This is a genomic window from Azotobacter vinelandii CA, from assembly GCF_000380335.1.
Taxonomy (GTDB): Bacteria; Pseudomonadota; Gammaproteobacteria; order Pseudomonadales; family Pseudomonadaceae; genus Azotobacter; species Azotobacter vinelandii.
This window is the reverse complement of record NC_021149.1, coordinates 1,703,523-1,910,000: the sequence shown is the minus strand read 5'-3', so window position 1 is coordinate 1,910,000 and position 206,478 is coordinate 1,703,523. Positions and strand designations below refer to the sequence as shown.

The 206,478-nt window shown below is 66.0% G+C and carries 181 protein-coding genes, 1 rRNA gene and 5 pseudogenes (2 of these 187 running past the window's edge); 83 read left to right on the top strand and 104 right to left on the bottom strand.

Annotated features, from left to right (window positions below; translation table 11 throughout):
- Both AVCA_RS08740 and htpG read right to left on the bottom strand, forming a co-directional pair.
- Positions 1-748, bottom strand: a 16S ribosomal RNA gene (locus AVCA_RS08740) (it extends 788 nt beyond the left edge of the window).
- A 470-nt stretch (positions 749-1,218) separates the two neighbouring features.
- The gene (gene htpG / locus AVCA_RS08735) at positions 1,219-3,126 is read right to left on the bottom strand and encodes a molecular chaperone HtpG (protein WP_012700538.1); all 1,908 of its coding nucleotides are present in this window, start codon (positions 3,124-3,126) and stop codon (positions 1,219-1,221) included.
- A gap of 236 nt (positions 3,127-3,362) precedes the next feature.
- Here htpG and AVCA_RS27235 point away from each other — a divergent pair, with 236 nt between their 5' ends.
- Complete coding sequence (locus tag AVCA_RS27235) at positions 3,363-3,611, top strand: helix-turn-helix domain-containing protein (protein ID WP_072432631.1); 249 nt, start codon at positions 3,363-3,365, stop codon at positions 3,609-3,611.
- A gap of 1,676 nt (positions 3,612-5,287) precedes the next feature.
- Complete coding sequence (locus tag AVCA_RS08730; protein ID WP_231876290.1) at positions 5,288-6,208, top strand: LysR substrate-binding domain-containing protein; 921 nt, start codon at positions 5,288-5,290, stop codon at positions 6,206-6,208.
- Positions 6,209-6,300: 92 nt separating this feature from the next.
- Here AVCA_RS08730 and AVCA_RS08725 read toward each other — a convergent pair whose 3' ends face one another.
- Positions 6,301-8,109, bottom strand: coding sequence for an ABCB family ABC transporter ATP-binding protein/permease (locus AVCA_RS08725; RefSeq protein ID WP_231876291.1), 1,809 nt, complete (start codon positions 8,107-8,109; stop codon positions 6,301-6,303).
- A gap of 264 nt (positions 8,110-8,373) precedes the next feature.
- Here AVCA_RS08725 and egtB point away from each other — a divergent pair, with 264 nt between their 5' ends.
- Both egtB and egtD read left to right on the top strand, forming a co-directional pair.
- The gene (egtB, locus tag AVCA_RS08720; RefSeq protein WP_012700535.1) at positions 8,374-9,651 is read left to right on the top strand and encodes an ergothioneine biosynthesis protein EgtB; all 1,278 of its coding nucleotides are present in this window, start codon (positions 8,374-8,376) and stop codon (positions 9,649-9,651) included.
- A gap of 2 nt (positions 9,652-9,653) precedes the next feature.
- Positions 9,654-10,616 (top strand): L-histidine N(alpha)-methyltransferase, encoded by a 963-nt coding sequence (egtD, locus tag AVCA_RS08715; protein WP_012700534.1) that lies wholly within the window; start codon positions 9,654-9,656, stop codon positions 10,614-10,616.
- 3 nt (positions 10,617-10,619) lie between these two features.
- On the opposite strand, the gene AVCA_RS08710 is transcribed toward egtD, so the two are convergent.
- Both AVCA_RS08710 and AVCA_RS08705 read right to left on the bottom strand, forming a co-directional pair.
- Complete coding sequence (locus AVCA_RS08710; RefSeq protein WP_012700533.1) at positions 10,620-11,939, bottom strand: DEAD/DEAH box helicase; 1,320 nt, start codon at positions 11,937-11,939, stop codon at positions 10,620-10,622.
- A gap of 130 nt (positions 11,940-12,069) precedes the next feature.
- Complete coding sequence (locus AVCA_RS08705) at positions 12,070-12,669, bottom strand: FMN-dependent NADH-azoreductase (RefSeq protein WP_012700532.1); 600 nt, start codon at positions 12,667-12,669, stop codon at positions 12,070-12,072.
- 201 nt (positions 12,670-12,870) lie between these two features.
- On the opposite strand from AVCA_RS08705, the gene AVCA_RS08700 reads away from it, so the two are divergent.
- Positions 12,871-13,797 carry a LysR family transcriptional regulator gene (locus AVCA_RS08700; RefSeq protein WP_041807114.1) on the top strand — a complete coding sequence of 309 codons (927 nt, stop codon included), beginning with the start codon at positions 12,871-12,873 and terminating at the stop codon, positions 13,795-13,797.
- A gap of 104 nt (positions 13,798-13,901) precedes the next feature.
- Positions 13,902-14,456 carry a peptidylprolyl isomerase A gene (locus AVCA_RS08695; RefSeq protein WP_012700530.1) on the top strand — a complete coding sequence of 185 codons (555 nt, stop codon included), beginning with the start codon at positions 13,902-13,904 and terminating at the stop codon, positions 14,454-14,456.
- Between the two features lie 31 nt (positions 14,457-14,487).
- Here the strand turns inward: AVCA_RS08695 and AVCA_RS08690 are convergent, their stop codons facing one another.
- The 3 genes from AVCA_RS08690 to AVCA_RS27020 form a co-directional block, all read right to left on the bottom strand.
- A complete protein-coding gene (locus tag AVCA_RS08690) occupies positions 14,488-15,612 on the bottom strand; it encodes a GNAT family N-acetyltransferase (RefSeq protein ID WP_012700529.1) in 1,125 nt (374 codons plus the stop codon).
- A gap of 105 nt (positions 15,613-15,717) precedes the next feature.
- On the bottom strand, positions 15,718-17,046 hold the full coding sequence (locus AVCA_RS08685) for an OprD family outer membrane porin (protein ID WP_012700528.1): 1,329 nt from the start codon (positions 17,044-17,046) through the stop codon (positions 15,718-15,720).
- Between the two features lie 23 nt (positions 17,047-17,069).
- The gene (locus AVCA_RS27020) at positions 17,070-17,195 is read right to left on the bottom strand and encodes a hypothetical protein (RefSeq protein WP_012700527.1); all 126 of its coding nucleotides are present in this window, start codon (positions 17,193-17,195) and stop codon (positions 17,070-17,072) included.
- A gap of 320 nt (positions 17,196-17,515) precedes the next feature.
- Between AVCA_RS27020 and AVCA_RS08680 the strand changes: the two genes are divergently transcribed.
- From AVCA_RS08680 to AVCA_RS08665, 4 genes are all read left to right on the top strand, one after another.
- Positions 17,516-18,226 (top strand): dienelactone hydrolase family protein, encoded by a 711-nt coding sequence (locus tag AVCA_RS08680; RefSeq protein ID WP_012700525.1) that lies wholly within the window; start codon positions 17,516-17,518, stop codon positions 18,224-18,226.
- Positions 18,227-18,918: 692 nt separating this feature from the next.
- Positions 18,919-19,449, top strand: coding sequence for a hypothetical protein (locus AVCA_RS08675; protein ID WP_012700524.1), 531 nt, complete (start codon positions 18,919-18,921; stop codon positions 19,447-19,449).
- Positions 19,430-19,840 (top strand): VanZ family protein, encoded by a 411-nt coding sequence (locus AVCA_RS08670; protein ID WP_231876292.1) that lies wholly within the window; start codon positions 19,430-19,432, stop codon positions 19,838-19,840. The genes AVCA_RS08675 and AVCA_RS08670 overlap by 20 nt, the downstream gene beginning before the upstream one ends.
- A gap of 324 nt (positions 19,841-20,164) precedes the next feature.
- Positions 20,165-20,668 carry a thermonuclease family protein gene (locus tag AVCA_RS08665; protein WP_012700522.1) on the top strand — a complete coding sequence of 168 codons (504 nt, stop codon included), beginning with the start codon at positions 20,165-20,167 and terminating at the stop codon, positions 20,666-20,668.
- On the opposite strand, the gene AVCA_RS08660 is transcribed toward AVCA_RS08665, so the two are convergent.
- The gene (locus AVCA_RS08660; RefSeq protein WP_012700521.1) at positions 20,655-20,912 is read right to left on the bottom strand and encodes a glutaredoxin family protein; all 258 of its coding nucleotides are present in this window, start codon (positions 20,910-20,912) and stop codon (positions 20,655-20,657) included. The two genes, AVCA_RS08665 and AVCA_RS08660, sit on opposite strands and share 14 nt — an antisense overlap.
- 148 nt (positions 20,913-21,060) lie before the next feature.
- Between AVCA_RS08660 and AVCA_RS08655 the strand changes: the two genes are divergently transcribed.
- The 6 genes and pseudogenes from AVCA_RS08655 to dacB all read left to right on the top strand — a co-directional run bounded on the left by AVCA_RS08655 (position 21,061) and on the right by dacB (position 26,315).
- Positions 21,061-21,456, top strand: a complete 396-nt coding sequence (locus tag AVCA_RS08655) for an ElaB/YgaM/YqjD family protein (RefSeq protein ID WP_175555984.1) — start codon at positions 21,061-21,063, stop codon at positions 21,454-21,456.
- A gap of 22 nt (positions 21,457-21,478) precedes the next feature.
- Positions 21,479-21,865: a phage holin family protein gene (locus AVCA_RS08650; RefSeq protein ID WP_012700519.1), complete on the top strand. Its 387-nt coding sequence runs from the start codon at positions 21,479-21,481 to the stop codon at positions 21,863-21,865.
- Complete coding sequence (locus tag AVCA_RS08645) at positions 21,862-22,197, top strand: hypothetical protein (RefSeq protein WP_012700518.1); 336 nt, start codon at positions 21,862-21,864, stop codon at positions 22,195-22,197. Before AVCA_RS08650 ends, AVCA_RS08645 begins: the two co-directional genes overlap by 4 nt.
- A gap of 98 nt (positions 22,198-22,295) precedes the next feature.
- A complete protein-coding gene (locus AVCA_RS08640) occupies positions 22,296-23,627 on the top strand; it encodes a deoxyguanosinetriphosphate triphosphohydrolase (RefSeq protein ID WP_041807111.1) in 1,332 nt (443 codons plus the stop codon).
- Positions 23,628-23,682: 55 nt separating this feature from the next.
- Positions 23,683-24,727, top strand: a pseudogene (locus AVCA_RS08635) (FUSC family protein).
- A gap of 127 nt (positions 24,728-24,854) precedes the next feature.
- On the top strand, positions 24,855-26,315 hold the full coding sequence (gene dacB / locus AVCA_RS08630) for a D-alanyl-D-alanine carboxypeptidase/D-alanyl-D-alanine endopeptidase (protein ID WP_012700515.1): 1,461 nt from the start codon (positions 24,855-24,857) through the stop codon (positions 26,313-26,315).
- A 40-nt stretch (positions 26,316-26,355) separates the two neighbouring features.
- On the opposite strand, the gene rlmKL is transcribed toward dacB, so the two are convergent.
- Positions 26,356-28,572, bottom strand: a complete 2,217-nt coding sequence (gene rlmKL, locus AVCA_RS08625) for a bifunctional 23S rRNA (guanine(2069)-N(7))-methyltransferase RlmK/23S rRNA (guanine(2445)-N(2))-methyltransferase RlmL (protein ID WP_012700514.1) — start codon at positions 28,570-28,572, stop codon at positions 26,356-26,358.
- Between the two features lie 409 nt (positions 28,573-28,981).
- Between rlmKL and rmf the strand changes: the two genes are divergently transcribed.
- Positions 28,982-29,197 carry a ribosome modulation factor gene (gene rmf / locus AVCA_RS08620; RefSeq protein ID WP_041807109.1) on the top strand — a complete coding sequence of 72 codons (216 nt, stop codon included), beginning with the start codon at positions 28,982-28,984 and terminating at the stop codon, positions 29,195-29,197.
- A gap of 95 nt (positions 29,198-29,292) precedes the next feature.
- Here rmf and AVCA_RS08615 read toward each other — a convergent pair whose 3' ends face one another.
- Entirely contained in the window at positions 29,293-30,336 is a 1,044-nt protein-coding gene (locus AVCA_RS08615; RefSeq protein ID WP_012700511.1) for a quinone-dependent dihydroorotate dehydrogenase, read from the bottom strand.
- A gap of 298 nt (positions 30,337-30,634) precedes the next feature.
- On the opposite strand from AVCA_RS08615, the gene AVCA_RS08610 reads away from it, so the two are divergent.
- The 3 genes from AVCA_RS08610 (at position 30,635) to AVCA_RS08600 (ending at position 32,504) form a co-directional block, all read left to right on the top strand.
- On the top strand, positions 30,635-30,820 hold the full coding sequence (locus AVCA_RS08610; protein ID WP_012700510.1) for a hypothetical protein: 186 nt from the start codon (positions 30,635-30,637) through the stop codon (positions 30,818-30,820).
- Positions 30,821-30,846: 26 nt separating this feature from the next.
- Positions 30,847-31,872, top strand: a complete 1,026-nt coding sequence (locus AVCA_RS08605) for an alpha/beta fold hydrolase (protein WP_012700509.1) — start codon at positions 30,847-30,849, stop codon at positions 31,870-31,872.
- Between the two features lie 254 nt (positions 31,873-32,126).
- A complete protein-coding gene (locus tag AVCA_RS08600) occupies positions 32,127-32,504 on the top strand; it encodes a hypothetical protein (protein WP_012700508.1) in 378 nt (125 codons plus the stop codon).
- Positions 32,505-32,522: 18 nt separating this feature from the next.
- On the opposite strand, the gene AVCA_RS08595 is transcribed toward AVCA_RS08600, so the two are convergent.
- Complete coding sequence (locus AVCA_RS08595; protein WP_012700507.1) at positions 32,523-37,388, bottom strand: NAD-glutamate dehydrogenase; 4,866 nt, start codon at positions 37,386-37,388, stop codon at positions 32,523-32,525.
- A gap of 145 nt (positions 37,389-37,533) precedes the next feature.
- On the opposite strand from AVCA_RS08595, the gene mprF reads away from it, so the two are divergent.
- The 9 genes from mprF to AVCA_RS08550 all read left to right on the top strand — a co-directional run bounded on the left by mprF (position 37,534) and on the right by AVCA_RS08550 (position 49,024).
- Entirely contained in the window at positions 37,534-40,164 is a 2,631-nt protein-coding gene (gene mprF, locus AVCA_RS08590) for a bifunctional lysylphosphatidylglycerol flippase/synthetase MprF (RefSeq protein WP_012700506.1), read from the top strand.
- Positions 40,164-41,453: a virulence factor family protein gene (locus AVCA_RS08585; protein ID WP_012700505.1), complete on the top strand. Its 1,290-nt coding sequence runs from the start codon at positions 40,164-40,166 to the stop codon at positions 41,451-41,453. Before mprF ends, AVCA_RS08585 begins: the two co-directional genes overlap by 1 nt.
- A 114-nt stretch (positions 41,454-41,567) precedes the next feature.
- Complete coding sequence (locus AVCA_RS08580) at positions 41,568-42,527, top strand: AAA family ATPase (protein ID WP_012700504.1); 960 nt, start codon at positions 41,568-41,570, stop codon at positions 42,525-42,527.
- On the top strand, positions 42,528-43,466 hold the full coding sequence (locus AVCA_RS08575) for a DUF58 domain-containing protein (protein WP_012700503.1): 939 nt from the start codon (positions 42,528-42,530) through the stop codon (positions 43,464-43,466). It abuts the gene before it with no gap.
- Positions 43,463-43,963: a DUF4381 domain-containing protein gene (locus tag AVCA_RS08570; protein ID WP_175555983.1), complete on the top strand. Its 501-nt coding sequence runs from the start codon at positions 43,463-43,465 to the stop codon at positions 43,961-43,963. The genes AVCA_RS08575 and AVCA_RS08570 overlap by 4 nt, the downstream gene beginning before the upstream one ends.
- A complete protein-coding gene (locus tag AVCA_RS08565) occupies positions 43,956-44,963 on the top strand; it encodes a vWA domain-containing protein (RefSeq protein WP_012700501.1) in 1,008 nt (335 codons plus the stop codon). The genes AVCA_RS08570 and AVCA_RS08565 overlap by 8 nt, the downstream gene beginning before the upstream one ends.
- Positions 44,960-46,693, top strand: coding sequence for a VWA domain-containing protein (locus AVCA_RS08560; protein ID WP_012700500.1), 1,734 nt, complete (start codon positions 44,960-44,962; stop codon positions 46,691-46,693). The genes AVCA_RS08565 and AVCA_RS08560 overlap by 4 nt, the downstream gene beginning before the upstream one ends.
- Positions 46,690-48,324 carry a BatD family protein gene (locus AVCA_RS08555; RefSeq protein ID WP_012700499.1) on the top strand — a complete coding sequence of 545 codons (1,635 nt, stop codon included), beginning with the start codon at positions 46,690-46,692 and terminating at the stop codon, positions 48,322-48,324. The genes AVCA_RS08560 and AVCA_RS08555 overlap by 4 nt, the downstream gene beginning before the upstream one ends.
- Before the next feature lie 391 nt (positions 48,325-48,715).
- Positions 48,716-49,024, top strand: a complete 309-nt coding sequence (locus AVCA_RS08550; RefSeq protein ID WP_231876294.1) for a DUF3144 domain-containing protein — start codon at positions 48,716-48,718, stop codon at positions 49,022-49,024.
- A gap of 118 nt (positions 49,025-49,142) precedes the next feature.
- Here the strand turns inward: AVCA_RS08550 and ltrA are convergent, their stop codons facing one another.
- The 17 genes from ltrA to AVCA_RS08465 form a co-directional block, all read right to left on the bottom strand.
- A complete protein-coding gene (gene ltrA, locus AVCA_RS08545; protein WP_012700496.1) occupies positions 49,143-50,510 on the bottom strand; it encodes a group II intron reverse transcriptase/maturase in 1,368 nt (455 codons plus the stop codon).
- Between the two features lie 462 nt (positions 50,511-50,972).
- A complete protein-coding gene (locus AVCA_RS08540) occupies positions 50,973-52,469 on the bottom strand; it encodes an acetyl-CoA hydrolase/transferase family protein (protein WP_012700495.1) in 1,497 nt (498 codons plus the stop codon).
- Positions 52,470-52,647: 178 nt separating this feature from the next.
- Positions 52,648-55,305 carry an aminopeptidase N gene (pepN, locus tag AVCA_RS08535; RefSeq protein ID WP_012700494.1) on the bottom strand — a complete coding sequence of 886 codons (2,658 nt, stop codon included), beginning with the start codon at positions 55,303-55,305 and terminating at the stop codon, positions 52,648-52,650.
- Positions 55,306-55,379: 74 nt separating this feature from the next.
- A complete protein-coding gene (locus tag AVCA_RS08530; RefSeq protein ID WP_012700493.1) occupies positions 55,380-56,207 on the bottom strand; it encodes a DUF2797 domain-containing protein in 828 nt (275 codons plus the stop codon).
- Entirely contained in the window at positions 56,207-56,470 is a 264-nt protein-coding gene (locus tag AVCA_RS08525; protein WP_012700492.1) for a YeaC family protein, read from the bottom strand. The genes AVCA_RS08530 and AVCA_RS08525 overlap by 1 nt, the downstream gene beginning before the upstream one ends.
- Positions 56,471-56,682: 212 nt before the next feature.
- On the bottom strand, positions 56,683-58,311 hold the full coding sequence (locus AVCA_RS08520) for a dipeptide ABC transporter ATP-binding protein (protein ID WP_012700491.1): 1,629 nt from the start codon (positions 58,309-58,311) through the stop codon (positions 56,683-56,685).
- On the bottom strand, positions 58,308-59,210 hold the full coding sequence (locus tag AVCA_RS08515) for an ABC transporter permease (RefSeq protein WP_012700490.1): 903 nt from the start codon (positions 59,208-59,210) through the stop codon (positions 58,308-58,310). Before AVCA_RS08515 ends, AVCA_RS08520 begins: the two co-directional genes overlap by 4 nt.
- Positions 59,207-60,163, bottom strand: coding sequence for an ABC transporter permease (locus AVCA_RS08510; RefSeq protein ID WP_012700489.1), 957 nt, complete (start codon positions 60,161-60,163; stop codon positions 59,207-59,209). Before AVCA_RS08510 ends, AVCA_RS08515 begins: the two co-directional genes overlap by 4 nt.
- Positions 60,160-61,923: an ABC transporter substrate-binding protein gene (locus AVCA_RS08505; RefSeq protein WP_012700488.1), complete on the bottom strand. Its 1,764-nt coding sequence runs from the start codon at positions 61,921-61,923 to the stop codon at positions 60,160-60,162. Before AVCA_RS08505 ends, AVCA_RS08510 begins: the two co-directional genes overlap by 4 nt.
- Before the next feature lie 491 nt (positions 61,924-62,414).
- On the bottom strand, positions 62,415-62,630 hold the full coding sequence (locus AVCA_RS08500; protein ID WP_012700487.1) for a SlyX family protein: 216 nt from the start codon (positions 62,628-62,630) through the stop codon (positions 62,415-62,417).
- On the bottom strand, positions 62,627-63,052 hold the full coding sequence (locus tag AVCA_RS08495) for an HIT family protein (RefSeq protein WP_012700486.1): 426 nt from the start codon (positions 63,050-63,052) through the stop codon (positions 62,627-62,629). The genes AVCA_RS08500 and AVCA_RS08495 overlap by 4 nt, the downstream gene beginning before the upstream one ends.
- Before the next feature lie 403 nt (positions 63,053-63,455).
- Positions 63,456-64,874, bottom strand: a complete 1,419-nt coding sequence (locus AVCA_RS08490; protein ID WP_012700485.1) for an ATP-binding protein — start codon at positions 64,872-64,874, stop codon at positions 63,456-63,458.
- A complete protein-coding gene (locus AVCA_RS08485; protein WP_012700484.1) occupies positions 64,874-65,533 on the bottom strand; it encodes a response regulator in 660 nt (219 codons plus the stop codon). Before AVCA_RS08485 ends, AVCA_RS08490 begins: the two co-directional genes overlap by 1 nt.
- A gap of 138 nt (positions 65,534-65,671) precedes the next feature.
- Complete coding sequence (locus tag AVCA_RS08480) at positions 65,672-66,463, bottom strand: SDR family oxidoreductase (protein ID WP_012700482.1); 792 nt, start codon at positions 66,461-66,463, stop codon at positions 65,672-65,674.
- 10 nt (positions 66,464-66,473) lie between these two features.
- Positions 66,474-67,127 (bottom strand): TenA family transcriptional regulator, encoded by a 654-nt coding sequence (locus AVCA_RS08475; protein ID WP_012700481.1) that lies wholly within the window; start codon positions 67,125-67,127, stop codon positions 66,474-66,476.
- A 10-nt stretch (positions 67,128-67,137) separates the two neighbouring features.
- Positions 67,138-68,598, bottom strand: a complete 1,461-nt coding sequence (locus tag AVCA_RS08470) for an AMP-binding protein (RefSeq protein WP_012700480.1) — start codon at positions 68,596-68,598, stop codon at positions 67,138-67,140.
- Positions 68,582-69,268 (bottom strand): thermostable hemolysin, encoded by a 687-nt coding sequence (locus AVCA_RS08465; protein WP_041807105.1) that lies wholly within the window; start codon positions 69,266-69,268, stop codon positions 68,582-68,584. The genes AVCA_RS08470 and AVCA_RS08465 overlap by 17 nt, the downstream gene beginning before the upstream one ends.
- Before the next feature lie 140 nt (positions 69,269-69,408).
- Here AVCA_RS08465 and AVCA_RS08460 point away from each other — a divergent pair, with 140 nt between their 5' ends.
- Entirely contained in the window at positions 69,409-70,320 is a 912-nt protein-coding gene (locus AVCA_RS08460; RefSeq protein ID WP_085930847.1) for a ParA family protein, read from the top strand.
- On the opposite strand, the gene AVCA_RS08455 is transcribed toward AVCA_RS08460, so the two are convergent.
- The 6 genes from AVCA_RS08455 to AVCA_RS08430 form a co-directional block, all read right to left on the bottom strand.
- Positions 70,236-73,355, bottom strand: coding sequence for an efflux RND transporter permease subunit (locus tag AVCA_RS08455; RefSeq protein WP_012700478.1), 3,120 nt, complete (start codon positions 73,353-73,355; stop codon positions 70,236-70,238). The two genes, AVCA_RS08460 and AVCA_RS08455, sit on opposite strands and share 85 nt — an antisense overlap.
- Positions 73,356-73,368: 13 nt before the next feature.
- Positions 73,369-74,469, bottom strand: a complete 1,101-nt coding sequence (locus AVCA_RS08450; protein ID WP_012700477.1) for an efflux RND transporter periplasmic adaptor subunit — start codon at positions 74,467-74,469, stop codon at positions 73,369-73,371.
- A gap of 13 nt (positions 74,470-74,482) precedes the next feature.
- Positions 74,483-75,025 carry a hypothetical protein gene (locus tag AVCA_RS08445; RefSeq protein ID WP_012700476.1) on the bottom strand — a complete coding sequence of 181 codons (543 nt, stop codon included), beginning with the start codon at positions 75,023-75,025 and terminating at the stop codon, positions 74,483-74,485.
- Between the two features lie 19 nt (positions 75,026-75,044).
- Positions 75,045-76,325 (bottom strand): TolC family protein, encoded by a 1,281-nt coding sequence (locus AVCA_RS08440; RefSeq protein WP_012700475.1) that lies wholly within the window; start codon positions 76,323-76,325, stop codon positions 75,045-75,047.
- A 122-nt stretch (positions 76,326-76,447) separates the two neighbouring features.
- Entirely contained in the window at positions 76,448-76,807 is a 360-nt protein-coding gene (locus AVCA_RS08435) for a DUF2946 family protein (protein ID WP_012700474.1), read from the bottom strand.
- A 102-nt stretch (positions 76,808-76,909) separates the two neighbouring features.
- Positions 76,910-79,096 (bottom strand): heavy metal translocating P-type ATPase, encoded by a 2,187-nt coding sequence (locus AVCA_RS08430; protein WP_175555993.1) that lies wholly within the window; start codon positions 79,094-79,096, stop codon positions 76,910-76,912.
- A 114-nt stretch (positions 79,097-79,210) separates the two neighbouring features.
- Here AVCA_RS08430 and AVCA_RS24650 point away from each other — a divergent pair, with 114 nt between their 5' ends.
- Both AVCA_RS24650 and AVCA_RS08425 read left to right on the top strand, forming a co-directional pair.
- Complete coding sequence (locus AVCA_RS24650) at positions 79,211-79,417, top strand: MerR family transcriptional regulator (protein ID WP_012700472.1); 207 nt, start codon at positions 79,211-79,213, stop codon at positions 79,415-79,417.
- Positions 79,418-79,520: 103 nt separating this feature from the next.
- Positions 79,521-80,498: an arsenic resistance protein gene (locus tag AVCA_RS08425; protein WP_012700471.1), complete on the top strand. Its 978-nt coding sequence runs from the start codon at positions 79,521-79,523 to the stop codon at positions 80,496-80,498.
- Between the two features lie 182 nt (positions 80,499-80,680).
- On the opposite strand, the gene AVCA_RS25970 is transcribed toward AVCA_RS08425, so the two are convergent.
- The 4 genes and pseudogenes from AVCA_RS25970 to acuR all read right to left on the bottom strand — a co-directional run bounded on the left by AVCA_RS25970 (position 80,681) and on the right by acuR (position 83,245).
- Entirely contained in the window at positions 80,681-80,902 is a 222-nt protein-coding gene (locus tag AVCA_RS25970) for a hypothetical protein (protein WP_041816954.1), read from the bottom strand.
- A 200-nt stretch (positions 80,903-81,102) separates the two neighbouring features.
- A pseudogene (locus AVCA_RS25965) lies at positions 81,103-81,376 on the bottom strand (HU family DNA-binding protein).
- Positions 81,377-81,580: 204 nt separating this feature from the next.
- Positions 81,581-82,564, bottom strand: a complete 984-nt coding sequence (gene acuI / locus AVCA_RS08415) for an acrylyl-CoA reductase (NADPH) (RefSeq protein ID WP_012700467.1) — start codon at positions 82,562-82,564, stop codon at positions 81,581-81,583.
- Positions 82,565-82,612: 48 nt separating this feature from the next.
- Positions 82,613-83,245, bottom strand: coding sequence for an acrylate utilization transcriptional regulator AcuR (gene acuR, locus AVCA_RS08410; protein ID WP_175555994.1), 633 nt, complete (start codon positions 83,243-83,245; stop codon positions 82,613-82,615).
- Positions 83,246-83,427: 182 nt separating this feature from the next.
- Here acuR and AVCA_RS08405 point away from each other — a divergent pair, with 182 nt between their 5' ends.
- The 5 genes and pseudogenes from AVCA_RS08405 to AVCA_RS25960 form a co-directional block, all read left to right on the top strand.
- Positions 83,428-84,927 carry an aldehyde dehydrogenase family protein gene (locus tag AVCA_RS08405; protein ID WP_012700465.1) on the top strand — a complete coding sequence of 500 codons (1,500 nt, stop codon included), beginning with the start codon at positions 83,428-83,430 and terminating at the stop codon, positions 84,925-84,927.
- Positions 84,928-84,990: 63 nt separating this feature from the next.
- Positions 84,991-86,115: an alkene reductase gene (locus AVCA_RS08400; protein ID WP_175555995.1), complete on the top strand. Its 1,125-nt coding sequence runs from the start codon at positions 84,991-84,993 to the stop codon at positions 86,113-86,115.
- Between the two features lie 65 nt (positions 86,116-86,180).
- Positions 86,181-87,149: pseudogene (locus AVCA_RS24640) on the top strand (LLM class oxidoreductase).
- Positions 87,150-87,278: 129 nt separating this feature from the next.
- Complete coding sequence (locus tag AVCA_RS08390; protein ID WP_012700461.1) at positions 87,279-87,584, top strand: ArsR/SmtB family transcription factor; 306 nt, start codon at positions 87,279-87,281, stop codon at positions 87,582-87,584.
- A gap of 60 nt (positions 87,585-87,644) precedes the next feature.
- Positions 87,645-87,809 (top strand): annotated as a pseudogene (locus tag AVCA_RS25960) (IS481 family transposase); the annotation flags it as partial.
- 503 nt (positions 87,810-88,312) lie between these two features.
- On the opposite strand, the gene AVCA_RS08380 reads toward AVCA_RS25960, so the two are convergent.
- Positions 88,313-89,338: an IS110-like element ISAzvi3 family transposase gene (locus AVCA_RS08380; RefSeq protein ID WP_012700460.1), complete on the bottom strand. Its 1,026-nt coding sequence runs from the start codon at positions 89,336-89,338 to the stop codon at positions 88,313-88,315.
- Between the two features lie 193 nt (positions 89,339-89,531).
- On the opposite strand from AVCA_RS08380, the gene AVCA_RS26380 reads away from it, so the two are divergent.
- Positions 89,532-89,702: a hypothetical protein gene (locus tag AVCA_RS26380; RefSeq protein WP_012700459.1), complete on the top strand. Its 171-nt coding sequence runs from the start codon at positions 89,532-89,534 to the stop codon at positions 89,700-89,702.
- Positions 89,703-89,803: 101 nt separating this feature from the next.
- Here AVCA_RS26380 and AVCA_RS08375 read toward each other — a convergent pair whose 3' ends face one another.
- The 3 genes from AVCA_RS08375 to AVCA_RS08365 all read right to left on the bottom strand — a co-directional run bounded on the left by AVCA_RS08375 (position 89,804) and on the right by AVCA_RS08365 (position 91,442).
- The gene (locus AVCA_RS08375; RefSeq protein ID WP_012700458.1) at positions 89,804-90,013 is read right to left on the bottom strand and encodes a hypothetical protein; all 210 of its coding nucleotides are present in this window, start codon (positions 90,011-90,013) and stop codon (positions 89,804-89,806) included.
- Positions 90,014-90,170: 157 nt separating this feature from the next.
- Positions 90,171-90,512, bottom strand: a complete 342-nt coding sequence (locus AVCA_RS08370) for a hypothetical protein (protein WP_012700457.1) — start codon at positions 90,510-90,512, stop codon at positions 90,171-90,173.
- 81 nt (positions 90,513-90,593) lie between these two features.
- A complete protein-coding gene (locus tag AVCA_RS08365) occupies positions 90,594-91,442 on the bottom strand; it encodes a CAP domain-containing protein (protein ID WP_050764377.1) in 849 nt (282 codons plus the stop codon).
- A gap of 153 nt (positions 91,443-91,595) precedes the next feature.
- On the opposite strand from AVCA_RS08365, the gene AVCA_RS08360 reads away from it, so the two are divergent.
- Together AVCA_RS08360 and AVCA_RS08355 are read left to right on the top strand one after the other, a co-directional pair.
- Positions 91,596-92,978, top strand: coding sequence for an IS4-like element ISAzvi7 family transposase (locus AVCA_RS08360; protein WP_012700450.1), 1,383 nt, complete (start codon positions 91,596-91,598; stop codon positions 92,976-92,978).
- Positions 92,979-93,231: 253 nt separating this feature from the next.
- On the top strand, positions 93,232-93,975 hold the full coding sequence (locus tag AVCA_RS08355) for a hypothetical protein (RefSeq protein WP_012700455.1): 744 nt from the start codon (positions 93,232-93,234) through the stop codon (positions 93,973-93,975).
- A 144-nt stretch (positions 93,976-94,119) separates the two neighbouring features.
- On the opposite strand, the gene AVCA_RS08350 is transcribed toward AVCA_RS08355, so the two are convergent.
- The gene (locus tag AVCA_RS08350) at positions 94,120-94,530 is read right to left on the bottom strand and encodes an HPF/RaiA family ribosome-associated protein (RefSeq protein WP_012700454.1); all 411 of its coding nucleotides are present in this window, start codon (positions 94,528-94,530) and stop codon (positions 94,120-94,122) included.
- A gap of 460 nt (positions 94,531-94,990) precedes the next feature.
- Here AVCA_RS08350 and AVCA_RS08345 point away from each other — a divergent pair, with 460 nt between their 5' ends.
- The gene (locus AVCA_RS08345) at positions 94,991-96,991 is read left to right on the top strand and encodes a peptidase U32 family protein (protein ID WP_012700453.1); all 2,001 of its coding nucleotides are present in this window, start codon (positions 94,991-94,993) and stop codon (positions 96,989-96,991) included.
- A 94-nt stretch (positions 96,992-97,085) separates the two neighbouring features.
- On the opposite strand, the gene AVCA_RS26375 is transcribed toward AVCA_RS08345, so the two are convergent.
- Positions 97,086-97,376, bottom strand: a complete 291-nt coding sequence (locus tag AVCA_RS26375; RefSeq protein ID WP_175556055.1) for a hypothetical protein — start codon at positions 97,374-97,376, stop codon at positions 97,086-97,088.
- Positions 97,377-98,100: 724 nt separating this feature from the next.
- On the opposite strand from AVCA_RS26375, the gene AVCA_RS08340 reads away from it, so the two are divergent.
- A complete protein-coding gene (locus tag AVCA_RS08340; protein ID WP_231876434.1) occupies positions 98,101-98,433 on the top strand; it encodes a hypothetical protein in 333 nt (110 codons plus the stop codon).
- A 91-nt stretch (positions 98,434-98,524) separates the two neighbouring features.
- On the opposite strand, the gene AVCA_RS08335 is transcribed toward AVCA_RS08340, so the two are convergent.
- On the bottom strand, positions 98,525-99,907 hold the full coding sequence (locus tag AVCA_RS08335; protein WP_012700450.1) for an IS4-like element ISAzvi7 family transposase: 1,383 nt from the start codon (positions 99,905-99,907) through the stop codon (positions 98,525-98,527).
- 249 nt (positions 99,908-100,156) lie between these two features.
- Between AVCA_RS08335 and AVCA_RS27015 the strand changes: the two genes are divergently transcribed.
- Positions 100,157-100,288 (top strand): hypothetical protein, encoded by a 132-nt coding sequence (locus tag AVCA_RS27015; protein ID WP_012700449.1) that lies wholly within the window; start codon positions 100,157-100,159, stop codon positions 100,286-100,288.
- 48 nt (positions 100,289-100,336) lie between these two features.
- Here AVCA_RS27015 and AVCA_RS08330 read toward each other — a convergent pair whose 3' ends face one another.
- From AVCA_RS08330 to AVCA_RS27010, 6 genes and pseudogenes are all read right to left on the bottom strand, one after another.
- Positions 100,337-101,581: an acyltransferase family protein gene (locus AVCA_RS08330; RefSeq protein ID WP_236616366.1), complete on the bottom strand. Its 1,245-nt coding sequence runs from the start codon at positions 101,579-101,581 to the stop codon at positions 100,337-100,339.
- A gap of 198 nt (positions 101,582-101,779) precedes the next feature.
- The gene (locus AVCA_RS08325) at positions 101,780-102,061 is read right to left on the bottom strand and encodes a cell division protein ZapA (RefSeq protein WP_012700447.1); all 282 of its coding nucleotides are present in this window, start codon (positions 102,059-102,061) and stop codon (positions 101,780-101,782) included.
- The gene (locus AVCA_RS08320) at positions 102,058-102,285 is read right to left on the bottom strand and encodes a hypothetical protein (protein WP_012700446.1); all 228 of its coding nucleotides are present in this window, start codon (positions 102,283-102,285) and stop codon (positions 102,058-102,060) included. The genes AVCA_RS08325 and AVCA_RS08320 overlap by 4 nt, the downstream gene beginning before the upstream one ends.
- 146 nt (positions 102,286-102,431) lie before the next feature.
- Positions 102,432-103,217, bottom strand: coding sequence for a TSUP family transporter (locus AVCA_RS08315; protein WP_175555969.1), 786 nt, complete (start codon positions 103,215-103,217; stop codon positions 102,432-102,434).
- A gap of 181 nt (positions 103,218-103,398) precedes the next feature.
- The gene (locus tag AVCA_RS08310) at positions 103,399-104,160 is read right to left on the bottom strand and encodes a DUF1176 domain-containing protein (protein ID WP_269078197.1); all 762 of its coding nucleotides are present in this window, start codon (positions 104,158-104,160) and stop codon (positions 103,399-103,401) included.
- A 61-nt stretch (positions 104,161-104,221) separates the two neighbouring features.
- Positions 104,222-104,437, bottom strand: a pseudogene (locus AVCA_RS27010) (DUF1176 domain-containing protein); the annotation flags it as partial.
- 240 nt (positions 104,438-104,677) lie between these two features.
- Here AVCA_RS27010 and AVCA_RS24630 point away from each other — a divergent pair.
- Both AVCA_RS24630 and AVCA_RS08300 read left to right on the top strand, forming a co-directional pair.
- On the top strand, positions 104,678-105,079 hold the full coding sequence (locus AVCA_RS24630; protein ID WP_072432616.1) for a DUF3597 domain-containing protein: 402 nt from the start codon (positions 104,678-104,680) through the stop codon (positions 105,077-105,079).
- Between the two features lie 151 nt (positions 105,080-105,230).
- Positions 105,231-105,929 carry a YebC/PmpR family DNA-binding transcriptional regulator gene (locus AVCA_RS08300; RefSeq protein WP_012700442.1) on the top strand — a complete coding sequence of 233 codons (699 nt, stop codon included), beginning with the start codon at positions 105,231-105,233 and terminating at the stop codon, positions 105,927-105,929.
- A 48-nt stretch (positions 105,930-105,977) separates the two neighbouring features.
- Here the strand turns inward: AVCA_RS08300 and AVCA_RS08295 are convergent, their stop codons facing one another.
- Positions 105,978-106,223 carry a hypothetical protein gene (locus tag AVCA_RS08295; protein WP_012700441.1) on the bottom strand — a complete coding sequence of 82 codons (246 nt, stop codon included), beginning with the start codon at positions 106,221-106,223 and terminating at the stop codon, positions 105,978-105,980.
- A 175-nt stretch (positions 106,224-106,398) separates the two neighbouring features.
- On the opposite strand from AVCA_RS08295, the gene AVCA_RS08290 reads away from it, so the two are divergent.
- The gene (locus AVCA_RS08290) at positions 106,399-106,674 is read left to right on the top strand and encodes a DUF3144 domain-containing protein (RefSeq protein ID WP_231876286.1); all 276 of its coding nucleotides are present in this window, start codon (positions 106,399-106,401) and stop codon (positions 106,672-106,674) included.
- Positions 106,675-106,723: 49 nt separating this feature from the next.
- Here AVCA_RS08290 and AVCA_RS08285 read toward each other — a convergent pair whose 3' ends face one another.
- The 3 genes from AVCA_RS08285 to AVCA_RS08275 form a co-directional block, all read right to left on the bottom strand.
- Positions 106,724-107,209 carry a MaoC family dehydratase gene (locus tag AVCA_RS08285; protein ID WP_012700439.1) on the bottom strand — a complete coding sequence of 162 codons (486 nt, stop codon included), beginning with the start codon at positions 107,207-107,209 and terminating at the stop codon, positions 106,724-106,726.
- A 17-nt stretch (positions 107,210-107,226) separates the two neighbouring features.
- Positions 107,227-108,462 (bottom strand): OprD family porin, encoded by a 1,236-nt coding sequence (locus AVCA_RS08280; RefSeq protein WP_012700438.1) that lies wholly within the window; start codon positions 108,460-108,462, stop codon positions 107,227-107,229.
- Between the two features lie 732 nt (positions 108,463-109,194).
- The gene (locus AVCA_RS08275) at positions 109,195-109,455 is read right to left on the bottom strand and encodes a hypothetical protein (RefSeq protein WP_012700435.1); all 261 of its coding nucleotides are present in this window, start codon (positions 109,453-109,455) and stop codon (positions 109,195-109,197) included.
- A gap of 282 nt (positions 109,456-109,737) precedes the next feature.
- Between AVCA_RS08275 and AVCA_RS08270 the strand changes: the two genes are divergently transcribed.
- Both AVCA_RS08270 and AVCA_RS08265 read left to right on the top strand, forming a co-directional pair.
- Entirely contained in the window at positions 109,738-110,094 is a 357-nt protein-coding gene (locus AVCA_RS08270; RefSeq protein WP_012700434.1) for a hypothetical protein, read from the top strand.
- Between the two features lie 134 nt (positions 110,095-110,228).
- Positions 110,229-110,573: a zinc ribbon domain-containing protein YjdM gene (locus AVCA_RS08265; protein ID WP_012700433.1), complete on the top strand. Its 345-nt coding sequence runs from the start codon at positions 110,229-110,231 to the stop codon at positions 110,571-110,573.
- Between the two features lie 88 nt (positions 110,574-110,661).
- Here AVCA_RS08265 and AVCA_RS08260 read toward each other — a convergent pair whose 3' ends face one another.
- Positions 110,662-111,420 (bottom strand): DUF2076 domain-containing protein, encoded by a 759-nt coding sequence (locus AVCA_RS08260; RefSeq protein ID WP_012700432.1) that lies wholly within the window; start codon positions 111,418-111,420, stop codon positions 110,662-110,664.
- Between the two features lie 605 nt (positions 111,421-112,025).
- On the opposite strand from AVCA_RS08260, the gene AVCA_RS08255 reads away from it, so the two are divergent.
- Both AVCA_RS08255 and AVCA_RS08250 read left to right on the top strand, forming a co-directional pair.
- Positions 112,026-113,729: an AAA family ATPase gene (locus AVCA_RS08255; RefSeq protein ID WP_175555968.1), complete on the top strand. Its 1,704-nt coding sequence runs from the start codon at positions 112,026-112,028 to the stop codon at positions 113,727-113,729.
- 106 nt (positions 113,730-113,835) lie between these two features.
- Positions 113,836-114,231, top strand: coding sequence for a group II truncated hemoglobin (locus AVCA_RS08250; RefSeq protein WP_012700428.1), 396 nt, complete (start codon positions 113,836-113,838; stop codon positions 114,229-114,231).
- Positions 114,232-114,415: 184 nt separating this feature from the next.
- Here AVCA_RS08250 and AVCA_RS08245 read toward each other — a convergent pair whose 3' ends face one another.
- The 4 genes from AVCA_RS08245 to AVCA_RS08230 form a co-directional block, all read right to left on the bottom strand.
- Complete coding sequence (locus AVCA_RS08245) at positions 114,416-115,786, bottom strand: MFS family transporter (protein ID WP_012700427.1); 1,371 nt, start codon at positions 115,784-115,786, stop codon at positions 114,416-114,418.
- Between the two features lie 238 nt (positions 115,787-116,024).
- Complete coding sequence (locus tag AVCA_RS08240) at positions 116,025-117,365, bottom strand: sigma-54-dependent transcriptional regulator (protein ID WP_012700425.1); 1,341 nt, start codon at positions 117,363-117,365, stop codon at positions 116,025-116,027.
- Between the two features lie 62 nt (positions 117,366-117,427).
- Positions 117,428-119,206 carry a sensor histidine kinase gene (locus tag AVCA_RS08235; protein ID WP_012700424.1) on the bottom strand — a complete coding sequence of 593 codons (1,779 nt, stop codon included), beginning with the start codon at positions 119,204-119,206 and terminating at the stop codon, positions 117,428-117,430.
- Between the two features lie 9 nt (positions 119,207-119,215).
- The gene (locus AVCA_RS08230) at positions 119,216-123,289 is read right to left on the bottom strand and encodes a DEAD/DEAH box helicase (RefSeq protein WP_012700423.1); all 4,074 of its coding nucleotides are present in this window, start codon (positions 123,287-123,289) and stop codon (positions 119,216-119,218) included.
- Between the two features lie 209 nt (positions 123,290-123,498).
- Here AVCA_RS08230 and AVCA_RS08225 point away from each other — a divergent pair, with 209 nt between their 5' ends.
- Positions 123,499-123,849: a YajD family HNH nuclease gene (locus tag AVCA_RS08225; protein WP_012700422.1), complete on the top strand. Its 351-nt coding sequence runs from the start codon at positions 123,499-123,501 to the stop codon at positions 123,847-123,849.
- Positions 123,850-124,008: 159 nt separating this feature from the next.
- On the top strand, positions 124,009-124,563 hold the full coding sequence (locus AVCA_RS08220) for a hypothetical protein (protein ID WP_041807526.1): 555 nt from the start codon (positions 124,009-124,011) through the stop codon (positions 124,561-124,563).
- A 106-nt stretch (positions 124,564-124,669) separates the two neighbouring features.
- Here the strand turns inward: AVCA_RS08220 and AVCA_RS08215 are convergent, their stop codons facing one another.
- Complete coding sequence (locus AVCA_RS08215; protein WP_012700420.1) at positions 124,670-125,098, bottom strand: universal stress protein; 429 nt, start codon at positions 125,096-125,098, stop codon at positions 124,670-124,672.
- Positions 125,099-125,164: 66 nt separating this feature from the next.
- Positions 125,165-125,401, bottom strand: coding sequence for a DUF2789 domain-containing protein (locus tag AVCA_RS08210; protein ID WP_012700419.1), 237 nt, complete (start codon positions 125,399-125,401; stop codon positions 125,165-125,167).
- Between the two features lie 308 nt (positions 125,402-125,709).
- Here AVCA_RS08210 and AVCA_RS08205 point away from each other — a divergent pair, with 308 nt between their 5' ends.
- Both AVCA_RS08205 and AVCA_RS08200 read left to right on the top strand, forming a co-directional pair.
- Positions 125,710-125,919: a cold-shock protein gene (locus AVCA_RS08205; RefSeq protein WP_012700418.1), complete on the top strand. Its 210-nt coding sequence runs from the start codon at positions 125,710-125,712 to the stop codon at positions 125,917-125,919.
- An 87-nt stretch (positions 125,920-126,006) separates the two neighbouring features.
- Positions 126,007-126,195, top strand: a complete 189-nt coding sequence (locus AVCA_RS08200; protein WP_012700417.1) for a hypothetical protein — start codon at positions 126,007-126,009, stop codon at positions 126,193-126,195.
- Positions 126,196-126,209: 14 nt separating this feature from the next.
- On the opposite strand, the gene AVCA_RS08195 is transcribed toward AVCA_RS08200, so the two are convergent.
- The 10 genes from AVCA_RS08195 to AVCA_RS08150 all read right to left on the bottom strand — a co-directional run bounded on the left by AVCA_RS08195 (position 126,210) and on the right by AVCA_RS08150 (position 141,751).
- The gene (locus tag AVCA_RS08195) at positions 126,210-127,202 is read right to left on the bottom strand and encodes a lysylphosphatidylglycerol synthase transmembrane domain-containing protein (RefSeq protein ID WP_012700416.1); all 993 of its coding nucleotides are present in this window, start codon (positions 127,200-127,202) and stop codon (positions 126,210-126,212) included.
- Positions 127,199-127,966: a DUF2334 domain-containing protein gene (locus tag AVCA_RS08190; RefSeq protein ID WP_012700415.1), complete on the bottom strand. Its 768-nt coding sequence runs from the start codon at positions 127,964-127,966 to the stop codon at positions 127,199-127,201. The genes AVCA_RS08195 and AVCA_RS08190 overlap by 4 nt, the downstream gene beginning before the upstream one ends.
- A complete protein-coding gene (locus AVCA_RS08185; RefSeq protein WP_041807102.1) occupies positions 127,959-129,074 on the bottom strand; it encodes a glycosyltransferase family 4 protein in 1,116 nt (371 codons plus the stop codon). The genes AVCA_RS08190 and AVCA_RS08185 overlap by 8 nt, the downstream gene beginning before the upstream one ends.
- 372 nt (positions 129,075-129,446) lie before the next feature.
- On the bottom strand, positions 129,447-131,045 hold the full coding sequence (locus AVCA_RS08180; protein ID WP_012700413.1) for a SulP family inorganic anion transporter: 1,599 nt from the start codon (positions 131,043-131,045) through the stop codon (positions 129,447-129,449).
- Positions 131,046-131,248: 203 nt separating this feature from the next.
- Positions 131,249-133,117 (bottom strand): proton-conducting transporter transmembrane domain-containing protein, encoded by a 1,869-nt coding sequence (locus tag AVCA_RS08175; RefSeq protein ID WP_012700411.1) that lies wholly within the window; start codon positions 133,115-133,117, stop codon positions 131,249-131,251.
- Positions 133,118-133,125: 8 nt separating this feature from the next.
- Positions 133,126-135,663: a YbcC family protein gene (locus tag AVCA_RS08170; RefSeq protein ID WP_012700410.1), complete on the bottom strand. Its 2,538-nt coding sequence runs from the start codon at positions 135,661-135,663 to the stop codon at positions 133,126-133,128.
- A gap of 647 nt (positions 135,664-136,310) precedes the next feature.
- Positions 136,311-137,072, bottom strand: a complete 762-nt coding sequence (locus AVCA_RS08165) for a CHAD domain-containing protein (RefSeq protein ID WP_012700409.1) — start codon at positions 137,070-137,072, stop codon at positions 136,311-136,313.
- Positions 137,073-137,382: 310 nt separating this feature from the next.
- Complete coding sequence (locus AVCA_RS08160) at positions 137,383-139,002, bottom strand: PEP/pyruvate-binding domain-containing protein (protein ID WP_012700408.1); 1,620 nt, start codon at positions 139,000-139,002, stop codon at positions 137,383-137,385.
- Positions 138,999-140,996 (bottom strand): DUF47 family protein, encoded by a 1,998-nt coding sequence (locus tag AVCA_RS08155; protein WP_236616365.1) that lies wholly within the window; start codon positions 140,994-140,996, stop codon positions 138,999-139,001. The genes AVCA_RS08160 and AVCA_RS08155 overlap by 4 nt, the downstream gene beginning before the upstream one ends.
- 245 nt (positions 140,997-141,241) lie before the next feature.
- Positions 141,242-141,751, bottom strand: a complete 510-nt coding sequence (locus AVCA_RS08150; protein ID WP_231876285.1) for a SixA phosphatase family protein — start codon at positions 141,749-141,751, stop codon at positions 141,242-141,244.
- Between the two features lie 153 nt (positions 141,752-141,904).
- On the opposite strand from AVCA_RS08150, the gene rloA3 reads away from it, so the two are divergent.
- Positions 141,905-142,435, top strand: a complete 531-nt coding sequence (gene rloA3 / locus AVCA_RS08145; protein WP_156483653.1) for a retropepsin-like aspartic peptidase RloA3 — start codon at positions 141,905-141,907, stop codon at positions 142,433-142,435.
- Between the two features lie 144 nt (positions 142,436-142,579).
- Here rloA3 and AVCA_RS08140 read toward each other — a convergent pair whose 3' ends face one another.
- Positions 142,580-142,810: a hypothetical protein gene (locus AVCA_RS08140; protein WP_012700404.1), complete on the bottom strand. Its 231-nt coding sequence runs from the start codon at positions 142,808-142,810 to the stop codon at positions 142,580-142,582.
- Between the two features lie 460 nt (positions 142,811-143,270).
- Between AVCA_RS08140 and AVCA_RS08135 the strand changes: the two genes are divergently transcribed.
- From AVCA_RS08135 to AVCA_RS08120, 4 genes are all read left to right on the top strand, one after another.
- Entirely contained in the window at positions 143,271-143,954 is a 684-nt protein-coding gene (locus tag AVCA_RS08135) for a response regulator transcription factor (RefSeq protein WP_012700403.1), read from the top strand.
- Between the two features lie 41 nt (positions 143,955-143,995).
- Entirely contained in the window at positions 143,996-145,261 is a 1,266-nt protein-coding gene (locus AVCA_RS08130) for a sensor histidine kinase (protein WP_012700402.1), read from the top strand.
- A 114-nt stretch (positions 145,262-145,375) separates the two neighbouring features.
- A complete protein-coding gene (locus tag AVCA_RS08125) occupies positions 145,376-146,071 on the top strand; it encodes a class I SAM-dependent methyltransferase (protein WP_012700401.1) in 696 nt (231 codons plus the stop codon).
- A complete protein-coding gene (locus AVCA_RS08120) occupies positions 146,068-146,766 on the top strand; it encodes a lipopolysaccharide kinase InaA family protein (RefSeq protein WP_012700400.1) in 699 nt (232 codons plus the stop codon). The genes AVCA_RS08125 and AVCA_RS08120 overlap by 4 nt, the downstream gene beginning before the upstream one ends.
- A 60-nt stretch (positions 146,767-146,826) precedes the next feature.
- On the opposite strand, the gene AVCA_RS08115 is transcribed toward AVCA_RS08120, so the two are convergent.
- The gene (locus AVCA_RS08115; protein ID WP_085930867.1) at positions 146,827-147,714 is read right to left on the bottom strand and encodes a LysR family transcriptional regulator; all 888 of its coding nucleotides are present in this window, start codon (positions 147,712-147,714) and stop codon (positions 146,827-146,829) included.
- A 112-nt stretch (positions 147,715-147,826) separates the two neighbouring features.
- On the opposite strand from AVCA_RS08115, the gene AVCA_RS26370 reads away from it, so the two are divergent.
- The 6 genes from AVCA_RS26370 (at position 147,827) to AVCA_RS08085 (ending at position 154,785) form a co-directional block, all read left to right on the top strand.
- Positions 147,827-148,099: a hypothetical protein gene (locus tag AVCA_RS26370; RefSeq protein ID WP_041807099.1), complete on the top strand. Its 273-nt coding sequence runs from the start codon at positions 147,827-147,829 to the stop codon at positions 148,097-148,099.
- Positions 148,096-149,334 carry an MFS transporter gene (locus AVCA_RS08105; protein ID WP_012700397.1) on the top strand — a complete coding sequence of 413 codons (1,239 nt, stop codon included), beginning with the start codon at positions 148,096-148,098 and terminating at the stop codon, positions 149,332-149,334. The genes AVCA_RS26370 and AVCA_RS08105 overlap by 4 nt, the downstream gene beginning before the upstream one ends.
- Positions 149,335-150,026: 692 nt before the next feature.
- Positions 150,027-150,338, top strand: a complete 312-nt coding sequence (locus AVCA_RS08100) for a DUF2790 domain-containing protein (RefSeq protein ID WP_231876284.1) — start codon at positions 150,027-150,029, stop codon at positions 150,336-150,338.
- Positions 150,339-150,767: 429 nt separating this feature from the next.
- The gene (locus tag AVCA_RS08095) at positions 150,768-151,280 is read left to right on the top strand and encodes a sigma-70 family RNA polymerase sigma factor (RefSeq protein ID WP_012700394.1); all 513 of its coding nucleotides are present in this window, start codon (positions 150,768-150,770) and stop codon (positions 151,278-151,280) included.
- Positions 151,277-152,248, top strand: coding sequence for a FecR family protein (locus AVCA_RS08090; protein WP_012700393.1), 972 nt, complete (start codon positions 151,277-151,279; stop codon positions 152,246-152,248). Before AVCA_RS08095 ends, AVCA_RS08090 begins: the two co-directional genes overlap by 4 nt.
- Positions 152,249-152,364: 116 nt before the next feature.
- Positions 152,365-154,785 carry a TonB-dependent siderophore receptor gene (locus tag AVCA_RS08085; protein ID WP_012700392.1) on the top strand — a complete coding sequence of 807 codons (2,421 nt, stop codon included), beginning with the start codon at positions 152,365-152,367 and terminating at the stop codon, positions 154,783-154,785.
- Positions 154,786-154,882: 97 nt separating this feature from the next.
- Here AVCA_RS08085 and AVCA_RS08080 read toward each other — a convergent pair whose 3' ends face one another.
- The 7 genes from AVCA_RS08080 to AVCA_RS08050 all read right to left on the bottom strand — a co-directional run bounded on the left by AVCA_RS08080 (position 154,883) and on the right by AVCA_RS08050 (position 163,536).
- Positions 154,883-156,097, bottom strand: a complete 1,215-nt coding sequence (locus AVCA_RS08080) for an aldose 1-epimerase family protein (protein ID WP_012700391.1) — start codon at positions 156,095-156,097, stop codon at positions 154,883-154,885.
- Positions 156,098-156,205: 108 nt separating this feature from the next.
- Entirely contained in the window at positions 156,206-157,177 is a 972-nt protein-coding gene (locus AVCA_RS08075) for a carbohydrate kinase family protein (protein ID WP_012700390.1), read from the bottom strand.
- A 64-nt stretch (positions 157,178-157,241) separates the two neighbouring features.
- Positions 157,242-158,519: a sugar MFS transporter gene (locus AVCA_RS08070; protein ID WP_012700389.1), complete on the bottom strand. Its 1,278-nt coding sequence runs from the start codon at positions 158,517-158,519 to the stop codon at positions 157,242-157,244.
- A gap of 83 nt (positions 158,520-158,602) precedes the next feature.
- The gene (pgi, locus tag AVCA_RS08065; protein ID WP_012700388.1) at positions 158,603-160,267 is read right to left on the bottom strand and encodes a glucose-6-phosphate isomerase; all 1,665 of its coding nucleotides are present in this window, start codon (positions 160,265-160,267) and stop codon (positions 158,603-158,605) included.
- Positions 160,268-160,366: 99 nt separating this feature from the next.
- Positions 160,367-161,080 (bottom strand): 6-phosphogluconolactonase, encoded by a 714-nt coding sequence (gene pgl / locus AVCA_RS08060; RefSeq protein ID WP_012700387.1) that lies wholly within the window; start codon positions 161,078-161,080, stop codon positions 160,367-160,369.
- Entirely contained in the window at positions 161,067-162,533 is a 1,467-nt protein-coding gene (zwf, locus tag AVCA_RS08055) for a glucose-6-phosphate dehydrogenase (protein ID WP_012700386.1), read from the bottom strand. Before zwf ends, pgl begins: the two co-directional genes overlap by 14 nt.
- Before the next feature lie 244 nt (positions 162,534-162,777).
- On the bottom strand, positions 162,778-163,536 hold the full coding sequence (locus AVCA_RS08050; RefSeq protein ID WP_012700385.1) for an enoyl-CoA hydratase/isomerase family protein: 759 nt from the start codon (positions 163,534-163,536) through the stop codon (positions 162,778-162,780).
- Between the two features lie 167 nt (positions 163,537-163,703).
- On the opposite strand from AVCA_RS08050, the gene AVCA_RS08045 reads away from it, so the two are divergent.
- The 6 genes from AVCA_RS08045 (at position 163,704) to AVCA_RS08020 (ending at position 170,145) form a co-directional block, all read left to right on the top strand.
- The gene (locus tag AVCA_RS08045; RefSeq protein ID WP_012700384.1) at positions 163,704-165,104 is read left to right on the top strand and encodes a sigma-54 interaction domain-containing protein; all 1,401 of its coding nucleotides are present in this window, start codon (positions 163,704-163,706) and stop codon (positions 165,102-165,104) included.
- A 277-nt stretch (positions 165,105-165,381) separates the two neighbouring features.
- Entirely contained in the window at positions 165,382-166,773 is a 1,392-nt protein-coding gene (locus tag AVCA_RS08040) for a GntP family permease (protein WP_012700383.1), read from the top strand.
- A gap of 20 nt (positions 166,774-166,793) precedes the next feature.
- A complete protein-coding gene (locus AVCA_RS08035) occupies positions 166,794-167,567 on the top strand; it encodes a 3-hydroxybutyrate dehydrogenase (RefSeq protein ID WP_012700382.1) in 774 nt (257 codons plus the stop codon).
- A 141-nt stretch (positions 167,568-167,708) separates the two neighbouring features.
- Complete coding sequence (locus tag AVCA_RS08030) at positions 167,709-168,407, top strand: CoA transferase subunit A (RefSeq protein ID WP_012700380.1); 699 nt, start codon at positions 167,709-167,711, stop codon at positions 168,405-168,407.
- A gap of 2 nt (positions 168,408-168,409) precedes the next feature.
- Complete coding sequence (locus AVCA_RS08025) at positions 168,410-169,039, top strand: CoA transferase subunit B (protein ID WP_041807098.1); 630 nt, start codon at positions 168,410-168,412, stop codon at positions 169,037-169,039.
- A gap of 239 nt (positions 169,040-169,278) precedes the next feature.
- Complete coding sequence (locus AVCA_RS08020; RefSeq protein WP_012700378.1) at positions 169,279-170,145, top strand: MBL fold metallo-hydrolase; 867 nt, start codon at positions 169,279-169,281, stop codon at positions 170,143-170,145.
- Between the two features lie 237 nt (positions 170,146-170,382).
- Here the strand turns inward: AVCA_RS08020 and AVCA_RS08015 are convergent, their stop codons facing one another.
- Positions 170,383-171,057: an FCD domain-containing protein gene (locus AVCA_RS08015; RefSeq protein WP_012700377.1), complete on the bottom strand. Its 675-nt coding sequence runs from the start codon at positions 171,055-171,057 to the stop codon at positions 170,383-170,385.
- 173 nt (positions 171,058-171,230) lie between these two features.
- Here AVCA_RS08015 and AVCA_RS08010 point away from each other — a divergent pair, with 173 nt between their 5' ends.
- From AVCA_RS08010 to AVCA_RS07985, 6 genes are all read left to right on the top strand, one after another.
- Positions 171,231-172,070, top strand: coding sequence for a PhnD/SsuA/transferrin family substrate-binding protein (locus AVCA_RS08010; RefSeq protein ID WP_236616364.1), 840 nt, complete (start codon positions 171,231-171,233; stop codon positions 172,068-172,070).
- A gap of 1 nt (position 172,071) precedes the next feature.
- Complete coding sequence (locus AVCA_RS08005; protein ID WP_012700375.1) at positions 172,072-172,845, top strand: phosphonate ABC transporter ATP-binding protein; 774 nt, start codon at positions 172,072-172,074, stop codon at positions 172,843-172,845.
- Positions 172,838-173,647 carry a phosphonate ABC transporter, permease protein PhnE gene (phnE, locus tag AVCA_RS08000; protein WP_012700374.1) on the top strand — a complete coding sequence of 270 codons (810 nt, stop codon included), beginning with the start codon at positions 172,838-172,840 and terminating at the stop codon, positions 173,645-173,647. Before AVCA_RS08005 ends, phnE begins: the two co-directional genes overlap by 8 nt.
- A 32-nt stretch (positions 173,648-173,679) precedes the next feature.
- Positions 173,680-174,930 (top strand): phosphonoacetate hydrolase, encoded by a 1,251-nt coding sequence (gene phnA, locus AVCA_RS07995; RefSeq protein ID WP_012700373.1) that lies wholly within the window; start codon positions 173,680-173,682, stop codon positions 174,928-174,930.
- A gap of 215 nt (positions 174,931-175,145) precedes the next feature.
- Positions 175,146-175,604: a DUF2243 domain-containing protein gene (locus tag AVCA_RS07990; protein WP_012700372.1), complete on the top strand. Its 459-nt coding sequence runs from the start codon at positions 175,146-175,148 to the stop codon at positions 175,602-175,604.
- A 6-nt stretch (positions 175,605-175,610) separates the two neighbouring features.
- On the top strand, positions 175,611-176,432 hold the full coding sequence (locus tag AVCA_RS07985) for a cytochrome c oxidase assembly protein (protein ID WP_012700371.1): 822 nt from the start codon (positions 175,611-175,613) through the stop codon (positions 176,430-176,432).
- Positions 176,433-176,622: 190 nt separating this feature from the next.
- On the opposite strand, the gene AVCA_RS07980 is transcribed toward AVCA_RS07985, so the two are convergent.
- On the bottom strand, positions 176,623-177,045 hold the full coding sequence (locus AVCA_RS07980; RefSeq protein ID WP_012700369.1) for a hypothetical protein: 423 nt from the start codon (positions 177,043-177,045) through the stop codon (positions 176,623-176,625).
- Positions 177,046-177,269: 224 nt separating this feature from the next.
- Between AVCA_RS07980 and AVCA_RS07975 the strand changes: the two genes are divergently transcribed.
- Positions 177,270-178,532 (top strand): NupC/NupG family nucleoside CNT transporter, encoded by a 1,263-nt coding sequence (locus AVCA_RS07975; RefSeq protein WP_012700367.1) that lies wholly within the window; start codon positions 177,270-177,272, stop codon positions 178,530-178,532.
- A 38-nt stretch (positions 178,533-178,570) separates the two neighbouring features.
- Here the strand turns inward: AVCA_RS07975 and AVCA_RS07970 are convergent, their stop codons facing one another.
- From AVCA_RS07970 to AVCA_RS07930, 9 genes are all read right to left on the bottom strand, one after another.
- Positions 178,571-180,013 carry a hypothetical protein gene (locus tag AVCA_RS07970; protein WP_012700366.1) on the bottom strand — a complete coding sequence of 481 codons (1,443 nt, stop codon included), beginning with the start codon at positions 180,011-180,013 and terminating at the stop codon, positions 178,571-178,573.
- Entirely contained in the window at positions 180,000-181,310 is a 1,311-nt protein-coding gene (locus AVCA_RS07965; RefSeq protein WP_012700365.1) for a ParA family protein, read from the bottom strand. Before AVCA_RS07965 ends, AVCA_RS07970 begins: the two co-directional genes overlap by 14 nt.
- Positions 181,307-181,858 carry a hypothetical protein gene (locus AVCA_RS07960; RefSeq protein ID WP_012700364.1) on the bottom strand — a complete coding sequence of 184 codons (552 nt, stop codon included), beginning with the start codon at positions 181,856-181,858 and terminating at the stop codon, positions 181,307-181,309. Before AVCA_RS07960 ends, AVCA_RS07965 begins: the two co-directional genes overlap by 4 nt.
- Before the next feature lie 31 nt (positions 181,859-181,889).
- Positions 181,890-183,539 carry an electron transfer flavoprotein-ubiquinone oxidoreductase gene (locus AVCA_RS07955; RefSeq protein ID WP_012700363.1) on the bottom strand — a complete coding sequence of 550 codons (1,650 nt, stop codon included), beginning with the start codon at positions 183,537-183,539 and terminating at the stop codon, positions 181,890-181,892.
- Positions 183,540-183,847: 308 nt separating this feature from the next.
- A complete protein-coding gene (locus AVCA_RS07950; RefSeq protein WP_012700362.1) occupies positions 183,848-184,270 on the bottom strand; it encodes a PaaI family thioesterase in 423 nt (140 codons plus the stop codon).
- Between the two features lie 19 nt (positions 184,271-184,289).
- A complete protein-coding gene (locus AVCA_RS07945; RefSeq protein ID WP_012700361.1) occupies positions 184,290-186,074 on the bottom strand; it encodes an acyl-CoA dehydrogenase in 1,785 nt (594 codons plus the stop codon).
- Entirely contained in the window at positions 186,071-187,726 is a 1,656-nt protein-coding gene (locus AVCA_RS07940) for a long-chain-fatty-acid--CoA ligase (protein WP_012700360.1), read from the bottom strand. Before AVCA_RS07940 ends, AVCA_RS07945 begins: the two co-directional genes overlap by 4 nt.
- A complete protein-coding gene (locus tag AVCA_RS07935; protein ID WP_012700359.1) occupies positions 187,723-188,904 on the bottom strand; it encodes an acetyl-CoA C-acyltransferase in 1,182 nt (393 codons plus the stop codon). Before AVCA_RS07935 ends, AVCA_RS07940 begins: the two co-directional genes overlap by 4 nt.
- Positions 188,901-190,994 (bottom strand): 3-hydroxyacyl-CoA dehydrogenase NAD-binding domain-containing protein, encoded by a 2,094-nt coding sequence (locus AVCA_RS07930; protein ID WP_012700358.1) that lies wholly within the window; start codon positions 190,992-190,994, stop codon positions 188,901-188,903. Before AVCA_RS07930 ends, AVCA_RS07935 begins: the two co-directional genes overlap by 4 nt.
- A 197-nt stretch (positions 190,995-191,191) precedes the next feature.
- Between AVCA_RS07930 and AVCA_RS07925 the strand changes: the two genes are divergently transcribed.
- Positions 191,192-192,262, top strand: coding sequence for a PAS domain-containing sensor histidine kinase (locus AVCA_RS07925; RefSeq protein WP_012700357.1), 1,071 nt, complete (start codon positions 191,192-191,194; stop codon positions 192,260-192,262).
- Positions 192,259-192,894, top strand: coding sequence for a response regulator (locus AVCA_RS07920; protein ID WP_012700356.1), 636 nt, complete (start codon positions 192,259-192,261; stop codon positions 192,892-192,894). The genes AVCA_RS07925 and AVCA_RS07920 overlap by 4 nt, the downstream gene beginning before the upstream one ends.
- 4 nt (positions 192,895-192,898) lie before the next feature.
- Here the strand turns inward: AVCA_RS07920 and AVCA_RS07915 are convergent, their stop codons facing one another.
- A complete protein-coding gene (locus AVCA_RS07915; RefSeq protein WP_012700355.1) occupies positions 192,899-194,107 on the bottom strand; it encodes an OprD family outer membrane porin in 1,209 nt (402 codons plus the stop codon).
- A 110-nt stretch (positions 194,108-194,217) separates the two neighbouring features.
- The gene (locus AVCA_RS07910) at positions 194,218-194,625 is read right to left on the bottom strand and encodes a MarR family winged helix-turn-helix transcriptional regulator (protein WP_012700354.1); all 408 of its coding nucleotides are present in this window, start codon (positions 194,623-194,625) and stop codon (positions 194,218-194,220) included.
- Positions 194,626-194,829: 204 nt separating this feature from the next.
- Here AVCA_RS07910 and mhpT point away from each other — a divergent pair, with 204 nt between their 5' ends.
- From mhpT to AVCA_RS07895, 3 genes are all read left to right on the top strand, one after another.
- On the top strand, positions 194,830-196,053 hold the full coding sequence (mhpT, locus tag AVCA_RS07905) for a 3-(3-hydroxy-phenyl)propionate transporter MhpT (RefSeq protein ID WP_012700353.1): 1,224 nt from the start codon (positions 194,830-194,832) through the stop codon (positions 196,051-196,053).
- 318 nt (positions 196,054-196,371) lie between these two features.
- Positions 196,372-197,454, top strand: coding sequence for a glycosyltransferase family 4 protein (locus AVCA_RS07900; protein ID WP_012700352.1), 1,083 nt, complete (start codon positions 196,372-196,374; stop codon positions 197,452-197,454).
- Positions 197,451-199,616: an amylo-alpha-1,6-glucosidase gene (locus tag AVCA_RS07895; RefSeq protein ID WP_231876331.1), complete on the top strand. Its 2,166-nt coding sequence runs from the start codon at positions 197,451-197,453 to the stop codon at positions 199,614-199,616. Before AVCA_RS07900 ends, AVCA_RS07895 begins: the two co-directional genes overlap by 4 nt.
- Before the next feature lie 48 nt (positions 199,617-199,664).
- On the opposite strand, the gene AVCA_RS07890 is transcribed toward AVCA_RS07895, so the two are convergent.
- From AVCA_RS07890 to casA, 9 genes are all read right to left on the bottom strand, one after another.
- On the bottom strand, positions 199,665-200,693 hold the full coding sequence (locus tag AVCA_RS07890; RefSeq protein ID WP_236616362.1) for a tetratricopeptide repeat protein: 1,029 nt from the start codon (positions 200,691-200,693) through the stop codon (positions 199,665-199,667).
- A gap of 657 nt (positions 200,694-201,350) precedes the next feature.
- Positions 201,351-201,752, bottom strand: coding sequence for a helix-turn-helix domain-containing protein (locus AVCA_RS07885; protein ID WP_012700349.1), 402 nt, complete (start codon positions 201,750-201,752; stop codon positions 201,351-201,353).
- 7 nt (positions 201,753-201,759) lie between these two features.
- Positions 201,760-202,044, bottom strand: coding sequence for a type II toxin-antitoxin system HigB family toxin (locus tag AVCA_RS07880; protein ID WP_012700348.1), 285 nt, complete (start codon positions 202,042-202,044; stop codon positions 201,760-201,762).
- 556 nt (positions 202,045-202,600) lie between these two features.
- Entirely contained in the window at positions 202,601-202,828 is a 228-nt protein-coding gene (gene cas2e, locus AVCA_RS07875; RefSeq protein WP_269078202.1) for a type I-E CRISPR-associated endoribonuclease Cas2e, read from the bottom strand.
- A gap of 167 nt (positions 202,829-202,995) precedes the next feature.
- Positions 202,996-203,613, bottom strand: coding sequence for a type I-E CRISPR-associated protein Cas6/Cse3/CasE (cas6e, locus tag AVCA_RS07870; RefSeq protein WP_012700345.1), 618 nt, complete (start codon positions 203,611-203,613; stop codon positions 202,996-202,998).
- Entirely contained in the window at positions 203,588-204,241 is a 654-nt protein-coding gene (gene cas5e, locus AVCA_RS07865) for a type I-E CRISPR-associated protein Cas5/CasD (RefSeq protein ID WP_012700344.1), read from the bottom strand. Before cas5e ends, cas6e begins: the two co-directional genes overlap by 26 nt.
- Before the next feature lie 2 nt (positions 204,242-204,243).
- Positions 204,244-205,386, bottom strand: a complete 1,143-nt coding sequence (gene cas7e / locus AVCA_RS07860; protein ID WP_012700343.1) for a type I-E CRISPR-associated protein Cas7/Cse4/CasC — start codon at positions 205,384-205,386, stop codon at positions 204,244-204,246.
- Between the two features lie 10 nt (positions 205,387-205,396).
- Positions 205,397-205,945: a type I-E CRISPR-associated protein Cse2/CasB gene (gene casB / locus AVCA_RS07855; protein WP_012700342.1), complete on the bottom strand. Its 549-nt coding sequence runs from the start codon at positions 205,943-205,945 to the stop codon at positions 205,397-205,399.
- A protein-coding gene (gene casA / locus AVCA_RS07850) for a type I-E CRISPR-associated protein Cse1/CasA (protein ID WP_012700341.1) crosses the window boundary here: on the bottom strand, positions 205,942-206,478 show its final stretch. Its footprint extends 1,014 nt past the window's final position; 537 of the gene's 1,551 nt are visible here — the last part of the coding sequence; its start codon lies beyond the right edge, outside the window; the stop codon is at positions 205,942-205,944. Before casA ends, casB begins: the two co-directional genes overlap by 4 nt.

The window sequence follows — 206,478 nt, the reverse complement described above, 5'->3', positions numbered from 1 at the left end:
GTCAGTATCGGTCCAGGTGGTCGCCTTCGCCACTGGTGTTCCTTCCTATATCTACGCATTTCACCGCTACACAGGAAATTCCACCACCCTCTACCGTACTCTAGCCCAGTAGTTTTGGATGCGGTTCCCAGGTTGAGCCCGGGGCTTTCACATCCAACTTGCCGAACCACCTACGCGCGCTTTACGCCCAGTAATTCCGATTAACGCTTGCACCCTTCGTATTACCGCGGCTGCTGGCACGAAGTTAGCCGGTGCTTATTCTGTCGGTAACGTCAAGACGCTTGGGTATTCACCGAGCGCCCTTCCTCCCAACTTAAAGTGCTTTACAATCCGAAGACCTTCTTCACACACGCGGCATGGCTGGATCAGGCTTTCGCCCATTGTCCAATATTCCCCACTGCTGCCTCCCGTAGGAGTCTGGACCGTGTCTCAGTTCCAGTGTGACTGATCATCCTCTCAGACCAGTTACGGATCGTCGCCTTGGTGGGCCTTTACCCCACCAACTAGCTAATCCGACCTAGGCTCATCTGTTAGCGTGAGGCCCGAGGGTCCCCCACTTTCTCCCGTAGGACGTATGCGGTATTAGCGCGAGTTTCCCCGCGTTATCCCCCACTAACAGGCAGATTCCTAGGCATTACTCACCCGTCCGCCGCTCGCCGGCAACCCGAAGGTCCCGCTGCCGCTCGACTTGCATGTGTTAGGCCTGCCGCCAGCGTTCAATCTGAGCCATGATCAAACTCTTCAGTTTCAATTCGTTCGGACCCTAAGATCCCAAACTTGGCTCAGCAATCGCCATAACTCATGAATTCACGAGTCGCTTGGACTTGCTGACTGTCTTGCGATGCCAGGCTTGCCACAAGCGCCCACACGAATTGCTTGATTCCACTTTGTTAAAGAGCGTTTCGACCGGGCTTCCCCGTCCGAGGCCGCGCATTCTACCGCAGCCCGTGAACCTGTCAAGCGTTTCGATACGTGTTTCGCATCCGCTTCGCTGACCCTTTCCTGCCCTGCCTCACGGCCAACCCTTTGATTTTCAAGGGCTTGCCCTGCTGGGCGGAAAGTGGGGCGCATTATAGGACCTGAAAACAGGACGTCAACCATTTTCTGTCTTCTGGGCACCTAAATTACCCACCCACTTCCCAAGAATCACAACTTTCGCTCGACAATGAGCGATTTGAGCCGCGTCCCGTTCCGAGTCATGGAGCCTGGCTCAAACGCTCAGGCAGATAACTCCACCAGCAACCGATTCAGGCGCTGCACATAATCAGCGGGATTCTTCAAGCCATTACCCGCCGCCAGTACGGCCTGATCGAAAATGACCAGCGCGAAGTCCTTGAAGCGGTCCTCATCGACCTCGGTGTCCAGCTTCAAAATCAGCGGATGCGCGGGGTTGATCTCGAAAATCGGCTTCGCTTCCGGAACCTTTTGTCCACTAGCCTCGAGAATCTGACGCATCTGCAAGCCAAGGTCCTGCTCGCCAAGAGCCAGAATCGCCGGCGACTCGGTCAAGCGATGCGACACCCGTACCTCGGTCACTTGATCGTCCAGTACTGACTTCAAGCGCTCGATCAGCCCTTCCTTGGCCTTGGCGGCTTCATTCTGAGCCTGCCTGTCTTCATCTGTGTCCAACTTGCCAAGGTTGAGATCACCGCGAGCAACATCCACAAATTGCTTGCCACTAAAATCAGTAAGGTACCCCATCAACCACTCATCAATGCGATCAGTCAACAGCAGTACCTCAATCCCCTTCTTGCGGAAAATTTCAAGATGGGGACTGTTTTCTATCTGGATATGGCTTTCGCCTGTGAGGTAATAGATTTTATCCTGTCCTTCACGCATCCGCTCCACGTAATCCGCCAGGGCAACACTCTGTTCGCCGGACTCATCCCTCGTAGAAGCGAATCGTAGAAGGCCCGCGATACGCTCTCTGTTAGCGAAGTCCTCCGCCGGCCCCTCCTTGAGTACCTGACCGAAAGCCCCCCAGAAAGTCTTGTATTTTTCCGGCTCGCTCTTAGCCAGTTTTTCCAGCACATCCAGCACACGCTTTGTCAGCACGAACTTCATCGAGTCGATGACGGGGGCCTTCTGCAGGATTTCACGGGATACGTTCAATGATAGATCATTGGAATCCACTACCCCCTTGACGAAGCGCAAGTACAAAGGGAGAAACTCATCAGCCTGATCCATGATGAATACACGTTGCACATAAAGCTTCAACCCTTTAGGTGCATCGCGGTGATAGAGATCGAAGGGGGCGTGGCTCGGTACATAAAGCAGTGAGGTGTACTCCAGCTTGCCTTCGACCTTGTTGTGGGTCCAGGTCAGAGCATCCTGAAAGTCATGAGCGATATGCTTGTAGAACTCTTGATACTCATTGTCCTTTATTTCGCTACGAGGCCGAGTCCACAAGGCGCTGGCGCGATTTACGGTTTCCCACTCGATTGAGGCCGAGCGATCCTCTTTATCATCACTGAAATGCTCTTTTGGCAATTCAATGGGCAAAGCGATATGATCGGAGTACTTCCTTACAATATTGCGCAAGCGCCATCCATCGGCGAACTCCTCCTCCCCCTCCTTCAAGTGCAGGACGATTCTGGTACCCCTCTCGGGCTTCTCGATCGACGAGACCTCGAAATCACCCTCGCCCTGCGATGCCCAATGCACCCCTTCGCTGGCCGGCAGTCCGGCCCGACGACTGAATACCTCGACCTTTTCGGCGACGATAAAAGCAGAATAGAACCCCACACCAAACTGCCCGATCAGATGGGAGTCTTTTTTCTGATCACCCGAGAGGCTCTTCAGGAAATCAGCAGTCCCGGATTTGGCGATGGTTCCCAGATGGAGGATTGCGTCTTCTCGGCTCATGCCGATGCCATTGTCCTCAAGCGTAACGGTCCTGGCCTCCTTGTCAAAGCTGATGCGAATTTTCAGCTCCGCATCATCCTCAAGCAGCTCAGGCCTGGACAGGGCCTCGAAACGCAATTTGTCGGCCGCATCGGAAGCATTGGAAATCAACTCGCGGAGAAAGATTTCCTTGTTGGAATAGAGCGAATGAATCATCAGATGAAGCAACTGCTTCACCTCGGCCTGGAAGCCCAGCGTTTCTTTTTGAGTATCCACACTCATGGTCGTCTGACTCCATACAGATGGCATATATTGCAACTCTAGTGACTCCCCTAAATGGGGCGTCAAGACGAGATTTCAAGCGACGGATCAGTCTTGGAGATGGAGCAACTCGATCGACCGGACGCTCTGGGGGCTGAGCCTGGAGCTGGTGGACCCGCCCTCCCCCGGTGCGCGGTCCTGCAAGAGACGTATGTGAGGCAGCTCCGAGAGGCATCCTTTCGTCCGTGGAAGGCCTCATGTCCGCATCACGCCTTTGCAAGACGAGCGCGCAGCTGCAATCGATGAGTCGCTCGCCATCGCACTCACTGGTGCGCCGAGCCCGCATTGCTCTGCTGGCGGCAGAGGGTGTGACCAACGCCCGGATCGCCCAACGGGGCGGCATCAGCCTGCCCTCGATATCGCACAGGAAAAAGCGCTGCGCCCAATACGGTCTGACGGGTCTGCATGAAAAGGCCAAATCGGGTCGGCCATGTACCTATGGATGACGTGGCCGTTGCAGCCTTGCTCGACAAGGTCCTCAACGCTCCACCCGACCCAGCCACGCATTGGCGCGTGCGTACAGCGGCCCAGGCCAGTGGAATCTCCAGGAGCCAGGCCGCGCTACTTCGACCTCTTTGGTGTGCAACCGCATCGCAGCAATCACTTCGAACGTTCCAACGCCCCGTACTTCGTCACGAAGGTGCGCGACATCGTCGGGTTGTACCTGGCCGCGTGTCGGCAAGAAGAGCCCGTGCCAGGCGTTGCAGCGCACCAGGCCCATGCTGCCCATGGGGCTGGCGTGACCCACGGCTACCATCCGCCATGGCACCACTGACCTGCCGGTCACGCGACGTATCCTTGTTCAGCTTCACCAGAAAATGTTGCAGCTTGCCATCAATGAAGATCTTATTTGATCCCCATATACTTGGCTTGGGAGCAACACACGAAAAAGCCCATACAACTGGAGTGATTTCGTTGCAAAGCGGCGCATCAAGCAGCCCCGACTGCATAGGCAAGAGTATCTCTTCTGAGTCAAAGTGAAGATCTATTTTTCCATTGCGGTAATGCAGCCGGTCGGCAAGCTTTTCGAAACTGGACTCAGAACCCTATAGATAGACGAAGCATCAGCATACGGAGTATTGCCAGGCCGAGCCCATCCTACGCGTCCCAAATGAATTCGTCTTTCCCGCAACCACCCATACCTGCATCAACCTTGAAAAAGTTGCAATGATACAATCTGGGCGACCAGACCCAGAATGAATTCACAAGTCGTAAACCTGTAATTATTATTTTAAATAGCCCCAAATGCATACTTATAAAGCGACTGCTGAATCAATACTCCGCCGGATACCAGAAACCCCCATGAGAACCGGTACAATCCCCCATTGAACTTCGGGGGATCGGCATGCTCGAACTGGATAGCGTGATCGCTCATCGAAGGAGACCTCCATGCACAAATCCCTTGCTTATGCCGTACTGCTGGCAGCCACCTTGGGTCTGGCAGCCTGTGACTCGTCGAAAGACGAGAAAGCGTCGCCCGCCGCTCCAGCCACTCCGCCATCGAGTCCCACCACCGAGGAGAGGCCGTCGGAGCCCACCCCACCTGCGCCCACTACTACGCCTGCCCCGTCTACTGTCCCGCCGACTACCCCTGCTCCGTCGGAGCCTGAAACCGGGTCCGAGCAGAGATAGATCGCGGAAATCTCGACAAGCCATGCGGGGGAAGGCGCCTCGAAACCTGCCGTATAGTGCAGGTTCGACACATCCCCGGTTCCCATCCTGAGCAAGCGGGTCAAGCTTGTTCGCGGTTGCAGAATGATCACGCACCCGCTCGCTCAGCACATGGACCGCAGTCCGTAGATGAATAGTCAGTCAGACCGGCATACTTGACATCACAATGCCCTCCGCCTTGTACCAAGAGAGCCTGGCAACCATAACCGCGCCCCCCCCCGTCCCGGACACCTCTTGATGCCAGGCGACGACGGTTCCATTCCTGGATATTCCAAGGCGACGGGGCACCTTTGCCTCCCTCCGTAACGGAAAAGTAACTCGATTTATGAGTATCGCTAACTACACTCACTAAGACGTGGAACCAACAGCCCCCTGACTGGCATGGAGAAAGCCGTCCCACTGCCGAGAGTGATGGATGATCGCTTTTTGCTCATGGATAGGCCTTCCCCATATGGATACCCTGAACAATGTTTCCGACTTCTACCTATTAGTCCGCGTCATCGAAGCCGGCGGCTTCACGGCAGCAGCCGCCGAAACAGGCATTCCTCGCTCACGTCTGAGCCGACGCATCATCGAACTCGAGCAGCGATTGGGAGTGCGCCTGCTGAACCGCAGTACCCGCAGCTTTGCGATGACCAGTACCGGCGAACAGGTGTACCGGCACGCATTGGGCATACTGGCCGCCACCGAAGCTGCCGAGGGAGCCGCACGGGAAGTGCAAGGCGGCCCATCCGGACTGATCCGCCTCGCCGTTCCCAGTCTACTGCAGGAAGTGCTGGGCGAACTCCTGCTCGGCTTCGCGAGCAGTCAACCCAAGGTAAGGCTCGCCTTGGGGTTGCATAGCAACCATGCGGAGCTATCGCTACAGCGCCACGACTTGCTTCTCTATCTCGAGGGACAACCGCCAGACAGCGCCGATATCGTTGCGCACCCCATAGGTCAGGTTCACTTCGTCACAGTCGCCAGTCCGGAACTCTGTAAAAAGCTCGGCCACCTCCGGCATCCCGACGAGTTGGACGACCGGAACTGCCTCGGCTTCGGTCCGCCGCAGGCCATTCGCCCATGGCTGCTGCGCAATGCCGCGCCGCGACTGCTGCGCCAATCCTGTTTCAGCAGCGACAACCTGCCGCTTCTCCTCGACGCCGCGCGCAACGGGCTCGGCCTGGCCCATCTGCCGTTCTATGCCTGCGCCGGAGACTTGGCCAGCGGCCGGCTGCTCCGGCTGTTCGAAGCTCACGAACCGCCAGCCCTTCCCCTGCTGGCACTCACCCCACCGCACCGGGCCATGACACCTGCCATTCGCGCATTGATTCAATTCATCCGATCGAACCTCGAAGAACTCCAGGAACGGGGAATCGTTCTGGCAACCTGATCCCACCGCATCAGCCGGCGCGAAGCCGGCTGGCCGTACCTCACGGCACGCAGTGTTCCAGGAAAACTTCGCCCCTTTGGAAAGGCCCCGACTCAGCCTGCCCGCTCCGCCTCTCGCTGCTGCAACTGCCACATCCGTGCATAGTGGCCATCCCGGGCCAGCAGATCGTCATGGCTGCCACGCTCGACGATCCGCCCACCGTCCATCACCAGGATCTGGTCGGCATTCATCACCGTGGATAGGCGATGGGCGATGACCAGAGTGGTGCGACCGCGCTGGATATGCTCGAGTTCGGCCTGGATGGCCCGCTCGGACTGGGAATCCAGCGCGGAAGTAGCCTCGTCGAAGATCAGGATGCCGGGATTCTTCAGGATCGCCCGGGCAATCGCCACGCGCTGCTTCTCGCCACCGGAGAGCTTCAGGCCACGCTCGCCCACCTGGGTATCGTAGCCGTCGGGCAGGCTCCGGATGAACGCATGGATGTGCGCGGCGCGGGCCGCGGCCTCCACCTCCTCGCGACTGGCCTCCGGGCGACCATAACGGATGTTGTAGAAGATGCTGTCGTTGAACAGCACGGTATCCTGGGGAACGATGGCGATGGTCCCGCGCAACGAAGCCTGGGTCAGTCGGCGGATATCCCGGCCATCGATGAGGATGGCTCCGCCGTCGACGTCGTAGAAGCGGTACAGCAAACGGGCCAGGGTCGACTTGCCCGACCCCGAGTGTCCCACCACAGCCACGGTACCACCCGCCGGGATCTCGAAATCCACATCGTGCAGGATCTGCCGACGCGGGTCGTAGCCGAAGCGCACCGCCTCGAAGCGCACGCTCGGCCGGGTAGCGACCAGCGGCCCGGCATCCGGCGAATCCTGCACGTCCTGGCGCTCGTCGAGCAGACCGAACAAACGCTCCATGTTGGTCAGCGCCTGCTTCACTTCGCGGTACATCATTCCCAGCAGGAACAGCGGCGCGGAGAGCTGCAACAGATAGGCGTTGACCAGCACCAGGTCGCCGACCGTCATGCTGCCGCCGACCACCCCGGCGGCGGCCAGCCACATCATCGCGGTGACGCCGATCGAGACCAGTACGACCTGGCCGAGGTTGAGCACGGCCAAGCTGGTGGTGGACTTGACCCTGGCATTCTCCAGACGGTGCAGGCTCTCGTCGTAGCGACTCGCCTCGTGCTCCTCGTTATTGAAGTACTTGACCGTCTCGTAGTTGAGCAGCGAATCGACCGCCCGTTCGTTGGCCCGGGTATCGGCCTCCACCGAGGCGCGATAGTAGCGGGTGCGCCATTCGGTGATGGCGAAAGTCCAGCCCCCGTAGGCCAGCAGGGTAGCCAGAGTGACGGCGGCGAAGCGCCAGTCGTAGGCCCAGACCAGCACGGTCGTGACCAGGATCACTTCCAGGAAAATCGGAATGATCGAATACAGGGTCCAGTCGAGCAGATCGGAGATAGCGCTGCCGCCGCGCTCCACGTCGCGCGCCACGCCGCCGGTACGCCGACCCAGATGGAATTTCAGACTGAGCCCGTGCAGATGACGGAACACCTTGAGAGTGACCTGCCGCGAAGTCCGCGCCATGACCCGGGCGAACACCACCTGACGCAGTTCCGTGAACAGGCTTACGCCGATCCGCGAAGTCCCATAGGCCAGCAGCAGACCGACCGGCAGCATCGGCAGACTGGGCTCGACGTTGAGACCGTCGACGATCCGCTTGAGGACGACGGGCACCAGCAGGTTGCACAGCTTGGCGACGAACACCAGGCCCAGAGCCAGCAGTATTCGCCCCAGGAAGGGACGCAGATAAGGCAGTAGATCGGCGATCACCGCGAAATCGCCACGCGCTTCGCGGGCACGCCGCAGCGGGGCGGCTCCGGAAACCGAATGGTCTTGGCTCATGGGGAAAATCTCTCGACGGCTGAACAGGCTGTCACGCAAAGCCCGGTTTCGGACCGGACATGCTGGCCCGTCCGGCAGCCGACTGCAATCTCGACGACCAGCACAGCCGGTCGATGCCGGGGAACTCTGTCCCGCACCCGGGCAGTCTACCCAATGAGCCTCATCATGCCGACCGTGGTTTCATCACGCAGCGGATGCAAGCACTCCCTCTGCCGGAAAGACATCGAGGAGAACGGTTTGCTCATTTCCCAGGAGCGACGAAGCATGCAGTCCCCCCAGCCGCCCCGTGAGAGCGCCCCGCCAGCACTCACGGAGCGCTTCCAGCGCATCCGCGCCACCAGCGAGGCGATCTGCGCACCACTGCAGATCGAAGACTACGTCATCCAGAGCATGCCCGATGCGAGTCCGCCGAAATGGCACCTGGCCCATGTCAGTTGGTTCTTCGAAACCTTCGTGCTGCAGCCCTTCCTGCGTGGTTACCGGGTCATGGACGAAGCCTACGACCACCTGTTCAACTCCTATTACGAGACCCACGGCCAGCCCTTTCCCCGCGCCAGCCGCGGCCTGCTCTCGCGTCCCGGCGTGGCCGAGGTCTATCGCTATCGCCAGCACGTCGACACGGCCATGGGCGAACTGCTCGCCCAGCCGCCGGAAGAGCATGGCGCGGAGATCGTCCGTCGCGTCGAGCTGGGCCTGCAGCACGAACAGCAGCACCAGGAACTGCTGCTCATGGACATCCTGCACATCCTCGCGCAGAACCCGCTGCGGCCGGCCTACCGCACCGATCTGCGGCCGGGCCCCGCGCAGTTGCCGGACGAGCCCCACTGGCGGGACCACTCCGGCGGCCTGCATCAGATCGGCCACCACGGCGAGGGCTTCGCCTTCGATTGCGAGACGCCACGGCACCGCCAGTTTCTCGAAAGCTTTCGCCTGGCCAGCCGGCCGGTGAGTTGCGCCGACTACCTCGCCTTCATGGGCGACGGCGGCTACGCCCGCCCGGAACTCTGGCTGGCCGATGGCTGGAACCTGATCCGCCAGGCCGGCTGGCGTGCGCCGCTGTACTGGCAGCGCACGGACGGCCGCTGGCTGGAAATGACCCTGGGCGGCCTGCGTCCGCTGGACCTGCAGGCACCGGTCTGCCACATCAGTTTCTACGAAGCCGACGCCTATGCCCGCTGGGCCGGCGCTCGCCTGCCCAGCGAGGCGGAATGGGAAATCGCCGCCCGCAGCCAGCCGATCGCCGGCAACCTCCTCGAGAGCGATCACCTGCACCCGGTCGCCTCGCCACAGGCCGCGCCGATATCCCAGTTGTACGGCGATGTCTGGGAGTGGACCGCCAGCGCCTACCGCCCCTACCCGGGCTTCAAGCCGCTACCGGGCAGCCTCGGCGAGTACAACGGCAAGTTCATGTGCGGGCAGATGGTTCTGCGCGGTGGCTGCTGCGTCACCCCGCGGGCGCATATCCGCGCCACCTATCGCAACTTCTTCTACCCGGCCATGCGCTGGCAATTCGCCGGGCTGCGCCTGGCCAAGGAGGCTTGAGCGTGCCACTGTCCATCCGTTTCCACGACCAGCGTTCGCAGAATGCCGAACATTCCCTGCGCGAAACGGTGCTCGCCGGCTTTGCCGAGCGGCCCAAGGCGACACCGCCGAAGCTGTTCTACGACCGTCGCGGGTCCGAGCTGTTCGAGCAGATCTGCCGACAGCCCGAATACTATCCGACACGCACCGAAGAACTGATTCTCGCCCGCGCCGCTCGTGACATCGCCGGTATCGCCGGGCGGGATGCCAGTCTGGTGGAGCTGGGCAGCGGCGCCAGCCGCAAGGTGCGCCTGCTGCTAGAGGCCATGCACCCTGCCAGCTACCTGGGCATCGACATTTCCGAGGATTTCCTGTGCGCCAGCACCCAGCGCCTGGCGGATGACTATCCCTGGCTGGAGGTGCATGCCGCCTGCGCCGATTTCTCCCGGCCGATGAGCCTGCCGGACGGCTTCGCCGGCGAGCATCCGCTGGCCTTCTTTCCCGGCTCCAGCATCGGCAACTTCGATCCCCGGGAGGCACAGGCCTTTCTCGCCAATCTTCACGAGTTGCTGCCGGCGAAAGGCGGTCTGCTGATAGGCGTCGATCTGGTCAAGGACAGGAGCGTGCTGGAAGCGGCCTATAACGACCGGGCCGGGGTCACCGCGGCCTTCAACCTGAATCTTCTGGAGCGCATCCGCCGCGAACTGGACAGCGACATCGAGCCGGACAGCTTCGTCCATCGCGCCTTCTTCAATCAGGCCGACTCGCGGATCGAGATGCACCTGGTCAGCAGCCGCGCGCAAGACGTGACGATCGAGGGCGAACGCTTTCACTTCGCCGCCGGCGAGAGCCTGCACACCGAGAACTCCTACAAGTACAGCGCCGAGGACTTCCATGCCCTGGCCGATGGCGCCGGCTTCCGTGCCCTGGCCATGTGGACCGACCCGCTGGCGCTGTTCAGCGTGCATTACCTGCAGCGGGAATAGCCCTCATTCCGGCGCCGGCGTGCGACGCTTGAGCGGGGCCAGGCCATCCTGGCTGACCAGCGCCGGTCCTGCCGGCTTGCGCCGGGGGGCGGCCTTGGCGGCCGGCTTTTTGCCACCTTTCCTGTCGTCGGTCTTTTTCTTCTTGGTGCCGGCGGCCTTGCCGGAAGCCTTGAGGCTCTTCGGACCCTGATAGCTGCCCTTGAGCCCCTTGATGACGCGCCGCTCGAAGCGTTGCTTGAGGTAACGCTCGACGCTCGACATCAGGTTCCAGTCGTTGTGGCAGATCAGCGAGACCGCCAGTCCCTCGGCGCCGGCCCGGCCGGTGCGGCCGACGCGATGCACGTACTCGTCGCCCGAGCGCGGCATGTCGAAGTTGATCACCAGATCCAGGCCGTCCACGTCCAACCCGCGTGCCGCCACATCGGTGGCCACCAGCACCCTGGCGCCGCCCTGCCTGAGCCGTTCGATGGCCAATTTGCGGTCTTTCTGGTCCTTCTCGCCGTGCAGGACGAAGGCCTTGTGGCCGGCGGCGACCAGATGCCCGTAGAGCCGGTCCGCCTGGGCGCGGGTGTTGGTGAAGACGATCGCCTTGCGGTAGGTTTCGTTCTCCAGCAGCCAATGCACCAGGCGCTCCTTGTGGGCCGGATCGTCCGCCGTGACGATCTGCTGGCGAGTGGTCTCGGAGAGTTCGCCGACCGCGTTGAGCATCAGGTGCCGCGGCTCGCGCAGCACCTTGGCGACCATCTCGCGCAGCCCGGAACCGCCGGTGGTGGCGGAAAACAGCAGGGTCTGCCGACGGTTGGCACAAGACTCGACCAAGCGCTGCACATCTTCGGCGAAGCCCATGTCGAGCATGCGGTCGGCCTCGTCGAGCACCAGCACCTCCACGTCCCGCAGATCAAGATGGCCGGCGTTCAGGTGTTCGAGCAGGCGGCCCGGCGTACCGATCAGGATGTCCGGCACCTTGCGCAGGAGCGCCGCCTGCACCTTGAAGTTCTCGCCGCCGGTCACCAGTCCGGACTTGATGAAGGTGAACTGCGAGAAGCGCTCGACCTCCTTGAGGGTCTGCTGCGCCAGCTCGCGGGTCGGCAGCAGGATCAGCGCGCGGATGCTCACCCGCGGTCGGGCATCGCCGATCAGGCCGTTGAGCAGCGGCAACACGAAGGCCGCGGTCTTGCCGCTGCCGGTCCGGGCGATCACCCGCAGGTCGTGCCCCTCCAGAGCCGGCGGAATCGCTGCCGCCTGCACCGGCGTGGGCTCGACGAAATTCAGTTCGGCCAGCGCCTTGAGCAGGCGTTCGTGCAGGGCGAATTGGGAAAACACGGGGCTACCTCGGTCAGGTCGGATGAAACGGCTGCATAGCCTAGCCTGACTCGTGGCGGAACACCCGTCCGGAGTGCGAAATATTGCGCGACTCCGGACGGCCCCCGGCGGTACGCCGGTGCGGGGAAACTCAGGCTACCTGGGCCAGCTTCTCCTTGGCCCGGGCCAAGCCCTTCTGCTGGAAATCGCCGCCCATGTTCAGTCCTTCGGCATGGATGAAACTGACGTCATGGATACCGATGAACCCCAGCGCCTGGCGCAGATAGGGCTCCTGATGATCCAGGGGGCTGCCGGCGTAGATGCCGCCGCGAGCGGTCAGCACGAAGGCACGCTTGCCGCTCAGCAGGCCCTGCGGGCCGTTCTCGGTGTACTTGAAGGTCACCCCGGCGCGCAGCACGTGATCGAGCCAGGCCTTCAGGGTGCTGGGAATCGCGAAGTTGTACATGGGCGCCGCCAGCACCAGCACATCGGCGCCGAGCAGTTCCCCGGTCAGTCGCTCGGAACGCGCCAGCGCCGCCTTCTCCGCCTCGCTCTGCTGTTCGGCGGGCTTGGTCCAGCCGCCCAGCAGATCGATATCCAGATGCGGCACCGGCTCGTTCGCCAGATCGCGCACGACGATCTCGTCGTTCGGGTGCGCCGCCTTCCAGCGAGCCAGGAACTCTGCGGTGAGTTGGCGGGAAACGGAACCTTCCTGACGGGCGCTGCTTTCGATGACCAGAACACGGGACATGGGCTTCTCCTTGGGTTGAGCGGGTCGATGGGCTCAGGATAGGAAAAGACAAATCGATAAAAAAGCGCAAAAATTCGCCCTGAATCATCGGTAAACTCGATTGGTGGTTCAGCCCATGAAAGCCTCCTTGCAGAAGCCAGCTCGTCGGCGAGCCGGCTCTCCCGAGGGCAAGAATTTCGGCGACCGGCAGAGGAAATCCCCATGAAATCCCCCCGCGTGACTCTGGATCAATGGCGCACCCTGCAGGCGGTGGTCGACCACGGCGGCTTCGCCCAGGCCGCCGAAGCGCTGCACCGTTCGCAGTCCTCGGTCAGCTATGCGATCGCGCGCATGCAGGAGCAGCTGGGCGTGCCGCTGTTGCGCATCGAGGGACGCAAGGCGGTACTGACCGAAGCCGGAACCGTGCTGCTGCGCCGCTCGCGGCAACTGCTCAAGCAGGCCGGCCAGTTGGAAGACCTCGCCCACCACATGGAACAGGGCTGGGAGGCCGAGGTGCGTCTGGTCGTGGATGCCGCCTATCCCACCTTGCGCCTGGTCCGCGCCCTGAGCGCCTTCATGCCGCAGAGCCGAGGCTGTCGCGTGCGCCTGCGCGAGGAGGTGCTCTCCGGCGTCGAGGAAGTGCTGCTCGAGGGCGGAGCCGACCTGGCCATCTCCAGCCTGAGCATTTCCGGCTACCTGGGCAGTTCGCTGAGCGAGGTGGAATTCGTCGCCGTCGCCCACCCCGACCATCCCCTGCACCGTCCGCAGCGCACCCTGACCGCGGCCGATCTGGAAAGCCAGATGCAGGTGGTGATCCGCGACACCGGCCGCCGGCAGCCGCGCGACATCGGCTGGCTCGGTGCCGAACAGCGCTGGACGGTGGGCAGCCTGGCCACCGCGGCGACCTTCGTCGGCAGTGGCCTGGGGTTCGCCTGGCTGCCCTGCCACCTGATCCGCCGCGAACTCGCCGAAGGCCTGCTCAAGCCTCTGCCGCTGGCGGAAGGCGCGACCCATCGGCCGCGCTTTCAGCTCTACGCCGACAAGGACAAACCCCTCGGCCCGGCCACGCGGATTCTTGTGGAGCTGATCAAGACTTTCGACAGCGCCCCGCTGGATGCCCCCTTCGCTGCCCCCCTGCCCGACGCCTGAAGCTATCATCCGGCAGGCCGGGCAAAGGCTATCCGCCGCTCCGGCCCAGGTCACGCTCCAACGTCATGACCCCGTCCCTTGCAGTACCACGAGGAAAGTCCGACATGCTGAAGAAACTCGCCCTTGTCACCGGCAGCCTACTGTTCGCCGCCAACCTGCTGGCGGCGGAAAAATCCCATGTCCTGCTGGAAACCAGTCTCGGCGAAATCGAGATCGAACTGGAAGCCGAGAAGGCGCCGATCAGCGTGAAAAACTTCCTCTCCTATGTGAACGCCGGGTTCTACGACGGCACCGTCTTCCATCGGGTCATCCCCGGCTTCATGATCCAGGGCGGCGGCTTCACCGCCGACATGCAGCAAAAGCCCACCCAACCGCCGATCAGGAACGAGGCCGACAACGGCCTGCACAACGTGCGCGGCACCCTGGCCATGGCGCGTCCCCAGGCGGTGAACTCGGCGACCAGCCAGTTCTTCATCAACCACAAGGACAACACCTTCCTCGACCACGGCGCGCGCGACTTCGGCTACGCGGTGTTCGGCAAGGTGGTGCGCGGCATGGAAGTGGTCGACCAGATCGCCCAGGTGCCGACCGGCACGCGGGGTATGATGCGCAACGTGCCGCGCGAACCGGTGCTGATCACCTCGGCGAAAAAGCTCTGAAAGCATACCGGGCGGGACGAACCACCCCGCCCTATCCCTGCCGGAAAGGCAGTTGTCCCCGCGCCTCGTCCGCATAGGCCAGCACACCGGCCTCCTCCTGCCGCAGGAAATCCGCCACCGCCTGGCGCAGTCCCGGATGCAGCAGGTAATGCCAGGAGCGGGTGATCACCGGCTCGAAACCGCGAATCAGCTTGTGCTCGCCCTGGGCGCCGGCGTCGAAACGACCGAGCCCTTGGGCCAGGGCGTACTCGATGCCCTGGTAGAAACAGGTCTCGAAATGCAGGCGGTCGAACTCGGCGAGACAGCCCCAGTAGCGGCCGTACAGGCTGTCGCCGTCGATCAGGCTGAAGGCCATCGCCACCGGGCGCCCGCCCCGGCGGGCCAACACCACGCGAATCGCCTCGGGCATGCGCTCGGCCAGCAGGCTGAAGAAGCGGCGCGTCAGGTAGGGCGCCTGACCGCGCACCTGGTAGGTATTGGCATAGCAGGCATGGACGAAGTCCCACTCGGCCTCGTCGAGCTGGTGTCCCTCGCGCCAGTCGAACGCGATGCCCTGCCCCGCCACCTGCTCGCGCTCCTTGCGCAGTTGCTTGCGCTTGCGCGAGGCCAGCGCATCGAGAAAGTCCTGGAAATCCCGGTAGTCCCGGTTGAACCAGTGGAACTGGCAGCCCAGCCGCCACAGCCAGCCCTCGCGGCCGGCCAGCAGGGCATCGGCCGCCGGATCGGTGAAGTTCACATGCAGACCGGACAGTCCCTGCTCCTGCAGTTCGCCGCTCAGGACATCGAGCAGCATGCCGGCCGCCTGCGTCTCGCCGAGCAGCCGCGCACCGCCGACCGGGGTGAAAGGCACCGCGCAGAGCAGCTTGGGGTAATAGCGGATGCCGGCCCGCTGGCAGGCATCGGCCCAGGCCCAGTCGAACACGTATTCGCCGTAGGAATGCGTCTTCACATAGGCCGGCAGCGCCGCCAGCAGCCGCCCGGCCTCGTCGCGGAACAGACGGTGCGCCGGCTGCCAGCCGCTGCGCCCGCCGACGCAGCCGCTATCCTCCAGCGTGGAAAGAAAGGCATGCCGCAGGAAGGGCTGGGGGCCCGGCAACAGAGCGTCCCAGTCGCTGGCGTGAAGGTCGGACAGGCGGGCAAGGGTAATGATCGGCATGTCCGCAGTCTGCCCCTTCGGGCGGACGAAAAAAAGCCCCGCCGGGGACGGGCGGGGCGAATTACACCGGATGAAACTCGCAGGGATGGGTACGGGAAACGGGATCTACAGCAGGTTCCAGGTGTAGGTGACGTACAGGCGGTTGTCGTCGCGTTCGCGGATACCGCGCACCGCCGTGCTGCGCCAGGTCAGGCCGAGGCCCTTGAGGGTGCCGGTGGGAACCACGTAGTCCACGCGGAAATCGCGCTCCCACTCTTCCTTCTCGTCGCTGCTGGTATCGACCTCGTCGCCGCTGTAATAGGTCAGGCTGCTCTTCAGGCCGGGAATGCCGAGCCCGGCGAAGTCGTAGGCATAACCGGCCAGCCAGACCCGCTCGCCGACCCGGGTGAACTTCTCGGTCATGGCGTCGGTGATCAGCGGAACGGAATAACCGCCCTGGTTGAGCACGGGGAAGTCGCTGTCGCCGGTGCTCTTCTGGTAGCCGGCCTTCAGCTCGTGGCCGCCCAGGGTATAGGTGAACAGGGCGCTCCACAGATCGTTGTCGACCTCGCCGCTGTTGGAATCACCGGCACTCCAGTAGCCGGCACTCCGGTAGCCCTCGGCACGGCCGGAAGCGCGCGAGTTGGCGCCGGAGGAATCGCTGGTCCAGTAACGCAGATCGGTCTTCAGCTTGCCGGCCGGCAGTTCCCAGTTGTGCACCACGCCGAAGAAGTGCTGCTCGTAGAAGTCTTCCAGGTTGCCGAAGTAGTACTGCAGCATCAGGTCCTTGGTGACCTTGTAGTCGACGCCGCCATAGTAGAACTTGTTGCTGAACTTGCCACTGGTAAGACTGTTGGCGCCGGCGATGGACAACCCGTAGTTGTCGCTGGAGTTACGCTCGGTGGAGTGTTCGAGCTTGCCGACGACGAAGGTCAGGTCCTTGAATTCCTTGGAGGTGATCTGTCCGCCATGGTAGAGCTGCGGCAACAGACGACCGTCGTTGGTGACCACCACCGGCAGCTTGGGACGCAGCACGCCCAGCTCGGCCACGGTGTTGGAGATGCGTATCTTGCCGGTTCCATTGAGCCGGCCGAAATCGGTCTTGCCCTTGCCGTTGCTTTCCAGCGGGAATACCGATCCCGGAGAACGGTCGATGCCCGACTTGCCGGAACGGCCGCCGCCATCCAGACGAATGGCTTCCTGGGCGATCAGGTCCAGGCCGAAGCCGATGGGACCTTCGGTGAAACCGGACTTGAAATCGAAGAGAAAGCCCTGGCCCCACTCTTCCGAACGGGCGCGATCCTGATCGCGGTCGTCCTGGTTGATATAGAAGTTCTTGAAGGTCAGCGAGGCCTTGCTGTCCTCGATGAACGCGGCTGCCGCTTCCTGCACCGTCATCGGCAACCCCAGGGTGCCGGCCACCACGGCCAGGGTCAGCGTCGACTTCCTGCTCATTGCTCGCTTCTCCTGCCGGCTCATTAGACGAACTCTCCGGTACTGGTTTCGACAACGCTGACGGACACGACGGTACCTGCAGAAGCCTGGGCCGGGACGCCCAGCGCCTGGGCGCTGGCGACAACACCGGCGAAGTGCTTGCGGATCATCAAGGATTTCCCCTTTTCATCGAACTTTGAAAAACACACGGATGGTTGGCGTATCGCTGGAATGGGGCGGAATCTTGGCAATGCTTTATTGCAAACTGATTGCATCGGGAAAAATCTTCGGTTGCCTGGGAACTTATTCCGGCAAACCTGAGAAAACCGTCTGTCGAATCCCGGAAACCGCTCTGTGACAGGATTCACGGACGGCAGTGAATCCTCAGTGAACCCAGGTACGGCGGGTCGATCCGAGATGAACGGCCTTTCGGCCTCCTCCACGTACGATCGGAACGCACATGAACAGCCTTTGAAAAAGGAGAAAAAGCATGAACTCTACCCTGCAGATCGAGTCCGCCGACGGTAGCGGCCGCTTCGGCGCCTATGTCGCCTTGCCTGCGGGCGGCCGCGGCCCCGCCGTGGTCGTCGGGCAGGAAATCTTCGGCATCAACGCCAACATCCGTGCCGTGGCCGACCGTTATGCCGAAGAAGGCTACGTCGCCATTGCGCCCGATCTGTTCTGGCGCATCGAGGCCGGCGTCGAGCTGGGTTACGCGGGAGCCGATCGGGAAAAGGCTTTCGCCCTGCTCGGCCGCTTCGATGTCGACAAGGGCATCGAGGACATCATCGCCACCTTCGCCGCGGCGCGCCGGATGCCGGAAGTGGATGCGGCGGCCGGTGCCGGATTCGTCGGTTTCTGCCTGGGCGGCAAGCTCGCCTACCTGACCGCCGCCCGCAGCGATGCCGCCTGCTCGATCGGCTACTACGGAGTCGGCATCGAGCACCTGCTGGACGAGGCCGCGAACATCCGCGGCCGCCTGGTGCTGCACATCGCCGAGGCGGACGCCTTCTGCCCGGCCGAAGCCCGCGAGGCAATCCTCTCCGGTCTCGGCGGCAGAGCGAACGTCGAACTCTACGGCTATCCCGGTTGCGAGCACGCTTTCGCCCGTCTTGGCGGCCAGCACTACGAGCGGACTGCGGCGGAACTCGCCCACCAGCGCAGCATCGCCGCCCTGCGCCGGGAGATCGGACCACGCTGAGGGGGTTTTCCGGAAGAATCGGCAAATCGGGAAAAGGCGAATCGGGCATGCCGCTTGCGCGACCATGCCCGATCGCACCGGCCCTGCGCATCTGCCCCACGAAGGTGGGGAATGCTCGTCGACTACACGAATCGTCGCAGGTTGTCCGGGTTCATCCCCGCCAAGCCGGGGATCGCTGAAGAATATACCGTCAAAGTGACATCACAAGGTCGAAGCAGGAGATGTGAAGCACTTCCATGCGAAAGTCTGACGAAGGCTCGCTCGGGATCTCGCGGACACGGAACGCAGGGCGCATCGTGCCGGAACCGCTTCCCTCGCGCGCCCATGTTCGCAGAAGCGGAAGAAAGCCACAGCGCCTCCCCGACCGACGGCCATCCGACGCCTCATCCCCCCAGATGCGGAGAACACCGGATTGGTAGCTACTGGCACGTAGCCCGACGCCAACCGCCCGACCGGTTGCAGCCAGGGTTTCCCGGGCCGGAAATCACTCCGACGGAAATAAAGGCCTGTCGTCCGCCACAAAGGGTATGTCCGGACAACGGCTCATTTCCCTCGCATCGGGAGATCATGGGCCGATCCACGACCGATCGCGAAGCGCGAATAGACTAGAATCCGCGTCGTGGATAGCGCCCCGCCCGACACGCTACAGGGGCACCGCCACCCTCTCCTCTCCAAAAGTCGCCAGGGCCGCCATGAAAGATCAGCTTCAGGAACTCATCCGCAACGTCAGCTCGGGTTGCCTCGACGGCGAGGAAATCGCGCGGATCGCCGAAGAGGCGGCGCAAGCCTATGCCGATCCGCAGGCTTTCCTCGCGGCCAATCCGGACATCAACTACGACGACGGCTTTCCCATTCCCCTGGGCGAATGGGTGGTGGTCGGCAGCCTGCCGGAGACGGTGCTGTTCCAGGGCGACACCTACGAAGAACTGTTCCAGCAGGTCGTCGCCTCGTTCGGCCCGCAGGTGTCTTTCGTGCTCAAACCCAAGCAATTGCACAAGGTGGAGCCGCTGAAGGCGCTCAACCGCATCCAGGTGCAGTTGAGCAGCCTCTACCCGGAAAAGGGCGGCTACGTGCTGGTGGACTTCGGCGTTCCCCTGGACGACGAGTTGCAGGCGGTACTGGTCTACGCCTGCGATCTCGAGGAGACGCTGCGACTGGCGTCTGCCGTGGGTATCCATGCCGCTCCGGCCTACGAGGCGCTGCGTGCCGACGCGGGCGCCTGACGGAAAGCCCGCGGCGCCCGTCGCGCGCCTTCCCGGCAGGCTCCTCCTCTGGCGCCTGGCCTTCCTCGCCTGCCTGGTGGCGGTACTGGTACTGGCGCTGGCGAAGGACACCAGCCCACCGCTGGATACCGGCTGGGACAAGAGCAACCATCTGCTGGCCTTCGGCGTACTGGGCCTGCTCGGTCGCCTGGGCTTTCCCGCGCGCCGCTACCTGGTGCCATCCGGCCTGTTTCTCTACGGGATCGTCATCGAGGCTCTGCAGGCGCTGAGTGGCTATCGCTCGGCCGAATACCACGACCTGTTCGCCGACCTGCTGGGTATCGCCCTGGGCAGCCTGGCCGCCTCCGCCTGGCTCCGACGCAGACGCCGGAACCGGCAGCCCGCCGTCTGACGGCAGTGGGCCCGAACCATCCGCGCGGCAAGGCCGCAAGATAGACCCACTCGGCCCTTGCCTTACTTATGGGGCCCACTATTCTCCTATTCATCCCCGCCCGTAACGGCAGGGAGCTCCGGGACGAGCAGTCCAGCCCCGGACAGGCAATCAACGAGAGCAGTAACCGCTTGGTGCCAGAAACGGCCGTTAGGCGGAAAGCCTCGGCTTTTCATCAGCCCGTTCGATAGCCCCTGACCTGGAGGATGCGAGAAGAAGGATCACGCAAGGCGTGACAGGCTATCCCACCTGTCCGGAGAGACAGGGAATTTCTCGCGAAACTGGATGAATAAACATACTGTTACTGGTGCGTGCGGCGTCATCGCCTTGTTGTTCACACTCCCCCTTCCCGCGGCCGAACAGACATGCAGGGTCATCCGTGTACAGGATGGCGACAGCCTGACCTGCCTGAGCCCGGCCAGGCAGCGGATCGAGGTCAACCTGGCCGATCTCGACGCCCCGGAGATCGGCCAGCCCTACGGGCAGTTGGCCCAGTTGCAACTGTTCCGGATGGTCTACAACAAGGACGTGAAACTGGAGGCCGTCGAGCAGCGACGCTATGGCAGCAAGACCGCCCATGTCTATCTCGGCGAAACCCACATCAACGAGGAATTGGTCCGCCAGGGATCGGCCTGGGCCAACGTGGGAACCGAAGGCGAGTCGAAACTGGCGAAACTGGAAGCCGAAGCCAAGTCGCAGCAACGCGGTCTCTGGGGATTGCCGCAGAACGAGATCGATCCACCCTGGCAATGGCGCAGCAATCGGAAGCATCAGCTCAGTAGTCGCTGAAGCCCGGTCGGAGGAGAAAGGAGGCCACCTGCTCCGCGCCGAAAGGCCAGTCCAGTTCGTCGCCGCTATCCCGTCGCCGCAGCACGGGAATGCGCAGGCCATAGCGCTCGGCCTGGCTCTCGTCCTCGGCGATATCGACCAGCTCGACCTGCAGGCCGTGCTCGACGAAAGACATCAACAGCCCTTCGGCCTGCTCGCAGAGATGGCAGCCGAGGGTTCCGAACAGTTGGCACTCGGGAAGCATGCGGGTCTCCTAACGACAGGAGGCTTGAAGTTTAGCACGCAACCAAGACAACCTATGGCGAAACCACGGGCCGCCCGGATGCGCGGCCCGCCTGGTCGCCATCGGCATTCGGCGGCCATTGCCCACCACGTGATGAGGACCATCCAGCATGACCATCGATAGCAGCCAGCCCCAGTCGACCGCTTCCGCCAGCTCCACCGCCGCTTGGGAGCCATGTGCATCGGCCTCGGTGCACCGGCGCAACCTGCAGCGCGCCCAGCAGGCGGTGATCGACGAATTCCATGCCCTGCTCGACGACACCGAGCGCCTGTTGCGTCAGGGCGCCGCGGTGGGCGACGACGAGGCGGATGCGTTGCGGGCGAAGATCGAGGGCAACCTCGAACGCGCCCGCGCGACCCTCAAGGACAGCGAGGAACGCCTGCGCGAGCAGGGACAGGCGGCCATCGAGGCCACCGAGGCCTACGTGCACAGCAATCCCTGGAAGGCACTCGGGATCGCCGCCGGGGTCGGACTGCTGTTCGGCCTGCTGGCCGGCCGCCGCTGAACGCCGGGAGGAGTCGTTTTCAATGGATGTCCCGCTACCGCCGCCGTCCGGGGAAGACCGCAAGCCGTCCCTGAAACGGTTCGGCGGCGCCCTGCTCGGCCTGCTGCAAAACCACCTGGAACTGCTGGGCATCGAGTTCCAGGAGGAGAAAGCCTATGTCTTTCGCCTGTTCCTCTTCGCCAGCCTGAGCCTGTTGTTCGGCCTGATGCTGCTCATCGGCCTTTCCGCGGCCGTGGTCGTCGCCTTCTGGGACAGCCACCGGCTGACCGCCATCTTCGCCCTGTGTCTCGCCTACGGTCTGGCCCTGCTGTTCTGCGTCGCCCGCGCGCTGAAACTGGCGCAGCGCAGCGAGCATCCCTTCCAAGCGACCCTCGAGGAACTGGCGCGCAACCGGGAGCTGCTGCCATGAGTCCGCCACGCCGCAGCGCGCTGGAGATGCGCAAGGAACTGGTGCGCCTGCGCATGGAGATGCAGCGCCAGCAACTCGACTATCACGCCGAGCCGCTGCGCCATCCGCTGCGCCAGTTCGGCAACCTGTTCGCGCCCGACCGCGCCAGGCCGGGCAGGAGCACGCCGCTGGCGGTCGGCGCGGCGCTCCTGCTGACCCTGTTCGGCAAGCGCCTGGGCCGCTTGCGCACGATGGCGCTGTTCGCCCTGGAGGTCTATCCCCTGGTCAGTGCCGGCCTCAGGCAGTACCGCGCGACCCGCCCACCGAAACCGCCGCAGAAGTCCCAGGCTTGACGGATTCCGCGCACTGCCCAAGGATGCGCTGGCAGTCGTGCGGCGATCCGGGCGCCGCCCTCCCGCAGCGGCTGCCCACCGAACGACGAGGAACGGCTTTGGACTGGCAAACCCTACTGACCCGAGAACGCCTGGGCAAATCGGTGCACAGCGTCGATGAACTGGGCCGCAGCCCTTTCCACAAGGACCACGACCGCATCATCTTTTCCGGCGCCTTCCGCCGCCTGGGCCGCAAGACCCAAGTGCATCCGGTGTCCAGCAACGACCATATCCACACCCGCCTGACCCACTCCCTGGAAGTCAGTTGCGTCGGCCGCTCGCTGGGCATGCGGGTCGGCGAGGTGCTGCGCGACACCCTGCCGGAATGGTGCGGCCCCGCCGACCTCGGCATGGTCGTCCAGTCGGCCTGCCTGGCTCACGACATCGGCAACCCGCCGTTCGGCCATTCCGGCGAGGATGCCATCCGCCACTGGTTCCACCAGGCCGCCGGACGCGGCTGGCTGGACGGCATGAGCGACGCGGAACGCGACGACTTCCTGCATTTCGAGGGCAACGCCCAGGGCTTTCGCGTACTCACCCAACTGGAATACCACCAGTTCGACGGCGGCACCCGCCTGACCTACGCCACCCTCGGCGCCTACCTCAAATACCCCTGGGCATCGCGCTACGCACAGGCTCCGGGCTACAAGAAGCACAAGTTCGGCTGCTACCAGAGCGAACTGCCGCTGCTCGAACAGATCGCCGAGAAGCTCGGCCTGCCCAGGCAGGGCGAGCAGCGCTGGGCGCGTCATCCGCTGGTCTATCTGATGGAGGCGGCGGACGACATCTGCTACGCGCTGATCGACCTGGAAGACGGCCTGGAAATGGAGCTTTTGGACTACTCCGAGGTCGAGGCCCTGCTGCTCGGCCTGGTCGGCGACGACCTGCCGGAATCCTACCGCCAGCTCGGTCCGCGCGACTCGCGGCGGCGCAAACTGGCGATCCTGCGCGGCAAGGCCATCGAACACCTGACCAACGCGGCGGCCCGCGCTTTCGTCGAGCAGCAGAAGGCCCTGCTCGAGGGCAGCCTGGCCGGCGACCTGGTCGAACACATGCACGGACCGGCCAAGGATTGCGTGCTGCAGGCCAAGCATGTCGCCCGCGAGAAGATCTTCCACGACAAGCGCAAGACCCTCCACGAGATCGGCGCCTACACCACCCTGGAGATCCTGCTCGACGCCTTCTGCGGCGCGGCGCTGGAGCAGCACGGCGGCAGGCGGATATCGTTCAAGAACCGGCGCATCCTCGACCTGCTCGGCAACAACGCACCGGACCCGCAGTGGCCGCTGTACCACGCCTTCCTGCGCACGATCGACTTCATCGCCGGCATGACCGACGGTTACGCCACCGAGATGGCCCGGCAAATGACCGGCCTCTCCGGTCCCGCGTAGGAGCCCACCGGCCCGGACCGCCCGGCCGCATCCGTAGAAGGAAGGAACGCAGCCGATGCTCCGCTTTCTGCCCTCCCGACGCCGCTGGACGGCCGACCCCGCCTGGGGAGCGGCCATCGTCGCCGCCCCTATTGCTCGGGCTGTCCAGCGGCCACTCCGGATTTCTCTGGGCCTCGATCGGCGCCTTCCTCGCCGCCCAGGCCGATCCCCTGCACCGCTTCGGCATGCTACGCATGCTCCTGCTGACCCTGCTCGGCGCCTGCAGCGCGGGCCTGGGCTTCTGGTCCGCACCCGGCCCGCTCGAGAGCCTGCTGGTCTTCGCCGCCGGCGGCCTGCTGCTCGCCTGGCTGCAGCGCTTCGGCCGCGAGGCCGGCAAGCTGGGCCTCGGCATGCTGGTCTGCCTGTGTCTCGGCCAGGGCCAGCAGCGCCTGGGCAGCATGCCCAATCCCTATGCCGTGGCCACCCTGTTCACCCTCGGCGGCCTCTGGGCGACCCTGCTCGCCTTCAGCCTGCGCGGCCTGCACGGCCTGCGCCTGTGGCCCTACATGCCACGCCTGCCCAGCGTGCTGAAGGTGCTGCGCCGGCATGCGCTGCGCCTGCCGCAACCGCAATGGCGGCTCTATGCCCTGGGCTGCGCCCTGGTCTGCGGCCTCGCCGGGCTGCTCGTCAATCTGTCCGGACAGCCGCGCGGCTACTGGCTGACCCTGGCGGTGGTCGCCAGCCTGCAGATCGACCTCAAGGGCCGGCTGCCGCGCGCCCTCAAGATCGTCCTGGTCGTCCTGCTCGCCACCGGCCTGCTGGTGCTGCTCGGCCACGGCCTGCAGAACCCGGCGCAAATGGTCGCCCTGGTGCTGCCGTTGGTCCTGCTCAACCGCGCTTTCCAGGTCGGCCGCTACAGCCTCTACGTGCTGCAGATGGGCTTCTGCATCCTGCTGCTGGCCGAGAGCCTGGCGCAGGACTGGCAACTGAGCCGCGAGCGGTTGATCGGCAGCCTGATCGGTGCGCTGCTGGCCCTGCTGGTGGCGCTTTCCCTGCATATCCGCCGCCGCCTGCGCGGCTGGCGCGCCTCCCGCACCGACACGGATGCACTGCCGCGCTGAGCCGGGCGACGGATGACCCTGCGCATCGGCCGCCTCGCTTCGGGCATAATGCGAGCCCGTTGCCGGAAGTAGCCGGACCCTTCACCCATTTCGCATCGTTCAGCCCTGAGTCGGAGGGGCACCCTTGATGATTGCAACCTTACGCCGGCTGGCTATCGCCAGCCTGCTGCTACCGCTCGCACTGTCGGCGAGCGCGGCCCAGATCAACACCACGCTGCCGAAGAATGTCCAGCAGGCGCTGAGCGCCCACAAACTCCCGGGCGACGCCCTGTCCCTGGTGGTACTGCCACTCACCGGACCCGGCGTCCCGACCTACTTCAATGCCGACGTGCCACTGAATCCGGCCTCGACCATGAAGCTGGTGACCACCTACGCCGCCCTCGAACTGCTCGGCCCGACCCACAAGTGGCATACCGAGTTCTACGCCGACGGCCCGCTGCAGGGCGGCGTGCTGAATGGCAACCTGTACCTGAAGGGCGGTGGCGACCCCAAGCTGAACATGGAAAGGCTGTGGCTGCTGATGCGCGACCTGCGCGCCAATGGCGTGCGCGAAGTGCGCGGCGACCTGGTGCTCGACCGCAGCCACTTCGTGCAGCCGCATCTGCCCTCCTTCAACGACGACGGCGGCGACAGCAACAAGCCCTTCCTGGTCGAGCCCGACTCCCTGCTGATCAACCTCAAGGCCCTGCGCTTCATCGCCCGCGCCGAGCCCGGCAAGGTACAGATCAGCGTCGAGCCGCCGATCGCCGGCATGAGCATCGACAATCAGGTGCAGGCGCTGCCGGCCGGTGCCTGTCCGGACTGGCCGGACGTGCGCTACAACCTGATCCCGCAGCAGAGCGGCTACAGCATGGTGGTCACCGGCAAGCTGCCGGCCGGCTGCAGCGCGCAGAGCTACATCGCCCCGCTCGACCATCAGACCTATGCCGCCGGCGCCGTGCGCGCCATCTGGCAGGAGCTGGGCGGCAGCATCCGCGGACAGGACCGCGTCGGCAACGTGCCCCGGCAGGCGCAATTGCTGGTTCGCGCCTCCTCGCCGGACATGGTCGAGATCATTCGCGACATCAACAAGTTCAGCAACAACACCATGGCCCGGCAGTTGTTCCTCAGCATCGGCCGGCAGTACCGCAACGGCGCCGATGCCGACGACGCCCAGGCGGCCTACCGCGCGGTGCGCCAGTGGATGACGCGCAAGGGCATCGACCCGCGGCATCTGGTGATGGAGAACGGTTCCGGCCTGTCGCGGACCGAACGGATCAGCGCCCGGGAAATGGCCGAAATGCTCAAGGCCGCCTGGCACAGCCCCTACGCCGCCGAGTTCATCGCCTCCATGCCGCTGGTGGCGATGGACGGCACCATGCGCAAGCGCCTGCGCCGCACGCCCCTGGTCGGCGAGGCGCACATCAAGACCGGCACCTTGAACACCGTGCGCGCCATCTCCGGCTTCAGCCGCGACCAGAACGGCAACACCTGGGCGGTGGTCGCCATCCTCAACCACGCACGTCCCTGGGGCGCCTCGTCGATTCTCGACCAGGTGCTGGTCGACCTGTACCGCCAGCCGAAGTCGTCCACCACGGCCCAGCGCTGACCCCCGACGGCCGCTCTCCCGGCGGAGCGGCCCGCTTTCCTCAGTCCCGCTGTTTCGCCTGCAGCCGCCAAGCCCGGTGGATCTTCGGGTTGCGGACGAAATCCGGGTCCAGGGTCTGCGCGCTGATCTCCTCCAGCGCATAGCGCTGTGCGAGCAGCGGATCGAGCTGGAACTTGCGGAAGTTGTTGGAGAAATACAGCACCCCACCCCTGGCCAGGCGGGCCAGGGCCAGGTCGAGCAGGCGCGCGTGATCGCGCTGCACGTCGAACACCCCCTCCATGCGCTTGGAGTTGGAGAAGGTCGGCGGGTCGATGAAGATCAGTTCGTACTCGCCGCGGTCGGCGGCCAGCCAGTCCATCACGTCGGCCTGCTCCAGACGGTGCTTCTCGGAGAAGCCGTTCAGCGCCAAGTTGCGCCGCGCCCAGTCGAGATAGGTCTTCGACAGATCGACGCTGGTGGTGCTGCGCGCGCCGCCCTTGGCCGCGTGCACGGTGGCCGTCGCCGTGTAGCAGAACAGGTTGAGGAAGCGCTTGCCGGCCGCCTCGCGCTGGATGCGCAGGCGCAGCGGACGATGATCGAGGAACAGCCCGGTATCCAGGTAGTCGGTGAGATTGACCAGGAGCTTCACGCCACCCTCGCCGACCTCCATGAAACGCCCCTGCTGGTCCTGGCGCTCGTACTGCCTGCTGCCGGCCTGGCGCTCGCGACGCTTGATCACCACGCGCGCCGGATCGATGTCCAGCGCCTGGGGAATCGCCGCCAGGGCGTCGAGCAGACGCACCTGGGCCTTTTCCGGATCGACCGAGCGCGGCGGCGCGTACTCCTGCACATGCACCCAGTCGCGGTACAGGTCCACCGCCAGGGCGTATTCCGGCATGTCGGCGTCGTACAGCCGGTAGCACTCGATGCCTTCGCGGCGCGCCCACTTGCCCAGGCTCCTGATGTTCTTCTGCAGGCGGTTGGCGAACATCCGCCCGCCCTCGGAGAGCCGCGCCGGCGCGCTGCGCACCGCCGGCGGCCGCTCCACCAGTTGCCCGCCGATCATCCGCGCATCGCCCGGCGCCGGCTCGCTGCGGTCGGTGACGAACTGCTCCGGCACCACCCTGAACAGCAGCAGCTTGCACGGCAGCGCGCCGTTCCAGAAGGCGTACTGCTTGTGGCTGCGGATGCCCATGCGTCTGCCCAGCTCCGGCGCCCCGGTGAACACCGCCGCCTCCCAGCCCTCGCAACGGCTGCGCAGGCGCTCGCCGAGATGCTGGTAGAGATAGAGCAGGCTGGCCGGATCGCCCAGGCGCTCGCCGTAGGGCGGGTTGCATACCACCAGGCCGGTCTGGCCACGGTCCGGGTGCGGCTCGAAGGTGGCCAGTTCGCCCTGGTAGACCCGGATCCAGCCGTCCAGCCCGGCGCGCTCGATGTTGTTGCGCGCCGGCTGGATCAGCCGGGGATCGGCCTCGTAACCGCGAATCCACAGGGGCGGCCGGGCCAGCCCCGCGGCGGCGCGCTCCTCGGCCTCGGCATGCAGCTTCTTCCACAGCGCCGGGACATGTCCCAGCCAGTTGCCGAAGCCCCAGCGCTCGCGCCGCAGGTTGGGCGCGAGGTCGGCGGCCATCATTCCCGCCTCGACCAGGAAGGTGCCGACCCCGCACATGGGGTCGACCAGCGCGCCCCCCGCGGCGGCGATACGCGGCCAGCCGGCACGGATCAGGATGGCCGCGGCGAGGTTTTCCTTGAGCGGCGCTACCCCCTGCTGCAGGCGGTAGCCGCGCTGGTGCAGGCTATAGCCGGAAAGATCGAGGGACAGTACCGCCTCGCCCCGCTCCAGGCGCAGGTGGATACGCAGATCCGGGTTGAGCTTGTCCACCGAAGGGCGCTGGCCGCTGTGCCGGCGCAACTGATCGACGATGGCGTCCTTGACCTTGAGCGCACCGAAATGGCTGTTGTCGATGCCCGAGCCATGACCGTTGAACTCCACCGCCAGGCTGCCGCTCGGCAGCAGGTGATCCTGCCAGTCGAGCGTCTGCACGCCCTGGTACAGTTCGTCGGGACTGCCCACCGGAAAGCGTCCGAGCACCAGCAGCACGCGGTTGGCCAGACGCGACCAGAGGCACAGCCGGTAGGCGGTTTCCAGGTCGCCCAGGCCCCGCACCCCGGCGACCTGCTCGCGGACCTCGGCCAGGCCCAGGCCGACCGCCTCCTCGGCGAGCAGGCCTTCCAGGCTCTTCGGGCAGGTGAGAACGAGTTCGTAACGATCCGACATGGGAGTCTTCCAGTGCCTCAGGCAGTTAGCGCGTGCCTGCTGGCACGCCTTTTGATTTTGACAGACCCGCAACGTGACCCTTCGTCGCATGGCCTCGGCAGGCGACTCGGGGTCCATGGGCGGCACCTACCCGCCGCTCGGCCTAAAAGGCCCGTAACCAGAGGGGTTTTAGCAGGCCAGCGGCCATTTTCCGTGATTTTTTATCGCCTGGCAGCCGGAAAAGTTTCTTTCTTATGACAAAACGGTCATTCACAGGCCAGAACCCATTGGATAGAAATCGATCAGTCCCCCGCCGCAACGGTGGGGGGAGAAACCGCGACGCCGGCAGCGGTTTCGTCGGCAGCCAAGGCCGCCAGGTCTCGCCATGAGGCCAATGGGACATAACAGTCAACAGTGAGGGCAACACCCTATGAGAAGACTTAAGCGTGATCCGTTGGAACGGGCTTTTCTGCGTGGCTATCAGAACGGCATTCATGGCAAATCCCGCGAACTCTGTCCCTTCACCCACCCTGCGACTCGACAGGCCTGGCTCAATGGCTGGCGCGAGGGCCGTGGTGACAACTGGGACGGCCTCACCGGCACGGCGGGCATCCATCGCCTGAACCAACTGCGTGCCGTAGGCTGACGGAGGGATCACGGCATTCTCTCATCCCGACGCCCAGCGCGGGCGCCGGGCCTCAAGACCACAGGGCTCCTTCGGGAGCCCTTTCTCGTTGCGGCTCAATGCGTCCCGACCGGCCGCTCGCCCCGCAGCGCGGCGATGGCCTCCACCGCTTCGCGTATCAGCGCCGGCCCCTTGTAGACGAAGCCGGTATAAATCTGCACCAGGCTGGCTCCGGCGGCGATCTTTTCCGCCGCGTGGCGCCCTTCGGTGATGCCGCCGACCGCGACGATCGGCAGCCGCCCGCCCAGTTCCCCGGCCAGCACCCGCACCGCATGGGTGCTCTTCTCGCGTACCGGCGCACCGGACAACCCGCCGGCCTCGCCGGCATGCGCCAGCCCCTCGACGCCCTCGCGGCCGAGGGTGGTGTTAGTGGCGATCACCGCGTCCATGCCGGTATCCAGCAGCGCCCGGGCGACCTGCGCGGTCTCCTCGTCGCTCATGTCCGGGGCGATCTTGATCGCCAGCGGCACGCGCCGGCCGTGGCGACCGGCCAGTTCCTCCTGGCGCTGGCGCAAGGCTTCGAGCAGTTGCCTGAGCGAGTCGCCGAACTGCAGGCTGCGCAGGCCGGGAGTGTTCGGCGAGCTGACGTTGACCGTCACGTAGCTGGCATGGGGGTAGACCTTGTCCAGGCAGATCAGGTAGTCGTCCACCGCCCGCTCCACGGGAGTGTCGAAATTCTTGCCGATGTTGATACCGAGCACGCCGCTGTAGCGTGCCGCCTGGACCCGCGCCAGCAGATGGTCGACACCCAGGTTGTTGAAGCCCATGCGGTTGACGATCGCCTCGGCCTGCGGCAGACGGAACAGCCGCGGCCTGGGGTTGCCCGGCTGCGGCCGGGGCGTCACGGTGCCAATCTCGACGAAGCCGAAACCCAGTTGGGCGAGGCCGTCGATGGCGTCGCCGTTCTTGTCCAGTCCGGCGGCGAGGCCGACCGGATTGGGGAAGTCCAGGCCCATCACCCGCACCGGCAGGCTCGCCGGCCGGTGGCACAGCAGGCCGTTGAGACCCAGACGGCCACCGGCCCCGAGCAGATCGATGGTCAGTTCGTGGGCGGTTTCCGGGGACAGTTTGAACAGCAGCTGGCGGGCCAGGGTGTACATGGGCGGGCTTGACTCGAAGAGTGGCGTGGGGCGGCGATTATAGCCACGCCGTGCGTATCCGGGGGCGCATCGATCCTTCCGGAGCGGGGCAATCCCATGAAACGCCCAGCCGGTGCCGGACAGAAAGATCGCGCGTCGAACCGTTCCGCTGTTGTCTTCGGCTTCGCTGAGCCGACCGCCTGCCGAGGCTCCTGCAATCTGTCCACACGGCAACGGAATCCGGCGCGGCCCCCCGGTAGGCACCTGACCGGTCATCTGCCACACTGCCCGCCTCTGCCCGTCAATGGACCGCCCGAGCATGTCTTTCCTGCCGTCAAGCCTCGTCGCCCTTGTCCATCGCGGGAATACCCCCGAATTCCTCCTGCTACCCCGCCGCCATCCGGCGGCCAACGCCCTCGGCGAAGGGTTGCACCGGGCCGGCGCGCCGAACGCGAGCGACTTTCCCGCCGACCTGCCGCCGGCCGCTGACCGCGCGCCCGGCTGAGCCCATCGCCTCATCGCTCCAAGGAGATGCCCATGAAGGAATCGTCCCTGTCCCGCCGGCTCTACCCCGCCCTGCTGTCCCTGGCCCTGCCCGCCGCCATGGCGGCCGAGTCCCCCGGCTACGGGCCCGAGCTGGAAGGCTTCGACTATCCCCACCCGGTCCGCTACTTCACCCTCGAGTCCCAGGGCCAGGCGCTGAAGATGGCCTACATGGACGTGCAGCCGGCCGAACCCAACGGCCATACGCTGGTCCTGCTGCACGGCAAGAATTTCTGCGCGGCGACCTGGGAAGGCAGCATCGCCGCCCTGACCAAGGCCGGCTACCGGGTGGTGGCGCCGGACCAGATCGGCTTCTGCAAGTCCAGCAAGCCGCAGCACTACCAGTACAGCTTCCAGCAACTGGCGGCCAACACCCGGGAGTTGCTGGAGTCCATCGGCCTCGAACGCTACAGCCTGATGGGCCATTCCATGGGCGGCATGCTCGCCACCCGTTTCGCCCTGCTCTATCCCGGCCAACTGGAGCGCCTGATCCTGGTCAACCCCATCGGCCTGGAGGACTGGAAAGCGCTCGGCGTGCCCTACCGCACGGTGGACCAGTGGTATGCCCGCGAACTGCGCACCAGCGCCGAGGGCATCCGCAACTACCAGCTCGGCACCTATTACGCCGGCCAGTGGCGCCCCGAGTTCGACCGCTGGGTGGAGATGCAGGCCGGCCTGTTCCAGGGACGGGGCAAAGAGCGCGTGGCGTGGAACTCGGCGCTGACCTACGACATGATCTACACCCAGCCGGTGTACTACGAATTCGAGCAACTGAAGGTGCCGACCCTGCTGCTGATCGGCGAGAAGGACAACACCGCCATCGGCAAGGATGCGGCGCCGGCGGAGCTGCGCCCACGGCTCGGCGACTATCCGCGGCTGTCCAGGGAGGCGGCCGGTCGCATTCCCAGGGCGACCCTGCAGACCTTCGCCGATCTCGGCCATTCTCCGCAGATCCAGGCACCGGAGCGCTTCCACGAGGCGCTGCTGCAGCAATTGGCCAAACCCGCCGAATGACGGCCGCCCCGGGCCGCCGCCGGGGCGGCCCGTCTCCACAGTCCGCCTCCCGTCGAAACCCGGCCTCGACCCGCTGCCAGGCAAGAGTTTCCCGAGCCATCTGGTCAAACCTTTTTCCGGTTTCCCGGTCATACGTACGTCCGCCCCAGATTGCCTGGCGGAATGCGGAAAATCGTTCGCAGCCGCTCGTCCGGCCGCGAACGCGCCCCGGAAACCCTGGGGTATGGACGGTACATGACAAGGAGATGTTCGCAATGGCCAGGAGAAAATGGAGACAGACCGGCCTGCCCTTCAGATTCAGGCCGGGCAACCGGATCATGGACACCCCGCCCGCGCCGTCGGGCGACGGCGCTCCCAGGGAAAGCGTCACCCTCGCCAAGCTCTGCGCCCTGGTGGTCGACCTGATCCGCGGCAAGCGGGTATGGATCAGCCCGCAGGAGCGGGAGGCGCTGTCCCCGATGTTCGAGTTGGGTTATCTGCAGTGCGAAGGTGACCCCCAGGACGCCACCGACCATGTCCTCTGCCACTGCTCGCATCCCGCACTGTTCGAGTTCTACTTCTTCTACCGCTGGCTACCCGAACACGGGCAGCGCTTCCGTCCGCGCCGGGAGCCCGCCCCCCAGCCCCACTGAGGGCCCGGCGGGGCCGCTTCAGGCCCCGCCCGCGGTACGGGCACCGCTCTGCGCCAAGTCCACCAGCTCGCGATTGGCGACCGCGAACATCGCATAGTCCGCGCCGCCGGCCGCGCGCAATTCGGCCAGGGTCGCCCGCCAGCGCTCGACCGCCGGCTGGTTCTGCTCCAGCCAGAGCGCTACCCGCGCCTCGACGTCCTCCGGCCCGCCGACCATCCGCAGCAGGGCGATGGTGATGGCGCGCTGCTGCCCGTCCATGTCGTCGCGAAAGGCTTCCCGGGCCAGCGCCTGCCACTGGCTCTCGACCGGCAGGTTGGTGATCTGCTGCAGGTACCAGGGCAGCTCCAGGGCGCCGCCGACGGCGAAATGCGCGGCCGCCACCACCGCCGGCTCGCGCCCGGTGACATCGGCCGCCTCGAGGATCGGCAACAGGGTGTAGAGGTAACCGGTGCCGGCGACCAGCCGCGCCAGCAGCTCCGGCACCCCGGCCTCGGCATAGGCGCGGTAGCGCAGTTGCCACTGCTTGTGGGTGCTGCCTTCGAGCAGTTCGTCGAGCTTCAGGCCCAGGGCGGCGATCCGCGGACCGAAGTGGGCCACGTCGCGGGCGGCGTCCAGCTCGCCGCGGCGGTTGCGCAGGAACCAGCGGGTGGCGCGCCGGCCCAGGCGGGTCAACTCGTCCATCAGAGTCAGTTGCAGCTCGGCGGGAACCTGATGATCCAGCGCCTCGATCTGCCGGAACCAGTGCGGCAGGTGGAAGATGTCGCGGACGATCACGTAGGCCTCGGCCACCGCCGCGGCGTCCATGCCGGTGGACTCCTTGAGGCGCTGCACGAAGGTGATGCCCATGTGGTTGACCAGATCGTTGGCGATCTGCGTGGCGACGATCTCGCGGCGTAGCCGGTGGCCGCGCATCAGCGCGCCGAAGCGCTCCACCAGCGGCGTCGGGAAGGCGCCCTGCATGTCGCGGATCATGTAGTCGTCGTCCGGCACCGCGGACTCCAGCAGGGATTCCTTGAGGTCGATCTTGCTGTAGGAAATCAGCACCGCCAGCTCCGGGCGGGTCAGGCTGGTGCCGCCGGCCAGGCGCTCGGCGAGTTGTTCGTCGGAGGGCAGGAACTCCAGGGCGCGGTCCAGCCGCCCGGCGTGTTCCAGGGCGTCGATCAGCCGCCGGTATTCGCCCGGATGCAGGCGCGCGCGGCGCTCGGCCAGGGACAGCGCCTGGGTCTGCTTATAGATGTTGTTCAGCACCAGTTGCGCCACCGCATCGGTCATCTCGTGGAGCAACCGGTCGCGCTGCTTGCCGGTCATGTCGCCGGCGGCGAGCACCTTGCCGAGCAGGATCTTGATGTTCACCTCGTGGTCGGAGCAGTCGACCCCGCCGGCATTGTCGATGAAGTCGGTGTTGCAGGCGCCGCCGGCGAGGCAGTACTCGACCCGGCCGAGCTGGCTGAAGCCCAGGTTGCCGCCCTCGCCCACCACCTTGGCGCGCAGCTCGACGCCGTTGACCCGCAGCGCGTCGTTGGCCTTGTCACCGATGTCCGCGTGGCTTTCCCGGCTGGACTTCACATAGGTGCCGATGCCGCCGTTCCACAGCAGGTCGACCGGCGCGCGCAGCAGGGCCTGGATCAGTTCGCCGGGGGTCAGCCGCTCGGCGGCGATGGCGAAGCGCTCGCGCATCTGCGGGCTGACCGGGATGCTCTTGGCGCTGCGCGGGAACACCCCGCCGCCGGGCGAGATCAGCGCCGGATCGTAGTCGGCCCAGGAAGAGCGCGGCAGTTCGAACAGCCGGCGCCGCTCGGCGAAGCTCGCCCGCGGGTCCGGATCGGGATCGACGAACACATGGCGATGGTCGAAGGCCGCCAGCAGACGCAGGCTCTGCGACTGCAGGAGACCGTTGCCGAACACGTCGCCGGACATGTCGCCGATGCCGATCACGCTGATCGGGTCCTTCTGCGCGTCGATACCGTGCTCGCGGAAGTGGCGCTGCACGGCGACCCAGGCGCCGCGGGCGGTGATGCCCATCTTCTTGTGGTCGTAGCCGCTGGAGCCGCCGGAGGCGAAGGCATCGCCCAACCAGAAGGCGTAGTCGGCGGCGACACCGTTGGCGATGTCGGAAAAGCTCGCCGTGCCCTTGTCGGCGGCCACCACCAGGTAGGGATCGTCGCCGTCGTAGCGCAGCACGCCGGCCGGCGGCATCACCTCGTCCTCCCTGAGGTTGTCGGTGACGTCCAGCAGGGCCGAGACGAAGATCCGGTAACAGGCGATCGCCTCGGCCTGGATCTCGTCCCGCGAACCGCCGGCCGGCAGGCGCCGCGGGACGAAGCCGCCCTTGGCGCCGACCGGCACTATCACCGCGTTCTTCACCTGCTGGGCCTTGACCAGGCCGAGCACCTCGGTGCGGTAGTCCTCCTCGCGGTCGGACCAGCGCAGGCCGCCGCGCGCCACCTTGCCGCCGCGCAGATGCACCCCCTCGACCCGCGGCGAGTAGACGAAGATCTCGAAGCGCGGCACCGGTCGCGGCAGCTCGGACAGGGCTCGCGGGTCGAGCTTGAGGCTGAAGTGGCCCTTGGCCCGGCCGGCGGCGTCGGGCTGGTAGAAGTTGCTGCGCAGGGTGGCCTTGATCAGCTCCAGGTAGCGCCGCAGGATGCGGTCCTCGTTGAGTACCTCGACCTTGTCCAGGGCACCGAGGATGGCCTGCTCCAGGCGCTGCTGCTTGTCCTCCAGGTCCTCGCCGGCGATGCGCCGCGCCAGGTAGAAGCGGGTACGGAACAGCCTGACCAGCTCGCGGGCGATGTCGCTGTGGTTGAGCAGCGCGGCGGCGATGTAGCCGAGGTCGAAGCCCAGGCGCACCTGCTTGAGGTAGCGGGCGTAGGCACGCAACAGGGCGACTTCGCGCCAGGGCATGGAGGCCTTCAGCACCAGGCGGTTGAAGGCGTCGTTCTCGGCGTCGCCGCGGACGATGTGGATGAAGGCGTCCTGCAGGGTGTCGTTGAGCTGCTGGAGGTCCACCTCCGCGCCGCCGGTGAGGCTGAAGGAGAAGTCGTGGATCCAGAATTCGCGGCCGTCGCGGTGGCGCAACTGGAAGGGGAATTCGCCGAGCACGCGCAGGCCGAGGTTCTCGAGGATCGGCAGCACGTCGGACAGCGGCAACGGGCTGTCCGGGTGGTAGATCTTGCCGTGCAGTTGCCGGTCGTCCTGGCGCAGCGGCTGGTAGAAGCTCATCACCAGCGGCCGGTCTTCGCCCAGGGACAGCAGGTGCTGCATGTCGACCACCGCCGAATGGGGGGCGAAACGCTCCCGGTAACCGGCCGGAAAGCCCTGCGGAAAGTCCGCCAAAAGGCCGGTGCCCTGGGCCTCGCCGAAGCTCTCCACCATCAGGCTGGCGTACTCGTCCCGCCAGGAGCGGCAGGCGCGGATCATCTCCTGCTCCAGACGCAGGGGATCGAAATCGACCCGCACCTTGGGATCGACGCGCAGGATGAACTGCACCCGCGCCAGGATGGACTCGGAGAAATACACCCAGAACTCGCAGTCGCTGGCCTTCAGGCGCTCCATCAGAAGCTGCTGCATCTTCTGGCGGATCTCCGTGGAATAGACGTCGCGCGGCACATAGGCCAGGCCGTAGACGAAGCGCCCGTAGGGGTCCTTGCGCAGGAACAGGCGCAGGCGGTTGCGCTCCTGGATCTGCACGATGCTGATCGCGGTGCGCAACAGCTCGTCGAGGGGCGTCTGGAACAGGTCGTCGCGCGGCAGCACCTCGAGCACCTGGCTGAGCTCGCGGGCCAAATGGCTGCTGCCGTCGAAGCCGGCGCGCCGCTCGATCTCCGCGGCCTTGCGGCGGATATAGGGGATGTGGCGGACGCTCTCGTTGTACACCGAAGCGGTGTACAGGCCCATGAAGCGGTACTCCCGGATCACCCGGCCGGCCTCGTCCAGCTCGCGCAGGGAGATATAGTTGGGATAGGCCGGACGGTGCACCCGCGCCGGCTGCGAGGCCTTGGCGAAGGACAGCAGCAGCGGCTCGCGCAGGTAGCTGAGGGCTTCCGGCTCGATTTGCAGCCAGGCAGGGTCCAGTCCCGTGCGCAGAAGCTTGCTCAGGCCCAGCAGGGAACGCTCGTCGTAGACGACGCGGCCGCCACCGTCCGGGGTATCGACCACGGTGAACTCCTCGTAGCCGAGGAAGGTGAAACGGTCCTCCAGCAGCCAGCGCAAAAACACCTTGATCTCCGCCAGTTCCCCGGCATCCACCGCCAGTTGCGCCCGCTCCAGCCAGTCCAGCAATCCGCGCACGCAGGAGGTCATCGGCACGAAGTCGGCGACCGCCAGGCGCACCTCGCCGAACACCTCCTGCAGCGCCTGCTCCAGTTCGCGCTGTTCGCCGGGGCTGGCGCAGCGGTCGATCTCGGCGAAGATCAGCGCCTCGCGCCGCATGTCCTCGCCCTGGCCGCTGCGGGGCAGGATCTCCAGCAGCTCGCCGGTGGCGTCGCGGCGCACCCAGAAGACCCCGCCCTGCAGGCTGTGGATGCCATGGCCGTGGCGGTTCAGCTCCATGCGCAGCGAATCGACCAGAAAGGGCATGTCCGGGTGCAACACTTCGACCACGCTGTGGCTGGACAGCCAACCGTGCTTCTCGTAGTCGGGATTGAAGACCCGCACCTCCGGCCGCGCCGGATCGAAGCGTTCGAGCAGGTGCCAGGCCGACAGGGTGCAGCCGACCAGATCGGACAGCCGCCGCTCGGTCAGTTCGTCGAGGGCGACCATGGCGAAGAACTCCTCGGCGAACAGCATCACCGGCGGCAACAGCCGCTCGTCCAGATGCGCCCCCAGGGCCGCCCGCAACTGCGCCAGAAAATCGGCCTTGCTGTCCGCCACGAAGAACGCCATGGTCGTGCTCCCGAAGTGCCCCTGGATGTAGCATAGGCGGCCCCTGGCCCATCCATGCCTGCCCCATGCCGGAGCACGGCCCGGAGCGCCTGTCACCATCCTTCCCCAAGCCCCGCAAACGCAGCCCCGGAGCTGGAAACGCCCCATGGATACCCTGAGCAAACGATCGGCCGTCTCTGTCTGCATCAAGGCGCTGCAAGCCCTCGCGCACCGGCTCCGCCCCCTCGGCGAATACCGCACCGTCCTGGCCTCGCTGTTCACCCTGCTGGTCTTCGGCCTGGCGCTGATCGCCTGTCGCCGCCTGCTCGACAGCCTGAATCCCCAGCATCTGCACGAAGCCCTGCTCGCCATACCGGGCACCGACCTGGCGCTGGCCCTGCTGGCCACGGCGGCCGGCTTCGTCGCCCTGCTCGGCTACGAATGGTCGGCCTGCCGCTACGCCGGCGTGCGTCTGCCGCCTCCCAGCCTGCTGCTCGGCGGCTTCTGCGCCTTCGCCATCGGCAACGCCACCGGCCTCTCGCTGCTCACCGGCGGCGCCGTGCGCTACCGGCTATACGGCCAGCAGGGCGTGGCCGCTGCGGAGATCGCCAGGATCAGCCTGTTCGCCAGCCTGTCGCTGGGCTGCGCGCTGCCGCTGCTGGCCGCCGGCGCCGCGCTGCTCGACCTGCCGCAGGCGAGCCGCGCCCTGCATCTGGCCGCTGGCTCCCTGGCGACCCTGGCGGTGGCCGTGTTGTCCGGCTACGCGGCGCTGGCGCTGTTCCTCTGGCGCCACGCCACGCCGGACGAACGGAACCCGCAGGTCATCCGCGCCAGCTTCGGTCCCTACAGCCTGGGCCTGCCCGCGGCGCGCCTGACCCTGCTGCAGTTGCTGATCGCCTGCGCCGATGTGGTGGCCGCCGCCTTCGTGCTCCATGTCCTGCTGCCGGAGGGACCGTCCTTCGGCAGCTTCCTGCTGGTCTACCTGGTGGCGCTGGCCGCCGGCGTGCTCAGCCATGTGCCGGGCGGCATCGGCGTGTTCGAGGCGGTGCTGCTCGCCGCCTTCGGCCAGAGCCTCGGCACGGCGCCGCTGGCCGCCGCGCTGCTGCTCTACCGGCTGATCTACACGGGCTTGCCGCTGCTGCTGGCCTGCCTGCTGCTGCTCGGCAACGAAGCCCGCCGGCTGACCCGCGCCGGCCTGCGCCTGGTCTCCGGCCTGGCCGCGCCGGTGCTGGCCCTGCAGGTGTTCATCGCCGGCATCGTGCTGCTGTTCTCCGGCGCCACGCCGAGCCTCGACGAGCGCCTGGAGCCGCTGAACTACCTGGTGCCCCTGCAACTGATCGAACTCTCGCACCTGGGCTCCAGCCTGATCGGCGTGGTCTGCCTGCTGCTCGCCCAGGGCCTGCGCCGGCATCTCTCGGCGGCCTGGGCGCTGACCCTGGTGCTGCTGCTGGCCGCCGCCCTACTCTCGTTGCTCAAGGGCTTCGACTGGGAGGAGGCCAGCGTGCTGATCGGCATCGCGGCGCTGCTGGCGCTGTTCCGCAAGGCCTTCTACCGCCCCAGCCGGCTGCTCGAACTGCCCGGCTCGCCGCCGATCATGCTGGCGACCCTCGGCGTGCTGGTGGCCAGCACCTGGCTGCTGCTGTTCGTCTACCAGGACCTGCCCTACAGCCACACCCTGTGGTGGCAGTTCGAGCTGGACGGCAACGCCCCCCGCGGTCTGCGCGCCCTGCTGGGCAGCAGCCTGACGCTGCTGGTGGTCGGCCTCGTCTGGCTGCTGCGCAGCCCGCCGCCGCCACAGAACCTGCCCGGCCCCGCGGACCTCGAACGGGCCTTCGCCGCGGTCCGCGCCTCGCAGCAGCCGGAGGGCGCGCTGGCGCTGTCCGGCGACAAGGCACTGCTGTTCGACCGCGAGCGCGACGCCTTCCTCATGTACGCCCGGCGCGGGCACAGCATGGTGGCGCTGTTCGACCCGGTGGGCACGCCGCAGCAGCGCGCCGAACTGATCTGGCAGTTCCGCGACCTGTGCGACCTGCACTACCGGCGACCGGTGTTCTACCAGGTGCGCGCCGAGAACCTGCCGCACTACATGGATATCGGCCTGATCGCCATCAAGCTGGGCGAAGAGGCGAAGGTCGACCTTCGCCGCTTCGACCTCGACAACCCCGGCAAGCACATGAAGGACCTGCGCTACACCTGGAACCGCTGCCGGCGCGACGGCCTCGACCTGGTGTTCCACGAGCGCGGCCAGGCGCCGCTGGCCGAGCTGGAGGAGGTCTCCAGGGCCTGGCTGGCCGGCAAGACCGGCCGCGAGAAGGGTTTCTCCCTCGGTCGCTTCAGCCCGGACTACCTGCAGTATTTCCGCATCGTGGTGGCGCACCATCAGGGTCGCCCGGTGGCCTTCGCCAACCTGCTGGAAACCGACAGCCCGGAAATCGCCGGCCTCGACCTGATGCGCGTGCATCCGGACGCACCGAAGCTGACCATGGAATTCCTCATCCTCGGCATCCTGCTGCATTTCAAAGAGCGCGGCGGCGACTTCTTCAGCCTCGGCATGGTGCCGCTCTCCGGCATGCTGCCGCGGCGCGGCGCGCCGCTGCCGCAACGCCTCGGCGCGCTGCTGTTCGAGAATTCCGAATACTTCTACAACTTCCAGGGCCTGCGCCGCTTCAAGGAGAAATTCGATCCGCAGTGGGAGCCGCGCTATCTCGCGGTGCCCGCCGGCATCGATCCGCTGCTGGCCCTGGCCGACACCGCCGCGCTGATCGCCGGCGGCCTTTCCGGACTGGTGAAACGCTGATGCGCCGACGCTCCGCCCTCCTCCTCCTGCTCGCCGCCCTCCCGCCGATCGCCGCCGGCGTCGCCTGGCTCCTGCTCCGCCAGCCGGCGCCGAGCCAGGAACAGCGCAGCCTGGCCGACGGCAGCCCGCTGCAACTGGTCGAGCCCGGCGGCCCGGTACGCCAGCGGGTGATTCTGCTGCTGTCCGCCGAAGCCCGCCCGCGGCCCGAGCGCCTGCTCGAAATGGCCGGCGCCCACGCCGCCCGGCTGGCCGTCCTGGACCAGGACGGAGCCGACTGCCGACGCCAGTTGCGGCGGCTCGACGAAGCCCTGGCGCAGCTCGGCGGACCGGCCGACCTGGTCGCCGGCGACGGCCCCGGCGCCCAACTGGCCTGGCGCTGGCTCGCTGCGCAGAGCGACGACCGGGCGCAGGCGCTGTCGATCGGTTTCCGCCTCGACCAAGCCGCCTGTCCCGAGGCCCTGCCGCCGGAGGCGCCGCACGGCCGCTGGCATGCGATCTGGAACGACAACCCGGACGACGCCAGCGCCCGCTTCGCCCGCGCCCAGGCCAATGCCGACACGCAGATCGCCGACTACGGCACGCCCGTCCGGCGCCTCCTGCTGGACAACCTCGGCCGCCTGCTGGAAGGGCGCGCCGATCCGCTGCCGCTGGTCGAAGTGCCGGCCACCGGAGTGCCGGCCACCGGAGCGCCGGCTGCCGGGGCGGGCGACACGGTGGCGATCTTCTACTCGGGCGACGGCGGCTGGCGCGATCTCGACCGCGACGTCGCCGCCGAGCTGGCCAAGCGCGGCTATCCGGTGGTCGGCGTCGACTGCCTGCGCTATTTCTGGAACCGCAAGTCGCCCGAACAGGCCGCCGCCGACCTCGCCCGGATTCTGCGCACCTATCGCGAACGCTGGGGCGCCAGGCGCTTCGCGCTGATCGGCTTCTCGTTCGGCGCCGATGTGCTGCCGGCCATCTACAATCGTCTCGACGCCTCCGACCAGGCCTCGGTCGACAGCCTGCTCCTGCTCGCCCTGGCGCGCAGCGGCAGCTTCGAGATCCAGGTCCAGGGCTGGCTCGGCGCGGCGGGCCAGGACGCCCCGACCGCCCCGGAAATGGCCCGTCTGCCGGCGGCCAAGGTCCTCTGCGTCTACGGCACCGAGGAGGCCGCGGAAAGCGGCTGCACCCAGCCGCAGAGTCCGGGCGAAAAGCTCGCGCTGCCGGGCGGGCACCATTACGACCACGACTATCCGGCACTGAGCGAACGCCTGATCGCGGCGATCCGGGCCCGCCGGGACGGACACTGAACCGCCGCCGGACCGACGGGCCATCAGTACGGCAGCACGGCGCCCCGTTTTGCTTTAAAGTTGGCGCCCGCTGTCCCACGGCAGCCTGCGATCATTTCGTTGCGGAAGTCAGAGATGGATCATCGAGAAGCGCTAGTGGCATTGCGGCAATACCTGGCCGGGCAGATCCTCGGCCAGGAAAAGCTGATCGACCGTCTGCTCGTCGCCCTGCTCGCCGACGGCCACCTGCTGGTCGAAGGCGCTCCCGGCCTGGCCAAGACCAAGGCGATCAAGGACCTGGCCGAGGGCATCGAGGCGGAATTCCATCGCATCCAGTTCACCCCCGACCTGCTGCCGGCGGACATCACCGGGACCGAGATCTACCGCCCGGAAACCGGGAGCTTCGTCTTCCAGCAGGGGCCGATCTTCCACAACCTGGTGCTGGCCGACGAGATCAACCGCGCCCCGGCCAAGGTCCAGTCGGCGCTGCTCGAAGCCATGGCCGAGCGCCAGGTATCCATCGGCCGGCGCACCTACGAGCTGTCGCCGCTGTTCCTGGTGATGGCCACGCAGAACCCGATCGAGCAGGAAGGCACCTACCCGCTGCCCGAGGCCCAGCTCGACCGCTTCCTCATGCATGTGAAGATCGGCTTCCCGGACGCCGCGGTGGAACGCAAGATCCTCCAGCAGGCCCGCGGCGAGGCGCTCCACGGCGAGAGCAGGCCCGAGCACCGGCTCAGCCAGCAGGCGATCTTCGCCGCGCGCAAGGAGATCCTCGGCCTGTACATGGCCGACGCGGTGGAGGAATACCTGGTGCAACTGGTGATGGCCTCGCGCACGCCGGCGCGCTTCGACGCCGAACTGGGCGAATGGCTGGCCTACGGCGCCAGCCCGCGCGGCTCCATCGCCCTCGACCGCTGCGCGCGCGCCCACGCCTGGCTGGCCGGGCGCGACTTCGTCAGCCCGGAAGACATCCAGACGGTGCTGTTCGACGTGCTGCGCCACCGCCTGATCCTCTCCTTCGAGGCCGAGGCCGCCGGGGTCGACCAGGACCGGGCGATCCAGCGCATCCTCGACGTGGTGGCGGTAGCCTGAATGCACACGCTGGCGGTGGCGGACGGCATCCGGGTGGGTCTGGGCGAGTTGATCGAGATCCGCCACCGGGCGCGCGAGCTGCAACTGTTCTCCAGCGCGGCACGCCGCAGCGCGCTGCTCGGCGCGCACCACTCGCGGCTGCGCGGGCGCGGCGTGGACTTCGACCAGGTGCGCGTCTACCAGGCCGGCGACGACGTGCGCAACATCGACTGGCGGGTCACCGCGCGCACCCTGGAACCGCACACCAAGCTGTTCCACGAAGAGCGCGAGCGGCCGATCTTCATCCTCGCCGAGCAGAGCCGGCAACTGTTCTTCGGCTCCTCGCGGCTGTTCAAGTCGGTACTCGCCGCCCAGGCCGCGGCGCTGATCGGCTGGGCCGCCCTGGAACACAACGACCGGGTCGGCGGGCTGGTGTTCGGCAGCAGCGCGCCCCACGAGATCAAGCCGCGGCGCAGCAAGCAGAGCCTGCTGCAACTGCTCAACCGCCTGGTGCGCGCCAACCACGCCCTGCACGGCGAACTGCCGGACGAGCCGGACAGCTTCGGCCAGGCCCTGCGCCGCACCCGCGAGGTGCTGCGCCCGGGCAGCCTGGTGGTGGTGCTGTGCGACGAGCGGGCGCTGTCGGATACCGCCGAGCGCCAGTTGCTGCTGCTCGGCCGGCACAGCGAACTGCTGCTGCTGCCGCTCTCCGACCCCCTCGATCACGCCCTGCCCGCCGCCGGCCTGCTGCGCTTTTCCCAGGACGGCGCGCAACTGGAGCTGGACACCCACGACAGCGGGCTGCGCCAGGCCTACCGAAGCCTCGGCCAGGCGCGCCAGGCGCGCTGGGAACGCCTCGCCGAACGCCTCGGCAGTCTGCTGCTGCCGCTCAGCACGCAGTTCGAACTGATCGAGCAGTTGCGCGAGCGCCTGCAGCCGCGACCGGTATGGCGGCCATGAACCCGCTCGACCAGTTGCTGCCACCGATTCCCCCGCCGGCCGTTCCCTGGTGGCCGCCGGCCCCCGGCTGGTGGCTGCTGGCGCTGGTCGCCCTCGCCTCGCTCGCCGTCTTCTGCTGGCTGCAGTGGCGGCGCCCGCGGCTACCTGGCGTGGAACCGGCGGCGGCGCCGCAAAAGATCCTCGATCCGCTGCGCATCGCCGCCCTGGAGGAACTGGCGCAGTTGAACAAGCCCTACGGCATGCCCGCCGGCCCCTGGCTGCAGCAGCTCAACGCGCTGCTCAAGCGCCTCTGCCGCGCCCACTACCCGGACAGCCACAGCCACACCCTGAGCGGCCGCGCCTGGCTGGCCTATCTCGACAGCCGCTGCCCGGCCGCCGGCCTGACCCGCTGGATGATCCTGGTGGAGGGCGGCTACCGCGCCGAGTGCCGGCTCGACGACAAGGCCATCGACGGGCTCTACCAGGCCGTGGAAATCTGGATCCGCCGGCATGTTTGAATTCGCCTGGCCCTGGGTCTTCCTGCTCGCCCCGCTGCCCTGGCTGCTGCGCCTCGTGCTGCCGCCGGCCGACAGCGGCGAGACGGCGCTGCGGGTGAGCTTCCTCGGCGAGCTGGAAAGCCTCAGCGGCCGCCGCGCCCGCCTGCGCCTGCCGGGCTGGCGGCAACAGGCGCCGTTCGTCCTGCTCTGGCTGCTGCTGCTCGGCGCCGCCGCGCGCCCCGAATGGGTCGGCGAACCCCGGCCGCTGCCCGCCAGCGGCCGCGATCTGCTGCTGGCGGTAGACGTTTCCGGCTCCATGGAATACGCCGACATGCACTGGCAGGGCGAGAGCATCGGCCGCCTGGAACTGGTCAAGCACCTGCTCGGCCAATTCATCGAGGACCGCCGGGGCGACCGCGTCGGGCTGATCCTGTTCGGCAGCCAAGCCTACCTGCAGGCGCCGCTGACCTTCGATCGCCGGACCGTGCGCACCTGGCTGGAGGAAGCCGCGATCGGCATCGCCGGCAAGGACACCGCCATCGGCGACGCCATCGGCCTGGGCCTCAAGCGCCTGCGCCAGCGTCCGGCGCAGAGCCGCGTGCTGATCCTGGTCACCGACGGCGCCAACACCGCCGGCGAGATCGCTCCGTCGGTCGCCGCCCGCCTGGCCGCCGCGGAAGGGGTACGCATCCATACCATCGGCATCGGCGCCGATCCCCGGCAGGACGGACCGCCCGGCCTGCTCGGCCTGACGCCGGGACTGGATCTCGACGAGCCGACCCTGCGCGCCATCGCCGAAGAGACCGGCGGCAGCTACTTCCGCGCCCGCAGCAGCGAGGAACTGCGCGCCATCGAGGAAACCCTCGCGCGCCTGGAGCCGGTCGCCCAGCCGCCGACCCAGGCGCGCCCGGCCCGCCCGCTGTATCCCTGGCCGCTGGCCACGGCGCTATTGCTCGGCCTGCTGCTGGTGGCCCGCAGCCTCTGGCCGGCGCGCGCGCGCTCGCGAGGAACGCGCCGATGAATATCCTCTGGCCGCACTGGCTGCGCCCCGACTGGTTGCTCCTGCTGCCCCTGCTCGCCTGGCTGCTCTGGCGGCTGTGGCGCCGCGAACGGCGCGCCGGACGCTGGGAACTGCTGCTGCCGCCGGCCTTTCACCAGGCCCTGCTCGGCGCGCGCAGCGGACGCGGCAGCCGCCTGCCGTGGATCGCGCTCGGGCTGGGCTGGCTGCTCGCCCTGCTGGCCCTGCTCGGGCCGAGTTGGCAACGCATCGAACAAAGCCCCCTGAAGCGCGCCGATCCGCTGGTGGTACTGCTCGAACTGACCCCGAGCATGCTCGCCGGCGACGTCGCCCCGAACCGCCTGGCGCTAGCCCGGCACAAGCTGCTCGACCTGCTCGAGGCGCGCCAGGAGGCGCAGACCGCGGTGGTCGTCTACGCCGGCAGCGCACACACCCTGGTGCCGCTGTCCGACGACCTGGAAACCACCCGCAATCTGCTGGACGCCCTCGCCCCGCCGCTCATGCCGGTTGCCGGGCGGCGCGCCGACCTCGCCGTGGCCCGCGGCCTGGCCCTGCTCGAACAGGGTGCCCAGGGCCGTGGCCAGTTGTTGCTGATCGGCAGCGAACTGGACGAACGGGAACGCCAGGGCATCGCCCAGGCGCTCGGCGACGACGGCGAGCGCCTCGCCATCCTCGGCATCGGCAGCCCTGACGGCGCGCCCATCGCCCTGGAGGACGGCAGCTTCCTCAAGGACGGACAGGGCGCGATCCTCCTCGCCCGGCTGGACAGCGGCGGACTCGCGCGCTTCGCCGACAGCCTCGGCGGGCGCTACCAGAGCGCCGGCCTGGACGACCGCGACCTGCAACGGCTGGGCCTGCTCCAGGGGCCGCGACTGCTGCGCGAGGGCGACCAGACGACACGCCTGGACGCCTGGGCCGACCAGGGCCACTGGCTGCTGCTGCCGCTGCTCCTGCTGGCCGCCTGCGCCGGCCGGCGCGGCTGGCTGCTCGCCCTGCCCCTGCTGTTCGTCCTGCCCCAGCCCGGCCAGGCCTTCGAGCTCACCGACCTGTGGCTGCGCCCCGACCAGCAGGGCCGCATCCTGCTCCAGGCCGGCCGGCCGGGCGAGGCCGCGCGGCGCTTCGAAGACAGCCAGTGGCAGGGCCTGGCCCTCTACCAGGCCGGCGACTACGCCGCCGCCGCCGAGCGCTTCGCCCAGGGCCAGGGGGCCGCCGCCCACTACAACAGCGGCAACGCCCTGGCTCGGGCCGGCGAACCGGAGGCCGCGCTGGACGCCTACGAGCGTGCCCTGGAACTGCAGCCGGCGCTGGAAGCGGCGCAGCACAACAAGGCGCTGGTCGAGGCGCTGCTGCGCCAGCGGCAGGCGCGTCAGCCCGACGCCGATGGCAGTGCCGAGCGGCAGCAGGCCCCGCCGAACCGGGACAGCCCGTCCGGCCAGGCTGGGCAGAACGATATCCGGGCGGACACGACGGCCTCCCAGGCCGCAGCGGAGGCAGCCCCGGACGAAGCGACGGCGCAGCCGGGCACGCCCGGCTCGCTATCGGCCGAGGGACAGACCGCGGGCGATACGGCGCCGGGCCCCGCCGCGGCCGCCGGAGCCGTGTCCGCGCCCGTCACCGAGGAACGCCGCCAGGCCCTGGAACAATGGCTGCGGCAGATCCCCGACAATCCCGGAGAATTGCTGCGGCGCAAATTCTGGTACGAACAGCAACAGCACCGGGAAACCAGCCCATGAACCGCCTGCTCTGCACCCTCCTGCTCTGCCTGCTGGCCTGGACGGTCCAGGGCGAGGAACTCACCGCCCGGGTCGACCGCACTCGCCTCGACGCCGGCGAAACCCTCGAACTGACCCTGGAAAGCACCGACCCCGCGCCTCCCGGCAAACCGGACCTGGGGCCCCTCGAAGCGCACTTCGAGGTACTCGGCACCCGCCAGGTCAACCGCCCGGGCGGCACGGGCGGCGAATCGCCCGGAACCATCCAGTGGCTCGTCACGCTGCAACCCAGGCATCCCGGCCAACTGACGATACCGCCCCTGCGCCTGGGCGATCGCCAGACCCGGGCGATCGTCCTGCACGTGCGGGAAAGCGAGGTGGACAGCGATCCGGCCAGGCTGGCGCCGGTGTTCATCGACGCCAGCCTGGACCGGGAAAGCACCTACGTGCAGGCTCAGGTCGTGCTCACCCTGCGCATCTACCACTCGGTGTCGCTCTACGACGACAGCAGCCTGAGCCCGCTGCAAATGGCCGATGCCCGCATCGAGGCGCTCGGTGCGCCGCGCACTTACGAGACCAGCGTCAACGGCGTGCGCCACGGGGTGATCGAGATGCGCTACGCGGTCTTTCCCCAACGCAGCGGCCAGTTGCTGATCCCCGCCCAGGCCTTCACCGCCACCGAAGTCAGCCGCCTCCCGGACCGCGACGGCCTGCTGCCCTTCGGCCCGCACAGCGGCCGGCAGATCCGCGTCGAGTCGCCGGCGATTCCCCTGACCGTCAAAGCCAAACCAGCCGAATACCCCGCCGATGCCCCCTGGCTGCCGGCCCGCAGCCTCGTGCTGAACGAAAGCTGGAGCCCGGCGCCGGAACAGGCGCGGGCCGGCGAGTCGCTGACCCGCCACCTGACCCTCAGGGCCGACGGACTGAGCGGCGCCCAGTTGCCGCCGCTCGCCGGCCCGCCGGTCGAGGGCCTGCGCCGCTACCCGGAGCAGCCGCAACTGGCCAGCCAGGCCGGCGAGCGCGGCCTGATCGGCAGCCGGGAGGAACGCGAGGCCCTGGTGCCGACCCGCGACGGCCGCATCGAGCTGCCGGCGCAGGAAGTGCTGTGGTGGAACACCGCCCACGACCGCCTGGAGCGCACCCGGCTACCGGCGCGCACCTTGACGGTGGCGGAGAATCCGGCGCTGGCCGAGGAGCAGCCACAACCTATCGCCACCCTCCACCCCCCGCCATGGCAGGCACTCTGGGCCTGGCAACTGGCCAGTTCCCTGCTGTTCTGTACCACCCTGCTCGGCTTCGCCCTCTGGTGGCGCGCGCGCCGCCAGCCGGCGGTCCTGCGCAGCGCCGCCGGCTGGCCGAGCCCACGCCTGCTCGACGATTTGCGCCGCGCCTGCCAGGCCAACGACACCCAGGCGACCCGCCAGGCCCTCGACGCCTGGGCCCGTCAGCAACCGGAAACCCTGGCGGCGATGGCGGCGCGTTTCGTGCCCTTGTCGGACGCGCTCGACGGGCTGAACGGCGCGCTCTACAGCGAAAGCGGCCAGCGCTGGCAAGGCGAGGATCTCTGGCAGGCGATCCGCGACCTGCCGCCGGCCCAGGACGCGGACACGGCCCGCGAACGGAGCCAGTTGCCGCCGCTCTATCCGCGCTGAGGAAACCGCGCGGGACGGGCACACGCCGGACAGGGTGCAGGAACAGAATCGGCAGGGCTCGCCCGCCCACCAGCCAGGTTCGGTGGACCGCCGGGCGGATGTGTGCAGGTGGCATGCACGGTTCGCTCCCCACATCCCAAGGGGCAGAAGGAGCGTGGGAATCCATTCGACTGCCCCGCGGGAGCGGGTCCATCCGCGACCGCTCCCGACCGGGTTTGCCGGCTGGGCCCACCCACTCCGCCCCCAACATGCCATCTACCAGCCCGAACGGACATGACGCATCCGCCGAACAGCCGGACTTGCCCGATATTTGCTTACCCGAATGGGGACGCTGCCGGATTGCCCGGCAGTGGCATCGTCAGCGCTCACTTATTTACACAAAGGTTCATAAATGTCAGACGCTCAAGACAATATGGTGATTTTCGACCTGGCCGACGAGTTCATCGATTTGGCCAACCGCCTTTTCAAGGAGGAACACAAGGAGCTGGGACATGTCAGCACAGCCCTGCGCTATGCCGCCGCCCGCGTCAGCTCCTACGAGGCTTCCTGTCTGTTCCAGGACCTGGCCGCCGAAGGGGACAGGCTGCAGAAGTGGTACACCAACCAGTTCAACGACATGCTCGACGAAAACATGAGGGAACATATCGACCGCCTCGGGCAGAAACTCATCATCGAGATGGGCGGCGACGACAAGTGCTGAACACAAATGCGTCGGAAGTCTTTCCGGCATGATCGGCATAGGGGGCTGCCGTCAAGGCAGCGCCCCTGCCACACCACCCGGCATGCGGGTCCGCACCGGGCGGTTCGAGAGCTTGAGGTCAGGCGAGTCGGGGTAGGCCAAGCCGGTCGAACCACGCCAGGTTGAGCACGCTGTTCAGGAGCTTGCCGCTGTTGCGCCACCATCGGCGGCTGTTGGCCGCGATCCGTTGCGCCACCTCGTGGCTGGCCCCCAGGGCGCGCAGTTCCCGAAACAGGGTCTTGCCGCGTTTCCACTGTTTGAGCTGGACGGCACGCAACCGATGCCGCAGCCATTCGCCCAGCGAACGCCAGACTCTCGGTGTCTGCGACAGTCCGAAGTAAGCCTTCCAGCCCAGCACATACGGACGCAGCTCCTGCACGACTTGCGCCATGCTGCGCCCACCGCTGCGCCGCGTCAGTTGCCTGATCCGCTGCTTGAACGTCGCCAACGGCTTGGCCGCCACTTTGCGCTTGACCTGTCCCTTCGGCGCTGCCCAGAAGGCATACCCCAGGAACTTGCGGCCGAACGCACTGGCCACCGCGCTCTTGGCTTCGTTGACCCTCAGCTTGAGCCGGCCGTACAGCTTGCGCAGCAGATTCATCACCCGCTCGCCCGCCCGCCGACTGCGTACGTACACGTTGCAGTCATCGGCGTAGCGCACGAAGCAATGGCCCCGCCGCTCCAGCGCCCGGTCCACCTCGTCGAGCAGGACGTTGGCCAACAGCGGCGACAGCGGCCCGCCTTGCGGCGTCCCCTGGTCCCGCTCGATGACCACCCCGCCATCCATGATCCCCGCGTTCAGGTACGCACGAATCAGCCGGATGACTCCCGCGTCGTCGATGCGTTTGCGTAGGCGGTCGATCAGAATGTCGTGGTTGACCCGGTCGAAGAATTTCTCCAGGTCCACGTCCACCACTATCCGCCGGCCCGACTGCACGAACGATTGCGCGGCCAACACCGCGTCATGCGCCCGTCTTCCGGGCCTGAACCCGTAGCTGTGCTCACTGAAGCTCGGATCAAGCAGCGGTTGCAGCACTTGCAACAACGCCTGCTGGATCAGTCTATCCGTCACCGTCGGAATACCCAATTCTCGTTGGCTCCCATCCGGCTTCGGAATCATCACCCGCCGTACCGGACTGGGCCGGTACGTCCCCCGCAGCAATTGCTCCCGGATCGCAGGCCACTCGGTCACCAGCTTGCGCGCCGTCTGGTCGATGTCCAGACCGTCCACGCCCGCCGATCCCCGGTTGGCTCGCACCCGCTTGAACGCTTGCCGCAGGTTCTCTCGCGTCAGCGCCGCTTCCAGCAGCGCCGACCCTGTGCCTTCCATCTCGTGTCGCGGGCCTTCGGCTTCACCACGGGATACCTTGGCCGGGGCTTCACCCTGGCCTGCGGCATGCCGCCCCGCGCACGCGGGCCTCTGGTGCATGGCCTCCGACATCAACATCGTTTCCGACACTTCCTCTCGTTCGGTCCTTCACCGGTTCGCATCTGGCCTCTGCGGCCCCGCTACTGCGGCTACTACGACCTCTGCTGACTTCTCGCTCCGGCTCGACACCGTCGCCCTTTCAGGCATGAGGCGAGATCTCCCCAGGTAAGAACGCACTCCTTCACCGCACAACCGCCGCATCTACGCCGCCTCGCCTTGGTCACAAGAGCTTCGCGGTTATTGGCCCGCTTGCCCTGCTCGGCAGCGCCTTCTATGCGGTTCTTGTTCATCGGCTCACGATTTACGCTCCGCGCTTCCTCCCCACGCTCGGTCGCCCTCACGCAGTTGCGCTTCGCTTCATTCGCTGTGACCAGCTCATGGCGGGACTTGCACCCGCAGGAGTGCGCCCATGCTGGGCGCACCAAATAAAAACCGCGGCCCGGGGGCCGCGGTTTTCAGGGTCGAGCGAGCCTCGGGCGATTAGCCCTTGGACAGCATGTTGCCGCGCTCTTCCAGGTTGATGTGCCACTCCAGGGCTTCGCGCAGGATATGCGGGGTCTGACCGCCCTTGGCGCAGGCGCGCTCGAAGTAGTCGTTCAGCGCAGAGCGATAGTCCGGGTGCACGCAGTTGTCGATGATGGCGCGGGCGCGCTCGCGCGGCGCCAGGCCACGCAGGTCGGCCAGGCCGATCTCGGTGACCAGGATGTCCGTGTCATGGCCGGTGTGGTCGACGTGGCTGACCATCGGCACCACGCTGGAAATGGCCCCGCCCTTGGCGGTGGACTTGGTCACGAACACGGCGAGTTGCGCGTTACGGGCGAAGTCGCCGGAGCCGCCGATGCCGTTCATCATCTTGCTGCCGTTCACATGGGTGGAGTTCACGTTGCCGTAGATGTCGAACTCCAGCGCAGTGTTGATGCTGATGGTGCCGAGGCGACGGACGATTTCCGGCAGGTTGGAGATTTCCTGCGGACGCAGCACCAGCTTGTCCTTGTACTTGGCGATATTGCCGAAGACGCGCTCGGCGCAGGGAGCCGATACGGTGATGGAGCTGGCCGAGGCGAACTTCAGCTTGCCGGCATCCAGCAGTTCGAAGGTGGAGTCCTGCAGCACTTCCGAATACTGGACCAGATCGGTGAAGGGCGACTTGACCAGACCGCTGGTCACCGCGTTGGCGATGGTGCCGATGCCTACCTGCAGGGGACGCAGGCTGTTGGGCAGACGACCGGCATCCACTTCCTGCTTGAGGAACTCGATCAGGTGGTCGGCGATGGCCTGGGTTTCGCTGTCCGCCGGCAGGGCGTTGGACGGCGAGTCGGACAGGTCGCTGAAGACGATGGCGACGATCTTCGAGGGATCGACTTCGATGGCGGTGGTGCCGATGCGGTCATCGGGCTTCAGCAGGTTGACCGGGGTACGGTTGGGGCGCTCTTCCGGGAGGTAGATATCGTGCAACCCTTCCAGCTCGGGGCTGAGGGTGGTGTTGATCTCGACGATCACCTGCTTGGCGAACTGTACGAAGTTGGCCGAGTTGCCCACGGAGGTGGTCGGAACGATGTGGCCTTTCTCGGTGATGGAGACCGCTTCGACCACCGCGATGTCCGGCCGGGCGATCTGGTTGGCGCGCATCTGCTCGACGGTTTCCGAGAGATGCTGATCGATGAACATCACCTGGCCATCGTTGATGGCCTTGCGCAGGGTGTTGTCGACCTGGAACGGCAGACGGCGGGCCAGGGCTCCGACCTCGGTCAGCTTCTTGTCGATATCGTTGCCGAGGCTCGCCCCCGTCACCAGAGTGATCTTCAGCGGGTCCTTCTTGGCCCGCTCGACCAGGGCCAGCGGTACGGCCTTGGCCTCACCGGCACGGGTGAAACCGCTCATACCGACGGTCATGCCGTCCTTGATCAACGCAGCGGCTTCGTCGGCGCTCTTGACTTTCTCGAGTAGGGAGGGCAGGCGAATGCGATCAGAATTCATGGGAGCTTCCTGGAGTCAGGTTGACGACCTCCCGAGTCTATCGTTTCGCTGAAATTGCGCTTCCAGACCTAAGTCGAGGGTAGACATAGGTCGTATTGATGAAGTTCGCCGACGTTCAACGCGAAAGAGCAGAGGCGTCCCCGCCCTTCCCCTGCCGGGAAAGGCGGGACGCCGCCACTCAGGCCAGGCTCTTGCTGACCACTTCGTAGACGTCGCTGGACAGTTCGCCGCAAGCGAGGATGCGCTCCAGATCGGCCCGCATCAGCACCTGGCGGGCCGCGTCGTACTTGCGCCAGCGGGTCAGCGGCGCCAACTGGCGGGCGGCGATCTGCGGGTTGAGGGCGTTGAGCATGATCACCTGGTCGGCGAGGAAGCGATAACCCAGGCCGTCGGCACGATGGAAGTTGACGTGGTTCTGGTTGGCGAAAGCGCCGATCAGCGCACGCACTTTGTTGGGGTTCTTCAGGGTGAACGCCGGGTGCTCCATCAGCGCCTGCACGCGTTCCAGGCCGCCGGGCAGCGGACAGCCGGCCTGCACGCCGAACCACTGGTCCATGACCAGCGGATCGTCCTGGAAGTAGTCGGCGAACATCGCCAGCGCCTTGGCCTTCTCCGCCTCGAACGGCGAGTTGACCAGCACCGCCAGGGCGGCGAGACGTTCGGTCATGTTGTCGGTCGCCTGGTACTGGTCCTGGCAAGCGGCCAGCACTTCCGGCTTCCCGCTGAGCATCAGGTAGGACAGCGCGATGTTCTGCAGGGCACGGCGGGCGAAGTGCTCGGCCGAGGCGACGTAGGGGCTCTGCCGCGAGACTTCGCGATTGCTCCGGTAGTGCTGCCAGAGCGGCTCGTAGAGGGCGCCGGCGATCTCGCGGCGGGCGAACTCGCGGGCGGCGTGGATGGCCTCGACGTCGGCCACCGCGCTGATCTCGATCAGGTAGGCCTCGCCCGGCAGGGAGAGCATTTCGGCGACCATCGCCGGGTCCAGCCCCTCGTTCTCCAGCACGCTCTTCAGCGCTGCGAGCAGGCGCCGGTCGAGTACCATGGACTCGCCGCGCTGCTGCTGGCCGACCAGTTCCTGCAACACCTGCACGGCGAGCTGCTGACCGGCTTCCCAGCGGTTGAAGCCGTCGGAGTCGTGCTGCATGAGGAACATCAGTTGGTCGCGGCTGTAGGGGTAGACCAGCTTGACCGGCGCGGAGAAATCGCGCAGCAGCGACGGCAGCGGCCGTTCGGGCAGGTCGACGAAGGTGAACGCCTGCTCGGCGGCGGTCACCGCCAGCACCCGGCCGCTGCCGGCGGCCTCGGCCTCGCCGGCCAGGCGCAGCGGCAGTTCGCGGCCCTGGCCGTCGAGCAGCGCCAGCGCCACGGGAATCACGAAGGGTTCCTTGTGCGCCTGGCCGGGGGTCGGCGGGCAACTCTGGCGGAAGGTCAGGGTGCAGGTCCCGGCCGCGGCGTCGTACCGCTCGGCGACCTCCAGGCACGGCGTGCCGGCCTGGGCATACCAGCGCTTGAACTGGGTCAGGTCGACGCCGTTGGCGTCCTCCATGGCCTTGACGAAGTCGTCGCAGGTCACCGCCTGACCGTCGTGACGCTCGAAATAGAGGTCGCTGCCGCGCCGGAATCCCTCGGCGCCGAGCAACGTGCGGAGCATGCCGACCACTTCGGAACCCTTCTCGTAGACGGTCAGGGTATAGAAGTTGGAAATCTCCATGTAGGAGTCCGGGCGCACCGAGTGGGCCATGGGGCCGGCATCCTCGGCGAACTGGTGGGTGCGCAGGTAGGCGACGTCCTCGATGCGCTTGACCGTGGCGGAATTCATGTCGGCGGAAAAGCCGGCATCGCGGAATACGGTGAAGCCTTCCTTGAGCGACAGTTGGAACCAGTCGCGGCAGGTCACCCGGTTGCCCGACCAGTTGTGGAAATACTCGTGGGCGACGATCGCCTCGACCCGCTGGTGGGCGGCGTCGGTGGCGGTCTCGGCCTTGGCCAGCACGGCGCTGGAGTTGAAGATGTTGAGCCCCTTGTTCTCCATGGCGCCCATGTTGAAGTCGTTGACCGCGACGATCATGAAGATGTCGAGGTCGTACTCGCGGCCATAGGTTTCCTCGTCCCAGCGCATGGCACGCTTGAGGCTGTCCATGGCGTGCTGGCACTTGTCGATGTTCTCCGGCTCGACGTAGATGCGCAGGGTCACCCGGCGGCCGCTCAGGGTGGTGAATTCGTCCTCCACGCACCAGAGGTCGCCGGCGACCAGGGCGAACAGGTAGGCCGGTTTCCTGAACGGGTCCTCCCAGGTCGCCCAGTGCCGGCCGTTGTCGGTATTGCCGCTGGCCACCGGGTTGCCGTTGGAGAGCAGCACCGGGTAACGCTGCTGCTCGGCGCTGAGCGTGGTGGTGAAGCGGCTCATCACGTCCGGACGGTCGAGGTAGTAGGTGATCTTGCGAAAGCCCTCGGCTTCGCACTGGGTGCAGAACATCTTGCCGGACTTGTAGAGCCCTTCGAGCGCGGTGTTGCTCTCCGGGTGAATGCATACGCGGGTTTCGACGACGAACTCGGCGCGCTCGGGCTGCAGGCTCAGGTGGCTGTCGTCCAGTTGGTATTCGTGGACGCCCAGCTCGCGGCCGTCGAGGGTGACCGCCAAAAGCTCCAGTTGCTGCCCGTCCAGCACCAGCGGCGGCAGGCCGGCGCCACCGGCCGGGTTGCGGCGCATCGCCAGGCGCGCCTGCACCAGGGTGCGGTCCTCGTGCAGCTCGAAGCTCAGGTGGGTCTCGTCGATCAGGTAGTCCGGCGCCTGATAGTCCTTGAGGTAAACGGTTTTCGGCTGTTCGGTACGCATCGTTCGGCTCCATCGATACCCGCCGCCCTCGGCGGGAGCGGGATGGGGTGAGGGGATATAAGGCCGGGCCCGGCTCAGATCGAGACGGCCAACTGGTACGCCGTGTACTTGCGGATGTTGATCACCCCGACGTCGAAGATCAGATATTGGCCCTTGATGCCCTTCAGGGTTCCTTCCACCACGGGTGTCTTGTCCAGGTCGAGGCTGACGATCTTTCCGGGGTAGCTTTCCACCGGATAGCGGATCTCCACCGGCTCGGCGTCGCCCAGGGGCTGGATCGCCTGCGGGCCGAAATGTGTCCGCAGGGTTTCGAGTCCTTCCCGGCAGATTTCGAAGAGTCGCTCGCGCACGGCCGGCAGATCGACCGGCGCGGCCTCGCCCTTGAGCAGCGCGCGCCAGTTGGTGCGGTCGGCGACCTGATTGCGCAGGAGGTCTTCCACCAGTCCCGACTGCTGGCGGGTGGCGACGCGCAGGATCGGCAGCGCCTGGCTGGCGCCCTGGTCGAGCCAGCGGGTCGGCACCTGGCTGGCACGAGTGATGCCGACCTTGACGCCGGAGGAGTTGGCCAGGTAGACGACATGCTCGCTCATGCAGAAGCGCTCGCCCCAGGCCGGATCGCGACAGGTGCCCTGGGCATGGTGGCACTTCTCCGGACTGACGATGCAACTGTCGCACTGCGGCAGCTTCTTGAAACAGGGATAGCAGTAGCCCTGGCCGAAGCTCTTGGCGGTCCTGCGCCCGCAATGGCAGCAATGGATGACGCCCAGGTATTCCAGGCGCAGAGGGCTGCCGAGCAGCGGGTTGACCGGCACCTGCGCCTCGCCCAGGCGCAGGGCGTACTGCACCGGGGCATCGAGGCGCGTCGCCATTTTGTCCAGCGCGCCGCGTGCGAGTTCGGCCATCAGTGCAGGGTATCCGAGGGCTTGAACAGCAGGTTGGGAATCGGCTCGCCGCTCGACTTGCATTTCTGCTCGCCCATGTAGCCGGTGCGCTCCTCCTCCGGCAGGTTCCGGATCTCCCAGGCGATCATCGCCTGCAGGCTCAGTTCCTTCTGCTCCTGGGTCAGCTTGCGGCCATCCGGCCATTTGCCGATTTCCACCGCCAGCTTGAGATTCCGGTAGATCTCCGGGGTGATGTTCTCGATCATTTCTTTGAAGGACGACATGGAAGACTCCTGCGGGATTCTGCCTGCATTCTAACCCAGAGCCGCGCGGGCTGCCGCGCGCGGGGCAAACGCATGCAAGCTCCCGCCCGGCCTCGGACCGGGCGGGATCGCGGCAGGGTCTTTTCCGGTCCTTTGCGCAGCCGCGATCGCCCCGCACCCGCTCCCTATGCGTGGCGTCGGGGCAGGCGGCGGCGTTCGTCGATGCGGAGGGCTCAGGATGCCTTCGCCAGCCTCCGCCCCGGTATGGCGTCGAGCAGTTCCCGCGTGTAGTCGCTGGCCGGCCGTTCGAAGACCTGGCCGGTCGGCCCCTGTTCCACCACCCGGCCCTTGTTCAGCACCAACACCCGGTGGGCGATGCTGCCGACCACCGCGAGGTCGTGGGAAACCAGCACGTAGGCGACCCCCAACTCGTGCTGCAGTTCGTCGAGCAGGTCGAGGATCTGCGCCTGAACCGAGACGTCGAGGGCCGAAACCGGCTCGTCGAGCAGCAGCAGGTCCGGCTGCAGGGCCAGGGCGCGGGCGATGGCGACGCGCTGGCGCTGACCGCCGGAGAGTTCGCGCGGCAGGCGGTCGAGGTAGGCGGTCGGCAGGCGGACCCGGTCGATCAGCCGGCGCGCGGCCACCTCCAGCTCGCGCCCTTTGGCCAGCCCGAAGGAGACCAGCGGTTCGACGATGCTGTCGAAGATGGAGAAGCGCGGGTCGAGGGCGGCGAAGGGATTCTGCTGGACCAGTTGCATGCGCCGGCGCAGCGGACGGAATTGCCGCCAGCCGAAGCCGGTGACGTCCTCGCCGTCGAACAGCACGCGCCCCCGGTCGGGCTTCTCCAGGCCGAGGGCGATGCGCAGGATGGTGCTCTTGCCGGAACCGGACTCGCCGACGATGGCCAGGGTCTGGCCGCGGTGGACCTCCAGGCCGACCCCGTCGAGCGCCCGCAGGCTCGACGCCTCGCCCTTCAGCCGCGGCAGTCGGTAGTGCTTGCCGACATCTTCCAGGGCCAGCAGCGGCACCTCGCCGGCGGGCGGCGGCGCGGCCGGCCGCGGGCGGTTGCCGAAAGCCGGGGCGGCGGCGATCAGCGCGCGGGTGTAGTCCTGCCGCGGGGCGACCAGGATGTGCTGCGGCGGGCCCTGCTCGACCAGTTCGCCATCCTTCATCACCAGCACCCGGTCGGCGCGGTCGGCGGCCACGCCGAGGTCGTGGGTGATGATAAGCAACGAGATGCCGCGCTCCTTCACCAGCCGTTCCAGGTGGTCGAGGATGCGCCGCTGGACCGTGACGTCGAGGGCGCTGGTCGGCTCGTCGGCGACGATCAGGCGCGGGTCGCCGGCCAGGGCGATGGCGATCAGCACGCGCTGGCGCATGCCGCCGGACAGTTCGTGGGGGTACTGGCGGGCGCGCAGCAGCGGCTTGTCCAGGCCGACCTGTTCGAGCAGCGCGACGACCTCGGCGTCCAGTCCGGGATAGCGGCTGCCGCGGGCCCGGATCAGTGCCTCGGCGATCTGCCGGCCGATGCGCAGGGTCGGGTTGAGGCTGACCATCGGGTCCTGCGGCACCAGGCCGACGACGCTGCCGCGCAACTGCCGCCCGAGGCGCTCGGGGGCCCGGCCGATATCCTGCCCGGCGACCAGCAGCCGACCGGAAACGACCCGCGCATTGTCCGGCAGCAGGCCGAGAATGGCGTTGGCCAGGGTGGTCTTGCCCGAACCGGACTCGCCGACGATGGCCAGGATTTCGCCCGCGCCGACGGACAGGGAAACATCCCGCACGGCCTGGACGAGCTGACCGGCGAAGCGGTAGGAGACGGCAAGCCCGCTGACCTCGACCAGGGGTTGTCGTTCACTCATCGCTGAACCTCCTCCAGGGTACGGGCAATGTGGTTGAGACTGAACACCACCGCCACCAGGAACAGCCCCGGCAGCAGCGACACCCAGGGAGCGGTGATCAGGAAGTGCCGGCCATTGGAAATCAGCGTGCCCCACTCCGCCGCCGGCGGCGCCGCGCCGAAACCGAGGAAGCTGAGGCCGGCGGTGGCCAGGATGGCGGCACCGAAATCCAGGGTGGCGAGCACCGCCACCGGACTCCAGGCGTTGGGCAGGATGTGCAGCAGCAGGGTGCGCGTCCAACTGGCGCCGCCCAGGCGCGCGGCCTCCACGTAGGGCAGGGTCTTGACCCGCAGCACCTCGGCGCGGGTGGTGCGCGCGAAGCCCGGAACCAGCGCGACGCCCACGGCGATGGCCACCGGCACGGTGCCGAAGCCGATGGCGGTGACTATGGCCAGCGCCAGCAACAGGCCGGGCAAGGCCAGCAGCACGTCGATGAAACGCATGATGAAGGCGTCGAGGCGGCCGCCGGCGAAGCCGGAAAGGATGCCGAGACCCAGCCCGCCGGCCAGGGCGATGCCCACCGCCAGCAGGGCCGCCAGCACCGACAGGCTGGCGCCGTGCACCACCCGTGTGTAGAGGTCGCGGCCCAGTTCGTCGGTACCGAACCAGTGCGTGGCGTCGGGCGGCCTGAGCTTGTCGGCCGGCGCGGTGGCGTAGGGATCGAAGCCACTCAGCAGACCGGGAGCGACGGCCGCCAGCAGGGCGAAGGCGACCACCGCCAGGGCCAGCAGGAAGCCGGGCCGGCGCAGCAGCGGCAGGCAGGCGGCGAGGCTGCGGCGCAGGCGGCCGCGACGACGCCAAGTGGCATCGCCCGTCTCCACGGCGCCCAGCGGAGAATCGAAACGGATATCGACGGTCATGGCTGTGACACCTCGGGCATATGGGCGATGCGCGGGTCGAGGGTGGGATAGAGCAGGTCGACGATCAGGTTGACCGCGACGAAAGCCGCCGCGGACACCGCGACCACCGCCAGCACCACCGGGATGTCCTGGCGCAGCACGGCTTCCTGGACCAGCCGGCCGACCCCGGAGCGGGTGAAGATGGTCTCCACCAGCACCGCGCCGGACACTGTGTTGCCCACCTGCAGGCCGATCAGGGTGAGCAGCGGCAGCGCAGCGTTCTTGAAGGCATGGCGCGCCTGTACCTGGCCATGGCTGAGCCCCTTGGCGTAGGCGGTGACGATATAGGGCTCGCGCCACACGCACTGGAAGCCGCGCTGCAGCACCTGGGCGTAGACCGCCGCGCTGGGGATCGCCAGGGTCACCGCCGGCAGCACCAGGCTTTCGAAACCCGCGTTGCCGGTGGCCGGGAACCAGCCGAGGCCGAAGGCGAACACCTGGATCAGCAGCAGGCCCATCCAGAACACCGGGATCGAGAAGCCCAGCGAAGGCAGGCGGGCCAGCGCCGCCTTCAGGGGCTGCCAACGCACGTAGGCGGTCAGGTAGGCCAGACCGATGCCGCCGGCCAGCGACAGCAGTATCGCCAACCCGGCCAGCGACAGGGTCTGCGGCAGGCGTTCGGCGAGCAGTTCGGCGACCGGGCGGTTCTGCGTCAGCGACTGGCCGAGGTCGCCCTGCAGGGCGCCCCACAACAGGTCGAAATACTGCTCCAGGAAGCTCCGGTCCAGCCCATAGTAGGCGCGCGCACGGGCGATCTCCTCCTCGGGCAGCGAGTCGATCTCCAGTCCCGAGGCGCTGAGCATGATTGCCAGGGTATCGGCGGGCAGCAGATAAAGGATGGCGTAGGCGATGCTGTAGGCCCCCCAGAGCACCAGCAGGGCCTGGCCGACGCGGCCGATCAGGTAGCGGCTCATGGCTGGTCCACCTCGATGTCGCTGAGGAAGGCGAAGCCCTCGGCGGACCACTGGAAGTTGCGCACGCGCGGCGCGGTGGCGGCCTGCCAGACGCGCTCGTAGATCGGGAAGGCCAGGCCCTCGTCGATCAGCAGGTCCTGCAGTTCGCCATAGGCGCGGGCGCGCTGCCCGCCGGCGGTCGCGGTGATGCCGGCGTCGAACAGCGCCGTGGCGCGCTCCAGGGTCTGCGGGGAATAGATGTTGCTGGCCAGGGCGGCGCTGTTGGCCGTGCGCGGATCGAGAATGGTCTGCAGGATGATCGGATCGGCACGGCTCATGTAGCTGGAGGTCAGGTCGTAGTTGCCCGCGGCGTTGGCCGTGACCCGCTCGGCGCGGGTGAGCACGTCGAGCTTCAGCTCGATGCCGACCTTGCGCAGTTGATCCTGAACCAGCACGTCGCCGGCCGTTTCGGCGGGCGACAGGATGTAGGTCAGGCTCAGGCGCTTGCCGTCCTTCTGCCGGTAGCCGTCGGCGCCCTTGACCCAGCCGGCCTCGTCGAGCAGGCGCTCCGCGCCGGCCGGGTCGTAGGCCAGCTTGGCGCCCTGGGTCTTGAAATAAGGCGTGGTCAGGTCGTACACCCCGTCCACCACTGGAAAATCCGGGTTGTAGATGGTGGCGGCGTAGGTCTTGCGGTCGATCGCCTTCTGCAGCGCCAGGCGTACCCTGGGGTCGGCCAGGACACGCTTGTCCTGGGCGTTCGGATAAAGGTTGAAGGCCGGCCCCGGCAGCGAACGGCTCTGGATGGTGGCGCCCCTGGACTGGAACAGCTTCAGGTCCACCTCGGAGAAAGGGTTGCGCGGCCAGAGGATGTCGACCTGCCCCTGCAGGAACAGGCCGTTGCGCACGCTTTCCTCCGGCACGTAGCTGAGTTCGACGCTGTCCAGGTGCGCCGCGCCGGGGTTCTTCAGGTTCGCCGAAGGCCAGGCGTAGTCCTTGCGCTTGACCAGTCTGGCGCCGACTTCCGGGGTGTAGCTTTCCAGGACGAAGGGGCCGCTGCCGACGATCTTGCCGAGGGAACGCTCCCTGGCCGTCAGTCGGTAGGAAGCGGGCGCGAGGATCGCCAGGTTGGTGGTGGAGGCGGCCTGCAGGAAACCGGCATTGGGCCGCGACAGCACCAGCTTGACGGTGAAAGCGTCGAGCACCTCGGCATGCTCGTAGCCGGCCAGGTAGGTGGCGCCGAAAGTCGACGGCACCTCGGCGGCGAACGCCTTGTTGCTGTCGAAGGCGATCTTCACCGCCTGGGCGTCGAAACGCTCGCCGTTACTGAAGGTGACGTCCTCGCGCAGGTGGAAGGTGTACTCCAGGGCGTCGTCGCTCACTTCCCAGCTTTTCGCCAGCCAAGGAATGATCTCGCCGGTCTTCGGGTCCTGGTCGGTCAGCGATTCGGCGACGTTGCGCAACAGCACGCGATGCTCGATCCAGTAGACCTGGAAGGGATCGACGCTGACCAGCACGGTGTTGTCGCCCCAGAAGGCGATCTTCAGGGTCCTGGCGGCCTGGCCGTCCTCGGCCGACGGCGAGCAGCCGGCCAGGGCGAGCGTGGCGGCCACGGGAATCACCAGGCCGGCCAGGCGGCGCGCCAGACTGCGCAGTGCGCCCGGCGCGGTGCCGTTCGACTGGCCGGGGACAAATGCCGCCGGCGCTTCGGGGCGACTGGACTTGCCGGGCGAGTGACCGACCAGGGAGGAAAGGGAAAAGCTGTCGTTCGGATAATCGCTCATGGGTCCATCCATCTGCAGCCCGCGAAGGTCGGGCGGTTCTTAGTGACGGTGTGGAGCCCAGCGTATTTTTATAAAAAAAGAAATTGAAATTCTTTTTTCAAATAAGAATATTATTTATTCGGTGCATTATTTTGTAATAGATATACAAATAATGCATTTAATGAAGCCCAGCGCCCCGCTCGCCTCTTCCGGAACGAATTCATCCGCGCCCCCTGGGCCGGCAGTACGGCAAATCGGCGACACGCTACGGCGATAGCTGCCGCTTCGCGGCAGGTCGCGGATGAATCCACTCCTACGAAAAGCAGCCGTCCCGCCGAACCATCGGCGGATTACGGCCGCCTCACGGCCAGCCTCCGGTTTGCCGCGCCGTTGGCGCGGGGCGCGAATGAATTCGCTGCCACAGTGAAGAGCACCGAACGTTCGCTGCTGCAAGGGGCGCTCCCGGGTAGGAGCGAATTCATTCACGACCGGAGCAGGCACGGAGTTTCGGGTCAGTAGTGCGGTGGCGGCGCCCCGTCGTCGTCCACCGAGCCGAATTCCTCGATCAGTTCCTCCTGGCGCTTGGCCAAGGCTTCCAACTGCATCTGCAGGCGCTCGACTACCCGCTGCTGGGCGACCAGTACATCGTTCAGCGCCTGAATGGTGTCGTCCTGGAAGGCCAGGCGAGTTTCCAGATCGTTGATGCGCGTTTCCAGGCTCATGTTCATTCCTCCATGAAGCGGAAATCCCCGGTCAGCACCAGACGCAGCTTGTCGCGGATGGCGGCGATCTGCGCGTCCGTGTAGGGCTTCGCCGGATGCCTTCCCCACACCGGCGTCGGCCAGGCGGCGTCGTCGCGCCGGCGCACGATGACGTGCATGTGCAGTTGGGCGACCTGGTTGCCCAGGGCGGCCACGTTCATCTTGTCGGCGCCGAAGGTGTCCTTGAGGGTCTCCGCCAGTTCGGTGGTTTCCTGCCAGAAGGCCCGCTGGTCCTCGGCGTCGAGCTGGAACAGCTCGACGACCTCCTCCCTGCGCGGCACCAGGACGAACCAGGGATAGTGGGCATCGTTCATCAGCAGCAGACGGCACAACGGGAAATCGCCGATGGGCAGGGTGTCCTGTTGCAAACGTGAATCCAGAGCGAACATGACCTTGTCTCCTTGTGCGGATTCTGGGTGGATTTAGGGCCTGTTGACATTTGGGCGTGAGCCGCGCTGCCGCGTCAAATGCCGCCAGGCCGGGCCGCGTTCGGCAAGGCGCGGGTCGCCGGCAATGGTCATTCCCTTGCCAAGACCCGCAACGCCGCATGGCGGCATTTGCCGCGCAACCTGGGCGGCCCCACCCGCAGGGACGGGGCCCGTTTGGCGCAGCACGGCGTCGCTCGTCGTTCATTTGGAATGACCAAACTTCTCTCCTCGTTCCTTGTTCTGCGCCAAACGGGCCTCCGTCGCGGCCTACGCCCAAACGTCAACAGGCCCTAGCAAGCCGCAGGGTAATCACCTCGCCCGCTCATCAATGGGAGGGCGGCGGCCCTCTGGCTGGGCAGCATAGCTAACGGGGCAGGCGAACGGAAACCTCCAGTCCGCCGAGGGGCGAAGCGCCCAGGGCGATCTCGCCGCCGTGCAACTCCACCGCCCGTCGCACGATGGACAGGCCGAGCCCGGCGCCCTGGCCGTCTCCGGCACGGAAGAAGCGCTCGAACACCTTCTCGCGCAGCGCCGGCGGAATTCCCGGCCCGCTGTCCTGCACGCGCAGCAGGAGGTCGTCCGCATCGGCCTCGAGCAATAATCGGATACAACCCCCTTGCGGGGTGTACTGCACCGCATTGGCGACCAGGTTCTGCACCAGGATCGCCAGGCTGGGCGCATCGCCGCGCAGCACATAGCCGCCTGCGCCGGTGGTTTCCAGGGTCAGCTCCTGCCCCTTGGCCAGCGCCAGCGGCGTCAGTTCGGCCAGTTCGCTGCGCAGGAAGGCGGCCAGGTCGAGACGGGTCATGTGCAGTTGCACCGCCGCCGGCTCCAGGCGGGCCAGCGCCAGCAACTGCCCGACCACCCGGGTCGCCCGCTCGACGCCCGGCCCCAGTTGGCGAAGCGCTTCGGCGCGGTCGGCCGGATCGGGCGCCTCGAGGGCGTTCTGCGCATGAATGCGCAGCACCGCCAGCGGCGTGCGCAGCTCGTGGGCGGCGGCGGCGAGCAACTGGCGCTCGCGCTCCAGCAACTGGGTGACCTGCAGCAACAGGCGGTTGAGGGCCGCCACCACCGGCTCCAGCTCCCGCGGCAGGGGCGCCAGCAGCAACGGCGCCAGGTTGTCCGGGTCGCGCGCCCGGATCAGCCCGACCATGCGTTCGAGCGGACGCAGGCCCCAGCCGATCGCCAGCCAGACCAGCAACGCCAGCAGCGGCAGGCCGAACAGGTCCGGCAACAGGCTGCGCTTGGCGATCTTGTCCGCCAGTTCGCCGCGCACGTCCTCGCGCTCGCCGACCAGAATCCAGCGCTGGTCAGCCCGGTCGTGGAGAACGAAGACTCGCCAGCGAAACGGCTCCAGATCCAGCAGGTGGTAGCCGATCAGCCGCTCGTCGGCCAGGGCGTCCGGCACCTGCGTCAGCAGGCTGGACAACAGGGTGCGCGGGGCGCTCGCCGAATGCAGGATCAATTCGCCCCGCTCGTCGAACACCTGGAAGGCCAGCTTGCCCTCGTAGCGGTGTCCCAGCGACAGTGCCGCGTGCCCGCCCGGCAGGGTCTGCATCGCCAGCGCCTCGTCGAGCATGGCCTGCACCTCCTCGCGCTCGCGTTCGAGCATTTCGCGGCCGACCAGCCCGGCGAGCAGGCGGGCGGTCTGCGCCAGTTGCGCATCGAACAACTCCTCGATCTCGTGCTGGGCGTCCCTGTAGCTCTTGTAGGAGATCAGCGAGAGGGTGAAGGCCAGCACAGCGAGGACGAGAAACAGGGTGCGGGCGCGGATCGAGCGCATCAGGCCTTGTCCACCATGTAGCCGACGCCGCGCACGGTACGGATCAGTTCGGGAAAGAACTTGCGCCGCAGGTGGTGCACATGCACCTCCAGGGCGTTGCTCTCCACCTCTTCGCTCCAGCCGTAGAGCGCCTGCTGCAGACGATCGCGGGTCAGCACCCGGCCCGGCTGCGCCAGCAGTTCGTGCAGCAGCAAAAACTCCTTGCGCGCCAGGGTGATGTCCCGCCCCTGGTAACTGACCGCCTGGCTCTGCGGGTCGAGTTGGATGCCGCGATATTCCAGGGCCGGCTGCGGGCGGTTGAAGCTGCGCCGCAGCAGCGCCCGCAGACGGGCTTTCAGCTCGGCGACATCGAAGGGCTTGACCAGGTAGTCGTCGGCGCCGGCATCCAGTCCGGCGATGCGCTCGCTGGTCGCGTCGCGCGCGGTCAGCACCAGCACCGGCAGCGGATTGCCCGCGGCACGCAGGCGGCGGAGCACGTCCAGACCATCCAGCCGCGGCAGGCCGAGATCGAGCACACAGAGATCGAAGCTCTCGCAACCGAGGGCGTGCAGCGCGCTGGCGCCGTCCTGCAGCCAGTCGACCGTATAGCCCTCGGGCTTGAGGGCGGTGCGGATACCCTCGCCCAGCGCCGCATCGTCCTCCACCAGCAAAATACGCATGCTCCACTCCCGCCTTTTCCGGGTCACTTCGGCCCGGCGCCCTGCCGGGCGCCGTCCGCTATCGGCGATCTCGCGCCCTGGCCGCGCAGGATGAACCGGTTCACGGAATACCTCCAGCCGCTGCGCCAGGGACTTCGCTCAGGACTTGTCGCGGGCGAAACGCTGGATGACCGGCAACTGCTTGCGCAGGGCCTGGTCGACGACCCGCGGCAACAGGCTGTTGAGGCGCACGAAGAGCTTTTCCGGCCAGCCCAGGTAAAGCTCCTCGCGCTCGCGCAGGATCGCCTCGGCGAGCGCCGCCGCCACCGTCTGCGGGTCGTCCATGGCCACCTTCAGCGCGTCGTTCATCGCCACCACGTTGTCGGCGTTCATTCCCGTATGGGTGGCCCGCGGCGCGACGTAGAGGACCTTGATCTGGGTATCGGCGAGTTCGCGGCGCAGCGCCTCGGAGAAGCCGCGCACGGCGAACTTGCTGGCGCAGTAGGCAGTGAAGCCGGGGTAGCCGAGGGAGCCGAAGGTCGAGCCGACGTTGACCACCAGGGCACGCGTCTGCTGGCGCAACAAGGGCAGCAGGCAATGGGTGAGCTGCAGGGTGGCGGTGACGTTGAGCCCGATCAGTTCGGCGATCCCCTCCTCGTCGTGGTCCTCCAGCAGGCTGAAACGGTTGTTCCCGGCGGCGTTGACCAGGGTGTTGAGGCCGCCGAAACGCCTGGCCGCGGCCAGTACCGCCTGACGCCCCGCTGCCTCGGCGATGTCCGCCTGGACGATTTCCAGCTGCGCCGGATAGCGCTGCCGCAGCCTCTGCAGCGGCTCGAGGTGGCGCCCGACCAGCAACAGCCGGGCTCCGCCCTCGCAGAGCCGCACCACCAGCGCCTGGCCGATGCCGCCACCGGCGCCGGTCAGCAATCCTCGACAATCGGACAACTGCATGTCTTCCTCCTCAGGCGCTCAGCGACAGGCTGCGGAACATATCGCCATACAGGCGATAGACCACCTTCGCGGTGTGTATCACCGCGGCCTGGTCCTCGCCATCCTCCAGACGATTCATCAGCCCCTTGAACAGCTCGATGTGTTCGAGATCCAGGCTGCCGTGCGAGGTCAAGTAGCTGAACGCCTGCGGCGGCAGTCCGAGGGATGCCTGGAGGGCGGCGGCGGCGCGACTGGCGACGACGACGCTGGTGCCCTCCAGCACCTGGACCATGCCGAAGAAGCCGACCGGGTTGCCGCGGTTGATGCGGTCGTAGACGTAGCTGACCATCAGTTCGGTGGGCAGGTTGGGCGTGGCGCGGCGCACCGCCTCGGCATCGCCGCCGCAGGCACGGATGTCGTCGAGAATCCATTCCTGGTGGCCGTACTCTTCCTCGATGTATTCGCCGATCGCCTCGCGCAGCCATTCCAGCCGCTCGGGCAGGCGCGCCCCGCAGGCCATCAGCAGCGGCACGGTGTGCTTGACGTGATGGTAGGCCTGGCCGAGGAACGCCAGATAACCGTTCAGGGCGAGCCGCCCCTGCAACGCCAGCTCGATGAGCGGCGCCGCCAGCAGGTACTCGCGTTCGGCCACGGTCTGCGCTTGCAGCCTCGTATGGAAATCCATGGTGTCTCCTTCAGGGAACGGGGGTGGACAGCACACGTTCGATGGCCGTCCGGTAATGTTCGAGCAGAGCCGCCCGGCACAGCCGGCCATTGGCGGTGGCCAGGCCGTTGGCGACGCCGAACGGCTGCTCGGCACGCAGCCAGCGATGGACGCGGGCATAGTCCGGCAGGCCGGCGTTGACCCGCGCCACGGCCTGCGCCAGCGCCTCGTCGTCGATCCCGGCCGAGCGCGGCTGCAGCACGGCCACGTTGGCCGGCAGCGCCTCGCCGTACAGCCAGGCCTGGGCGATCGGCGCCTGCTGGAGCAGTTCAGCCTCGACCCATTCCGGGTTGACGTTGCGTCCGAAGGCGGTGACGAACTGGTGCTTCTTGCGCCCGCGCAGGACCAGGAACTCGTCCTCGAAGTGGCCGAGATCGCCGGTACCCAGCCAATCGCCGCGCGGCGCCGGCTCGCCGAGGTAGCCGAGCATCCGCGCGCCGCGGACCTCGACCTCGCCGTCGTCGGCCAGGCGCAGCTCCAGGTGCGGCAGGGGCCGGCCGACGCTGCCGATGCGCCGCTGGCCGGGGCTATTCAGGCAGACCACTGAAGCGCACTCGGACAGCCCGTAGCCCTCGAACACCGGCAGGCCGAGCGCCTCGGCGCGTTCGAGCAACTGCGGCGCGACCCGTCCGCCGCCGACCGCGACGAAACGCAGGGAGTCGGCTAGCGGCTGGCCGCTTTCCAGAGCCGTCACCCAGGCCAGCAGTAGTTGCGGCAGGAGGATCAGGCTGCTCGGACGGCTGCGTCGCAGCGTTTCGAGAAAGCGCGGCAGATCGAAGCGACTCGCCCCTTCCAGGCCCACCCGGGCCATCGGCGCCAACTCGACCAGCGCCCCGCCGAGTAGCTGCGCATGAAGACCGGCGACGTTCTCCAGCAGGACCGCCAGCGGCAGCACGCACAGGTGGCGTTCGATCCCGCTCGGCCCGCAGGACTGCCACAGGCTGGAAGCCACCCGCAGTTGCAGGTCGGCATCCAGGCAGACGCCTTTCGGCCGACCGGTGGTGCCGGAGGTGTAGGTGATCTTCAGGGTTCCCGCCGGCAACTCGGCGACCCGCGCCGGCCGGCGCTGCGCGACCTGTCCGGCCAGCGGCTCGAAACCCAGGCCGGTATGCCGGGAAAGATCGGCGGCGATCAGCGTGTCGACGCCGGCGCTGTCCAGTACATGGCGCTGCTGCTCGGCGGAAAAGAAGCCCGGCAGCGGAACGCAAACGACGCCGGCGCGCAGCGCCGCCAGATCCCACAGCGCCCATTCGATGCCGTTGTCCAGATCCAGCGCCAGGCGCCGGACGGCGGCCCGACGCAGATAGCCGGCCCGGACGTCCACCTCGTCGAGCAACTGGCGATAGCTCAACCGGCACTCGCCTTCCTGCAGGGCGGGCCGCTCGCCATGGGCCGCCAGGGCCTGCCAGAAGGATTCAACCGCAGGCGACATCGGCGATCTCCCGATACAGCGGCCGATAACCCAGGCGCTGATAGATGCCGGCAGCCCGCAGGCGCCCGTGGGTTTCGGCGACGTCGATCGCCATGACCTGCGGATGGCTGTCGTAGTAGCGCCCCCAGTCGGCCAGTTCCGCCCCCATGCGGGCCGGGTCCGCCGGCCCCAGCTCGACCAGCGGCAGCCCCAGGCGCTGGAAACTGTTCAGCAGGATCGCCGTCCCGGTGAACACGACCCAACGGAACCCCAGGGCACCGACCAGATCGGTCAGGGCGGTGATCAGCACGCGCGCGCCGCCGGGTCCCCGGGCAGCGAAATTGCCTACTTCGACGATGTTCTCGCGGACCACCGGCAGTCCCGTGCACTCGCCGACGACACGCTCGATGGGCGCGTCCAGATAGCGTTCGAGAAACAGCTCCCGCGCTTCCCTGGCCGGACGCAGGCCGGCGGCCGCCTGTACCTCGCCGTCCTCATCCTCGAAACCCAGCAGGCAGGGCATGAAATGCCGGATGCGCGCCGCGTAGTAGTCGGCGAAGCGGGTCCGGATGAAGGTTTCCAGCGCCTGGCGGCGAACCGAGCCCGGAGAGGGCCTGACCAGGTGCACACTCAGCGTTCGTTGACGCCCGATCAGAGCCAGGGGTTCGTGCCGTTCCCATGACAGCTCCATCTTGCAAACCTCGGGGTGGGGAGATTGGAGGCGATTCTCGCGTTTCCACCCTTAACGAAGGCTTAAGGGAGACGGAGAACAGCTAGCCCGAGGGTCCTTGAGCATGCCGTTCCTCATGATGAAATTCAGGAGGAATAGCTTTGTTCACAATCACGGTAATCTCAACCAAGGGCGGCGTCGGAAAATCCACCACCTGCGCCCACCTCGGCGCCCTGCTCGCCGACGCCGGCCTGCGGGTCCTGATGCTGGACCTCGACAGCCAGCCGACCCTCTCCAGCTACTACCGGCTGACCAGCGAGGCCCGCGGCGGCGTCTACGAACTGATCGCGCTCAACCAGACGGACCCCGACCAGGTCGTGTCCAGGACCGTCATCGACGGACTGGATATCGTCGTCTCCAACGACTTCCAGGGACAGCTCCCCCAGCTCCTGCTGGCCGCGCCGGACGGCCGCTTCCGCCTCTCCAACCTGATCCGCCGCTTCCACGGCTATGACGTGGTGCTGATCGACACCCAGGGCGCCCGCAGCATCACCCTGGAGTCGGCCGTGCTCGCCAGCGACCACGCGCTGTCGCCGATCACCCCGGAGCTGCTCGCGGCCCGCGAGTTCATCCGCGGCACCCTGGGCATGCTCGACGAATTGCAAACCCTGACGCAGTACACCCATCTCCGCATACCGCGGGTCTCCCTGCTGATCAATCGTCTCGACGAGACCCGCCACGCCCAGGACGTCGCCGACACGCTGCGCAAGATGTTCCCGGAAACGGCCGACACCCGCGTTGGCGTGATGAACGCCCACCTGCGGCACCTGACGGCATTTCGCCAAGCCGCCGCGCTCGGCCAACCCATCCACCGATTCGAACCCGTCAAACCGGCCGGACGAAAGAGTCCCGCCGGCGCCGACCAATGCCGTTGCCTACGCGCTCGTGTCCTACCCGGTGTCGTACCCACGTACCGCGAAACCACCCATCAGAACGCGCCCCCGCCGCCTTCAGCCACCAGGCGCTCGCTGTCCCGGCGGCCGAACAGCCAGAACATCGCCGGCGTCAGGTAGGTATCCAGCAGGGTCGAGCTGATAAGACCGGAGAAGATCACCACCGCCACCGGATGCAGGATCTCGGTGCCGGGGCGCTCGGCCTCGAACAGCAGGGGCGCCAGGGCGAAGGCGGTGACCAGCGCGGTCATCAGCACCGGGCTCAGGCGCTCCAGCGAGCCACGCAGGATCATCGCGTGGTCGAAGTTCTCGCCCTCGACGCGCATCAGATTGATGTAGTGGCTGACCTTGAGAATGCCGTTGCGCACCGAGATGCCGGCCAGGGTGATGAACCCGATCAGCGCGGCGATCGACAGCGGCTGCCCCGACAGCCATAGGCCCAGCACCGCGCCGACCAGGGCCAGCGGGATATTGGCCATGATCAGCGCCGACAGGGTCGCCGATTTGTAGCGGCTGTAGAGCACTACGAACATCAGCACCAGCGAGACGCCCGAGAGCAGGCCGACCAGCCGCGATGCCTCCTCCTGGGCCTGGAACTGGCCGCCGAGGGTGACGAAGTAGCCCTCCGGCAACGGCATCCCGGCGACCGCCTCGCGGATGTCCCCGACGACGTCCGAGAGCGCCCGTCCCTGGGCGTTGGCCGATAGCACGATGCGCCGCTTGCCGTCGTCGCGGCTGATCTGGTTCGGCCCGTCGCTCTCCTCGATGCTGGCGAAACGCGACAACGGCACCCGGCCGTTCGGCGTCTCGAACAGGATGCTTCCGAGCCCCTGCGGCGAACGCGCCGCCTCGGGCAGGCGCAGCACCAGGGCGAAACGCCGGCTGCCCTCGACGATCTGGGTCAGCTTCTCGCCCTCGACCAGACTCTGCAGGGTCGCCAGGAGCTGCGGCGCCGGCACGCCGTACTGCGCGGCCGCCGCATAGTCGATGCGGACCTTGATCTGCGGGGCCAGCACCTGCTTCTCGATTTCCAGGTCGGCGATGCCGGGAATGCCGGCCAGACGGGCGCGCAGGGCATCCGCCTGGCCGCGCAGGGTGTCCAGATCCTCGCCGAACAGCTTGATGGCGATCTGCGAGCGCACCCCCGACAGCATGTGGTCGATGCGGTGGGAGATCGGCTGGCCGATGCCGATGGCCGCCGGCAGGTTGACCAGCCGCGCGCGGATGTCGGCGGCGATCTCGTCCATCGAACGGGTCAGCTCCGCCGCCGACTCGAGGCCGACATCCAATTCGCTGACGTGCACGCCCTCGGCATGCTCGTCCAGCTCGGCCCGGCCGCTGCGCCGGCCGACGTGGGTCACCTCCGGCACCTGCATCACCAGTGTCTCGGCCTGTCGGGCCAGCACCGAGGACTCGGCCAGGGTCACCCCCGGATTCAGGCGCAGGCCGATCAGCAGGGTGCCTTCGTTGAACGGTGGCAGGAAGGTCTTCGGGAACAGCGGCACCCCCGCCGCCGCGACCAGCACGGCGAGGCCGCCGAGTGCCAGCGCCGCCTTCGGCCGCTCCAGCACGGCCCGCAGGCTGGCGCGATAGCGCCGCTTCAGCCAGGCCAGCAGGCGGGTATCGTCGTGCTCCAGCGACTTCATCCGCGGCAGCAGGTAGAAGGACAGCACCGGGGTGACGGTCACCGAAACCACCAGCGAAGCCAGGGTCGAGACGATGAAAGCGATCCCCAGCGGCACGAACAGCCGCCCCTCCATGCCTGGCAGGGCGAACAGCGGCAGGAACACCAGGACGATGATCAGGGTGGCGTAGAGGATCGCCGAACGCACCTCCAGGGTCGCCTGGCCGACCAGCTCCAGCGGATGCAGGCGGTGTTCCGGATGCCTGGCCCGGTCCTCTTTCAAGCGGCGCAGGACGTTCTCCACCCCGACCACGGCGTCGTCGACCAGCCCGCCGATGGCAATGGCCAGGCCGCCCAGGGTCATGGTGTTGATCGACAAGCCGAAATACTTGAACACCAGGCCGGTCATGAAGATCGATACCGGGATGGCGGTCAGCGCGATGATCGTCGGCCGCAGGGTACCGAGGAACAGGAACAGGATCGCCGCGACGAACACCGAGGCGCCGATCAGCTTGCCCTGCAGCGTGCCGATCGAGGCTTCGATGAAACTGGCCTGGCGGAAGGTCACCTGCGGCGCCTGCATGCCGGCCGGCAGCGAGGCGCTCATCTCGCCCAGGGCCGTCTCGATGGCGCGGGTCAGGTGGATGGTGTCGGCCGTCGGCTGCTTCTGGATGCCAAGGATCACCGCCGGCTTGCCCTCGAACCCCGCGTCGCCGCGTTTCAGGGCCGGGGCGAAGGTCACCTCGGCGACCTGCCGCAGCAGGATCGGCTGGCCGTTGCGGGCGGTCAGCGCGAGGTTCGCCAGATCGTCCAGGTCCGAGGTGCGTCCCAGGTTGCGGATCAGGTACTCGCGGCCATTGAGTTCGAGAAAACCGCCGGAGCTGTTCGAGGAATAGCCCCGCAGTGCCTCCTCCAACTGCCCGTGGCCGATGCCCAGCGCCGCCATGCGCGCGGTGTCCGGCTGCACCTGGAACTGGCGCACCTCGCCGCCGATGGGAATCACCTGGGCCACCCCGGGGATCGCCATCAGCCGCGGGCGCAGCACCCAGTCGGCGAACTCGCGCACCTGCATGGGCGTGATCCTCGCCTCGTCGATGGGAATCGCGATCTGCATGATCTCGCCCATGATCGAACTGATCGGCCCCATCCGCGGCACCACGCCCGGCGGCAGGCCCTCCTCCATGGCCGACAGTCGCTCCGACACCATCTGCCGGGCGCGGAAGATCTCCGTGTTCCAGTCGAAGGTGACGTAGACGAAAGACAGCCCGCTGCCGGACACCGAGCGCACGCTCTCCACGCCGGGCAGGCCGTTCATGGTGGTTTCCAGCGGGAAGGTGATCAGTTGTTCGACCTCTTCGGCGGCCATGCCGCCGGCCTCGGTCATCAGGGTGACGGTCGGCTTGTTGAGGTCGGGGAAGACATCCACGGGCATGCGCGCCAGAGTGAAAGCACCGTAGACCATCAGTACCAGACTGGCGACCATCACCAGCGGGCGGTTGCCGAGACTGTTGTCGAGAAGCCACTTGAACATGCTGTCGGCTCCTTCAGCGGATCTGGTTGAGCAGGCCGGCGGCCTGGGTCACTACGCGCTCGCCGGCCTGCAGCCCGGCGGTCACCGCCACCGAGGCGCCGTCCAGCACGGCGAAGACGACGACGCGCGGCTCGAAGCGTTCCGGCGCGGTCTTGACCCAGACCACGTTCTGGTTGGCGGCATTTTTCATCAGGGACGCCGCCGGAACGCGGATGCCACTGACCCGGCTGGCGCTCTGCACGAAGACCCGCACCGCCTGCCCCACCGCCAGGCGCGCCAGGGCCTCGCCCTCGCCCTGGAACAGCATCGGCAGCGCCTGCTCGCGCAGGCTGCGGGCAGAGCCGACGAAAGTCAGCGGCACGCGCTCGCCGCCCACGGCCAGGCTGGCGCCCGCCACGTCGGCGGCCTGCTGCGGGTCGTAGACCAGCGCCTCGACGCGCAGCCGGGTCGGGTCGATCACTTCGAAGATCAGTTCGCCGGCGCCGACCACCTGGCCGGCGACCGCGCTGGCCGAGGCGATCACCCCGGAAACCGGCGCCACCAGCGCTTCGCGCGCCCCGGCGCCGGCACCCAGCGCGGCGATCTGCGCCGCCAGACTGGCGACCTCGCTGGCCGCCGCCTCGATGTCCTTGCGCGGCACCGTGTCGCTCAGTTCGCGCAGCCGCGCCACACGCTGCTCGGCCAATTGCCGGGCGGCGCGCAATTGCGCCAGTTGCGCGGCCTGGTTGGCCCGCTCCAGCACGTCGCTGCTGGCCACCACATGGGCCAGGACCTCGCCTTTCTTCACAGTCTGCCCGATGCCGGGCAGGCCACGCGGTCCGGCCTCCAGGCGCCCGGCCAGCATGGCCTGGACCCTGCCGCCGGCGTTCGGATCCATGACCACCTTGCCGCTCAGTTCGAAGCTGCGCGGCAGTTCGTCCAGGCTCACCGGCAGCGTGCGCACGCCGAGCTGGCGCTGCGCCGGCTTGGGCAGGAACACGCTGCCATCGGGTAAACGCTGGGGACCGTTGGCGTTGGCCACCGGCGCGGCCTCGCCATGGTCGTGGCCGTCGTCCGCCAGGGCCGGAGCGCCCAGGCTCAGGCAGGCGGCGAAAATCAGGAAGTTCGCTTTCATGAATGGGGCACCTTCACACAAGACGGGAAGCGGTACGGGCGCGGCGCACTGCCCAGCCCAGCAATACGAGCAGAAGCGCCGCTCCGGCGGCGGCGCCGTAGAGGCCCTGGGAAATGCCGTGGTCGTGCTCGTCGGCATGCTCGTCATGGTGGATATCCAGCTCGCCGGTCAGCCGCTCGCGCACTTGGCCGACGGCGACCGTGGCGACCACGGCCAGTTCGCCCTCTTCGAGTTCGGCTGCCAGGCTGCCCTCGAACTCGCCAGGGGCGTGCTCCTCGACGGCGATGGCGATGCCACCGACGCTCAGTTCGAGCGTGGCACCGGTCACCGGGCTGTTGTCGTCGGCCCGGTCGAGATAGAGGGCGAGATGCCCGTCGTCGAGCACGCCGACCAGCTCGAAATGCTCGGAAACCGCGGCGAAGCGCGGCAGGGCCGGTCCCGTTCGCGTGGCGGGCGCCTCGCCGTGGTCATGGCCGTCGTCCGCCGGAACGCCCGGTGCCGCGGCGAAAAGCAGAACCGCCATGGCGCAGGCGGTCGGTCTTGGAAAAAGGTTCATCGTCGAAGTCCTCGGGAGTTCATTCGGGCAGCAGGCCGAGGGCCTGGCGCAAGTCGGAGGTGGCGGCCGTCCGGTCGAGCCCGGCCAGGGCGGCCTGGCGGCGCGCCTCGCTCGCCTCCAGCTCGATGCGCAGGCGGGTCGGCAGGTCGGTTTCGCCAAGGCGGAAGGATTTGTCGAAGAAGCCGCGCGACTCCTCGGCGAGCCGGGCGCGCTGCTCGGCGGCGCGGGCCTTCGCCACGGCGGCGTCGAGGCGCAGACGGGCGGCCTCCAGGTCGGCCAGCACGCGCTCACGCTCCAGGCGCCACTGCACCTCGGCCTCGATGGCGTCGGCCTGGGCGCTGGCCTGCTTGGCCCGGTTGCGGCTCGCCGAGCCGAACGGAATGCGCACGCCCACCAGCAGGGTCTGGTCGTAGGATTCGCCCGAACGCTCCCGCTCGCGCGTCGCCGACAGGGTCAACTCGGGATTGGCGCGGGTCTGCACCCGCGCCAGTTCGGCCGAACTGCGTGCCACCTCGCTCTGCGCGCGCAATGCCGCCAGCGCGGGATGGGCGGCCTCCAGCGCAGGCGCATCCTCGCTGTCGGCGGGCTCCGGTTCGCCGTCGACGATCCGCTCCGGCGGCGACGCGGCCTCCACGGGACGCATGCCGGTCAGCGTCCGCAACCGCTGCGCGGCACCGGCCAGCACGGACTCGGCCGTGGTCAGCTCCATGTCGGCCAGGGCGGCGGCGCCCTCGGCCTGGTGACGGTCGGCCAGCGCCAGTTCTCCGGCCACGACCCGCCGGGCGACATCCGCGGCCAGTTGCCGCGCCTTGGCCTGCCGCTCGCGGGCCAGATCCCGCTCCACGCGAGCCCGTTGCCATTGCCAATAGACTTCGCGGACCTGCGCTGCCGTGCGCAACTGCGCCGCCAGCGCGCCGCTCGTCGTGGCCTGCGCCTCGGCGTCGGCCACGGCCCCCATCCGCGAGCGCTCGCCGGGCAGCCACAACGGCAGCGACAGGCCGACGATGTGCTCGCGGCTACCGTCGTTACCGTCGAGTTGATCGCCCTCGGTCGACAACGACAGGGCCGCCGGCTCGGCGAGCCAGCCATCGGCGACCTCGCGCCGCGCCCTGGCTGCCTCGTTACGGGTGGACAGCGACTGCGCTTCGGGCTGGCGAGCCCAGGCGGCATCGAACGCCTGCTTCAGCGAAAAGGCACCGGCTGTGGCGGATCGCGGCTCCGCGGCCTGCGCCCAGGAAGCGCCGCCGGCCAGCACCAGCAGGGCGCAGGGCAACCATTTCTTGGTTTTGCTTGGGAACATCCCGACTCTCCAGTGATGAAAACGACCACGGGAATCGGCGAGACATCATCGACAGGACCAAGCCACCGGCTGGCGTCGGACGACGCCGGTCGGGGCGGATCGCGGGGGAGGCGCCTCGCCGATCAGGCGAGGCGAAGCCAGTCGGGGCGGTCGGGCGGCAACGCGGGCCGGAAGATCGGCTGGGCCCGCAGGCCTGGCATATCGGCCGTGGCGGCGCTCAGCTCCAGCGGATAGTGGTGGGAGAAGAGCGGAAGCATGCCGGCGGAAACGCAGCCGTTGCAGTCGCCGTGCATGCTCTTGCCGGTCTTGGCGTCGGAACCGTCGCCATCGTCGCCCGCCTGGGCCGCCTTGTGCTGATGATAGTGATGGCCGAGATGCTTCGGCTGGCCGTCCGCTTCGTGCTGGCAATAGCTGCCCAATGCGGCCCAACCGAGCTGCAGCGGCATCATCACCAGCAGAAGAATCGTCAACCAACGGCGCATGGGATCTTTCACGAAGCGTTCGACGGGGTGGAATCTTAGCAATTGCGGCTCGACCGGAGAACCGGCGGGCGGGCGACGGATCGTCGCCCGCCGCTTCTCCGGCTACCCGCGCGACAGGCGCAGTCCGTTGGCCACCACCAGCAGGCTGGCGCCCATGTCGGCGAACACCGCCATCCACAGGCTGCCCAGACCGGCGAAGGTCAGCAGCATGAACACCGCCTTGATCCCGAGGGCGAAGGCGATGTTCTGCCACAGTACCGTCGCGGTCGCCCGCGAGAGGCGCACGAAGGCCGGAATCTTGCGCAGGTCGTCGTCCATCAGGGCCACGTCCGCGGTTTCCAGCGCGGTATCGGTACCGGCCGCGCCCATGGCGAAGCCGATATCGGCCTTGGCCAGGGCGGGCGCGTCGTTGATGCCGTCGCCGACCATGCCGACCGTGCCCTTCCCGGCCGCCTCCCTCAAGCCTTCGACGATCCTGAGCTTGTCCTCCGGCAGCAGACCGCCGCGCGCCTCGTCGATGCCGACCGAACGGGCGATGGTTTCCGCGGTATGGACGTTGTCGCCGCTCAGCATCAGGGTCTTCACGCCGAGTGCGTGCAGTTCGCCGATGGCCTCCCGGCTGCTGTCCCGCAGCGTGTCGGCCACCGCGAAGATCCCCAGGACGTCCTGTTCGTCGACCAGCACCACCACCGACTTGCCCTGGCGCTCCAGGGCGAACAGGCGAGCCTCGATGGCCTCCGAGCACAGCCCCAGTTCCTCGACCAGCCGGTGGTTGCCCAACTGGTACAGGTGCCCGTCGATACGCCCGCGCACGCCGCGCCCCGGAATGGCCTGCAACTCGTCCACCGGGCGGATCGCCAGCCCAGCTTCCTCCGCCGCCACGGCGATGGCCCGGGACACCGGGTGATCGGAACGCGCGGCGAGGCTCGCCGCCAGGGCGCGCACCGGCGCTTCGTCGCCCGTCCAGACGACGAAATCGGTCTGCGCCGGCTTGCCGCGGGTGAGGGTGCCGGTCTTGTCGAGGGCCAGGGTGGCCAGCCTGCGCCCCTCCTCCAGGTACACGCCGCCCTTGATGAGGATGCCCTTGCGGGCCGCCGCCGCCAGGCCGCTGACGATGGTCACCGGGGTGGAGATCACCAGCGCGCACGGACAGGCGATCACCAGCAACACCAGCGCCTTGTAGATCCAGTCCGTCCAGGCGCCGTCCGCGAACAGCGGCGGCAGCACCGCGGTCAGCAAGGCGACGAGGAAAATCGCCGGCGTGTAGACCTGCGCGAAGCGGTCGATGAAGCGCTGGGTCGGCGCCCTGGCGGCCTGGGCGGACTCGACGGCATGGATGATCCGCGACAGCGTCGACTGTCCGGCCTCGGCCGTCACCCGGTACTCGAACGAGCCCGTCTGGTTGATGGTGCCGGCGAACACGCTATCGCCCTCGGCCTTTTCCACCGGCAGGCTCTCGCCGGTGATCGGCGCCTGGTCGACGCTCGAGCGCCCGTCGGTCACCACGCCGTCCAGGGCGATCCGCTCGCCGGGCCGCAGGCGCACCGTCGCGCCGACCGCCACCTGCCGGGCGGGTACGCTGCGCCATTCGCCGTCCGCCTGCAGGACGGTGGCGGTGTCCGGCGCCAGCTCCAGCAGGCCGCGGATGGCATCGCGCGCGCGGTCCAGCGAGCGGGCCTCGATCACCTCGGCCAGGGCGAACAGAACCATCACCATGGCTGCCTCCGGCCATTCGCCGATGAGCATCGCGCCGGTGACGGCGATCGACATCAGCGCATTGATGTTCAGGTCGCGGTTCCTGAGCGCGATCCAGCCTTTCCTGTAGGTCGAAAGGCCGCCGCTGACGATCGCCAGCACGGCAAGGACCACCACCAGCCAGTGGTTGCCGCCGTTGAGCCAGTGCACGACCTCGGCCAGCGTCGCGCTGACCCCGGCCAGCGCCAGCGGCCACCAGCGCTGCCCCGGGGCCTCGGCGGTCGCCTGCGAGCCGGAGGGGGCCGCCGCATCGAGCCGCCGCGCCTGCATGCCGATGGCGCGCAGTTGCGCTTCGACCGACGCGGTGGAGTCCAGACGATGATGCACGGTCAATGTGCGCCCCAGCAGGTCGAAGTCCAGCCCGGCGATGCCCGGAAAGGCTTCCAGCCTGCCGCGGATCAGCCGCTCCTCGACGGGACAGTCCATGTTGTCGATACGGTAGCGCACGACCTCCGGGCCCTCGGCCGGAAGCGCCAGCGGCTGCACGGGCGTCGCGGCGGAACAGCCACACCCGTCGGCCTTGCATTCGCTCATGTCCTTCTCCCTCCCCTTCGGCGTCGTTGCTATCCGCGAGTAGACACTCTGTAGCCACTACAGAGTCAAGCGGCCAAAGTCGAAGCAGGACACGCGCAACCAAACGCCAAGATATTGCAGCGAAAATCGGGGGCTGGCGGAGATCACTGGAGCGCAGGTGGAAAAATCCGCTACCACGAGCGGGCAGGACTGCTGGCCGCGCCAGCCCACTCGGGGGACAACTTCCGCGTCACGGGTACCCATGTCGAGAAGTTGTCACTCATTCGCCACTGCCGCCTGCTGGACAAGACCTACAAGGAGATCCGTACCCTGCTCCGTTGAACGATCCCTGTCAGAACCGCAGCGATGCGAACAGCCTGCTTACCGCGCGTTCGACGTGCAGTGAGGGAACGCGTAGAGTTTGGGCTTTGTGAGGTAAAGACATATGCACAGGGATGCACTGGAACAGAATCAGATACCGATCTATTTCGTGGCGATCATTATCGCCGCGCTCGGTGGTCTTGTTGCACCGTCGGCAGCGGCGGGACTGGAAGCTCTGGTCACTCCGACTATCGCTGTTTTGATGTATGCGATGTTCCTGCAAATCCCCTTCCTCCACTTGCGCGAAGGTCTGAGCAGCAGGTCTTTCATGGGCGCCCTACTGGTTGCCAACTTTATCTTGATCCCGCTCCTGGTGTGGGGTCTGACTCGTGCGCTATCTGGTCACCCAGCCATCCTGGCCGGGGCGTTGCTGGTGTTGCTGACGCCTTGCATCGACTATGTAGTTGTCTTCACTCACATTGGAAAAGGCAACTCCAAGCTGATGCTTTCCGCTACACCGATCTTGCTGTTGCTGCAACTCGTCCTGTTGCCGCTCTATCTGGGCCTGATGCTCAGTGGTGTTTCCGGGGTAGTGGTGTCTATCGGCCCGTTCATCAAGGCCTTCCTCGCTCTGATTGTGGCGCCTCTGGTCTTGGCATTACTTACTGAAGCCATAGCCAAAAGGTCAGCTATCATCAGGACATGGACTGCTCTCTGGGCATGGTTGCCGGTGCCAGCCATGGCTATCGTGCTCGTCGTTGTAGTCGGATCGCAGATCGCAGCCGTTGTAAGCGATATTGAAAAGTTGCTGCCAGTGATGCCGGTATATATCGGCTTCCTTTTCTTGGCGCCGTTGGTCGGTGCGCTGGTTTCGAAGCTGTTCAAACTTCCAACTGGCGCAGCAAGGGCCGTGACCTTCAGCGCTTCTACTCGCAATTCCCTGGTAGTTCTGCCGTTAGCCTTGGCATTGCCTGAGGACATTCGCGGTCTTGCGGCGGCAGCGGTAATCACTCAGACCCTGGTCGAGCTGGTTGGAGAGCTGATCTATATCCGAGCGATACCGGCATTCGTTGGTCAGGATCAATCGTCTGCTACAGGATAGCCAAGTTGGGTAATGGTTGATGAGTAGTAGCCACTGCAAATTATCCGCCGGCAGGGGGAGTCATGAATTCGCAGACTATTTTCAGCATATAATTCTCGTTTTTCAAAAAATCGCGGCAAATTCGCGACATCATTAGATCAGATCAGTTGTGGGCAGTGAGGTGTCGCTGAGCCCCGCCACAGTCAAGCTTGCAGTTTCGCCTGTTGAAGCCGGAACCAGACGATGTAGCACACGATGAAAGTAATGAGACCGGACATATCCGCAGCGAGCTGATGCCAAGTCAGCAGGAATGGAATACCGTTCGCAGTTGGATCGTCGAACACTTCTTTTACCACATTCATGAGGAGAACATAGCTCACACCGGAAACAAAGGACCAATGCCAGGTCCATTTCCCGTTTGGCATTTTTCTTTCGACCGATGTTCCAATAGCCAAAAAACAGGGGTACGAAGGCGCCAAAGATATAATGCGACACACTGTAGTAATGCGTCAGGAAAGCTCTCAGTCCATCACAAGCCTGATAGATCACTATTATCCTGACGAACGGGACCAGAGGTACAAGGGACTTTTGGAACATCTAAACGTTGTGATTTATAAAGCGCATATCAGTTCACCGCTTCTTTCAGCCCCTTACCCGCTTTGAAGCCGGGAACTCTTGCAGCCCTGATCTCGAGTTCTTGACCGGTGGAGGGATTGCGCCCGGTGCGTGCGGCCCGCTCCTTCACCGTGAAGGCGCCGAAGCCCACCAGACTCACTTCACGACCCGCCTTCAGTTCGCGCCGCGATGGTCTCCAGCAGAGCATTGATGACCTTCGTGGCAGTGGCTTTATCCAGATCGCCATGATTCGCTACGCTGGCGATCAATTCGGATTTGTTCATCGGGAATCCTCTGGCTGTAGCAGTCAACGCGAGGATAAATTCCGCTGAAGCGATTCGACCATGTTTTTTGTATGGTTAATCGCGTCCTAAGAAGGTGTTTACAAATATATGTAAACTTGCACATCCTCTAAGCAACACCCGATATGAGATCGCCATGTTGATCCGGGGCGGCCATGGCCACCCCGAGACCGTGAAGTACGGCTTTCAGCTGTTCACGTCCACTACCAAGCGTCCCCTCACCTTCCCTTGCAGCAAGTGCTGCGCGGCCTGAAGACTCTGTTCCAACCCGATCTCATGGGTGATGTCGGTCAGTTTTTCCAGATCCAGCTCGGCGCACAGACGGCTCCAGGCCTCGACCCGTCGAAGGTAGGGCTGCGTGACACTATTAACACCCAGCAGGCTCACGCCTCTGAGGATGAAGGGCGCGACGGTTGCCGGCAGGTCCATGCCCTGGGCCAGGCCGCACGCGGCAACCGCCCCTTCCGCCTGAGTTCCAGCGCAGACATTGGCCAGGGTATGGCTGCCCACCGAATCGATTGCCGCCGCCCAGCGCTCCTTCCCGAGGGGACGCCCAGGCTCCGAGAGTTCGGATCGATGGATGATCGTTTCCGCACCCAGTTGCTTGAGGTAATCGGTCTCCTCGGGCCTGCCTGTCGCGGCGATGACCGAATAGCCATTGCGCGCCAGGAGCGCGATCGCGAAGCTGCCCACACCACCGTTGGCACCCGTGACCAACACCTTGCCCTGCTCCGGTCGCACACCGTGACGCTCCAATGCCATCAGGCACAGCATCGAGGTGTAGCCCGCGGTACCGATGGCCATGGCCTGCCGTTCAGTCATGCCCAAAGGCAGCGGGATCAGCCAATCGCCCTTGACCCTGGCTTTCTGCGCCAGCCCTCCCCAGTGGGTTTCCCCCACGCCCCATCCGTTGAGCAGTACCTTGTCTCCCGGCTGGTAGCGGGGATCCGTGCTCGCCTCCACCGTGCCGACGAAATCGATCCCCGGCACCATCGGGAACTGGCGCACCACCGGGCCTTTACCGGTAATGGCCAACCCATCCTTGAAATTGAGCGTGCTGTAGGACACCCGCACGGTGACATCACCTTCGGGCAGTTTCTCGTCGTCCAGCTCGGCCATCCGGGCCTGATACGCCGAAGCGTCCTTGTCGATCACGATTGCCTTGAACATCTTGACCTCAATTTAGACCGATCGTCTATAAAACAGCAAAAAAAAGCATCAGCGTTCGATGCCAGTCAGAAATCCCTGGATGAAGACATCCAGGGGATGGATACCCTGGACCAGCCTGGCGCGTAGCACGGCGCCTTCCCAGCCGATCCAGAAGTACGCCGCAAGGGCGTTGCAGTCGGTACCGGGAGCGATCTCACCCGCTTCGACCGCCTCGTTCAGGCAACGGACAAGGCGTTGTTGCCAATCGAGCAGGACCTGCTCCAACTGCCAGCGGAAGCTGTCCGGCAGGACCACGACCTCCTGGCCCAGGTTGCCGACCAGGCAACCGCGCCGGAACTGGTGCCGGGCCATGCCGGCCTTCGCGTCCTCGACGAAATTCCGCAGTCGCTGCAGCGGGGCTTCGTCCTGATCCAGCAGCCAGCGGTCGAGCTTGCGGGCGAAGTAGGCGGCATAGCGCTCGAGGACCTGTTGGCCGAACGCCTCCTTGCTGTCGAAGTAGTGGTAGAAGGACCCCTTGGGCACTTGGATACGCTTGAGCACGGTATCGATGCCAGTGGCCGCGAAACCTTGCTCGGTGAGTATTTCCATCCCGGCACGCAGGAGGGCCTCACGCGTGTCGCCGTGCTCTCGATTGATCCTGGGAGGCCGGCCCCGGCGGGCCGTAGGTTTGTCAGTGTTCATGGATTCATTATTTAGACCGATCGTCTCAAAAGTCAAGCAAGCGCTTCCCTTGTAGCACGGGGGATTGCATGGTGGTGCTGCATGCACGGTGAGAAAAAACTAAAAAACTAAATATTGACATATCTCGATATCGAAAATAATCTGAATTCGAAGTCCACCACACATCCCCCAGGAGGCACCCTATGCAAGCGTCCAACGATACCCGTTCGAACTACGCTCCCGACAGCAGCTACGGCCTGTTCATCGACAATCAGTGGGTTGCAGGTGAAAACGGCGAAACCATCACCATCCTCAATCCCGCCAACGGGAAAACCCTCACCGGCATCCCGAACGCCACGGCGGTCGACGTCGACCGTGCAGTACAGGCCGCGCAACGCGCTTTCGAAGCCTGGCGCAGCACCACGCCAATAGAACGCGCCAATGCGCTGCTGAAGATCGCCGACTTGCTGGAAGCCGACGCCGAACGGTTCGCCGCCCTGGAATCCCTCGATGTAGGCAAGCCAATCCGTGAGAGCAGTTCCGTCGACATCCCGTTGGCGATCGATCACTTCCGCTATTTCGCCGGCGTGATCCGCAGCCACTCGGACGAGGCAGTCATGCTGGATGAACAGACGCTCAGCATCGTGCTCAGCGAGCCGCTGGGCGTCGTCGGCCAGGTGATCCCTTGGAACTTCCCACTGCTGATGGCCGCCTGGAAAATCGCCCCGGCCATCGCGATAGGAAATACCGTCGTCATCAAACCTTCCGAACTGACCCCGGTCAGCATCCTCGAACTCGCAAAGATCTTCGCCCAGGTATTGCCGGCCGGGGTTGTGAACATCGTCACCGGTACGGGTGCCTCGGCGGGCCAGGCGCTGCTGGACCATCCGGACGTGCGCAAGCTTGCCTTCACCGGCTCGACAAGTGTCGGCCATCGGGTGGCCGACGCGGCGGCGAAGAAGCTCATTCCGGCGACCCTCGAGCTGGGCGGCAAGTCGGCCAATATCGTCTTCCCCGATGCCAACTGGGACAAGGCCGTGGAAGGCGCAGCACTCGCCATTCTGTGGAACCAGGGCCAAGTCTGCGAATCCGGCGCTCGGCTGTTCGTGCACGAGTCGATCTACGAGCGCTTCCTGGATGAGGTCAAGCAGAAATTCGAAGCCGTGCGCGTGGGCGACCCGCTGCATCCGGACACCATGATGGGTGCCCAGGTCAGCAAGACACAGATGGAGCGAATCCTTGGCTACGTCGATATCGCCAAGCAGGAAGGTGCCAAGGTACTGCTAGGCGGTGGTCGTCTGACAGGTGCCGATTACGATGCGGGCTTCTTCATCCAGCCAACAATCCTGGTCGACGTACGCAACGACATGCGTGTGGCCTACGAGGAAATCTTCGGTCCCGTTCTATGCGTGATTCCGTTCAAGGACGAAGCGGACGTCATTGCCATGGCCAACGATTCGGAATACGGCCTGGCGGGCGCGGTCTGGACCCAGGACATCAACCGGGCGCTGCGCGTGGCACGCGCGGTGGAAACCGGGCGGATGTGGGTCAACACCTATCACGAAATCCCCGCCCACGCGCCCTTCGGCGGCTACAAGAAATCCGGCCTGGGACGGGAAACCCACAAGTCGATTCTGGAAGCCTACAGCCAGAAGAAGAACATCTATGTCAGCCTCAACGAAGCGCCGCTCGGGTTGTTCTGACCGCGCACAGCCTCGTTCATTTGACTCAATACATCTAATATTCTAGATATGTGGGTATATGAAATGAAACAGTCCGCACTCTTTACTACCGCCCAGTTGGGCCCGTACACCCTCAAGAACCGCATCGTCCTGCCGCCACTGACCCGCTCGCGCAGCTCCCAGCCTGGCAATATTCCGAACGATCTGATGGCCACCTATTACCGCCAGCGCACTGGTGCCGGTTTCATGGTGACCGAAGGTACCCAGATCGAGCCCCGTGGCCAGGGCTACGCCTGGACCCCAGGCATCCACAGCGCCGAGCAGGTCGAAGGCTGGCGCAAGGTCACCGATGCCGTGCATGCCGAAAGGGGTGTGATCTTCGCTCAACTCTGGCACGTCGGCCGCGTGTCGCACACCTCCCTGCAGCCCGGCGGTGAAGCGCCGGTTGCGCCCTCGGCCATCCGGGCGGACAGCGTCAAGGTGTTCATCGAGACCGGCCCCGGCACGGGCGCGCTGGCCGAGCCGTCCACTCCACGGGCGCTGACTACTGCGGAGGTGAAGGAGCTGATCCAGCTCTATGCCCAGGCCGCCCGCAATGCCTTGGAAGCCGGTTTCGACGGGGTGGAACTGCACTGCGCGAACGGCTACCTAGTGAACCAATTCATTTCCGCCCATACCAACCGGCGTGACGATGAATATGGCGGCTCGCTGCACAACCGCCTGCGCTTCCTGCGCGAGATCACTCAGGCCGTTGCCGATGTCGTTGGCAAGGAGCGCATGGGCGTCCGCTTCGCTCCCCTGTTCGCCACCACGGACGAAGACCGCGTCTACCTCGGCCTGGTCGAGGAAGACCCCCACCAGACCTACATCGAGGCCGTGAAGATCCTGGAGGACGAGGGCATCGCCTACCTGTCGCTCGCCGAAGCCGACTGGGAGAACGCCCCCGAGTTGCCGGAGGCCTTCCGCGAGGATGTTCGCAAGACCTTCAGCGGCAAGATCCTCTATGCCGGCAAGTACACCGCAGAACGCGGCAATCGGGTGATCCAGGCCGGCTGGGGCGATCTGATCGCGTTTGGTCGCCCCTTCATCGCCAACCCCGACCTGCCCGACCGTATCGCCAACAACTGGCCGCTCAATCCAGTCGACCTGACCAGCATGTACGGCGGTACCGACAAGGGCTACACCGACTACCCGACCTATCGCCCCTGAGCGATCAACCCCGCGCCCTGGGGCTCCAGAGCGCGGCTCGCGTTCGCCGACCGAGGAAGATGAACATGTATCAACCGAGCATGATTTCCCACCATGAGCATCGAGGATTCAGGCGAACCTTCACGCAAGGCCACTTGAGCCTAGGATTGTTCTTTCCCTTAGAGGCCTTCGAAGGGGACACACCAAGCATGCTTAATCAGGTCGCATTGGCCAAACGCGCAGAGGAGCTTGGGCTTTCCGCACTCTGGTTTCGCGACGTCCCTCTTCGGGATCCGGATTTCGGCGATATCGGCCAAGTCTTCGACCCTTGGGTGTACCTGGGCTTACATGGCCGCCCATACGACAGACATCGTGCTAGGCACCGCCTCCATCGCCCTTCCCTTGCACCATCCCTTGCATACCACCAAGGCGGCGGCGAGCGTCCGCTTGCTCCTGAGGGAGGCTTTCGGCGACCAGCCAGTGGAGTTCCCTGCCTTTAATGTCGATCCCGAAAAGCGTGGCGAGATATTTCGAGAGCACTGCGAAGTGATACGCCAGGCCCATCGCACTCGCTTCGCGCCCATCCGCTGGAGTGACGGCGAATTGCTGAGCGCCGACCTCATCCCCAAACCCACGACCTGGGAAATCCCGCTGTTCGTGACCGGACACAGCCGACAGTCGCTCGATTGGATCGCGCGCGAAAGCCATGGCTGGATCAACTCTCCACGCCCGCCGAAAATGCAGCGGCTGATCGTGGAGGACTGGCGAGAGGAGGTCATGAAACAGTGCGGTGCTGCCTAAAAGCCGTTCATGCAGTCGCTTTACATCGACCTGGATGCTCGCCCATCCACATTCATCCGGGGTTCCGCCTCGGGCGCGATCACCTGCGGGCCTTGCTACAGACGCTTCAGGATACCGGCGTGGACCACGTCATCCTGAACTTGAAATATGGCAAGCGTCCTGTGGCCGAAGCGCTCGAGGAACTCGGCATGTATATCCTTCCTCACGTCAGGGCCCGCGCCTCCCGACGCAGAGGTTTAACAGGACGAAAGTAGGAACATTCGTGAACGTTTCCACTACTTTCGACAGGTGACGCATCATGAAGGCTTCTCGTAGGCCTTCCAATTCCTCACACGGACGAGGAGAATATTGCAATATCGCGAAAAATGGGTATCACAAACCCTATGAACATTGACCTTAACGAAGTTCTTAAAGCCCTGGCGAACCCGATGCGCCTCGATATCCTCAATTGGCTCAAGGATCCAAAGACGAATTTTCCCGAGCAGGAAGTCGACCCGGAAACAGTGGGCGTGTGCGTCAGCATCATCCAGGAGCGCACGGGCCTTTCGCAGTCCACTACGTCGCTTTACCTCACCGCCCTTCAGCGCGCACGACTCGTGACCTCGCATCGGATCGGCCCGTGGACTTACTACAAGCGTCATGACGAAAACATCGATGCCTTTCTCAAAACACTGCAAGAAAAGATCTAGGTGTGTAGTCCCAACGTGTAGCGGTGCCTCATCCCTGAGTCGTCAAGAGGAGGATGCCCTATGGGAAGTGTTTTTCACGGCTGCGCCCGCACGGCGCCGCGTGTTCGAGCCAAGCTCCAAGCGTCGAAACAGAGCACCCGAGCCCTTGCCACCCGCTACGGGCTGAATCCGAAGACCGTGACCAAGTGGAGGACGCGGACCACGACAACCGATGCTCCGATGGGTGCTTGGTCCCGGGAAGTAATGGCCAGGATCGTCTTTGAAGAGCTGCGGATCCTCATACCACTGTTCCAGGATAAGGCCAATCGGAGTACGCCCTTTCAGCACGCATAACGGACGACTGCTGTTACACGCCCAGAGGTAGTCCCCGAAAGGCGACCGGAACCTCCCATGGCCATGGACCCTCCTTCGAGAGAGGCTCGTACCATGAACCAGTACTTTCCGGGAACAAACACCTAAGGAAGGCTTATATGGACGCCTCCCGGAACTCAAGAGGTAGGCCTGCTGGCGTTCAGGTAGGAGCAGTCTTATATCCGGCCTGTTTGTGCAGGCCGAAAAACCTGCTGGCCCTGATGGAATCCGCTGGCGAGGCCCGCATCTGAAAATCGAGCTGTGGGCAGCGCCCTGGCTCATCTTCCTTATCAGGTTTACCTCGCCACGGTCTGACCTGTTCCGCCATCACGTGCTTACCGCCTGCGCTCCTTGTGAAGCCTGTTGGCTGCCGTTTCTCAATGCCCCGCAGGGCATGCGGTAAAGCGCTCGGCCCGGTACGGAGAGCCCTTGGCCAGCACGGCCCACAGGGTTCGGGCCAGCTTGTTGGCCACCGCGGCGACCGCCACGTTGTGAGGCCGCCTGGCCAGCAAGCGCTCAAGCCATCCGGATTTCTGGCTCCTGGCGAGGATCGAGCGAGCCCCGTGCATCAACAGCATGCGCAGGTAGCTGTCACCGCGCTTGCTCAGCCCCAGTTGCCGGACTCGACCGCCGGTACCGGTCTGCCGGGGAACCAGTCCCAGCCAGGCGGCGAACTGTCGGCCGGAACGAAAGGTCGTCGCGTCTCCCAGCGAGGCAACCGCAGCGGTGGCCGTCAATAAACCGATGCCGGGGATCTCTGCAATTTTCTGGCAGTCGGGGTTCTCGCGCAGGCAGCGCTTCAGGCGGAGTTCGATCACCTGGATTTCCTCCTCCAGTCTGAGCACCCGCGCCCACTGCTCGCGCAGGCTCTCCAGAAGTACGGGAGGAACCTGATTTTCCGCCTCGGCGAAGGCTTCCGGCATAGCCTTGGACAAGGGGGCATACCCCTCCGGCAGCACAATCCCGAACTCGTAAAACAGCCCTCGCAAACCATTGCTCTGCATGATGCGAAACTTCAGCAGTTGGGCACGAATACGGTGCAGCGAGAGAATGGCCTGCTGGTCCGCTTGCTTGATGGCGACCAGGCAGGCGCCGGGCTGCTGTACCGCTGTCCAGATGGCCTGGGCGTCGGCCGCATCGGTCTTGTTGCGCAGTACGAAGGGACGCACTGAGCGAGGGGCCAGCAAGCGCACTTCATGCCCCTGCTGCCGAAGCTGACGAGCCCACCAGTGGGCGCTGCCGCACGCCTCGATCGCCACCAGGCAGGGTTGGCGCCGGGCGAAAAACGCCAGGACTTCATCGCGCCGCAGTTTGATGCGCTCGATTTTTCCGGTGTTCTGGTCGACGGTATGTAGTTGGAAAACCTTCTTGGCGATGTCCATGCCGATCACGCTATGTTCCATGATGGATCCTCTTGCTCAAGTGATGCTTGCCATTCACATGCTTCACTGTGGCACTCCGATGCCGAGCAGCGAGGATCCTCTATCGATGCAGAGGTGTTGCAATCGGCCCGCTGCCGGGGGAGGCGTCCATACCATCTGAAGAAGACTTTCTGAATCTGGTGAAATACACCGATCCCATTGCCCGAGTTTCCCGATGAAGCAGATGACCTTTGCCGATGCCGAGTACGCCGGCAAGCGCAAACAGACCCGCCAGGAATCGCTCCCGATCGAAATGGCTCGACCGTCCATCCACCCCGGCTCTGCCGCGACTGGCCCTGACGCGCCTCCACGCCAACGCCATGTTCGCGCTCGCGATTCGCTGTGATCAACTTACGACGGGACTTGTACCCACAGGAGTGCGCCCATGCTGGGCGCACAAAGCAAAACCCCGACACCAGGCCGGGGTTCCACACAGGCTCGCCTTTTCTAGGCGAGGCCGATCTTCTCGGCGAACGCTTCGATATCCACATGGTGGTCGAGCACTTCGCCGGAAGCCATTTCGATCAGATACAGGCTTCCCAACTCCTCATACCTGTCGCTGTCGGGCTGGCAGCGCTTGATCTGCCGTTCCCCTTTCGCAGCCAGAAAATGATTGACCTTGGCCAACAATGCCAGGTTTACCCCTGCCGTGCTCATGCCTGTCCCCGATAACGGATCAACGTGGAGCCTCAGGATGGGCGAAAGCGTTATAGCAATCAAGCCATAAAAAACTCCGTACGAACTCATCCCCAGCGAACGCCAGGGATACCCCGAGCCGTGCCGGTTATCCTCACGCTTTCCAGGACCGAAGGCACTACATCAGCGAGTCGATCAGCAAAGCGTTGGTGTAGATCAGGCTACCGTCGCTGGCACGATGTCCAACCAAGTGAAACTGCCCGCGCCGATCCTCCGGCCGCAGGTAGACCCGCAAGTGGCAGTCGGACAACGGCCCGCATTCGGGCGGGGTGACCAGTTCCAGGGTGTTCAGGTCAACCTCGACCAGCGCCTCGGATTCGCCGGTGCTCTGCAAGCGCTCCTCGGCCTGTTCCAGGTGCTGGCGGTCGTCGCCGCCGATATAGAAGTGGATCAGTCCCATGGGAACCGATTTCTCGGTGGGTCTGGTCTTGCGCCAGCTCTCAATCTCGAAGCTGCTCATCGCGAGTTCTCCCGAGTTGACTGAAAGGACGGGCGATGCCCACCGTTCAGGATAGCAGCAGGCAAGAGCGCCATCGTCCGCTCAGGGCGCGCCGAACAACGCCGTCCAGTAGATTCCCGCATCGCTCTTCGGATCGGCGGCGTAGGCCGCACCCAGTTCGCTGAACTGCGGATTCATCAGATTGGCGCAGTGACCAGGGCTGGCCAGCCAGCCGTCGACCACCTTGCGCGCGTTGTCCATGGCGGCGGCGATGTTCTCGCCGATCAGCCCGCCGGTGTAGCCGGCCAGTTCCGCCCGGTCGCTCGGAGTACGGCCGTCGCGGTCCTTGTGGTCGAAGAAGTTGCCGTTGGCCATGGCCCGGCTGTGGCTTTCGGCCGCGCCGCCCAGGACAGAGCTCCAGGCCAGCGGTGGCGCCGCGGCGAACCGCTGGCCAGCGCACTGGCGCGGCTGCGCGCGAACGGCGTTGATCTGTTCGAGCAGCTTCTGCCCTTCCGCCTGCCAGTCGCCCATGCGCCCGGCCAGCAACGGTCGCGCCAGCACGATGCGCCAGTCGCGTTCCGCGCGGCTGACACCGATATCGACGAACTGCGGGTCCAGCACCACCTGACAGAAGCTCTGCCGCAAGGTCGCCATGGCGGCTTGCGCGTCGCGCGGGCCGGACAGGCTGATCGCCTGTGCGTTGACCAGCGGATAGGCGGCGAGCCCCAGAGACTCCCGCAGATCCCCACTGCCATCGGCCGGCAGGATCAGCCGCGGATCGTCCGTCAGCGGCGGCAGCTCGCCGGCCGCCCGGCCGGCGCAACTCTGCACCTGCGCCCGGTAGGCGTTGATCGACGCCACCAGTTGCGCCTCTTCGCCGGCCCCGACGACGGCGGACACCAGACCCAGCGATACGGCCGCGAGCCGTGCCACGAATGAAGCAATGCGCATGGAAACCTCCTCGATATGACTACCTCCATGATGCGCGATTGCAGGCCTTTCGAGCACGCTCGGGGGGGGGTGCTCCGCTCCCACGTGGGAGCGCTCGTCGTTATACACAACTCCAGTCCCCACAGGTCTATACCCAAAAGGGATTCGTGGAGAATGACGATGAACTGGGCAGAGGAAGAAATGCAGACCGCCGACCTAGGCGATGAGCGCCTGAATGTACGGGTAGCCAAGGTCCTGGAGCGGTTGGGAGCGCACCCGGGGAGCAGCATTCCCGCGGCCTGCCGGGGCTGGGCGGAAACGATGGCGGCCTATCGGTTCTTCGACCACGAGAAGGCAACATTCGAGACGGTGCTGACACCGCATCGGGATGCCACGCTGCAGCGCATGGAGTGTTGCCCGGTGGTGTTGCTGGTACAGGACACCACCGAGCTCGACAAGTGGGTGAGCCTGGGCCCCAAGGGCGTGGGCACGCTCAAGGAGCAGCAGAAATACCCGCGTCGGTTGCATCCGACCGTGGCCTTTACCCCAGAACGCATCTGCCTTGGGGTCGTGGAGGCCTTGTGGTGGAGCCGCGACGAACCGAGTCCGCGCAAGGCGCGTCGTGGCAAGGGCGTGGACGAGAAGGAGAGCCGGCGCGGGATCGACAGTTACCAGGCTAGCTGCGCGTTGCAGGGGCAGATCCCCAAAACGCAATTGGTGAACCTCGCCGATGCGGAAGGGGATCTGTATGAATGGTTCACCGAGTATGCGGAAGTCGCACCGTCCACGCGGGCGCAGTGGATCGTGCGTGCGGCACAGGATCGACGCGTGCTGACGGGCGATGCCGACAAGCTATGGGCATCGCTGGCCATGGCGCCGGGTCTGGGGCAGCTCGCCGTCGAGGTCCGGGCACGCCCGAAGCGCCCGGCCCGGCAGGCCCGGGTCACGTTGCGTTCGGCCACTGTCGTGCTGCGTCCCCCCGCTCGAATCGGTCGCCACTTGCCGGAAGTCTCCGTCAATGCCGTGCTGGCCCGCGAAGAGAATCCTCCGGAGGGCGTCGAGCCGCTGGAGTGGCTGTTGCTGACCAGCTTGCCGGTGGGCAGCCTGGAACAGGCCTCTACGATTGTCGCCTGGTATGCCGTGCGCTGGTATATCGAGATTTACTTTCATGTCCTGAAAAACGGCTGTCAGATCAATTGCCTGCAACTGGAAACCGAGGAGCGGCTACTGCCTTGCATCGGGCTTTACCTGGTGGTTGCCTGGCGAGTGCTGTACAGCCTGATGCTCGGACGTGCCTGCCCGGAGCTGAATTGCGAGTTGATTTTCGAAGCCCGGGAGTGGCGGGCCGCCTACCTCGTGATCAAGCGCTGCCCACCGCCGCCGGTGCCACCTCGACTGGGCGAGATGGTTGAGTGGGTGGCCGGTCTGGGCGGCTATCTGGGGCGCAAACACGATGGCCCACCCGGCCCCAAGGCCATGTGGATCGGATTGCAGCGATTGCGGGAGTTTGTCATTGCACTGGAAGCACGCGATGCGCTCGCCGGAACTTATGTATAACGACGAGCGTGGGAGCGATCGGCTTCGTGACGCCTTACCTGGCGGCATTCGACACGCCAACACGGCTCACGCCAAAACGCCAAAACGCCCCGACTTGGCCGTTCGTAGAATCCCATTGCTCATGCGCCACTTTGTGCTTTCGTTGATGTGTGCAGAGGAAAAGCCCGTGGTAGCAAATGTATGACAGTGGAATATCAAGGCTGGTTTGGCGAGAGCTCCACATCACTATCGAGTCGATACGAAGGAGACAGTCATGGACAACATCAACCAATGCCTGAAGGGATTTCAGGAACAACTGGAGCACCTTCAGAACAACGCGACGCTGAAAACGCTTCAGGAGCAGATGGAGAATTTTCAGAAGAATGGGGCACTGCAAGCGATCCAGGAGCAGATGGAGCACTTACAGAATAATTCGATGCTAAAAACGCTCCAGGAGCAGATAGAGCAACTTCAGAACAATCGGGTGTTGAAGGAATTTCAGGAGCAGATGGAAAAATTCCAGAGCAACCCGCTACTGAAGGAGTTTCAGGAGCAGATGGAGCGCTTTCAGAACGACCCAGAGCTGAAAGCGCTCCAGGAGCAGATGGAGCAACTTCGAAACCATCCGGTGATGAAGGGATATCAAGAGCAGATGGAGTACTTTCAGAACAATATGGAGCTGAAAACGATCCGCGAAGAAATGGAGAAACTTCAAAACAATCCAGTGCTGAAAGCGCTCCAGGAGGAAATGCAACACTTACAGAACAATCCGGCGCTGAAAGCGCTCCAGGAAGAGATAGAGCAATTTCAGAACACTGCGGCACTGAAAGCGATTCAGGAGGAAATGGAGCATTTCCAGAACAACCCGGCGCTGAAAACGTTCCGGGAACAGATAGAACACCTTCAGAACAATCCGGCGCTGAAAACGATTCAGGAGGAGATGGAGCACTTTCAGAACCATCCAGCGCTGAGAGCGATTCAGGAGCAGATGGAGCAAATTCAGCAAAAACCGGCCTGAGCCGTAGATGGAGCGACACCCCACCGCTTGCGCAAAGGGACACCGCGGTCCCGGTCCTACGCGGCGTGGTAGGAGCGATCATTCAAACGGGCCATGAAAAACCGCCGACAGATCCGGCCTGCCGGCGGTTTTTCCGTTGCGGACTCAGGCGATGCGCAGTTGCTCCTCGATGAGGAAGTCCTCCTCCAGCAAACGGTCGCGACCGGCCACGCTGCCAGCGAACCCACGGCTGTCCGCAATGCGCTTGTTGCGCTGCTTGCCGAGCCGATGGGCCAGGGCATGGCCGAGTTTTTCCATCGCGCCATCCAGGGCGAACTCCAGGGACTCGGCGTTGTGACTCACCGACAGCGGCTGGCATCCCCTGGCGCGGGCTTCGATCTGGCAGCGCTTGTCGTTGGCTCCGGCCTTGTTGCCTTTCTCGTCGTTCAGATGGACGACAACGCGGGTCAATTCCTCGCCGTAACGCTCGAACTTGCTGGCGATGGTGGCGCGGACCCAGCCGGCCAGACGGGCACTGCCTTCGATATGGTTATCGCTGTGAACCTGGAGTTGCATATGCCATTCCCTCTTCAATCGATCAGCAATGGTGCCGCGTAGTTGCATCGCGACACCTCCAGACTACGCCGAACCGAGGCGTCTGGAAGCCCCCTGTGCAGAGAAAAATATGCATTGCTGACTTGTGTCAGAAGTCCGTAACAATGGCGGCGATAGGGGATGGACGTGCAATCCGAGACAGGCCTAGGATCGATTTTTCGGTCGCCCCGAACCTCTCACCCTGTCTGCCGACGGTCATCTGCCCTGCCTTCATGCAAGAACATGAAATCGACCGGAGTTCGGCATAGCGATCACCTCGCCGGGAACTTCGCACGGGATACGCCCTTTCAGTCCGGACCGCTCCCCCGATCGTCCCCGATGCAGGCTGTCACCGGCCCCGTTGCCAAAGGCGCCTGAAGCGATCAAAACTCGCCCAAGCCGGCTACAATGGCACGCTCGTTTCGTCCCGAATCTCACCGCCATGTCATTACCCAAGCACCATCTGGAACTGCTCAGCCCGGCACGGGATGTGTCCATCGCCAAGGAGGCGATCCTGCATGGCGCCGATGCCGTGTACATCGGCGGCCCCAGCTTCGGTGCGCGGCACAGCGCCGGCAACGATGTGACGGATATCGCCGGCCTGGTGGAGTTCGCCCACCAGTTCCACGCCCGGGTGTTCGTCACCCTCAACACCATCCTGCACGACGACGAGCTGGAACCAGCCCGCCAGTTGATCTGGCAGCTACACGACGCGGGCATCGACGCGCTGATCGTGCAGGACATGGGCATCCTGGAAATGGACATTCCGCCCATCGAGCTGCACGCCAGCACCCAGTGCGACATCCGCACCCTGGAAAAGGCGAAATTCCTGGCCGACGCCGGTTTCTCCCAACTGGTGCTAGCGCGCGAACTCGGCCTTGCGGAGGTCCGCGCCATCGGCGCGCGAGTGGACTCGACCATCGAGTTCTTCATCCACGGCGCGCTGTGCGTGGCCTTCTCCGGGCAGTGCTACATCTCCCACGCGCAGACCGGGCGCAGCGCCAACCGCGGCGACTGCTCGCAGGCCTGCCGGCTGCCCTACACCCTGAAGGACGACCAGGGCCGGGTGGTGGCCTACGACAAGCACCTGCTGTCGATGAAGGACAACAACCAGAGCGCCAACCTGCGCGCGCTGATTGATGCCGGGGTGCGCTCCTTCAAGATCGAGGGACGCTACAAGGACATGGGCTACGTGAAGAACATCACCGCCTACTACCGGCAACGGCTCGACGAGGTCCTGAGCGAGCGCCCGGAGCTGGCACGAGCCTCCAGCGGCCGGACCGAGCACTTCTTCGTGCCGGACCCGGACAAGACCTTCCACCGCGGCAGCACGGACTACTTCGTCAACGAGCGCAGGATCGACATCGGCGCCTTCGATTCGCCGACCTTCACCGGCCTGCCGGTGGGCGAGATACTCAAGGTCCGCAAGAAGGATTTCATCGCCGGCACCACGGAGCCGCTCGGCAACGGCGACGGCCTGAACGTGCTGGTCAAGCGCGAAGTGGTGGGCTTCCGTGCCAGCGTCGTCGAACAGCTCGAACGCTCCGAGCGGGGCGGCAAGCCCCACTGGCAATACCGCATCGAGCCCAACGAGATGCCGGCCGCGCTGAAGCAGTTGCGTCCGCATCATGCGCTGAACCGCAACCTGGACCACGACTGGCAGCAGGCGCTGCAGAAGACTTCCGCCGAGCGCCGGGTCGGGGTGCGCTGGCAGGTCCGGCTGACGGAGGAGGCACTCGACCTGAACGTGACCAGCGAGGAAGGCGTCGGCGCTTCGGCGAGTCTCGCCGGGCCCTTCGGACTGGCGAAGAAGCCGGAACAGGCGCTCGAGCAGTTGCGCGACCTGCTCGGTCAATTGGGCACCACCCTCTACCATGCCGAAGAAGTGGAGATCGATGCACCGCAGGCATTCTTCGTCCCGAACTCCCTGCTCAAGGCCCTGCGCCGCGAGGCCATCGAGGCCCTGACTGCCGCCCGCCTGGCCACCCACCGGCGCGGCAGCCGCAAGCCGGTCAGCGAGCCGCCGCCGGTGTACCCGGAATCGCACCTGACCTTCCTGGCCAACGTGTACAACGAGAAGGCCCGGGCGTTCTATCGCCGCTACGGCGTGCAACTGATCGACGCGGCCTACGAGGCTCACGCGGAGGCCGGCGAAGTGCCGGTGATGATCACCAAGCACTGTCTGCGTTTCTCCTTCAACCTGTGCCCGAAACAGGCCAAGGGCGTCACGGGCGTGCGCACCAGGGTCGCGCCGATGCAACTGGTGCATCAGGACGAGGTGCTGACCCTGACGTTCGACTGCAAGGCCTGCGAGATGCACGTCATCGGCAGGATGAAAGACCACATCCTCGCCCAGCCCCAACCCGGCAGCTCGACCGGTATCGTCGGCCAGATCAGTCCCGAGGAGTTGCTCAAGACCATCAGGAACAGAGCGCAACGCTGAGCCCGCCGATCTGCCCGGAAAACCGAACCGGTGCTGAACGACAAAGCCCTGCGTCGAGCAGGGCTTTGTCGTTCATTTTCTTCCGGTTTTCGCATCAACCCAGTCTGAGACCGGTACTGTCCACCACGCCGTCCGCATGGGTTGCCACCTTGGACGAAGGACGCATCCAACGTCCCAGGCACACACCCGCCACGAACAGAACCAACCAGGTAAACACTACGGTAAGAACAATGGCCATCAACATCGTTATCTCTCCCTGACATTCATATTGTGCGGCAATATGTAGCAATAATCCGTTCTTGACAAATTGACCCAAATCAAAAGAAGAGACTCTTTCGGTTTCGGGATTTTCAGGCATTCCCCGCTTGCCAGCTTTCCTTTCCACTCGATGATCCGGGCCCTCGCGTACCACTGCCAGCCGCCGGCGGATAGAAGGGCTACATGGCCTCAGCGCCCTCGCCCTCCGGCTTTCCTGTCGATACCAGCGCCCCGCTGGCATCGGCGAACAAGCGGGATAGGGTCGCTGGCGACGAGCCACGTCCGACACCCCCGAATGCCCAGGCCGGCCATGACGCACCGGTATACCCGCATGGATGCGCACCTTGTAGTTCACGAAAAAAATCACTACAAAACTATTGACACGACCGCACCCATCCCCCGATGATGAAGCTGCTTCCCTAACAGGGAGCCCTGGTAAGGGTGTTCGCGGTTTGCTCGACCCACCTCGTCGAGCCACTTCGCGGCTGTACTGCCCACAAGGCGGACTGATGAAGTTGACTGGCAGTGATCGCACTGGTGGCGAGAAAGCGCTGGCGAGACATTCTGATGATGCTTGTGGCGGACCGCACGACCCCTCCGGCCCGTTCCAGACACCATCGGTGCTCGCCTCCCGTCCTCTCCTCCTCGCGATCCCGCCCCGGCTTCTCCAGGTTTGCTTTGTGTAGTTAGCTCAGATCGGCGCTACATAAGGCTCATGTTGTGATCTGGACCCAGCTGCACGGCATGCAGGCCACCGTCCGATCCATCGATCCACGGACGGCTGGCCTGAACCGAAAGGCGGCACATTTTCGCAAACGCTCGATCAATGGATGACCATGAGGACCTTGCACATGAATCTGAACAACAATGCACTCTCTCCCGATGAATTGGCTCAACTGTTCGCCCAACGCAGGGACAAGAGCGAAAGCCACATCCTCTGGATCTGCGAGGCGGGCGAAGTCCATCTCGATCGCCTTCCGGCCGGCATGGAGGAAACGGAATTCGAGAAGCGCACCCCTGCCATGCGTGTCAGGCTCAGAGCCTATCGCCGGGGAAAGGGCTACGTCGGCAAGAAAGCCGCGGCCGATCGGGAATTCATCGATCGCGTTCACCAGACCCTGACTGAACACTGGCGCGTCGCCCGGAGCAATCCCGGCGTTCACTATGTGGACAAATACTGCTGACCGACAGTCTTGCCTGAACCCAAGCCTACCCGACTCCCTCGCCGGTCCGGGTAGGCTTCCCCATCCCGTTCCCACGCCCTCGCGCTCGTCGTTATACATAAGTTCCGGCGAGCGCATCGCGTGCTTCCAGTGCAATGACAAACTCCCGCAATCGCTGCAATCCGATCCACATGGCCTTGGGGCCGGGTGGGCCATCGTGTTTGCGCCCCAGATAGCCGCCCAGACCGGCCACCCACTCAACCATCTCGCCCAGTCGAGGTGGCACCGGCGGCGGTGGGCAGCGCTTGATCACGAGGTAGGCGGCCCGCCACTCCCGGGCTTCGAAAATCAACTCGCAATTCAGCTCCGGGCAGGCACGTCCGAGCATCAGGCTGTACAGCACTCGCCAGGCAACCACCAGGTAAAGCCCGATGCAAGGCAGTAGCCGCTCCTCGGTTTCCAGTTGCAGGCAATTGATCTGACAGCCGTTTTTCAGGACATGAAAGTAAATCTCGATATACCAGCGCACGGCATACCAGGCGACAATCGTAGAGGCCTGTTCCAGGCTGCCCACCGGCAAGCTGGTCAGCAACAGCCACTCCAGCGGCTCGACGCCCTCCGGAGGATTCTCTTCGCGGGCCAGCACGGCATTGACGGAGACTTCCGGCAAGTGGCGACCGATTCGAGCGGGGGGACGCAGCACGACAGTGGCCGAACGCAACGTGACCCGGGCCTGCCGGGCCGGGCGCTTCGGGCGTGCCCGGACCTCGACGGCGAGCTGCCCCAGACCCGGCGCCATGGCCAGCGATGCCCATAGCTTGTCGGCATCGCCCGTCAGCACGCGTCGATCCTGTGCCGCACGCACGATCCACTGCGCCCGCGTGGACGGTGCGACTTCCGCATACTCGGTGAACCATTCATACAGATCCCCTTCCGCATCGGCGAGGTTCACCAATTGCGTTTTGGGGATCTGCCCCTGCAACGCGCAGCTAGCCTGGTAACTGTCGATCCCGCGCCGGCTCTCCTTCTCGTCCACGCCCTTGCCACGACGCGCCTTGCGCGGACTCGGTTCGTCGCGGCTCCACCACAAGGCCTCCACGACCCCAAGGCAGATGCGTTCTGGGGTAAAGGCCACGGTCGGATGCAACCGACGCGGGTATTTCTGCTGCTCCTTGAGCGTGCCCACGCCCTTGGGGCCCAGGCTCACCCACTTGTCGAGCTCGGTGGTGTCCTGTACCAGCAACACCACCGGGCAACACTCCATGCGCTGCAGCGTGGCATCCCGATGCGGTGTCAGCACCGTCTCGAATGTTGCCTTCTCGTGGTCGAAGAACCGATAGGCCGCCATCGTTTCCGCCCAGCCCCGGCAGGCCGCGGGAATGCTGCTCCCCGGGTGCGCTCCCAACCGCTCCAGGACCTTGGCTACCCGTACATTCAGGCGCTCATCGCCTAGGTCGGCGGTCTGCATTTCTTCCTCTGCCCAGTTCATCGTCATTCTCCACGAATCCCTTTTGGGTATAGACCTGTGGGGACTGGAGTTGTATATAACGACGAGCGCCCTCGCGTGGGAACCTCGCCTCGCACCGGCACACGCGCGCAAAGTGCATCTCCGCCGGGAGCGCAATGCCGTCCCGCTTCCGTACTAGACTTGAACCGATTCCGCAATCGAGGCCGACGCCAGGGAGGTGATGATGATGCACGCCCCACGCATTCCCCGCTGATCCCTCTTTCCCTGGAGATAGCCATGAGCAAAAGCCACGAGACGCACAAGGAAGCCAAGAAAAAACCGCTGAAGAACCCCCAGGAAAAACGCCAGGCCAAGCGCCTCAAGAAATCCGGGCACAGCCTGCTGGGCAGCCACGGCGCCACCTCATGACCCCGACGCGCCATGCGCCGGGCCCGTGCCGCTGCATGGCCGGCAGGCTCAATCCCGCTTCCGCTCGAACACGGCCGCTGCCGGCCGTGTTGCCGGCTCCGCACGGCTATTCCCGGCATCGAGCGCCCTGCCGCCGTTCATCAGGGCGAAGCAACGCGGCGCCTTGTATGCCAACAGCAAGCCGGCGCAAAGCGCGATCGCCACGGTGATCAGAACGCTGGCCAGATAATGCGCCAGCATCCAGCCGTCCGTCGGAGCCGGGACCAGGCGCCACAGTTGGATCTTCACCTCGGCGATCAGCGGAAAGTGCATGGCATAGAGGAAGAAGGCCAGACCGCCGTAGCGTGCGACGGCAGCGCCCGCCGGCGTCGCCGCGAGTTGCAGGACCATCCCCCAGCAGGCCAGCACGCCGATCGGGCGCATGGCACGCGTCGCCACCGACAGCCATTCGGGGCGCTGATCGTCCCAGCCTAGCAACAGGGGCGCCGCGGCCCGCAGCGCGACGAGAACGACGTAGGCCAGCGCCAGCGTCAACGCAGCACGTCGCCCCACCTCCAGCGACACACCGCCTATACGCAACCAACCTCCCAGATGGAAAAAGAACACCACGTCGGAGCGGAAGAAGATCAGCAGGTCGTGGCCGGCCAACCACGCCGGCCCCAGTATCGCCAGTCCCAGGTAAGGCGCATGGCGCAGCAGCAGCCACAGGAGCGGACTGATCAGGACAGTGACGAACAGGTCGCGCACGAACCAGAACTGGAACCCCACCGGGTGCCGGGTGAGGCCGAAGACGGCATTGAGATAGTCGAACCAGCCGGCACGCTCGAAGCGGATGTTGAGGACTCCAGGCAGGGGATCGCTCGCCCGCCAGAGGAAAAGGGACAGCAGGATCGCCAGGAACACGGCGTTCCAGAACACCAGCGGCAGGTACAGGGACCTCAGGCGGCGGCGAATGCGCCGCTGCAGCTCGAAACGGGCGGCATGCGGCCGCGCGGCGAAGGAAAAGAACAGCCAACCGGAAATCAGGCTGAGCAAGGGAACCGCGCTGAAGAAGAAGAACAGGACGAAGCTGTTGACGAAGGTCGCCAGCGGATGATGCGCGACGTCCATGCCGTCGAAGGGCGAAACCTGCGAATTCGGGTACCTCATGTAGTGCAGGAACACCAGGCCGACGATCAGGGTGATGCGTGCGAACCCGATGGCCTGCGACAGTTCCCGCGCGGTCGGCGGACGAGCGTCACGGCGTAGCCATCGCGTAAAACCATCGCCGAACTTCACTGCCTGGAGTTTCACTGGCGTGTCCTCCATGGTGAACGATCAGGGGCGCGTATTCGCTTCGATGGATCGGCTTCGCTTGCTCCGGATAGCGCCGCCCCGCCCGCGCGCTTTCGCGCCGGCCAGTACTCCTGGGACCCTGGGCTTTCCTTTCGCGATCCGGCCGGGCGACGGCCTGCATGCCTCCCGTCGGAGCGCGCGGGCCGGCGCGGCGGGCTATGCCTGCAACTGGCGGCTGATCTGCTCGATGCAGGCGGCGAGGCGCTGCTCGGCCTCGCGCATTTGCCGCTCCTGCTGCAGCATCGGGACGCAGAGATTGAGGGCTGTCAGCACCAGCAGTTCGTCCTTGCTGGCGGCGGGAAAGCGCTGGCGGCTTTCCGACAGGCGCTGCTGAAGCAGGTCGGCGGCCTCCTGCAGGACGCGCTCCTCGCTGGCGGAAGCCTTGATCGGGTAGTCGCGCCCGAGAATCTTCAGGACACGGACGCCATTCTCCTTCATGCGACGCTACTGGCACCGGCGCGTTCGAGCAGCGCCTGCAGGCGGGCGAGCGTGGCGGCCTGCCGCTCTTCCTGTTCGAGGGCGGCCAGTTGCAGGTTATCGTTCTCCTCCCTGGCCTGGCGCAGCTCCTGCTCGAGCTGGCTGCAATTTTCGGCCAGAGTCCGATTCTGTTGCAGGAGATCGGCCACGACGCGTTCGAGTTGAGCAAGAGTTGTATCAAGCATGGTAAGTATCTGAATCCGTGAAGAAGCGGAAAAGGTTATCTGAGAACACAGGCAAAAGGAAAAGTTTTCGAGCGGATCGTTTTCGCCGTGCGACCCGGCGCATTCAGCCGCCCTGGCGCGGCATGGCCGAACCGCGCCTTTGCTGTTCAGCCATGCCCGAACCAGTGTTGCCAGGCCAGACGCACCGTCAGGACCAGCACCACGCCGATGAACAGCGGACGAATGAGGCGGGCCCCGCCGCCGATGGCGGTACGGGCGCCCAGCCAGGCGCCGGTCATCAGCGCACAGCCCATGCTCAGGCCGAGCAGCCAGGCCACCTGGCCGCTGCCGATGAAGACGCTCAAGGCCACGGCGTTGCTGACAAAATTCATGCTGCGGGCCACGCCGCTGGCGCGCACCAGGTCGAGCGGATACAGCAGCAGGGTGCTGACCGTCCAGAAGGTGCCGGTACCAGGGCCCGCCACACCGTCGTAGGCGCCGAGGGCGAGACCCTGCGGCCACTGGCGTAGCTTCGCGATCCGCGCATCGGGCCGCTGGATGCCGCCCGGAGTACGGCTGAACAGCAGATACAGCCCGCAGGCGAAGACGATGACCGGCAGCGACTGGTTCAGCCACCTGGCCGGCAGGTAATGGGCGACGGCGGCGCCCAGGAGTGCGCCAAGGGCGGTGGCGGCGAGTGCGCCATACCACTGCCGGGGATGGAACAGGCCACGCCGGATGAAGGTCAGGCTGGCGATGGCCGCACCGAAGGTGGAGCAGAGCTTGTTGGTCCCCAGCACCAGATGCGGCGGCAGGCCGGCGGTCAGCAGCGCGGGTACCGTGATCAGGCCGCCCCCGCCGGCGATGGCGTCGATGAAACCGGCGACGAAGGCCACGCACGCCAGGACGACGAGGGTGACAGGGTCCAAGGCGATTTCGAAGGCAAAGGACATGACGAAGGTGCGTCCCGGCGGGAGGAAGGCCGCGGATGGTAGCGCGTCGCGCCAGCGCCGCGAATCCTCGCGAAACACTTTCATCCGCCCCGGCTCGCCGCTATCCACCGCTGGAAAGCCTCGATCGGAGGCCCCCGGCCCTCGCCGGATGGCGCAGTGAACGAAGCCGGAAACGCCTCTCCTACGGCCTGGCCGCGCGCCACAGCTCCGGCCAGTCATCGGGTGGGCTGCCGGCGCACCGCTGCATCATCCGCGCGGACTGCAGTTGGAAGCGCTCGCCGTCGAACAGCCAACTGCCCGCATCGCCGCAATCGCCGACACCCCTGCCCTTCATGAAATACCCCAGCTCTCCGCTCCCTTCGTCGTAGTTGACCCAGCCGCCAAGTCCCTCGCCGCCGAACGGCAAGGGCTCGATACGCAACGGCTGGCGCGGATAAGGCGCCTGGCGGGCGACCCGGTAGAGGGCGAAACTGCAGTTATAGGCCGCACAGGACGTCTGGATCAGCACCAGCGCCTCCTGGCCGTTGAGGGCATGGGCCTCGGCTTCGGGCTCCAGGCTCTCCGGGTCGGCCTCCAGCCATTCGCTGCGCGTGGCCTCCATCACCGCCAGGGGGATGCCCTGACGCTCGGCGTCGGTCAGCGGCGTGACACCGGGGAAAGGCCGCAGCAGGGGCAGCGGCGGCGCTTCCGGCACCTCGCGATCGTCGCGCTCGCCCAGTCGGTACAGTGCGCCGCGGGTGTCCAGGCGCCCCTGCACCGAATCCATCAACAGCAGCGCCGCGGAAAGGCCGGCGAGGGAAAGCTCGGCCTCCTCGCCCTCCGCGTCCAGGCGCAGGATCTCGCCATCGCGCCACTCGGCCAGCAGCGCGCGCCATATCGCCCTCGCCGTGCAGGATCGGCTCTCCTTCGCCCGCCCCGGTCCGCAGGAGGCTCGCCAGCGCATCCGGCAGCGGCCGGTCGTCGGTCGACAACGTGAAATGCCCGGGCTGCCCGCTGTAGGTCAGACGCACCCACGGCTGCGCCCGGGGGCCGGCATCGCGGCCGATCACCAGCCGCAGGGGGCTGAAGCCGAAGGCTGCGGCGCTGATGGCCTGGCAACTGCGCAGGTTGTCGCAAGCCACCACCCAGTCCTTGATTTCGCGATACAGGGGAACCGGCTCCGGCGCCGCCTGGGCGGCGCCTCCGAGCAGGAGAAGAGTCACGGGCAACAGGCGCGACATGGGAACTCCGTTCTGCATGGGGCGATCTTGACGCGCATCTTGCGCGCCGAACCGGGATGCCACAAGCGCGACCGGCGGGCGCCGCCGGCCGCCGACAGCAGCACGGCGCCCCGCACCGCGTACCCGATACCGTCATTTTTCGGCAAATTGCCAGTATTTCCCCGGCAACTACCGCCCGGATGACGACGCCTCCCTGATCTATGCTCCACTCCGCCACAACCGGAAAATGGAGGGACCCCCATGGGCCTGTTCAGCAATATTCTCAATTCGCTCGGGTTCGGCTCGAAAGCGCGGGCGGCGGAAGCTCCGACCAGTGCACCACCGCCGACGCCCACACCGGCCGGTCCCACACCGACCGCCTCCACGACGACGGGCGGCGGACCGGTGGACGTGGTGGGCAAACTGGAAGACCTGGCGGCTAGACACCCGGAAAAGCTCAACTGGAAGACCTCCATCGTCGACCTGCTCAAGCTGCTCGATCTGGACAGCAGCCCGCAGGCGCGCAAGGAACTGGCCGGCGAGCTGGGCTGTCCGCCGGAGAAGATGGGCGACTCGGCGCAGATGAACACCTGGCTGCACAAGGCCGTACTGCAGAAGCTGGCGGAAAACGGCGGTAACGTGCCGCCCGAGCTGCTGCACTGAGTCCCGCGCGCCCGGCAGTCGCTCGCGGGCGCCGTCATTGCCGCCGGCGGTTTCATTCCCGGTGCTGCCCTGCCCGCCCGCGAAGCGCTAGAATCGCCCCCTTTCGTTCCCGGACCGGCCGGGAGCCGATCGTTGCAGCGAGAGAACCGATATGGGCGCCCAGTGGAAAGCCAGACCCAAGGAAATTGCCGCCAATGCCAAGGGCAAGATCTTCGGCAAGCTGGTCAAGGAAATCATGATTGCCGCACGCAACGGTGCGGACCCGGACATGAACCCCAAGCTGCGCCTGGCGGTGTATCAGGCGAAGAAGGCCTCGATGCCCAAGGACACCCTGGAGCGCGCCATCAAGAAAGGCGCGGGACTCTCCGGCGAGGTGGTCAACTACGAGCGCACGCTCTACGAGGGCTTCGCCCCGCACCGCGTGCCGGTGATCGTCGAGTGCCTGACCGACAACATCAATCGCACCGTGGCGGAAATCCGCGTGCTGTTCCGCAAGGGCCAACTCGGCACTTCCGGCTCGGTGAGCTGGGACTTCGACCACCTGGGCATGATCGAGGCCGCCGCCGAGAACGGCGCCGATCCGGAACTGGCCGCCATCGAGGCCGGCGCCCAGGACTTCGAGCCAGCCGAGGAAGGCGCCACCCTGTTCTACACCGATCCGACCGACCTGGACGCGGTGTGCAAGGCGCTGCCGGAGTTCGGCTTCACCGTGCAGTCGGCCAACCTCGGCTACAAGGCGAAGAACCCGGTGAGCCTGTCGGGCAGCGAACTCGAGGAGGTCGAGGCCTTCCTCGAAGCCCTCGACAACCATGACGACGTGCAGAACGTCTACGTCGGACTGAGCGTCTGACACTCGGCCGCGCAGGCGCGACGCCGGCCCTGCCGCCGGAGCGCCCCGTCACAGCGCATGGGGTTCCCAGAGCAGTTCGCCGTCGTCGCGGACCTCGACCACCTTGCTCAAGGCGGCCTCGGCCGCCGCGTCGGCTTCGGAGGCCAGGTCGTAGCGCTGGCCGTTGGCCACCTTATGTACGCGGGCGTTTTCGTCCACACCCCGGCGCTTGACGGCGATGACGGCCTCGAAGACGTCGTCGACGGGAACAGCCGAGGAAATGGCATCGAACTTGGCAAAATGCTTGCGGGCCATACGACTCTCCCTTGCTGGGTCGCTGTGCTGTAATGGACAACGCGAACCCGCGAAAACTTCGCCGGACCGCCGGGCAGCCCTCGGTCCTCCCTGCTCCGGCGCCGTGGCAGGCGTTGTTTACTTGCGTGCCACGTACAACGAAAACACTCCCTTTCAATGCCAACAGGAGCCGAACATGTCCAACAACCCCGTAAACATGGAAATCTTCGACATGGCCGATGAGTTCATCGCCGTCGCCAACCGCCTGCTCGAAGAGGAACAGAAGGATCTGGGGCAGATCAGCGCTGCCATCCGCTACGCCGCGGCCCGCTTCAGCGCCCACGAGGCCGCGTGCCGCTCCGGCGACCTGTCGGTCGACAAGGAGAAGGCCTTCGACTGGTACAGAGAGCAGTTCGGCAAGATGCTGGACGAGAACCTCGACCAGCATATCGAGATGGCCAAGCAGCGCTGATGGAACGCCAGGCAGGCGGGACGCCCGCCCTCGCCTGCCGGCACAGCCTCTACAGTGGCCGCCGGAACACGACCAGCTTGGCCAGCAAGCGTTGCACCACCTCGCCACGCTGGTTCAGCGTCAGGCTTTCCAGAGCGACGATGCCGCGATCCGGCTTGGAGCGCGACGGCGTGATCGCCTGGATGCAGCTCTCCACGTGCAGGGTGTCCCCCGCCCGGGTCGGCCTGGGCCAGTCGATCTCGCCGCCGGCGCCGATCAGTCCGTCGGCCAGGGGCATGCCGCTGGTGACCAGCAGACGCATGGTGATGGCCGCGGTATGCCAACCGCTGGCCGCCAGTCCGCCGAACAGGGTCTGCCTGGCCGCCTCGTCGTCCAGATGAAAAGGCTGCGGGTCGAATTGCGCGGCGAAGGCTTTGAGAGCCTCTTCGTCCAGCACGAATTCGCTACTGCGAAAGCGTGCGCCCACGGCCAGATCGTCCAGATAAAGATTCATCTCTCGCCGGACAGCGTTCATGGTGCATTCCTCTTTTCCCATTTCGGTCGCTTCTCCCGTTAGAGCAAGGGCATGGTATAGGTGACGATCAGGCGGTTCTCGTCGAGATCGTTGCCGCTGCCGTCGTTGCGCAACACGGCGTTGCGCCATTGCAGGCTGAGGTTCTTGAGAAGACCGCTCTGAAATACGTAATCGACATAGATATCGCGCTCCCACTCCTCCCCCTTGCTGCCGTCGACCCGGCGAATATCACGGCCGCTGAGGTAGCGGGTCATGAAGGTCAGCCCGGGTATGCCCAGGGTAGCGAAGTCGTAGGTGTAGCGCAGTTGCCAGGACTTCTCGCCCGGGTTGGCGAAGTCGTTCACCTGGGCGAAGTTGACCAGATAGGGGTCGGTGCCGGCGATGTAGGCGAAACCGGTGTCGCCGATCATCTTCTGATAGCCCAGGCCGAAGCTGTGGGCCGCCTGCTTGTAGACGAACATGGCGTTGATCGCCTTGTTGTCCACGTTGCTATCGCCGTCGTCGGAGGAGCGCGCGAAACGCAGGTCCGTCGCCAGGGAGCGCAGGCCGTCGATGGGCAACCGGTGGTTCAGGGTGAAGAAGTGCTGGTGATAGTTGTTGTCCAGGTTGGCGTAGTCGTAGGCGGTGGTCAGGTTGTCGCTCCACTTGTACTTGATCCCGGCGAAGTCGAATTGATCGGTCGGGTCCAGACCCTCCATGCCCTTGTTGACCATGGTGATGTCCTCGCTGGCGCTGGAATTGCGCTCGATGAGGTGGGTCAGGCGCCCGACATTCAGGGTCAGGCCATCGATTTCCTGGGAAACCAGGCTGGCGCCACGGAAATAGGTGGGAAACAGGCGCGTCTCGTTGGGCATGACCGTCGGCATCCTGGGAAACAGGGTGCCGTAGCGCAGCAGACTCTTGGAGTAGCGCAGCTTGAGCGCGGCGCCCATCTTGCCGTAGTCGTTGGGCACATCGCCGTCGTTGTGCACCGGCAGCAGGCCGGTGCCGGCCCGACCGGGACTGGAGTCGAGACGGATGCCCCACATGCCGACGGCGTCGATGCCGAATCCCAGCGCTCCCTCGGTGAAACCGGATTCATAGTTCAGGATGAACCCCTGGGCCCACTCGTCGGCATGCGACTGTCCCGTGCTGCTGCCACCCTCCTGGCGGAAATCGCGGTTGTAGTAGTAGTTGCGTATCAACAGGCTGGCCTTGCTGTCGGCGAAGAAATCGGCCTGGGCCGGCGAGGGCATGCCGCCGGCCAACGCCAGGACGGACAGGGAAAAGGCCATGCCTCCGAGGTGAGAGGTCTTGAACATCGCATCGTGGTCCTTCTGTCTTGTTGTTCTTATCGCGGGCGCGGAGGGCTTCGTCGCCACCGCTCAGCCATGACCGGCCGCCACGTCTGGAATCGCGCAGGCAATGGCCACCCGTCACGCCCCGTTCGGCTGGATCGGGCGTGTTCCGGTCTCGGTTCGGTACCCGCGGGACGGCTAGCGACGTACGCGCAGGCGGCCTGCCGCTAGCGGCTCCGGCCGCGCAGGCTCACGACGCCGGGAGAGTGCCCACCGTCCCGCTGGACAACCGGGTCAAGAAGGATCGATGGGAATTCGGCAGGGGCACCGGCCCGGGTGGGAAGAAGAACCGCTGAAAGGCTCGAACGCTCCGCTCGGAAGCCTGATGCCCGGAACGGCATGCTTACGACTGCGCGGGTCACCGCCTTGACCTGCGGCCGCCGAAGACATTTCCGGGAAGGGGATTGTTTTTCGTGCTTGCATGAGTCTTTTCCGAATGATTGTTATAACTCATCGCCAATCGCTGCCCGCCGCATGCAAAACGTCATCCTGGCGGAACGGTATTAGAGTGGCCGGCGGACAAGACCGGGACAATAACGCTTGCAGCCTAATCCTTGATATTTGCGGCCAGGAGGCATCACAGCGCAGGACAGTCCGGCGGGCGCCGGGGTCGAGGGTGGAAAGCGTCTCGCGGCTTTGCCACCCGCCGGGACCGGGAAGGCCGGCCGTTCAGGCCGCTTCGGAAAAGAGCGATTTGCCGTGGTCGAGGCACTGATCGACCAGCCACTTGCCGTGGGCGATGGAGGCGTGCTGGGCCTGCTCCAGTTCGGCCATGAGGGCGTATCCGACCGGCAGGGGCAAACGCCGGGTGGTGCGGCCTTCCGGTGTGGTGATGCGGCAGCCGCCAGCCCAGGGCATGGGGCCGCCCTCATGCTGCAGGACGTCGGCGGCAATGGTGTGATCGCGGTAGGTGCATTGCATCAGGGACATGCTCGAAACCTCGCTGTCTGCGGGCCGTCTGCCGGCATCCGCTGCCCCGGCGCGGCCGGTTGCGGCCCGGATGTTCCGCCCGGCGCCGCGGCTAGCGCGGGCGGGAGTCGCGTCCTGTACGCCTCATCCGATCCTGACAGGGTATAGCACAGGTCGCCGCCGGCATGCCGCCGCCAGTCGGCCGTATTCCCGGCGATCTATCTATAGTTGTGGTGAGCCAGCGGTATTTTCCGGCGCAGGCACCGCCACGACAACATGTGACTCGAACGCGGGAGAACGATCATGTCCGATATGGATCACCGGCCGGGAGTTCGCGAGGCCTACCTGGTGAAACGCCACCTGAAGCTCGAAGCGCTGGATGCGGCCAGAGCCGACGCCATCGCGCAGGAAATCGACCACCTGGTGGGGGTGGACAGGGTCGACCTCGACAAGGCCAGCGGTCGCCTGGATATCGCCTACGACGCCTCGCACCTGGACCTCGAGCAGTTGGAAGAGATCGTGCGCAGGCACGGCAGCGACCTCGACCATGGCTGGTGGACACACTTCAAGGAAGGCTGGTACCGCTTCGCCGACCGGAACCTCAAGGAAAACGCCCGGCACGAACCCTGGTCCCACCACCGGATAATGCCCAGAAGGTAGAGGGACCGCGCAACGAGGAGCGGAGCCTCCGGCCGCCGGACCTGCGGCCATCGGCACGGCCCGCCCGCTGTCGGGGCCGGCCAAAAGCTATACAATCCCCGCCCCATTCATTGTGCCGTACCCGAGGACACCCCATGAGCTCCCTGCCTCCCTGCCCCAAATGCGCTTCCGAATACACCTACGAGGACGGCACCCAACTGGTCTGCCCGGAATGCGCCCACGAATGGTCCGCCGGCGGGGCGGCCGAAACGGCGGAAGAAGGCGGCAGGGTGATCAAGGACTCGGTCGGCAACGTCCTGCAGGACGGCGACACCATCAGCGTGATCAAGGATCTGAAGGTCAAGGGCTCGTCCCTGGTGGTGAAGGTCGGCACCAAGGTGAAGAATATCCGTCTGTGCGACGGCGACCACGACATCGATTGCAAGATCGACGGGATCGGCGCGATGAAGCTGAAGTCGGAGTTCGTGAAGAAAGTCTGATGTCCTGAAGCCAGGGGCGCCTCGCATGCGAAGCGCCCCGCGGCATTCCGCGGAGCCGTCCGGGACGGCTCCGCGTCTGCGGATCGGATCAGACGAAGTCTTCGTCGTCGCCGCCGAAGAAGTCGCCACCGGCATCGCCACTGTCGGCAAAGTAGTCGCCGCCGCTATCGCCGCTATCGGCGAAGTAGTCTTCCTGCGGCGCATGGCTTTCTTCGGCGACCTGCGGAGCCGGCTCCGGCGCGGCCGCCGCGGTTTCGGCAGCCGCCGCGTGCCCCTCGTCACCGTTGAACAGATCCATCAGCACATTGCCCAGCACCATGCCGCCGGCCACGCCGGCCGCGGTCTGCAGGGCGCCGGAGAGGAAACCGCCCCCCGCCTGGGGAGCATAGGCGCCGCCACGCTGGAAGCCGGGCTGCTGGCCGGGCTGCTGGCCGAAGCCGCCCTGATTGCCGTAGCCGGGCTCGCTCCAGCCCGAAGAAGCGGCCGGGCGGGCCACCGGCTGTTGCGGGCGGGCGACGGGCTGCTGGGGCTTCGGTTCGCTGCGGCCACCGCCGAACAGGCCGGCCAGAAAACCGCCGCTGCTCTGCTGGCGGCTGTCGTTCTGGGCCTGCTGCTGCTTCAGTTGTTCAATCTGGGCCTCGAGCTCCTTGACGCGGCCGTCGAGCTGCTGGATGGCGTTTTCCTGCACGATGATCGCCTGGGCCATGTAGTAGGGAGCAGCCGGCTGACGGGCGATGTGCTCCCTGATCACGCTCTCGGCCTGCGGATCGCGAGGCGTGGACTGGCCTTCGACATCGCGGAGGCGGGAAAACAGGCCATCGATCAGATTCTTCTCTTCAGACTGCATGGTTTTCTCTACTGGTTGCCGATGAAGGATCGCATGCCGCAAGGCGTGCGCTAGTTACATATAAGGCCGGACATCGAAAAATCAAACACCTTCGGCCCGAAACTTTCGGAAAAGCCGAACTTGCCGTCTAATTTCAGCAAAAGGCAATAAAATTGAAGCAAAAATCCGGAAAGCCGACATGAACTGTCCGAGCCGGAAAATCCAAGGCGATACTGCAACCGCACTTGGGAAATGTCAAAGTCCAGCTATTACAAAAATTGTCCCATCTACATCGGGAAATGCCATCCGTTTCGAAAAGGAAAATGAATGAAGCGAACTTTCGGATACATAAACCTTATATGACTTCGCGCGATACACATATACCGATCGAAACGATGCTCCCGTTCGCCTTCCGGCCAGCCCCCGGTCCGGCACCTGAAACCGCGCCAGGCACATCCCGGCCGCCCAGGAGCCCCGCAACTTTGTCCCCTACCCCACACAGACGCCATCCCGCTATGTAGCGAAGCGTACAGAAAAATAGACTTAGTTATTTAAAATCAATCGTTTAGCCCATGGCATGCGGCTTGCTGGAACACCTGTCCCGTGGTTACCAAGGCTGGTCCGGCATGAAACTTCTCATCGATCGACCCTATGTCGAGGCGTTGGTCAGCGAATTCCCCGAGCTGTCGGCGCTGACCCATCAACTGAAATTCGGCAACCGGGCCGAAGTGGTCTTCGAGCAATTGACGCTGGCGCAACTCGACCACCTGCACCGGCTGTACCTCGCCGCAGGACCGGGCATGGAGCTGCGCGCCGCGCAGATCGCCACCCTGCGCCGCGCGGTGAGCGACGGCGGCGAGCGCTACGGCGAGCGCGACCTGGAGCGGATGGTCCCGGCGGTCGCCGAGTTCCTGATCCGCGACGCGATCCGCGGCTGGCTGTTCAAGATCAACATGGCCGGCAAGCCGCTCGCCTACCTGGTCTCGCGCATCGACTTCACCCCGCCGGGCGAGGAGGAAAGCGGGCGCATCCTGATCGAGCTGAAGGCCAACTCCATGGCGCGGGTGGTGTCGCAGACCCTGACCATCCTCGAACGCGACATCCTCGGCCGGAGCATCGCGGAAATCCTCATCGCCAAGGGCTTTCTCAAGGAAACGCCGGAGCTGATCGCCGCCTACGACCACTCCGCGGCGCGCTTCTTCGAACACCGCGCCGACTACGGCCGGCAGTTCTCCGCCAGCGGCACCGGCATCTTCGCCGAGGACCCGACCGCCACCCACCGCAGCACCGACTGGGCGCGCAAGGAACGGGTGGTGCTCTCCTCCAGCGGCGGCAGCGCGCGGCTGGTCAACGACGAGGAAATCCTCAAGGACCGGGATCTGCTGCTCGACGCCAGCGGCGACGTGCTCGGCAAGTACCTGCGCAAGGCCGGACGCAGCGTGAAATACGACGAGCGCGTGGAGAAGGCCGCCGAAGCGGTGCGCGCCGACATTCCCGAAGGGGTGTTCTCCGAACTGCCGGTGCACGGCTACATCCTGATGTTCCACCTCGACCTGCACCACCACCTGTGGGTGCACGTCGACGACATGCAGCCCTACGTCTACCAGCCGGAACTCAAGGACAAGCTGATCCTGCCGCCGGAACAGACCGACCTGATCGACATCCTCACCGCCGAGATGGACGTGCTGATGGACGACATAGTCGAAGGCAAGTCGGGCGGCACCACGGTGCTCTGCGCCGGCCCGCCCGGGGTGGGCAAGACGCTGACCGCCGAAGTCTACTCGGAGATCATCAAGCGCCCGCTGTACCGCGTGCACTCCGGCCAGCTCGGCCTGAACGTCACGGAGATGGAGAAGACCCTCAAGGCCACCCTGACCCGTGCCCAGCGCTGGGGCGCGGTGATGCTGATCGACGAGGCCGACGTGTACATCAAGCGGCGCGACGACAACATCACCGCCAACGCGGTGGTCGGCGTGTTCCTGCGCGTGCTGGAGTACTTCAACGGGCTGCTGTTCCTCACCACCAACCGGGTCGACGACATCGACGAGGCGGTGGTATCGCGCTGCATCGCGCTGATCAAGTACCACCCGCCCGGCCTGGAGGATCGCCGGCGGATCTGGCGGGTGATGACCGAGCAGTTCGGCCTGGACGTCGCCCCCGAACTCTGCGAACGCCTGGCCGCCCTCTTCCCCGACGCCAGCGGCCGCGACATCAAGGGCCTGGCCAAGCTGGTGGCCAAGTACTGCCACCACAAGTCGGTGAAGCCGACCCTGGCGGTGTTCGAACGCTGCAGCATCTTCCGCGGCATGGACATGGGCGGACACGCTTGAGGGGCATCCATCCGGCGGCGCCCCGGCAAAACCTCTTCCCCGCCCCGGATCGAGACCGCCCTGCCGGCGGCAGGGCGGCATCCGAACCATCAAAGGAGCTTTTTGCATGATCAACGTCCTCACCCCCTACCAGTTGCTCGGCGGTGAAGAAGGCGTGCGCCGGCTGTGCAACGCCTTCTACGACAACATGGAGCAACTGCCCGAAGCGGAAGGCATTCGCCGCATGCACGGCGCGGACACCACGGCGGTGCGCGAGAAACTCTTCGAATACCTCTCCGGCTGGCTCGGCGGCCCGAAGCTGTACCTGGAAAAGTACGGCACGGTCTCCATGGGCCTGCCGCACCGGCCCTTCGCCATCGGCCCGAAGGAGCGCGACCAGTGGATGCTGTGCCTGAACAAGGCGCTGGACGACATCGGCGCCAGCGAAACCGCCAAGGGCTTGATCAAGGCGCCGATCCACGCCTTCGCCGACCACGTGCGCAACCGCGAAACCTCGGACTGAGCCCGGAGGGCTGCGGGACCTGCATATTCGAAGGACTGCCCTGGGCTGGAAAACCGCGCGGCGCTTTCCAGCGGAGCCATTGCCGCCGCCATGAGCGGTACGGATGCGGGAGGGAAAACGGGACAGGCGGCCGAACGGCGCATCCACCCCACCCGCGACGGGCGGAGCGGACGGCCGGGGACGGTCAGCGGTCGTGGTGCAGGTAGGCGGCCTGCTTCGGCAGGCGCAGGCTGAACAGGAAGGCGATCACCAGCATGCCCGTCACGTACCAGTAGAAGACCTCTTCATGGCCGATCGACTTCAGGCCGAGCGCCACGTATTCGGCGGTGCCGCCGAACAGGGCGTTGGCGATGGCGTAGGACAGGCCGACGCCCAGCGCGCGCACCTCCGGCGGGAACATCTCGGCCTTCACGATGCCGCCGATCGAGGTGTAGAAGCTGACGATGGCCATCCCCAGGATGATCAGCGCGCCGGCCAGGGCGGGACTGCCGATGCCCTTCAGGGTCGCCAGGATCGGCAGGGTGCACAGCGCGCCCAGGGCGGCGAAGCAGAGCATCGAGGTACGCCGGCCGATGCGGTCGGACAGGGCGCCGAACAGCGGCTGCATCAGCATGTAGCAGAACAGCGCGAAGGTCATGATGCCGCTGGCGGTCTTGGCGTCCATGCCCGCCGTGTTGACCAGGTACTTCTGCATGTAGGTGGTGAAGGTGTAGAACATCAGCGAGCCGCCAGCGGTGTAGCCGAGCACGGTGATGAAGGCGGCCTTGTGGTGCTTGAACAGGCCGGCCATGCTGCCCGCCTCCTTGCTGGCGCGGCTTTCCGCCGTGGTGGTTTCCTCCAGGGAACGGCGCAGCAACAGGGCGATCACCGCCGCGATGGCGCCGATCACGAACGGAATGCGCCAGCCCCAGGCCTTCAGTTCATCGGTGCTGAGCAGTTGCTGCAGGATCACTACCACCAGCACCGCCAGCAACTGGCCGCCGATCAGGGTGACGTACTGGAACGAGGAGTAGAAGCCGCGCTTGCCCTTGAGCGCCACCTCGCTCATGTAGGTCGCGGTGGTACCGTACTCGCCGCCGACCGAAAGCCCCTGGAACAGGCGGCAGAACAGCAGCAGGGCCGGCGCGGCCACGCCGATGCTCTCGTAGGTCGGCAGGAAGGCGATCACCAGCGAGCCGGCGCACATCATCAGCACCGAGATCAGCATCGAGGTCTTGCGGCCGTGCTTGTCGGCGATCCGGCCGAACAGCCAGCCGCCGATCGGGCGCATCAGGAAGCCGGCGGCGAACACCCCGGCGGTGTTGAGCAACTGGACGGTGGGGTCGGCCGTGGGGAAGAAGGCCGGGGCGAAGTAGATGGCGCAGAAGGCGTAGACGTAGAAGTCGAACCATTCCACCAGGTTGCCGGAGGAGGCGCCGACGATGGCGAAGATCCGCTGGCGGCGTTCGGCGGCCGTGTATTCGGTCTTTTCGGCGGCTCCGGACGGGGTTGCGTCGGAACGGTCGGCGGCAAGGTCCGCAGTGGCGCACAGGTCGGGACTGCTGGGGATTGTCATTGTATTTCTCCGTTTCTCGTGGGAGTTCCGGGCTGCGCGGCAGCCGCAGCCGGCAGAAGGCCGCTGGACGTCCGGGTAGACAACGGACGCCAGGGCAACGGAGTGTGTTTAGCAGGAACCGGGCCAAGGCCGGCAAAGGCTCTGGATCAGGACTTTGCAAAAATCCGGCAGGATGCCATCGGCAAATTTCCGCCGATGCTGGAAGATCAATCGGCAAAAATCCGCCGACACCCGCCTCTCAGTCCTGGTCCCCGGCGGGCAGGAAATCGATGCGGTTCAGGCCGTGGCGTTGCATCTTCTCGTTGAGCGTCCGCCGGGGCAGTTGCAGCAGGGCCATGACCTCGGCGATGTTGCCGCGGCACTGCTGCAGGGCCTGGCGCAGGCACTGCGCCTCGAAGGCCTCCAGCTGCGCCGCCAGCGACCGCGGCGCCGCCAGCGCCTCGCCGGTCCGCCCGCCCAGGCCGAGTACGTGACGCTCGGCGGCGTTGACCAGCTCGCGCACGTTGCCCGGCCAGTCGTGAGCCATGAGCCGCGCCAGTTCGGCGGCCGCCAGCGGGCGCGGTTCGCGGTCGTGACGCTCGGCCGCGGCGAGGGCGAAATACTCGAACAGCAGCGGAATGTCCTCGCGCCGCTCGCGCAGCGGCGGGACGCGCAACTCGGCGACATTGAGCCGGTACAGGAGATCCTCGCGAAAACGCCCGGCGCGCACTTCGGCGACCAGGTCCGGCTTGACCGCGCCGATCACCCGCAGGTCGACGGCGATGCTGCGGTTGGAGCCGAGCCGCTCCAGCGTCTTCTCCTGCAGCACGCGCAACAGCTTGGCCTGCTGCGCCAGCGGCAGGCTCTCGATCTCGTCGAGGAACAGGGTGCCGCCGTCGGCGTGCTCGATACGGCCGATGCGCTTGCCCTGGGCGCCGGTGAAGGCGCCGCTCTCGTGGCCGAACAGCTCGCTCTCGAACAACTGCTCGGGAATCGCCGCGCAGTTGAGCGCGACGAAAGCCTTGCCGGCGCGCGGGCCGAAGGCGTGCAGGCAGCGCGCCACGCATTCCTTGCCGCTGCCGGTCTCGCCGCGGACCAGCACGTTGACCGTGGTCGGCGCCAGTTCGAGGATCTGCCGGCGCAGTTCCTCCATCGCCGGCGACACGCCGAGCAGACGGCCCTCGATGTGCTCGCGCCGCGCCACCTGGCGGCGCAGCGCGCGGTTCTCGCAGACCAGCCGGCGCATCTCCAGGGCGCGCCGCAGGCTGCCGAGCAGGCGCTCGGGGCTGAAGGGCTTCTCGATGAAGTCGTAGGCGCCCTGCTGCATCGCGGTCACCGCCATGGGCACGTCGCCATGCCCGGTGACCATGATCACCGGCAATTCGGCATCCAGCGCCTTGAGGCGTTCGAGCAGCGCCAGGCCGTCCATGCCGGGCATGCGCACATCGCTGACCACCACCCCGGGGAAGTCGGCGTCGAGCAGCGCCAGCGCCTCCTCGGCGTGGGCGCAGGTACGCACCGCGAGCCCGGACAGCTCCAGCCACTGCTGCACCGCTTCGCGGATCGGTGCTTCGTCGTCGATGAAGAGAATCTGCTGCATGCCCGATGGCCCGTGCGCTTGGTTGGTGGATTCGGACTGGCCCGGCCAGGGCGTGACACGCCCTAACCCTCCTGCGAGCCGGCCTGCAGTGTATCCGGCGGCGCCGCGGCCGGCAGCCGGATGACGAACTGCGCGCCGTCGCCGGTATTGCCGACCTCCATCTGACCGCCCGATTCGCGGACGATGCCATAGGATACGGCCAGGCCGAGGCCGAGCCCCTCGCCCACCGGCTTGGTGGTGAAGAACGGCTCGAACACGCGCAACAGGTGCTCGGCGGCGATGCCGCCGCCGCTGTCGGCGACGCTCAGCAGCCAGTCGCCGCCGTCGCGACGCAGCGCGATGCGCAGTTCGCGGCGCGCCCGCCCGGCCATGGCGTCCAGAGCATTGTGCAGCAGGTTGACCAGCACCTGTTCGAAGCGGATCGCATTGCCCTCGACCCAGGCCCGCGGCGCGCGCAGGCGCAGCACCCGCACCGCGTCCTGGCGGATACGCGCCTCCAGCAGGAGCAGCGCATGGTCGACGACGGTATCCAGCGCCAGGCGCTCGCGCAGGCCGCCGGGGGTATCGCGGGCGAAGGTCTTGAGATGGCCGGTGAGCGCCGCCATGCGCGTGAGCAGCCCATCGATGCGCTCCAGGCAGGTGCGCATCGCCGCCGGGTCGTTCTTCGCCAGCAGCAGTTGCAGGCTGCCGAGTTGCATGCGCATGGCGGTCAGCGGCTGGTTGATCTCATGGGCCAGGGCCGCCGACATCTGCCCCAGGGCAGCCATCTTGGCCGCCTGCACCAGTTCGTCCTGGGCCTTGCGCAACGCCGCGGTGCGCTCCTCGACCAACCGCTCCAGCTCGGCCCGGCGGCGCAGCAGCAGGCGGCGGTTCTTCTGCCGCTGGCCGAGGAACAGGAAGAGGAACGCCAACGCCAGCCAGATGCCGGCGGCGGCCAGCCCGTAGCTGCGCACCGCGGCACCCGGCACGCGCGCCTCGCGCAGCAACTCCAGGGTCCAGCCCTCGTCGGCCAGCGGCTGGCTCAGGCGCAGGTAGTCGCGCCGGCCCTCCGGGCCGTCGATGCGCAGCAGCTCGCCGCCGCCGTCGAGCGGGCGCAACGGCTGCAGCGCCAGCGGCCGCACTTCGCGGATGCCATAGCGGCGGGCATCGACCGGACGGGGGGGCTCCGCCGCCGCCGGCTCCTGCAGCAGACGGAACCGCCAGGCCGGCCGGCTGGCGAGAATGGCCACCGCCTGCCGGTCGACGACCAGCAGGATGCCCGGCTGTCCGGCCCAGTCGCGCTGCAGGTCCTCCATCACCAGCTTGAGCGCCAGCACGCCGAGCGTGCGTCCCCCCGCGTCGCGCACCGCGCGGGACAGGAAGTAGCCGGGCACCCCGGTGGTCGCGCCGACGCCGAAATAGCGGGCGCTGCCCTCGCGCAAGGCTCCCTGGAAATACGGGCGGAAGGCGTAGTTGCCGCCGACGAAGTTGCCCGGCTCCCGCCAGTTGCTGGCGGCGATGGCCGTGCCCTGCAGATCGAGCAGGAAGATCACCCCGACCCCCGCCTCCCGGTTGAGCCGTTGCAGGCGCCGATTGAGCCGCTCGCGCGCGGACGGATCGGAGGACTCCTGCAGCAGCGCCTGGATCTCGGTGTCCAGGGCGATGATCGCCGGCAGCGCACGGAAGCGCTCGACCAGAATGCGCAGCGACTGGGCGTACAGCTCCAGTTGGCCGCGCGCCTCGATATCGAGTTCGCTCCAGTGGCGCCGCTCGGCATAGAGACCCGCCAGCCAGACGCTGGCCAGCAGCCCGGCGAAGATCGCCAGGACGACCAGCGGCACGCGCGGGCGGACGGGCGGCATGGGGCTCCGCTAGCCGCCGCGCAGCAGGCGCAGCAGCGCCTCGGCGTCGAGCTTGGCGCTGACCTCGCCTCCCTCCAGCAGGCTGTCGGCCAGATCGCGCTTCTGCCCGTGCAGGGCGAGGATGCGCTCCTCGATGGTGTTCTCCGCCACCAGCCGGTAGATGGTCACCGGGCGCTGTTGGCCCATACGGTGGGCGCGGTCGCTGGCCTGGTCCTCCACCGCCGGGTTCCACCAGGGATCGAGATGGATCACGTAGTCGGCGGCGGTCAGGTTGAGGCCGGTGCCACCGGCCTTGAGGCTGATCAGGAAGATGTCGCCGTCGCCGCCCTGGAAGGCTTCCACCCGCGCCATGCGTTCCTTGGCCGGGGTCGCGCCATCGAGGTACTGGTAGCGGATGCCGCGCTCCTCCAGCCACTTGCGGACGATGCTCAGGTGATCGACGAACTGGCTGAACACCAGCGCCTTGTGCCGGCTGTCGAGCAGTTCCTCGACGATCTCGGCGAAGGCCGCCAGCTTGCTTCCCGGCAGGTCGCTGTCCGGCAGGACCAGGCTCGGATGGCAACAGAAACGCCGCAGCCGGGTGATTTCGGTGAGCACCCGCAGCGACTGGCTGCCCTCCTCGCCGCTCTGGCTGATGGACTCCAGCGCCTGCTGGCGCATGGCCTCATAGAGGTGCTGCTCGGCGTCGGAGAGCGGTACCCGGTAGACCACCTCGGTGCGCGCCGGCAGTTCGTCGAGCACCTGACTCTTCAGGCGGCGCAGGATGAACGGCTGGATCAGCGCCTTGAGCGCCTTGCGCGCGCCCTGATCGCCACGCTCGATGGGGCCGGCGAAGCGCTGGGTGAAATGTTCGCGGCTGCCGAGCAGACCGGGATTGATGAAGCGGAACAGGTTCCACAGCTCGCCCAGATGGTTCTCCAGCGGTGTGCCGGTGGCGACCAGGCGGAAATCCGCCTGCAGCGCCATGGCCGCCTGGGAGCGCTTGCTGGCGGCGTTCTTGATCGCCTGCGCCTCGTCCAGCACCACGGTGGTCCAGCGCTGCGCGGCGAAGGACTCGGCGTCCTGCTGCAGCAGGCCGTAGCTGGTCACCACCAGGTCGCGCGGCCCCAGCCCGTCCAGGCTACGGCTCTCGCGATAGGCGTGCAGGCGCAGGGTCGGCGCGAAGCGGGTGGTCTCGGCCAGCCAGTTGGGCGTCACCGAGGTCGGCGCCACGACCAGTTGGGGCCCTTCGGCGGATCGGTGCAGCAGCAGGGTCAGGGTCTGCAGGGTCTTGCCCAGGCCCATGTCGTCGGCCAGACAGGCGCCGACGCCCCATTTCGCCAGCCGCGCCATCCAGTCGAAACCCTCCAACTGGTAGTCGCGCAGCTCGGCCTGCAGGGTGTTGGGTACCCGCGGCCGATAATCGCGCAGCGATTCGAGGCGGGACAGATGCTCCTTCCAGGCGGCGTCGGCCTCGAAGCAGCCCACCTCCTCGGCCAGTTCGGCGAGCAGCGGCGCGGTCAGCGAATTGAGGCGCAGGCCCTCGGCGCCACTGCGCTCGGCCAGCCGGCCCAGTTCGTCCAGGCGCCGGCGCAGGCTGCTGCCCAGGGCCAGCCAGTCCTGCTCGCCGAGGCGGACGAAGCGCCCCGGATTGCTCTGCAGCAGTTCGAGCAACTGGCGCAGCTTCAACACGCGGCCGTCGTCGACCACCACTTCGCCGTCCAGCTCGAACCAGTCGCCGCACTGGCGCAGGCGCAACTGCAACTGGCGCAGGCCGGGCCGGGCCCTGATGCGCATGCGCTCGCCCTCGGGCCAGACGCATTCGAGCAGTTCGGCATCCAGCGCCTGCAGTTCGCTCAACACCTGCAGGGCGGCCTGCGGTTCGGCCAGTTGCCATTCGTGCCCCTCGCTGTCGGCCTCGGCCAGCGCCGGGCAGGCCTGCAGCACCTGCTTGAGCTTCCGGCGCTCGGCCTGCAGGTCGCGCACCGCCTGCAGCGGCTTGCCGTCCTGCTCGCCGAGCACGCTCTCGGCGCCCTGCCCCGGGCGGAACCAACTGCCGCCGGCCAGCGGCCGCACCAGCAATTGCAGGCGCAGACCGTCCTGCAGCGGCAGCAGGTGGGCGTACAGCTTGCCGTCGGCGGTTACCTTGTCGATGTTCACCGCCAGTTCCGGCAGGTCCGAGTGGATCGGCAGAAGCGGCGCGATGCTACCGATGGTTTCCATCAGTTGCGCCTTGGCCGCCTGCGGCACGGTCAGCCCGCCGCCGATGATCTCAGCGATCTGCCGGGCCTCGCGGCCGAGCGGATAGACCACCAGGCGGGTCGGGGTTTCCCGCTCGATGAACAGCCCCTGGCAGTCCGCGATCCCCTCGGGACTCAGCGCCAGGTGGATCTGCGCACCGCGCTGCCGCAACTCCAGGGCCACGCTGCCGGCCAGCAGATCGATGCGCACCTCCGGCGCATCGCTCCAGAACAACGCCGGATGTCCGACCAGATGCGGCAGGGCACGCTCGCCGTCGAGCTGGTAGCGGATGCCGAAGGCGTCGCTGTGCATCTGGATCTGCTGGATGGCCCGGCGGTCCTGTTCCAGCAGGTAGTCGAAGCTGCCGGTTTCCTCGAGCAGGCGCTTGAGCGACACCGGCCGGCCCTTGCTCCACTGGCCCTTGGCGCCGAGCCGCTGCTCGCGCGGCTCGATGGCCGGGCTCGGGGTGAGCGGACTGCCGATCATCCAGGCCAGGCGATGACTGCTCTGCGGCTGCGGCGGAGCGCTGCTGCGGGCGCCGGGACGCAGGGCGGCCAGCGCGGCCAGCGCGTGCTCCCACAGCTCCTGACGGCGATACAGGTCGACCAGCGGACGCAGCCCCAGGCTCCGGTGCCAGTCCGCCTGCGCCGGGGGCAGGCCGAACTGCCGTTCGAGCAGGACATCCAGTTCGGCCGCCAGCCAGGCATAGCCCTCCTCTTCCAGCTCGGTACGGAACTGCGCCAGGCGGCGCTGCCAGGCGGAGGACGCCGGCGCATCCATCCAGTACAGGGCGATCGCGGTCAGCAGCCCGTCGAACCCCTCGAGCCGCTGAACCCGGTAGGCCGGATCGGCACCGCGCACGCCCTTGCCCTGGAACTGCTCGAAGAGCTTCTCGAACATCTGATAGGCGGTGCCGAGGCCTTTCTTCAGTCCCAGCCCCAGCGCCTGGCGCAGCGCGGCATGCTGCTGGCCGTCGCCGTCGACCAGCAGGAGCAGGCAGTAACAGGCGTTGAGCGTGGGCGGTAGCTCGACCCGGCGCTTGCGGCTGCCGCGCTGGATGCGGATGTACTCCTGGATCTGTTCCAGGGCCTCGCCCGGCTTTCCGCGCAGCAGATACTCGAAGACTCCGCCGAAAGGCACCCATTCGCTCCGGCCGAGTGCCTCGAAACGCGTCCAGTCGCCGCGCCAGAGCGCCTGCAGGAATAGCTGGAAGGCCAGTTCGGTGGACTTCGCCTGGTCGCTGTCGAGCAGGGCCAGCCCCTGCCGGTAGGTCTCCCCGGCCGCCACCAGCCCCTCGTTGGCGCGGGTCAGGTAGTCCTCCAGCAGCACCTCGCGAACGCCCGGGGTGAGCCGGGCGAACAGTTGCCGGCCGGTTTCGTCGGCCAGCAGTTGGCCGCAGGGGTGCGGCAGTTCGCTCCGATCCGCCTCCATGCCGAGCAGCAACTGGGTCAGCTCCGGCACCTCGCCCGCCAGCAGGGCCAGCCAGAGGCCGCGCCACAGGCTCACCGGCAGGCCGCCCGGCGTGGCGACGGCATGCTCGACCAGTCCGCCGCGCAGCTTGGGCCACCACTGCGGCTCGCTCTGCAACAACAGCAGGACCTGGTTGCAGGCCAGCGGATTCAGCCTGAAAAAATCGCGCTCGTCGCCGCGCTCCAGCCACTTCAGCCGCTGCAGGGTTTCCAGCATCTCGCCCAGCGCCACGCCGTCCATGGCCCGACTGGTCGTGGCGCGCACGCCAAGGCGCTTGAGCTGTTCGAGCAGGGTGCTCTTGTTCCTCGGGCTGGCCAGGAACAGGACATAGAGCAGCGCCTTGTAGGCATCGGGAAGGCTGGCTAGGGTCGAACGGACGGCTGGGCTGGACATGGGGACCCCAAAAGCGGTGAAACAGAGGATTGCAGGATCTTAGCAAGCTAACTCATTTATCTGGCGAGAGGCCAACAGCGGCATGATGAAGCACCCGCGCCCGCTGCGGAACATCGTACGATTGCCGTACAGCCCCCGATAGCCGTAGTCTCGGAAAATCAGGCGTTTCATCCACCGAACGATCGGAACCAGCGGTCAGGCAGGCCACCATGAGCAAGAACGACAAGAGCAACATCCCTTATGCCCAGCGCGAACAGGGTTACCGGGAGAAAGCCCTGAAGATGTATCCCTGGATCTGCGGTCGCTGCGGCCGGGAGTTTTCCGGCAAGCGTCTCAGCGAACTGACGGTCCACCACAAGGACCACAACCACGACAACAACCCCGAGGACGGTTCGAACTGGGAACTGCTCTGCCTGTACTGCCACGACAACGAGCATTCGCGCTATACCGACAGCCAGTACCAGACCGCTCCCCGCCCGGGCGCCGACCTGGGTCCGAAGACCACCTTCAAGGCCTTCGCCGGCCTTGGCGAGTTGCTCGACAAGGGCAAGCAGGACTGACCCCCCTCGCCGCCCGTTCCATCCCGCGGAACGGGCCGACCTCCCGTCCGGCGGCCGCCGACAAGCCGCAAGCGCCCCACTGCTAGACTCAAGAGGGGCTCATCCCCACATCGATCGACCATCCGCCGGAACGTCTTTGCTATGCAGCGGGAGGTGAACATGAACCGGCACTACTACGTCAGCGACGATCTGGACGATCTGGAGCGGGTCGAGCAGGAACTGGAAGCCGAGGGTATCGATACCGAGCAAATCCACGTACTGAGCGAGCAGGATGCCGAACTCGAACGGCACCGCCTGCACAGCGTGCCCTCGGTCATGAAGACCGACATGGTCAGATCCGGCACGCGCGGCCTGCTCATCGGCGTGCCGCTGGCCATCCTGGTACTGGTGGTCGCCCACTTCGGCGGCTGGACGAACACCACCTTCGGCTGGATACCCTTCATCTTCCTGGCCCTGGTCCTGTTCGGCTTCAGCATCTGGGAGGGCGGCTTCCTCGGCATCCAGAAGAACAACCGCTACTTCGGTCCCCTGCAGGACCGGCTGCAGCAAGGCAAGCACGTGTTCTTCGTGGACGTCGAGCCGGATCAGGAGACGGTGCTCGAACAAGTCATCCGCCATCACCCGAAGCTGGAAGTCGCCGGGATCGGCACGGCCATGCCCCACTGGATCATGAGCGGGGAAAAGAAATGGCACCACTTCAAGAACAAGCTTTGACTGCCGGCCGGAGATGCCGGGCGGCAAGAACGGGGACGCTCGCGCGCCCGTGACCGCAGGTCCCGGACCGGGTGGAAACCGCTTCCGGTCCGGGGAGTCGCCGGGCTTATTTGATCAACAGCACGGGTACCGCGACCTCGTGCACCACGCGGGTGGAAACCGAGCCCATGATCAGGTTGGAGAAGTTGGTCATGCCGCGGGTTCCCATCACCACGAGGTCGCAGCCGAGCAGCGCGACCGCCTTGGCGATCTCCCCCACCGTCTCGCCCAACTCCTCGTGGGCGGTGGCTTCGAGGCCGTGCGCGCGGAGAAGCTCGACTCCCTTCGCATTGATCTTGCGCCCATGCTCGCGGGCGGCGTTGACCAGGCTTTCCAGCATAGGGCCGGCGACGTAGTCGCCGTACATGATCGGATGGCCCTGGACGTTCAGCAGATGGATCTCCAGATCCGGCAACCGCTTCACCAGTTCCACGAGATAGAGCAAGGCGCGCTTGGCGCTTTCGGAACCGTCGAACGGAACAAGTACTTTCTTCATGGACTGCACACTCGTTGCGCCTGGTGGATGAAAAGATCGCGAAAGACCCGGCAACCGGGAATTCCCTCAATGCCTGGGATGCAGGCGCTCGTTCAGTTCGTCGACGATCGGCGCCCAGTCGGCGTCCTCGAGCAGTTCCTCCTTCAGCAAGGTGGCCTGGGCCGGCGTCCAGAAGGGAGCCTCCGACACCGCCACATCGTCGGACAGCATGTGGCTGCCGATGAAGGTATCGATGCTGGAAGGGTCCGACTGCAAGCCCAGTTGATCGAACAGTGTGGACAGGTTGCGGATGGGCATTTCCATCTTTCTTCCTCCTCTGTTGCCTGTTGGGGAACGCGCGTGTCGCTTCCTTTTAACCATAGCGGAAAATCCGCCGACGGCCGCTTGACCCAGGGCAACCTCCAGCACGGAGCCCCTCCCATCCATCGACTGGCGGAGAAAAGGCTAGGTGATCCACCTGCGAGGAGGTAGAGTAACTCCACTGTGCTGCATGCATTACCGTGAAACGATCCGCTCGAAGTTATTCCGATCCTTTTTCGATTGCTCTTTGCACCCAGTCAACGCCCGGACCGAGCCGGTCCGGTATCCAACTTTGTCCAAGGAGACAATCCATGTCCAATCGTCAAACCGGTACCGTCAAGTGGTTCAACGATGAAAAAGGCTTCGGCTTCATCACCCCGGAAAGCGGCCCCGACCTGTTCGTTCACTACCGCTCCATCCAGAGCAGCGGCTTCAAGAGCCTGCAGGAAGGCCAGCGGGTTTCCTTCGTGGCGGTGAAAGGCCAGAAAGGCATGCAGGCCGACGAAGTGCAGGTGGTTTGACCGCCTGTACCTCAGCGTACAAAAGGAACCGGCCTTCGGGCCGGTTTTTCATTTCGGGTGATCACCCCTGGCAGAGGAGAAGCTTCCATGGTCACGCGAGTCGCAGGATCGAACGGCAAGGCCAAACCGGACCCCAGCCGGGAAACCCATGAATCCCTCGATGCCCTGATTTCCGCTTTTCTCCGAAGCGGTGGCGAGATTCAGCAGATCGCCAACGGCGTCAGCGGCCAGGTCGCCGGCCCGCCCAGCCGCCACATCAAGCTCGGCAAGAAGTAGCCGGAGCCGCCGCCTCAGGATTGCCGATAGCGCACCAGCCGCCGCAGCAGCGGCCGGCCCGCCAGGTGCAGAAACACCGGTGCGCCGGCGATCAGGTAGAAGTAATAGGTGACGGCGCGCCAGATCAGGATCGCCGCCCCGCTGGTCGACTTGCCGACCAGCGGGGCGAGCAGCGCCGCCGAGGCCAGCTCCGCCCCGCCGGCGCCGCCCGGCAGCAGGCTGGCCTGCCCGGCGCTGAGCGCCAGCATCTGCACCAGGAAGGTCCAGGCCCAGGACAGCTCGCTGCCCAGACCGCGCAGGGTCAGGTAAAGCACGCTGTAGCGCAGCCCCCAATGCGCGACGCTGAGCAGGAACACGCCGAGCAGCAGCGGGCGCGGCAGACTCAGGCTCTGGCGCAGGGCGTTGCGAAAGCGCATCACTTTGCGCGCGTATTGCAGCCGGCGCCGCGTGCTCACGCCCAGGCGCTGCAACAGCCGGCCGTTGAGGCGGAACATCTGGCGATGGAAGCGACCGAGCAGGAACAGCAGGACGAACACCCCCACCAGCAGGCCGGCGCTGACGCCGAGCAGCCAGGCGAGGTGCGGGCTCAGGGCATGGGACAGGGCATAGACCAGAATGCCGAGCAGCGCGCAGGCGAACACCAGCAGGTCGGTGAGCTGGTCCACCGCATAGGTGGCCGTGCCCTGCGCCGCCGATACCCCGCGGCGCATCAGCAGCGCCATCAGGGTCAGGGGCCCGCCGGCGCCGCCCGGTGTCGCGCAGATGGCGAACTCGGTAGCCATGACGATGCCCAGCGCGTCCTTCTGGGATAGCCGGAAGCCGGGCAGGAGCAGGCGCAGGCGCAGCGCATTGAGGTTCCAGCAGACCAGGATGATGCCGAGCATGGCCAGCAGCAGATTGGCCGGAAAACCCTGCACCAGCCGCCACAGCCCGGTGCCGCCGAGCAGCAGGGGGATCAGCAGGGCAGCGAGCAGACCGCCCAGCAGCAGCCACAGGCCACGGCTCATGCGCCGCTCCCCGGCGCTTGCGCGGACTGCCGCTCCAGCCAGCCGATCTTGGTCAGCGGCCGGCGCCCTTCCGTCAGCAGGCGCACCAGCAGATCCACCCAATAGTGGCGGGAAAAGTCGTGGCGCATATCCACCGGGTGCAGGCCGAGACGCAAGAGCGGCGCCTGCCGATGGCGGGCGGCGAGGCCGCTGCAGACCAGCCGGGACAGACCGCGGCGCCAGTGGCTGCGGGCGCTCCAGGTCAGGCCGGGGGCACCGATGGCCTGGAAATCCGGCAACCGGTAGAGGTGATGCAGGTCGCTGGTATAGCGCAGCGGGGTTTCCCGCAGGGCCTGGCGGGTGCCTTCGCTCATCAGCCAGGCCGGGGCGACGAAGCCGTGCAGCGGCCAGCCACAGTGCCGGAACACCTCCATGCCCCGTTCGAGGCGCTGGCGCGCCTGGGCCTGGTCGAGCCGGTAGAACTCGCCCTCGCGGGTGTAGACGCGGCGCATCAGCCAGTCCTTCGGATTGCACGGCGGCGGCGCCTCGTCGCAGTGGTGATAACCGTGCAGGACCAATTCGTCGCCGCGCGCCAGCCGCGCGTCGAGCTTGCGTCGCAGTTCGAGGTGCGCCGTCAACGGCTGGCGGTGATGGAAATCCGGTACCACCAGCCAGGTGATGGGCACGTTGCCCAGGGCGTCCACCACCGCGACGAAATTCCGGTAGTCGGCCCAGGTTTCGGGGGCGACATCGTGCAGGACCAGCAGCAGATGGCGCTCAGACATTCACGGCGACCGGCAGCTCGGCCGTGCCCAGCACGGCATGGTAATGGGCGAGCAGACCGGCGACCACGGCATCCCAGGCATGGTGGGCCTCGACGTGCTGGCGCGCCTGCCGTCCCAGCCGGGCGACATCGCCCTCGAACAGCTCGCGCACGGTCGAGGCCATGGCCCGGGCGTCGTTGGGCCGGCACAGGCGGCCTGCGCTGAACGGCACTATCTCGGCCAGCGCTCCGGCGCGCGCGGCGACCACCGGAATACCGCAGGCCATCGCTTCCAGCACCACCAGGCCGAAGGTTTCCTGGTCGCCGGCATGCAGCAGCACATCGCTGCTGGCCATCAGCCGGGCGACCGCGGCGGCCGGCTGGAAGTCGTTGATCACCGTGACGTTGTCCGGCACCCGACGCGGCATGTCGGCGCCGACCAGCAGCAGATGGTAGGGCGCGCCGAGGCGCCGGGCGACCTCCAGCAGGATGTGCAGGTTCTTCTCGCGCGCCCCGCGGCCGGCGAAGATCATCAGCCGGGTTTCCTCGGAAAGCCCCAGCTCGCGCTTGAGACCCGGATCGCGGCGCATCGGCTGGAAGACCTCCAGATCGACGCCCAGCGGCTGCACGAACACCTCCCGCACGCCCAGGCGCAGGAGCTTTTCCGCCATGATCCGGCTGGGCGCCAGCACCCGGTCGAACTGGCCGTAGAGATACGCCACGTAGTCGTTCACCCGCTCGCCGCACCAGGCACCGACGCGCTTGGCGGCCAGCCGCGGCAGATCCGAATGGTAGAAGCCGACCACCGGGATGTTCAGGCGCCGGCCGGCGTCCAGCGCGGCCCAGGCCGTCACGTAAGGATCGCCGACCTCGATCAGGTCGGGCTGCAGATGCTGCAATTGCTGACGCCAGGGCGCGCGGCGCAGCGGAAAGCGATAGCCCTTGGCGAACGGCAGCAGGGGCGCGGGAACCTCATAGATGCCGGCCTGCTCACGGTAGCCGGCGCCTGGCACCAGGACGCTGTGGCGCACCCCGGAATACAGCCGCAGGCGACGGTGCTTGGCCTCCAGATAGGTCCGCACGCCACCGCTGGCGGGGGCATAGAACATGGTCATATCGGCAATGTGCACGAGCTTCCTCCATCCGAAGGCCTTCGGTGCCGGCCGCCTCGCTCCCGCGGCGGAATAGGTTCCGTCCGCGGACAGGCGGTCCCGCCATGAAAACCGCAGTGCTGTAGCAAAAAGATAGTCTGTGCCCGTTTCGGCGTCAGGAAATCGATTCCCGGCGAACACGGGCGAATATGCCCGGACGTTGCAGTAAAACCGGGGAGCATCGGGGTAGACCGACCGGAACGCCGTGGAGTTTCTTTCGGGCCTGTCGACCCGGCTCCATGGCTGGGCCGTCGCATCCGCAAGGGTCGTTGGAAAAGCGGCCATCCCTGGCCGCCGGATCGGTCGCCGGTGGGCGCGCGAAGGCGCCCGGCCGGCGTGGGGAATGGCCGCTCAGGCCAGTTGGACGTTGCTCGGCAGGCGCTTGCGGGCGGCCAGCGGATGGTCCGAGAAGGGTTTGAAGCGCTCGAAGCCGGTGACGATCAGCGCCCCGCCGGCATGCTCGAACTCCTCCTTGAGATGGCTCAGGAACTCCATGAAGGTATGGTCCACCAGATGGGCCTCGGCAAAATCGATGATCACCGTGGAACTACGATCGAGCTGGGCGAACAGCTTCTTGAAGCCCAGCAGATTGGAGAAGATCGCCGCCCCGCCGACCTTGATCCGTTCCTCGCCCCCCTGCCGGGAATGCTCGTAGCGGGCCTTGAAGAAATTGCCGAACGGCACCCGGTGTATCAGGTTGAACGCCAGTTCCGTGGCGATGCCGGCACCGACGCCGATCAAAAGGTCGGTGGCCAGCGTCACCAGCACGGTCACCACGAAGATGACCAACTGTTCGGCGCCGATGCGGTAGACCTTGAAGAACTCGTGGGGCGAGGCCAGGCGGTAGCCCACGGCGATCAGCAGCGCCGCCAGGGCCGCATTGGGGATCATCTCGATGACCGGGATGAACAGCAGCATGGCGACGAACAGGAACAGGCCGTGGAAGAAGTTGCTCCAGCGGCTGCGGGCGCCGAAGGCGACGTTCGCCGAGCTGCGCGCCACCTCGGAAATCATCGGCAGGCCGCCCAGCAGTCCGGACAGGGCGTTGCCCGCACCCACCGCGACCAGGTCCCGGTTGGCGTCCGAGGCGCGCTTCCAGGGGTCCAGCCCGTCGACGGCCTTGACCGTCAACAGGGACTCCAGGCTGCCGATGAACAGGAACATCAGCACGTACTTCCAGAACACCGCGGTGCCGATCAGGGAAAAGTCCACGTTCAAGCCGACGTTGGCCCAGAAGCCGCCGATGGTCACCATGTCGAACACCGGCTCGGTGTGCTTGAAGTCCATGGCCAGCGCCATGGGCACGGTGACCAGCAGGACCAGCATCGGCGCCGGCACCTTCTTCAGTCCCGGAATCTTCAGCAGCGGCATGCCGAAGATGATCGCCAGGCTGACGAGGCCGACCAGCGCCACGCGGGAGTCGGCATGCATGATCGAGGCGGGAATCCGCTCGAACAGCTCGACCAGTTCCAACCCCTTGAGGCTGGCCGGATCGATGCCGAGCAACACGTGAATCTGCTTGGCGAAGATGATCAGACCGATCGCCGCCAGCATGCCGTGCACGACCGAATGCGGAAAGAAGTCGCTCAGGGCGCCGAAGCGCAGGAAACCGAACAGCATCTGCAGCACGGCCGCCACGACGATCGCGCCGAGCGCCAGGTGCCAGCCCTGGGCGCCGCCGCCGAACTCGATCACGGCGCCGGCGCAGATGGTGATCAGGCCGGCGGCCGGCCCCTTGATGGTGAGCCGCGAGCCGGCAAACAGACTGACGAACATGCCGCCGATCATCGCCGTCAGCACGCCCATGGCCGGCGGGAATTCGCTGGCCTTGGCGATGCCGAGACTCAAAGGAAGCGCCAGCAGGAATACCAGGAATCCCGATATCGCATCGCTGCGCCAGTTTTGTTTGAGGCCTTTGAGGCCATCCTCTGGAATTGCACACGCTTTCATAAGGCAATGACTCCTTCGATATTTACATGCACTTTCAAATGCTTGGTACGAATATCTCTGGCAAGAACTTTTCAATGAATCGGAAGAACTTCCTTCAACGCTTCGGCCAGTTGCCGGAAAACCCGCAGGAGCGAACTCGTTCGCGATGCTTTGCCTGCCACCGCCAATCGTGGATAAATCCGCTCCTGCACCGGCGAGTCGAATCAGGAAGACTTGTAGGCCACCTCGTAGACCGACTTGGCATGTGGTCCGAGAAATACCCGCGCGTAGATGCGGATGATCGACAGGCCGACCAGGACGAAACTGAAGCTGGTCAAAAAGGCCAATCCGATCTGCCCTTCCTCGATATGCGCGAACATCAGGTCTTCGCCGATGAACGTCGGGCTGATCGGAAAACCGGTGGCGCACAGGCAACTCAGCAGAAATACGAAAGCGATCTTCGGATGCTGCCGGCAATGGCCATGGAAGCGGTCGAGATCGATATCGCCTTCGAGATGCTTGAGTCGCCGCAGGCAGAGAAGTCCGACGACTCCGGCCAGGGCCACGCCGCTCAGGTAAAGGTAACTTTCGCTGAAGCCGAAGTCGGCGTTGAAGGAAGTGGCCAGGGCGATCCAGAAGTGCGTCAGGATCGCCAGCAGCCAGGCCATCCGGGCGCGCCGGCGCTCGGTGAAGGACTTGAGCACCAGCACCGCCGCCATCGCCGCGAAGATCACCGGCAGGATTTCCGTGACCGCGCCGGGCAACGCCTCACGGTTGTAGACCAGGAACAGCCCCAGCAGATAGACCGGCACGAAGATGCCGACGACCCGCCAGAAGGTCAGGAAGTCCAGGCGCCGCCCCAGATTCTTCATGGGGTTCCACAACCTGCGGTACATGAAGGCATCCAGGTCGAACTCGCGCACCGAGAGCATGTAGAGCGAATACATGAACTTCTTCGGCAGCACCCACCTGGCATGGTGTTGCCGCGGCACGAAGTTGTAGAACTGCTCGCGGATCAAGTAGGCCACCACCGACGGCGAAACCAGCAGTTGGTAGGTGCGCAGGAAGGCGTTCCCGGCGAAGTGCACCAGGGCCAGGGCGTCGAAACCGGCGGCGATCTCGATGAAGATCAGACCGATCTGGGCGATGGAGGCGTAGGCGATCTGGCTCTTGATCGCCGACTGCGAGCGGGCGATCACCGTCGCGACGATGCTGGTGGAGGCGCCCAGCAGGCCGACGACGAGGCAGACGGACGGCTGGTCGCGCCAGAGCGGCGCGGTGCGCAGCAACAGGAAGACCCCGATGTGCACCGACAGCGAGCCGTAGAAAATCGCGCTCGACGGCGTCGGTCCCTCCATGGCCCGCGGCAGCCAACTGGAGAACGGCAGTTGCGCCGACTTGGCGGCGGCGGCCACCAGGATCATCAGCGCCATGAACACGCCGACCAGGGAGTGCGGCTGCAAGTGTTCGAGCACGAAGGCCCGGTCTTCGAGCATGTGGAAGCTGACGTTGGCGTGGAACAGGTGGTGCATCATCCACATCGCCAGCAGCAGGCCGACATCGCCGATCCGGTAGATGGAGAACACCTTGACCGCGTTCTTCACCGGCAGGTAGCGGTCCCGGTAGAAGGCGATCAGCAGGAACGAGGTGATCCCCAGCACTTCCCAGCCGGTGAACATGGTTTCCATGTTCCCCGAGAACACCACCATGTCGTAGCCGGCGTAGAAGAACAGCACCGTGCTGAAGAAGCGCTTATAGCCCGCCTCGCGGTGCATGTAGTGGCGGCTGTAGAGCAGCACCATGAAGGTCAGGAAGGTACCGACCAGCACATAGGTCGCAGTGATCCGGTCGAACAGGAAGTCGATGTAGAACTCGTAGCTGTCCGTGTGGAACAGCACGAAATCCTTCAACTCCAGGGTGGGAAAGCCGCGCAGCGCCCAGTACGCCAGGAACAGGACGAAGCCGGCGAGGTTGACGCCGACCGTGACCAGCGCGGTGCGCGAGATCCGTTTCTCGTCCCGTTCCGGGTGGATCAGGCTGATCAGGAAGCCGATCAGCGGTAGAAAGATGAAGATCTGCAGTGCGGAAGCCATGGCGACTCCTAGCTCAACGCGAGGACAGGCAGGTTGTCCGCCTGGGTTTCGAAGAGTTTTTCGAGGTCCGCGGCGACCTCGAGCCGTTCGGTCAGCGCTCGGTACGGCTCGAAGATGCCGTCCCGGAAGCGGAACAGCTCGTGGGTCTCGGGGTCGACGACCGTGAGGTTGAGCCATTCGTTGGCGAACCACTCCCAGGTGGCCGGCTGCTGGCGGATGGTGTTCAGGACCACTGCGGGGAAATGCTCGACGACGATCATCATTCGCACCGGGTGGTGCACCTCGATCATCTGGCTCGGCAGGCCGGGACGCAGGTCGCCGTCGTTGCCGTTGGCCACGCCGATCAGGCCCATCACGTTGTGCGGCAGCTTGCTGCCCGCCCCCAGCTTCTGGTTGTCCACGTGGGAGAAGAAGTACTCCAGGTTGATCCCGCCGCAGACTGGCGCCGCGGCGCGCAGGATGCCGAGCAGGAACCTGCCGTCCGGATCGACGCGGTAGTCGTAGGAGTTGAGGAACGATCGGCGGTCTAGGAACAGCTTACGACTCAGGAAGCGGCGCCCGACGATGCACAGCGCGTTGGTCGCGTGGTTCAGCTCGGGGCGCGGCTCGAACAGGGACACGGCGCGCGCCTTGACCGCCTCGTGCACCCGCTCCGGCGACTGCTGGCTGTCGGTCAGCTCGAAGCGGCGCGAGCGCTCCTTGGCGTTGAGCGCCAGGGCCTTGTCGAATACCGCCGCGTTGGCCCGGTGCCGGGCGCGGCTATCGGGGCTGAGCGAGTCCTCGTCGTAGAAGGCGATCTCGTCGCGGGTGGTGTCGTGCAGCGCGCCGACGAACTGGGTCGCCGCCGGGATCTCGATGCCCTTGCCGGCGAGGATCGCGCGCACCTCGGGGTGGTTGAGCATGAAGCAGATCACCCGCGCGTTCACCGAGCCCGGCCGCCCCGAACAGGCCCCGCAGTCATAGGCGGCGTAGTGCGGATTGTTGGTGTTGCTCGCGCCGTGCCCGACCACGTAGACGATGGGCGCGAAATCCTGGGTCAGGCCGATGCTGCCCAGCAGGTTTTCCGCGCGCTCGGCCATCTCCGCGACGCTGAAGCCGATCTGCAGGCCATCCTCGCGGTCGTCCGGCGAACGGTTCAGGATGGTCAGGCTGGAGGCACGGTCCATGTGCCGGAAGGACGAGGCGCCGAGCGGGCTCGCCGAGGGCTTGAGGATGCTGTCGAAGAGCTTGACCGCCGACCAGAAGCCGAGGGTCTGCGAGATCACCCAGCCGCCGAGCAGATCGTGCGAGTGTTTGCTGAAGTGCGGCTCGGCCTCGAGCCTGTCCCGGCTGCCGGTTTCCTTGATCAGGTATCGGGGCTCGATCGATCCCGGACATACCTTGGTGTGGGATTTGGCGTTCTCCGGCTTGAAGTAGAACTCCACCCCGAAGAAGCCCGGTGTCCCGTAGGTTTCACAGTGCGGATCGAGGCTTTCGATGTGCCGGCGGAACGAGCAGATCCGGTCGTCGATGCAGAACAGGCCCTGGAAGCTCTTCACCGGCAGCGCCGGGCTTTCCGCGGGCTGGCGCTGGATGGCGCTCAGCACGGGATCGTAGAAGCTCCACTCCAGCGCCTCCTGCCAGATCGCCAGGGCGTCGTGCAGCTCGGTGCGCGGCACCTCGGCGAGGATGTCCAGCGGCTCGCCGCCCAGCTCCGCCTCCAGCGGGCTCCATTGCTCGTCGAAATGCTCGTCGAGCGCGTCGATCTCCAGGAGCAACTCGAAGACGATCAGCTCGCGCAGGCCGATCCTGCGGCTGTCGATCAGGGTATCGGGCTGCGCTTCGATCACCGTGACCATGCCCGACCAGCCCGGATGGGCGAACTGCTGGTCGAACAGGTAGCGCTCGAACAGCGCTTCGTCGCGCACCAGGAGCTTCAGCAGGCCGGCGATGGAACAGTCCTGTTCGAGCAGCAGCCGGCGCGCCCGCTCGCGGCGGAAGAAGCTGGTGAAGCTGTGGCGCTCCAGTTCGCGGATGGCGCACAGGAAACCCTCGCCGCCGGACGGGAAGGTCCACATCGAGATGCCCTGGTCGAGATAGCTGCAGAGAATGCGGAACAGCAACGGATGCACCAGCGAGTCCAGGTCGATCCGCAGGTTCTTCTTCCAGTTCGCCCGCACCGCACCGATGCGCGGCAAGGGCGGCGGCGCGAAGCTGCCCGCGACGACCTTGGTCTTCCAGAGGTCGGACTGATCGCCCTTGTGGCGACGGACGACCCAGTCCAGCACGGCCGGCGTTATCTCGCCGCGATGATAAAGGTCGCGGTATTTATCCAGTTTCAAAGACAGGTTGTATCCGAAGATACCCGAGGCATTTCTCGCCGCATCGTGGAACTTCGAATCCTGGAAAGCATGCAAGGTATTGTGGTGAACGAAATCCTTCAGCGGAGCCTGTTTCGGAAGATAGTGCTCAAGCTCGTGCAATACGGTCGCCTCGTCGAAACGAGCGGACTGCACTGGATTTTCTGATCTGGCGCTCATCGATTCATCTCCGGAGGCCATCGGCATGTTTCAAATGGCCCCGAGAAAGATTGAACAAAGCCGTATCCCGCCGGTCCTTCGAAGACGAAAAGCCCCCGAATGGCATATCCGGACAAGACGGGCCATTTCTCTACCTGATCCAATTTGATGCCGTTACCGGCGAAGCCTCGTCAAAGAGAGCTTCTTGTTATTAGATTGACGACCTGCTTCTCATCATTCCGCTCGGGAAATAACGCCATGCACTCCGAAGAGCGCACGGGGCATTTCCGATGAACTTTCCCTCAGCCGATTCGTGAAAAAATCGTTTATTCCAGGCCCTTCCAACGGGCGGTCCAGAGCCTCCCAAAAATGTATTTCAGGATATTACAAGAAATTCTCGACTGTTCAACAGAGGCACGTTGCATGCCAATCGATAGCAAGGAAAGAATATGAAAGTTATATGTCAGGATAAATTGACTGGTAGTTATGTGAAAAACGTCGCTCGAGCGGAGCGCCTGTTCCCGTTTTTCGAAGAACCGCGCCAGCGCCCCGCACGACGATGACTCTTGGCCATCGGGAAGATTGCGGGCCGGGCCGACCGACGGAGTCGGGGCCCCCGTCGATCGGTACGCCCACGACCGGGAAAACGGCGTGGCCGAACGCGGCCCGCCGGCACTCTGGCCGAGGCCCTGGAGTCAATCCGCGGGAAACGCCTTGAGAAGCGGCTTCAGCGCCTGGTCCAAGCGCTGCTCGGCGTCGACCAGGGCCTGGCGCCAAGCCGTGCATAACGGTTGGAGATCGGCCTCCTGCCCGGCCCGCTGCAGCCACTGTATGCAATCGTGCCAGTCGCCCAGGGCCGATTGCGCCTCCTTCAGGCGCTTGGGCGCCTTGTCCGGCAGGTCGGACAGATCGGGATAGACCTCGGCGGCGTAGCGTACCCGCTTGATCCGCACGCGCAGCCGGTGGCGGTCATGGTTCGGATCGCGCAGTTCCCTGCCGAGCTTGCGCCGCTGCTTCGCCAGCTCCTTGCGGATGTGCTTGCCCAATCCCTTGAGCTTCCCTTCCCGCCTGGCCTCGCGGCAGATCGCCGGCCAGGCGGCCAGGGCGTTGCGCAACAGCAGCCACTCGGGACCGGCCAGCAGGGCATCGTAGCCGGCTTCCAGCCCCTGCCGGCGGGACTCGCCCAGCTCCGGCCGTTCGCGCGCCGCCAACTCCTGGATCAGGACTTCGGTATCGCGCAAGGACGTGCTCCGATGACCGACGGCGGCGGCGACCTCCTCCAGCGCACCGATGTCGGGAAGGTCGCGCAGGGGACGCAGAATGCTGCGCAGGCGACGCACGGCGACGCGCAGATCATGCAACGCCTCGCCGTCGCTGCGCGCCTCCAGACGCTTGCCGCAAGCCTGCAACTCGGCCTCCAGGGCCACCATCTGTTCGATCAGTTCGTCGACGAGCATATCCCTGTACTCCTGCGGCCGGATCGGCCGAACCCATGCATCATTCGAACGGGCGGGCCGGGCGCTGTCGAGACCGGCCGGCCAGCGATGGGAAGCCGGCAGCCGCGTGCAGTCGCTCGACGAAAGCCTCCGCCGCCCACCGACCGGCAGCCATCGAGCCAGACCGCGCAACCGGCCTATCCGACGATTTGCTCGATGGTGATGCGCATGGGCGCCGCCTAGAAATGGAAAAGACGTCTCCTGGCCCGGATGCTAACCAAGCCGACTCGTCGCCGACAGGCCTCCATTGGCGAAAACGCCTCCATGCCCATCAGTGTGGCTCATGACGCAAGCGTTCGAGGCGCTCGAGAAGATCCTGCGCCACCTGTTCCCCCATCCGTGCCGCGCCGGCGTACAGAACGCCCTCGTTGCCGTCGAGGGTGAGCGGATCGCCCTCCCGCAGCGCCAGCCCGCCGATGGAGAGGCTGCGATCGGCCTCGTCGATCGTCAGGCTGTCGCAACCGACCAGGCAGACCTTGCCCAACTGACGCGCCACCACCGCGGCATGGGAAGTGCGCGCGCCCCGCTGGGTCAGCAGGCCGTCGGCCAGGTGCAGGGCCGGCAGATCGCGCGTCTCGGCATCGCGCCGCACCAGCAGCACGCTGGCGCCGGCCTCCTTGCGTGCCCGTACCCGCGCCTCGTCCAAGGCGATCTCGCCGCACACCACGCCGCCGGCCGCGCTCGTCGCGCGGGCCAGGGGCTCGACGGTCCGGCCGGCCTCGCTCACCAGCCTGCGCACCGCCAGCGCCCGGGCATCCAGCCCCCGGGTCCGTTCGAGGGCGATGCGCCGCGGGATCAAGCCCTGGTCGCAGAGATCGAGGGCGATACGCGCCGCCGCCTGCGGCGTGCGTTTGCCGTCGCGGGTCTGCAGCAGGTAAAGCTGGCCGTCCTGCACGGTGAACTCGAAGTCCTGCATATCGCCGAAGCCCTGTTCGAGCTGCGTCATGGTCTTCAGCAGCGCTTCCCAGATCTGTGGTGCCACGGCGGCCAGTTCTTCGTGGCTCTGGGCGCGGCGACGGCCGCTGACCACGTCCTCGCCTTGGGCATTGAAGAGAAAATCGACCCAGGGCGAGGGTTCGCCGCTGCTCGGGTCGCGGGTGAAACCGACTCCCGCCCCGGACATGCCGCCGGCATTGCCGAACACCATCCGTTGCACCGTCACCGCCGTTCCCGGGGACGCGGGCAACTCGTGCAACTCGCGGTAGGCGCGGGCCTTGTCGCCGTACCAGGAGGCGAAGACCGCGACGACCGCCGCGCGCAACTGGACCTGCGGGTCCTGCGGGAAGGCTTCGCCGGCCTCCCGCGCATAGGTGGCCAGATGGCGCTTCGCGATGTCGCGCAGGGCGGCGAAATCCAGCTCGTGCTCGTCGCCATCGCCGCGCACGGCATCGAGGTCCGCTTCGAAATGCCGCCCGTCGATACCGGCGACCACTTCGCCGTAGCCGGCGATCAGACGGCGGTAGGCGTCCCAGGCGAGCCGGGGGTTGCCGGTGAGCCGCACCAGACCCGGCAGGGTCACCTCGGTGAGCCCGATATCGAGTAGCGTATCCATCATCCCCGGCATGGAAACCGGCGCGCCCGAGCGCACCGACAGCAGCAGCGGGCGCCGCGCATCGCCGAAGCCGAGGCCGCTCTCCCGCTCCAGCCGCTGCAGCGCCTGCTGCCAGAGACATGGGTCCGGCGCTTCCCGGCCGCACCAGCCGGTGCCGATGACGAAGGCCGCTGGCACGGGAAGTCCCATCGCCGCCATGCGCGCCAGGTTCCAGGCCTTGAACCCCAGGGAAGCCGGCGAAGCCTCCTCCGGCAGGGTCACGCCGGCGCCGATGGACAGGACCAGACGCAGCGGATCGCGCTCCTCCACATCCCGATGCGATTCGCTCCGCGGATTCATATCTCGCCTCCCAGCCGGTTGAACGACAGTTTGCGCAGACCGTAGCCGGTGGCCAGAAGCGCATCGGTGGACTGCTCAAGGGCATTGGCGAAATCGGTGCTCAGGCTCAGCGTCGCGCAATCGGACACATGCTCGGCCAGCACCCGCCGGACCTCGCGCAACAGGCCGTCGCACTGGCGCTCGGCATTGAGGACCCGCCACAGCGCGGCGACGAACTCCTCGTGGTCCGCGCCGCTGCTCTGCTCGTTCAGGGTGCTGGCGACGGCCAGCGCCTTCACCTGGTCCTGCATGGCCGCCAGGACGCCATCGGCCAGGCGCTGCATCGTCTGCTGCACCTCGCCCTGCCAGCCCCGGTGATGGCCGTCGGCGATCAGCGATAACAGAAAAATCGCCTCCTCCAGGAAATCCGCCACATCGTCGGCCCGCTCGATCAGGCGGCTGAACGGGTCCCAGCGCGGGTGGCGTTCGGCGCGGCGACGCGAATGCATCACCAGCAGGTCGGCCTGACGCTCCCACTCCTTGGCCCGCTCGGCGAGCCTGAGCGCCGCCTTGCGGTCGTACTGCCGGCCATGGGCGAGCGCATCGCGCACCCCCATGGCCAGTTCATGGCAATACGCCGCATGCTCGGCCAGCAGGTCGAATTCGTCGCGCCGCCTGAGCAGGTAGCGGACCAGCAGCAGCCGCGTCTCGTCCTCGATCAGCGCGACGGGCTGGCGCTGGCGCATCGCCTGGCTGGCGAGCTTCAGCACCTCGACCAGGAAGGCCCTGGCCTGGGTGGCGCCCATCACCTGGTCGAGGCGGTCGCCGACATGGAAGTAGTCGGCGCCCAGGGCCTGCATGGCGGTGTAGATCAGGCGTTCGCCGCCGGCCGCCAGCCAGCCCATGTGTCCCGCTCCGCACCTGGCCGCCTCGGCGAGCACGGTCACCGCGTCGGACTTGTCGACGAACTGCTGCAGGCGCTTGCGGGCGCGGTTCCAGTCGATCAGGAAGACGATCCGCGCGCCGATGTCCTCGAGCGTCCGCTGCAGCCCCGCCTCGTCCCGGCAGGCGAAGGTCGCGGTACCGACATGGTAGGCCTCGCCCGCGTTCAGCCCCGCGGTGGTCCGCGTCTCCAGGCCGGACCAGTCGGCCCCGAGTTCGGCCAGCATGGCGCGGAAAAAGGCGAAGCGCTGGCGGTGCAGGTCGGAGTAGGTCAGGGAGATGCGCAGCCCCTCCACCTGAATCACCAGCACGTGCACGTCGTTGGCGCCGATGTCGTTCTGCAGCAGCAGGCGGCCTTCTCCACGGGTGGCGGCGGTATCCAGGCCCGGATGCTCCAGCTTGAGCGCGCGGGTGCGATTGAGCCCGCGCATGAAGGCGGCCACCCGTGGCCGGTCCTCGTCGGCGAGTTCCCAGACGTGGGCGCCGTCGATGGTCTCGCTCGACAATTCGGCCGCCAGGTGGTTGAGCGCCTTGTGCAAGTCCATCACCAACAGGTGCAGACTGTCCTCGCCATCCTGCCTGCCGCTGGTCAGCGCCTTCAGCCGCGCCGCCTGCAGCCGGTCGTCGGTCAGGGTGTCGAGCCAGGCGCACCAGTGCTCCACCCGGCTGCCCAGCGCGGATTCGGCCGCGCCTTCGAGCAGTGGCCGGGCCATGATGCGCAGATCGTCCCGCAACAGGGCGGCGACACGGGGTAGATCGGGAATGTGCAGGTCCCTGCCCTCCCGGTAGGCCGTACCGGGCAGATCCTTGAGCCAGGCGGCGCCGACCTGCGCACTGGCCAGTTCATGACCCAGATTCGGCGGCGGCGTATCCGGCTGCTCGGCATGGGCCCGGGCGACCTGCAACACCGTCAGGTACAGCTTCAGGCGGTCGTTGGCCGCCAGCGCCGCGGTGACCCAGGCCGGACGCAGCAATTGCATCTGCCCCAGAGAGGCGACCACATCGACTTTCTCCATAGCCCCCTCGAATCCGAACTCGCCACGCTTGGCATCGACCCAGGCTATAACGGCCAAATTTCAGTTCCGTGGCCAACGCCGGCCCGCCGACGGACGGCAATGCCCGGCTGCCGGGCCGAGTCGGGCGTTTCGCTTCGGGCAGGGCTGTGGCATCGCGCTTCGCCTGCGGACAAAAACCGGCCCGTTCGAGGATTTGTACCTGCCCTGCATGAAAGACAGGCCAGGAGCCTGGGCTCGAGCGCCGGCGGGAGAGCGCCCTGCGCTCGGCCGGAAGCCTCGAAAACACCGGTTCTCAGGCCTTCTTACTTAGGACGGTCGAGCTTGACTTTCGCCGGCTTGAACTCCCCGACGCTCGACCAGGATTCGGCATCGAACTTGAACTCGACGACGGAACAGGTCGGCAGGCGGCCGATCTTGCCCGAGAGACGCCTGGCCAGCTCGGCCAACTGGGGATTATGACCGACCAGCAGCACGCTCTTCAGCTTGTCGTCCTGGGTTCGGATGATGTCGAGCAACTCGTCCGCCTGACAGGCATACAGCCGATCGTCCGTCTCGATGTCCTTCAGGCTGTAATCGAGAAGCCTGGCGATGCCTTCCGCCGTCGCCAGCGTGCGCAGTGCCGGACTCGACAGGATCAGATCGGGTTTTATCGAGCGCTTCGCCAGCCGCCTGCCCATTTTTTCCAGATCGCGCCTGCCACGCTCCGCCAGGGGTCGGTCGCGGTCGGAAAAGGCCGCGCCTTCCTTGGGCGATTTCGCGTGACGAATAAGAAACAATTTTTTCATCAAGAACCCATCCGGCAAGGCCTTCACGACGACACTGACAAGCTAGTCCAGCCTCATCGCCTTGCAAGCCGGACTTACGAAAGGCGAGCCGGGCCGGCAGGCGGATGTTCGTGGCGGCGACATTCCTTTCACCTGCGAACTACTATGGTGGGCCCATTTTCCCCAGGAGCCTGTCACCTCATGCGTTTATCCAAGCCCCTTCCCCTGATGCTGCTGCTGAGCGCCCTCGCCCTCCCCGCCGTCGCCGCCGAGTCGCCCGAGCGGGTCTTCGGCTGGATCGAGAAGGGTTCGATCGAACCAGAGAACATCCCGGTGAAAATGAAGCTGGATACCGGCGCCCTGACCTCCTCCCTGGACGCCAAGGATCTGCAGCGCTTCGAGCGCGACGGCGACGAGTGGATACGCTTCGACGTCGAGGTGACCGACAAGGACACCGGCAAGCTGATCGATTCCAGGTTCGAGCGCCGGGTACTGCGCAACGTGAAGGTCCGCGGCGCCGGCGGCGCGGAACGCCGGCCGGTGGTGAAGATGCAGATCTGCATCGGCAAGCAGATCTACGAGGAGGAGTTCTCCCTGAACGACCGCGGCAAGATGAACTACCCCGTATTGATCGGCCGGCGGACCCTGGGGCACCTGGGCGTGGTGGACGTCTCCCGGACCTTCACCGTCGATCCCAAATGCTCCCGTGGCAGCGCAGCCAAGGCCGACTGAGCCCGCCGCCGGCGAATCGGAGCGAACGGCATGCTACGGCTTATCCCCCCTCCCGCGCCCGAGAAGAGCGCCGGAGGAGAGAGGGAGCCGAAAGCCTGCCGGGCGGATACTGCACGAAAATGCCCCCGCCCGAGGTGCGGGGCATCAGCGCTGCAGTTCCTCCCAGTCGGGCAGGATTCCCATGTCGCGCGCCCACATGGCCAGATCGACGTGCCTGGCCATGACGACATCCCGCGCGGTATCCAGCGCATAGAAATCACCCAGCTCCGCGTATGCCCGGGAGCCTTCCCGGCAGCGGCAGAGCTGCTGGTTGTCCTGTCTGAGCAGACGGTTGATCCTGGCCAGCAAGGCCCGCTCGGTCACCTTCACCTTCATCGGAACGACCTCCTCTTGGGGTGGAGAAGCTAGGGCGTGTCATCAATTGTTTCCCACGTTGCGACGGAGCCCGCGTTGGCACGGGGCAAGGCGCGAGGAGAGAAGTTTGGTCATTCCAAACGAACGACGAACAACGCCGCACTGCGCCAAGGTAGGCCCGTCCCTCGGGGTTGCGCCGGAAATGGAGCCATGCGGCGTTGCAGGAATAACCATTGCCTGCAGGCTGCGCCTCGCCGAACGCGGCCCGGCCCCATTTCCGGCGGCAACGCAACCGGGGAAATAATTGATGACACGCCCTGATACCAGTGTGCAGCAGCAAAAGAGCGGGCAGGCCCGGATGCGACGAGCGGACTTCGCGCCCGCACCGGCCCGGCCGGAAGCCTCCGCATGCAACATTCGCCTGCCGTGCCCGCCGGCGGCTTGCTACAGTATCGGCCCCGCCACTTCCGAGAATCCTCCCATGCGCATCCTGGTCATCGAAGACAACCGCGACATCCTCGCCAACGTGCTCGACTATCTGGAGCTCAAGGGCTACACGGTCGATTGCGCCCAGGACGGACTGAGCGGACTGCACCTGGCGGCTACCGGGCAGTACGACCTGATCGTGCTGGACATCATGCTGCCGGGCATCGACGGCTACCAGGTCTGCGAGCGCCTGCGCCGCGATGCCGGCAGCGAGACGCCGATCATCATGCTGACCGCCCGCGACGCCCTGGACGACCGCTTGCAGGGCCTGAACAGCGGCGCCGACGACTACCTGCTCAAGCCCTTCGCCCTATCGGAACTGGTGGCGCGCATCGAGGCGGTGCTGCGCCGCACCCAGGGCAGCCGCAAGCGCCAGTTGCAGGTCGGCGACTTGATCTACGACCTCGACACCCTGAACGTCAGCCGCGCCGGCAAGCAACTGCGGCTGAATCCGATCGGCTACAAGCTGCTGGCGATCCTGATGCAGAAGAGCCCGGCCGTGGTGCGCCGGGAATTCCTGGAGAACGCTCTGTGGGGCGACGACCTGCCGGAGAGCGACAGTCTGCGCAGTCATATCCACCAATTGCGCCAGGCGCTCGACAAGCCTTTCGACAAGCCCCTGCTGCACACCATCCACGGTGTCGGCTACCGCCTGGCGGAGAACCCGGACGCGAATTAGGGCGTGCCATCCATTATTTCCCCGTTGCGAGGAAACAACGGATGACACACCCCAAGCAGCCTTTCGCCCGACGCATCGTCATCGCCTTCACCCTGATGACCCTGGTGGTCAGCGGCTTCTTCTCCCTGAGCATCGTCGCCATCGTCCACTTCGTCGAGCGCCACCTGGTCTCCCAGGAACTCAAGAGCGAACTGGACACCGTGATCAACCAGGACATCAGGCAGGGCCATATCCCGCGCCTGGACTCGGCCACCCGCTTCTTCGCCTCGGACCTGCCGCCCTACGCCATCCCCGAGTCGCTGCGGCATGCCGAAAAAGGCTTCAGCGAACTGCGCGAGGGCGAGCGCGCCTACTACATCTACGTGATGAAGCGCGACGGCCAGACCTACATGCTGGTGGAGGACCAGAGCGAGTTCGAGGCGCGCGAGCAGATGCTGTTCCGGGGGATCCTGTTCAGCTTCCTGCTGAGCGTGGTCGGCGCCTGGCTGCTCGGCCTGCTGCTGGCGCGCAAGGTGATCGCACCGGTGATTCGCCTCGCGCGCCAGGTCCGACACCGCGACCAGTTGCTGCCGCTGGCCCCGCCCCTGGCGCCGGAATACCCCGACGACGAGGTCGGCCACCTGGCAGCGGCCTTCGACAGCACCCTCGGCCAGTTGCGCCAGAGCCTGGAGCGCGAGCGCCTGTTCACCAGCGACGTCAGCCACGAGTTGCGCACCCCGCTGATGGTCATCCAAGGCTCCTGCGAACTGCTGCGCGAAACCGAACTGCCAGCCCAGGCCAACCGCCAGGTGGAGCGGATCGGCCGGGCCGCCCAGGAAATGCACGAGCTGGTGCAGACCTTCCTGATCCTCGCCCGCGCCCGCCGCGAAGAGGCCGCCAGCGGTGGCAGCGCCACCCTGGCCAGCGTGGCGGAGGAGCAGAGCCGGCGCTGGGGACCACCGATACGCGCCAAGGGCCTGAACTTCGAACTGGTCGTGGAGGACACCGACAGCGCCTCCTACAACCTCACTTTTCTGAGCACGGTTCTCTCCAACCTGCTGCGCAACGCCCTGCACTACACCGAGAACGGCACGGTGCGGCTGATCCTCGAGAAGGGCGGATTCCGCGTCGAGGACAGCGGCGCGGGCATTCCCGCCGAGCACCGCGAGCGCATCTTCCAGCCCTTCGTGCGCGGCGAGCAGGCGCGTGGCGAGGGGCTGGGCCTCGGGCTGTCGCTGGTCAAGCGGATCTGCACGCACCAGGGCTGGCAGGTACGAGTGAGCGACCTGGAGCCGAGCGGCAGTTGCTTCCGGGTCAGCCTGAAATAGCCGCTGCGACGAACGGAACGCCAACGCCGCCATCCTTGTCATTTTTTGGTCACCTTCCAGCGGATTTCACGGTAAAATCGCCACCATCTTCCCCCAGCCCAACAAACTCTTGCCATGTCGAGAACACGCATCAGCGGACTGGAACTACCACGCCAATTCGGTCAGACCCAGACCGCACAACGCCTGGCCAGGCATTGCGACCGTCTTGTCCGGCAACTGTCCCACTGGCGTGACGGACAACTGGTCCGGCGTGCACTGAAGCAGGCCGGCGAACCCAACCTGATCCTGGACCTGCCGTGCGGCGCCGGTCGCTTCTGGCCCCTGCTGACCGAGCATCCCGAACGGGTAGTGCTCGCCGCCGACAGCTCGGCGGAAATCCTGTCGATGGTCGAGGCCAGGCACCCCGACGAGGTGCTGGCCCGGGTGCGGACCTTCCAGGCCGCCCCCGTCGCCATCGACCTGCCCGACAACGCGGTCGACGGCATCCTCTGCATGCGCCTGCTGCACCACGTCGCCGACCGCGACAGCCGGCTGGCCATCCTCCGCGAGTTCCACCGGGTCAGCCGCGACAGCCTGATCGTCTCCCTCTGGGTGGACGGCAACTTCAAGGCCTGGCGGCGCCGCTACCTGGCGCGGCTGCGCGCCGCCCGGGAGGGTCGCGAGGAGAAGCGCAACCGCTTCGTCATCGAGCGCTCGACCATCGAGGCCGAATTCCGCGAAGTCGGCTTCGACATCGCCGGGCACCACGATGCCCTGCCCGGCTATGCCATGCGGCGCATCTATGTGTTGCACAAGAGGACCTCAGCGTGAACGAATCGATCGCCTTGCGGCCGTTGGACTCCTTCGTCGGCACCTTCCAGTCCTGGTGGAACCGCCAGGGGGAATGGGTCGAGGAACCCAATGCCCGTCGTGCCGGGGAAAGCGGCGTACAGCGCCTGAGCGCGTTCAGCGTGCCGCTCTACAGCAAGCGCCAGACCGGGCACCTCTACCACTCGCTGCGCTACCCCCTCGGCCGGCCCACGGTGCTGCGCGAGCAGGACGCCTTCGAGGCCATCGGACGCCTCGGCGTGCGCTTGCCGAAGATCGTCTTCTGCTCGGCGCGCAAGACCGCGGGCAAATGGCAGGCCCTGCTGGTCACCGAATCGCTGGAAGGCTTCGTCAGCCTGGATGCCTGGTACCAGGGCGACGCACGCCAGCGGTGGGGCGACGCGGTCCACCGGCAGATGCTCGAACAACTGGCCCTGACCCTCAGCCGCCTGCACCGGGGCCGCTGGGAACATGGCTGCTGCTATCCCAAGCACATCTTCGTCAAGGTCGAGGAATGCAACGGACAGCCGCAGGTGGAGATCGCCCTGATCGACCTGGAGAAGAGTCGTCGGCGCCTGCGCGTCGCCACCGCCTCGCGCCGCGACGTGGACCAGTTGCGCCGCCACAGCCCGGCCATATCGCCGGCCGAATGGGCCTTCTTCAAAGCCGCCTACGACCAGGCCATGGCCGCAGGCTGATCCTTCGGAAAGGGCGCCGGGGGCTCCTGCCCGCAGCGCCCCTCTCGCCGTACCGGAGCCCTATCCCGGAAACATCCTCGCCCCCAGGAAGTCGATGAAGGCCCGCAGCCGGGGCGAAACCTGTCGCCCGGAAGGCCAGAGCAGGTAAAAGTACCCCGTACCCTCCATGTAATCGTCCAGCACGCTGCGCAAGCGGCCTTCGGCCAGGGCGCCGCGGATGGCGAAGTCGGGCAGGCAGGCGAGCCCACGGCCACGCTGCGCGAAGCACACCCGCGTCTCGATGTTGTTGCAGACCATGGAGACGGGCAACTGCGGCTCGGGCTCGTCCGGCAGCCGGCGCAGCGGCCAGGGTTCGAGCTTGCCGGTGTTGGAAAAGCGATAATGCAGGCAGGCATGACCGGCCAGGTCGGCCGGACGCCGGGGAACGCCCCGGCGTTCGAGGTAGTCGGGCGAGCCGACCACCAGCAGGCGGAAGGCGCCGAGCCGCCGGGCCGACAGCCGCGAATCGGACAACTGGCCGGTGCGCACCACCACATCGAATCCTTCATCGATGACGTCCACCAGACGATCGGTGAAATCCAGATCCAGCTCGATCTCCGGGTACTCGGCCATGAAGTCGGCCAGTACCGGCAGCACCAGCGAGCTGACCAGCGGCAGACTCACGCGCAGGCGCCCGCGCGGCGCCCCGGCGGTGCGCGAAAGCGCAAGTTCCGTCGCCTCTATCTCGGCCAGGATGCGCCGACTGCGTTCGAGGAACAGCGCCCCTTCCGCGGTCAGGGCGATGCTGCGCGTGCTGCGGTGGAACAGGCGCACCCCCAGTTTCTCCTCCAGCCGCGCCACCCGCTTGCCGACGGCCGAAGCCGAGATTCCCAGCACCCGGCCGGCCGCGACAAAGCTGCGCGTCTCGGCGACCTGCACGAAAACGATGAAGCCGCTCAGACTGTCCAGGGGTGCTTTCATTACGGACATTTCGTTCCGGATAATCAGGAACTCTACCCGACTTTTTCCGGAGCGGACGCGCTTCTATGGTTTCGCGACCTTCCGAAACCAAGGCAAGCCCATGTCCATCCACGCCGATCGCTTATCCCGAACAGATCGCACCGAAGGCCTTCCAGAACGCGTCGATGCGCTCATCGATACGGCGCTGGCCGAACGGTGCCTGGCCGGCGCCGCGGTGCCATTGTCGAAAACGCAGAACGGGTCTATCGCCGCGCCGCGGGTCTGGCCGACCTTCGGCGTGGCGCTGACCGACACCGTCCCTGCAGACATGTCCGGCCGTGCCGTCGGCGCGTTGCGCGATACGCTCCATCGACCGGGCGGGGTACGGGCATGAACCAATCGCAACACTCGCCCGGCGCCGTATCGGACTCCCGGCAGCCCGCCAGCACGACCGTTGCCGAGCGACTTCCCCTGTCCGCCCTGCTGGCCCTGGCCATGACCGGCTTCATCGCCATCCTCACCGAAACCCTCCCGGCCGGACTCTTGCCGCAGCTCGGCCGGGGACTCGACATTTCGCAGGCGCTGGCCGGCCAGTTGGTCAGCGCCTACGCGCTCGGCTCGCTGGTTGCGGCGATTCCCCTGATCACCCTGACCGCCGGCTGGCGACGAAAGCCGCTGCTCCTGCTCGCCATCGGCGGTTTCCTGCTGTTCAACAGCATCACCGCGCTGTCGTCCAGCTACCCGCTCACACTGCTCGCCCGCTTCCTGGCGGGCGTCGCCGCCGGCCTGGCCTGGGGCCTGCTGGCCGGTCATGCGCGCCGCATGGTGGCCGCCCCACTGCAAGGGCGCGCCATGGCCATCGCGATGGTGGGCACGCCGCTCGCCCTTTCGCTGGGCGTACCGGCGGGAACCTGGCTTGGCGCCCTGGTCGGCTGGCGGATGGCCTTCGGTCTGATGTCCGGGCTGACCCTGATCCTGGCGGTCTGGGTACTGCGCAAGGTACCGGATTTCCCCGGGCGGGCGGCCGAGCGGCGCCTGGGCATACGCCAGGTCTTCGCGATCCCCGGCGTACGCCCGGTCCTGCTGGTGATCCTGCTCTGGGTGCTGGCGCACAACATCCTCTACACCTACATCGCGCCCTTCCTGGCGCCGGCCGGCATGAGCACCAGCGTGGACCGGATTCTGCTGGTGTTCGGAGCCTCGGCCCTGCTGGGCATCTGGATCGTCGGCCTGCTGATCGACCGCTGGCTGCGTGCCCTGGTGCTGCTCAGCCTCGGCGGATTCGCCCTGGCATCGCTGGCGCTGGGCTTTGGCGGTACGCAGCCGGCCGTGGTCCACGCCGGCGTGGCGGTATGGGGCCTCATCTTCGGCGGTGCGGCGACACTGCTGCAGACGGCTTCGGCGGATGCCGCCGGCGAGGGCGCCGACCTGGCCCAATCGATGATCGTCACGGTCTGGAATCTCGCCATCGCCGGCGGCGGCGTGTTCGGCGGTCTGCTGCTGGAAACCGCCGGCGTGGGCGCTTTCCCCTGGGTGCTGCTGGGGCTGCTCGCGGCCGCCCTGCTTTGCGCCGGGATGGCCAGGACCCACGGCTTCAGGGCAGAACCGCGACAGGTGCGGGCGGACTGAGCAACGGCCGACAGCCGGGGTACCGGACAGGACCGGTACCCCGGTTGTTATTGTGGGAAAATATATCCATCTGCCATCACCGAGTTCTTTCATAGACGACGTGGAACATATATCCGGAAGTCGCGCAATATATGCCCCCGCTTACGAGTGAAGATAAATGTAAATAAACTTTTAAATGTAAGTATTTGTTCGACGAAAAGCCTGCAACGTCCCGCCCGGACAGGAGTCGACGGCATTTCCGGGAGAAAACATCAATCGGTTGCATTCAGTTTCATTTGCCGGGTGGATTCAATCTTTCAATTTTATTACGTTGTCATCGTGCATCGCGGTGGCCGAATAGACTGGCCACCACCAATTCCTGTTCGACTCAGGAGGCATGACATGAACAACCGGAACAACCGAACAGTACGTGCCGTGCGTAGAAGTGGAAGCATCCATACCGCTCGAAGATACCGCACCCGGCGGCCGTGGCGGACAACGCTCGCGAACGGCGCGCAACAGGCCCGGAACCCACGCCTGGCGCCACCGTCAGCCCGGCCCGCGGCCAGCGCACGACACCCCATGAGCCTCGTCTAGCACGGGCACGGTCGGCCGGCCCCTTGTCCGGCGACCTCTCGCAACCTCACGAAATTCGGTGCCGAGTCATGAACTCCGCATCTTCGAGATTTTTATTGCCTGTCGAAATATCGCCTATGAAACCGAAGACGAAAACCACGAAACTTTTCATTGCCATGATCGTATCCACGACTGCCTCCCTGGCCATGGCCGATATCAACCACAGAAACTCCAGCAATACTGAAATCGCCCATCCATCGACCGTCGAAACAATGCCTTACAAATACAATATGAATCTGGATATCGCCGAGCCCCTGGAGTTCGAATATCTCCGTACGGCGCCGGCCCATTGCGGCCCCATTCCGGCCAGAATGACTTACAAGGACTCGACCGGTGCGATAAGGACCATCGAATACTTATATCCGGATACGAGCGGCTGTACGGATTGAGGTTATCCGTGGCATTCGAGTCACTCCGGCGCACCGGCCACCGCTCCGAACGAAAGCGGTAGCCGGTACGCAATCGCTTCCCGCCCGGGCCGACCGGCGGCGTTTCGCTCACCTCGATCGGACGCCCGGCCCGGCTCTCCCCGCCCCGCCGCAAGGCCTGCTTCACGTCCTTCATGTCCGCCTTGTCGTCGAACGCCACGGCGCCGAATAAATCTCCCGAAGGCCAGTCCTTCCAGGGAACCTGCCGGGGGAACGAGACCGACGAGCGCGGATGCATCCGTTCTTGCAGCCCGGCGGGAATGCCTGCAAGCGCCTTCAGCGTCAGCGGTCGGATTTCATCGGCTGTCGAGCCAGACAGCGATTGACAACAAAACCTGCTTCGCACGGATAATGAAAAAAATTCTCATTTAGTGATATCGAAGCAGTACCGTGCCGACGACTTCCGATCCGAACGCCCTGCTGGCAACGCTCTACCGGGAAAACCATCGCTGGCTGCGCGGCTGGCTGAGCCGGCGACTACAGTGTCCCCAGGATGCGGCCGACCTGACCCAGGATACCTTTCTGCGTGCCCTGAATTCCCGACAGTTGGAACAGATCCAGGAACCGCGGGCCTTCCTGGGCACCCTGGCCAAACGCCTGCTGTGCAACCTCTGGCGGCGGCGGCAACTGGAGCGCAGCTATCTCGACGCCCTCGCCCAATTGCCGGAACGCTTCGCACCTTCCGAGGAAGATATCGCGCTGGTCCGCGAGGCCATCGAAGCCATCGACCGGTTACTGGACGGCCTGCCCCTGCGCGCCCGCCGAGCCTTCCTGCTCAACCGGCTGGACGGCCTCGGCCAACAGGCCATCGCCGAGCGGCTGGGCGTCTCCCTGGCAACGGTCGAACGCGACCTGCGACGCGCCTACATCCACTGCCTGACGCGGGACCCCGAACAGCCATGAAGCCTCCCCGACTGGATGCGCCGACCCAAAGCGCCGTGGACTGGACGCTGCGGCTCGATCCCGAGCGCGCGACCTCCGAGGATCGGCAGGCCTTCGCCGCCTGGCTGGCCGCCGATTCCCGCCATGTCGCCGCCTGGCAACGGGTCAACGGTTTGCTGCAACAGCCATTGGCCGACCTGCAACGGGCCGAGGTCCGCAGTCCCGGTCAACTGGACGCGGCCAAGCGAGCCCTGGATACGCCAGCCTCGGCCCAGCGCCGCCGCCTGCTGGGAGGGCTGTCGCTGCTGGCCCTCGGGCTGTCCGGCACAGCCGCCGTCGACCGGCTGGCGCCGCTGCACGGCCTGCTGGCCGATCACCACACCAGTACGGCGCAGCGCAAGAGCGTCACCCTCGCCGACGGCACGCAGCTGATCCTCAATGCGCGTACCGCGCTGGACGTGCATTTCAACGATGCCCGCCGGCGCATCCACCTGCATGAAGGCGAGCTGCTGGCACAAGTCGCCGCGGACCCGTTGCGCCCCTTCGTGATCGTCACCGCGCAGGGACAGGTGAAAGCCTCGGAGACTCGACTGCTGGTTCGCCAGGAGGCCGGGCGCAGCCTGGTCAGCGTGCTGCGGCAGGATGCCTGGTTGCAGCAGCGGGACGGCAGCGAAACCCTTCTGCACCCCGGCCAAGCGGCCTGGTTCGACGAACGGGGCATGCGACCGGCCGATGCCAGCCTGCTGACCCGCGCCACCTGGAGCCAGGGTTACCTGGAAAGCCGCGACGAACCGCTCGGCCGGCTGATCGAGGCCATGCGCCCCTACTATCCGGGATTGCTGCGGATCAGCCCGGCTGCCGCCGAGATCCGCACCTTCGGCATTTTCCAGGTGGACGACATCCAGCAGGCCCTGCGCTCGCTGGCGGAAACCCTGCCGGTGCGGGTAACCAGCTATGGCCCGCTGCTGACAACGATCGACCGGGCCTGACGGAAAACGCACGCTCATCGATCACACGAAAAAATTACGAATATTTCTCGAAAGCATGAGGGGTTTTCCCCGCCTCGTCGGACAGAGCAGACAAATATCCATCGCGAGGCTCCCTCATGCTCCCCCCCAATCCGCATCTCGGCTCCCTGGCTCTGGCAATCGCCATCGCTCTCGGCGTACAGGCTCATTCGGCATCGGCCCGGGAAGACGAACAGGCTTCCCAGGCCAGGCTACAGAACTTCGATATCCCCGCCGGCGCACTCGGCGACACCCTGGGCCAGATCGCCCGAAAGAGCGGCCGCACGCTGTCCGTCGACCCGGCCCTGCTGGAAGGCCTCGACGCTCCGGCCATCCGCGGCCAACTGAGCCCGGAAGATGCCGCGCGCCAGGCACTGGCCGGCACCGGACTGGAATTGCTGGTGACGGGTAGCGGCACGCTGAGCGTGCAACCGGTCGATGAAAAAACGGCGCAGTCGGGAGGGCGGATCGACGGCATCAGCCTGGATGCCATGACCGTGGAGGACAATGCCCTCGGCACCATCACCGAAAACACCAAGTCCTATACGCCCGGCACCATCGCGACCGCCACCCGGCTGGTACTGACGCCTCGCGAGACACCGCAGACCGTCACGGTCGTCACTCGCCAGCATATGGACGACTTCAATCTCACCAATATCAACAAGGTGATGGATCATACCCCTGGTGTCATGCGACACGGCACAGATAACTACCGGTCCTATTACTATGCCCGTGGCTACCAGATCCAGAACTTTCAATACGATGGTATTCCGGTTTTAACCGGTACTGACATGGGCAATACATCGGTCGATATGATCCAGTACGATCGAATCGAGGTCATCAAAGGAGCCAGTGGCCTGACTACCGGCGCGGGTACTCCGGGCGCCACTATCAACCTTGTGCGCAAGAAACCTACCCATGAATTTTCTGGACACGCCACGGCCGAATATGGCCGCTGGGATAACTACCGTACCGAATGGGATGTGGGTGGTCCCTTGAACGAAAGCGGCAGTATCCGCGGCCGTTTCGCGACAGCATTTCAGGATCAGCAATCCTTCATGGATCATTTCAAGGAGCAGACCCGTGCGCTGTATGGCATTCTGGAGGTGGATCTATCTCCACAGACCATGTGGACCATCGGTGCCAACTATGACAAAAGAATTCCGACCGGTAACAGTGCCGGAGGATTTCCACTTCTGGATAGCGACAACAATGAAATAAATATGTCTCGCTCCTTCAATCCCGGAGCGAGCTGGAGCCGGGTGGAGCAATTCAGCCATGCCTTCTTTACCCAATTGGACCATGAATTCGACAATGGCTGGAGTAGTCGGGTCTACTATACCTTCCAGAGAAATGCATATGATGCTAATTTGGGAGCTATTCAATACACACCCGATGCTGATGATGGCAATTCCGCTTTGGCTACCGGTCAATACAGGTACAAGATAAGAACTCAAGCGCTAGAGGGCTATGCCCGTGGACCTTTTGAACTATTTGGCCGTACCCATGAATTGGCAGTTGGCGTCAGTGGCTATCACAATCATCTCAAAGGCTCTGGGCATAACTACCGTATGGTGTCCATTGACAATTTTTGGGACTGGGACGGCAACGTAGGAAGGCCAGACTGGGGTGGTATCCTTTATCGTGCTGAAGATCGCGTCAACCAACGTGCCTACTATGCCAGTGGCCGTTTCAGTCTGACTGATGACCTCGCCGTGATTCTGGGCGGCCGGGTGACCAATTATCGTCGGGGTGGCGACAGCAATATGCGCGAAACGGGCGAGGTGGTTCCTTTCGCAGGTATCACCTACGACCTGAACGATAATTTTTCGCTGTATGCCAGCTATACCAAGATATTCCAGCCACAAAGTACCCGGGACGAAAGTTACTCTATACTCGATCCGAATGAAGGCGATAGCTACGAGGGCGGACTCAAGGGCGAATGGTTCAATGGTCGACTGAATGCCAGCCTGGCCTATTTTGAAATCCGCGAGGACAACCGTGCCGAGTTTGTGGGCTGGAATAGCGAACGAAACTACAGCATGTACGAGGGAAAGAAAGCCAAGACCAAGGGTATCGAACTGGAGGTCAGTGGTGAACTGATGCCTGGCTGGAATATTCAGGCGGGCTTTACCCATCAGGTCATTCGGGAAGATGAAACCAACGAGAAGCTGACGACCTTCGAGCCGGAGAACCAATTCAAACTCTATACAACCTATCGGTTACCCGGCAGATTGAACAAAATCACCATCGGCGGCGGTGGCAGTTACCAAGGCACGACCTGGCGGGATGGTACGGATGCTCTGGGTAATGACCATCAATACAGGCAGGAAGCCTTCTGGTTGGTCAATCTGATGGGTAAATATCAGATCACCGATAATCTTTCAGCCACACTCAACATCAACAACTTATTTGACAAGTATTATTATTCCAATTACGGGGAGTCATGGAATGGTATAGCCACCAAGACTTATGGCGAACCTCGTAATATGATGCTGACAACTCGTTGGGATTTTTAAGAAGAGCAAGACTGCACAGATAAGGACATCCGTAGCATTCAAGCCCCCCGACACCCCGGCCACCGCTCCGAACGAAAGCGCTGGCCGGTGCGCAGGATCAGGCCCCGCTCAGGTCGACCAGCGGCGTTTCGCGCACCTCGGTCGGACGCCCGGCCTGGATCTCGTCGATCCGTTGCAGGGCCCGCTCCACGTCCGCCTGGTCGGCGAGCAGCCTGAAGCCGAGCTGGAAGTGGCGCTGCTCCCTGGGGCCGATGCTCGGCACCAGCCCCAGCGAACGCTGGAAGCGGCGGTTGTAGGCGAAGCTGGTGCCGGGCTCCAGGCCGGTGACGTAGCCCTGGCGTTCGGTGTCGGTGTTCTTCCACAGGGAGAACACCGGCAACTGGCCGATATCGAAGGCGACCGCCACGCCCCGGTCGCCGGCGCGGTTGTGCAGCACCGCCAGGCTCTCGCCCAGCGCATCGCCGTAGGGAATCAGGTTGTAGACGGTTTCGTCGTAGCCCTCGGTCGGCCCGCGGTAGCTCTGCCACTCGGCCAGTTCGCCGCGCGCCCGTTCGTTGAACGGCGAAACCTGTCTGACCGGCGCGACGAAGCGCGCGCCCTGCTCCAGCAGCGGCGTGCCGAAGTTGTTGTGGTAGAGCGCCTGGTATTCCCTGGGGTAGTCGCCGCGATTGGTCAGGGTGTCGTCGAGGTCGAAGCCCAGCGAGCCCGGCTCGGTGCTCAGTTCGCTGGAAATGGCGAAGTCGACCTTCTTGAACGCCTGTTCCTTCAGTTCGCCGCGCAGGCGGATGGTATGCGGCGGCTTGCCGTCGATGCTCAGCACCACCCGCGAGGCCGGGATGTTCGACACCCGGCCGTGCAGGCTGAGCAGTTCGCCGTTGTCCACGCCGGGGTGGCCGATCCACTCGTAGCCGCAACGGGTGACCAGTTCGTTGAAGCCCTCCAGCCAGCCGAGGCCGCCGCGGGCGTCCCGCTCGATGAAGGCCGGGTTGACCACCTCGGCGACCGGCGAGTCCCAGCCCAGGCGGACGTCGCCGGCCACCGCGCGCAACACGTTCATGCCGCGGGTCGGCACCACGGTGATGGTCATGGCGCCGTTGTCGATGTCGATCAGGCTGACGCCTTCCTGGCGCCCGCCGTGCAGGGTGCGCAGGCTGACCGAGAAGGGTTTGGCGGTCTCGATGCCCAGTTGGCGGCTGTCGATGCGCCAGTCCTGCGGGGCCTTGTCGCTGTCGATCAGGACGAATTCATGGGCCGGCGCGGGCGTGGCGCTGGCGACGGCGCCCGGGCCGTCGAGGCCGGAATGCTTCTTCATGGTGGATCCCCGTGGTTCGATCGGGTTGTCGGCCGGGCGGCCGGGGCACAGGGAACGCGCCTCCGGCGCCCTCCCCATCCCCGCGGACACGGGCCGCGTGAAGATACTCTAGACGACCGGCGCCGGCTGGCCGGCCGGCATCGCCAGTTCATGGCGGCGCGGCAGGTCGGGACCGCGACGCTGGCAGGTCAGCGCCGCCGCCGCCTGGGCGAAGGCGAGCATCCGCTCGATGTGGCTCCTGTCCAGCGCATCGAGCGCGGCCGGGCTGTCGAAGCCCTGCTCGGCCAGGTAGGTGATCAGCGCCGCCTGGAAGGTGTCGCCGGCGCCCACGGTATCCACCGGAACGATCGCCTGGGCCGGGCTGGACCAACTGCCGTGGGCACGGTTGAACACGGTCACGCCGTGTTCGCCGCGAGTCAGGCACACCAATCGGCACTGGTGCTGCAGGAAGGCCTCGGCCGTCGCCAGCGGGTCCTGGCCCGGATAGAGCAGTAGCAGATCCTCTTCGCTGACCTTGACCAGGTGGGCGTGCCGGGCGAAGGCGCCGATCCGCTCGCGCCAGACGTCGAGGTCGGGTTCGACATTGAGACGGACGTTGGGGTCGAGGCTGATCAACAGCTCCCGCGAGGAGCGCTCCACCAGTTGCTGAAGGCTGTCCGCGGTCGGTCGCACGACCAGCGAATAGGAGCCGACATGGATGCCGCGAACTCCGCCGTCCAGTGCCGGCACCTGTTCCGGCCGCAGCTGGCGGTCCGCCCCGGAATGCCCGTAGAAGCTGTAGTGGGGCACGCCCTGGCCGTCCACGGCGACCAGACTCAGGGTCGTGGTGGCCGCATCGAGCGGGACCAGGTAGCGGGTCGAGACGCCCTCGTCCTCCAGTACCCGGCGCAACTGCTGGCCGAGAAAATCGCCGGAGATGCCGGTCAGCAGGGCGGACTCCACACCCAGCCGGCTGAGCCCCACCGCCACATTGAAGGGGGAACCGCCGGCAATGGCCTTGAAACCTACCTGCCGGGGCAATTCGCTCTGCGCGGGGTCGACGAACAGGTCGAACAGCGCTTCGCCGCATACTAGAAACATTGCGCACCTCTTGTTCTCGGATTTCGATGGTGCCGGGAAACCTGTTTTCCCGGCGCCTGCCGGCTCACTCGGCCTGGGCGGCCAGGGACACGGTGGACTCGGCCGGCTTCTGGGACAGTCCGTACAGCGCCACCACCACGTAGCAGAAGAACGGAACGATGAAAGCGGTCGCCATGCCGAAGTCGTCGGCGATCCCGCCCATGACCAGCGGCAGGAGCGCGGCGCCGACCAGGGTCATCACCAGGATGGAGCCGCCCCGGTTGGTCTGCCGGCCCAGACCCTGCACGCCCATGCCGAAGATGGTCGGGTACATGATCGACATGAAGAAATACATGCCGATCACCGCGACCACCGAAACCTTCTCCAGCGCCAGCATGGCGACGACGCTCAGGAAGGCGCAGGCGATGGCGTTGAACACCAGCAGGCTGCGCGCCGGGATGCGGCGCATCAGCCAGGTGCCGGAGAAGCGGCCGACCATGTAGCCGATCATCGCCAGCGACAGCAGGAAGGAACAGAACTGCGGCGTGCCGCCCTGCCAGTGATCCAGGGCGAAATTGATGAAGTAGGCGCCGACGCCGACATAGGCGCCGATGTTGCAGAACTGCGCCAGCAGGGCGAAGGTGAAGTTCCGGCGGCGCCACAGCGAGACACCCTCCTCGGCTTCCTCCGCGGCCTCACCGCCAGCCGCGCGCTCGCTGCCGACCTCGGGGATGGCGGTGCGGGCGAAGACCGCCATCAGTCCCACCACCAGCACGGCCAGCGTCACGTAGATCAGCGAAGTCGGCGCGATGCTGCTGCCGGCCAGTTCGAGCGGCGGCGCATAGAGCACCACGCCGCCGAGCATCGGCCCGAGGAACACGCCCAGGCCGTTGAAGGACTGGGCGAAGTTCAGGCGCTGCACGGTCTTGTCCGGGTCGCCCAGGGCGGCGGCGTAGAGATTGGCGGACACCTCCAGGCAGGCCAGTCCGCAGGCGAGGACGAACAGCGCGATCAGGAAGGCATCGAAGGTCTCGGCCCAGGAAGCCGGCACGAACAGCAGCGCGCCGACCGCGAACAGGGCCAGGCCGAGCAGGATGCCGGCCTTGTAGCCACAGCGCTCCATGAACAGGCCGACCGGCAGCGCCATGATGAAGTAGGCGCCGAAATAGGCGGTCTGGATCAGGCCCGATCTGGCCCGGGAAATGTTCAGGGTTTGCTGGAAGTGATGGTTCAGGACATCCAGCAGGCCATGGGACAGCCCCCACATGAAAAACAGCGCCGTCACCAGGACGAAGGCGAAGGTCGTGGAAACCGGCGCGCTCTTGCCGGACTCGGCTGGCGAGCGCTGTTGCTGATTGTTCATCGTAGCCTTCCTCTTGGAATTGTTTTCGGGTACGGACGGGCCGCGCCGGAGCGCGGCCCGCCGGATGCGAAAGCCGGTGCGGATCAGCCGCGATGACGGCCGCGGAAGTAGTCGATCAGGCCCTGGGTCGAGGAATCCTCGGCCGGCGGCGCCTCGTAGCTGGTCAGCCGGCCATAGACGTTCTTGCCCAGCTCCTTGCCCAGCTCCACGCCCCACTGGTCGAAGGAGTTGATCCCCCAGATCACCCCCTGGACGAACACCTTGTGCTCGTACAGGGCGATCAGCGCGCCGAGGCGGCTGGGGTTGAGGGTCTCCATCACCAGGGTGTTGCTCGGCCGGTTGCCGGGAATCACCTTGTGCGGCGCCAGGCGCTTCACCTCCGCCTCCGGCAGGCCCTTGGCGCGCAGTTCCGCCTCGGCCTCCTCGCGGCTCTTGCCGAGCATCAGCGCCTGGCTCTGCGACAGGCAGTTGGCGTACAGCCACTGGTGGTGGTCGGCCACCGGGTTGTGGCTGACCACCGGCACGATGAAGTCCGCCGGGATCAGCAGGGTGCCCTGGTGCAGCAACTGGTGGTAGGCGTGCTGGCCGTTGCAGCCGACGCCGCCCCAGATCACCGGGCCGGTCTCGCAGGAGACCGGGCTGCCGTCCTGGCGCACGCTCTTGCCGTTGGACTCCATGTCCATCTGCTGCAGGTGCTTGACGAAGTTACGCAGATAGTGGTCGTAGGGCAGGATGGCATGGCTCTGCGCGCCCCAGAAGTTGCCGTACCAGACGCCGAGCATGGCCAGCAGCACCGGCATGTTGTTCTCGAACGGCTCGCGGCGGAAATGGCAGTCCATGGCGTAGGCGCCGGAGAGCAGGTCCTTGAAGTTGGCCATGCCGATGGCCAGGGCGGTCGGCAGGCCGATCGCCGACCACAGCGAATAGCGTCCGCCGACCCAGTCCCACATCGGGAAGATGTTCTTCTCGCGGATGCCGAACTCGATCGCCGCCGGAATGTTGCTGGTCACCGCGATGAAGTGCCGGTACAGGCGCTCCTCGCTGCCGCCGCTGGCCAGGTACCAGGTGCGCGCGGCCTGGGCGTTCTTCAGGGTTTCCAGGGTGCCGAAGGTCTTGCTGGAGATGATGAACAGGGTGGTCTCGGCGTTCAGCCGCGCGGTCAGCTCGTGGAACTCGCTGCCGTCGATGTTCGCCAGGTAGTGGCAGCGCACGCCGTGCTGGGTGTAGGGCAGCAGCGCCTCGGACACCAGTTCCGGGCCCAGGTAGGAACCGCCGATGCCGATGTTCACCACGTCGGTGATGGCCCTGTCGCTGTAGCCGCGCCACAGCTTGTTGTGGATGCGCCCGACGATGTCGGTCATCTGCGCCAGGGCGGCGTGCACGTCGCGCATGATGTTGTGGCCGTCGATGAGCAGGCTGTCGCCCACCGGCCGGCGCAGGGCGGTGTGCAGCGCCGGACGCCGTTCCGAGGCGTTGACCGGCTCGCCGTCGAACATCGCCCGGGCGGCCTGCTCGACGCCGGCCTCGCGGGCCAGGTTGACCAGCAGGTCGCGGGTCTCCGGGGTGATGAGATTCTTCGAGTAGTCGAGGAAGAGGCCGCAACTGCTGGTGGAGAATTCGTCGAAACGACCGGGATCGCTCAGGAACGCCTCGCGCATGTGGAAATTCTGCATGGCCAGGCGGTGTTCCTGCAGCGCCCTCCAGGAAGGCAGGCTGGTGACGTCGAACGCTTGCTGGTAGTAGCTCATAGGAGTACGGCTTCCTTCAATCTGTCTTGGACTTGTCATGGATGCGGCCATCCTGGCGGTCCGCGTCCGGACCGGAGCGCTCCCTCGCGACCGGCTCCCTCAAGGGCTCCAGTAGATTTCCAGCCCGTCGCCGAGGAAGGCGCGGATCGGCATCCGCAGCGGATCGGCGCGCAGGGCCTGGCGCAGGGTTTCCAGCTTGGCCGGGCCCTGGATGGCCAGGCAGCGCAGCCGCGCCCGCGCCAGCAGCGGCCAGGTCAGGCTGATCCGCGGGTGCGGCGCGACCGGCGCGTGCATCGCCATGCACGGCTCGGCGCCGGTGCCGGCCAGCGCCTGGGCGAGGTTCGGGCTGCCGGGGAACAGCGAGGCGGTATGGCCGTCCTCGCCCATGCCCAGCACCACCGCGTCGACCGGCCGCTTGAGTTCGGCCAGCGACCGGCCGGCCAGACGCGCCGCCTCCTCCAGGCTGGCCGCCGGCTGGTAGAGGCCGAAAAAGCGCGCCGCGGCGGCCGGACCGCGCAGCAGGTGGCGGCGCACCAGCGCCTCGTTGCTGCCGTCCTGGTCCGGCGCCACCCAGCGCTCGTCGACCAGGCCGACCTGCACCCGGCTCCAGTCCAGTTCGCGGGCTGACAGCGCCTCGAAGAAGGGCACCGGGCTGCGCCCGCCCGACACCAGCAGGCTGGCGCGGCCGTCGCTGTCGATGGCCTGGCGCAGCACCTCGGCCACGCGCCCGGCCAGCTCCTCGGCCAGCGCGGCGCCATCGGCCAGCGGCCGGGTCAGCACCCCGGCGGGCAGATCGAGTTCAGAAATCTCCATACCAGTTCCTCCCGTCACGGGTGATCAGTGCGATCGACGACAGCGGCCCCCAGCTACCCGCCGCGTACGGCTTGGGCGCCTCGCCCTGCAGGCGCCAGCCGGCGATCAGCCGGTCGCACCAGCGCCAGGCGTACTCGATCTCGTCCTTGCGCACGAACAGGTTCTGGTTGCCCTTCATCACCTCCAGCAGCAGCCGCTCGTAGGCGTCCGGAATCCGCGCGCTGCGGTAGGTGTCGGAAAAATTCAGCTGCAGCGGACCGCTGCGCAGTTGCATCCCCTTGTCCAGCCCCTGCTCCTTGGTCATCACCTGCAGGGCGATGCTCTCGTTCGGCTGCAGGCGGATGATCAGCTTGTTGCCGATCAGCGGGCGCTGCTCCTCGGCGAAGATGTAGTGCGGCGGCGCCTTGAAGTGGATGACGATCTGCGACAGCTTCTGCGGCATCCGCTTGCCCGTGCGCAGGTAGAACGGCACCCCCGCCCAGCGCCAGTTGCGGATCTCCGCGCGCAGCGCGACGAAGGTCTCGGTGTCGCTCTGCGCGTTGGCGTTGTCCTCCTCCAGGTAGCCCGGCACCGGCTTGCCCAGGATGTTGCCGGCCACGTACTGGCCGCGCACCACCTGCTGGCTGAGCTGGGCGGCGTCGATCGGCGCCAGCGCCTTGAGCACCTTGACCTTCTCGTCGCGGATGCTGTCGGCCGACAGGTCGCCCGGCGGGTCCATGGCGATCAGGCAGAGCAGCTGCAGCAGGTGGTTCTGGATCATGTCGCGCAGTTGCCCGGCCTTGTCGAAGTAGCCCCAGCGGCCCTCGATGCCCACCTGCTCGGCCACGGTGATCTCCACGTGGGAGATGTGGTTCTGGTTCCACTGGGTCTCGAACAGGCTGTTGGCGAAGCGCAGGGCGATCAGGTTCTGCACCGTCTCCTTGCCCAGGTAGTGGTCGATCCGGTAGGTGCGGTCCTCGGGGAAATGCCGGGCCACCGCGTCGTTGACCTTGCGCGAGGAGGCCAGGTCGTGGCCGATCGGCTTCTCCAGCACCACCCGGGCGCGTCCGGCCAGGCCGACCTCGGCCAGCCCGGCGCAGATCGGCTCGTAGAGCGCGGCCGCGGTGGCGAAGTAGGCGATCAGCCGCTCGGCGGCGCCGACCCGGTCGGCCAGCGCGGCGTAGTCGCCGGGCTGGAGGAAATCCATCGACAGGTAATCCAGGCGGCCGAGAAAGCGCTGCAGCACGTCCTCGTCCAGCTCCGCGACGGGGACGTGGCGGCGCAGGTGCTCGGCGATGGTGTCCCGGGTCCCTTCGCCGGCATCGAGCGCCAGGGCCAGCAGCCGCGTATCCGGGCACAGCAGGCCGGCCCGGTCCAGTTGGTAGAGGGCGGGGAACAGCTTGCGCAGAGCCAGGTCACCCAGGGCTCCGAACAAGGCGAAGGTGCAAGGCTCGACAGTATGGTTAATGGCCATTATGCTTGTTCTTTTTGTAAAAGAAGCCACAATAAAACCATCAATGAAACGATTCATCAATACATAATGTTGTTATAAAAACAATTTTTTCACTAGAAAAGCATTATCGAATATTACGAAGCGGGTGCCGCCGGGCGGCCTCCCGCATCGACGCGCGGGAATCCGCCGCCACTGACCGAGAGAACGCCGCAGGCGACCGGGTCCACCGGATCGCATGCGGACAAGGCTCTGCGGCGAAAAAGGCTCAGCGCCCCTCGAAGCGCGGCGGACGCTTTTCCCTGAGCGCCCGCAGGCCTTCCTGGAAATCCGCGGAAGCCGCGCAGCGCCGCACGTCCGCCTCCACCGCCGCGCGATCCAGGCCGCCACCGGCGGCCGCGTTCAGGTGACGCTTCATCCCGACCAGCGCCAGCGGGGCCAGTTCCGTCAGCTCCGCGACCAGCGCCTCGGTCGCCTCGGCCAACCGTTCGCGGCTGTCGTACAAATGGGTGAGCAGGCCGACCTCCAGCATGCCCCGCGCGTCGAGCTTCTCGCAGGCGAGGATCAGCCGCTTGGCGGCGTTCAAGCCGAGGCGCGACACGTAGCGCCGGAACAGCCCGGCATAGAGGTGCAGGCCGAAGCGCGCCGCCGGCATGAGCATCTGCGCCGCCGGACCGCCGAGGCGGAAGTCGCAGGCCAGCAGGATATCGGTGGCGCCGCCGAACACCCCGCCCTGCACCTCGGCGACGGTCAGCGGACGCAGGTTCTCCAGGGCGTCGGCCACCGCCTCGAAACGCCCGCCGTCGCCGGCCGCGGCCAGGTCGTCGAAGCTGTAGCCGGCGCAGAAATGCCTGCCCTCGGCGCGCAACAGCAGTACCCGCACCTGCGGCGCCGCCTCGACGCGCGCCAGGCATTCCAGCAGCGCCGTCAGATCCGCCTCCTCCAGGCGGTTGGCCTTGTCCGGCCGGCGCAGGCGCAGGGTCGCCAGGGGACCGCAAATGTCCAGGGAAGGGATGTCGCCACTCATGAATCACTCCTGACCGAGCCAATCGATGCGCCCATTGTCGAGGCGCCCGGCGCCGGCCTCAAGCCGCCGATGGTCGTTCCCACGGCGAGCCCGGCTTGCGGTGCGGAGATTCTTGAGCGAACGTCAACAGGCCCCACAGGACTCTCGTCACCGCATCGGAGCGCACCATGAATTCCATCGACCGCCTCAAGGACTATCACAGCACCCGCCTGCAGGCGATGCGCTCGCTGTTCGAGATCGTCGAGCAGTCGAGCGAGGGCACGGTGATCGTCGACCGCGACGCGCGCATCGTCTGGATCAACGAACGCTACGCCCGGCGCTTCGGCCTCGCCGATCCGGCCGAGGCCCTCGGCCAGCCGGTGGAGCGTGTGATCCCCGGCAGCCTGCTGCGCGAGGTGGCGCACAGCGGCCAGCCGATCCTGCTGGACATGCTGGACACCCCGAAGGACCCGCTGGTGGTGATGCGCCTGCCGGTCCGCGACGAGGACGGACGCTCGATCGGCGCCATCGGCTTCGCCCTGTTCGACGAACTCAAGCGCCTCTCGCCGCTGGTCCGCCACTACCTGAGCCTGCAGGAGGAACTGGCCTCGGCCCGCTCCCTACTGCAGGCGCGCCAGGCCCGCTACAGCTTCGCCCAGTACATCGGCACCAGCGCCGCGGTCCTGGAGGTCAAGCGCCGCGCCCGTCGCGGCGCGGCCAGCGAGGCGCCGGTGCTGCTGCTCGGCGAGACCGGCACCGGCAAGGAACTGCTGGCCCACGCCATCCACGCCGCCTCGCCGCGCGCCCACCGGCCCTTCGTCAGCCTGAACATGGCGGCCATCCCGGAAAACCTGCTGGAGGCGGAGTTCTTCGGCACCGCGCCGGGCGCCTTCACCGGCGCCAGCCGCAAGGCGCGGCCCGGCAAGTTCCAGATCGCCCAGGGCGGCACCCTGTTCCTCGACGAGATCGGCGACATGCCCCTGCACCTGCAGGGCAAGCTGCTGCGCGTGCTGCAGGAGAAGGAATTCGAGCCGGTCGGCTCCAACGAGATCCTGTTCAGCGACGTGCGCCTGATCACCGCCACCTCCTGCGACCTGGAAGAGGCGGTGCGCCAGGGCAAATTCCGCGCCGACCTCTACTACCGGCTGAACGTGCTGCCGATCCACCTGCCGCCGTTGCGCGAGCGCCCCGAAGACCTGCCGGCGCTGTGCGAGGCCATCCTCGGCCAGCTCGGCAGCGACCATACGCTCAGTCCCGCCGCCCTCGCCCTGCTCGCCCGCCACGACTGGCCGGGCAACATCCGCGAACTGCGCAACCTGCTGGAGCGCGCCATCCTGCTCGGCGACGACCCATACCTGGACGAGGCCATGCTCGCCGCCGCCCTGGGACCGCTGCCGCCCCCCGCGCCGGCCGCGGTAGCGGCCGTCACCGGCGAGAACTACCGGCAGGCCATGCAGCGCTTCGAGCGCGAACTGCTGGAAAACGCCCTGGCGAGCGCCGGCAATGCCCTGGAGGCCGCGCGACGCCTGGGCCTGAGCCGCTCCACCCTGTACCGCCGGCTGGCCGCCCTGGGTATCTCGTCCCGTTAACGGGAATATCCCATGAATGGGAATCCCATAGCCCCACGCTTGCCCTGGGCACCAGCCCGACCTGCGACCACGCCTTTCCCAACTTTGGGAAATTGCCGCCAAAGCACATGAAAAAATCCTTGTAAATCAAGGAGCGCCAAAGCTGGCACGGAACTCGCCCTGTACCTTCCACGGTTTTCCGCTATTCCAAATAAAAACGACATCCCTGCCGTGGCGCGTTCCCGGCGCCGGCCATTGACGGCCTTCGTCCGACACGACAGGTTCAAGGAGACGTCCGATGAGCGTCATCGTCGCCCTCGCCGCCCTGGCCCTGCTCATGCTGGCGGCCTACCGCGGCTACAGCGTGATCCTCTTCGCCCCCATCGCCGCCCTCGGCGCCGTGTTGCTGACCGACCCCGGCGCGGTGGCGCCGGCCTTCAGCGGAGTGTTCATGGAAAAGATGGTCGGCTTCATCAAGCTGTACTTCCCGGTGTTCCTGCTCGGCGCCGTGTTCGGCAAGCTGATCGAGCTGTCCGGTTTCTCCCGCTCCATCGTCAGCGCGGCGATCCGCCTGTTCGGCACCCGCCAGGCCATGCGGGTCATCGTGCTGGTCTGCGCCCTGCTGACCTACGGCGGGGTGTCGCTGTTCGTGGTGGTGTTCGCGGTCTATCCGTTCGCCGCCGAGATGTTCCGCCAGAGCGACATCCCCAAGCGGTTGATCCCGGCGACCATCGCCCTCGGCGCCTTCAGCTTCACCATGGACGCGCTGCCCGGCACGCCGCAGATCCAGAACATCATCCCCAGCGCCTTCTTCGGCACCAACGCCTGGGCCGCGCCCTGGCTGGGGCTGATCGGCGCGCTGTTCGTGCTCGCGGCCGGCCTGCTCTACCTGCAGCGCCAGTTGCGCAAGGCCCGCGCCGCCGGCGAGGGCTACGGCAGCGACCTGCGCAACGAGCCGGAGACCGCCGCGGACCTGGTGCTGCCCAACCCCTGGCTGGCGCTCTCCCCGCTCCTGCTGGTGGGCGTCGCCAACCTGTTCTTCACCCACCTGATCCCCGCGCTCTACGGCAAGACCTACAGCCTGCAACTGGCCGGCATGGCCGCGCCGGTGCAGACCGACATCGGCAGGATCACCGCCATCTGGGCGGTGGAGGCGGCGCTGCTGCTGGGCATCCTGCTGGTGCTGGTCAGCAGCTTCGGCGCGGTGCGCGACCGGCTGGCCGAGGGCAGCAAGACCGCCGTCGGCGGCTCGCTGCTGGCGGCGATGAACACCGCCTCGGAATACGGCTTCGGCGCGGTGATCGCCGCGCTGCCGGGTTTCCTGGTGCTGGCCGACGCACTGAAGAGCATTCCCGACCCGCTGCTCAACGAGGCGGTCACCGTCACCCTGCTGGCCGGCATCACCGGCTCCGCGTCGGGCGGCATGAGCATCGCCCTGGCGGCCATGTCGGAAACCTTCATCGCCGCCGCCCACGCCGCGCAGATCCCCCTGGAAGTGCTGCACCGGGTCGCCGCCATGGCCAGCGGCGGCATGGACACCCTGCCGCACAACGGCGCGGTGATCACCCTGCTGGCGGTCACCGGCCTGACCCACCGGGAAGCCTACAAGGACATCTTCGGCATCACCCTGATCAAGACCCTGGCGGTATTCGTGGTGATCGCCACCTTCTACCTCACCGGCCTGGTCTGACAACATACGGAGACACCCCCATGACGATCCTCAGCGGCAAGACCGCCCTGGTCACCGGCTCCACCAGCGGCATCGGCCTCGGCATCGCCCACTGCCTGGCCGCCGCCGGCGCCAACCTGGTGCTCAACGGCTTCGGCGACGCGCAGCAGGCGCTGGAGGCGGTACGCCAGCACGGCCACGAAGCGCGCCACCATCCGGCGGACATGTCCAAGCCGGAGGAAATCGCCGCGCTGATGGCCTTCGCCGAGAGCGAGTTCGGCGCCGTCGACATCCTGGTCAACAACGCCGGCATCCAGCACGTGGCGCCGGTCGAGGAATTCCCGCCGGAGCGCTGGGACAGCATCCTCGCCATCAACCTCTCCTCGGCCTTCCACACCACCCGCCTGGCCCTGCCGGGCATGCGCCGGCGCGACTGGGGGCGGATCGTCAACATCGCCTCGGTGCACGGCCTGGTCGCCTCGGCGCAGAAGTCCGCCTACGTCGCCGCCAAGCACGGGCTGCTCGGCCTGACCAAGGTGGTCGCCCTGGAAACCGCGCAGACCCCCATCACCTGCAACGCGATCTGTCCGGGCTGGGTGCTGACGCCGCTGGTGCAGCAGCAGATCGACGCCCGCGTCCAGGCCGGCGGCGATCCCGCCGCCGCCCGTCACGACCTGCTGGCCGAGAAACAGCCGTCGCTGGAATTCGTCACCCCCGAGCAGCTCGGCGCGCTGGTGCTGTTCCTGTGCAGCGACGCGGCCAGCCAGGTGCGCGGCGCGGCCTGGAACATGGATGGCGGCTGGGCGGCGCAATGACGCCCGCCGGCGACGAGAACGGTGCAGCGACGATGGCCACGGCCACGGCCGCAACGACAACGACAACGACAACGACAAGGAAACACCCGGCCTGATCCGCATCGCGGCGGACGGCCCCGTACAACCAGCGGAGAGCACTCCATGAACAAGCTCTATCCCAGCGCCCAGACCGCCCTCGACGGGCTGGTGGAGGACGGCATGACCCTCGCCGTCGGCGGCTTCGGCCTGTGCGGCATCCCCGAGGCGCTGATCGCCGCCCTGCGCGACTCCGCCAAGGGAGGCCTCACCGTCATCAGCAACAACGCCGGCGTCGACGACTTCGGCCTCGGCCTGCTCCTCGCCACCCGGCAGATCCGCAAGATGATTTCCTCCTACGTCGGCGAGAACAAGGAATTCGAACGCCAGTACCTGGCCGGCGAACTGGAGCTGGAATTCACCCCTCAGGGCACCCTGGCCGAGAAGCTGCGCGCCGGCGGCGCCGGCATACCCGCCTTCTACACCCGGACCGGCTACGGCACCCTGGTCGCCGAGGGCAAGGAGACCCGCCAGTTCGACGGCGAATGGTACGTGCTGGAGAAGTCGCTGACCGCCGACATCGCCCTGGTCAAGGCCTGGAAGGCCGACAAGGCCGGCAACCTGCTGTTCAGGAAGACCGCGCGCAACTTCAACCCGCTGGCGGCGATGGCCGGACGGGTCTGCGTGGCCGAGGTCGAGGAAGTCGTCGAGACCGGCGAACTGGACCCGGACCGGATCCACCTGCCGGGCATCTACGTGCAACGCATCGTGCTCAACCCCAACCCGGAAAAACGCATCGAACAACGTACCCTGCGGAGTGCCTGACCATGGCCTGGACTCGTGAACAGATGGCGCAACGCGCCGCCCGGGAGCTGCAGGACGGCTTCTACGTCAACCTCGGCATCGGCCTGCCGACCCTGGTCGCCAACTACATCCCGGACGGCGTGGAGGTCTGGCTGCAGAGCGAGAACGGCCTGCTCGGCATCGGTCCCTTCCCCACCGAGGAAGAGGTCGACCCGGACCTGATCAACGCCGGCAAGCAGACCGTCACCACCGTTTCCGGCAGCAGCTTCTTCGACAGCGCCGCCTCCTTCGCCATGATCCGCGGCGGCCACATCGACCTGTCGATCCTCGGCGCCATGCAGGTCTCCGAGCACGGCGACCTGGCCAACTGGATGATCCCCGGCAAGATGGTCAAGGGCATGGGCGGCGCCATGGATCTGGTGGCCGGAGTGCGCCGCGTGGTGGTGCTGATGGAGCACTGCGCCAAGGGCGGCGCGTACAAGATCCTCGAACGCTGCGACCTGCCGTTGACCGGCGTCGGGGTGGTCGATCGGATCATCACCGACCTGGGCGTGCTCGATGTCACCGGGCAGGGCCTGCAACTGGTCGAGCTGGCCGAGGGGGTGACCTTCGAGCACCTGCAGCAGGCCACCGGCTGCCCGGTCCGGCGTTGACGGCCGGGCGTCCCGTTCCCTTCGGGCATGACCGCGTGGTGTCCCGACCCATGCCTCATGCCTTTTGCGCGGCTGCCCACGGGCGCCGCGCCTTTTATTTTATTCCGCGGCGCTTCGCCGGGCCCGCATCGAAGCGCCGCCCCTGTGCAGCGACAGTGCCCCGGGGTAGCCTTGGCGACAGCGCCTGACCGCCCACGGCAAAGCCTGAGCCGACACAACAATAAGGAAGGATCTACCCCATGCGTACCCTGACCACCCTGCCCGGCAACAGCCAGAAACTCGATGGCGGCGCCATGTTCGGCAACGCCCCGCGCGCCATGTGGGAGCGCTGGATGCCGGCCGACGAACTGCACCGCATCGACCTCGGCTGCCGTGCCCTGCTGGTGCGCGAGGACGACCGCAACGTGCTGGTGGAAACCGGCATCGGCGCCTTCTTCAGCCCCGAGCTGAAGGACCGCTACGGCGTGCAGGAGAGTCGCCACGTGCTGCTCGACAACCTCGCCGCGCAAGGCTTGTCCGACGCCGACATCGACGTGGTGGTGCTCACCCATCTGCACTTCGACCACGCCGGCGGCCTGCTCGCCGCCTGGGAAGAAGGCCGGCCGCCGCGCCTGCTGTTCCCCAGGGCGCGCTTCGTCACCGGCCGCCGCCAGTGGCAACGCGCCCGCCAGCCGCACGCCCGCGACCGCGCCTCCTACATTCCCGAGCTGCTCGAACTGCTCGAAGCCAGCGGCCGTCTGGAACTGCTCGACGACGGCCGGACTTCCGAGGCGCTCGGCCCGAACTGGCGCTTCCACGTCAGCGACGGCCACACCCCCGGCCAGTTGCTGCCCGAGGTGGCCATGCCCGGCGGCCCGGTGCTCTTCGCCGGCGACCTGGTGCCCGGCGCGCCCTGGGTGCACCTGCCGATCACCATGGGCTACGACCGCTTCCCGGAAGGCCTGATCGAGGAAAAGACCGCCCTGCTCGAAGACCTGCTGGCCAGGGGCGGCCGGCTGGTCTTCACCCACGACCCGAAGGTCGCCATGGGCCGCCTGAGCCGCGACGCCAAGGGTCGCTTCGGCCTCAGCGAAAGCAGCGGCGAGGTGATGGGACTGGCGGAGTGAGACGCTCCTCGGGCAAGCGGCCGAACCGCTGACAAGATGGCGCGGGGACGCCGCCTCGGTGGCCGACGGCCAGTTAAAGGCCACCGCTCCCACCGGGAGCAGCGCCGAAGTCGTCTTCGCGGCGCAGCATGCAAGCGGACCTGCCATGGGCTCGCATGGCGGCTGCACTGCAGCGCGCCCGCACTCGAGCCTCACGGGTTCCGCGGTGCATGCCGCCGGCTCCGCCCCCGGTTTCACTCATGCGGATCCGGAGGCCGCGCACAGGCGGGTCAGACTATCCTCCGCGTGCCGGCGTAAAAGTTCTCCCGCCAGGGAGGTGTCCGGGGAAGTTATCGCCTCGAAAATCGCGTTGTGTTCCTGGAGCGATATGCCGATCGTCTCGGGGTCGTGCCGGAAGGTATAGCTCCTGAACAGCTTGAGCTGCACTACCAGGCGCCGGTATGTGTCGTAAAGAGCCGCGTTTCCCGTGAACCTGGCAAGCAGGTCATGAAAACGGAAGTTCAGCTCGGTGTAGGCGGGAACATCCTGATGAGCGACTTTCTCGGCCATCTGGTCCAGCACTTGCCGGACCTGCTCCCCGGCTTCTGAAGTCAGCGTCCGCGTCACCAGTTCGCCGATCAGGCCTTCCAGCGGAATCCGCACCTGATAAATCTGCGTGGCCTGCTGCAGATCGAGCTGGCGAACGCGAACGCCGCAGTTCTTCTCGAACATGACCAGCCCGCGCTCCTCCAGCATGCGGAACGCTTCGCGAACCGGCCCACGGGAAATGCCCATGTCCGTCGCGATCGCGGCTTCGCGCAGCGGTGCTCCGGGAAGAAGCTGCCCGGTAGCGATTCGCTGTTCCAACTCCTCATGGACCAGGTTCGTCAGGGACTGCGTGCGCAGCAGCGCGATGGCATCGTGGGAACTCATGGATGTCTCTGGCATTGGCGGAAGAACGACGGACCGGATTGTAGCCTAGCCGCTCGATATCGTAAATTGTCAACAATATGCAATAACGCCTCCCTACCATCACGGCTCCCCCCCCTCTCAGGAAAACCACCATGTTTCACAAGCTACTGACCGGCGCAGTCCTGGCGCTTTGCATGCTGGGCGGCGCGCTGAGCGCACATGCCGAGAACATCAGGCTGGCCGTGACCGATCTCGTCGGCCTCGAGGAGCTGCAACGGGAGTTCGGGCCGTTCAAGAGCGAGCTGGAGCGCGTCAGCGGTCTCGGCATCGACTTCCTGCCCGTCACCAATCGCACCGCCGCGCTCGAAGCCTTGCGCTTCAAGAAGGTCGACTTCGTGCTGGCCGGGCCGGCCGAGTACGTAGTGATGCAGAAGCGCGCCAACGCCAGCGTGGTCGCGGGCCTCTACCGCCCCGACTATTACTCGTTGATCGTCGTCAAGGCGGACAGCCCGATCTTTTCGGTGCGGGAACTCAAGGGCAAGCGAGTGGGCATGGGACCGGTCGGCTCCACGTCGCGCCACCTGGGACCGATCCAGTTGCTGGCCGATTCGGGGCTCGATCCTCTCAAGGACACCGGGATCACCAACACCAACCTGCGCCTGGCCTGGGAAGGACTCAAGAAAGGCGATCTGGAAGCTGTCGGCATGGGTCGCTCCGACCTCGAAAACTTCCTGTCGAAAGAAGCGCAGGAACAGCGGAACGCCTACCGCATCCTGGTGCGCGGCGGAGACCTTCCGAACGACCTGCTGATGGCGGGCGAGCATGTGCCGGCCCGAACCATCGAGAAACTGCGCACAGCCATCGTCGACAACTCCGAAGCCCTGGTCGCCAGCATCGGGCAGGGTGCCGAACATGTGAAGCGTTACCAGGGCATGCGTTTTCTGACCACGATCGCGGACAAGGACTACGACATCGTGCGCTCCATGTATCGCACCGCCGGCTATCCCGAATATTCGGAATTCATCGGTGACTGAAATGCTGGAGGCTACCTACAAACCCGCCGGCGATACGGCGTTGCGCGTCCGCGGCTTGAGCAAGCGTTTCGAAGGCGCCGCCGCTCCCGTGTGGTCCGACATTTCATTCGATATTCCGCACGGGCAGCGGGTGGCGATCATCGGCGGCAATGGCGCCGGCAAAAGCACCTTGCTGCGATGCTGCATGCGTCTGATCGAACCCGACGCGGGAGAAGTGTTTTTCGGCGATCGGAGTCTCAGCGGATTACGCGGCAGAGAACTGGCCAAGGCACGCGCCCGCGTCGGCTTCGTCTTCCAGAAGCACAACCTGGTCAGCCGTCTTTCCGTGCTGACCAATGTGCTGCACGGCGGCATGGCCTGGGCGCGCACGCCGCGCATGTGGTTTCACGGTATTGCGACCGACGAGCACCGGAACTACGCCCTGCATTGTCTGGAACGGGTCAAACTCGGCCACCTCTGCGAACGCCGGGCCGATGAGCTGTCCGGCGGGCAATCGCAGCGTGTGGCCATCGCGCGCGCGCTGATGCAGAAGCCGAAGATGATATTCGCCGACGAACCCGTCGCCAGTCTCGACCCGCAGGCCGGGGAAGACGTCATGCAAGTCTTCTCGGACCTGGCGTGCGACGAGTCGCTCACCCTGCTCTTCGTGACCCATCATCTGGAACACGCTCTGCGCTACGCGGATCGCGTTCTGGGACTCCAGGATTTCCGCCTGGGCCTGGATGCGTCCAGCGACAGTCTGAGCGCCCGGCAATTGCGGGGGATGTATGAGTGAGCAACGCTACACGAACCCGCCCGCGCGGTTCGAGCGCCCGTCGGCCGGCTCGCTGCTGATCCTCGTGGCCTTCGTGGCCTTCCTCGCCTGGTCGATTTCGGCAGCGGGCATTTCCGTGCCGGAATTGCTGACGGGCTTGCCGAACATGGCAAAGATCGCCTCCGAGATGGTGCCGCCCGCCACCGACCGCATCGTCCCGATGATGCACTCGGTGCTGGTCACCTTCCAGATGGCACTGGTCGGCACGCTCATCGGCATCCTCGTCAGCCTGCCGCTGGCCGTGTTGATGTCGCGGAACCATACGCCGCACGCCACCGTGCGCTCCGTCATTCGCAGCCTGGTCAGCTTCATCCGCACGACTCCCGATTTGGCCTGGGCCCTGTTCTTCGTGGCATCGGTGGGGCTCGGCCCGTTCGCGGGCACCCTGACCCTGGTGATGGACACCATCGGCTTCTGTGCCAGGTTCTTCGCCGAATCCATCGAAGAAGTGGACGACGGCCCCCCTGAAGCGCTGGCCGCGATCGGTGCATCCAGACTGTCGGTGATCGTGTGCGCCACGCTGCCGATGGCCATGCCCAGTCTCGTCAACACCGGCCTGTTCGCCCTGGAAAAGGCCGTACGCTCCTCCGTCGTCCTGGGACTGGTCGGTGCGGGCGGTATCGGAGCCGAGCTGGCGACTTCGATGGAGCTGTTTCGCTTCGACCAGGCGGCGACCATCATCCTGACGATCTTCCTGCTGGTACTGGGTGTGGAGAAGGTCTCCTCGCGCGCCCGCATGTCTCTTCTCAAAAAACGGCAGTGAGCCGCTTTCGAGCCTCGACAAGAAGGAAAGAAATGAATCGTTTCGTGAGTGTCAACGGCAATGTCTACCGCTGGCCGGAACGCCCCGTGGTAGTGGTGTGCATCGATGGCGGCGATCCCGAATATCTGCGGCGCTTCCTTGCCGATGGCGCGCTGCCCAACATCCAGCGTTTCGTTCAGGAAGGGTATTCGGCCGTGGCGACCGGCTCCATGCCATCGTTCACCTGCCCGAACAACATGTCCATCATCACCGGCGTGCCGACCGCCAGGCACGGTATTTCCGGGAACTTCTACCTGGATACGCAGACCTGGGAGCCGGTCGTGATGACCGGGCCGGAACTGCTGCGCGGCGAAACCATCCTGGCCGGTTTCGCCGAGGCGGGCGCCAGGGTCGTGTCCATCACCGCCAAGGACAAGCTGCGGCGTCAGCTCGGCAAGGGGCTGGATGTCGGCCAGGGCCATGTATCGTTCTCGTCCGAATTCGCGGATCGTTGCACGCTGGCGGAAAACGGCATCGAGAAGGTGCTCGAATACGTCGGCATGCCCAAGCCGGACATGTACTCGATGGAGCTTTCCCTGTTCGTGCTCGAAGCGGGCATCAGGCTGCTGCAGGATCGGCGCCCCGATCTGATGTACCTGTCCCTGACCGATTTCGTCCAGCACAAGTGGGCGCCCGAAGAAGCGCAGGCCCGCCATTTCTACCAGCGACTCGATGATGCCTTCGGCCGCCTCGCGCAGGAGGACATCGTGCTGGGCCTGACCGCCGACCACGGTATGAGCGACAAGAGCGATGCCGCCGGCGAGCCGAACGTGATCTGGTTGCAGGACATTCTCGATGCCGAATTCGGCGCCGGCGAAACCACGGTCATCTGCCCGATCACCGATGCCTTCGTGGCGCATCACGGCGCCTTGGGCGGCTTCGTGCGTGTCTGGAGCAGGGGAAACGTCAGCGTAGCGGCGATCATCGAGCGGATCGCCGCACTGGAAGGCGTCGACCTGTCGCTGGACAAGGCGACTGCCTGCCGGCTGTTCGATCTGCCGGAAGACCGGGAGGCGGATGTCGCGGTGATTGCCAGGAAAGACGTGTGCATCGGCAGCTCCGCCAGACTGCACGACCTGAGCGGCCTGAAAGGCCATCGGCTGCGCACCCATGGCGGGCTCACCGAAACCAGGGTTCCGTTCATTCTGAACCGCCCTCTCAATAGCGAATACAGACAGCAGGTGGCCCACTCGGAAATCAAGAGTTACCGGATTTTCGAGTTCGCCATCAACGGGACGCTCTGAGCCCGCCAACCGGAGGGAGATGCCATGAATCCATGCCTCTCCCTCGCTCTCCCGTCCGTCCGGCATCCGGTTCGGCCAGGGCCCTGCGGGTTCTCTTCCATTTCGCGGGGCCGCCGTCCGCGCGGCTGTCCGACACCGGACATCGACAGCCCGGAACCAAGCCCCGGCGCGCCTTTCTCACAGGGAAAGCACGAGATCGAGCAAAGGGGAAAGCGATGAGCGTTCCGTTGCAGACCGACATCCACAGATCCATGCTGGCCAGCGTCCTGATCGGTATCGGCCTCATGGCCGGCGTGGACGAGATCATCTTCCACCAACTGCTCGGCTGGCACCATTTCTACGACCTGGCCACGCCGAAGATCGCGCTGTTCTCCGACGGTCTGCTGCACTCCGCCGAACTGATCGTGCTGGTGGCCGGTTTCTTCATGCTGATCGACCTGCGCGGCAGGCGGGCCCTCGCCTCGACCGCCGCCTGGGCCGGCCTCTTCATCGGCCTCGGCGGCTTCCAACTGTTCGACGGCATCGTCGACCACAAGGTGCTGCGGCTGCACCAGATCCGCTACGGTATCGACAACCTGCTGACCTACGACCTCGTCTGGAACGCCTCGGGCGCGGCGCTACTGCTGATCGGGCTGCTGCTCGGCAGGCCGCGCGCCGGCGGCCGGCCGGGCTGAGGGCGCATGGAACACGCCGCCGTCCATGCCCCGGCCCACGCCGACAGTGTCCCGGCCCTGCTCTTCCCCGCCCTGCTGCTCGGCCTCTATGCGTTTGCCGCCCTGCGCCCAAGACGCGCCGGACGGCGCTGGAGCCCCTGGCGCACGCTGAGCTTCGCCCTCGGTACCGCCCTGCTCGGCCTGGCCCTGGCGCCGCCCGTGGTCGCCTTCGCCCAGGCCGACCTGCGCGGGCATATGCTCCAGCACCTGCTGCTGGGCATGTTCGTCCCCCTCGGCCTGGTCCTGGGCGCACCCGGCACGCTACTGCTGCGCACTCTGCCGATACGGGCGACGCGTATCCTACTGGCCTTCCTGGATAGCCGTCCGCTGCGGACGCTGATCCATCCGCTCACCGCGCTGGTGCTGGATATCGGCGGCATGTACCTGCTCTACCTGACGCCCTTGTTCGTCCTCAGCGCCCACGATCCGCTCGTGCACTTCCTGGTGCACCTGCATTTCCTGCTGTCCGGCTACCTGTTCACCTGGGCCATCGCCGGCCCCGATCCCACGCCGCACCGTCCCGGCCCGTGGCTACGCCTCGGCGTGCTGTTTCTCGGCACGGCCCTGCATGCGACGCTCGGCAAGCTCATGTACGCCTATGGTTTCCCGCGGGGCACGGCGCATCCCCCGAGCGAGATACGGGCCGCGGCGCAGCTCATGTATTACGGCGGGGACGTGGCGGAACTGCTGCTGGCGATCGCCCTCTTCACGCTCTGGTTCCGCCGGGTACCGACGCGCGCTTTCCCAGGGCGCATCGACGATCGGCATGCGCTGCCCGGCAGCGATTAGGCTCCGCTCTCCCGCAGGCGCTGCAGCGCCCGCCGCAGCATGTCGGCGAACCGCGGCGGACTCGACGCATCCGGCTCCCCCGCCATCCAGCCCGGCCCGCGCCAGATGAACGCGGCGATGCCCGGCACGGGAAGCCTTGCCGTGGTCGCGCACGGTTTCTCCCGAAGGAGCGACGGCACCCGGCAGCCGTTCAAAGCAGCGCCTCGTCGTCGCGGATCAGCACACAGCGCCGGCCCTGTTCGTCCTCGTCGCACTCGTACACGTAGAACATCGTCACCGCGCCCGAATCCAGCGTGGCCGCCAGGTAATCGCCGGCCTCGACCGCGAAGAAGCGGCGCGAGCCCGGCTCGGCCGCGCATTCGACCAGGGCGGTGACGAACAGCGCCGGATCGCTCCCGTCGAAGTAGTCGGCGCGGGTCAGCTCGTCCCAGTCCTCCGGCGCCTGGAACGGCCCGGTGAAGAGGATCTTGGCATCGCCCAGGTCTTCCTCTTCGGCTTCCGGGTCGTGCTCGTCCGGCCGGTAGACGCTGCAATCCAGCGCCCCGGCGCCGCGCAGGATCGCCTGCCGCGCCGCCAGCCGCCGCGCCGGGTCCAGCCCGGCGGCCTGGCACATGCGCGTCCATGCCGCGTCCGTCCGATCGTTGTGTTTCATGGGGATCTCCGTAGTCGTGGGGCTGCCGGCCGGTCCGGCGTGCCGCATTGTCCCGCATTCGGCAAGGGCGGAGCAGCCCCGCGATCGCTCCGGAACCGCAGCCGGGCGAGCAACGAGGCCCGCACCGCGGATACACTGGCGCTCCCCCCGGACGACGGGGGATCGATCACCGGGAGAGCGAGCGCATGTTCACCATACTTCAGGGGCTTTTGGGACTGGCCGTGATGATTCTGCTGGCCTGGGCGATCAGCGAAGGACGCTCGCGGGTGCGTCCCCGGGTGATCGTCGCCGGGCTTCTCTGCCAGTTCGGACTGGCCGCCGTGCTGCTGAAATTTCCCGGCGCCAGCCAGTTGTTCGAACCGCTGAACGCCCTGGTGCGGGCCCTGCAACAGGCCACCGCGGCCGGCAGCGCCTTCGTCTTCGGCTTCGTCGGCGGCGGCGCGGCGCCCTATGCCGTCACCAGCCCGCCCAACGGTTTCGTGCTGGCCTTCCAGGCCCTGCCGCTGGTGCTGGTGATCAGCGCCCTGTCGGCATTGCTGTTTCACTGGCGAGTCCTCCCGGTGATCGTCAGGGGATTCTCCTGGCTGCTGCGGAAAACCTTCGGCATCGGCGGCGCCGTGGGCTTCGCCAGCGCCGCCAACGTCTTCGTCGGCATGACCGAGGCCCCCTTGCTGATCCGCCCCTACCTGTCGGGCATGTCGCGCAGCGAACTGTTCGCCGTCATGGTCACCGGCATGGCCACCATCGCCGGAACCGTGATGGTGCTCTATGCCACGCTTCTCGAAGGCAGCATTCCCGATCCGGTCCGGCACCTGCTGATCGCCTCGCTGATCAGCGCGCCGGCATCGCTGTTGATCGCCCATGTGATGATTCCGCCGGAGCGAGAGGCGGCGGCACGGCAGCCATCCGCCCTGCCAGAGGAAGAGCGGCTCCGCTACCACAGCGCCATGGACGCGGTGACCCGCGGCACCCTGGACGGCCTGCAACTCTGGCTCAACATCATCGCCATGCTGCTGGTCCTGGTCGCCCTGGTGCACCTGGCCAATCTGGGGCTGGCCTGGATACCGGAGATCGCCGGAGCGCCACTGACGCTGGAACGCCTGCTCGGCTGGGCGATGGCCCCCATCGTCTGGCTGACCGGGATTCCCTGGGCCGAGTCCATCACCGCCGGGGCGCTGATGGGCGTCAAGACGGTACTCAACGAATTCATCGCCTATATCCGGCTCGCCGGCCTGCCGGAAGGCGCGCTGAGCGAACGCAGCCGGCTGATCATGACCTATTCGCTGTGCGGATTCGCCAACATCGGCAGCCTGGGCATCCTGATCGGCGGCCTGGGCGTGCTGGCGCCGGAACGCCGCGGCGAAATCGTGGACCTCGGGCTGCGCTCCCTCTACGCCGGAACGCTGGCGACCCTGATGACGGGGGCGGTGGTGGGGCTGGTCATCTGACGCTCCGATGGCGAACGGCCGGCGGACCGACCATCGCCCTACCTGTCGAGCGGCTTGACGCCTCCCCGGCGACCGAGCCCGAACCCGACCCGATACAGGTCCGGCAGATTCACGCGGCCGTCCTTCATGGTTTCGAATACCCCGAGGCGCTCGAGGTCGCCGCGCACGCCGAACCAGCCGCGCTCGCCGTGCTGCGGCGGCAGCCTGGCACCGGACGCCGCCGCCGGCCCATCCGGGAACTCCGCGCTCCAGCGCCCTTCGACGGTCTCGAATTCGCAGGGAACGGTCAAACCCCGCAAAGGGCCCATGACGCGCGTCACCCAGGGATAATCCTCGGCCATCTCGTCCACACGGATTTCCGAAGCCTTCTGCACGCCTCGCTTGATGCTCTCGTAATGGAGGGCATGCGCATGCTCGGGGTATTTTTCGACCGAGTCCTCGGCAGCTTGGCGGATGGCGGCGAGAAAGGAGCGTGGCGAGGTACGTCCGCGCCCGTCGGCCAGATGACTCACGGACCAGACGTAGGGAACCCCGCGACGGCGGTCGCGCCCCATCCAGCGTCCCGCCAGCGCCTCGAACAAATCGCGCTGCTTGGCACTTTCGCGCTTCACTTCCTCGGCCAGATGCCAGCTACCGAGATGCTGGCGCGGCGCACTGCCGACGATGGTCGCGTAAAGCCCGCGCATCCGTTCGCCGTGGACACCGGGCGCATTGCAGAGCATCTGCCACAGCAATCCGTGCAGGTCGTGCGGCGCCCAAGTGAGTTCGGCCTTGGTGGAAAGCAGTTTGGAAGCGTCGGCGAAATCGGTGATGGTGCGATCCGACTGGTCTTCGCGGAGAAAGACCTTGGCGTGCAGGTTCGGGCAGGATCTCAACCAGAGCACGACCCTGAGCAGGTCGCGCACTATGCCGTCCATCCGTGCCCAGTCGCTGCTGGTGCGGTCCAGCGCGTCGAAGACGATCAGGCCGAAGCGCTGTCCGCTCCGGAAGGTTCCATCCGCCCGCTGGAGCAGCCTGGCGAGCGGCTCGGGATTCGCCTTGACCCAGGCGACGGTATCGCTCCAGGCATCCCTCGGCAGGCTCTCGCCGACGATGTCCGCGAGCCAGCGGGCCACGACGCCACGCCAGACATCGTAGGGCGTGCAGCCGTTCGCCATCAGTTGCGAGAACACATCGCCGTCGGGAAAGGCATCGATATCCGGATTCACGCCGAATCCGATGCGCACGTCGGTACGCTCCAGCTCGCTCACCGCCTGCCCCAACGAGGCACGCAGCGGCTGCGAACCGAGCGCCGCCGTCCAGAACGACTTGCCTACCCCACGTGCACCGACCACCAGATTGCATTCGAGGCGCAGCGCCTTGATGTGCGCCGGAGGAACGTACAGATTCCGCCGGTCGGGCTCCTCGCCATGATTCGAGGTGGCCAGCGGCAGCGCCTCGACGATGGCCTGCCGGATCGCCTGGGCGTCAGCGCTCGCCATGGAACTCTCCCGTACCGTCCACGAAATTTGCCAGCCCGTCGATGACGGGGCCGAAAAGCGATTCCACCTCCTGCGGATCGACGGCCACGAAACGCGCATGCAGCGATTGCAGGGCCGCGAAGCCCCGATGCCAGCGAATCGTCCACGGATAATGCGGGGCGCCCTCGTCGGACTCGTCGAAGCTCCAGGTGTCGCCGGTGACCGGCTCCCCGGCCGGTACCTCGTCGTAGAGCTCCTCGGCGAACATGTCCCAGGCCCGCTCCCGGACGCCGGCGACATATTCCGCGCCCGCCAGTTCGGGAACCATGGCACCGACGAGTTGCAGGCGTTCGCGGATATCGCGGGCAACGCCGGAGGTGCGCCAGTGGCGGAACAGGATGCGATAGCCCGTCCAGGTCTGTTCGCCGTCGAGGGCGAACAGCATCACCCGCTGCGCGCCCAGACCGGTCACGCAGGCCGACGCCACCTCGTCGATACCGGCACGCGAGTCGATCAGCACCACATCCGGCCGCCAGCGGGCTTCGAGTGCATCCAGCAAACGTTGCAGGCGCTGCGACCAGGTTTCGCGCCGCGCTCCGGACACTTTCGGCATCCAGACGCGCCCCAGCTTGGCCACGTAGTCGCCGGGATCGGCGCCATGCGCCGGAACCACGTAGATTTCGCCATCGTGGGACAGCGGACTGGTGGCGAACAGGTCGGCGAATACCGCGTCGCCGTTGTCCACCAGGTCCTCCACCAGCCAGTCGGCGATGCCGAAGGTCGGCCGCCGCTCGTCCGGCAGCAGCGACGAGGACAGTCCCGGCGATTCGAGATCCAGGTCGAGCACCAGTACCCGCCGGCCCTGCCGAGCCAGCGCCCAGGCCGTCGCGGCCAGCGCCGTCGAGCGACCGACACCGCCCTTGATCGAGAAAAACACGATGCGCGGAACGCCCTGGCCGACCGGGACGATGCTCGACCAGCTCCCGTCGGTGGCCAGTCGATCGACCACCGACACGCCATCGAAACCTTCGAGCGGCAGGACCGGCGCGCCCTGGCGCACCGCATCGAGATTCTCCTCGAACAACACGGCGCGTTCGGGCTCGAAAGCATGCGGGCCGAGCCTGTCGCGCATCTCGCGGGCCAGAGCATCGAGCGTTTGCAATGCCTCCCGGTCGGCTCGCCATCTTTCGGCGACGATCAGCCGCACGCGCCCGTTCAGGTCGCGATTCACCAACAGGGGCGCCAGGCGTCGCACAGCGGCCGCGTGGGCATGGAAGATCGCCGCCAGCTCCGGGAGAATCCGGTCGAAGGTGCTCATAGCAACCCCTCCCGCTCGGCTTGCCCGATCAGCCCGCGAACGCCGTCGGCGCCCGCACGATGGGCCTGTACGCGGTCGCGGTCCTGGTCGAAATGGCGCCGGTGGGAATAACGCTGGGCGGCCTTCCAATCGGTGAAGACGTTCGTCGCCAGCGTGTAGCGGGCCCCCGAAGCATGGCCCGAACGATAAGCCTCGTAGCGCGCCCATATCTCGTCGACATGCCTGCGATCCCTGTGGTCGGGCTCGCCATTCTTGACGGGCATGCCGAAGGCCAGCATCAAACGCTTCAGTCCGCACTCCGCGGCGATGCCGTACAGGTGGTCCGCGTTGGCCCAACGGGCCGTTTCGTACAACAGTTCGGCATCTTCCCAATGCCGCCGGTGCGCGTCGAGAAAGTCCGTATCCATATCCATCGTGCCCTGGTTCATGGCGCCCTGCCCCAACCTTGTCGGCCGGGCGGCGAAAACGAGCGCTATTGTCCAGCGCCGCACCCCGGCCGTCGAGGCTGGTGTTCCTGTCTTTTCCCGCTTCGCCTTGCGTTCGCGCATCGGGCCCTGGCCCGCTTCGATGGCTGGGCACCTACATATTGGGATAGTTCGGCCCGCCACCGCCCTCGGGCGTCGTCCAGACGATGTTCTGCGCCGGGTCCTTGATGTCGCAGGTCTTGCAGTGCAGGCAGTTCTGCGCGTTGATCTGCAGCCGTGGTCCGCCCTGCTCCTCCCCCAGCACCTCGTACACCCCCGCCGGGCAGTAGCGCTGCGCCGGTTCGGCGTACAGCGGCAGGTTGCGACCGATCGGGATGGCCGGGTCGGCCAGCCGCAGGTGGCAGGGCTGGTCCTCCTCGTGGTTGGTGTTGGAGAGGAACACCGAGCCGAGCCTGTCGAAGCCCAGCACCCCGTCCGGCTTCGGGTAGACGATGGGCGGACACTCCGCCGCCGGGCGCAGCCGGGCGTGGTCGGCCTCGCGGTCGTGCAGGGTGAACGGCAGCCGGCCGGCGAAGACATTCTGTTCGACGAAATTGAACGCCCCGCCGGCCAGCGGCCCGAGCCGGTGCAGCGCCGGGCCGAAGTTGCGCGAGCGATGGAGTTCTTCGTGCAACCAGGAGGCCTCGAAGGCCGCCTTCCAGCGCGGTGCCCAGGCGCTGTCCGGCAGTTCCTCCAGAAGCGCGGCGAACACCGTCTCCGCCGCCAGCAGCCCCGATTTCATCGCCGTGTGGCTGCCCTTGATCTTCGCCACGTTCAGGGTCCCGGCGTCGCAGCCGAGCAGCAGGCCGCCCGGAAAAGCCATCTCCGGCAGGGCGTTGAAGCCGCCCTTGGCGATGGCCCGCGCGCCGTAGGAGACCCGCTTGCCGCCTTCCAGGTACTGCTTCAGCACGGGGTGGTGCTTGAGGCGCTGGAACTCGTCGAAGGGACTCAGCCAGGGGTTGGCGTAGTTCAAATCGACGATCAGGCCGACCACCACCTGGTGGTTCTCGGCGTGGTAGAGGAAGAAGCCGCCGCCGCTGTCCTTGTCCAGCGGCCAGCCGGCGCCGTGGATCACCAGCCCGGGCCGGTGGCGGGACGGCTCGATGTCCCACAGCTCCTTGATGCCCAGGCCGTAGTGCTGCGGGTCGGTGTCCCCGGCCAGTCCGAAGCGTTCGATCAGTTGCTTGCCCAGGTGGCCGCGGCAGCCCTCGGCGAACAGGGTGTAGCGGGCGTGCAGTTCCATGCCCGGCATGAAGCCGTCCTTGTGGCTGCCGTCGGCGGCCACGCCCATGTCGCCGGTGGCCACGCCCCTGACCCGGCCGTTTTCGTCGTGGAGCACTTCCGCGGCGGCGAAGCCGGGGAACACCTGCACGCCCAGCGCCTCGGCCTGCTCGCCCAGCCAGCGCACCAGGTTGCCGAGACTGACGATGTGGTTGCCGGCGTTGTGCAGGCTTTTCGGCAGCAGCGCGTCGGGCAGTTTCAGCGCCCGTTCGGCGTCCTTGAGCAGGTAGACCTCGTCGGCGCTGACCGGGGTGTGCAGCGGTGCGCCGCGTTCCCGCCAGTCGGGAAACAGTTCTTCCAGGGCGCGGGACTCGAACACCGCGCCGGAGAGGATGTGCGCCCCGACCTCGGAGCCCTTCTCCACCACGCAGACTTCCAGCGGCCGGCCCTGTTCGTTGGCCAGTTGCATCAGCCGGCAGGCGGCGGACAGGCCCGCCGGGCCGGCGCCGACGATGACCACGTCGAATTCCATGGCTTCGCGCATGGTGCGTTTCTCCTCGATCTTGTTGTTGTGAGTCGACGGCCACGGCGCGGCACCAACCCTCTCGCCGTGCCATCGGTGGGAGCGGATGCATTCGCGACCCGCGCGACGGCGCGGCAAACTCATGTCGGCGACCCGCAGGGCGGATCGTTCGGGGATGAATCCCCTCCCACGGCCGTAGGGCAGATGGCCGAAGCCATCCGCCGTGGCGGGCAGCGGCTGGTGGAAAACGCTGCGCGGTTTTCCACCCTACTGACTCCCACGCCAGGCAACGCCGCACGGTGGATGGCTTCGGCCAGCGGGCGGCCGGCTCAGCCGCCCGCCTGGCCGACCAGGGAGACGGCGACGGCCTGGGCGACCGGCTTGTCGTCCTGGAGCGCCTGGCCTTCGACATTGAGTATCCGGCTGCCCTGGCGCACGAAGCGCGCCTCGACCCGCACCGGACCCGGCCGGGCCGGACGCAGGAAGGACACCGTGAGAGACAGGGTCGAGGCGAACTGCCCCGCGGCCAGGGGCGATTGCGCGAGGGTTCCCATCGCGTCGTCCAGCATGGCCGCGAGCATTCCGCCCTGGACATGCCCCGTCGGATTGGCGAACGCCTCGCTGGCGACATAGCGGCACACCAGGGTTCCCGCCTCCCAGGCGACCAGTTCGCCCTGCAGCAGGTCGTAGACCGGCCAGCGTTGCCGGCCGGCCAATAGCGCGTCGAACCAGGTCTGTGCGCGGTTTTCCATCGTCATGCCTCCGGGTCGTTCAGCACAGGAAATCGGCCGATTCGGCCACCGGCGCCGCACCGCAGCGGACCGTCTCCGCCAGCGCCAGCGCCTGGACGAGGACATGGGCGACGTAGAAGCGCGCGCTCACCAGCTTGCCTTTCAGGAACGCGCCGGGTTCGCCGCGCGCCTCGATCAGCCGGGCCGCGGCGAGCGCGCCGCGGCCATGCTGCCAGGCACCGGCGACCGTCCCCGCGAGCATCAGGAAGGGCACCGAAACCGCCAGGGCCGCCTGGGCGTCGTCGCGGTACAGCGGCAGGATGTGCTCGCCCGCCTGCCGGAGGCTGGCGATGCCCCCGGCGAGGCCGCTGCCGATGTCGCCCAGGTCCCGATGGCGCTGCAGTTCCTCCGCCACGTCGGACATGTCCCGCAGCAGCGCGGCGAAGGCCGCGCCGCCATCCCGCGCCAGCTTGCGCCCGACCAGATCGGCCGCCTGGATGCCCGTGGTGCCCTCGTAGATCACGCCGATGACGGCGTCGCGCAGATGCTGGGCGGCGCCGGTCTCCTCGACGAAACCCATGCCGCCGTGGATCTGCACGCCCAGTTGGGTGAGCCGGATACCGTTTTCCGTCGCCCAGGCCTTGAATACCGGGGTCAGCAGTTCGACGAACGCCTGGTTGCGGCGGCGAACTTCGGGGTCGGCATGGCGCTGCGCCAGATCCTGCGCCTGGGCGATGACCAGGGAAAGCGCCCGCATGGCCTCGATCTGCGACTTCATGCTCAGCAGCATGCGGCGCACGTCCGGGTGCCGGACGATGGCTACCGGCTCGCCGCTGAGCGCATCCACACCCTGGATGCGCTCGCGGGCATAGTCCAGCGCCTGCTGATAGGCGCGCTCGGAGAGGGCCACGCCCTCCAGGCCGACGATCAGCCGCGCCATGTTCATCATCACGAACATGGCCTGCAGGCCCCTGTTCTTCTCGCCCACCAGGTAGCCCGTGGCGCCCTCGCGGTCGCCGTAGGCGAGAACGCAGGTCGGGCTGCCATGGATACCCAGCTTGTGCTCGGTGGACACGCAGCGCACGTCGTTGCGCGCGCCCAGGCTGCCGTCCGGATTGACCAGGAACTTGGGTACCAGGAACAGCGAGATGCCCTTCACACCTTCCGGCGCGTCCGGCGTGCGGGCCAGCACGAGGTGGACGATGTTTTCCGTCAGGTCGTGCTCGCCGTAGCTGATGAAGATTTTCTGCCCGTGCAGCCGGTAGCTGCCGTCGGCCTGTTCGATGGCCTTGCAGCGCAGCGCGCCGACGTCGGAGCCCGCGTCGGGCTCCGTCAGGTTCATGGTGCCGCTCCAGCGGCCGCTGACCAGGTTGGGCAGGTACAGCGCCTTCTGCTCGGGCGAGGCCGCGGCGCAGAGCGACTCTATCGCGCCGAGCGTGAGGCCGGGGCACATGACCAGGGACTTGTTGGCCGCCATCATGATTTCGCCGATGGCCATCGAGACGGCGTAGGGAAGCCCCTGGCCGCCGTATTCCTTCTCCACGGCGACGTTGTTCCAGCCGGATTCGACATACTGCCGATAGGCTTCCTTGAATCCCTCGGGCGTGGCGACCTCGCCGTCGCTCCAGCGCACGCCTTCCCGGTCGCCTGTCGCGTTCAGCGGCGCCAGTACGCCGGAGGCGAACCTGCCGGCCTCCTCCAGGATGGCGCCGATCAGTTCCGTCGACAGATCCTCGAAGCCGGGCAAGGCGACGAGCCGTTCGTTGTCCAGCAGATGCTCGAAAATGAAATTCAGGTCTTCCAGGGGCGCCTCGTAACGACTCATTTCTTGTTCTCCTGTTCCTGCAGCAAACGCCATTGGATCTTGCCGCTGCCGGTCTTCGGCAGTTCGTCGACGAACTCGACCGCCCGCGGAATCTTGTAGGCGGCCATGTGCTCGCGGGCCCAGTCCATCAATTCCTCCGCCGCCAGCGTCGCCCCCGGCCTGAGCGCCACCAGGGCCTTGACCGTTTCGCCGCGATCGTTGCGGTTGCAGGCGATGACGCAGGCTTCCTGGATGGCCGGATGCCGGTAGAGGATGTTTTCCACTTCGGAAGGCCAGACCTTGTAGCCGGAAACGTTGACCATGCGCTTCAGCCGGTCGGCCATGAAGAAGTAGCCCTCTTCGTCGTAGTAGCCGATATCGCCGGTGCGAAAGAACCGCTGGCCGTCGAACTCCACGAATGCCTCCCTGGTCGCCTGGGGGTTGTTCCAGTAACCGCTGAACATGCAGGGGCCGCGCGAGATCAGTTCGCCTTTTTCGCCGATGCCCAGTTCGCCGCCCGTGTCCGGGTCCAGCACACGGGTATCCACCTCGAACATGGGCACGCCCAGGCATTGGCGCTTGCTGCGGCCATAGGGGTTGAGGTGCACGCCGGCGACCATTTCGGTCATCCCCCAGCCTTCCTGGTATTCCAGACCGGTCAGGGCGAAGAAGCGCTCGGCGACGGCCAGCGGCATGCTGGTGCCGCCGCCGTACACGCAGACCAGCGAGGAGAAGTCGTACTGCTCGACATCCGGCAGCGCCAGGAGATCGACCACCATGGTGGGGATGTTGCACCAGTGGGTTATCCGGTGCCGGTGGATGGCCTGCACGGCACAGAGGCGGTCCCAGCGGGACATCAGATGGAGCGTGCCGCCGAGGAACAGCGGCAGGCCCATCGCGGCGATCATCCCGGTCACATGGAAGAAGGGCACCACCGACAGGACGCGCGCCTCGTTGCTCCAGGGGTTGCAATTGGCCTGGGTGACGAGCTGCGCATTCAGGGCGCGGTGGCTCAGCATGCAGCCCTTGGGATGCGCCGTGGTACCCGAGGTGTAGAGCAGCGCGGCCAGTTGCTCGCCGCAGTGGCGCGCCGGCTCGGCCAGCGGCGGATGTTCCAGCGCCGTGCGCAGCGAGACCACACCGTCGTGGTCCCGCGCCTCGGGCGCCGCGAGCAGCGCGTCGGGCACCGGCAAATCCGCCTCGGCAGGCAGGTCGTCGGCGTAGCGGGCGACGATCAGATGCGCCGGCGCGCCGTCGCGCCGCAGGGGCAGGAAGTGTTCGAGCAGCTCCGCCCCCACCAGCGCCACCTTCGCCCCGGTGTCCTCCAGATACCAGGCCAGTTCCTCGCTGCGGTTCATCGGGTTGACCGGCACCGCGACCGCGTCGGCGCGCAGCACCGCGTAGAAGCCGACGATGTAGGCCAGGCTGTTCTGCATGTCGAGCAGGACCCGATCCCCCGGTTCGACGCCGGCCCGGTGGCGCAGATGGCCGGCCAGGCGCTCGACCCGCTCGTACAGCTCCCGGTAGGTGAAGGTCCGGCCATAGAAGTCGACCGCGACCTTGTTCGGATAGCGCCGTGCGTTGGTTTCCAGATGCTCCGTGAAGCCGGTGGCCGGATAGGACAGATGCAGCGGCAGGTGGCGGGGCCAGTGTTTGAAGTGCAAGCGTGTCATGGCAGCACCTCGAAGAGTCCCGCGGCGCCCATGCCACCGCCGATGCACATGGTCACCACCACGTATTTCACGCCGCGGCGGCGTCCCTCGATCAGCGCGTGGCCGACCAGACGCGAGCCGGACATGCCGTAGGGATGTCCCAGGGCGATCGCTCCGCCATTGACGTTCAGGCGCCGCTCGTCGATGCCCAGGCGGTCGCGGCAGTAAAGTACCTGCACCGCGAAGGCTTCGTTGAGTTCCCAGAGCCCGATGTCGTCGACGCCCAGGCCGGTCTGCCTGAGCAGCCTGGGCACCGCATGGACCGGGCCGACACCCATTTCGTCCGGCTCGCAGCCGGCGACCGCGAAGCCCAGGAACAGGCCCAGAGGCTGCAGGCCGCGCCGTTCGGCCAGGCCCGCGTTCATGACGACGCAGGCGGAAGCCCCGTCGGAGAACTGGCTGGCGTTGCCCGCGGCGATCACCCCGCCCGGCACCACGGACGGAATGGCGGCGACGGACTCGTAGGTGGTGTCGGGCCGGATGCCCTCGTCGCGGGAAACCGTGATTTCCCGGCGGGCGAAATGCCCGCTGTCGCGCTCGAACACGCCCATGACGGTGGTCAGCGGCGCGATTTCCTCGGCATAGCGCCCTTCGGCCTGGGCGGCGGCGGCCCGCAACTGGCTGTCGACGCCGTAGCGGTCCTGCGCTTCGCGGCCGATGCCGTAGCGGGCGGCGACGGTTTCCGCGGTGCGCAGCATGTCCCAGTGCACCGCCGGCCTGTGCTGGCGGATCCAGGCTTCTTGAAGGAGCGCGAAGTTGGCGTCGTTCTGCACCAGGGAAATCGACTCCACGCCGCCGGCCACGTAGACGTCGCCTTCGCCGGCGATCACCCGCTGCGCGGCGAGAACGATGCTCTGCAGCCCGGTGGAACAGAAGCGGTTGATGGTCAGGCCGCCGGTGGTCACCGGGCAGCCGGCACGCAGGGCGATCTGGCGGGCCATATTCATCCCCGCCGGCCCTTCCAGGAAGGTCGAGCCCATGATCACATCCTCCACTTCGCCCGGCTCGATGCCGGCGCGCAGGATGGCCTGTTCCACGACATGTCCGCCGAGGGTCACGGGATGGGTCATGTTGAAAGCGCCCCGCCAGGACTTGGTGAGGGCGGTACGCGCAGTCGAAACGATCACGGCGTCATTCATTGCAGTTCTCCCGCCCGGCCGAAGCCGAGGTCGTGTTCGGCGAGGCGCACCAGCAACGGCGCCGGCGTCCAGAAACGCGCGTCGCCCCCTTCTTCGCACGCGAACTCGCGCATGCGCCGTACGACATTGGCCAGGCCCTGCTCCTCGGCATAGTGCATCGGGCCACCACGCAACCTGGGAAAGCCGTAACCGGCCAGATAAACCACATCCACATCCGATGCCCGCAATGCGATGCCCTCTTCCAGCAGGCGGGCGCCCTCGTTCACCAGGGCATAGATGCAGCGCTCGACGATTTCCCGGTCGCCGATCGTCCGCGGTAGCAGCCCCGCGCGGGTGCGATAAGCGTCGATCAGTCGCTCGACTTCCGGGTCCGGAGTACCGCCGCGCCGCCCCGCCTCGTAGCGGTACCAACCCTTGCCGGTCTTCTGCCCGAAACGGCCCTGCTCGCATAAAAGATCGGCCGTCGCGGAAAAGCGCAGGCCGGGATCGGCCGCCCGTTGCCGCTTGCGGATCGCCCAGCCGATGTCGTTGCCGGCCATGTCGCACATGCGAAACGGCCCCATGGCCATGCCCCAGGTCTCCAGCGCCCGGTCGATCTGCCAGGGCAAGGCGCCGGCATCCAGCAGCAGGCCGGCGACGCGCAGGTATTCGTTGAGCATGCGGTTACCGATGAAACCGTCGCACACGCCGGACGCCACGCTCACCTTCTGCAGGCGCTTGCCCAGGCGCATGGCCGTGGCCATGACGGAGTCGGCGGTGCGCCGGCCGCGCACCACTTCGAGCAGGCGCATGACCTGGGCCGGACTGAAGAAATGCAGGCCCACCACCGACTCCGGCCGCGAGGTGGCCTCGGCCAGCAGGTTCAGGTCCAGCGTGGAGGTATTGCTGGCGAGGATCGCGCCGTCCGGCAGCGCCTCGTCCAGCCGCCGCAGCACCTGGCGCTTGACCTCCAGGTCCTCGAACACCGCCTCGACGGCCAGTTGGACATCGCCCAGCGCGGCATAGTCCAGGCTGCCGGAAAGCTTGCCGAGCAGGGCATCGCACTGCGCCTGGTCCAGGCGCTTTTTCGCCAGCAGCCCGGCGAAGTGCTCGCGGACCACGGCCAGACCCCGTTCCAGGGCCTGTTCGCCGCTTTCCAGCAGCGCCACTTCGAAACCGGCGTTCAGAAAGACGATGGCGATGCCGGTGCCCATGGTGCCGGCACCCACCACGCCGACCCGCTCGACCGGAATCGTCGGCGTGGAGTCGTCGATGCCGGGAATCTTCCCGGCGGCCCGCTCGGCCAGGAAGGCATGGCACAGGGCGCGCGACTGCGGACCGGCATGCAGCCCGGCGAACAAGCGACCTTCCTCTTCCAGCCCCTCGTCCACCGGCAGGCGCCCGGCGGCGGCCACGGCCTCCAGCGCGGCCAGCGGCGCCGGCCCCTGCCCCTTCTGGCCCTTGAGCCGGTCGCGGACGAAATGGATATAGAGTTCGTCCTCGACCTCCACGCGCAGCGGACGATCGCGCAGGCGTGGCCAGGGGACCGTGTCGGCCGACAGGCGGCGGGCGAAATCCACGGCCGCAGCGCGCAGATCCTCCGTCGCCAGTTCGTCGACCAGGGCCGTGTCCCGGAAATCCGCCGCCGCCTGCTGCCGCCCGGAGAGGATGAGGTTCAGGGCGGCATCGAGCCCGATGGCCCGCGGCAGAAGCTGGGTTCCGCCGGCGCCCGGCAACAGCCCCAGGGTCACCTCCGGCAGCCCGATCCTGGCGGAGGCGGAGAAAACCCGGTAATGACAGCCGAGCGCCAGTTCGAGCCCGCCGCCCAGGCACAGGTCGCCCAGCGCGGCCACCACGGGCTTGCGGCTGTTTTCCACGGCGCGGATCAATTCCGGCAGGGAAGGACTGCGGGTCGCCAGATCGGAACCGAATTCATTGATGTCGACCCCGCCGGAAAACACCTTGTCGTTGCCATGGAGCACTATGGCCTCGACCGCCGGATCAGCATTGGCGGCATCCAATGCCTGCAATAAATGAGTCCGCAATTCGAAGGAAAGATTGTTGATGGGAGGACGATCGAGCGATAGCACCGCCACACCGTCGTGCAGCATATAAGCATTGTTGTTCATAGGATGCTAATGACCTGTCTATTCTGGAGTCGGCTAGTTGGCCACTTTCTTATTCTTGCGGGGCGATTCTCGAATGCAGGGTCATCCGGCGTCTGTAGGAAAATTCCTAACGACGAAAAACCGGTAGCAAAATCCAGGCGGCGCATTATGATCGGTCTTGCGTCAACGAGGACACAGGCATGGATAACAATAAAGAACCGGCCCCGACAAACAACGAAACAGACTCCATCCGACCACCCTACCAGGCGTTGATCGAACAGTCGCTGGTTGGCATCTATATATTGCAGGACAACAGGCTCAAATATTCGAACAACGCCTTCGCGCAATTGAATGGCTATAAAATCGAAGACTTCGTAGGTCGCAGCCTGCATGACTTCCTCGACAGGAACCATCTGATGCAGGTCATGCGGAATATTCACACGCGCATCGCCCAGGGCGGCAGCATGCGCTACAAGGTCTGCGCCCGCAAAAGCGACGGGCAACCCATTTATCTGGAAGTTCACGGCAGCTATACCGAACTGGAGGGCCGCCCGGCAGTGGCCGGGGTCGCCATCGACATCACCGACCGCCACAACTACGAACAGGAACTCAGGAATTCACGCGAACAACTGCGCATTCTCGCCCGCCACAGCAACAAACTCGCCGAACAACTCAGGGCCAGGATAGCCCGTGAAATACATGACGTCCTGGGCGGAGTGCTGACATCGATAAAGCTGGACACCAACCGTCTGAAACAACGCGCCGACAATCCGGAAACACTGGAAATCATCGAAAGCATACTCGGCCTCAGCCAGGAAGGCATCGATATGGTGCGGGAAATATCGGAGCAACTTTATCCCGCGGTCCTGGATCATTTGGGCCTCGATGCGGCACTTCGAAACGATTTCGAGCGATTCTGCAGGCGAACCGGCCTGAACGGCGATTTCCATACGAGCTGCACCGCCCTGAATCTCGGCGGCAGCAAATCCCTGGCCGTCTATCGAATATTTCAAGAAGCGCTCACCAATATAGCCAAACATGCCCAGGCGGAAATCGTGACTGTCGATGTCGGCCTCGACCGACAACTATTCCATATGGAAATAAAAGACGACGGCCAGGGCTTGCACGCCAATTTTCCCCGCGAAGGCTCCCTGGGACTGCTCAGCATGAAAGAGCGTGCGGCCGAAGTCGGCGGCATGCTGGAAATCAGCGGCACGGCACGGGGCACTCGACTGCATTTGCAGATTCCGCTTCAGGAAGACAAGGCATGATCAGCGTCCTCATCGTCGACGACCACCAACTGTTCCGTTCCGGCCTGAGTCGATTGCTGTCCGAAGATCGAAAAATAGCCGTGGAAGGCGAAGCCGCTTCGCTTCCGCAAGCCATGGAAATCCTGCGTCGACAGACCTTCCATGTCGCCATCGTGGATATCAACCTGGCGGGCCGCAGCGGGCTGGAACTTCTTTCGCGCATCCGACACGACTGGCCCAGGCTGCCCGTGCTGATGATCTCGATGTACCCGGCCGCGCAGTTTTCCGCCGTGGCCTTTCAAAAAGGGGCCAGTGGATATCTATCGAAGGATGTCGAGCCCGGCGAATTGCTCCGGGCGGTGAAAACCGTCGCCAAGGGTGGACAATACGATGCCTCGCATCCATCGGCCACGCCCGCCCAGGTCGCCGACGAGCGATTCGCGAACCAGCCGCATCTTCGCCTCACGGATCGGGAAATGCAGATATTCAACCTCATCGTCACCGGCGCCAGACTCACCGAGATCGGCGAACGTATCCTCCTGAGCGTCAAGACCGTGAGCACCTACAAGACCCGGATAATGGAAAAGCTCGGGGTCAATAACAACGCCGAGCTGATCCAATACGCGATACGTCACGGAATATTGATCGAGTAGCGGATCACCAGATGGCGATGGTGTAGTCCATGTTTATCCGCAACTCGTTCACATCGCGGGAATAACTACTCTGGTAATCGGCCTGGCGAACGCGAAACGCCATATCCTTCAGCGGCCCCGACTGGATCACATAGGACAGCTCCAGATATCGCTCGCTTTCGTGCGCCCTGCTGGCACTGAAGGCGGGCATGTTTATGTGACTGCCATCGGCATAGCGAAACGTAGCCAGCAGGCCGGGCAACCCGCTTGCCGCAAAGTCGTAATCGTAACGCACCTGCCATACCCGCTCGTCCGGGTTGCCCATCTCGCCGTCGAGTAGTCCCTGGCTGTGCGTGTGCGTGAAGGTCGCGTTTATGCCGACGAACCCGTGTTCGCCGAAAATCCGGTAGTAACCGGCGCCGAACGCATGCCCCTTGTACTTGTAGGTCGAGAAAAATCCCGCATAGCGATTGTCGATATCCCCGGCCCGCGCCTCGCCCTGCTCGCTGCTGGAGAAATAGCGAAAATCATGCTGCAACTTGCCGGGCCCCAGGGCATGGCTGAACTGCACGCCCAGGTAATGCTGCTTGTACACATCGTCGAGATAGCCGAAGTAATGGTTCGTGACCAGCCCGGGAGTCCAACGGTAATCGGCGCCGACGAAAGCGAAGTGACTGCCCTCGGCGCTGGACTCGAAACGCCCCCAGGGGCTGGCTATCCGCAATGCCTCGAAGTTGGTGGAGTTGCGCTCCTCGATGCGATCGAAATAGCCCGCGTGCAGGGTGAGATCGCGAAATTCCCCCGACTTCATCTGCGCGCCGCGAAACACCGGCGGAAACAGGCGCACCGTCGGCGAAACCAGTATCGGCACCATGGGCGTCAGACCGCCGACGGCCAGTTCGGTCTGCGCGGCGCGCGCCTTGAGGACGAAATCGAACTGGCTGTAACTGCTCTCCGCCTTGCCATCCGGCCCATATGCGAGCAAGCCGGTGCCCACGCGATCGGGGGAGGAATCGAGCTTGACGCCGGTCTTGCTCGTCAGGCCGACGGCGAAGCCGACAGGTCCTTCGGTATAACCGGATTGAACATTCAATATGAAACCCTGTGCCCATTCCGCCTGACGCGACTGCGACTGAAAACGCGTGGCGTCGCCCTTGTAGTCGCGATCCATATAGAAATTCCGCAATGTCAGGGTAGCCTTGCTATCGGCCAGGAAGTCCCCGCTGGCGGGCATGGACAATACTGCACAGATGCCGGAAGCAAAAACCGCCCCTGCATTTCGAGGAGAGAACATTTTTATTGCGACTCCGAATTATTATTCTTGTACCGGAAACTTTTCAGCAATCAATACCAGGCTTTGGCCAGAATACGGCGCAACTCCTCCAGATCCTCTCCACCGATTCTTTCCGCAAGTTCCTGTTCGATCGATTCCATTTCCTGTCTGGCGGCATCGGCCATGCGCAATCCTTCGAGACTGAAACGAACGAGTTTGATGCGCCGGTCTTCCTCGCTGTCCACCAACTCCAGAAATCCCGCTTGCACCCCCTCGCCCACCATCTTGTGAATGGCCTGGCGAGATATCCCCATTTGCCGAGCCAATTCGGACAGACCGATCGGCTCGCGACTTATCTGGCCATACAGACGGCTCATGGCCGGCGTGATTCCTCCATAGCCTTTTCGCTCGGCCCCCTCGAATATCCGCGCTTCCATCCATTCGTGGCGTTCGCGCAGCAACTGTCTCAGCGACTTCATAATTCCCGGTTTCTCCTTTATTCGTTCGTAAAAGATCGTCCTGTCGGAACAGGTGAATCGAGCCCGGCGAAGTCTCCCGCCTACATCGTCAACCTAAGTTGACATGTAGGATATTTCTGGTATCGTCGCCTTGTCAACTAAGATTGACAAATCATCGGCCCAGGGTTGCGATGGGGTCATGGATAATAAAAAAAGGCATGCACAATGAAAAAAACAGAAAATGGCCGGGCGCTCATAACCATCGGATTATGTTTCGTCATCGCTCTATTGGAAGGCGTGGATCTTCAGTCCGCCGGTATCGCGGCGCCGGGCATGCAGGCGGACTTCGAGCTGACGCAGGGCATGCTGGGCGCGATGTTCAGCGCTGGCATTCTCGGACTGCTTCCCGGTGCCCTGATCGGCGGCCGGATGGCCGACCGGGTGGGCCGCAAAAAGGTTCTGATCGTCTCAGTTCTGTTGTTCGGATTGTTTTCTCTACTGACCGCGATGGTCTGGGAGTTCTACGGACTGCTTCTGGCCCGTTTCATGACCGGCGTGGGTCTCGGGGCCGCATTGCCCAATCTCATTGCCCTGTGCTCCGAAGCCGTGGATGAAAAATACCGGGGCCGCGCCGTGAGCCTGATGTATTGCGGCATGCCGATCGGCGGCATTTTCGTTTCGCTCCTGGCGATGAGCGGCTTTTTCGGCGGATGGAAATTCATCTTCTATGTCGGCGGCTTGGCGCCATTGCTGGTGGTGCCGCTGATGATCCTGTGGCTGCCCGAATCGCGAGCCTTCAGCGATACCACGGCCAATCGTCCGAACGACCCTCCGCAGTCTCTCGCCGCCATTTTCCAAAATGGCCTGGCCACCCCGACCATACTGTTATGGATCAGCTATTTCTTCACGCTGATGGTGGTCTACATGCTGTTGAACTGGCTGCCGTCCCTGTTGGTCGGCCAGGGCTTCACCAAGACCGAAGCCTCCACCGTGCAGATGTTCTTCAGCCTGGGCGCGGCGACGGGAACGATCGTCCTCGGCCAACTACTGGATCGCTGGAAAATGATCGCCGTCATCGCACTCATGTATGCGGGAATTCTCGTGGCCCTGCTGGCGCTAGGCAACGCCGACAATCTCCACGCCATGATCGTCGCTGGCGCCACCGCGGGATTCTTCACGATAGGCGGCCAGATGGTCCTGTATGCACTGGGCACGCTGTTCTACCCGATACGGATACGGGCCACGGGTCTGGGAGCCGCGATAGCGGTAGGGCGACTGGGAGCGATGAGCGGTCCCGCGGTCGCCGGTCAACTGCTAGCGATGGGCGGCGATACGGCCGGCGTGCTCATGGCTTCTTCGCCGGGAATCATCGTCTCGGCCCTGGCGATTTTCTACTTGCTTCTCCGTAAACACCCCGCAACCGGTCTTGCAACCTTATCCAATCGATAAAACATATGCGGTAAGTGCACCCGCCGCGCCGGAACCTGAATCCAGCGCGGCCATTTCGTTCGTAAAAGCCTACTTCGCCCCTGCACACTCATGGACGACTGGCACACAAGCCGAAGCCCGTAATCCACATAGCCACCAAGACAATCCGAGACACCTTCGACCGCCAGGCAGCGCCACACGTCGGAAGTCAGAACGGACGTCCCGAAATGGTCATACTTGTCTGAAATTCCGCCGGAACGCGGGGGGCCGTACCCAAGAGCAGTTCTTTTCGCCTCGCCTGGAGCGGCCAAGTCCAAGGGGAACAGGAGAGTTACGCCATTGAAAATCGCGCAGATCGTTCCGCTCTACGAAGCCGTACCGCCACGCCTGTACGGCGGTACGGAACGGGTGGTCGCGCATCTGACCCAGGCGCTGATCGATCTGGGCCACGAGGTGACGCTGTTCGCCTCGGCCGACTCGCGCACCGACGCCCGGCTGGTGGCGATGCGCAAGCAGGCGCTGCGATTGGACCCCGCGCCGCTCAAGTCGGACCTGGCGAGCCACCTCATCCTGCTGCAGGAGGTCCGGCGCCACGCCGACGAGTTCGACGTCCTGCACTTTCACATCGACCTGTTGCATTTCCCGTTCTTCGAGGACATGGCCGGGCGGACGCTGACCACCGTGCACGGACGGCTCGACATGAAGGACCTGCCCGAGGCCTACCGGCGCTGGAACGCCTTCCCGCTCGCCTCGATCTCCGAGGATCAGCGTAGGCCCCTGCCCTTCGCGCACTGGCACGGGACGGTGCATCATGGCACCGACGGCGAACGCTTCCATTACCACGACGCCTCCGACGACGACTACCTTGCCTTCCTCGGGCGCATCTCGCCGGAAAAGCGTCCCGACCGCGCCATCGCCATAGCCATTCGCGCCGGCCTTCCGCTCAGGATGGCCGCCAAGGTCGATACGGCGGACCGTGAGTATTTCGAGCAGCGCATCCGTCCGTTGCTGGACCATCCGCTGATCGAATTCCTGGGCGAGATCAACGACGCCGACAAGGTGGAGTTCCTCGGCAACGCGAGCGCGCTGCTGTTCCCCATCGACTGGCCGGAGCCCTTCGGGCTGGCAATGATCGAGGCGATGGCCTGCGGCACGCCGGTCATCGCCTGGCGCTGCGGAGCCGTGCCGGAAGTGGTCGAACAGGGCGTGAGCGGGTTCATCGTCGACAGCGACGAGCAGGCCGTGGCGGCGGTCCACCAGGCGCAGGCCCTCGACAGACGCCGCGTGCGCGCGGCCTTCGAGCGGCGTTTCTCGTCGAAGATCATGGCGAGCGCCTATGTCGATCTCTACCAGCGGCTGCCCGCCTTCGTCGGCCGCGATCCGGCGCCCGCCGCTCTCCCGCCAGGAGGCCCGAACCCATGACTCAGGGGATGACCCGGGAGCCGGCGCTCGCCGAACTCGATATCGAGGAAGTGCTCGAACGCACTCCGCAGCGCCTGCTCGTGCTCAAGGAAAGCGACACCTTTCTGGTGGCCGACGTCTACGGCGACGTGACCGGGGACGCCGACGGGCTCTTCCATGACGACACCCGGCTCCTGTCGATCTTCCGCCTGCGCTTCAGCGGCCAGAAGCCTTCGCTGCTGTCGGGCATGGTGAGCGGGGACAACGTATTCTTCACCGCCCACATGACCAATCATCCGCTGTCGCCGCTCGAAAGCGCGGCCACCCCCAAGGGCGTCATCCACATCGAGCGCAAGCGCTTCTTGTGGGACGGCCGGATCTTCGAGCGCATCTGCCTGTTCAACTATGGCGACCAGCCGATGCGGGCCCCCTTGACGCTGCAGTTCGCGGCCGACTTCCACGACATGTTCGAGGTGCGCGGCGAGAAGCGCCCCAGGCGCGGCCAGCACCATCCTGCGCAGCTCGGCGAGCGGACCGTGCAACTGAGCTACACGGGGCTGGACCAGCGGTGGCGCGAGGTCCGCATCGAACTCTCGGAAACGCCCGAACGGCTGGACGAGGGCTGCGCCGAATTCCTGGTCGATATCCGGGAACACGCCTCCTGGGTACTGCATGTGGAAATCGGCGGCGGACCGGCGGCGCAGCCCGACGATCGCCGCTACCGGGCGGCGGCGGCGGCGGCGCGCCGGAGCATGCGCGCGCGCCAGCGCCGCGGCGCGCGTCTGCAGTCGTCGGCGCGCCTGTTCCAGGGATGGCTGGACAAGTCGCGGGCCGACCTGGCGCTGCTCACCACCGACCTGCCGACCGGTCCCTATCCCTATGCCGGCATTCCCTGGTTCTCCACGCCTTTCGGCCGCGACGCCATCATCACCGCCCTGCAGACCCTGTGGCTCGACCCCAGCCTGGCGCAGGGCGTGCTGGCCTTCCTGGCCCGCCATCAGGCCCGCCAGACCTCGACCTTCCGCGACTCCGAGCCGGGCAAGATCATGCACGAGATGCGCAAGGGCGAGATGGCCGCGATCAACGAGCTGCCCTTCGCCCAGTACTACGGCGGCGTCGACACCACGCCGCTGTTCATCGTGCTGGCCGGGGCCTATGCCGAGCGGATGGGCGATATCCAGGCGGTCGAGCCCTTCTGGCCGGCCCTGGAAGCCGCCGCCCGGTGGATAGAGCGCAGCGCCGCCGGCACCGCCAACGGTTTCCTCAGCTATGCGCGCGGCGAGGCCAGCGGCCTGGCCAATCAGGGCTGGAAGGACAGCCACGACTCAGTGTTCCACCAGAATGGCGCCACGCCGGAAGGACCGATCGCGCTCATCGAAGTCCAGGGTTATGCCTACCGCGCCTATCTGGCCATGGCCGAACTCGCCGCCTGGCGCGGCGACGACGAGACGGCCGGACACTGGCGGCAACGCGCGCAGGAGCTGCGCACGACGGTCGAGCGGCATTTCTGGCAGAACGACCTGCGCTTCTACGCGCTCGCCCTGGACGGGACCGGCCGCCCCTGCCGCGTGCGGGCCTCCAATGTCGGCCACCTGCTGTACATGGGCCTGCCATCCCCGGAGCGCGGACAGGCGCTGGTGCGCCAGTTGCTGTCGCGCGCCTTCAACTCCGGCTGGGGCATCCGCACCCTGCCGCCCGAGGCGGTGCGCTTCAACCCCATGTCGTACCACAACGGCTCGGTCTGGCCGCACGATGTCGTCCTCTGCGCCGCCGGCATGGCGCGCTACGGCGAACGCGAAGGCATCGTGCAACTGATGAGCGGCCTGTTCGAGGCCGCCACGCATTTCGGCATGCGCCTGCCGGAGCTGTTCTGCGGCTTCGAACGCATTCCCGGCGAAGCGCCGATCGCCTACCCGGTCGCCTGTCTGCCCCAGGCCTGGGCCGCCGGCTCGGTGTTCATGCTGCTGCAGGCCTGCCTGGGCCTGCACATCGATGCCCGGCGCCAGACCGTCCAGATCGAGCAGCCGCGCCTGCCGGCCGAGATCGACCGCCTGCAGGTCCGCCACCTGCCCGTCGGCGGACAGCGCGTCGACCTGAACTTCCAGCGGCTGGGCCAGCGCGTGGTGGCCTTCATCGAACAGCAGCGCGGCCCGCAGCCGGTACGCCTGTCGGTGCAGTTCTAAGCCGAGGGCCGGAGAGAGCGGGCGGCGAGCGGTCGCTTCGCCCGCTCCTCAAGCGTCCTCGTCGAGCGAAACATGGAACACCGGGAAAGGCACAGGCGCCTGTCCGGCGGAAACGCGCCCGAGCGTTCCGTCGCGAACGGTGCGCAGCGCGGTCTTGAGGCGTTCGCCCGGCGCGATCTCGATGGCCTTGTTCATCAGATCCTCGCCATGGGCCTTGTCGCCCTTGCCGTAATGGGCCTGACCCAGAGCGGCGGTGAACCAGGCCTCCATGGCCTTGCGCACCCGGACGGACCAGGCGGGATCGGCGGCGTTCCTCTCCACGGCGGCATCGAACAGGCGAATCGCCTCGTCGTAGTCCCGCCGCAGCAACTTCACATGGCCCAACCGAGCCAGAGTCATCGGTTCGGCACGGGCCTCGCTGGTCAGGTCACTGTCCACCGCCAGCCCGGCGTACCGCTCGGCCTTCGCAAGAAGGAGATCGTCGGGCGCCCCGGCTGCGCTGGCCAGTTTCAGGTAGGCCGTGCCCAGCTTGCCGTAGACGTTCGGCCTGGCTTGGTCGGGCAGGCCGTTCTCCAGGGCCTCCTCGAAGGTAGCGGCGGCCTCGGCATTCCTGCCGAGGCGAAGCTGGCTGGTTCCCAGGAAGTCCAGCAGCTCCGGGTCGCGATGGCCGTCGGTCAGACTGGCGTTCAGGAAGGCGATGAGCTCGGCGTCGCGCTGCATCTCGAACAGGCAGCCCACCGCGACGACCATATGGTTGCGCCATTCCTCGCTGCCACGTACAGCCGGCTCTTTCGACGCAGAAGCATCCGCCATGACCTGCGGACAAGCCGCCAACCAGCCCTGCCCCTCCAGAGCGGCCGACCAATCCTGCCGCAAACGGGCGGCGAGCGCGACATCGCAGGCCAGAATGCCGGCGACGAACGAGCCAAGCGCGAGCCTGGATTTCACGGACATACTCCTTATCGTCGATCGAGGCATCGGATAAAGACGGACAAAGGAGACGAAAATTCGCCGCTCCCGAAAAAGACCTGGCCCTTTCCGGAATGGCGTGAACGAGTCGGCGGTAGCTGTCGGCATGAACCGGTTCATCCCCGCGGATGCGGGGAGCGAGCATTACTCTCTACCTTTTCTAGTGGCCGAGAACACCCGGTTCATCCCCACATGCGTGGGGAATACCTCGTAATAATATCAAAAAGCCATAAAAAACTATCCATCCCCGCACACCGGGGATACCGCGACGCGGCCCCTGAATGCGGCCGCCCGAACGGTCTATCCCGCGGGGGCGGGGAACACTGCAGCAGCGGCAGCGTGCGCTGGTAGAACAGCGGTTCATCCCCGTGGGTACGGGGAACACCGAATCACGGCGCTCGGACTCGCCAGCCTGTTCGGTTCATCCCCGCAGGCGCGGGGAACACTGCTCGGATGCTTGCTGGCTGGCAAGAACGCGCGGTTCATCCCCGCCCCCGCGGGGAACGCATCCTGACGCGGTTGATCGAGCCGTCGAGAAGCGGTTCATCCCCGCACCCGCGGGGAACGCCTGACGCTGTTGCCGACGAAGCGCACCTGCACCGGTTCATCCCCGCACCCGCGCGGGGAACACCGGCGCCTCGAAGAGCGGCTGGAGTTCGCGCCCGGTTCATCCCCGCACCTGCGCGGGGAACGCTTCCCGCCTATCTCCGAATGCCCGTGCGACCCTCTTCGAACCGGCCAGATTCCCGTTCGAGGGGCGGACCGCTACAGGAACACGTCCGCCGGCACCTTGAATCGCTCGGCCAATGCACGGATGTGCCGAACATTGAGCTGACGCTTGCCGTTGAGGATCTCCGACACCACAGACTGGGCGCCGATTTCCGGCAGGTCGCTCTGGTTCAGGCCGTGCTCGTTCATCAGGTAGCGCAGTACCTCATGCCCCGGGGCGTCGGGAATAGGGTAATGCTCCGCATCGTAGGCAGCGATGAGATCGCCGACCTGCGAGGCCAGGGCGGCAAGGGGGTGCTGCTCGGTACCGCCGATCTCGTCGAGCAACTCGTCGAGGGCTTCGACCAGGGCGTCGTAGTCGGCCTCGGTCTGCGGCGGGGTGAGCAGCGGAGCGACGTAGCGCCAGTGTTCGGCGGCCTGTTTCAGGAGCTTGCTCATGGGCACCTCACTTCCATTGGTTGCGGTCGTACTCTTTGTGATCGAGCACGGCCCGGATGAAAACCTTCTTGAAGCGGTAGTCCACCACGGCGATGAGCCGCAGCTTGTTGCCGCCGATGTCGAACACATGCTTGTCCGCCACTTTGTCCACGCTGGGGAAGGCCTGTTTCATCTCGGCGAAATCCTTCGGTGCCAGCTTGCTCATCAGGCGATACCACGCATCCAGTGCGGATGCGGAGTGAGGCCACTTTTCCTTGGCTTCCCAGATGCGCTTTTGTGTGATGACATGCATACCGCGACATCCGTATAGCAATTCGCGATACGGAGAATATTGCCCGCGCTCAAATATCGCAAGATGCTATTTTTACGCTGCATATCTTTCACCCTTTCCGCCACCCGCTCCCTCGCCGACTCGACGTAGCGCTTTTCCACATGCCACTCCCGGACCGATCCAGACCCTCCCCGCCCGACGGCAGTTTCGCCTCCAACACCAGCCCGCGGGTACAAGCCTCAGTCATGAGGCTGTGGATGACGCGGGGAAGCCCCCATAAGACGCTTAAGAGTTAGGCACTACTGCTTCATCCCTGCGCTCACGGGGAATGCTCCCAAGCACGGCGACCGGATACCCGATCATCGGTTCATCCCCGCACTCGCGGGGAACGCGTGGTCGTCATCCCCCGGCGGTTCGTCACCGACGGTTCATCCCCGCACCCACGGGGAACGCGGCTTGATGATTCTTAGCGGAGCCTCGGCATACGGTTCATCCCCGCACCCGCGGGGAACGCGTTGGTGTTCCAAGTTTCGTACGAAAGGCTCACGGTTCATCCCCGCACCCGCGGGGAACGCACTTAGCGTAACCGATTGTTCCCAAAGGGAAAAACCAGATGCCAGAAATCTACCGGTTTTTCCTGCCAAGGATCGGGCTTTTCCGGCGGATGGAAAGCCATCAGGTGCAGGCCATCGAATTCGACCGGCAGGCGCCGGTTCGCACCCTGGGTCTGGAACTCGTGGCCGGATTCGTGGCGGCTGGTCCAGGCCATGAGCAGGTTGCCATCCTCCTCGCAGCCTCCGGCCAGGTGCTACCAGATCATTTCGCGGGTGCGTCCGGCCGGCCGCCGGCATGCAGGCGTACGTCCGCCGCTCCCAGCCGGACCGACAAGATGCCGACGGTCGCCGCAAGGTACGCGGCAGCGGATCATCGACATCCGCGCCTTCATCCGCAGCGGCTCGAGCGGCGGCGGCATCAGCAGCGCGCCACGCTGAGCAGGCCGCAACCGAACGCCTTGGCCGGTCCGATGCCGCTGGCCAGGGCCCGGCGCAGCGCGTCGGCCTCGACCACCTGCAGCAGCCCTTCGAAGCAGACCCGCTGCAGCACGATCGGCGCGCCGCCCTTGCGCCGGCTGTCGAGCAGGTCGCTGGCGCTGACCAGCACGGCCTTCACCGCGAAGCCGTGCCGCTCGCCCTGGCGCTGCAGCCAGGCCAGTTGCTCGGCCTCCCCCAGCAAGCCGCGACGCTTGCCGGCGCGGGTCACCGTGGGGTTGGCCAGGAGACGGAAGCGGTACCGCCATTGCGGCCGGATGAGCGCCTCGAGATCCAGGGCCTTGCATTCGGCGGGTCTTTGCAGATAGCCCGGCAAGCCCTGCAGAACATCCCAGTCGCCGGATTCGCAGGACTGCACCAGAAGCGTCGGACTGGCCCAGGCATCCGCTCCCGGCTCCAGACGCCAGAGGAAGCGGCCGGGCGCATCCCGTTCGTCCCGCACGAAGGCGCGCACCAAGGTACGGTGCATGTCGTAGGCGTCGGCCAGGTCGCGGCGCGCCTGGGCGCTGCGGGGGTCAAGGGTCAATCGGGTCAGGTACATGCAGCACTTCCTGTTTGACGAAACGCGGCCCGAAACGCCGCTCGGCGAAGGGGCCGACCGGCTGGTCGAGACGCACCGAGCCCTCCCGCAGGTCCTCCAGCGCCAGGCGCACGCTGCCGCCCGGCGCCCAGGGCACCAGCGGCGGATAACCGCTCAGGGCCGACAGCAGATCGGCGTGTAGAAGACCGTCCGCCAGGAACACCGGCATGCCCGGCACGAAGCTCTTGCGCCCCAGCGCCAGCGGCCAGACCGGCCTGCGCAGGGCGCCCTGGATACGCTCCAGCAAGGCGCTGTCGGCGCTCTCCAGCCCCACCAGAAAAACCGCATCGGACAGATAGAAGCGCGGGCTGACCACGGTACGCCTGGGGTCCGCCTTGCCGCTGGCGATCAGCACGCCGGTGGCGGTCTGGTAATCGCGCAGCGGGACACCCTCGCGGTCCACCCGCACGCCCATGCGCAGGGCCGCCAGATCCTCCAGCGGCTCGCGGCGATCGCGTCCGAGCGCGGCGCAGACCAGGCCGAGCACGCCGGACTTGGAGGGTTCGAGCTGGGTGTCGCGCTCGTCGAAGCGGCTGGTCGTGCCCCAGGATTGCATCGGTCCCTGCAGGCACAGCAGCAAGGTGGCCATGTTCAGCCCTCCAGTTCGGCGGCGACCCGCTCCCTCACCCAGCGGGCCAGGGCACCCAGGTTGGCCTGGGCTTCGCCCTTGCCCACCGGCCAGGCGCCGCTCAGGTCCAGATAGGCCCAGCGATCGCTGCCGTCGGCATAGACGCCGGCCAGTTTTTCCTCGTGCCCGGCCAGTTCGGCCACGGACAGGCTGCTCAGCGCCTGGTCGTGGCCGGGACTGATCGGCTTCTCGAAGGCGTTGGCCAGATTGAGCGGGTTGGCATGGCGCAGGCAGACGCCGACGAAGGCCGGCAGGTTGTGGGCGGCGAAGCTGTTCTGCTTGCCGGCGGGAATGGCGCGCACCTTGGCCTGGGTGAAAGCCTCCAGCGCCGCCAGGGTCAGTTCGCGGTCGCCCTGCAGGTTGCTCAGGAGCTTGTGGGCGTCGACCACCGCATAGCGGTAGAAGGTCGCCGAGTTGAACTCCACCTGGCCGATCATCCCGGCGCCGGTTTCCTCCGGAGCGCCCTCGTCGTCCACCGCCGTGAAGTAGTCGAACTCGCGCTCGACGCGGTGCGTACTGATCGCGTGGGCGACCTGGCAGGCGGCGTCCTGGTTGACTTCCGGCAGGTCGGCGAGCATCCGCCCGAACAGCGCCACGTCTACCGCCTTGCCGCCATCGAGCAGGGCCTTGGCCTTCTTCACCAGTTCGGCGGGCGCGCTGGCCCTGGCTTCCTTCTTGCCCTTCTTCTCGCCGCCGGCCTGCGCAGCGGCCAGTTCGTCCCAGTGTTGCTCGATCAGTGCGGCGAAACCGGCGATCTCGCCCTCGCCGAGGAACAGCAGGTATTCGGTCTTGCCATCGTCCTTGAGCTTGAGGCCGGCGGCGCCCAGGGCGGTTTCGATCCTGCGTCGGGCCTCCTGCGGATCGCGATGCTCCAGACGCTCCAGCAGGAGGCCCAGCAGCTTCTTGGTCCGCACGCCGCAATGTTCCGGCGCCACCAGTTCGTGCGCCTGCGCCGCCAGGCGGATCGCCCGCTTGAAGCACTGGCTGCTCACCCGTGCCCGGCGGTAGCCGCCGAACAGCGCATCCTTGGGCGCGCCGGTGTCGTCGCGGTTGAGATTGGACGGAGCGAAATTCTGGATCAGGTGAAACTCGACGAACAAGGTCATGACATCCCTCTCATTGGCTGACTGCAGAATGTTCCGGCTCGAAAGCCAGGGCGCCGTAGAAGTCCCGCGCCCAGCGCTGGCGGATACGGTCGCGGATCTCCGGGTCCAGGCGCGGGTTCAGCCAGAAACCGAGGTCCCGGAGCAAGGCGGTGTAGTCCAGGCCGATATCCTCGGTCGCCAGCAGGCTGACCGCCTGGCGCAGATAGTCGGGCAGGTTCTCGGCATCGGCGCCGAGCAGGGCGATGAAGCGCTTTTCGATGCTGCCGCCACCGCCACTCATGCGACGACGCTTCTCGAACAATTCGCCGAAGCTCGCCGCCAAGCTGCGGGGCGCAGGGTGCGGATGACGGGCGAACAGCCCGGCGACCACGTAGAACGCCAGGCGTCGCGGGTCCTGGGCATGGCTGCCGGTCCGGACGAAGCGTTCGACATAAGGATAGGCCGGCGGATAGGCGCCCGGGGCGAAGCCCTGGCTGCGGCGCAACGCGGCGATGGCCGCCGGATCGTGTTCGTGCAGCCCGCCCAGGTGCGCGATGAAAGCCTGTGCAGATCCGTTCATGCGTGAGCCTCCTCGGATTTTTCCGGATTCGGAACGGTCGGCCGCAGGTCGCGCAGCAAGGCGCGGAAACGCGGCCAGACGCGGGCCTCGGCGCACAGCGCCAGCGGCGACCGGCCGAGACTGCGGCACAGGACTTCCCAGCAGGCTTCGGCCGCCTGCAACAGGCTGTCCGACCAGTAACGGCCGGCGCCCTCCCCGTCGCCCTCGGCGAGGCGCCGGAACAGGCCCGGCAGGGCGCGCTCGACGCCGGCGAAGAAGACGGCGGCCGAGGCGCCGGCATCCAGCATGGCGCGCGCCCTGGCCCGAGTATCCTTGCCGCGCGGATCGGCCATGGTCTCGGCCAGCATGCCGGTGGCCAGGCTGCGGATCCGCTCGTGCAGCGCCTCGGCGCGGCGCACCTCGGCGCGCAGCAAGCCGGCCAGGCCGGCATCGGCCAGCAGCACGGCCGGCAGGACGATCCGCTCGCAGCGCCAGCGCAGGAGCTTGGCCTGATCGCTGGCGAGTCCGGCGATCAGCAGGGATTGCTCGCCGCG

Coding starts and splice junctions, on each gene's coding strand:
- AVCA_RS08255 (WP_175555968.1), top strand. CDS start 112,026: ATGAAACTTCTCATCGATCGACCCTATGTCGAGGCGTTGGTCAGCGAA.
- AVCA_RS08515 (WP_012700490.1), bottom strand. CDS start 59,210: ATGACCGTCGATATCCGTTTCGATTCTCCGCTGGGCGCCGTGGAGACG.
- AVCA_RS08675 (WP_012700524.1), top strand. CDS start 18,919: ATGAAAGATCAGCTTCAGGAACTCATCCGCAACGTCAGCTCGGGTTGC.
- AVCA_RS08005 (WP_012700375.1), top strand. CDS start 172,072: ATGCTGGAGGCTACCTACAAACCCGCCGGCGATACGGCGTTGCGCGTC.
- AVCA_RS07930 (WP_012700358.1), bottom strand. CDS start 190,994: ATGCTGCACGACGGTGTGGCGGTGCTATCGCTCGATCGTCCTCCCATC.
- AVCA_RS08650 (WP_012700519.1), top strand. CDS start 21,479: ATGGATGTCCCGCTACCGCCGCCGTCCGGGGAAGACCGCAAGCCGTCC.
- AVCA_RS08655 (WP_175555984.1), top strand. CDS start 21,061: ATGACCATCGATAGCAGCCAGCCCCAGTCGACCGCTTCCGCCAGCTCC.
- cas5e (WP_012700344.1), bottom strand. CDS start 204,241: ATGGCCACCTTGCTGCTGTGCCTGCAGGGACCGATGCAATCCTGGGGC.
- AVCA_RS08125 (WP_012700401.1), top strand. CDS start 145,376: ATGTCGAGAACACGCATCAGCGGACTGGAACTACCACGCCAATTCGGT.
- AVCA_RS08290 (WP_231876286.1), top strand. CDS start 106,399: ATGTCCAACAACCCCGTAAACATGGAAATCTTCGACATGGCCGATGAG.
- AVCA_RS08570 (WP_175555983.1), top strand. CDS start 43,463: ATGAACCCGCTCGACCAGTTGCTGCCACCGATTCCCCCGCCGGCCGTT.
- AVCA_RS08045 (WP_012700384.1), top strand. CDS start 163,704: ATGAATTCCATCGACCGCCTCAAGGACTATCACAGCACCCGCCTGCAG.
- AVCA_RS08440 (WP_012700475.1), bottom strand. CDS start 76,325: ATGTTCCCAAGCAAAACCAAGAAATGGTTGCCCTGCGCCCTGCTGGTG.
- phnE (WP_012700374.1), top strand. CDS start 172,838: ATGAGTGAGCAACGCTACACGAACCCGCCCGCGCGGTTCGAGCGCCCG.
- AVCA_RS08085 (WP_012700392.1), top strand. CDS start 152,365: ATGCTCCCCCCCAATCCGCATCTCGGCTCCCTGGCTCTGGCAATCGCC.
- AVCA_RS07890 (WP_236616362.1), bottom strand. CDS start 200,693: ATGCCGACAGCTACCGCCGACTCGTTCACGCCATTCCGGAAAGGGCCA.
- AVCA_RS07885 (WP_012700349.1), bottom strand. CDS start 201,752: ATGAGCAAGCTCCTGAAACAGGCCGCCGAACACTGGCGCTACGTCGCT.
- AVCA_RS07970 (WP_012700366.1), bottom strand. CDS start 180,013: ATGGCGAGCGCTGACGCCCAGGCGATCCGGCAGGCCATCGTCGAGGCG.
- mprF (WP_012700506.1), top strand. CDS start 37,534: ATGGATACCCTGAGCAAACGATCGGCCGTCTCTGTCTGCATCAAGGCG.
- AVCA_RS08345 (WP_012700453.1), top strand. CDS start 94,991: ATGTCATTACCCAAGCACCATCTGGAACTGCTCAGCCCGGCACGGGAT.
- AVCA_RS08365 (WP_050764377.1), bottom strand. CDS start 91,442: ATGCGCATTGCTTCATTCGTGGCACGGCTCGCGGCCGTATCGCTGGGT.
- cas7e (WP_012700343.1), bottom strand. CDS start 205,386: ATGACCTTGTTCGTCGAGTTTCACCTGATCCAGAATTTCGCTCCGTCC.
- AVCA_RS24630 (WP_072432616.1), top strand. CDS start 104,678: ATGGGCCTGTTCAGCAATATTCTCAATTCGCTCGGGTTCGGCTCGAAA.
- AVCA_RS08450 (WP_012700477.1), bottom strand. CDS start 74,469: ATGAAAGCGAACTTCCTGATTTTCGCCGCCTGCCTGAGCCTGGGCGCT.
- AVCA_RS08575 (WP_012700503.1), top strand. CDS start 42,528: ATGCACACGCTGGCGGTGGCGGACGGCATCCGGGTGGGTCTGGGCGAG.
- AVCA_RS08375 (WP_012700458.1), bottom strand. CDS start 90,013: ATGAGCACGGCAGGGGTAAACCTGGCATTGTTGGCCAAGGTCAATCAT.
- AVCA_RS08035 (WP_012700382.1), top strand. CDS start 166,794: ATGACGATCCTCAGCGGCAAGACCGCCCTGGTCACCGGCTCCACCAGC.
- AVCA_RS08195 (WP_012700416.1), bottom strand. CDS start 127,202: ATGAGCCGTGGCCTGTGGCTGCTGCTGGGCGGTCTGCTCGCTGCCCTG.
- AVCA_RS08465 (WP_041807105.1), bottom strand. CDS start 69,268: ATGGAGCTGTCATGGGAACGGCACGAACCCCTGGCTCTGATCGGGCGT.
- AVCA_RS08540 (WP_012700495.1), bottom strand. CDS start 52,469: ATGAATTCTGATCGCATTCGCCTGCCCTCCCTACTCGAGAAAGTCAAG.
- AVCA_RS08445 (WP_012700476.1), bottom strand. CDS start 75,025: ATGAACCTTTTTCCAAGACCGACCGCCTGCGCCATGGCGGTTCTGCTT.
- AVCA_RS08100 (WP_231876284.1), top strand. CDS start 150,027: ATGAAACCGAAGACGAAAACCACGAAACTTTTCATTGCCATGATCGTA.
- rloA3 (WP_156483653.1), top strand. CDS start 141,905: ATGCGTTTATCCAAGCCCCTTCCCCTGATGCTGCTGCTGAGCGCCCTC.
- AVCA_RS07980 (WP_012700369.1), bottom strand. CDS start 177,045: ATGTGCCAGGCCGCCGGGCTGGACCCGGCGCGGCGGCTGGCGGCGCGG.
- AVCA_RS08485 (WP_012700484.1), bottom strand. CDS start 65,533: ATGCGTATTTTGCTGGTGGAGGACGATGCGGCGCTGGGCGAGGGTATC.
- AVCA_RS08075 (WP_012700390.1), bottom strand. CDS start 157,177: ATGTTTCTAGTATGCGGCGAAGCGCTGTTCGACCTGTTCGTCGACCCC.
- AVCA_RS08180 (WP_012700413.1), bottom strand. CDS start 131,045: ATGAAAGCGTGTGCAATTCCAGAGGATGGCCTCAAAGGCCTCAAACAA.
- AVCA_RS08680 (WP_012700525.1), top strand. CDS start 17,516: ATGAACTCTACCCTGCAGATCGAGTCCGCCGACGGTAGCGGCCGCTTC.
- AVCA_RS08335 (WP_012700450.1), bottom strand. CDS start 99,907: ATGACGATGAACTGGGCAGAGGAAGAAATGCAGACCGCCGACCTAGGC.
- AVCA_RS07940 (WP_012700360.1), bottom strand. CDS start 187,726: ATGACACGCTTGCACTTCAAACACTGGCCCCGCCACCTGCCGCTGCAT.
- AVCA_RS08160 (WP_012700408.1), bottom strand. CDS start 139,002: ATGAATCCGCGGAGCGAATCGCATCGGGATGTGGAGGAGCGCGATCCG.
- rlmKL (WP_012700514.1), bottom strand. CDS start 28,572: ATGTCGGATCGTTACGAACTCGTTCTCACCTGCCCGAAGAGCCTGGAA.
- AVCA_RS08260 (WP_012700432.1), bottom strand. CDS start 111,420: ATGCAGTCTGAAGAGAAGAATCTGATCGATGGCCTGTTTTCCCGCCTC.
- AVCA_RS08505 (WP_012700488.1), bottom strand. CDS start 61,923: ATGAGCGATTATCCGAACGACAGCTTTTCCCTTTCCTCCCTGGTCGGT.
- AVCA_RS08205 (WP_012700418.1), top strand. CDS start 125,710: ATGTCCAATCGTCAAACCGGTACCGTCAAGTGGTTCAACGATGAAAAA.
- AVCA_RS08615 (WP_012700511.1), bottom strand. CDS start 30,336: ATGTACACCCTGGCCCGCCAGCTGCTGTTCAAACTGTCCCCGGAAACC.
- AVCA_RS08140 (WP_012700404.1), bottom strand. CDS start 142,810: ATGAAGGTGAAGGTGACCGAGCGGGCCTTGCTGGCCAGGATCAACCGT.
- AVCA_RS08040 (WP_012700383.1), top strand. CDS start 165,382: ATGAGCGTCATCGTCGCCCTCGCCGCCCTGGCCCTGCTCATGCTGGCG.
- AVCA_RS07955 (WP_012700363.1), bottom strand. CDS start 183,539: ATGCGCGAAGCCATGGAATTCGACGTGGTCATCGTCGGCGCCGGCCCG.
- AVCA_RS08550 (WP_231876294.1), top strand. CDS start 48,716: ATGTCAGACGCTCAAGACAATATGGTGATTTTCGACCTGGCCGACGAG.
- AVCA_RS08250 (WP_012700428.1), top strand. CDS start 113,836: ATGATCAACGTCCTCACCCCCTACCAGTTGCTCGGCGGTGAAGAAGGC.
- pepN (WP_012700494.1), bottom strand. CDS start 55,305: ATGCGTACCGAACAGCCGAAAACCGTTTACCTCAAGGACTATCAGGCG.
- AVCA_RS27015 (WP_012700449.1), top strand. CDS start 100,157: ATGAGCAAAAGCCACGAGACGCACAAGGAAGCCAAGAAAAAACCGCTG.
- AVCA_RS08435 (WP_012700474.1), bottom strand. CDS start 76,807: ATGCGCCGTTGGTTGACGATTCTTCTGCTGGTGATGATGCCGCTGCAG.
- AVCA_RS08225 (WP_012700422.1), top strand. CDS start 123,499: ATGAGCAAGAACGACAAGAGCAACATCCCTTATGCCCAGCGCGAACAG.
- AVCA_RS08340 (WP_231876434.1), top strand. CDS start 98,101: ATGAATCTGAACAACAATGCACTCTCTCCCGATGAATTGGCTCAACTG.
- AVCA_RS27235 (WP_072432631.1), top strand. CDS start 3,363: ATGTCCGCATCACGCCTTTGCAAGACGAGCGCGCAGCTGCAATCGATG.
- AVCA_RS08695 (WP_012700530.1), top strand. CDS start 13,902: ATGCTGAAGAAACTCGCCCTTGTCACCGGCAGCCTACTGTTCGCCGCC.
- AVCA_RS08500 (WP_012700487.1), bottom strand. CDS start 62,630: ATGAACATGAGCCTGGAAACGCGCATCAACGATCTGGAAACTCGCCTG.
- AVCA_RS08580 (WP_012700504.1), top strand. CDS start 41,568: ATGGATCATCGAGAAGCGCTAGTGGCATTGCGGCAATACCTGGCCGGG.
- AVCA_RS08090 (WP_012700393.1), top strand. CDS start 151,277: ATGAAGCCTCCCCGACTGGATGCGCCGACCCAAAGCGCCGTGGACTGG.
- AVCA_RS08015 (WP_012700377.1), bottom strand. CDS start 171,057: ATGAGTTCCCACGATGCCATCGCGCTGCTGCGCACGCAGTCCCTGACG.
- AVCA_RS08175 (WP_012700411.1), bottom strand. CDS start 133,117: ATGGCTTCCGCACTGCAGATCTTCATCTTTCTACCGCTGATCGGCTTC.
- AVCA_RS08610 (WP_012700510.1), top strand. CDS start 30,635: ATGTCTTTCCTGCCGTCAAGCCTCGTCGCCCTTGTCCATCGCGGGAAT.
- AVCA_RS08475 (WP_012700481.1), bottom strand. CDS start 67,127: ATGGATTTCCATACGAGGCTGCAAGCGCAGACCGTGGCCGAACGCGAG.
- AVCA_RS08020 (WP_012700378.1), top strand. CDS start 169,279: ATGCGTACCCTGACCACCCTGCCCGGCAACAGCCAGAAACTCGATGGC.
- mhpT (WP_012700353.1), top strand. CDS start 194,830: ATGAAAAAAACAGAAAATGGCCGGGCGCTCATAACCATCGGATTATGT.
- AVCA_RS08010 (WP_236616364.1), top strand. CDS start 171,231: ATGCTGGGCGGCGCGCTGAGCGCACATGCCGAGAACATCAGGCTGGCC.
- AVCA_RS08510 (WP_012700489.1), bottom strand. CDS start 60,163: ATGAGCCGCTACCTGATCGGCCGCGTCGGCCAGGCCCTGCTGGTGCTC.
- AVCA_RS26380 (WP_012700459.1), top strand. CDS start 89,532: ATGAAGCAGATGACCTTTGCCGATGCCGAGTACGCCGGCAAGCGCAAA.
- acuR (WP_175555994.1), bottom strand. CDS start 83,245: ATGAACACTGACAAACCTACGGCCCGCCGGGGCCGGCCTCCCAGGATC.
- AVCA_RS08480 (WP_012700482.1), bottom strand. CDS start 66,463: ATGCAGTTGTCCGATTGTCGAGGATTGCTGACCGGCGCCGGTGGCGGC.
- AVCA_RS08585 (WP_012700505.1), top strand. CDS start 40,164: ATGCGCCGACGCTCCGCCCTCCTCCTCCTGCTCGCCGCCCTCCCGCCG.
- pgl (WP_012700387.1), bottom strand. CDS start 161,080: ATGGAGATTTCTGAACTCGATCTGCCCGCCGGGGTGCTGACCCGGCCG.
- AVCA_RS08265 (WP_012700433.1), top strand. CDS start 110,229: ATGAGCTCCCTGCCTCCCTGCCCCAAATGCGCTTCCGAATACACCTAC.
- phnA (WP_012700373.1), top strand. CDS start 173,680: ATGAATCGTTTCGTGAGTGTCAACGGCAATGTCTACCGCTGGCCGGAA.
- AVCA_RS08190 (WP_012700415.1), bottom strand. CDS start 127,966: ATGTCTGAGCGCCATCTGCTGCTGGTCCTGCACGATGTCGCCCCCGAA.
- AVCA_RS08425 (WP_012700471.1), top strand. CDS start 79,521: ATGCACAGGGATGCACTGGAACAGAATCAGATACCGATCTATTTCGTG.
- AVCA_RS08275 (WP_012700435.1), bottom strand. CDS start 109,455: ATGTCCCTGATGCAATGCACCTACCGCGATCACACCATTGCCGCCGAC.
- AVCA_RS07945 (WP_012700361.1), bottom strand. CDS start 186,074: ATGAGTCGTTACGAGGCGCCCCTGGAAGACCTGAATTTCATTTTCGAG.
- AVCA_RS08025 (WP_041807098.1), top strand. CDS start 168,410: ATGGCCTGGACTCGTGAACAGATGGCGCAACGCGCCGCCCGGGAGCTG.
- AVCA_RS08455 (WP_012700478.1), bottom strand. CDS start 73,355: ATGTTCAAGTGGCTTCTCGACAACAGTCTCGGCAACCGCCCGCTGGTG.
- AVCA_RS26370 (WP_041807099.1), top strand. CDS start 147,827: ATGTCCATCCACGCCGATCGCTTATCCCGAACAGATCGCACCGAAGGC.
- AVCA_RS08525 (WP_012700492.1), bottom strand. CDS start 56,470: ATGTCGTCCTTCAAAGAAATGATCGAGAACATCACCCCGGAGATCTAC.
- AVCA_RS07935 (WP_012700359.1), bottom strand. CDS start 188,904: ATGAATGACGCCGTGATCGTTTCGACTGCGCGTACCGCCCTCACCAAG.
- AVCA_RS07990 (WP_012700372.1), top strand. CDS start 175,146: ATGAGCGTTCCGTTGCAGACCGACATCCACAGATCCATGCTGGCCAGC.
- AVCA_RS08705 (WP_012700532.1), bottom strand. CDS start 12,669: ATGTCCCGTGTTCTGGTCATCGAAAGCAGCGCCCGTCAGGAAGGTTCC.
- AVCA_RS08135 (WP_012700403.1), top strand. CDS start 143,271: ATGCGCATCCTGGTCATCGAAGACAACCGCGACATCCTCGCCAACGTG.
- AVCA_RS08170 (WP_012700410.1), bottom strand. CDS start 135,663: ATGCCGATGGCCTCCGGAGATGAATCGATGAGCGCCAGATCAGAAAAT.
- AVCA_RS08350 (WP_012700454.1), bottom strand. CDS start 94,530: ATGCAACTCCAGGTTCACAGCGATAACCATATCGAAGGCAGTGCCCGT.
- dacB (WP_012700515.1), top strand. CDS start 24,855: ATGATTGCAACCTTACGCCGGCTGGCTATCGCCAGCCTGCTGCTACCG.
- AVCA_RS08605 (WP_012700509.1), top strand. CDS start 30,847: ATGCCCATGAAGGAATCGTCCCTGTCCCGCCGGCTCTACCCCGCCCTG.
- AVCA_RS08285 (WP_012700439.1), bottom strand. CDS start 107,209: ATGGGAAAAGAGGAATGCACCATGAACGCTGTCCGGCGAGAGATGAAT.
- AVCA_RS08520 (WP_012700491.1), bottom strand. CDS start 58,311: ATGAGTGAACGACAACCCCTGGTCGAGGTCAGCGGGCTTGCCGTCTCC.
- AVCA_RS08645 (WP_012700518.1), top strand. CDS start 21,862: ATGAGTCCGCCACGCCGCAGCGCGCTGGAGATGCGCAAGGAACTGGTG.
- AVCA_RS07950 (WP_012700362.1), bottom strand. CDS start 184,270: ATGGAAAACCGCGCACAGACCTGGTTCGACGCGCTATTGGCCGGCCGG.
- AVCA_RS08470 (WP_012700480.1), bottom strand. CDS start 68,598: ATGTCGCCTGCGGTTGAATCCTTCTGGCAGGCCCTGGCGGCCCATGGC.
- zwf (WP_012700386.1), bottom strand. CDS start 162,533: ATGGCCATTAACCATACTGTCGAGCCTTGCACCTTCGCCTTGTTCGGA.
- AVCA_RS08295 (WP_012700441.1), bottom strand. CDS start 106,223: ATGGCCCGCAAGCATTTTGCCAAGTTCGATGCCATTTCCTCGGCTGTT.
- AVCA_RS08310 (WP_269078197.1), bottom strand. CDS start 104,160: ATGCGCTGGCGAGCCTCCTGCGGACCGGGGCGGGCGAAGGAGAGCCGA.
- egtB (WP_012700535.1), top strand. CDS start 8,374: ATGCAGTCCCCCCAGCCGCCCCGTGAGAGCGCCCCGCCAGCACTCACG.
- AVCA_RS08245 (WP_012700427.1), bottom strand. CDS start 115,786: ATGACAATCCCCAGCAGTCCCGACCTGTGCGCCACTGCGGACCTTGCC.
- AVCA_RS08220 (WP_041807526.1), top strand. CDS start 124,009: ATGAACCGGCACTACTACGTCAGCGACGATCTGGACGATCTGGAGCGG.
- AVCA_RS08600 (WP_012700508.1), top strand. CDS start 32,127: ATGGCCAGGAGAAAATGGAGACAGACCGGCCTGCCCTTCAGATTCAGG.
- AVCA_RS08215 (WP_012700420.1), bottom strand. CDS start 125,098: ATGAAGAAAGTACTTGTTCCGTTCGACGGTTCCGAAAGCGCCAAGCGC.
- AVCA_RS07880 (WP_012700348.1), bottom strand. CDS start 202,044: ATGCATGTCATCACACAAAAGCGCATCTGGGAAGCCAAGGAAAAGTGG.
- AVCA_RS08660 (WP_012700521.1), bottom strand. CDS start 20,912: ATGCTTCCCGAGTGCCAACTGTTCGGAACCCTCGGCTGCCATCTCTGC.
- AVCA_RS08355 (WP_012700455.1), top strand. CDS start 93,232: ATGGACAACATCAACCAATGCCTGAAGGGATTTCAGGAACAACTGGAG.
- rmf (WP_041807109.1), top strand. CDS start 28,982: ATGAGAAGACTTAAGCGTGATCCGTTGGAACGGGCTTTTCTGCGTGGC.
- AVCA_RS07910 (WP_012700354.1), bottom strand. CDS start 194,625: ATGAAGTCGCTGAGACAGTTGCTGCGCGAACGCCACGAATGGATGGAA.
- AVCA_RS08380 (WP_012700460.1), bottom strand. CDS start 89,338: ATGGAACATAGCGTGATCGGCATGGACATCGCCAAGAAGGTTTTCCAA.
- AVCA_RS08315 (WP_175555969.1), bottom strand. CDS start 103,217: ATGTCCTTTGCCTTCGAAATCGCCTTGGACCCTGTCACCCTCGTCGTC.
- AVCA_RS08235 (WP_012700424.1), bottom strand. CDS start 119,206: ATGCCGCCCGTCCGCCCGCGCGTGCCGCTGGTCGTCCTGGCGATCTTC.
- AVCA_RS08230 (WP_012700423.1), bottom strand. CDS start 123,289: ATGTCCAGCCCAGCCGTCCGTTCGACCCTAGCCAGCCTTCCCGATGCC.
- AVCA_RS08555 (WP_012700499.1), top strand. CDS start 46,690: ATGAACCGCCTGCTCTGCACCCTCCTGCTCTGCCTGCTGGCCTGGACG.
- AVCA_RS07985 (WP_012700371.1), top strand. CDS start 175,611: ATGGAACACGCCGCCGTCCATGCCCCGGCCCACGCCGACAGTGTCCCG.
- AVCA_RS08270 (WP_012700434.1), top strand. CDS start 109,738: ATGTCCGATATGGATCACCGGCCGGGAGTTCGCGAGGCCTACCTGGTG.
- AVCA_RS08210 (WP_012700419.1), bottom strand. CDS start 125,401: ATGGAAATGCCCATCCGCAACCTGTCCACACTGTTCGATCAACTGGGC.
- AVCA_RS08430 (WP_175555993.1), bottom strand. CDS start 79,096: ATGAGCGAATGCAAGGCCGACGGGTGTGGCTGTTCCGCCGCGACGCCC.
- AVCA_RS08165 (WP_012700409.1), bottom strand. CDS start 137,072: ATGCTCGTCGACGAACTGATCGAACAGATGGTGGCCCTGGAGGCCGAG.
- AVCA_RS08595 (WP_012700507.1), bottom strand. CDS start 37,388: ATGGCGTTCTTCGTGGCGGACAGCAAGGCCGATTTTCTGGCGCAGTTG.
- AVCA_RS08030 (WP_012700380.1), top strand. CDS start 167,709: ATGAACAAGCTCTATCCCAGCGCCCAGACCGCCCTCGACGGGCTGGTG.
- cas6e (WP_012700345.1), bottom strand. CDS start 203,613: ATGTACCTGACCCGATTGACCCTTGACCCCCGCAGCGCCCAGGCGCGC.
- AVCA_RS08370 (WP_012700457.1), bottom strand. CDS start 90,512: ATGAGCAGCTTCGAGATTGAGAGCTGGCGCAAGACCAGACCCACCGAG.
- pgi (WP_012700388.1), bottom strand. CDS start 160,267: ATGAGCTACTACCAGCAAGCGTTCGACGTCACCAGCCTGCCTTCCTGG.
- AVCA_RS07960 (WP_012700364.1), bottom strand. CDS start 181,858: ATGCGCGAACGCAAGGCGAAGCGGGAAAAGACAGGAACACCAGCCTCG.
- AVCA_RS08130 (WP_012700402.1), top strand. CDS start 143,996: ATGACACACCCCAAGCAGCCTTTCGCCCGACGCATCGTCATCGCCTTC.
- AVCA_RS07975 (WP_012700367.1), top strand. CDS start 177,270: ATGTTCACCATACTTCAGGGGCTTTTGGGACTGGCCGTGATGATTCTG.
- casB (WP_012700342.1), bottom strand. CDS start 205,945: ATGAACGGATCTGCACAGGCTTTCATCGCGCACCTGGGCGGGCTGCAC.
- AVCA_RS08300 (WP_012700442.1), top strand. CDS start 105,231: ATGGGCGCCCAGTGGAAAGCCAGACCCAAGGAAATTGCCGCCAATGCC.
- AVCA_RS08390 (WP_012700461.1), top strand. CDS start 87,279: ATGAACATTGACCTTAACGAAGTTCTTAAAGCCCTGGCGAACCCGATG.
- AVCA_RS08405 (WP_012700465.1), top strand. CDS start 83,428: ATGCAAGCGTCCAACGATACCCGTTCGAACTACGCTCCCGACAGCAGC.
- AVCA_RS08700 (WP_041807114.1), top strand. CDS start 12,871: ATGAAATCCCCCCGCGTGACTCTGGATCAATGGCGCACCCTGCAGGCG.
- AVCA_RS08320 (WP_012700446.1), bottom strand. CDS start 102,285: ATGCTTGATACAACTCTTGCTCAACTCGAACGCGTCGTGGCCGATCTC.
- AVCA_RS08050 (WP_012700385.1), bottom strand. CDS start 163,536: ATGAGTGGCGACATCCCTTCCCTGGACATTTGCGGTCCCCTGGCGACC.
- AVCA_RS08325 (WP_012700447.1), bottom strand. CDS start 102,061: ATGAAGGAGAATGGCGTCCGTGTCCTGAAGATTCTCGGGCGCGACTAC.
- AVCA_RS27020 (WP_012700527.1), bottom strand. CDS start 17,195: ATGATCCGCAAGCACTTCGCCGGTGTTGTCGCCAGCGCCCAGGCGCTG.
- AVCA_RS08565 (WP_012700501.1), top strand. CDS start 43,956: ATGTTTGAATTCGCCTGGCCCTGGGTCTTCCTGCTCGCCCCGCTGCCC.
- AVCA_RS08665 (WP_012700522.1), top strand. CDS start 20,165: ATGAATAAACATACTGTTACTGGTGCGTGCGGCGTCATCGCCTTGTTG.
- AVCA_RS08240 (WP_012700425.1), bottom strand. CDS start 117,365: ATGCAGCAGATTCTCTTCATCGACGACGAAGCACCGATCCGCGAAGCG.
- AVCA_RS07915 (WP_012700355.1), bottom strand. CDS start 194,107: ATGCCCGCCAGCGGGGACTTCCTGGCCGATAGCAAGGCTACCCTGACA.
- AVCA_RS07925 (WP_012700357.1), top strand. CDS start 191,192: ATGGATAACAATAAAGAACCGGCCCCGACAAACAACGAAACAGACTCC.
- htpG (WP_012700538.1), bottom strand. CDS start 3,126: ATGAGTGTGGATACTCAAAAAGAAACGCTGGGCTTCCAGGCCGAGGTG.
- AVCA_RS08730 (WP_231876290.1), top strand. CDS start 5,288: ATGGATACCCTGAACAATGTTTCCGACTTCTACCTATTAGTCCGCGTC.
- AVCA_RS08280 (WP_012700438.1), bottom strand. CDS start 108,462: ATGGCCTTTTCCCTGTCCGTCCTGGCGTTGGCCGGCGGCATGCCCTCG.
- AVCA_RS07895 (WP_231876331.1), top strand. CDS start 197,451: ATGACTCAGGGGATGACCCGGGAGCCGGCGCTCGCCGAACTCGATATC.
- AVCA_RS08530 (WP_012700493.1), bottom strand. CDS start 56,207: ATGGCCGAACTCGCACGCGGCGCGCTGGACAAAATGGCGACGCGCCTC.
- AVCA_RS08690 (WP_012700529.1), bottom strand. CDS start 15,612: ATGCCGATCATTACCCTTGCCCGCCTGTCCGACCTTCACGCCAGCGAC.
- AVCA_RS07965 (WP_012700365.1), bottom strand. CDS start 181,310: ATGAGCACCTTCGACCGGATTCTCCCGGAGCTGGCGGCGATCTTCCAT.
- ltrA (WP_012700496.1), bottom strand. CDS start 50,510: ATGTTGATGTCGGAGGCCATGCACCAGAGGCCCGCGTGCGCGGGGCGG.
- AVCA_RS08725 (WP_231876291.1), bottom strand. CDS start 8,109: ATGAGCCAAGACCATTCGGTTTCCGGAGCCGCCCCGCTGCGGCGTGCC.
- AVCA_RS08070 (WP_012700389.1), bottom strand. CDS start 158,519: ATGAACAATCAGCAACAGCGCTCGCCAGCCGAGTCCGGCAAGAGCGCG.
- AVCA_RS08495 (WP_012700486.1), bottom strand. CDS start 63,052: ATGTTCGCTCTGGATTCACGTTTGCAACAGGACACCCTGCCCATCGGC.
- AVCA_RS08560 (WP_012700500.1), top strand. CDS start 44,960: ATGAATATCCTCTGGCCGCACTGGCTGCGCCCCGACTGGTTGCTCCTG.
- AVCA_RS25970 (WP_041816954.1), bottom strand. CDS start 80,902: ATGCCAAACGGGAAATGGACCTGGCATTGGTCCTTTGTTTCCGGTGTG.
- AVCA_RS08105 (WP_012700397.1), top strand. CDS start 148,096: ATGAACCAATCGCAACACTCGCCCGGCGCCGTATCGGACTCCCGGCAG.
- AVCA_RS08080 (WP_012700391.1), bottom strand. CDS start 156,097: ATGAAGAAGCATTCCGGCCTCGACGGCCCGGGCGCCGTCGCCAGCGCC.
- AVCA_RS07920 (WP_012700356.1), top strand. CDS start 192,259: ATGATCAGCGTCCTCATCGTCGACGACCACCAACTGTTCCGTTCCGGC.
- AVCA_RS08200 (WP_012700417.1), top strand. CDS start 126,007: ATGGTCACGCGAGTCGCAGGATCGAACGGCAAGGCCAAACCGGACCCC.
- AVCA_RS08490 (WP_012700485.1), bottom strand. CDS start 64,874: ATGCGCTCGATCCGCGCCCGCACCCTGTTTCTCGTCCTCGCTGTGCTG.
- AVCA_RS08400 (WP_175555995.1), top strand. CDS start 84,991: ATGAAACAGTCCGCACTCTTTACTACCGCCCAGTTGGGCCCGTACACC.
- AVCA_RS08685 (WP_012700528.1), bottom strand. CDS start 17,046: ATGAGCAGGAAGTCGACGCTGACCCTGGCCGTGGTGGCCGGCACCCTG.
- acuI (WP_012700467.1), bottom strand. CDS start 82,564: ATGTTCAAGGCAATCGTGATCGACAAGGACGCTTCGGCGTATCAGGCC.
- AVCA_RS08360 (WP_012700450.1), top strand. CDS start 91,596: ATGACGATGAACTGGGCAGAGGAAGAAATGCAGACCGCCGACCTAGGC.